The organism is Flavobacterium soli DSM 19725 (assembly GCF_000422705.1).
GTDB lineage: Bacteria > Bacteroidota > Bacteroidia > Flavobacteriales > Flavobacteriaceae > Flavobacterium > Flavobacterium soli.
The window spans coordinates 115,344-346,029 of the sequence record NZ_AUGO01000002.1 but is presented as its reverse complement, the minus strand read 5'-3'; the positions used below and the strand labels follow the sequence as shown (position 1 = coordinate 346,029).

Genomic DNA, 230,686 nt, shown 5'->3' with positions numbered 1-230,686 from the left:
ATCCTGAAGTGTCGGGAAAAGAATTTAAAACATCTGAACGAATTGAAACTTTTTTGCAACAGTACAAACCCGATGATCTCATTACTTCTATTGGAACTACTGGAATTGTAGCCATCTATCGCGGAAAAAAATCTGGAAAAAACACGCTTTTTCGTTGTGAACTCGATGCATTGCCGATAGAAGAAAGTAACACTTTCGATCATCGGTCTACAATTAATGGCGTTTCACACAAATGTGGACACGACGGACATATGGCTATTTTGTGTGGCTTGGCTGTTTATTTAGCTGAAAACAAACCTGAAAATGGCGATGTGTATTTGCTTTTCCAACCATCAGAAGAAGACGGAGAAGGTGCTAAAAAAATATTGAACGATCCATTATTTGAAATTATACAACCTGATTATGTATTTGCCTTGCATAATTTACCAGGCTTTCCTTTAGGACAAATTATAGTCAAAGAAAATACTTTTTCATGTGCCGTGAAAAGTTTGATTATTAAGTTGAACGGAAAAACCGCACATGCTGGAGAGCCACAAAATGGTATCAATCCTTCAAATGCTATTGCCAAAATCATCACACAATTTAACACTTTTATCGAACCTGATATTACTCAAGAAAACTTTTGCCTGATTACTCCAATTTATATCAATATGGGCAAAAAAGCATACGGTGTTTCGGCTGGAGCTGGCGAGATTCATTTTACGATTCGTAGCAATAGCAATAAAAATATTGGTTTTATTGAAAAAAAACTTGAGCAAACTATCCAAAATATTGCTCGTGGAGAACAACTTGAATTTGAATGTGAATATATTCAAGAATTTCGAGCCAATGAAAATAGTCCCGAAGCCGTTCACTTTATTAGAAAATCGGCCAGAAATAACGGATTTCAATTGCTTGAAAAAGAAACTCCTTTTAGTTGGGGCGAAGATTTTGGGCTGTTTACAGAACATTTTACAGGAGCAATGTTCGGACTTGGAGCAGGCGAAAAAATACCTTCGCTTCACAATCCCGACTATGATTTTCCAGACGAGCTGACTCCTTTTGGAGTAGCTGTTTTTAGAGAAATTATTAAAAATATACACCATGCATAAAAACTCATCTATTGAAATAAATCAAGAAGCGTTGCTAAACAATATTTCATTTCTTAGAAAAACCTTGGGAAAAAAAGTAATCCTTTCATCTGTTGTAAAAGGCAATGCTTATGGACACGGAATTCCAGAATTTGCCAGAAGTGCCGTTCATTGTGGCATCAATCATTTCTCTGTGTTTGATGTCGATGAGGCAAAAGAAGTAAAAAGAGAAGTAGCAAATCAAGCAGAAATCATGATCATGGGATATTTAGCCGAAGAAGATTTGGAATGGATTATCACAAATGAGATTTCTTTCTATGTATCCGATAAAATTCGGTTGGAAAAAGCATTAAAATGGGCAAAAAAATTAAAGAAAAAAGCACTTTTGCATATTGAAATCGAAACTGGAATGAACAGAACGGGTTTTACTAAAAGTGAGATTTCGGCTGTAGCCAAGAAATTAATTCAAGAAAAAAGCTTTCTAACTTTCAAGGGACTTTGCACTCATTTTGCAGGAGCCGAGAGCGTTGCCAACCATTATCGAATCCTAAAGCAAATCGTTCGTTATGAAGAAGGTTATCAGTTTTTTATAAGTCAAGGATTAAAACCCGAAATTAGGCATACAGCTTGTTCAGCCGCTGCCATGATGTTTCCGAAAACCCGAATGGATATGGTTAGAATCGGTATTATGCAATATGGATTATGGTCGAGTCCGGAGGTTTATGTGAATTATTTAAACAGTAACAAACAAAAGAAGACAGATCCTTTGCAACGGATTATTTCTTGGAAAAGTGAAGTAATGAACATCAAAAAAGTGAATCCAGGAGAATTTATCGGGTATGGAAATAGCTTTATGGCTTCGGAAAAAATGAAAATTGCGATAATTCCAGTAGGATATTCTCATGGCTATAGCCGATCGTTAAGTAATCACGGTCGCGTTTTGATCAATGGAAAACGATGCATGGTTATCGGAACAGTGAATATGAATATGATAACGGTAAATGTGAGTGATTTGGAAAATATTAAAAAAGGTGATGAAGTGGTTTTGATAGGTTCTCAAGACGATATCTCCATTTCTATAGCCTCTTTTAGTGACTTTAGCAACCAGCTGAATTATGAACTATTGACCCGGATTTCGAGAACAATTCCTCGGAAAATCATCTAAAATAAAAAAAGGCTGTAGCATCTCGTTTGCTACAGCCTTTTTGAAATCTAGTTATGGGCATTACTTCATAACTTTCAAAACACTATTTAACTACTAATTTTTTCGTCACAACTTTATTTTCTGAATGAATTTTTACCAAATACATTCCGCTTGAAAGGTTTTCAACATTGAAAGTATTGGTTGTTGTTTCCAACACTTTACTTCCTAAAATCGAATACAATTCTACTTTTTCTATTGATGAAAGTTTAGCATCTACTATTACAAGATTCGTTGCTGGATTTGGATACAAACTGATTGAAGCATTCAGCTCGTTGTCATCAATTCCCAATGCACAATCATCACCAACAGTATAGTTGAAATAATTGGTTACCGCCAAACCACCTGCAAAGGCAAATTTTACACCATAGGAAATCGTTGCACCAAGAGTTTGGCCTGTTATTGTTTTAGAAAAGGTCAATCCACCTTGGTTTGTCATTTGTGCTTCTGAAAAAGGAGTTTGTTGCCACAAATAGGCCACTACTCCAACTTTATCCGTGTCTAGCATTTCGAAAGTAATGACAACATCGGTTCCAACGGTTTCAAACGAGTAACTGTAACCGATAGAAAAAGAACCTTGTTGAGCTCCCGAACTTGTTCCTGAACATGCCGTGTTTGAATCTGGTAATGTGGTTGCTTCTAAAACAATCGCATTATTTGTAGCTTCGTTTCCGGATGCATCACTTGCTTCAATACTAAAAGAATAAAGCGTTTCTGGCGATAAATTATTAAGGATAACCGATTTTTGAACACCTGAAACTCCAGCAACTGTTGTCGAATTTGTTCCATACGAGACATCGTAAACCACAGCTCCAGAGTTATCTGTACTGTTCAATAACAATTCTACCGAAGTGGAAGTAATTGCTCCAACTGTAGCAGTAAAATTCATCGGAGTTTCAACATCATCTCCTCCACTTCCGCAATTATTTCCTACTACATAGCTGATGTATTTGGTAACCGAAAGTCCGCCTGCATAAGCAAATTTAACCGCATAGGTAATGGTTGAACCAACTGTTTGCCCTCCTAAAGTTTTAGAAAAGGTAAGTCCGCCAACATTGTCCATTTGGGTTTCACCAAAAGGAGTTTGTTGCCACAGATAGGCTACAACGCCAACTTTATCGGTGTCGAGTAGTTCAAAAGTAACAGTAACCGTGTTTCCAATGGTTTCGAATGTTGCTTCATATCCAATTGTAAAAGAACCTTGCTGGGCTTCATTTGATATTTCCGAACACGACATCATGCTTGAAACCGTTACATTCACAACCTGAGAAGTGCTTTGAACCTCTCCACTATCCGTTGCTACAGCCGTTAGAGCATGAGTTCCAACAGTTGGAGTGATATAATCAAATGTATAAGGAGAAGTTGTGTCTTCGCCAATTTTAACCTCGCCATCATAAAACTCTACCAAAGTAACCGTTCCATCCAAATCTGAAGCCGAAGCCGTGATAAAAATCGTAGCCCCTTCAACATACGAAGTTCCATCTGATGGAGAAGTAATCGCGACTGTCGGACTCGCATTTCCAGTTGCCGAAACTAAAATCAGCACTTCATCGGTTGCAGTATAGGTTCCGTCGCTAACGGTTAATTTTACTTTATAAACACCTTCAACTAAATTGGAAACATTTGGCGAAGCCGTATCAATAGCATCAAAAACAATCATGGATGGACCATAAATTTGTTCCCAATTGTAGGTTATCGGTTGATTTTCTGGATCATTGCTCAAGGAACCATTTAGTGTAGCCGTTGTATTTGGCAAAACCACGACGACATTTTCTCCAGCATTGGCTACTGGTGGAACAAATGTTAAAGGAGAAGTATAAGCAAAATTCATTTTCCCGATATTGAATTCCCCATTGGTGGCAACCAAACGCAAAACATGTTGCCCTTGTGTCAAAGCTATATTATTGACTATTTTATTCGCCCAAGTTCCCCAGTCAGAAGTTGTGGTGAAAGAAGTTGGAGGAATAATGGCCACTTCATCAATTTCAAAATAAAATGGTCCGCCACCATTGCTGTTTCCAGATGCATATCGAATCGTAGCAGTATATAAACCAGAATTTTGCACATCAATTGTATATTCCATCCATTCTCCGGCCGAAATCCATCCTACAGTTGCACCTTCTTGAGTATCTAAAGCAGCATCGACATATTCGCTTGGACGATAACCACCTTCATTGTTTTGCGAAGCATCATTATAGGAAATATTTTGCCCCACACCACCTTCGAATTTGTCATAGTTTCCTGCTTCAATAATTCCCGGAATTTGAAAAGCGGTTCCCAGATAAGGAAGCTGTTCGCCAACTTGCACCGAAATGATATTGGTTACATTGAATTGTTCGCCAATAAAAACTTTTGCATACATTCCATGAATTCCCAAAGTCAAATCATCAGCAGGAATGGTGTAAGGGGCTTCTGTATCTTCACCAATTAAAGCATCGCCATCATAAAAAGCTACTTTGGTTATGCCGTTTCCTTCTACGGTTGCAGTAAGATTCACACTTCCGCCAGGATAAGCCTGATAAAAATCGGCAGACAGAACTCCTGAAGCATCGATGTCCCTGCTTGTTACCATTTTATTGGCTGGAACTTGCAAAATATAGCCATCAGAAAAAGTCACAGCAATCGGACTATCTCCATAATTATGAGCCACATAGGTTGTCACTCCATTATCAATAAAAGAAGCCGCAATTGGATAATTGGCCGTCACGGCGGAATTTACTCTTCCCAAAGCATTCATGGCATGAAGCCAATGATAGGTTTGTGCATCGGATATACCAAATTTCAAACCTCTTTCTGGATAAGAATCATATAAATCTATCGCAGCTTGCGGATTGGTAAACGACAAATATTGCCAGTAAACGTCGTGCCAAAGATTAGGATTGGCTTCGTTGCTCAAGATTCCAGTATTGGCGGAAATTTCCGTCCATAAAGATTCGGCATAAGCTGTGTTATGGCCTAAATATAGGGATCCACCGTGAATCGGATACATCTCTATACCATAAGCGGCAGCGATATCTGATGTCCAAAAAGTTTGGTTATCATAACCATTTCCCCAAATTCTGGAGGCCACTTTATAACCATAACCTGGCTTAAAAGTTCTATCATACATATCAAACCAATATTCTTCAGTAGCGGTTTGTTCTGTCGTATAAATATAAATTCCCAGATCCCTGATTGCATCATTCTCGGTAATCGTTCCCCAATGAATCAAAGAAGAAGCAAATTGCATACTTTCGGAAGTGGATTCCTGATCGTTTCCAAAAGGGAAAGTTGCGAAACCATTGGCCCAACTGTGTCCTGCATACGGACTGAAATTTCTCAAATAAGGAAACAATGGATCATTTCTATCCGAAGTTGCGGCATCACGAATCATCAAATTAATCATCGGTCCCCATTGATCAACCCAGCCAGGCTCAAATTGTTCCATGAAAGCAGCGGCATGAATAAAATAGCCCCAATGAAAATGGTGATCGTTGATATTATTATCTTGTCCGTGACCCGCTGGATAACCAATTAAAGTGGACCAATTGGTATTATAATAAAACAAAAAAGCCACTTCTCCCGATTCGGCTTTAAGCCAATCCTCCAAACGCTCTTTTATAGTCGCTACCATTTTATTTCGAGCTTCTACATCTCCTGTTTCATCAGCAATTCGGGCGGTTTGGATCAAACGGTTCATCACTTGTCCTTCGTTATAGGAATCGGTCCACGTTGCCAAACCATCGTTTTCAATTAGGGAAATTTTCTCATCCAATAGAGCTGGACTAAAACCTTCGCTGTAATTATCCAAATAAGGCAATGTTGGCAAAATGCCTTTAAAAGTATGTTCTACAGTAAACGTATTTCCGTCCAAAGTTTTGATTTCACCTCGAATTGAATCGTAATTATATCCTGTTGGTTGTGCAGAACCCGAAGCCAAATTTGCCCATTGGTGTGGCAACAAACCTAGCAAAACATTGGTTTCAATTCCTTCTTTTACATCTGTTTCGACATTAAAAACAGTGGTAAGTTTGGAAGTACTTTCGTTGTAGGTGTAAGTAGCCGTTGTATTCGTCGGAAAAACATAAGCATATTTTTTATACTCATTTGCTGCCAAAGTTACGCTTGTAGCTGAGGGTGCCAAATAGGCCATCGACCAATAGTTTTCCTCATTGAGGGTTGAAGTATAAGTTGTTCCGGCTTGTGTCCAAGTACTTCCAACTGGTGCATAAACGGCAAAATCAGCACCCTGATGGGAATTCGTTACCACCAACATTTCATTGGAAATAGTAACTGTTCCTTCCGTGATTTTTACACTAGCTACATCAGCGGTATTTTTTGTAAAATAAATAAAGGGCATTCCGATTCCGGCAGTTGCTCCAAAGGAATGTGAGCCATTGCTCCAATTCATTGAAACTGTCCAATCGGAATAATCGGAAACCGAGGCTTGACCCGCATTTAAACCTGTAACTCCAACCGTAATTGGCAAGGCATCATCAATTGGTTGGCTACTTCCATTTGGTGTAGAAGTGGGAACGATATAACTCACAACCAATCCTTCATTAACGGTTTTCAAAGCCAAAGGATAATTGAAAAGGTTGTTGGCGTGATTCTGTTTTACCAATGCCGACCACCAATCGTTTGTAGGAACAGGTTTTCCAAGTGCGTTTCCGCTTAATTGTGGAGTTCCTGATGGAAATGCATTTCTTCCAGCCGAATCCGTTCCTGGAAAAACAGTGGTATAACTTCCTTCTCCCACTGTGGTGAATTGTGCAGTCATGTTTTGCGACACAATTATAAAAATTAAAACAATTAACGTTTTAATACATTTTTCGTAATTATAAACCATAAATATTATTTTTATGCTAATTTAAGTGCAATAACATTACACTTCTATAATTACGATGCTATACAAACCATACAGTTTTTAAAAATCGTAGTTTAATTGAAGAATTACCTATACAACAGCACTACAACGTTGTAGTTTATTTCTCGTAACTGACTACAAACATTGGAAATTTGGAAAAAAATAATTTTTATTTTTATTTTTTGAAAAACTCAACTATTGGCAACATAGTTTAGAATAGTCGTATCAAAATTTTCACTATTCGACAAAAACGAACTCTTTATGGGAAGATAAAAAAGCTGTTCTTTTGGAAGTTGGCCTTTCAACCGAACATAATCTTTTTCGGTTGTAATGATAATGTTATTTTGGGCTTTGGTTTTAATCTCTAAAATATCTTTTTCAGAAAAATGATGATGATCCGGAAATACCAAAACTTCATCGTTTTCTTTTTTCAGATGTTTGAAAAAAGGTTCGGGTTTTGCAATTCCAGCCAAAAGTAATTTGTCTACATTTTTTATATCCGAAACTTTCAATTGTTTTTCTTCTGAGTAAACTGCGGTATCATATTCAATATACGTAAAATATAATTTTTGCTTTTCTGTGAGTTTTAACTTCTTCTGAATCGATTTTTGTTCGTCAAGCGAAAGAGTTGCTGGACATTTAGTGACTATGACGATATCGGCACGATTGGCTCCACTCCTGCTTTCGCGAAGATTTCCGGTTGGCAAAATATAATCGTCAGCATACAAATCATTGTAAGCCGTCAATAAAATATAAAATCCTGCTTTAACTTTTCGATGTTGAAAGGCATCGTCAAGCAAAATCACATCGGTTGTAACTTCTTCATATAGCAAATTGAAAATGCCATTTTTTCTATCGGCATCGACCGCTACATGAATATTGGGGAATTTTTTATAAAATTGATAGGGTTCATCTCCCAAAATTTCAGCAGTTGCAGTTGCATCAGCCAAAATAAACCCCTCCGATTTTCGCTTATACCCACGGCTTAAAGTAGCAATTTTATATGTATCTGATAATAATCGTATTAAATATTCAATTTGAGGCGTTTTGCCCGTTCCGCCAACACTTAAATTCCCAACGGCAATAATCGGCAAATCAAAAGAATAGGATTTAAAGATTTCCTTATCGTAGAGAAAATTCCGAAAACTGGTAATTAAGCCATATAAAATGGAAAATGGGAAGAGTATTTTTCGGAGAATATTCATTGCACGAAAATAATTATAATCTTTTAAACAAGCTATCATTTACTATACAAAAGATTTTATCAAAAATCCCGTAGGGATGACATTATTATAGACAAACCAATTTCAACACAAACCAAAATCCCGTAGGGATGGCATTATTGTAGCAAAATTATTATGTTTAAAATTATTCATCATTAAAAAATAAAACATACATTTATTTTTGAATCAAAAAATATCATAAAATGCCAAACACATATTCTCAAATTTACATCCAAATTGTATTTACAGTTAAAGGGAGACAAAATTTAATATCCTCAAAAAATAAAGACGAATTAAACAAATATATTTCGGGCATCATTACCAATAAAAGTCAAAAATCAATTATTGTTAATGGAATGCCCGATCATATTCATATTTTTGTTGGCCTCCAACTCACAATGGTTATTTCGGATTTGGTAAGAGACATCAAAAATAATTCATCAAAATTTATAAACGAACAAGGTTGGATTAATGGTAAGTTTTCTTGGCAAGAAGGTTATGGTTCGTTTTCTTATTCACATTCGCAAATAGAAAGGGTTTACAATTATATTTTAAATCAACAAAAACATCATCAAAAAAGAACATTCAAGGAAGAATATTTGAAAATGCTAGATAATTTTAAAATTGAATATGATGAAAAATATTTATTTGAATGGATTGATTAATTTTTGGGTGTCATCCCTACGGGATTTTGGTTTGTCGTGAAATTGGTTTGTCTACAATAATGTCATCCCTACGGGATTTTGGTTTGTGTTGAAATTGGTTTTTCTATAATAATGTCATCCCTACGGGATTTTGGTTTGTGTTGAAATTGGTTTGTCTATAATAATGTCATCCCTACGGGATTTGAAAAAATAAAATATGAAAATAAAAGATATAATTTCTATCCTCGAAGAAATGGCCCCTTTGGCTTATGCCGAAGATTTTGACAACGTTGGTTTGCTTGTTGGTGACCAAAACGAACAATGTCAAGGCGTTTTGGTTTGCCATGATGCCTTGGAAAACGTAATTGAAGAAGCCATTTCTAAAAATTGCAACCTGGTAGTTTGTTTTCATCCGATACTATTTTCGGGTTTGAAGAAAATTACGGGCAAAAATTATGTCGAACGTTCTATCTTGAAAGCTATTAAGAATGATATTGCAATTTATGCCGTTCATACTGCTTTGGACAATCATAAAGAAGGTGTCAACAAGATATTTTGTGATGCATTAGGGTTGATTGATACCAAAATTTTAATTCCGAAAGCCAATTTCATTCGAAAATTAATCACCTATACAACTCCCGAAAATGCTGACGAAGTGAGAAATGCACTTTTCACTGCTGGAGCCGGAACTATCGGAAATTACGACAATTGTAGTTTTAATTCTGAAGGGACTTTTACCTTTAAGGGAAATGAAAACAGCAACCCTGTAATTGGCGAAAAAGGGAAATTGCATACAGGAGCTGAAATCAAGATAGAAGTGATTTTCGAAAAACATTTGGAAAATAAAATCCTTAAAGCACTTTTCTCTAATCATATTTATGAAGAAGTGGCTTATGAAATTTATGATTTGCAGAATTCCCATAAAAATATTGGTTTAGGGATGATTGGCGAACTTCCAACTGCTTTAACCGAAAGAGATTTTATGCAATTTGTAAAAGATAAAATGCAGGCAAACGGCATCCGTCATAGCGAATTTTTAAATAAGGAAATCAAGAAAGTTGCTGTCTTGGGAGGTTCTGGAAGTTATGCCATAAAAAATGCAATTCAGGCTGGAGCCGATGCTTTTTTGACTGCTGATTTGAAGTACCACCAGTTTTATGAAGCCGAAAATAAAATTTTATTGGCCGATATCGGACATTTTGAAAGTGAACGTTATACAAAAAATTATATTGTTGATTATCTTATCAAAAAAATGCCTAATTTTGCATTCATTTTATCAGAAGAAAATACAAATCCAGTTAAGTACTTATAAGAATATGGCGACTACAAAAGAATTGAGTGTTGAAGACAAGTTAAGAGCAATTTACGATTTACAGTTAATTGACTCCCGAATTGACGAAATCAGAAATGTTAGAGGTGAACTTCCTTTAGAGGTTGAAGATTTAGAAGATGAAGTAGCCGGGCTAAAATCTCGTTCTGAAAAATTAAAAGCAGATTTGGATGTTATCGAAGAGCAAATCAAAGCAAAAAAGAACGCTATCGACGAGCACAAAGAAGCAATAAAAAAATACACAAAACAACAGGAAACTGTTCGTAACAATAGAGAATTCAACTCTTTGACTAAAGAAGTTGAGTTTCAAGAACTAGAAATTCAATTGGCTGAAAAGCAAATCAAGGAAATGAAAGCGTCTATTGAATACAAAAAGCAAATCATTGCAACATCATCTGAGAAATTGGCTCAAAAAACATCTCATTTAGAGCACAAAAAATCTGAATTGGATGCAATTATGGCTGAAACGGCTAAGGAAGAAGCTTTCTTGACAGAGAAATCAGCTGAATTCCAAGCTCAAATCGAAGAAAGATTATTGGCAGCTTACACAAGAATCAGAACAAGCGTTAGAAACGGTTTGGCTGTGGTTTCTATCGAAAGAGGTGCTTCGGCAGGTTCTTTCTTTACCATTCCACCACAAACGCAAGTTGAGATTGCGGCAAGAAAAAAAATCATCACCGATGAACACTCAGGAAGAATATTGGTAGACAGTGTTCTTGCAGAGGAAGAAAGAGAAAAAATGGAAAATTTATTTTCTAGTATCTAATACCACGAACCACGCCAAAAGCGTGGTTTTTTTATATGAAAAAACTAAAATATTTCATACTCACAAAATCCATCGGGTTGTACATCAACTCGATGAGTTATATTAATCCAAAAAAAGCAACCCATCTTGCTTATCGTTTGTTCAGCGAACCAAGAATTGGCAGATTGAAAAAAAAAAATTTGCCTTTAGTTTTACAAGATGCCAAAACGGAAACTTTTTATTTTAACGAAAACCAGTTTGAATCCTATTATTGGCAAGGAAACGAAAATGTAATTCTCCTTATTCATGGTTGGGAAAGCAACACATCACGCTGGGAAAAGCTTCTTCCCTATCTTAAAAAAACGGGAAGCACTATTGTCGCCATCGATGCACCAGCACACGGCCTTTCGGCTGGGAAGGAATTTAACGTTCCTACTTATGCCGCTTTTATTGACATTGCCGTCCAGAAATTCCAACCCAATTTTCTAATCGGGCATTCAATCGGAGGAGCTGCTTGTGTCTATTATCAGCACAAATACCAAAACACTAAACTCAAAAAAATGGTATTACTTGGAGCTCCATCTGATTTAAAGACTTTGATTACCAATTACGTAGCACTCTTAAGTCTCAACAACAAAATGGTGCAACTACTCGAAAATCATTTCCTGCAAAAATTCAAATTCAAGTTTGATGAATTTTCAGGACAAATTTTTGGCAAAAGCTTGACGATTGAAGGCCTAATCGCTCACGACGTTGACGATACGATTGTTGCATTCGGTGAAGGAAAAAAAATTGCCAGTTCTTGGAAAAACGCCACCTTCATCGAAACCAAAGGACTCGGACACAGCATGCACGACGACGAATTGTATCAAAAAATTACCTCTTTTTTAATTGGAGCATAAACGTTAGGGCATTTTAGTCCCGAAACTTCGGGAGGCTAGGGAAAAATCCATTTTTCCTAAATAATCATTTCAAAAATCTGTAGAAATAAAATTGTAGAAATATCACGAATCCATTAGTAAAAATTCGTGCAATTCGTGTCTATAAACTTTAAACTATTTTTTCTAACCAATAAATCATACTTTTGCATAATGGAAGAAAATTTGAAACGCTTAAACAAATTCATCGGCGAAACGGGGTTCTGTTCTCGTCGTGAAGCCGATAAATATATCGAGGAAGGACGTGTCACCATAAACGGAATCGTTCCTGAACTCGGAACAAAAGTTGCACCAAATGATGAAATTCGAATCGACGGAAAGCTTATCCGTGAAAACAACCGGAAGCCTGTTTATTTAGCGTTTAATAAACCTGTTGGGATTGAATGTACTACCAACCAAGAGGTTCACGATAACATCGTAGATTACATCAATTATCCTGAAAGAATCTTCCCCATCGGTCGCTTGGATAAAGCAAGTGAAGGCTTGATTTTCATGACCAATGATGGTGATATCGTAAACAAAATCCTTCGTGCAAGAAACAATCACGAAAAGGAATATACCGTTACCGTAAACCGACCAATTACCGACCGTTTTATTGATCGAATGGCAAATGGCGTTCCGATTTTGGACACCGTTACCAGAAAATGTAAGGTTGAACAAATCAGCAAGTACACCTTTAAAATCATTCTTACACAAGGACTCAATCGACAGATTAGAAGAATGTGTGAATATTTAGGATATGAGGTTACGGCTCTGAAAAGAATCCGCATCATTAATATTTCGCTTGATTTGCCTGTTGGCAGATACCGTGATTTGACCGATGCCGAAATCAAGGAACTTAACCAACTGATAGAGCCATCAAGCAAGACCGAAGAAGCTAGTTTGCCAAAGGAGAGAATAGAAACAAGAAGCAAGAGCCAAGAGCCAAGAGAACAAAGAATCCAGCAATCAAGAAGCCGGAGTCAAGAAACCAGGGCGACACGACCAAATCAGGATTTCACTCCGCAAAGCAGAATCATATTAGGAAAATCTGCTCGTTCTGAATCAGGAAACAATAACGATAATGCTTCTAAACCTTCGGAAACAAATTCAGGTCGAAAAGTAGAATTTATTAAGAAAGACGATCCGAACTACAAGAAAAAAGGAGATTATTAAATTGATTTATAATTATTTCAACATTATTTCGTTTTCATAGGAACCAAAAACAATCATCTTATGAAAACAAAAAAAATAGTTATCATCGCTCTTTGTTCTACAATTGCAATCGTGTGTCTAGGATTTATTGGACTTCGTACTTTTGTTAAAAACATTTATAAAAGTGAAAACTGCGAATGGGCCAACATCGACAATATCGAAATGAGAGCGATGGTTGATATTCCAAAAATTGAAAATAGTGAATGCGAATATGACAGCATCAGCAAAACTAAAAAGGTGGTTTTTATTCTCGATAAGGAATTAAACACCGAAGAATACATTAAGAAAAATAATCTTCAAAAAGTAACTGAAAGCGAAAAGCTATCTTCATTCCATTTAAATTCCGAAGAATTAGCAAATAGCAAAACTTTTTATTTCAGAGAAAAAACAACCGAATGGGAATCTTATAAAATCTTACTTGATTCAAAATCAGGAAAACTCTGGATCGATTTAAAATATTTGGATTAAAAAAAAGCCTTAAACAAAAGTTTAAGGCTTTTCTAATTTTTATTTTCTGGCTTCTCTTCGTTGTTCTCTCGCCAAAAGCGTGTTTTTCAACAACATCGCAATCGTCATTGGTCCAACACCTCCAGGAACTGGGGTGATGTGAGATACTTTTTTAGAAACATTTTCAAAATCAACATCTCCAGTGATTTTATATCCTTTTTCTGAATCGTCAACAACACGGGTAATTCCAACATCAATTACAACAGCTCCATCTTTTACCATTTCGGCTTTCAAATAATTTGGAACACCTAATGCCGTTATGATAATATCAGCCTGAGTGGTAATTTGAGCAATATTTTTGGTGTAACTGTGTGTCAAAGTCACTGTTGAATTTCCTGGAAAACCTTTTCTTCCCATCAAGATACTCATCGGACGACCTACAATATGACTTCTTCCGATAACAACGGTGTGTTTTCCTTTGGTTTCAACTCCATAACGCTCTAATAACTCCAAAATACCAAAAGGCGTTGCAGGAATGAAAGTCGTCATATCCAAAGACATTTTTCCAAAATTCTCTGGATGAAAACCATCAACATCCTTACTTGGATCAATTGCCATCAATACTTTTTGAGTATCAATTTGTTCAGGCAAGGGAAGCTGAACGATGAAACCATCAATGTTGTCATCTTCATTAAGCTGCTTTATTTTTTTTAGCAATTCAGTTTCAGATGTTGTACTTGGCATTTTCACTAAAGTAGATTCAAAACCTACTCTTTCGCAGGCTTTTACTTTACTTCCAACATACGTCAAACTCGCACCATCGTTACCCACTATAACTGCGGCAAGATGTGGTACTTTTTCGCCGTTTTTTTTCATCAAATCGACTTCGGCAGTAATCTCGATTTTAATGTCTTCAGAAGTTTTTTTTCCGTCTAGTAGTTGCATTATTTTTTTGTTTAAGGTTTAAAGTCTGATGTTGAGATTCAAACTTAAATAGTTGTAGTTATTGTAAAAAATTTCAGGTTTAACTTTTCAAGAACTTGAAACTTTAAACCTGAAACTAAAATTATTTCATTCCTTTCATTCCACCCATCATTTTCATCAGGTTTTTTCCGCCTGGACCTTGCATCATCTTCATCATTTTGCTCATTTGGTCGAATTGTTTCATGAGTTGGTTTACCTGCTCTATTTTTGTACCCGAACCTTTTGCGATTCTGGTTTTTCTTTTCATATCAATAATGGCAGGCTTTGTTCTTTCGATTGGTGTCATCGAGTGAATGATGGCTTCAATATGTTTGAAGGCATCATCTTCAATCTCTACATCTTTCATCGCTTTTGAAGCACCTGGAATCATCCCAACCAAATCCTTCATATTACCCATTTTCTTAACTTGTTGAATCTGAGACAAGAAATCATCAAAACCGAATTCGTTTTTAGCAATTTTCTTTTGTAATTTTCTAGCTTCTTCTTCGTCAAATTGCTCTTGAGCTCTTTCAACCAAAGAAACAACGTCTCCCATTCCAAGAATACGTTCGGCCATACGAGAAGGATAGAAAACATCAATCGCTTCCATTTTCTCACCTGTACCAATGAACTTGATTGGCTTGTTTACAACTGATTTTATCGAAATTGCAGCTCCACCACGAGTATCACCATCTAATTTGGTAAGGATCACACCGTCAAAATTCAATCTGTCGTTAAAAGCTTTTGCCGTATTTACGGCATCCTGACCTGTCATCGAATCCACTACGAAAAGTGTTTCCTGAGGTTGGATGGCTTTGTGAACATTTGCAATTTCGTTCATCATCTCCTCATCAACTGCCAAACGACCTGCTGTATCGACAATTACGACATTGAAACCATTTTCTTTTGCATATTTGATTGCATTCAGCGAAATCTGAACTGGATTTTTATTTTCAGGTTCAGAATATACTTCAACTCCAACTTGGTCTCCTACAACATGCAACTGGTTGATTGCCGCTGGACGATAGATATCACAAGCTACCAAAAGTGGTTTCTTGTTCTTTTTTGTTTTAAGATAGTTAGCTAGTTTTCCAGAAAAGGTTGTTTTTCCAGAACCTTGCAAACCTGACATTAAAATAATCGATGGATTTCCAGAAAGATTGATTCCTGCAGCATCCCCACCCATTAATTCTGTCAGTTCATCTTTTACCAATTTTACTAACAATTGTCCAGGTTGAAGCGTTGTCAATACATCCTGACCGATTGCTTTTTCTTTTACTTTGGTTGTAAAATCTTTTGCAATCTTGAAGTTAACATCGGCATCAAGTAGAGCACGACGAACTTCTTTTAGGGTTTCGGCTACATTTACTTCGGTAATTTTACCGTGACCTTTTAATATATGGAACGCTTTGTCGAGCTTGTCGCTTAAATTATCGAACATAATTTGTGTATCTTTTATTGAAGTGCAAATATAAACTAATTAGAGAATTAGACAATTGCATATTGGGATTATTCGATAGCACTATGCTGTAATTTTGAAAAACGAAAGTTCGAATCCAAATGCACAATCTGTTTTTTTTTTATTGCAACAAGCCCAACATTTTTTTATCATTTAAAAAAGCGGCATACTCAAAAGCTGTCTTTCCTAAATCGTCTTTTTGACTTTTATCTGCATCGTATTGTAGAAGCAACTCAACTAATTCCAGATTTTTAAACTGAACCGCATAGAGCAAAGCTGAATTTCCATTAGCATCACAGATGTTTGGATTTGCTTTTTTCTCTAGCAGCAATTTTGCTGCTTTGCTATTTCCTGAACAACAAGCTATAATTAAAGGTGTTAAACCTTCTTCATTAACCCTGTCCACGCTTTCAGATTCATTTTCAAAATTTTGAAGGACTCTTTCTGCAGTTCTTTTTCGAGCAATGCTAAAAATGCTATTTTGAGAAAAAGCAGTTTTGGAAATAAAAATGAATACTACAGCATAAACAAGATCTCTCATTCCTTTATTTTTTTATAATCTTTTTAGTCAAAATGGTTCCTTCTTCCAAATGGATTTGCAAAAAATAAACTCCTGCTTGAAAATTACTTACATCATAATTTTGAGTAATAGCATTTTCTGTTTGAAAGATTTTTATTTCTTGTCCAATAGAATTTACAAAAACTATTTTTTCGATTTTTGAACCACTATTATTGTATAGAGAAATATTATCTTGAACAGGATTTGGATGAATACCTATCAAAGTATTCTTATCTATTGTAGTAAGATCAAGGAGTGAATTATACTCAATTATGTAGTACAAGGAATTGTTATGGCTGATGTCGTTCCATTTTCCAGCAACACCGTTTTGCCAATTAATAATTGACATTCCTAACGCATCTTGACCAGCTGGCCCAGCTCCAAGCCAATTATCGGGTTCGAAACCCCAATTAGCATATTGTCCTGCTACTAAAGTTCCAGATGCTGTTCCGATCCAAAATGGAGTCGTTACTGCATTGTTATCACCATTCCATACCCAATTACCTTCACTTGCAATGTCATTCCCTCCTAGCCAAACATAGGATGAAAAACCATCTGAAGACGCTGTGTTTGCTGGATCAATATTGAGATTTGTTATTGCTGAAAAAACTGCTGCTTGTTCTGCTGCATTATTAATTTCTGCTAAATATCCGCCTTTTGCTACAGCACAAGCTGCAGCAGCAACCCAGGTTTTATTTTGAGAAACAATTTCATAGGATTTTCCATTAAACTCAAATACATATCCATCTGCACATTGTGCAGCTATTTTATGATTGGAACCAAAAATAGCTAATGACGCTATTACAAAAAGTAAATTTTTGTTCATAATTTTAATTATTAAAAGTTATACATGCAGTAGCCTTTTAATAAAAAGATTGCATGCTTATCTATAAAGAAGTCTACTTGACAAAAACCCTAACATAACCGTTTACAAAATTTTATTTTTATACCAGAGAACAACTTTTTCATGCCATTAACAAACAAAAAAAATACCAGCCTCGAAAGACTGGTATTTTCCAATTAACAAAAACTATATGTAAAAAACTGCCTAAAAATTAATTTTGAGAAAATCCAACAGTTATGAAAGGAATCATGAAAAGATTCGGATCCTCACTTCCTGTACCTCCTCCATAATATTTTGAACTATGGATGGTTAGACCATTACTAGTGGCTGGCAAGATTGGCTCTAACCCTTCCACTCTTGAAACAACTTTACACAAACCTCCTCCAGTTGTTGATGGATTTCTTCTTCTTACAATGTATTTTTGATTGGCTTCAAGATTTACTGGCGTGATTGAGATATGCGTCAATTGTTCTGCTTCAAAAGTGTGATAAGCTGAGTAAAGAACTGTACCGTCTTCTTTTAATACTTCCATCATGTAACCACCATCAATTGTTGGCGAGAAATAACCTATCGTACATAATGTTTGAGGTGTACTGGTAGAAAAAGTATATTCATGTGTTACAGCACTCCAAACAGTACTTTCCATTACACCTTCAATATTAGCTACACTATCATACAAGTTGTTAAAGACTACATCGCTTCCTTGGCAAAAATCTTCGTCTTCAAAACAAAAATCAATTGCAGCTAATATAGCTTGTTCACATTCGCTGTTGCTATTGATTGATACTGTTTCGCCTTCTCCATTTACAAACGAAACTGGATAATTAATCGCATAATATTCTGTTGCAGAAAGATTTAACAAAAACAAGAACAACTCTTCGTCACTATTAATGGTATAGGTTTCGGCTTGTTGAACCGCACTAGCATAACCACTAATCGTTATAGGATAAACTATTGTAAAACAACTAACAGGCTCCTCAAAAACTGGCCCAGGCCCAGTTGCCGTGCATCCATACTGAAGAGCTTCAAACTCGGTTTGACTGTTTACGATTACTTCAGAATAATCAGGATAGATAACCGTGATTGGAAAAACAAAATCAACTGTACTGTTTTGGGTTGGTGTTGCATAAAAAATTGCTTCAATTGCTGCAAAATCTTCTTCGGAATTTACCAAAACTTGCTGATCGTTTACTATTACTTCTACCGGAAGTTTTACTTTAAAACAATCCGTGCTGTCAATAATATTGTCGCTTGTGGCATCTGACATGGCTACACGACTTAATAGATTGGTTAAAGGTGCTGCCGCGGTCAGAGTTTCTCCTGTATTATCAACAATCTCAGCTTCTTCAGTTTGACAAGAAGCGAAAAGAACAGCTACAATTCCTGTTATAAGGAACAAATGTAATTTTTTGGTCATTTTCATAATTATAAAAATTTATTGGTTTGATAGTAAAACAATTGCTTCCTAAAAAACCCTACCCAATGAAAGTATTTTTTTTAATTAAAAACTATATTTGATTAAATTATTTTTTTTTTCAAATATAAAAGTAGGGTTTTTATCTACTTGGCTGTTATCTTAGTTACAATTATCCCTTTTAATGAAACAAATAAATAAAATAGGAGTTTGCGAAGAAGCGGTTTTTTCCCGATTCTTTCAGTCTAATGTAAAGGTTTTACGTAATTATTTGCTTTACAAATTTGGAAACGAAGAACAGGCCAACGATGTTTCCCAGGAAGCATTTATTAAATTATGGGAAAACTGTTCGGATGTGCCTCTTGAAAAAGCAAAAGGATTTATCTATAAAGTAGCCAATAATGCTACCTTGAATAAAATTGCCCATCAAAAAGTGGTGGTGGCTTTCGCCCAAAAAACAAATCCAACACACCAAACTAATGAAAGTCCCGAATTTATTTTGGAACACGAACAGTTCAAGACCAAATTAGAAAAAGCCATCCAAAACCTGACTGATGCACAACGAACCGCTTTTCTATTAAACAGAATTGACGAAAAAAAATATAGCGAAATTGCTGAAATACTAGACATTAGCGTTAAAGCAGTAGAAAAAAGAATTAGTGGTGCATTGTCATCGCTTCGAGTAGAAATTGGGAATATAAAGTAGGGTTTTTTCAAACCTATTAGTTCTATATAAAAAGAATAAAAAAATGGAAGAGCAACATGATTTAGCGAAATGGTTGGCTGGCGAAATGACAAAAAGCGAATTGGAAGCTTTTGAGAAATCGGCAGACTTTGAGACCTATAAAAAAATAAAGGAAGTTTCCTCAGAATTGGAAGTTTCGGAGTTTGATACTGAAACGATGTATCAAAATATCATCTCCCATAAGAAAAAGAAAAAAGTCGTGAGGCTACAAGATCTATGGTTCATGAAAGTTGCTGCTGTTTTAGTAGTGGCTTTGGGAATGCTATTATTGGTAAAGCCTTATATTCCAAATACAGAATATGCATCGGCTGGAGAAAAAAATACTTTTTTGCTTCCTGATGGCTCTGAAATTGTGTTGAATTCAGGCTCTAAAATCCAGTACAAAAAGTGGAATTGGGAAAACGAAAGAAGTCTGGATTTGGAGGGAGAGGCTTATTTTAAAGTTGCAAAAGGCGAAAAATTTACAGTGAAAACTGATCAGGGAACCGTGACTGTCGTAGGGACTCAATTCAACATCAAGTCGAGAGGCAAAAACTTTGAAGTAGAATGCTATGAAGGGAAAGTGAAAGTGGCTTTCGCCAAAAAATCGGTGTTTTTAACCAAAGGACAAAATGTAGTGGTTCAAAATAACAGGAAAGTTGAAGCCATTCCGCTATCGAATTCGCAACCCGCTTGGATGGGAAATGAAATCAAGTTTAACAATAATTCCTTAGAAGAAGTTATCGAAGAACTCGAAATGCAGTATAACATCGACATTAAAAACTCGGTAAAATCGAGCCAATCTTTTACTGGAACATTACCTTTAAAAGATCTTGATGCTGCTTTGAAAATCATCAGCAAAACCCATCATCTGAACTATAAAAAAACCAATAAAGAGATTATCCTGGCACCCAAATGATAAAATTTGTAAAGCTTTTGTCACTGGTTTTGATTGTTTTTAGTTTCTCAGCAAAGGTATATTCCCAACAAAAAAAGGAGTTGTTGCCTTTGAAGCAAATCTTAAAGACCATTTCAAAACAACACAACGTTCAGTTCAACTATATCGAAGAGGAGGTTTCCGTTTTTAAACTGGAGCCTCCTGTTCGTGCTTTGTCATTGTCCGAAAAGTTGCAACATCTTGAAGCAAAAACCAGACTTGATTTTGAAATGATCAACAACAAATACATCGCAATTTCTACACAAAAAAAAGCACCTACAAAGTTGGCCGAAGTGATGGACACGATCCCGATTGACCTCAATGAAATTAAAATCGAACGTTATCTGACAACGGGAATGTCTAAAAATCTCGATGGCAGTTTTACCGTACATCCCAAAAAATTCGGAATTCTCCCTGGACTAATCGAAGCCGATGCTTTACAAACCATGCAACAGATTCCAGGCATTTACAGTGCAGATCAAACCATCTCCAATATCAATGTGAGAAGCGGAACTCATGACCAAAATCTTTTTTTATGGAACGGAATTCGGATGTTCCAGACAGGACATTTTTTCGGACTGATTTCGGCTTTCAATCCTTCATTGGCACAAAAAATTACGATTTCCAAAAACGGAAGTTCGGCTTTTTATGGTGAAAGTACCTCCAGTGTGATTGCTATTTCGTCGCTTCACGATGGTATTGAAAGTTCAAATTATGGCATGAGTGCCAATTTGATAAGTGCCGAATTCAATGCGAAAGTGAAGACTTCTGAGAAATCGAGTTTTCAGCTTTCTGGCAGACGTTCCTTTACCGATTTTGCTTCTTCGCCAACCTATAGAAGTTATTATGATCGCGTTTTTCAGAACACAATTGTAAAAAACATCACTACAAATGAAAACATAACCTACACAACAGACGAGAAGTTTTATTTTTATGATTTTACAGGTCAATACCAGCAAAAATTAGGCTACCGAAGCGAACTTATTTTGGATGTTATTGGAATTAATAATGCTTTAGAAATCAATCAAAATACCGAAACTGCTACTCGTAAAAGTAATCTCGAGCAACAAAATTTTGGCGGAAGCCTTAACTTTAAAACCAAATGGAACGAGAAAAACAGCACTACAATCAACGGTTATGTTTCCTATTATAATCTCGATGCTTTAAACGAAGCCATCGAAAACGATCAGGTTTTGGCCCAGCAAAATACGGTTTTAGACTATGGCTGGCGATTGGAAAACAAACATCTTTTAGGCGAAAATTTCACATTCAGCAATGGTTATCAGTACAACGAAATTGGGGTTAGCAACAGCGAAAACATCAACAATCCTTTGTTTAGCAAAAAAATTAAAGAAGTTATCAGGACACATGCTTTGGTTTTGGAAACCGAACTTAAAAATAACGAAGGTACTCTCTTTTTAAAAACAGGTTTACGAAGCAATTACATCGAAGATTTTGCAAAATTATTGCTCGAACCGCGTCTTCAGTTCAACTATGCTTTCACGAAAAAGTTCAATATCGAAATTTTGGGCGAACAAAAAAGCCAGACGAGTTCTCAAATTATCGACTTGCAGCAGGATTTTCTGGGAATTGAAAAAAGGCGTTGGACATTAGCAAATGATTCGACAATTCCGATTCAGAGAAGCAATCAGATTTCGCTTGGTTTTAGTTTCCGAGATCAGAATTGGCTCTTGACATTGGATAACTATTATAAAAAAGTAACCGGAATTTATAGTCCGAGTCAGGCGTTTCAAAATCAATTGGAGTTTTCGAGAATAAATGGCGATTATGCTGTGGTTGGAACAGAGCTGTTGATTCAGCGAAATTTCAAGCATTTTTATACGTGGTTGAGTTATGGATTATCCAATAGTGACTATACGTTTAGCGAAACGCTTCCTACACAATTTGCCAATAATTTCCAGATTGTTCATACGGTTTCTTGGGCTGGAATTTATGAGTGGGAAAATCTCAAAATTGCACTGGGTTCTAAATGGCATTCCGGCCGACCAGAAACATCGCCATCGACAAGCAATCTCGACTTGAGCAATCCTGCAAAACCGGAAATCATCTACAACAACCCGAACAACAAAAACATGAGTGAGTTTTTTGAAGTGAATCTTTCGGCAAATTATAATTGGAAACTCACTTCAAAATCGGGTCTGCAATTTGGTATTTCCATCCTGAATATTCTAAACCGAAACAACATCATCAACCGCTATTATAGGGTTAACAAAACCAATGAATCTATAGAAAGCGTGAATACAGTTGCTTTAAAAAGGACACCAAATTTGAGTGTGAAGTTTAGTTTTTAGAATATATTTATTGTTTGAGGTTTTCTGGATCTATTTGATACTGTAGAAAATAAATTGTTACTTTAGTGGAAATAAATAACTGCAAATTTATTTCGTGTATACAACCTAATTTGGGGAGATAGATGAAATAAAGTAGGGTATATTTATTAGTTAGCAGAAAGCATTTTCAAGATTGTGCTATTAAAATTTATACAGTTATTTTAAAATTATTTACGTTGATTTAATCATATTAACATGAGACAATTTACACAAGATGATAATCAATTTAAAGACGGAATAATATCATTTGATAAAAGAAAAGATGCTAACCTTCATAAACTCCACGAAACTTCGGAAGATAAAAGATTGTATGGTTATCTTCTCTTAGATTTTAAAATGCCAAGAGATATTATTTTTAAAGATTTCATGATTCTAGAATCAATTGAAGTAGATATTGGACTACCTAATAAAAAGGCCTATGTTTCTCCTGTCAAAATGCCTCAACGAATAAACCATATCAATTCACATTACTTTACTTTAGGTCTTAGTGCAATTTGTAGTTTTGCTTTTGAAAGGCCTGTTTTAGCAACTAAAAATGATAACTTTAACCGATTTATAATTGCGAATGAACTCGAACTAAAAGAAATTGGGGTAGAATTTCCTAGAACTATAGCTGGTCCTGGTGCTAAGGGATTTAGGATCCATCTTGATATAATTGATCTATGGGAAACTAGATTAAAGGATATAATTAATCTTTTAGACATATTAACCGATAAAGAAAACACAGAGTATCGTTTTACGTTTGAAGATATAATGCAAAGCTTTCGCCTCATACAGCTTGCCTACATAAATAAAAAAGAAGATTTCGACCTAGGATACTCATTTTTAATTGCTGGTATCGAAGCTATTTCTCAATTAGCAATAGATAGGATTACCTTTTTAGAAAAGCATGAAATGTATGAGAAGTGGAAGAAACATTCTAAAACTGATGATATTGGAAAAAGTCTTTTTGAGGAATACTTGAAAATAAAGACTTACGTTGATTCCGAAATAAAAAATAGAGACTTGACAAAGCGTTTCACTAAGTTTCTAATTTTATATAACAATAAGACTAATTGGGAAGAAGTTTTTTATGATGATTTAATATCAGAAGGTCTTGCATATCGATCTCTCTACCCAAATGAAATCAGTATCATACCAGAATTGTCGCCAACTAAATTAATTGAGGAGGAGTTTTCAGACATTATTAAGAAAACATATCAGCTTCGGTCTAAATTCTTTCATACTGGAAAACCACTTCCACATAATAAAACCAACAACTCATCTAGTAATCGATACTTCGAAATAATAAATAATGCAGAAAAAAGAGAAATATTATCGAAATTAATGATAAAAAAAAACACGAATGAAATTTCATATACGGAATTGAGCAAAACTCAAGATATAGTTATCACCTTTGAGCTTATGTCAAGTATGGCAAGAAATTCAATAACGAGTTATATTAAAAGTGAAATACAAAAACAATAGCTAGTTTATTCTATACTTCAAAAAACAAAATAGCTGAAATTTCAAAAAATAATTTAGCTAATGCATACAAACAACAAACGAAATTTAAATACAGAACAAACAATACTTTAAGTGAAATTATTGACGATCAAGAAAGACAGGTTAAATATATATCTGAAAGAACTGGACTAGTGGATTCTGTTAATGCTTATTCTGGTGAAAAAACGATCTACAATTATCATTTTAGAGAATAATCATCATTATATAATCTAGTTTTATAATCCCGAAGTAATTAAAAAACCACAACTTTTTAGATTGTGGCTTCTTCTCTCTTTTTAATTTTTCTCGAAGGTTAGAAAATCTGTTCCTCCATTTCCTCCGCTAACGTCCACAAGTTTGATTCTTGTGGCAGTTCGCTCCTGAATATCCCAATCGTCAGTAAGATCCAGAAAATGGTTCGGAGATGGGGCTGTAAAAATAAGATCAAAATCTATATCATTTGGACTATCGTCATCACTACTACTTGTCACTGACCAAGCTCCAGTATAAGTATTGGTTCCGTTTGTAGCTACAACCGTATTGTTACTTGAAGTAAAAGTGAAATCATAGCCAGCAAAATCATTGGTTTCATCGTTACCACTGTCGACATAATTGGTTATCCTCCAAGTTCCAGAGGAAACTGTTTGTACCACTTCGGTAATTGTTGTGCTGGATGTTGATGAACCATCATCATCAGAACTGTAGGACGTGAAGAAAAAACTTCCGCTCACTAGCAAAGCTAAAATTAATTTGTTTTTCATTTGGTTATATTGGTTAAGGGTTGAGTTCTATAGTAAATATAACGTAAACTTGCTAAAATTAGTTCAATATAGCAGCAACCTTAAGCAAACTTTAAGAATGTGATTCCCATATATTGTTTTACGCAACCAATGCCTAATATTTACATCTAACAAATAAAACCAACTGTACTATCTTCATGACCAAACACTTACTCTCATTAGTTTTACTGCTCGTTTTATCGTCATGTGCTACCGTTTTTACGAAGAAAACATATAAAATGGAGGTTAGTTCTCAGACGTATTCAATGGTAAAAGTGAACGATAGCAGTTTTTTTCTTCCTGCAAAAATCGAGGTCAAACGTTCCAAAGAAGATCTTGCAATGGTTTTTAGTAATGATAGTATCTCCAGAAATTACTTACTGCAACCTTCCGTTAGTCCGAAATATTTGTATGGAAATTTGGCAATAATGCCTCCTGGTGTCGGTTATTTGGTTGATCTTTCGAATGAAAAAAGGTTTTATTATGGAAAGTCTATTTCAATAAATACAAGTGATACGCTTTCGAAAATCACTTTAGAAGATAGAGAACATTATAAAATACCCAAGAAAAATGTGAGTGGTAATTTCCGAAGTGATTTTGAGACCAACAAAGGCCAAATCAATCTGATTGTTTCGATTCCCTATGTCAACAGTTTCCATTTTAATCCCCAAAATGAAACTTCCAAAAACAATACAGGCTTTTTAGGATTTGGGTCTGGTGTAGAATATTTTTATAAAGAGAATAATTTTATAGGCATATATGCGTCAGGAGTTATCGATTTTTTGGCACCCGCTCCTGCCCCAATAAGTTATGACGGGGAACACGAGTTTTTTAGTTCGCTTGCAATTGGCATAACTAATAATCACAAAATCAAACGATTCACTTTGGGATATGGTTTGAATTATGCTAAAAATAGCTGGAAATTATCAAATAATGATTATGATCCTTTAATAGAAACTTCAAGAAAACCTGTAACAAAATCGAACAATTCTTTAGGCTTGATTGCCAATGGCTATTTTCAATTTGGAAAAAGATTCTTCGTGGGTCTCAATTATAAACCTTCACTGATGGTTTTAAACCATACAGCAAAATTTAATTACGAACATGTAATCAGTCTAGACTTTGTTTGGAAATTTAAAATTAAACAATAATCTTTTTATCCTTAAAACTGAAAATAGATAAATGGCTGTGGTCCGCTGGTGGAAGTTGCATAAACTAACCAAAAGGTCAATGCCAAAATGAATGCTTTAATCACAATTGGCATTCTGTCAAAAACCATTTTCATCGTTCCGATTACTCTTTCTGGAAGGAAATGCCAAGCAAATCCGATCGCCATAACGATAAACACATTTTGATATCCTTGAATAATCGTGAGCCATTGGCTGAAATAGAACTGCAATTTGCCAATATTTTGAATCACTTCGAAAGCGGTTTTGAAATCTTTTGCACGGAAAAATATCCAGCAGAAAACCACAAAATGAAACGTCAAAATCACACTGATAAACCATGTGAGCTTATTTTTTGGCAACTTGATATAGTCCTGAAAAAAACGCTCGATCACTAAGGCCAAACCGTGCAAAACTCCCCAAATAACGAACTTCCAAGAAGCTCCATGCCACAATCCGCCAAGCAACATGGTAACAAAAAGATTAAAATACATTCTGATTTTTCCTCTTCGGTTTCCACCAAGCGAAATATAGAGGTAATCGCGAAGCCATGTGGATAAGGAAATATGCCATCTTCTCCAAAATTCAGTAATCGAAGCCGATTTATAAGGTGTTCTAAAATTAACGGATAATTTAAAACCCATCAATAAGGCAAGGCCAATCGCCATATCTGAATAGCCCGAAAAATCACAGTAAATTTGAATAGCATATCCGTATGAAGCCATTAAATTTTCGAAAGCGGTGTAACTATTTGGCGAATCAAAAACGCGATCTACAAAATTAATCGAGATATAATCCGAAATAAAAGCTTTCTTGATGATACCTCCAATAACTAGAAAAAGGGCTCGATTAACATCTTCACGCGATAAGTTTAGCTTCGAATAAATTTGTGGAATAAACTCCGAAGCACGAACAATGGGTCCTGCAACAAGCTGCGGGAAAAACGAAACAAAAAACATATAATCGATAATATTTTTAGTTGGTTCGATCTCTTTCCTATAAATATCAATGATATAACTCATAGATTGAAAGGTATAAAAAGAGATTCCCACCGGAAGGATAATATCGTGAAAAGCTAAATTACTGTCAAAAATTCCGTTGTAATTATCGATCAAGAAGTTAGTGTATTTGAAATAAGCCAGAAACGAAAGATTAAGGAGAACACTAAGCACCAAATAAAACTTCCTGTAACCTTGAAGCACTTCTTGGTATAAAAGCTTACCCAAATTATAATCGACTATACACGTAAAAACAAGCAAAGCAAAATAAGAACCGCTCGATTTGTAATAGAAAAACAACGAAAAAGCTAATACATAAATGTTTCGCAACATAAATGTTTTGGCTTTTGTAGTTAGAATATAAAGAGGATAAAATATCAAGAACAAGCCTAAAAATAAGGCAGAATTAAATAATATTGGTTCTTTTGGATTGAAAGTAAACCAACCTTCGACGGTTGCTCTAGAGACCGTTCCAAAAATTTCTGTGAACCAATTTGGCATTTGGGATAAAACGATCACTCTTTAGTAATTTTATAATTTTGAAAAGCATTCAAGATGGCTTCTGCCAATAAACTGCCCTGTTTTTCATATCCAGCTTTGGTATAATGCACTTTGTCATTTCCAATTAATCCTTTTTTGGCATTTTGTGCAACGCCATACAATCCGCCAAATTGTGAATACAAATCCCAAACAGCATAGTTGAGTTCCTCTGATTTTTCAATTGTTTTTTTGGCATAATCTGCACAAAAAGTATTGGGATATCTTCTCTTGAAAAGTGACGGTGGTGGCGTTACCACTAAAATTTCAGCATTCGGATTTTGAGCTTTTACACTTTGTATAAAAATATCCAACTGCTGCATATAATCCAGTGATTTCATGTGGTCAAACGATTCATTTGTACCAAGAGAAACCACAACCAAATCAGGTTGCAAGGCTTTTAGTTGTTCAAAAAATAGTGGATATTTATTGTAATCCGATAGTTTCGCACCATTTACCCCAATATTATGATACAAAATTCCCGATTGATTGTTTTCCAAAACCACACCGTTTAGTTCAAATTGCTTTTGTTCCTTGTTCGGAATCAGGTAGATTTTCTCCAGGGTTTCTTCACTTCTGTAAAAATGTGAATCAGCATCAGCAAGCATTTCAAGCGGAATAAATTCTGAACGTGAAATCGAGCGTTTTTGCTTTTCATTGGTTGGAATCCTGAGGGTTTTTCCTGCTCGAATGTTGTTCGATTTCAGTCCGTTTAATCTTTTTATTTGTGTTACCGAAACATTATACTTATCAGCAATTATCGATAAAGCCTCACCGTTTTTTATCCTATGAATTATTTTTTTTGGCACATCCGATTCTAGAACAATTGTTTTTTTGGCAGTAGCAACTTGAAAAGTATATTCGTTTTTTGGAGTAATAACTTTGATCAGATTGAAAAAATTATTGGCTTCCTTAGCATTCACTTCGATGGCAAAATCATCGTTTCGGGAAGATAATAAAATACCGCTCAAGCCAACATTACTTCCGTTTACAGGTGAAACGATTCTATGATTGTTCCAACTTTCATTTGAAGAAAATTTCACATCCCAAGAGCCATTTGTTCGGGCAAGATTATGCGGAAAAATCAAACCTCGACCTGCATTTCCAAAAGTATCCTGCAATTTTTCACGCGTTACATTGGTCATTAAATCGGCTTGAATATGGGAATCACCAATATGGACGATGTTTATTTTTTTTGCGGAAGCATTTAGATTATTTTTTAAATCGGCTAATCTTTCATAAAAATTGCAAATCGCCATCGAGTTGATGATCGTATTTTCATGCAACATCACTTCTACCGAATCGATCGCAACCGAATCAATCTCTACATAAGAAGAATCAATTGTTTGTGCATAATTTGCAATCGCAAAAAGCATCATTAACGCAAAAACAAGTCTATTCCACATCTTTTTCTTCCTCTTTATTTTTAAACAATGTGTCCAAGATAGACTCTTCCTCTTTGGGTTTTGGTTCGGGTGCTTTTCGTTTTTGGCGTAAAACCTTATATTCCGTGTAACCATCACTAAGCTGTTGATATAACAAACCTGCAATTTTCTTGGCACCTCTAAAATTGAAATGGGTATAATCTTTATTGGCCATAGCCGGTTCTTCCTCCGTCCATTTCACAATCGATCCGTCGCCACCCATCAAAGTATAAAGGTTCACGTAGCTCGATTGGGTTTTAACAGCATATCGTTTTTGGGCATTGGTTAACGGAACAACAGCCGAATCGGTTTTCATTTCAGTATCGTATTTCGAAGCTTTATCTGCAGTAGAAATAATCAAAATCGAAACACCTGGAAAACATTCTTTCAAACGGTTTACGGTTCGGGTCATGCTTTTATCATACCAAGTATAATCTTTGGTGCCATAATTCAAGACGTTCGTACCATAATGCAAAATGATTAAATCATAATCCAATTTCTCTTGAAAAGCCCTCATTGTTGACACGTCAAATTTAGAGATTGGAATTCCAGAATTTCCTCTTTGCGAGAAATTATCCACGTGAACACCTTTTCCGTCGTCAAAATTAAAACCGTAAATCGGAATCGAATCGGCTTCAATAAAATCGACTTTCAAGTTCTTTAAAGGTGATTTAGAAAGTGTAAGCGTATTTAAGATGTTGTTCGGAAGCAACTTTTTGTGAAGCGTATCTTTCCCAATCACATATCGAATTTCACCGTTTTTATTTTTTGCACTTCCGTAGAATAACGTCGGATTGTCGAGCTGAGAAGTGAATTTTGACCTTCCGGCTTTATATTTCACCCATTCTACATTGGCTGTATCATTAGCAAAAAACACATGACCGTTCACCCCAAAAGGTCGTCGAGGATATTTTACATTCAAATACGATTGTGTTTTCCAATTGCCCGAAAATTGATGCTCGACAGAACTTCTGGATGCTGCAGATTCTGAAGTTATGGCAACAAAACCAACTCCTGTTCCGCCGAAATTTTGCTGGAAATAATTACGAAAATCTTGCACAATCATATCGCCATCCGTCATAGAATCACCAAAATAGGCAATTCTCACATTTCCTTTTTGAGCGGTTTCAAGCTGGTAGAGTTTTTCGTAAAACGCAATCAGGTATTGATTTCCTTTGTAGTTTTCATAGGTTTCTTCAGGAAAAGTAACGCCGTTGGTTTCATAATAAACAATCGGCTGATTGGCCAAAGTATCGCCAATATCGGCCTTTGAGGTTTCCTTTTCGGCTTCAAAGGCATCAATCAACATGCTGTCGATCAATATGTTTTTTGTCGTTCCTGCCTTTTCTGAAAACAGTCTTTTAGGCAAAACTCTTTTTACTCCTAAAAAGAAAATTGCTGAAAGAAGTACAATTAGAAAGGATTGAAAAAAGTAGGATTTTGAATTGTTCACAACAACTTTATTAATTAAAATTACATACGTTCCGGAACCGAAATTCCCAACAAACCGAATGCAGAAGCGATCGTATCGGCTACTTTTTGAGACAATTGTACTCGGAATGTTTTTTCAGTTGTATTATCCGAACCTAAAATCGGCACCATCTGATAGAACGAATTGTATTCTTTTACTAAATCGTAGGTATAATTAGCAATCAAAGCCGGACTGTGATTTTGAGCTGCATTCTGGATTACTTCTGGATACAATTCCAATTGTTTGATTAATTCTTTTTCCTTTTCGTGCAGATCCACTTCCGATGCTGAAAACGTTACGCCATTAAAGTCAAAATCAGCTTTACGGATAATCGATTGAATTCTGGCATACGTATATTGAATAAATGGACCCGTATTTCCTTGAAAATCTACCGATTCTTCAGGATTAAACAAGATTCGTTTTTTAGGATCTACTTTTAGGATGTAATATTTTAATGCTCCAAGACCAATCGTGTTGTATAATTTTGCCTTTTCTTCGTCCGAGTAATCATCAAGTTTCCCTAATTCTTCCGAAATATTTTTGGCTGTTTCAGTCATTTCGTTCATCAAATCATCAGCATCTACAACCGTTCCTTCACGGCTTTTCATTTTTCCGGAAGGCAAATCGACCATTCCATAGGAAAGATGGAAAAGGTTTTTAGACCAGTCGAATCCTAGTTTTTTCAAGATCAAGAACAACACTTTGAAGTGATAATCCTGTTCGTTTCCAACCGTATACACCATTCCGCCAACGTCTGGAAAATCCTTCACACGTTGGATAGCCGTTCCGATATCTTGCGTCATGTAAACTGCTGTTCCGTCTGATCGAAGCACGATTTTTCTGTCCAAGCCTTCATCGGTCAAATCGATCCAAACTGAACCGTCTGGGTCTTTTTCGAAAATACCTTTTTCTAAACCAATTTGAACGACGTCTTTTCCTAGAAGATAAGTATTGCTTTCATAATAATAGGAATCAAAATCAACTCCCAAATTTTTATAAGTAGAGGCAAAACCATCATATACCCATTGGTTCATTTTTTTCCAAAGAGCGATTACTTCAGGTTTTCCGGCTTCCCAATCGAGTAGCATTTGTTGGGCCCGTTTTAAAATCAACACTTTTTCAATCACTTTTTTTTCAGATTGTAATGATTCTATTCTATTTTTTAAATCTTTATAAATTTCTACATAAGACGAGTTATCTTCATTTCTTAATTTGTTTTCTGTATTTGAATTATAGAAATCATTAAAAAAATCTACATATACTCTCTTGAATAATTCAAAAGATTGATCAACATTAATATTCCTTATATTATTTTTATCATAATAACTTGGAAATACTTCTGGCAAATCGACTCTGATGTTGGTCTTGGCGTTACTACTCCAATCAACTTCTATCTTAAACAAAAAACTCTTAAGGGAATCATTAATAGCATTAAAAAAAAGATTAGTTATCTCACCTTTAGAAATGTCATTCCAGTTATTAGTTGAAACATTTTCATTAACAATTGTTGCTACTTCTCTTTTAAAAACTTCTTTTAATTCCTCTTTATATTCCTTATCAAAAGCAACATAATAATTCCCAACCAATTTATCGCCTTTCAAACCGGTGCTTTCTGGAGTTTCCCCATTTCCAAATTTCTCCCAAGCCAACATCGATTTACAGATATGGATTCCTCTATCGTTGATGATTTGTGTCTTATAGACTTTTTTTCCGGAAGCCTTGATGATTTCGGCAACCGAATAGCCTAGAAGATTGTTTCGAACGTGACCCAAATGCAAAGGCTTGTTAGTGTTTGGCGAAGAATATTCCACCATAACTGCCTTCTCATTTTCTTTTGGGGTTACAAATCCGAAGTTTTTATCTTCTTTAATGGTATTGAAAAAATTCAAATAATAAGCATCTGAAATCACGATGTTCAAGAAACCGGAAACTACATTGAAGGCTTTTACCTCTTCAACATTTTCAACAAGATAAGTTCCAATCTTGTTTCCCAACTCCACCGGATTGCTCTTGATTTGCTTCAATAATGGAAAAAGCACCATCGTGATATCGCCTTCAAATTCCCTACGTGTTGCCTGAAATTCGATTTTTTCAATTGTTGTATCAAATACAACCTGAATTGCTTTCTGGATTTCCGGGGTAAGTGTTTGAATTAGCGACATAGTATTATTTTTTTGAGAGTGCAAAGATAATTGGAATTCATTAATTTGAAGTAGTAATTTTCACAATATCGCTTATTAATTTTATATTTGATTTTTGTCTTAATAAAAGCCTAATAGCAAACCGCTTGAAGATTAAAATTTCTACTTTTGCGATGTGTTAAATTCTATCAGAAATAGCAAATCGCTTCGTTTATTTTGTGCCTTTTTGGCACTTTATATCCTCAATTGCAGTATTGACACCAGTGACCTGTACCGAAATGGTGCTAAGGAAAATTTAGCTATAAACCATCAGGAAAGTGTAGCCGAAATAATTATCGAGAAAGTACTGGGATTTGAAAATGCTATACCTGAACTAGATGATTCGGATGCTGAAAACCATTCTACAATAAAAAAATCAACAATTGCAGATTTTTTTATTCTTCCAAATTATACAGTAGAACTCAATAACTTTTCCTTTCAACTTGCTTCTAAAAAAATAGGTTTTGGCAAGACTTTGCGTTTGCAAACCTATTTTGAAATTCACTCTCCTCCACCCGAGATTTAATTTGTTATTCCGTTTTTTAAGCTTTGTTGTTTTCCAAAAAGAGGAAGACCACAAGTTCCATGTTTAACAAATTATTCCAACTGAAATGAAAAATATATTTTCAAGAACACTTTATTGTACTATAATGATGGCGTGTATGAGCGTCAATTTGGCGAAAGCCCAAACCGAAAAAAAAGAAAAAACCACTATCGACAGTTTGTATATCGAAGAAGTTCAAGACAAACATGGCTCAGCAAAAGTATTGCATGCCGAACCCCTATATATCGATTTGATTCGAGATTTAGGAGCCCGAAAAGGAGAAAAAGAATGGAATGTTGGTTTCGGATTAACGGACAATAACAATTATGATGAATACTTGGCTTTGGTTGAATATGAATGGGCTCCATTGGATCGATTAGGTCTTGAAGTAGAACTTCCTTTCACCTTTTATCCTTCCCATAAAAACGCCAACACACCAAAAAGCAAATTGAATGGACTAAAATTAGCTGCTCAATATTCCTTTTTTGTTTCGGAAAAACTGAAAACTTCCTTAGCAATTGGATACATCCATGAATTTGAACTGACCGATTTTAGCAGCTATGGAAATGCTAAATTGTTTACAGGAAACATTTATAATCCGTTTTTTATTGCGGCAAAACGTTGGGGAAATAACATCCACACGCTTCTTTATACGGGACCTGCAATCCAGCATCATTTTCAGGATAACAGCACCTTTATTTCGTGGCAAATCAATAGCAATTTTCATTATATGATTCCTGGAACCCGAAATTTTATTGGAATTGAATTCAACAAAGAGATTACCAAAACTGATTTTGATATGACCATTCGACCACAAATGAGAGTTAGTATTGCGGAAAATATTTTAATCGGAATTGTTACTGGAATCCCTATTAGTCGGGAAAATGAACGATTCAGTTCGTTCCTGAGGCTAATTTATGAACCTGGACATTAAGAATTGTTCAACTATTTTAAAAAAAATCCAAAACCCTATAGCTTTTATTTTCAAGGGTTTTGGATCTTTTTTCTTTTAAAGCAATCTAGATTTATCTTTTTTTTCAAAAATAATTGTAACAAAATTCAAAAACGTATGTCTATTATATAACTTGAATGGCAAATCCATTGAAGTTGAACATCAATCATCAATCAAAAAACAAACGTTATGAGAATTAAGTTGCTCTTCCTGTTCCTTTTTGGAACACTATTTTCTATGCATGCCCAAAACATAGGAACTATTTCAGGAAAAGTTGTAGATCAAAAAAATGTACCTGTTTCCTATGCTACTATTTCAATAAAAGAAGGAAGTGCAGTTATAACAGGTGGAATAACGGATGACAATGGCGATTTCGCAATCAAAAATTTAGCATTAAAAAATTATACAGTAGAAGTTCAATTTATTGGATACACTACTTTTACCACAAAAGCCGATTTGACAAGTCAAAAAATAGTGGCACTCCCAAAAATTACTTTATTAGAAGAAGCTACCCAACTGCAAGGTGTTGAAGTGGTGCAAGAACGTTCGACTGTGGAACAAAAAATCGACAGAAGAGTGATCAATGTGGGACGTGACTTGACAACTGCTGGAGCTACCGCTTCAGAAATCATGAATAATATTCCCTCTGTAAATGTGGACCAGGATGGCAAAATCTCCTTGAGAGGTAACCAAAATGTTCGTGTTTTGGTGGATGGAAGACCAACAAATATGGATGCTGCTCAATTGCTAAAGCAAATCCCATCGACTTCTATCAAGAAAATCGAGCTGATTACTAATCCGAGTGCGAAATATAACCCTGAAGGAATGTCTGGGATCATCAATATTGTGTTGCATAAAAATTCAAATGATGGTTTCAACGGAAGCTTGAATGCCGGAATCACTTTTGGCGAAGAGCCGAAATTCAACAATTCTTTGGACATGAATTACCGAACTGGAAAAGTGAACTTTTTTGGAAACGCTGGAAGTAATTTTGGAAAATATTTCAACGAAGGTTTTATTGAGCGTTTCGACAACAACTCTCAACAACAACTTGATATTGTGAATGATAACAAGTCGTATTTGTATAAAATTGGTATGGATTTTTACATCAATGATAAAAACACCATTTCGTTTTATACCAACCAAAATGCAACCGACGGAAACGGAAATGTAGATACGGACATCCGCTATTTGAGCAACGATCAGGCAAATGTGTTGCAATTGGGTAATTATTTGACCGATAACAAAAGTGGTGCTTACAATTTGGCCTACAAGCATTTATTTGCAAAAGACGGACACACGCTTGATTTTGAAGGAAACTTCAATGACTACAAACAAACACAAAATGCAAATTTTGACACTTCGACTTTCGAAATTGGAAATCCAGAAGCTTTAGACGAACGCGTTATTTTTAGCGATAAAATCATTGATAAAAGAGAAAACACAACGTTGAATTTGGATTATGTAAACCCATTAAACGAGAAAACAACGCTTGAACTTGGCGCTGAATCTAGGATTGTTAGAACTTCAAACGATTATACGACTGGAAATCTTTCGCTTCCTGTAGAAAATCGCTTTTCGAATTATACGTATGATATTGATATCTATTCGGCTTATGCTACTTTTGGTCAGCGTTTTGAAAAATTCAGCTATCAAGTAGGAGCTCGTTTTGAAAGCTATAAGGCGAAAGCCAATCTGAATAAAGGTCAAACCACTTTTGAAGATGATTATATGACAGTCTATCCTTCGGCTTATTTGACGTATAATTTGAACGAGAAAAACATGTTCCAATTGAGTTACAGCCGTCGTGTTGACCGACCAAGTTTGGAACAAACCAAACCTATCAGGGAGTTCTCGACACCTTTGGTTACTGGTCTCGGAAACTCTGAATTGGAGCCACAGTTCACAAATTCAGTAGAGGTAAACTATACCAAAATGTTCGGAAAAGGTTCTTCTTTCACTTCGGGAGTTTTTTACAGAGTGATTGATAACGAGATCAACCGTGTTTTGTATAATGACGAAACAACAGAAAACCCGAACGATTTAATTATGAGTTGGGACAATTTTGATAACAATACTGCTTTTGGTTTTGAGCTTTCTGCCAATTATAAAATTGCAAAATGGTGGGACATTCAACCCGCTATCGACTACTCAAATATTTCCCAAAAAGGATTGGTTTCGGTTTTGAGAGAAGGAACCGTTGATGAATTTGATTTTGTAGAAAGAGAAGTAGATGTTGCCGCTTTCAATGCTCGTTTGAACAGTAATTTTAAAGTAAATCAGCGTTTGAGCTTCCTTTTATTTGGATTTTATAGAGGTGGGGTTGATGGAATCCAGAACAACAGTAAGGAAATGTATAAGATTGATGCTGGAGGAAGATATTCGCTCTTGAACAATAAAATGTCGATTAGTGTTCGCTATAATGATATTTTAGACCAAATGAAATTTGGTTTCGATTCTCAGAATCCTTATCCAAGCCGTGGTCAATTTACATGGGAAAGCCAGACGATTTATTTTGGAATCAACTATATGTTTGGTGGTGGTAAAAATAAAGCGTTGCAAAGAAAATACCGTGAAGACAACACTAAACAAGGTGGTGGGATGTTTTAAATTATAAATTCCAAAAAACAAATTCCAAAAAACAAATAAATTCCAATTCTTAAAATCTCAATTTTCCAAACCTTTAAAGACACTTAAAGGTTTGGAATTTAAAAGATTGCTATTTGAAGCTTATTTGTTTTTTGGAATTTGTTTTTTGGAATTTGTTTTTTAGAATTTGCTTTTTGTAATTTATTTTTTGTAATTTCAAAAAACTACCATTTCATAATCACACTTCCCCAAGTAAAACCACTTCCAAAAGCAGCCAAGACAACTGTATCACCCGATTTGATTTTCCCTTGTTCCCAAGCTTCGGTTAAAGCAATTGGAATAGAAGCTGCGGTTGTATTTCCGTATTTTTGGATATTATTGAAAACCTGATCATCCGTTAATTTGAATTTTTGCTGAATAAACTGTGAAATCCTCAAATTCGCCTGATGCGGTATCAGCATATCAATATCCGAAACCTGCAAATTATTCGCCTGCAAACCTTCGTTAATGACTTCTGCAAAACGAACTACGGCATTTTTAAACACAAATTGCCCGTTCATATACGGCAAGTAACTTTCGTCGTTTGCTTTATCTTCCTCATTCAAAATATCCGTTACCCATCGGCCTCCCATTCCTGGTGCTTTTACAATCAATTCTTCTGCATGTTGCCCTTCCGAATGTAAATGTGTCGATAGAATTCCTTTTGAATTGTCTTCTTCGCGGCTCAAAACTGCCGCTCCAGCTCCATCTCCAAAAATCACCGAAACACCTCTTCCGCGAGTTGCCATATCCAAACCAACCGAATGCACTTCTGAACCAATCACCAAAATATTCTTATACATTCCGGTTTTAATATATTGATCGGCAATCGAAACCGCATATACAAAACCCGAACATTGATTTCGAACATCGAGAGCTCCAACGGTTTTCAAACCCAAATCCCTTTGTACCAAAACACCAGGTCCAGGAAAATAATAATCCGGACTCAAGGTAGCAAATATGATGAAATCAATATCCTCTTTGGCAACTCCAGAACGTTCGATGGCAATTTTTGCCGCCTTCACTCCCATTGTTGTCGTAGTATCTTCACCCCTAACGATGTGTCTTCGCTCTTGAATACCAGTTCGTTCCTGAATCCATTCGTCTGTGGTTTCAATGATCTTACTCAAATCATCGTTAGTCACAATATTATCTGGCACATAATAGCCAAGTCCCGTTATTTTTGAATTGTACATATTTTGGTATTTCGTTAAAAATCAGTTGACAAATTTAGCTATACTTTAAAAAACTATACGACAAGTTAGTACTTTTTTAGCAATTAACAATTTCAAAGAGCATTTTCCAGCTATCCGTTACAAATCCTCAACCTGAAAGCTGTTTTTCTACACCATAAAAGGTCCCGAAGCTTCGGGACCGCTGGTCGCTCTTTTCTGTCAAGAAAAAACTAGCTTTCAGGTTTCCGGGTTTTCCACTACAAACACGAAGTGTTCACCGAACTCCTATAAAAATAAAATACCGTGAGGTAATCTGGGCTAGGCATCACGTTAAAATTAGAAAATTCTGCTTTTATGTAACATCCTATCCTTACATTAGACCTATACTTTATATTAATCAAAAACAAACGAACAATGAAATTGAAATTCACACTTTTTTCGTTCTTACTTATCAGCTTTTCTGGAATCGCACAGGAAAACCTGACCTATCAAAAACCGTCCAAGGAAATCCTTGATTTGGTAGATTATGAAAGAGCTCCATCCGTTTCTATGGATACCAAAAAGGAGTATATGCTACTTTCCTATCGCAATACCTACAAGACACTTGATGATTTAAATCAGGAAGAAATGAAATTGGGAGGTTTGAGAATCAACCCAATTACGAATATTTCGAGTACGGTAACGTATATCAACAACTTAAAAGTTCGGAAAATTTCGGGCAAGGAAGAAATTCAAGTTACAGGTTTGCCTACAAATCCTAAAATTGCCAACGTGTCTTGGTCACCAAACGAGAAGAAAATTTCTTTTTCGCACACAACGGTAACAGGTGTAGAACTTTGGGTACTCGATGTCGCTTCGGCGAAAGCCACAAAATTAACAGAGGCAACGGTAAATGCAAATCTTGGAAACCCGTTCAGTTGGTTCAAGGACAATGAAACCATCTTGGTAAAAATGCTTCCAAAGAACCGTCCAGCTTTAATCAATGCAGCAAAAGACATTCCAACCGGACCAATCATTTCTACAGCCGATGGATCAAAATCGCAAAACAGGACGTATCAGGATTTATTGAAAAACAAAACGGACGAAACTAATTTTGAGTCGCTTGTAAATGCTGAACTATACAAAGTAAACCTCAACGGAACTTCAACTTTGTTCATGCCTGCCGACATGTATGCTGGAGAAACTTTTTCGCCTGACGGAAATTATTTGATGGTTACTACGATTCAAAAACCATTTTCTTACATTGTTCCTTTGAGCCGTTTTCCATCAAAAACAGTTGTTTATGATCAAGCTGGAAAAGCAGTAAAAACCGTAAACGAAGTTCCTTTGAATGAAATTATCCCAAAAGGTTTTATGGCCGTTCGAAAAGGAAAAAGAAGCATGGGTTGGAGAGCCGACACACCTGCTACTTTATCATTTGTAGAAGCTTTAGATGAAGGAGATCCTGCCAATAAAGTAGAATTTAGAGATGAAGTTTTTTTATGGGAAGCTCCATTTGCTGGAAATCCAACATCTCTGGTAAAAACGGGTCAACGTTATGGCGGAATCACATGGGGAAATGCCAATACAGCCGTGTTATTTGACCAATGGTATGATACTCGAAACGAAAGAACTTTCCTTATCAATCCGTCAAAACCTAGTGAGAAACCACAATTGGTTTGGGATAGAAATTCGCAAGATATCTATTCTGATCCAGGAAGTTTTGAAACGGTAAAAAACCAATATGGCAGATATGTTTTGGCTCTTGAAGGCGATAATGCTTATTTGCTTGGCGAAGGACACACAAAAGATGGTCAATTCCCTTTTGTGGATGAATTCAACATCAAGACATTAAAAACGAAAAGACTGTATCAATCGAATTACAAGGACAAAATAGAAAATATTTTTTCTATCGAAGATTTCAAGAAAGGTGATGTTTTGGTTCAGATTCAATCGAAAACAGAGTATCCAAATTATTATTTCAGAAACATCAAGAAGAAAAACAGCTTGACGCAAATTACCAATTTCAAAAATCCTTTCGAAAGCATCAAGAACGTTCATAAGGAGGTGATCAAATACAAAAGAAAAGACGGTGTTGAACTTTCGGGAACTTTATATTTGCCAGCAGGCTACGACAAAACAAAAAAAGAAAAATTGCCTTTGCTAATTTGGGCTTACCCAGAAGAATTCAAGGATAAAAACAGTGCGGGACAAAGTGCTCAAAACCCTAATGAATTCACGTTTCCGTACTATGGTTCGTTTGTGTATTGGGTTACAAAAGGATATGCGGTTTTGGATGATGCTTCATTCCCAATTGTAGGTGAAGGAACTACAGAGCCAAATGATAATTTCATTTCGCAATTGGTTGATAATGCCGAAGCTGCAATCAATGCTGTGGATAAATTGGGCTATATCAATCCGAAGAAAGTGGCTGTTGGCGGACATTCGTATGGTGCTTTCATGACGGCAAATCTATTGACACACTCTAACTTATTTGCCTGCGGAATTGCACGAAGTGGAGCTTATAACAGAACATTGACACCTTTTGGTTTCCAAAGTGAACAACGAAATTACTGGGAATCACCAGAGGTTTACAATACCATGTCACCTTTCATGAATGCCGACAAAATGAAAACACCATTATTGTTGACACATGGTGAAGCCGATAACAATCCAGGAACTTTCACGCTTCAAACCGAACGTTATTTCCAGGCTTTGAAAGGTTTGGGAGCTCCTGTGAGAATGGTTATCCTTCCTAAAGAAAGTCATGGATATGTTGCCAAAGAAAATATTTTGCACTTGCTTTGGGAACAAGATCAGTTTTTGGAGAAACATTTGAAGAATTAATTTTTAGAATTTAGAGACAAGAAAAAAAGAGGAAAGATATATTGAACGTCTTTCCTCTTTTTTCTTTATTCTATTTTCTCATCTCCACAATTTCCTCATCTGCCGAAAGGCAAACCACCTCATTTTCAGGAATAGCAAAAGGATTTTCGAAAAAGATGACTTTCCGTTCGAAAACTGCTTTTATCAGATATCCATTTCCTTTGAAATAGCACTGTTTTACCGTAACAATCAAATCTGAAATGTCGGTTAAATATAATTCACTGGCATACAGTAAGATTGTTTTTTCCTTGTCTTCGGTTTCCACCAAATGATGCAATTTTATCTCATTTACTTCTCCAAAAAGGGAAGCTACATATTTATCTTTTGGTTTCAGATAGACATTTTTCGAGAAATCGTGGCTGACAATTGAACCATTTTTCATCACGATGGTTTCATCTGAAAAAGACAAAGCATCAATACTGTCATGTGTGGCGATGATGCAGGTAATTTCTTTATGCTTCAAATAGGCAAATAAATTTCTGCGTAAAGCACCTTTTCTAAAACTATCGATGTTGCTAAAAGGTTCGTCGAGGAGCAAAACTTCCGGTTCTAAGGCCAAAACCCTAGCCAAAGCTACACGTTGCTGTTGTCCTCCACTGAGGTATTTGACTTTTGTGTTGGCAAAAGAAGTCATTTCGACCATCTCCAGAAGTTCATTGATTCTAGCCTTTTTTTCATCTGGATAAATGTTTGATAAAAATTTACCGACGTTTTCCTCAACAGTGATATATGGCATCAAATCGAAATCTTGGGCGAGGTATTTCATTTCGTCAGCTCCTGGAACTAGATGGAATTTTGGCCCTAGAATTTGGTTTTCTTGCCAAAAAATATCGCCTTCATTCAAGTCATATAAACCATAAATGAGTTTGAGAAGTGTGCTTTTTCCGCATCCGCTTTCGCCAATGATGGAAAGATTTTGTCCTTTTTGAAGTTTGAAAGTAACGGAATTGATGACCGTTTGTATATCGTATGAAAATGAAATGTTATTGACTTGGAGCATTACTTTTTATTGAAATGCAAAAGTACAAAGTTTGAAGCTGGGATAAAAGCAAATAATGAACCTGTATGAATTTTAAGCTTGACTTAAAAAACAATCTTTTTTGCTACCTTAAAACCTTCGGAAGTTTTTATATCCAAAATCAAAACTTGTTGCGTTTCTGGCAAATCTTGAATAAAAAATTCGGTGCTATTTATATTTTTAGATTCATAAATCAATCGTCCTGCAATATCATACACTTGGATTTTGTCTAGTACCAAAAGTCCTCCATTGACTACAATTTCTGCATTTTCATTTTTGTAAACCATAATACTTTCGGGATCGATTTTAGTATCATCAATACTTAAAGCTTGTTGTTGATACATAATTTCAAATCTTTGGTTGAAGGTTCCAATTTCAGAAGCAAAATGATAATCGGCTTCCTTGAGATTATGGATTACATTCAGCAAATTATCTTTGATAAAAATATCCTGACCCTCAAAAAGTCCGTCGAAATGATCCAAACTGATGAAAAAATTACCTGCGATTGTTGTTTTGTACCCCATTGGCACAATATCTTGATCATTGAAAGGCAATGCTTTCCCTTGAATAGCAAACTTCTTTTGCCCTAAAAGGGAATAGATCCTTACATAATTTCCGCCAAATAATTCTCCGTCGTACAATCTATCCTGACCATCAGTAGCATTTTCAACATACCCAATTAAAGCCTGATTGAAAGCACCTTGACTGTTTCTTAAATTGATCCAAAAGCGATGCTTGCCAGTTGTTTGCCAATTATCAATGGGTTGACTTGGGCTTGGTTTAAAGAAATTAGAATTATTACTTACAATACGCATCGAATTTTTGAACTTCACAATTGGAGGTCCTACTTCAAGATCGTCTTCTTCCTTGATTCCTTGTATGAAAAAGGCCTGACCTGATGCAATGTAACCATTTACTGGAGTGCTATTATTGTCATCATCTTCGGTGGGATCGTTAGGATTATCAGTTGCTGCAGTTGCGACACCACCCGATAAATTATACGTTGCATAATCATCAGAGGAATAGGAATATTGTCCTGATCCGTTGTCTAATGGTGGAGTATTGTGTGTCCACAGATAAATTGTCCCTCCCACTTCACTGTTCTCGGGATCTGTGAGAAATAAATCAGCGTCTATTGCCGAAGGATATGGATTTCCTATTAGATTCCAAATATTCTCACTTTCACTTCCTTCAAAACCGGGAACAATTTGGTCACCGTTGTGTGGAGCTCCCGAAAAAATTCCTGTAAAATTATCAGTAGTTTCAAGAGGAAAAGTCTGTGGAGCACGAATAATATAGCCTTTTGCAGCTTGCATCGTGGCAGCTCCATTGCTATGCAAAATCCAGCCTGAACTTGGTGTCCAGCTAAAATATTTATTAAAAAGAGTGTTAGGCGAAAAGTCAACAAGTGTTTGGTTTGCAACTGGCGACGACCAATAGCTAAAATCCAAGCGTTTCATGGGATTTGCATTTCGAACTACAGTAGTCGTACCTGTGTGAGTATTGGTAGTAGTATTGTACCATTGTATCAGACTTGCATTGTTCGTTACTTCTATAGTACCATTGTTAACAATTTCGTTATATATTTCTAAATAATTGCTGTTAGTTCCATTTCCAATTGTCAAGGTTTTTCCAGCATTTACCTGACAGGAACATGCCACAATATTACCGTTCGTTAGTGTATTGTAATCACCATCTAGTATTGCGGTTTTTTCGCTTGTTGGGCTTCCATTAGACCAAGCTGTTCCGTTCCAAGTGGTGCTGAATCCAGGATAACATCTGTAAGCAGTTATACGAACTAATCCATTACCACCTTGACCACCTGCCCTACTTGTAAAACTCACTAAAGCAGCAGATCTACCTCCACTACCACCTCCACCAGGAAAACTACCATTACTACCATTATTATTTCCAGTAGCCGAGTTAGCTCCATTTCCACCTGATAAAGACCCTGCTCCTCCAGTTCCCCCATTAGTTCCTGAAGGATTTCCGCCGTTACCAGCGTCATCTGCACCTCCACCTCCTGCACCTGAATTATTAGTAACCCCAGTACTTCCTGTACCACCATTATATAATCCAACACCTCCAGATCCTCCAGATCCCATATTTGTTAGCAACAATGCTCCAGCACTCTCCCCCCCAGAGCCCCCATTTGCTGTTAAAGTACCAGCAAAGCCTGATATTTGGGAAGCACCTCCATTTGCTCCATTAGTTGTACCTCCTAATCCTATTGAAATTGCATACTCTTGACCTGGCAAAACTGAAAACATAGTATTATTATAGGCACCGCCTCCGCCTCCGCCTCCTGAAACATTAGTTAGCAATATTCCGAATGCACTTCCACCAGCACCTCCACCACCCCAAGCTTCTACTCGAATAGCCGTAATTTCAGATGGTACAGTAAAAGTTCCATCTGTAGTAAATTCAGTAACTACTTGCCCTTGAATCAAATTAGAAGAAGCTAAAAAAAGGCAAGTCAATACTGATGAATAATTTCTAAAAATAAAAATTAAACAGTTGTTAAACAGCATTGAAAATAGGCCTTTCATAATTGTAGTTTTGGAGATAATATAAATTTACCTAAAACTAAAATCGTTAGTACCAAATGCTGGATTACGAGGAAAATGAAGACCGTAAAATCATGGTTGCAAACATAAAAAAATCTATAATCCACTATAAACAAAGACCTTACCAGACAATAGGAATAAATAAAATATCTAAACCATCACTGTCTAGATGCGTGAATGTGAATAGACTGAATACGTTAAAGCTTCACGAAATTCATAAAAAAAAACCATCAAAATAAATCTTGATGGTCTTTTTTTGTTTGACTCTTGCTATTTTATGTACGTTTTTTTGACTACTTGAAATATCCCTTTTGACCCTGCCAACAATCAAAATTTGTTCTTTGAAATATATTATACAAACAAGAGCACGCGTTTTACAAAACGTGCTCTTGTCAACCAATAAACCAAAACTATGAATTATGTATATTTTTCGAAGGACTTTGTGTCAATCCTAGCTTTCAAATCGTGGAGTAAATTATATAATCCGAAAAAGGTTCTGTTGATGTACAGGAAATGTTTCGAACCACGATTGCCATTCATTTTTCTGAGTTGAGTATCTTTCGAAAATTCTTCTCCCATCTTTGCAATGTTTCCAAAGAATTCTTCATCTGAAAAATCAAAACGATCACCATGAAAAGGCAATGTAAACAAACTCAATAATTGGTGAAACAATCCTGTAAAATACTCCACTTCCTCTTTAGTATCGTCAGTTCTTAATATTTCCAGCTCATATAATTTTGCATTAAAAAGCTTTGGATTATCAATTATTTTGGGATCAGCCAATTCAAAATAAGGAACATAAAAATCTTCTGGAACTTGCTTAATGCAACCAAAATCAATCGCAATTAAATTCGCTTCCTTGTCAATCAAGAAATTTCCTGGATGCGGATCGGCATGAACCTGCCTCAATTTATGAATCTGGAACATATAAAAATCCCATAAGGCCTGGCCCAGCTTGTCGCCTTTTTTCCTATCGGTATTATGAGCTGTGAATTCAGATAAATGTTCGCCTTCCATCCAATCCATCGTCAGGATTTTCTTTGAAGATAATTCAGGATAATAGTTTGGGAATTTCAAATTCGGGATCCTTCCACAAGCTTCTGCAATTTCAGTTCCCTGCTTCAATTCCAAATCATAATCCGTTTCTTCAAGTAATTTATTTTCGACTTCTTTAAAATATTTTTCAGAATCTTTGCCTTGCAGATTAAACATCTTGATGGCAAAAGGCTTTACAATTGCCAAATCAGAACTAATACTTTCCGCCACTCCAGGATATTGGATTTTCACAGCAAGATTCTTCCCATCTTTTTCAGCCTTGTGTACCTGACCGATACTGGCTGCATTTACAGAGTCTGGAGTGAACGAATCGTATATGGCTTCCGGAAATTCTCCCAGATATTTTTTGAACGTTTTTCGAACCAAAGGAGCCGACAAAGGCGGAACCGAAAATTGTGACAACGAAAACTTCTCTACGTAAGCTCTCGGCATAATATTCTTGTCCATACTCAACATCTGTGCCACTTTCAAGGCACTTCCCTTCAAATTCTTCAAACCATCATAAATATCCTCGGCATTATTCTCGTTCAGCTTATCCTTCGAAAGCGAGGGATTCACGATTTTTTCGCCATAATACGCCATATAGTTTCCCCCAATCTTGAAACCTGTTTTCACCAATTGGCCAGCACGTTCAATCTTTGTAGTCGGAATTTTATCTAAAGTTTTCATCTATTATTTTTTTGGGCGTTTCCCAAGGGCCGGGCTATCCATTACAATCTTTTTCCTCGCTAAAGAAGCGAGAAAAAAGGATTTCCATTGCTATCCCTAACGCGGTCCCTGCTTCTAATTAAATTTTTCTTTCCAAATGAACTTTCCTAAGTCCAACAAGCTTTCCAACGGTTTGGTATCCATCAAATCCGCCGATGTATTGACTGATTTTTCAATCAAGATATCCGTCTTTTCAAAACCTTTCGAAGTATCATCTAGCCAGAATTTCAAGATGAATAAAAACTGAATCCAAGCTCCCTCGGCAAAAACTGGCTTGGTAACTTTTTTAATTCTGTTCTCTTTTTCATCAGCATCATTTTTCATGATCGAACCTACAAAATCCTTAAACTGTTTTCTAAACGTTTTCAATGCTTGCAAATTCTTCAAACCTTCCTTATTTTCCTTCAACGAATAAACAATATAGCTTCTGTTCAAAGTAAAAATTTCAAATAAGGTAAAATACAACGTCAGCATTTTATTCTTTTCAGAATAACCTGCATAAGCCTCCTCAAGGTTAATCGTTACGATTGCATTCTCCAAAAACTTTACCCAAATTTCCTGCTTGATGGCATCGAGCGAACCAAAAAAAGTATAAAACTGAGATTCTTCGATTCCGTGTTCCTTGCAAAAAAGATAGACGTTTTCAGGAGCTTTATTCTTCTCCAAAACATAGTCCATATATAAAGTAATGATCTGATTATCATCCAGTAATTTTTTCTTCGCATTCGGTCTTTTTGTTGTTGCCATAATGAGTAGTTTTAAATCTTATGTAAAGTTACTTTCAAATATTTCTGAAACATAAAAACATTTGTTAAAAGTCTTTCAAAAAAAATGTAGGCTTCTTGAGGTCAATTCTTTAAACAGAACACAGATTCCACAAATTTCCACAGATTCGATTGTCAACTAACTTCAACCACTAATAAAACAAAAAAAGCTGTTTCTCTCGAAACAGCTTTCAGTATAATTATGAGCTAAAAATTATTGTTTAGCTTCTTTTTCAGCATCCTGAATCATTTTCTGGTTTGCAGTAATAGCAAACTCAACTCTTCTGTTTTGGCTTCTTCCTTCAACAGTTTCGTTACTTGCAATTGGATCAGCAATTCCCATACCTTTTGTAGTAAAACGTGCAGCAGCAATTCCTTTAGAAACTAGATATGATTTTACAGAAGCAGCTCTTTGCTCAGACAAAGTTTGGTTGAAATCAACTTTACCAGTACTGTCTGTATATCCAAAAATAACGATATCAGTGTCAGGATATTGGTTGAAAACCGTAACCAATTTATCTAAATTTCCTTTTGCTGTAGGAGTCAAAGTAGATTTACTTGTATCAAAACGTACTGCATTTTCATTCAATACTAATTTGATACCTTCTCCAACTCTTTCTACATCAGCACCTGGAATAGCTTGGTCAATTTCTCTCGCCTGTTTGTCCATCTTGTTACCAATAACTCCACCGGCAACTCCACCAACAACTCCACCAATTACCGCTCCAAGAGCTGTGTTACCACCTTTTCCAAGGTTATTTCCCAAAACACCACCGATGATTGCACCAGCAGCTGCACCAATTCCGGCACCTCTTTGCGTTTTGTTAGTATTTTTTGCAGCTTCACAACTTGTTAAAACTGAACCTATCATCATTAATGCAGCTAAAGCTACTATTGAAATTTTTTTCATCTTAATTTTTTTTGATTAGTTAACTTTTTCGAATTGATATACAACATCTGTCATTTTTCCACCAACGTCGATCTTGTCAACCAATTGGAAAGATGTTTCTGTTTGATTGGCTACATTCAACACATAACCATCTCTTACTTTTTTTGCTTTTTCACCAGCACTTAACACTTTTAATACAAATTGTCCTTCTTTGTTAACAAACCAAGTAATTGGTGAACTAAATCCAGCACAATTTGCATTAGTCAAGGCCATATCACCTTTGTTGTTGTTCGAAACGAACTTCCAAGTACTTCCAACAAAGCATTTAGAATCGGCTAATTGGAACGAAGTTACTTTAATGTACTCTGAACCTGGATACGAAACAGAGCTGATCACCCAGTTTCCTTTCATCAAACGTTCGGTCTTATTGTCAACCTTTGTGTTTGTAGCTGATGTTGACTTGCACGACGCGAACGTGATGGCAAGTACAGCTAATAAAAATAATTTTTTCATAGTTTTGGTATTTTAATTTTATACAAATATACAATCATTAGCGTTCAAATGTTAAAATTTTATTTTATAATTATCTTAAAATTAACAATTCCGCCAATTTGTCATTTTGCTCATTTTGGTACTCTATTTGAATAATCGACTCCGTAATATTTTAACATAAATAAATACCACTAATTATGACAACAGGAAAAATCAACGTTTCAGTAGAAAACATCTTTCCCTTAATTAAGAAATTTTTATACAGCGATCACGAGATTTTCTTGCGTGAATTGGTTTCAAATGGGACTGATGCAACTCTAAAATTAAAACACCTAATCAGTATCGGTGAAGCCAAAACAGAATATGGCAACCCGATTATTGAAGTAAAGATTGACAAGGAAGGCAAAAAACTGCACATCATCGACCAAGGTTTGGGGATGACAGCTGATGAAGTAGAAAAATACATCAACCAAGTGGCGTTTTCTGGTGCCGAAGAATTTCTTGAAAAATATAAAGATTCTGCCAAAGATTCAGGAATTATTGGTCACTTCGGTTTAGGATTCTACTCTGCTTTTATGGTTGCCGAAAAAGTAGAAATCATCACAAAATCATACAAAGACGAACCTGCAGCTCATTGGACCTGTGATGGAAGCCCAGAATTTACTTTGGAACCATCTGACAAAACATCAAGAGGAACGGAAATCATCTTGCATATTGCTGAAGATTCTCTTGAATTCTTGGAAGAAAGTAAAATTTCTGGATTGCTTCAAAAGTATAACAAGTTTATGCCTATTCCGATTAAATTTGGAAACAAAAAAGAGGCTTTACCTAGGCCAGAAGATGCTCCAGAAGACTACAAAACTGAATTTATTGAAGTTGACAACATCATCAACAATCCAAATCCAGCTTGGACAAAGGCTCCAACTGAATTAAAGGACGAAGATTATAAGTCTTTTTATAGAGAATTGTATCCGATGCAATTTGAAGAGCCGCTTTTCAATATCCATTTGAATGTGGATTATCCTTTCAATTTGACTGGAATTTTATACTTCCCAAAATTAGGTGCTGATTTGCAGATTCAAAAAGACAAGATCCAATTGTATCAAAATCAGGTTTATGTGACAGATAATGTGGAAGGAATTGTACCTGAATTCTTGACGATGCTGAAAGGTGTTATCGATTCTCCAGATATTCCGTTGAATGTTTCACGTTCGTATTTGCAAGCTGATGGTGCTGTAAAAAAGATTTCGAACTACATCACTCGTAAAGTGGCGGATAAATTGAAAGCGTTGTTTACAGAAAACCGTGAAGATTTTGAACAAAAATGGAATGACATCAAGATTGTTTTGGAATACGGAATGCTTTCTGAACCAAAATTCTATGAAAAAGCAGGTGCTTTCGTTTTGTATCCAACAGTTGATGGAAAATTTTTCACACTTGAGGAATTAAAAGAAAACACAAAAGAAACTCAGACCGACAAAGACGGTAAACACGTTATCCTATATGCTGGAAACAAAGATGCACAACATTCTTATATCCAAACGGCAAAAGATAAAGGTTATGAAGTGTTGTTGTTAGACTCGCCAATTATCTCGCATTTGATCCAAAAATTGGAAGCTGATAATGAGAATTTGACTTTCGTCAGAGTCGATTCAGATCATATCGATAATTTGATTAAGAAAGACGAGAACACAATTTCTAAATTATCAAACGAAGAAAAAGAAAGCTTGAAAACAGTTTTGGAAGGTTTCGTTCCGAAGCAGACGTATTCAGTTCAATTGGAAGCGATGGACAGCAATGCATCACCATTCATTATTACTCAACCTGAATTCATGAGAAGGATGAAAGAAATGAGCCAATCAGGTGGTGGCGGAATGTTCGGAATGGGAAATATGCCCGAAATGTATAATTTGGTTGTGAATACAAACTCTGAATTGGCAACTAACATTTTGAATACTGCCGACAAAACACACCAAGAACATTTGATAAAACAAGCGTTGGATTTGGCAAAATTGTCTCAAAATTTATTAAAAGGAGAAGACTTGACGGCTTTTGTAAAAAGAAGTTTCGAGTTGATTAAATAAGTAGTAAGTATTAAGACTAAAACCTGTAAGTTGTACTTGCAGGTTTTTTTTATGCAAAAAATTGAAATTTAAAATAGATTGACGAACTTTGAGATTGAAAAAATTAAAAATCTGAAGTTCTAAATAAGTCTTAATACTTAATACAACCATCTTAATACTCCCTCAATGACCCTAAACATAGAAACACCAGCATTGCTTTTCTCGGCTACTTCGTTGATTTTATTGGCCTATACAAATCGGTTTTTGACGATTGCTCAAATCGTGAGAGGTTTAAAAAAGAATTATGAAGAAAAAAATAGCAAAACAACTCTGTTGCAGATTAAAAACCTCAACTTGCGAATCTCATTGATTCGATCCATGCAACTTTTTGGGGTTTTGAGTTTGTTTTTATCTGTTTTTGCAATGCTTTTATTATTTGTTGAACAGGAACTTGCAGGAATATATCTTTTCGGACTAAGCTTGCTTTCGCTCTTGATTTCATTGGGAATTTCATTTTGGGAAATCAGCATTTCAGTGAAAGCACTTCAATTGCATTTGAGCGACTTGGCTGAGAGTTAAACTATTGATACAATTCAAATCCCTATTATTAGGGATTTTTTTTATACTTTAATACCCTAATTTTATCCTATTAACTTTAAACAAAAAAAACATGAAAAATTCATTATCTCTTATCTTATTCTTAATTTTCTTACAATCATGTAAAGAAACACCTAGTATTCAAACAACCAGTGAGTCGGTATCAGTGAATAAAAATGCTAAACAGCCTTGTAATCCTGATGCATACAACGGTCTGGGAACTTTTGACAGTGACGGAAAATTTACCTACCTTATTTCCTTGCCTGAAGAAACTACAAGTAATAAATATACATTTAAACTATTCAACATAAACGATGAAACTATTTTTATCCATCTTGATAACAAATCTCCTCTTGAATTAAGTAATCCTGGTCAGAATGTATATACACTTGTGGACACACTCCCAAAATATGGCACTTCCAGTTCATATAGACCAAACTATAAAGTTTTTTTATGGCATAATGATGCAATTGTAAATAGTGCTGAACAGGCAGAAAGAATCATGAATCCCACTGACAGTTTGGTCGCTCCAAAAAAAGTTGGAATGGGCATCCTTTCACTAAAGTAATTTGAAGAATATAATTACCCCAAAAAGATTATTGCTTATATTTTCGTTTATAAGCAGTAATCTGCTTTGGTCACAAGACTACTTTTCAGACGTAAAAAAAAACATCAAGAAAAACCAGTTTGAGTTAGCAGAAGCACAGTTATTAAAAATAAACACCTCAACCTTCAATCTTTCAAACAAAGCAGAATATCACTTTCTATATGGGGAACTTCTTTATAGCCAAAACAGAGAGCACTTGGCTTTTCAACAATACCTGCTCTCAAAAACTCTGTATAAAAAAGCAAACAAAGAAATAAAGTCGATAGAAATCAACCTAAAATTAGCGTATCTGGTAGATGCTCAAAAAAACAATACCAATAAAGCAGACCATCTCCTTAAGGAATATTTTGATTTTGCTGAAAAGACAAATAACGATACTTTATTACTTAAAGGCTACATACAGGAAGCAAATATTCGAATAAATCCCGAGCAAGCTACCGAAAGTCTTTACTATATCAAAAAAGCGAAAACATCTAATAAAAAAATAAAAAGCCCTTTTTTTGAAGCAAAAATCAACACTAGTCAAGCCATTTTATACAATAATTACCTTAATAGTCCTGATTCTGCTTTATATTTCTTAAAAAAGAATGAAATTTATTGGAGGGAACAGAATAACCTTAATGAAGTTTGCAATTCTATTATCAATCAAAGTGCATCTTATTATTTCAAAAAAGATTATAATAAAGCAATTGGATTATTACAAAAAGCTGATAAAATACCTATAAAAGAATTCATCAAAAACACCAAGGCTATATTATATGATCTAATGTCAACAAATTATGATAGCCTCAATGATTATAAAAATGCTTTAAAATTCAAACTTCTTCAAAAAACATATGAAGATAGTTTGTCCATAGAAAACCAAAACAATGTTATTGCAGCCAATCAAATAAAATTTGAGACAAGAGAAAAAGAGCTTAAAAACCAATCACTAGTAAAAACCAACAAGATTATCGTTTATTCCTTTATTGGATTGTTGCTTGTAATCTTGACAATCGGAATACTTGCCTATAAGAACATGTCCAAAAAGAAAAAAATTGCCGAACAAGAAAAACTTATTGAAACCCAAAAACTTGAAAAAACCCTGAAAGACCAAGAGCTTCGAGATATCGACTTGATTTTGGAAAGCCAAGAAAAAGAACGACAACAAATTGCAAACGAACTTCATGACGATTTAGGGAGCATGCTAGCGACTTTGAAACTCAATTTTCAGAATTTGAAACGCAATGAAGATTCCGAAAAAAACGAAAATAAACTTTATGAAAAGACGGATAGCTTGATTGAAGAAGCCTATCAGAAAGTTAGAAATATTTCGCATCTAAAAAATCTTGGCATTGTTGGAAATCAAGGATTGCTAGTTGCCGTTAAAAAAATGGCCGAAAAAATGAGTGTCCTCGAAAGGCTAAAAATAAACGTGATTCCCTTCGGCTTGACCGGAAGATTAGACAATCAAACCGAAGTTACGCTCTTTAGAATAATTCAGGAATTGTGCACCAACATCATCAAACACTCTGGTGCAAATGAAGTGAATATTTATCTCACACAACATAATCCGAAAGAGTTGAACCTCATCATTGAAGACAACGGAACTGGTTTTGACCCAAAAATCATCACCCAAAAAGGAGGCATCGGACTCAAAAGCATCGAGCAGAAAGTGGAACAAATGGGTGGAACTTTCACCATCGATTCCATTCTCACAAAAGGAACAACCATTATTATAGACCTACCGATATGATAACAGTAATTATAGCCGAAGACCATCAAGCCTTGATAGACGGCATCAAGCTTTCGATTGAATATGAAGATGACATCAAAGTTGTTGGTGAAGCCAATGATGGCGAAATGTTGATTGAATTGGTTCGGAAAAAACAACCGACTGTGGTTATAACCGATATCCGAATGCCAAAATGCGACGGAATTTTGGCCACAAAAACACTAAAAAAAGAATTTCCTTCAATAAAATTCATTGCCTTTAGCATGTTTGATCAAAACGAAGCCGTCGAACAAATGAAACAAGCCGGAGCTTCGGGTTATATTATGAAGAATTCTTCTCTGACAAAAGTGCTCGAAGCCATTAGGATTGTGGCCCAAGGCGGTACTTTTTTTGATGACGCCATTACTTCTAAAGACAGCGAAACCAAGGAGCAAATCCTCCTGAGTACTCGCGAAAAGGAAATCCTTCGATTGATTGGTGAAGGCAAATCGTCCATCGAAATTTCAGAATTGTTATTTATAGGAAAAAGCACAGTTGACACACATCGGAAAAATATTTTACGCAAGCTTAATATTCATGGCAAGACCGATTTAATCAGATTTGCCGTCGAGCGGAAATATGACTTTTAAGCATTCTCGTCTGGCGTGACTTTCTCATTTATTTTATCCAACATTTTAGCAGGGATAAATTTCAGGGACAAGATACTAGTACTGATGAGTGCCGAAATACCATTGGCAATTATCACTGGGTAATCTTGCTGAAAAATGCCATAAACTACCCAGAGTATAAACCCCAGAAGCAACATAGAATAAGTTACAGTCGATATATCCTTGGTTGATTTCGTTTTAATCATCTTGTAGGTCTGCGGAATATTGGCTGCCGTTGTCAAAACTGCTGCTACAGTTCCTATAATTGATATATAATCCATAATGCAAAACATCTTTAGGTTATAAAAATAGTTTTTTGATACATCTTCTTTTTATATTCTAACTTTATTTTATTACAACTTCAGTTTATAAATTCATCATAAAACACTGAAAATGAAATAAATAAAAAACATTCATTACGGAATTTTGCATATACATCTTTTATAAACTACAAGTGTATTTTGCTAGGTTAAAATTTGTAATTTTGATTCGGAAAACCCCTAATTAATTTTTGATTTTTTTATGCAGAACAATTACACCATTTTTTATGCGGATGATGATGCCGATGATCTTGATTTTTTTAGAGATGTAACTGCTGCAATTGACAAAAACATTGATCTTTTTACCCATGAAAATGGCAACCAACTGCTTGTTGCTGTTAGAAATCCGCCTCCATCACCACATATTATCTTTTTAGATTTGAATATGCCTGGAAAAGATGGTTTTGAGGTTTTAAAAGAATTAAAAAGTTCAGAAGAATATAAAAACATTCCGGTTGTAATCTTTTCTACCTCAAATGATCAGCAAAATATTTTGAGAACTAGGGAACTTGGAGCAAATCTTTATATCACTAAGCCCAATTCTTTTGCAAAATTTCAAAAGTCAATCGAGCATACCTTGAGTATCAATTGGGACGTTTTCAATCCTTCGTTGGATAATTTTATTTACACGGTCTAAATAGCCTTTTGAGTTTGCTTGAATGGCAATTCTATTGTAAAAACAGAACCGTTATTTGGTTCTCCATTGGCAAGTATGGTCCCTTTGTGACGTTCGATAATTTTTTTGCACAAAGCAAGTCCTAGTCCAGTTCCTTCATATTTGTCCTTTGCATTTAGACGTGTAAAGGCATCGAATATCTTAACCGAATAATCTGGATCAAGTCCAATTCCGTTATCTTTTACCAATATTCTCAGATATTTCATTTTTTCTTTTTCTATAACCGAAGATGAAATCTCGATAATGGGAGCGACATCTGCTTTCGAGAATTTCAAGGCGTTATTAATGAGATTATAAAATAATTGGTACAATAAAACCTCTGCACCTTCAATTTCTGGAAGATGATCTCTTTTTATTACTGCCGATTTTTGCGCGATTACAACCTCAAGATCTGTTTCAATATGATGTAAAGTAGTATTTAAGTCCACTTTTTGAATGGGCCTTTCGGCAGAATTTATAGTGGAATAGGCCAAAACACCTTCTACCATGGAAAACATTCGATCCGCTGCATTTTGAACCTTTCCTAAATAATTAACGCCTTTTTCGGGAATTGTTTGAGCATATTCGCTCTCAATCATATTGGTGAAAATCTTGATCTTCCGGATTGGTTCCTTCAAATCATGACTTGCAACATGGGCAAATTGAAGTAAATCGTCGTTTGAACGTTGCAATTGTAATGTCCTTTCGTTCACTTGCTTTGTCAGTTCTTCTGCAAAGCGTTTTTGCTCTGTAATATCCTGAATTACACCCAATAGAGTTATTGGTCGGCGATTTTCATCAAAGATCACTTTTCCTTTAATACGAATCCATTGTTCTGAATTATCTTTTTGGACAATTCTGGTTTCATAATCTAGATTTCCTGAAACCAGAGATTCTGCATGAGCTTTTTCTCTCACTATCAAGTCATCGGGATGAATAAACTGAATAAGCTTTTCACGTGTAATTTCGCCTTCAACGCCCCAAATTTCATTGAATCTATCGCTAGTTTTCACTTCATTCGTAAGCATGTTCACCTCATAAGGTCCTAAATCTGCCGATTCGATAGCTAGTCGTGCTTTTTCCTGAGCTTCTTCGATTTCTTTTCGGTTTAAAACCTGTTCGGTCACATCAATTACAACTGCCATGACACCCGTTATAGTTCCATTGTCATCACGAAACGCTTCATATACAAAATCCATATAAACTGTTTCTATCTTCCCATCTCTTGGCAGTGTCACCGAAAGTTCAACCGCTTTATGGGTTTGTCCTGTTCTAAAAACCTTATTGAGTAATTCCTCATAACCTTGATTTCGTGCTTCAGGAAGTGCTCCAAATATTGGTTTTCCCATAATCTCATCAGCTGGTTTACCCCAAAAATCAAGCATCATATCATTTGCAATTTCAACCACAAAATCCGAAGTTTTAAAAATGCACATGGCAACTGGAGCTTGCAAAATCACGTTTTTAAGATTTTGCTCACTTTTTTCGAGCCTTTTCTTTGCGATATTGAGTTCCGTTACATCTGCAGCGGTATTCATCACGCCATATACTTTGCCTTCGGCATCAAAAAGAGGCGTGAAACTATAATTGAAATAAAAAGATTTTCGCTTGCCGTTGACCATCAGATATATTTTTGCATTCTTATTGTGAAATGCAATTCCAGTATCATAAACTCTTTGAAGCTGTTCATAAATTTCTTGGCCTTCAAGTTCAGGTAAAACTTCTGCATATAATTTACCTATTAAATCATACCCTTTTCCCCAAATATCCATGATCGATTGGTTGACCAATTGTATTCTCATCTCCCTGCCAACATATACTCCAATTGGAAAAGGAGCACTTTCTACCACACTTTTTAGTTTTCTTTGGCTTTGTTCAATTCGTTGCTGTGCAATAATTTTCTCCGTTACATCTACTGCCGTTGACAAGATTCCATATACTTCGCCATCAGCATTAAACATTGGTTTATACCACAAATCAAAATAATAATCTTTAATTATTCCGTCAACAGTATAGTGAACAGAAGTTGCTTTTTGAGTTAGAGGTTTTCCTGTTCTAAAAACCTCATCTAGCAATTTAAGATACGGTTGAGTTGCTAGTTCGGGCATCACTTGAAGCAAAGGCTGCCCAATAATTGATTTGTCTTTTCCCCAACTAGTAAGAACTGTTTCATTAGCTAACTCCACGATCATCTCTAGACCAGTTAGAAAAATGATTCTTACAGGAGATTCGTCAATGACTAAATGTAAGCGGTTTTCGTTATCTTCTATTTTCTTTCGAGCTGTATATTGTTGCGTAGTATCTTGAATGGTTCCATTAAAGCGATAAGCTTTTTTTTCCTCATTAAAAGATGCTTTTCCTTTAGCTCTAATGATTCTTGGAAGTTGTGTCTCAGGATGAATTATGGTATATTCTATATCATAACTACCTCCAGAATTATAATCTAAAGCATTTTGAATTTCCCTGATTACTCTTTTTTTGTCGCTTTCTACTATAGCGTTTATTGCTACATCAAGTCCAATTTCTGCATCATACGGAAGTCCAAACCACTCCTTTAAGGTAGTATTTCCAGAAAATTTGTTGGTTATTGGACAGTAATCCCAAGTTGCCAATTCGGCAGCTTCAATTGCAAAACGCAAAAGATTTTCACTTTCTTGCAGTTTTTGAAAGTTTTTGACACTAGTTGTAGTTTCTACGCAAGTCACAAAAACACCCCCAATTTCACCCGATTCGATTTTCACGGGACTGTAACTGTAAGTCCAATATACATCTTCTAAAGCTCCGTTTCTGTAAATCGGTAACAGCTGATCTTCTTTCCAACTGGCCATTCCTCCCTTCATAATTTCACTAATCATAGGATAAATATCATCCCAGATTTCAGGCCAAACTTCTTTCCCTGGCTTTCCAATAGTCGAAGGATGTTTGCCAATCGCTCCCAAACTTGGTCTATAGGCATCATTATAAAAACAAATGTGCTCTTCACCCCAAAATAGAAACATGGGGAAATTTGAATTTAATATAATGCTTAGGGTGGTTAGCAAACTTTGGGGCCAAGTATCAATAGAACCTATAGGGGTTGATAGCCAATCATAGCTACGTATGTAACTTCCAAGCTCGCCACCATCTGATAAAAACTCTGAAGACTTCATTCAAATAAATTAAGCTTGAAAGTTACTGTTTTTAGCTTATAATTAACAGCAGAAATGTTATAAAATTTAAAAGTCAAGAATCATTTTAAAATATAGTAAAGATGCAATTACTTCCCAAAAGATTAAAACTTGAAAAGAAATATTATCTTTAAAAAAATTTTATCAAAATTTCCTAAAATTGATGACAAAACTGAATGAATTGCACATCCTTATTGCCGAAGATGATCAGGATGACGGTGAAATAATCGAACAAAGTTTTTCTAGACATTCAGCTTTTAGCAAAATCAGTTTGGTTAAAAACGGGAAAGAACTTCTTGATTTCCTGAACAATGAATCCGAAAAACCAGATGTAATATTGACGGATATTAACATGCCTATTATAAATGGCATAGAAGCATTGATGAAAATTGCAAATGACGAAGAGCTAAAAAAAATTCCATCATTTGCATATTCTACTTCTATAAGTAAAGTATATGTTTCAAAATGTATTCAATATGGTGTGAGAAGTTTTTTGGCAAAACCTTTTGTGCTCGAAGAGTTTGACGAAATACCACACAAAATTTATACAATCATTTCTGGAAGCACTATTCAATAATCCACAATAAAACAGGCTTTGAGGTTTGTTTTAATTTGGCATCCAAGTGCTCCATAAATTCATCTGAAACTGCTGGACAACCCCAACTCAAAGGACTAAATTCTGGATAAATCTCTTGATTGGCTACAGCATTCCAAGAATGTAATACCACCACCCTTTTTTCGGCATTAGAATTTTGAGATTCCAAACCATGCAACCAATATTTCACCTTAATTCCCCATGAACTGTAGTCCCTTTTTCCTATTTTAAATTTGCCTTTCGACGAACAGTGGCTATTGTTTGCATTGCTGAATTTCGCTTTTTCCCACTTGGTTGAGTTGGACTCAAATTGATCACAACTGCCATGTGTGGCTAAATTTTGATTGCTTATCTTTTTTTCTTCAAACTCATAAATAAAAAATCTATTCTTTCCTGAATGTATGCTCAAATCAATCAAGAAATAATAACTTTCGTTAAAACTATTCGCTTTACAATAGGCCAAAGCTTCTTTGTGAAATGTTGCATAATCCCTTTTAGGTTTGGTTTCATCATTGTTCTCCACCAGATTATTGCAACTTAAAAATAAGAAAGAAAAGAGAAAAAATGTTTGAATCATTTTCATGCTAAAGATTAAATTAGGTCACTATATGTTTTGCTATAGCTACAACTCTCTTTTTGTTGAAAAAAGTATACGTTATTACTTAAATTTTAAAAACAGAACACAAAGATGGTTTGCAAGACAACTAAACCCTATCTTTGCCAGCTTTTAATTTTTTGAAAATGACAAATAACACAGTAATAAAAGGAGTTGTTTTAGTGGGTCTTGGTGCTACAAGTTATGGTATGCTTGCTACCTTTGTAAAAATGGCTTATGGAGAAGGTTTTACCACTGCCGAGGTGACTTCTTCGCAATTCTTATTTGGTATTTTCGGAATATTACTTATCAATGCATTTCAACGAAAAAGAAATAACAATAGTGCAATAAAAGCTTCCCGCAAAAACATTACCCAATTGATGGTTGCCGGAACTTCAACGGGTCTTACAAGTATTTTTTATTATCTCGCTGTAAAATTTGACATTCCGGTTTCCATAGCAATTGTGCTATTGATGCAAACAGTATGGATGGGGGTTTTATTGGAAATGTTTTTAGAAAAAAAACTACCTTCTTTGATTAAAACAGTTGCCGTTGTTATTGTTTTAGTTGGAACTGTGATGGCTACAAACCTTATCGATTCAGAGATTGCTTTAAATCCTTTGGGAGTATTTTTTGGAATGTTGGCAGCGGCATCTTTTACAACAACAATGTTTACTGCAAATCGAATTGCAACAGAGATTTCTTCCGCTCAAAGAAGCTTATACATGCTTTTGGGAGGTGGTATAATTGTTTTGATCTTTGCATTCATAACCCAGATACTACCCAACCAATTTTCTACATTCGAAAATACTATAGGTGTATTTTCGACTGCAAAAGATTTCGATTTTAGTATATTCTTAAAATGGGGAATTATTCTATCGCTTTTTGGCACTATAATTCCGCCAATGCTTCTAAATGCTGGCTTTCCATTGACAGGAATTGGATTGGGAAGCATCATTTCATCACTTGAGCTTCCTGTTTCGGTGTTAATGGCTTATTTCTTGCTAAACGAAAAGGTAGATTTTATACAATGGATAGGCATAATCCTAATCATTTTTGCAATTGTAATTATGAATATCAATTTGAAATCGAAGAAAACATAAATCGAAATCTATTTAACTTTCCCTGTTTGAATTGTTGTTTTTAAAACTTACATTAGCCTTATTAAAGTTTAATTGAATGGCATTCAACTTCCCTTGGCATTTGTATTTAATGGCACTGCTGTATGTTCTAGCAGGTATAAACCATTTTTTACGACCTAGGATGTATGTCAAAATTATACCACCAAGTTTTCCTAAACCCGAACTTTTAAACAAGATTACCGGCACTGTGGAAATTCTACTCGGTATTCTCTTGTGTTTTCCTTATTTTTCGAAATTCGCCGCCATCGGAATTATTGCATTATTAATTGCAGTTTTCCCGGCCAATTTATATATGTATCAAAATCCTAAAGCGAGCTTTGGTCTACCAAAGTATTTACTTCTTCTAAGGCTACCCCTCCAAGCACTTCTAATGATTTGGGCCTGTTTATATATTCGCTAAAATGAAAAATTTAATCCATTTACAATTTAAACACTTTAATCATGAAAAAATTATTAGCAGAGTTCTTCGGAACTTTTTGGCTCGTTTTCGGAGGTTGCGGAAGTGCTATTTTCGCAGCCGGTATTCCCGATCTAGGGATTGGTTTCGCTGGGGTTGCCCTAGCTTTTGGTCTAACAGTTCTAACGATGGCATATGCTGTCGGGCACATATCTGGTGGACATTTTAATCCAGCAGTATCATTCGGACTTTGGGCGGGAGGACGATTTCCTGCAAAGGAACTTGTTCCTTATATTTTAGCACAAACTATCGGTGCTATTGGTGCTGGTATAGCCTTGTACTTCATCGCTTCAGGAAACAGCAATTTTGCCATTGACAATACTCAGGCGGGTGCTTTCGCTTCCAATGGATACGGACATTTTTCACCAATGGGCTACTCATTAGAAGCTGCTTTTGCGACTGAATTCCTATTGACAATGTTTTTCCTGTTGATTATTCTTGGAGCGACCGATAAATTTGCAAATGGTAAATTTGCGGGATTAGCTATCGGTTTAGGATTGACCTTGATTCACCTGATAAGTATTCCTATCACCAATACATCTGTAAATCCGGCAAGATCTACATCTCAAGCCTTGATTGCTATGGGAGAACCACTGCTACAGCTTTGGATGTTTTGGCTAGCTCCAATTTTAGGAGCAATTGCTGCAGGTTATATTTACAAAACATTGCTGCAAGAAGATTCTTTGAAAAATTTGTAATAAAAACAGACCTCCATAAATTATAAAAAGAGAAGAACTATACATTCTAGCTATAGTTTTTCTCTTTATTTTTGTTGTATGAACTCACTCTTTCCGGAAGATAAAATCATTTTCGACTTGCCAGATGCCGAAATCATCTATTATCCTTCATTTTTTGATGTTGCTACCGCAAATAGTATTTTCACCGAATTACAAAACACTATTCCGTGGCAACAAGATGACGTTAAAATTTATGGAAAAGTTCATCCTCAACCCAGATTGACAGCCCTTTTTGGCAATGAAGGAAAATCCTATTCCTACTCCCATATCATCATGCAACCTCATCCTTGGAATAGTTTGCTTCAAAAAATGAAATTCAAACTAGAAGATGTTGTGGATGCCAATTTTTCGACTGTTTTGCTTAATTTATACCGCGATGGAAAAGATAGCAATGGGTGGCATGCCGACAACGAAAAGGAGCTAGGCCAAAATCCTGTCATTGCATCGCTGAGCTTTGGAGCTGAAAGATATTTCCATCTAAAACATAAATTTGATAAAGAATTAAAGCATAAAATACTTTTAGAACATGGAAGTTTGCTGATAATGAAAGGAACTACACAACATTTCTGGTTGCACCAAATTCCTAAAACCGCAAAACCTATTCCTCCTCGAATTAATCTCACTTTCAGAACAATAAAATGATGTTTTCCTTATATTTGATATAAACTCGATTACATGGAAAGTATTATTAATTATTTCACCACCATTCCATCACTTCATAGGGGTTTAATTTTAGCTGGTGGAATTGCCTTTTTTTGGCTACTTGAAAGTGCCAAACCTTTATTTGTTTTTGACTACAAGAAATGGAATCATGCCGGAATCAACATTTTTTTTACCATTACTACCATAATTGTAAACTTTGTCATGGCATTTATTTTACTGATGACAGCCGATTGGGCCGTTCAAAATAAGTTTGGGATTTTGCAGTGGTTGCCTGAGATAAACATTTGGATCTATACTATCATCGGATTATTATTATTGGATTTGATTGGAGCCTATTTGGCACACCTTGTCCAGCATAAAACAAAATGGATGTGGCGTTTTCACCTCATTCACCACACAGATACCTGGATTGACACTACATCCGCAAACCGTCATCATCCAGGCGAAAGCATAATTCGTTTTATTTTCACAACAATTGGCGTCTTGGTGGTGGGAAGTCCTATGTGGTTAGTTTTTTTATACCAATCGATGTCAGTGGTATTTTCACAGTTTAATCATGCAAATATTTCGCTACCAAAAAAACTTGACACCATTATTAGCTACTTCATTGTTTCGCCTGATATGCACAAGGTTCATCATCACTATGTTTTGCCTTACACAGATTCCAATTATGGAAATATCTTCTCTATTTGGGACCGTCTTTTTGGAACATTTACAAGCTTGCCCAACGAAAAAATCATTTACGGAGTGGATACTCACATGCAACCTGAAGAAAACAACAACCTGAAAAATCTATTGAAAATTCCGTTTCAAAAAGCTAAAAAAATAAATTAACCGAACTTTTAATAAAATATTTTTGAACAGCCGATAAAGTGATTGGTTTTTTTCTTAATATTGAATAAGAATTTAACCCTAAAAAAAATTTATCTGAATTAATTTTCAAGTAATGAAAAAGAGTAAACGCATTGATTTGACCTGGGAACAAAACGAAAAGCTAATAACGCTTGCTTTAGAAGAGAAAAACCCATTTGAGATAATAAAGAAAGAATTTGGATTTGCCGAAAAAGAGGTGATCGAAATCATGAAAAAGAAACTCACTGCCGATAAATTTGAGCTTTGGAAAAAGAAAGCTATGGCCAGTAAGCCGAAACCAAAACCACCAAAGATTGATGATTTTGACGATGATTTAGACGGAAAATACTACATCAAAAATAAATTTGACTAATCAAATAGCTCCTTTTTGGGAGCTTTTTTTATATCTAAAACTAAAATAATTTTAAACATTATAAATAAATATTTAAATATTATTTATTTTTTATTAAATAATATTTACTTTTGTATAAAATTAGTTTAGTTATGAATCCAAAACTTCCTATTAATTGTCCGAGTTGCGAAAAAGCACTTTCAGTCTCGCAACTCAGCTGCGGAAATTGCAATACTACTGTTTCCGGCAACTACATCCTACCCTTACTTCTTCAAATACCAGAAGAAGAACAAAATTTTATCCTTCAATTTTTCTTGTCCAGTGGAAGCTTGAAAGAAATGGCCGTCCAGATGGGCAAAAGTTACCCGACGGTAAGGAATAAATTAGACGACATCATCGAAAAAATCAATCAATTAAAATCTGAAAACAAATGAAAACTATAATTTTTAATCCGTTTGAAAGATATACCGAAAACAAGTTATTGTTTTTTGGAGTGCTATTTACATTAATAGGAAGCTATCTCGGATATGTATTTGAAGCACGATTCGATGGCGTTCTCGATCTTCATTTCCCTGGAGTTCCCACACATTTCAAACCCGTTATCGATAATCTCATCAATATCGTTTCGCTATTTCTGGTTCTATTCTTTTTGGGAAAATACATCAATCCTAAAACTCGAATAATTGACATACTAACATCTGTACTCATTTCTAGATTTCCTTTCTATTTGTTGACATTCATTAACTATCAAAATTTTAGTGCCGATTTAGGCGAAAGGATTCTCGCTTCAATAGACACTAAAAATCTTCAAAATGGAGTAAATATAGCACCTATCGACATGGTAGTAATGATTTTAATTGCCGGAATTACAATGTTGTTTTTAGTATGGTTTGTTATTTTACTTTTTAACGGATTCAAAATAGCTACCAATTCACGAGGAACTAAAAACAATTTATTGTTTGCTGGAGCTATTATTTTAGCCGAAATTATTTCAAAAATTATTCTTACACTTATAAATTAATCATCATGAAAAAAGCATTTTCACTACTATTATTATTCATTTCGTCCCTCTCATTTTCTCAGGAAATAGCAGGACAATGGTTTGGAACCATTGAAATTCAAGGAACAAAATTAAATCTGATTTTTAACATTCGTAAAGATTCTAACGGTTATGCAGCAACCATGGATAGTCCTGAACAAGGTGTTCGAGGTATTCCAATAAATACAGTTTCGTTTCAAAGTCCTAATCTGAAAATGGGAATCGAAATTGCAGGAATCGAATACAATGGAACCCTAAAAGCTTCAAATGAAATCATCGGGACATTTAGCCAAGGAGGTGCAAATTTCCCACTGAACTTAATCCAAAACAAAGATGTAAAAAAACGACCACAAGAACCAACCGAGTTCAATTATTATGTAGAAAATATAACCTTCCAAAACAAAAAGGACAACATCTCTCTAGGCGGAACTTTAACCCTACCAAGCAAAGAAGGTAAATTCCCTGTAGTGGTTTTAATCAGCGGAAGCGGTGCTCAAAACAGGGATTCAGAACTTTTGGGACATAAATCGTTTTTGGTCATTGCCGATTATTTAACCAAAAGAGGAATTGGAGTTCTTCGTTTTGATGACAGAGGTGTGGGCGAATCAAAAGGCGACAGAAACATAGCCACCACAAAGGATTTTGCTACTGATGTTTCGGCAGCTGTCGAATATCTAAAAACTAGAAAAGAAGTAAATATCAAAAAAATTGGACTCATTGGTCACAGCGAAGGTGGAATTATTGCTCCAATGGTTGCGGCAAACTCTAAAGACATCAGTTATATCGTACTCCTGGCCGGAACTGGAATTCCTGGTGATGAACTTTTAATACAGCAAACATATCTCGTAGGAAAAGCAGCCGGAATGAGTGAAGAAGAATTAAAAGAAACTCAAGCTGACAATGCAAAGATATACGACATCATTAAGACTGAAAAAAATCTCGAAACAGCCAAACAAAAATTGACAGCTATCATTCAGGCAAGTTTTGACGAACTTCCTGCTGACCAAAAACCATCTCAGGAAGAAATCAATACAGTAATTTCACAACAAATAGGCATGATTGCATCACCTTGGTTTCAATATTTTGTTACCTACAATCCTTCCTTGATTTTAAAGGATGTGAAATGTCCAGTTCTGGTTCTAAATGGAGAAAAAGATGTACAGGTTCCATCAAAAGTAAATACCCAAGCTATAAAAAATGCATTAGAAAAAGGAGGAAATAAAAAAGTAACGGTTGTAGAATTACCCAATATGAACCATCTTTTCCAGGAATGCGTGACCTGTTCTGTTGATGAATATGAAAAAATTGAGCAAACATTTTCTCCAATTGCCTTGGCCCAAATAGGAGATTGGATAACCAATCAGGTTAAGTAGTTTTTGGAGCGAATCGTTAGATACAAAATAATCCATGTTCCCGCCATCCTTCCTTCCCGATGAAAAATCGGGATTCCCTCCTGTCGGGGCTAGTTAAGTATCTTTAGGCATCTTGGAAACTTTTACACTATTGCGGTAAATAAAAAATCCCGATTGTCAAATGACAATCGGGATTTAAATTTAACTTAGGCTTTTTCAGCAGCTAAAACTACTTTTTAATCACCTTAAGATTTTTAACCAAGCCATTAGAAACTACATTTACAATATAATTTCCTGAAGCAAGATTACTCATATCGATTTTAACTTCTTGAGCATTGTGTGTTTTTTGATACACTCTTTGTCCAAGAACATTAAATACTTCAATAGATTCAATAGTACCCGAATATGTTACTGTCAATATATCCGAAACTGGGTTTGGATAGTATTTTAAGTTTGCAGTATCAAATCCAGGAGTTCTAAGATCTACACCTGCAGTAATCATCAAACGATCGGCACTTTCGCAACCGCCAACTGTTTGAGAAACATAATAAACAGTTCCTGTCGTGATTACAGTAGTAGATGGTAATACGTTTCCGTCAGTTGCAGCATCATACCAAATCAAGTTTTCACCCGTTACGTCAAATGTTGATAAGTCATCCCCTGTATTGAAATCCTGTGTTGGATTTGCAGTTGTTGGAGCGGCTACGACACCACAGTTAACAGTTAGTACACCATTTACATTAGTAGTTCCATTCCAGAAACCTCCATTTGTAGCAGAATATCCGCCATATACAAAGTCTCCACCATTCAATTGGAATCTACTAGCATAGTAATATGTTCCAGCTGTCAATCCAGTACCTAATGCTAATGAAAACTCATCATTATTACCTGACTGTACATTGAAAGTTGCAGGAACCCATGTGAAAGAAGCTGCATTTGGATTTTCGTCAGTTGAGCTATATCCAATCCAAGCTGTAATTCCTGTAGCAGCACCAACCGCTTCGGTAACTCCTTGAGCATAAACTTGAGCATAAATTGTCTCTGATCCACCTACTGTAATTGTTGCAGTACCAGGGAATTGAATGTTAGCATACGTAATTTCAGGTTCTTGAACTGTCAATACACCATTAATATTAGTAGTTCCATCCCAGAAACCACCATTTGTAGCAGAATATCCTCCATAAGCGAAGTCGCCTCCGTTTACTTGGAATCTACTTGCATAATAGTAAGTACCAACCGGTAAAGTTGAACCTAAAGAAATACTATACTCATCATTGTTTCCTGACTGAACATTATAATTTGCAGGAATCCATGTGAAAGAAGCCGAATTAGGATTTTCATTTGTAGAACTATATCCAATCCAAGCCGTGATTGCAGCATTTGCACCAGCAGCCTCAGTTACACCAGCATCATATACTTGTGCATAAATATCAAAACTCCCTCCTTCATTGATTGTTGCAGTACCCGGAAATTGAAGGTTTACATAATCTATAATAGTACTTACAATAGTTACGGTAACTTCAAGTCTCATTGTGCTTTCACAACCTCCAACTGTTTGAGAAGCAAAATACATTCCTCCATTTACAAGTGGTGTTTCAGAAGTTAGTAATGTACCTTCAGTTGCGGCATCATACCATTGAATACCATCTCCTGTAGCGTCTAAATCAGCTACAGTGGCAACATTGTTAAAGGATTGTGCAGCATCACCTGTAGGAGCATCCACCACATTAACTACTACCGAAACCGGAGAAATCACAAAACATCCATTTGCATTTTCAGCTCTGATATAAAATGTACCTGAACTAGCTATTGCATTAGGATCAGGGAAAGTAACAGTTGCGTTTGGATCTGCCCAATAAGACAACGTCAAATCAGCATCTGAACCAGCAGTAACTGCAGCAGCAGTAATATCAACCGTTGAAGGAAAACATACAGCAGCCGGACTTGTGACAACTAGTGATGGCAATGTATTTACTGTTACAGCAACAGAAACAACTTCAGAACATCCATTAGCATTAACTGCTTTAATATAAAATGTTCCTGAGCTTGAAATTGCATTAGGATTCGGGAATGTTACAGTAGCATTTGGATCTGCCCAATAAGACAATGTCAAATCAGCATCAGAACCAGCAGTAACTGCAGCAGCAGTAATATCAACCGTTGAAGGAGAACATACAGCAGCCGGATTGGTAATTACCAAAGAAGGTAGAGCATTAACTGTTACAGTTACATCACTTGATGTAGAACAGTCTGCACTTGTAGTTGCAGTAGCTGTATAGTCAGTAGTACTTACTGGCTTAGCATAAACAGAAACTGCTGGAGTACCTGTATAAGCCACCATACCTTCAGCATCTGTAAATAATCCTGCAATTGGTGACCAAACTACAGGAGTCAATGGACTACAAATAATAGACCTAGTCCTATTTACCGAAGCAGCTCCACAAGCAGCATCAGTATGACTGTAAAATCTTATAGTTGCTGCACTTGTTGAAACCCATTGAATTGGTGAGGGACCTGCAGCCAAAACTGTTGTTCCAGCAGCATTAGAAATAGTCACATAATCACTACCACCTGTAGAAGTAAAAGTATATTTAGTGTTTGCAAGTACATTTACAGAAGAATATTCACCTGCATAAGCATTTGTAACAATATTATTAGCTGTTACACCATCACATGTTGTTGGTGTATAAGTTCCCGAAGGCCATTGACCGTTTGGTGAGGTCAAACATGCTCCAACCGGAGTTGCTACTTGCGGAAGTGCTGTAAGCATAACCGGGCTTCCATCCGTACATAAAGCTGGTGCTGCTGGAGAAAATATAATTGTATTTGGTAATGGATTAACAGTTACTGTAAATTCAGCTGTAGTAGCACATACTCCTGCAGATTGTGTTGCAGAAAGTACATAATCAGTAGTAGTTGCAGGATTAAATACCCATCCACTTGTAGCATCTCCAGTAACTCCTGTTGATGGCGTCCATAAGAAAGTATCATAATCTGTTGCTCCAGCAGTTATAGTTACTGGTTGATCAACAGTTTCTCCAATACAAATTACAGCCGAAGTAGCACTTAAAGTAAATGCTGGTGGAGCAGATACAGTAGCTGCAACAGCAACTCTTGGAGAAGAACAAATTACTAACCCATCAATAATGAATTTAGGTCTAAAGTTAGTTGTTGAGCTAACAGATGTTTCAGCTAACATAGCTGCAGGAGCTAAATTATCTCTTTGTCTATAAGCTGTAGAGACAAATCCAACGTTATCAACTTTCATTGCTGTTCCTGTAGCAGTAGCTGCAGCAGGTACTCTACTCCATGAAATAGAAACTACAATATTAGAAGTTCCATCCCAATTGAAAGAAGTTGCAGATCCTGTACCCGTTCCAAATGCAAGTGTATTAACCGAATTTGATACTGGAGTAAAACCATCATTAGCTTCAGTTCCAGCAAAAACTTGTGTTAATCCTGCAGATAAGAATGTAGTCGTTGGTGCAGTTGTATTTGCTGTGTTACCTATACTTACATAAAAACCTTGGTAAGTTTGACCTGAAATTGTTGGTTCAAAACCTAAGCTAGTAATGTTTCCAGCAGTTAAACCTGCGGCAACAAGTTCTGTTGCTCTAATTATATATTGTGTTTTTGCACCACCCCAGCCTCCTGGAAGCAATGATTGTCCAACACTTGAACTTGTTGTAGCTCCAGCTCCTAAACTGATCATTCCAGCAGAAGAAGTTTCTGCAGCAGCATAATAAGTTGTGTTTTCGCTAATTGCTGGTGTTGTAAATGGCGAACCGCTTCCTAGTGATAAACCACCAGTGGCGTCTGCATACCATTTAATAGTGCTTCCTAAGCTACCAACAGCCTCTAAATCTACAGTTCCCACGCCACAACGTGCTGCTGGAGTAGTACCTGTTATTGAATTATTAAATGTTAAGTGAACCACTGAAGTAGTTCCCGTATTTGCTCCACATGTAACCTGAACTCTATAGTACATCTCTACTGATGGAACCGTTGAATATGTAGAAGTTGTTGCTTCATCTATTGGAGTAAAGTCTACACCATTGATTGAGCTTTCCCAAACATAAGAAACACCTGTTCCAGGAGTATCATTTTGCAATGAAAAATTAACGGTAGTTCCCAAGCAAATAACACTTGATGAAGCGATCAAATTTCCAGGTGTTGGAGTTCCTGAGCAAACATTAGAATTTGCATAAGAAATAAAACCTGTAAAGTTAGCCGCTACTACAGCTGAATTTGATTCAGTTGTATTAGGTGTTCCAGATGTAAACGTAGCTAAACTTCCAAAAGCGTTAGAATACACACCTGCAGCAGAAGTTCCTTGAACAGGAATGCTTGTTGCTACGATTCCAGCTTCACCCACTCTTACATTTATGTCTGTATAAGTTCCGGACAAATTAACAACTTGCCATCTTTTATCTGCCAATGTGTTTATTGTTGCATCGGCTGTACCCGTATTGTTAGCAAAAGCCTCAGCTTTAAAAGACGAAACCGCAGTTGTAGATGGAGCTAAAGCAATAGGAGTATAATCAGTTTTTCCTATTGGGAAAACGATATAATTTGTATTGGCATTTCCTGATACAATTGTTCTTGATAGAGGACCATTAACATACGCTGTAGCACTTCCTCCAGAAATATTTGCAGCCGCTGTTGCAGTTCCTACTGTTAATAAATTAGCATCAGTAGTATTTAATTTTCCAGCTACTAAATTTAAGTTTCCACTCAAAGAAAGGGGAACATTTAAAGTAACACCTGATGCATTTGTATTATTAACAGATAATGTGCTTAAATTAGCTGTTGAACCTGTTAATGCATTAGCATATATTCCAGCACCAGAAATAGTTTGCACATTCAAAGAAGGAGCTACTACTCCATTCAATAAAGATCCTAAATATAACGTTCCCGTGTTGAAATAAGTACCTGAGTTAGAAACATTTCCGGCAACATAAGTGGTATTGGTACCTTCTCTATATTCTCCATTTGCATTAATTACGAAATCTCCATTAACACCGTAAGTATAAGTGCTTGAAACGAATCTATTAGCTCCAGCAGCTCCATTTATTTCTAAATTAAAAAAAGAAATTCTTCCAGAACTTGCCCAAGTATTCATCCTAAATCCATTTGTAGCATTACCACCTGCATCAGTAGAAACTCCATCTCCGAAACGCAATGTGTGGCCTGCGGTAACATTTATAGATGTCCCACTTGTATAAGTAAAAGAATTACTAGCCGTTGGGTTAGCATGTGGATCAACCACTGTAAGTGTTCCTCCAGTCCAATTGATCAAATTGCTATTAAGTTGTACAATCGAAATACTTGAAGCTACAGATGTTGCTGCAGCACCAGCGTCATTTCCATCAACATTGATAGCACCTGCACTTTGATTGAAAGTGGATCCTGAATTATGTGTAAAGCTTCCATTTATATTTAAAACTCCACCAGAAACCGTTAAAGTACCATTATTAACAAACAAATTATTTTTAAGTGTGCATCCAACTGTCAAGTCTCCTGATGCTACACTTAATGTTCCGCCTACGGCAATGTTAACGTCTTTTGCAACATTTGCAGCTGAGTTAACTGTAACTGTTGTTCCTGATGCAATTGTTACAGCATCTGTACAAGAGGGAACAATTCCTTTGTTCCAAGTAGCTGGATTATTCCAATCGCCACTTGCAACTGAAGCAAACAATAAGTCTGCTGAATTGATACCCATATATAATCCCGTTGCAGTAAGTAAATCTGCCTCAGTCATAGTGTTTCTTTGAGCTGATGCTCCAGCAGTTGAGTTCACGTGAGTTCCACTTAAAGCAGCTGCTTGACCGAGTACTCTTCCAAAGCCGTTTAAAGGGTAATAAACATTTGGAGCAAAAATAGTTGCCCAATAACTTGCAGCTACTGGCGATGTTCCTTCAGTCGAAACTTGAAAAGAACCATTCCATCTATCTGTTATAGTATAAGCACCGTCAACAATAGAAAGTCCTGAAGTTACCGTTGACGAATTATTATACACAACCGCATATTCTCCTCCAACTGTTGGCGTAGCTCTTCCTATGTATAAAATCCTTTGCTGACCATCTAAAGTATAAAACGGATATCTTCCTGCAGCTCCTGTTGGAATGCTTGTCGGTGAAGCCGTAGTATAACCAGTAGCTCCAGCACTCCACCATCTAGAAAATTTACCTCCAATAAAACCTCCATTGGTGAATGTAAAGCTACCTAATCCTGTATGAGCTGTAGTACTGGTACCATGAGTAAATTTATTTGTTCCTAAATTTATTTTAGCGTTTGAAATACTAAGATTGTACTCTACACTCAAATTATTAACTTGCCAATCGATATTTGGAATAGCTGTACTTGTATTAGAACATGTTAAGTTTCTAATTTTTCCATTTACAAAAGTTCCAGAACCGCTAACGGTTTGAAGCATACTACCATTTAACGTTAAATTTCCTGCTGAAGTTGTTCCAACAGAAAGATCTACCGTACCGTTATTAACAAAATTTCCAGCAACGTTTATTGTTTTTCCTGTTGTACCATTAAAAACATTTAGTAAACCGCCGGCATTGACTGTTAGATTTCCAAGAGCAGAAAATGAGGTTGGAGTTGTTCCATATTCTAATGTTCCATTTACAGTTACATCTTTAGCTGATAAACCAGTAGCATTAATTGATACAATATGACCTGTGGAAATAGTTGCATTATCCAAAGATCCTGGAACTACTCCAGAATCCCAAATTAATGGATCATTCCAATTTCCTGATGCAATAGTAATGTAATCACCCGGCATTGAACTAACAAAAGAAATATCATCTAGAGCCGATGGAGGATTTGCAATATCAGAAACATCACTTTTCCAGCTGAAAATCAATCTATAAGTTGTCCCAGGAACACCAACAAATTGAATAGTTTCTGAATTCCATGTGGCACTACTTAACTTATACATTCCATTATTGGCGCCAGGCCCAATCAATTGTGTTGCACCACTTACTTGTGATCCTGTTGTTGGAGTTACTGTCACAGGAGCTAACCAAAGCTTTAAATTATCCCAGTCAGATGTCGTAGATCCTTCACCTCCCGCTTTCCATTTAAAAGATAAACTTAATTTAGTTTCACCAGCAGGGATTGTAACATCCCTGTAAATGTGGGTAAAGGTACTTAGTTGAGAATACGACCAAGCAGCTCCTCCATTTGCAGAAACATAAGCACAGTTACTTCCTGTTGCCACCACAGGAACAGATCCTACTGCCCAACCGTCAGTAGCAGCATTCACTGAAGTCCATCCGTTAGCCGTAAAAGATGCTCCTAATTCAAATCCGCCCTCCCCGGCAGGATCAATTAGAACTGTTTGAGAAAAACCTGACTGAATAAACAACATCATCAGCATTAAGATTCCCCAAACATTTTTTTGAAACCTTAATGGATTATACCATCGCAGTTTACATGAAAGTGTAATTTTTCTCATAAAAATGTTTTTGTTAATTAATTCATAAATGTATAAAAATAATTAACAACTCAAAATTTTTTTATTATATTTTTTATTATATCCTTAATTATAGTCTTTATAAATAACAATAGCTCTTTTTTACTGCTTTTGAACTGGTATTTGTTATTCAGAAATAAAAAAACCTTTTCATTTCTGAAAAGGCTTTGATTTTTAGGCTTGACCAGTAGGTCCAAAATTTAATGGTATTGGTGGCTGTTCAGTGTCTTTTATTTCTCCGTGAGCTAATTCATACCTATGTATATTTTCACCCATTGCTTTCAACAATCTTTTAGCATGTTGTGGTGTCAGGATAATTCGTGATTTTACTTTAGCTTTTGGTGTTCCTGGCATGATACAAACATAATCCAACACAAATTCTGATGCTGAATGATTGATAATTGCTAAGTTAGAATAAACTCCTTCTGCAGTTTTTTCGTCCAATTCGATATTTATCTGACCTTGATTTTGATTTTGATCGTTCATAAAATTATTTTTAAAAATTTAAATTAAAAAAACCTAACAGAATGATCTGTTAGGTTTAGTAAATATAGAAAGAATATTTTTGCTTTTAGAATAAATTCTAGTAATTGTACTCTTCTTTTGTAGCCATCATTTCATTGAAATCTTCTTTTGATCCTACGATAGTGTTATCGTATTCTCTCATACCAGTTCCTGCAGGAATTCTATGTCCTACAATAACATTTTCTTTCAATCCTTCTAAGTAATCAACCTTACCAGCTACTGCTGCTTCGTTTAATACTTTAGTCGTTTCCTGGAACGAAGCCGCAGAAATAAATGATTTCGTTTGAAGAGATGCTCTTGTGATACCTTGCAATACAGGAGTTGCAGTTGCTGTGATTACCTCACGTGCTACAACTAGATTCTTATCATTACGTTTCAATTGTGAGTTCTCATCACGCAATTCACGAGAAGTAATAATCTGTCCTGGTTTCAAGTTATCAGAATCTCCAGCATCTTCAACCACTTTCATTCCGTATAATTTATCATTTTCAACGATAAAGTCTTTCGTATGAATCAATTGATCTTCAAGGAATAATGTATCTCCTGGATCTTCAACTCTTACTTTACGCATCATCTGACGAATTACAACTTCAAAGTGCTTGTCGTTGATTTTTACACCTTGCAAACGGTATACCTCTTGAATTTCATTTACCAAGTACTGTTGAACAGCAGCTGGACCTTGAATTCTCAAAATATCGTCTGGAGTGATTGCTCCATCCGACAAAGGCACTCCCGCTCTTACGAAGTCATTTTCTTGTACCAGAATCTGGCTTGAAAGTTTCACAAGGTATTTCTTGATTTCACCAAATTTAGATTCAATAACAATCTCACGGTTACCTCTTTTGATTTTTCCAAAAGAAACGACACCATCAATCTCAGAAACTACAGCTGGGTTTGAAGGATTACGAGCCTCTAACAACTCCGTAATTCTTGGTAAACCTCCTGTAATATCACTTGATTTTGATGAACGACGTGGTATTTTTACTAAAATCTTACCTGCTTTAATCTTCTCACCATTTTCAACCATCAAGTGGGCTCCAACTGGTAAGTTATAAGAACGAATCAATTCACCATCTTTACCATAAACCAATAAAGTTGGGATTAATTTTTTGTTTCTTCCTTCAGAAATTACTTTTTCTTGGAATCCTGTTTGCTCATCAATTTCAACCATGAACGATTGTCCTTGCTCTAGATCTTCGTAAGCAATTTTTCCAGTAAACTCAGAAATAATAACTCCATTATATGGATCCCATTTACAAATTACAGTTCCTTTTTCAACTTTATCTCCGTCTTTCACGAAAATACTAGAACCGTAAGGTAAGTTGTGAGTATTCAATATAATTCCAGTTTTCTCATCAACCAGTTTTAATTCAGTAGAACGAGAAACCACAATATCAACAGTATTCCCTTCAGAATCTTCACCTTTAACTGTTTTCAAATCTTCTATTTCTAGACGACCTGCAAAACGTGTAACGATGCTAGATTCTTCAGATAAACCTCCCGCAACCCCTCCAACGTGGAAGGTACGAAGTGTCAACTGTGTTCCTGGCTCTCCAATTGACTGTGCAGCAATTACACCAACAGCCTCACCTCTTTGAGTCATTTTTCCAGTTGCTAGATTTCTACCATAACATTTAGCACAGATACCTTTTGTAGCTTCACAAGTTAATGGAGAACGTACTTCTACTTTCTCAATTGGAGAAGCTTCAATAATTCTCATTATTGCTTCGGTAATTTGCTGACCAGCTTTCACTAAAACTTCAGTTGTCAAAGGATTGATTACATCTTGCAATGCAACACGTCCTAGGATTCTTTCTCCTAAAGTTTCAACGATTTCTTCATTCTTTTTCAATGCAGAAACTTCAACACCTCTTAAAGTACCACAATCCTCAATGTTAACGATAACATCCTGAGAAACGTCGTGAAGTCTTCTTGTCAAGTATCCAGCATCGGCCGTTTTCAAAGCCGTATCCGCTAGACCTTTACGAGCACCGTGAGTAGAAATAAAGTACTCAAGGATAGAAAGACCTTCCTTAAAGTTAGAAAGAATCGGGTTTTCAATAATTTCTCCACCACCGGCTGTAGATTTTTTAGGCTTAGCCATCAAACCACGCATACCAGTCAACTGACGGATCTGTTCTTTAGAACCCCTCGCTCCAGAATCAAGCATCATATATACAGAGTTGAAACCTTGTTGGTCTTCTCTAATATTTTTCATTGCTAATTCTGTCAATTGAGCATTTGCAGAAGTCCAGATATCAATAACTTGGTTGTAACGTTCGTTATTGGTAATAAGACCCATATTATAATTCGCAGAAATACCTTCAACTTGCTCTCTGGCATCAGCGATTAATTGTGTTTTTTGTTCAGGAATTCTAATATCCCCTAAAGAGAATGACAATCCTCCTCTAAAGGCAAATTTGTATCCCATATCTTTCATACTGTCCAAGAAAGCAGCCGTTGTAGGTACATTGGTAACACTTAAAATGTGACCGATAATATCTCTAAGGTTTTTCTTGGTTAATACATCATTGATATAACCCGCAGCTTCTGGAACTACTTCATTAAACAATACACGTCCGGCCGTTGTTTGAATGATTTTGTATACCAATTCTCCATTTTCATTGAAATCTTTTGCTCTAATTTTCACTCTAGCATTCAATTCCAATCTTCCTTCGTTCAAGGCAATATTAACTTCCTCTGCAGAATAAAAAGTTAAATCTTGTCCTAAGATTTTCATTTCTGGAGTTGAAAGACGCTCTTTGGTCATATAATATAGACCCAAGACCATATCCTGAGAAGGTACCGTAATCGGAGCACCGTTTGCAGGGTTCAAGATATTATGGGAAGCCAACATCAATAATTGAGCTTCCAAAATAGCCTCTGGTCCTAATGGCAAGTGAACCGCCATCTGGTCACCATCAAAATCCGCATTAAATGCCGTACAAACCAATGGGTGAAGTTGAATTGCTTTTCCTTCTATCAATTTTGGCTGGAATGCCTGGATACCCAATCTGTGCAAAGTTGGAGCACGGTTAAGCAATACAGGATGACCTTTAATTACGTTTTCAAGAATATCCCAAACAACTGGTTCTTTCTTGTCGATGATTTTTTTAGCTGACTTAACTGTTTTTACAATTCCTCTTTCGATCAATTTACGGATCACGAAAGGCTTGTAAAGTTCAGAAGCCATGTCTTTTGGCAAACCACATTCAAACAATTTCAATTCAGGTCCAACGACGATTACCGAACGAGCAGAATAATCCACACGTTTACCCAAAAGGTTTTGACGGAAACGACCTTGTTTACCTTTTAACGAATCAGAAAGTGATTTTAATGGTCTGTTTGATTCTGTTTTAACAGCTGATGCTTTTCTTGTATTATCGAATAACGAATCTACAGATTCCTGCAACATACGTTTTTCGTTTCTCAAGATTACTTCTGGAGCTTTGATTTCCATCAATCTTTTCAAACGATTGTTACGGATGATTACTCTTCTGTATAAATCATTCAAATCTGAAGTTGCAAAACGACCTCCATCAAGTGGCACCAACGGACGTAATTCTGGTGGAATAACTGGAACTACTTTCATGATCATCCATTCAGGACGATTTTCTCTGTTCAAGTTAGACTCACGAAAAGATTCAACAACTTGAAGTCTTTTTAAAGCTTCAGTCTTACGTTGTTTAGATGTTTCGTTATTGGCAGCGTGCCTTAAATCATAAGACAAGGTATCCAAATCGATTCTTGCCAATAAATCCATGATACATTCAGCACCCATTTTGGCGATGAATTTATTAGGATCATTATCATCTAAATATTGGTTTTCCATTGGAAGAGTGTCCAAGATATTCAAGTACTCTTCTTCTGTTAAGAAATCTAATCTTTGTAATGATTCTCCATCAGGGTTTTTAGCGATACCAGCTTGGATTACTACATATCTTTCATAGTAAATGATCATATCTAATTTCTTAGATGGAAGACCAAGGATATAACCAATTTTGTTTGGAAGTGAACGGAAATACCAGATATGAGCGATTGGTACAACAAGGTTGATGTGTCCTACTCTATCACGACGTACTTTCTTTTCTGTAACTTCCACACCACAACGGTCACAAACGATTCCTTTGTAGCGAATTCTTTTATATTTACCACAAGCACATTCGAAATCCTTAACAGGTCCGAAGATTCTTTCGCAGAAAAGACCATCACGTTCTGGTTTATGCGTTCTGTAATTGATCGTTTCAGGTTTTAAAACTTCACCTCTAGATTCTGCCAAGATGGATTCTGGAGAAGCCAAACCGATTGAAATCTTATCAAACCTTTTTACGGTATTTTTATCTTTATTATTATTTCTATTATTCATCATAGTTTTTACTATTGATTTATTTGCAATTAAAAAATTGAATTCGCTTATATCAAAATTGAATTCTGACGATAAGCACTACCTCGGATTACTTCTCTAAACTTCAAGCCTTTCTTGAAGTGCTAGTTATTAAACTATTTGCTTAATAAAAAATCGGAACGGTTTACGGGTATAAATCCTGAAAACTAATTAAAAAAAAGTGATCAGTATTCAGTGTTCAGCTTTAAACTGATTACTGAATACTGATTACTGAATACTATTCTTCTAAACGAATGTCTAATCCAAGACCTTTCAATTCGTGCATCAATACGTTGAACGATTCTGGCAATCCTGGTTCTGGCATGCTTTCACCCTTAACGATAGCTTCGTAAGTTTTAGCTCTACCAATAACGTCATCCGATTTAACTGTCAAGATTTCACGAAGTGTACTTGATGCTCCATAAGCTTCAAGTGCCCAAACCTCCATCTCTCCAAAACGCTGACCTCCAAATTGAGCTTTACCTCCAAGTGGTTGCTGCGTAATCAACGAGTATGGTCCGATAGAACGGGCGTGCATCTTATCATCAACCATGTGTCCAAGTTTCAACATATAGATAACTCCGACAGTTGCAGCTTGGTGGAAACGCTCTCCAGTTCCACCATCATAAAGATAGGTGTGACCGAAACGTGGAATTCCAGCTTCGTCAGTCAATTCATTGATTTGATCTAGAGTTGCACCATCAAAAATTGGAGTAGCAAATTTTCTACCCAAGTTCATACCTGCCCAACCTAAAACTGTTTCATAAATCTGACCGATGTTCATACGTGAAGGTACCCCAAGTGGGTTCAACACGATATCAACTGGTGTTCCGTCTTCCAAGAAAGGCATATCTTCGTGACGAACAATTCTTGCAACAATACCTTTGTTACCGTGACGTCCCGCCATCTTATCCCCAACTTTCAACTTACGTTTCTTAGCGATATATACTTTAGCCAATTTCAAGATACCAGCTGGTAATTCATCACCAACAGTAATCGTGAACTTCTCTCTTCTCAATGCACCTTGCAAGTCGTTCAGCTTGATTTTATAGTTATGGATCAAATCATTCACTAACTTGTTAGTTTCATCATCTGCAACCCATTGACCTTTGCTCAAGTGAGCGAAATCTTCAACAGAATTCAACATTTTTTGAGTGTATTTTTTACCTTTTGGTAAAACTTCCTCACCCAAATCATTCATAACCCCTTGCGAAGTTTTTCCGTTTACGATATTGAAAAGTTTGTCAACTAATTTGTCTTTCAATTCAACAAATTTCACTTCAAACTCCATTTCAAGAGAAGACAAATCATCTTTATCTTTACCTCTCTTACGTTTATCTTTTACGGCTCTTGCGAATAATTTTTTATCCAAAACAACACCATGTAATGATGGAGAAGCTTTTAACGAAGCATCTTTTACATCACCTGCTTTATCACCGAAGATGGCTCTTAAAAGTTTTTCTTCAGGAGTTGGATCAGATTCTCCTTTTGGAGTAATTTTTCCGATTAAGATGTCGCCAGGTTTAACCTCTGCTCCAATTCTAATCATACCGTTTTCATCTAAATCTTTGGTAGCTTCTTCAGAAACGTTCGGGATATCGTTCGTTAATTCTTCGTTACCTAATTTAGTATCTCTAACATCTAATGAATAATCATCAATATGTATAGAAGTAAAAATATCGTCTCTAACAACTTTTTCAGAAATTACAATCGCATCCTCGAAGTTATACCCTTTCCAAGGCATAAACGCTACTTTAAGGTTTCTACCTAAAGCAAGTTCTCCGTTTTGAGTTGCATAACCCTCAGAAAGTACTTGTCCTAATTTCACTCTGTCTCCTTTTCTTACGATAGGTTTCAAGTTGATAGAAGTACTCTGGTTGGTTTTTCTGAATTTGATCAAATTATAAGTTTTTTCATCTGGGTCAAAACTTACCATTCTTTCTTCTTCGGTTCTGTCGTATTTAATAGTGATGATATTAGCATCAACATATTCAACAGTTCCATCACCTTCAGCATTGATCAATACTCTAGAATCAGACGCCACTTGTCTTTCAAGACCCGTTCCAACAATTGGAGCTTCTGGTCTCAACAATGGTACCGCCTGACGCATCATGTTCGATCCCATCAAGGCTCTATTCGCATCATCATGTTCCAAGAAAGGAATCAATGAAGCCGAAATCGAGGCAATCTGGTTTGGAGCAACGTCCGCATAATGAATGCTTGATGGATCTACAACCGGGAAATCGCCTTCTTCTCTTGCAATAACTTTATCAGCAAGAATAGTTCCGTCAGCATCAATCTCAATATTGGCTTGAGAAATCATTTTTCCTTCTTCTTCTTCAGCACTTAAATATACTGGAGTAGAAACCAAGTCAATTTTTCCGTTTGTAACTTTACGGTAAGGTGTCTCGATGAAACCCATTCCGTTTACTTTCGCATAAACTCCAAGAGAAGAAATCAAACCAATGTTTGGACCCTCTGGTGTTTCAATCGGACATAAACGACCGTAGTGTGTATAGTGAACGTCACGTACCTCAAATCCGGCTCTCTCTCTCGAAAGACCACCAGGTCCAAGGGCAGACAATCTTCTTTTGTGTGTAATCTCAGCCAATGGATTCGTTTGATCCATAAATTGAGACAATTGGTTCGTTCCAAAGAAAGAGTTGATAACCGATGATAATGTTTTAGCATTAATCAAGTCGATTGGTGTAAACACCTCATTATCTCTAACGTTCATTCTTTCACGGATGGTTCTCGCCATACGAGCCAAACCAACACCGAATTGAGCAGAAAGTTGTTCACCAACTGTTCTAACACGACGGTTTGACAAGTGATCGATATCATCAATCTCTGCTTTAGAGTTGATCAATTCGATTAGATATTTAACGATGGTAATGATATCTTCTTTGGTCAAGACTTGCTTTTCCATTGGGATATCCAAACCAAGTTTTTTGTTCATTCTGTAACGACCTACTTCACCTAAGTTGTAACGTTGGTCAGAGAAGAACAATTTATCGATAATACCACGAGCAGTTTCTTCATCAGGCGGTTCTGCATTACGCAATTGTCTGTAGATGTGCTCAACGGCTTCTTTTTCAGAGTTGGTTGGATCTTTTTGAAGCGTGTTGTGGATGATAGCATAATCAGCTTGATTAGCATCTTCCTTGTGCAACAAAATAGATTTAACGTTAGCCTCGATAATCTCTTCCACATTATCTTTATCGATAATAGTGTCACGATCAAGGATGATCTCGTTACGTTCGATAGAAACTACCTCACCAGTATCCTCGTCCACGAAATCTTCGTGCCAAGTATTCAATACACGTGCCGCTAATTTTCTACCTACATATTTTTTCAAACTTGTTTTAGAAACTTTAATTTCTTCAGCAAGGTCAAATATTTCAAGGATATCTTTATCTCTTTCAAAACCAATTGCTCTAAATAGAGTAGTAACTGGTAATTTTTTCTTTCTATCGATATAAGCATACATTACGCTGTTGATATCGGTAGCAAATTCTATCCAAGAACCTTTAAAAGGAATTACTCTGGCAGAATATAATTTAGTCCCATTTGCATGGAATGATTGTCCAAAGAAAACACCCGGTGATCTGTGTAATTGCGAAACAACAACACGCTCAGCACCATTGATAACAAAAGTACCACTTGGCGTCATATAAGGAATTGTTCCAAGATAAACATCCTGTACAATAGTTTCAAAATCTTCGTGCTCTGGATCTGTACAATATAGCTTTAGCCTAGCTTTTAAAGGCACACTATACGTAAGACCTCTCTCTATACATTCTTGAATTGTATAACGTGGTGGATCAACAAAGTAATCTAGGAATTCCAATACAAATTGATTTCTTGTATCTGTAATTGGGAAATTTTCCATGAAGGTGTTATAAAGCCCTTCGTTGCCTCTTTCGTCAGATTTGGTTTCCAATTGGAAGAAATCCTTAAAAGACTTAACCTGAATATCCAAGAAATCTGGATATTGAGGAATATTTTTTGTGGAGGCAAAATTCAATCTTTCGGTCTGATTTGTTATCATCAATGGACAAAATTTTGATTAAAAAAAAGTAGTTTTTTGCGTTTAAGCAGTAAGTAATCCATACTTTATTTTAAAAACAATACATCTTTAAAAATAAACCAAAGTAGGAGTTTATTTATTTCTTCGTATTGATTAAAAGCTTTTTCGTTTTAACTGAATACTAATAAAACTGGATATAATTTTATTATACGAAAAATGGTTTAGGCCATTGGAACATGTCCAAGACCTAAACCTTGTTTCAAAAACTGGTAGTATTATTTAAGCTCAACTACAGCTCCAGCCTCTTCTAATGATTTTTTAAGACCTTCAGCCTCATCTTTAGAAACACCTTCTTTAACGTTAGCAGGAGCTCCGTCAACTAAGTCTTTAGCTTCTTTAAGACCTAAACCTGTAAGTTCTTTTACAGCTTTAACTACTGCTAATTTAGAAGCACCAGCCTCTTTAAGAACAACTGTAAATTCAGTTTGCTCTTCAGCAGCAGCACCAGCATCTCCACCTCCTGAAACTACAACAGCAGCTGCAGCTGGTTCGATACCATACTCGTCTTTTAATATTGTTGCTAAATCGTTAACTTCTTTAACTGTCAAGTTAACTAATTGTTCTGCGAATTGTTTCAAATCTGCCATTTTTTCTATCGTTTAAAATGATTTGTAAAATATAATTTATTATTGTGCGCGTTTTTTTGACTTAATTCAAAAGAATTAAGCAACCTCTTCGTCTTTGAATTGGTTTTTAAGAGCCGAAATAACTCTTTGAGCAGGAGATTGAAGTAATCCGATGATTTCTCCAATAACCTCTTCTTTAGATTTAAGCGAAGCTAATGAATCTAACAAGTTATCTCCGATGTAAATTTCAGAATTGATGTAAGCTCCTTTAAGAACTGGTTTATCTGATTTTTTACGGAACTCTTTCATGATTTTAGCAGGTGCATTTGCTGTCTCAGAAAGGAAAATAGATGTATTACCTTTCAAGATAGATGGCAAATCACCATACTCTTTATCCGAAGCTTCCATTGCTTTTTCAAGCAAAGTGTTCTTAACAACTTCTAATTTGATACCTGCTTTGAAACAAGCTCTTCTTAAGTTTGAAGTAGTCTCTGCATTTAATCCAGAAATGTCTGCTACATAAACAACATTTGTACCGGCTAACTGTGCAGTTAAATCTTCAATCGCGATTGATTTTTCTTCTCTAGTCATACTAAAAATTTTTAACTACCAATTATACAGCTTTAGGATCTAAAGCTATAGCAGGACTCATTGTTGATGAGATGTGGATACTTTTAATGTAAGTACCTTTCGCTGCAGTTGGTTTCATTTTGATTAATGTTTGAATAATTTCATGTGCGTTTTCAGTAATCATGTCAGCTCCAAATGAAACTCTTCCGATTCCAGCATGAACAATACCAGTTTTGTCAACTTTAAAGTCAATTTTACCAGCTTTAACTTCTTGAACAGCTTTCGCAACATCCATAGTTACGGTACCAGTCTTAGGATTTGGCATAAGACCTCTTGGCCCTAAGATTCTTCCTAGAGGACCTAATTTACCCATAACAGCCGGCATAGTGATGATCACATCGATATCTGTCCAACCGTCTTTTATTTTTTGTAAATAATCATCCAAACCTACGTGGTCAGCACCAGCAGCTTTAGCTTCTGCTTCTTTATCTGGCGTTACAAGAGCCAAAACTCTTACATCTTTACCAGTTCCGTGAGGCAATGTTACTACACCTCTTACCATTTGATTTGCTTTTCTTGGATCTACACCCAATTTTACAGCGATATCTACAGACTCGTCAAATTTTGCAGAAGCAACTTCTTTAATCAATGCAGAAGCATCTTTCAAAGAATACAATTTGTTCTTTTCAATTTTTGAAGCAGCCTCTTTTTGCTTTTTTGTCAATTTTGCCATGTTTCTCTTATTTTAAAGGAGAATCTCCAGTTACAGTTATACCCATTGATCTAGCTGTTCCTGCGATCATACTCATAGCAGACTCGATAGTGAATGCATTTAAATCAGCCATTTTGTCTTCAGCAATAGTCTTGATTACATCCCAAGACACGTTTGCTACTTTCTTACGATTAGGCTCACCTGATCCAGACTTTAGCTTTGCAGCTTCCATTAACTGGACAGCAGCTGGTGGAGTTTTTACAACAAAATCAAATGATTTGTCTTTATAAACTGTAATTTGCACAGGGCAAACTTTGCCGGCTTTATCTTGGGTTCTAGCATTAAATTGCTTACAGAATTCCATGATGTTAACACCAGCAGCTCCCAAAGCAGGTCCAACCGGTGGCGACGGGTTCGCAGCACCTCCCTTAACTTGTAGTTTAACTACTTTACTAATTTCTTTAGCCATTTCTTAAATTTTTACATCTATCAATTGGAAGCGATTGATGCGGTTATTATAATATGTGTGTAACAAAAAATTATACTTTTTCAACTTGCATAAAACTCAATTCCAAAGGTGTTTTTCTTCCGAAAATTTTCACCATTACTTCAAGTTTACGCTTTTCTTCATTGATTTTTTCAACCGTTCCATTGAAACCATTGAAAGGACCATCAATAACCTTGATTGTTTCTCCTATGTTGAAAGGAATAGAATGTGTATCAGTTTTAACAGCCAATTCATCGACCTTACCAAGCATTCTGTTTACTTCTGATAATCTTAATGGAACTGGGTCTCCGTTTTTAACTTCTCCCAAAAAACCAATAACACCTGTAATAGACTTTATAATATGAGGAATTTCACCAGCAAGATTAGCCTCTATCATTACATAACCAGGAAAATAAACTTTATCTTTTGTGATTTTCTTACCTTCACGAACCTGCACTACTTTTTCAGTTGGTACAAGAACTTGAGAGATATAATCACTCATTCCTAATCTGCTGATTTCGGTCTCGATATAAGCTTTTACTTTATTCTCTTGTCCGCTAACCGCTCTAACAACGTACCATTTTTTCACATTACTGTCTGTCATCACAAATTAAGCTTTTATCCAATTAAAAAAACCAGCTAATGCTTTTGCAAAAACCTCATCTACTCCCCAAGTTGCCAAGGCGAATAATATTGAAAAAACAGCAACTACAATTGTAAGACGTTGTACTTCTGCCCATTCAGGCCACGTTACATTTGATCTTAATTCAACAAATGCTTCTGATATGTAATTAACAACTTTTGACATTATAATTTTGTTTTATTGCACGGGCGGAGGGATTCGAACCCCCATCAACGGTTTTGGAGACCGCTATTCTACCCTTGAACTACGCCCGTATTAAAAACCAGTGTCGTCAAGACGACACTGGTTTTGAAAAATATTCTTATAGATTAACCTACAATTTCAGTTACCTGTCCAGCACCTACAGTTCTACCACCTTCACGGATAGCGAAACGCAAACCAACGCTCATTGCGATTGGGCTTAACAAAGAAACATTGATAGTTAAGTTATCTCCTGGCATTACCATCTCTACTCCTTCTGGCAAAGTAATAACTCCTGTTACGTCAGTTGTACGCACGTAGAACTGTGGACGGTAGTTATTATGGAATGGAGTATGACGTCCACCTTCTTCTTTTTTCAAGATATAAACCTCAGCTTTAAAGTTAGCGTGTGGTTTTACTGATCCTGGCTTAATGATAACCATTCCTCTTTTGATAGATTCTTTATCAATACCTCTCAACAACAAACCTACGTTATCTCCAGCTTCTCCTCTGTCAAGGATTTTACGGAACATCTCAACTCCTGTAATAGTAGAAGTCAATTTATCAGCTCCCATACCAATGATTTCAACAGCATCACCTGTATTAGCAATACCAGTTTCGATACGACCTGTAGCAACAGTTCCACGACCTGTAATTGTAAATACATCCTCAACTGGCATCAAGAAAGGTTTTGCAGTATCACGAACTGGCTCTTCGATCCAGTTGTCAACAGCTTCCATCAATTCAAGAATTTTAGGAACCCATGTAGCATCTCCATTCAACCCACCTAAAGCAGAACCCTGAACTACAGGACCATTATCTCCATCATATTCGTAGAAAGACAATAAGTCTCTGATCTCCATTTCAACTAGCTCCAAAAGCTCAGCATCATCAACCATATCCACTTTGTTCATAAAAACAACCATTCTAGGAATACCTACCTGACGACCTAAAAGGATGTGCTCACGTGTTTGTGGCATTGGTCCGTCAGTAGCAGCTACAACTAAGATAGCTCCATCCATTTGAGCAGCTCCAGTAACCATGTTCTTTACGTAATCCGCGTGACCTGGACAGTCAACGTGCGCATAGTGACGGTTAGCTGTTTCATACTCTACATGAGATGTATTAATTGTAATACCTCTTTCTTTTTCCTCTGGAGCGTTATCAATCTGATCGAAAGATTTTGCAGCATTTTTAGAAAAACCAGCTTCAGTCAATACTTTAGAGATTGCTGCAGTCAATGTAGTTTTTCCGTGATCTACGTGTCCAATTGTACCTATATTAAGGTGTGGCTTGGTACGACTAAAATTTTCTTTTGCCATTTTACTTAATTTTTAATCTTAGTTATATATTAGTGTTCAAATTCTTACTTATTGAGCCAACTACGGGAATTGAACCCGTGACCTCTTCCTTACCAAGGAAGCACTCTACCCCTGAGCTAAGTCGGCAGAGTTCTAATTTTAGATTGTAGATTTTACAACTAAAAACCACAATCAAAAGCCTAAAACTTTAGTGGGGAGAGCAGGATTCGAACCTGCGAAGTTCTCACAGCAGATTTACAGTCTGCCCTCGTTGGCCGCTTGAGTATCTCCCCTCTTTTTATATTGTTTTCCTTGACACGCATCGTCAAATAATTGAGCCGGCGGAGGGACTCGAACCCACGACCTGCTGATTACAAATCAGCTGCTCTAGCCAACTGAGCTACGCTGGCAAATACAATAAAAAAAGTCCGCTATTTCTAACGGACTGCAAATGTATATCTTTTTGTTTTTTAATCAAAACATTTTTAATAAAAAATTTATATTAAATATGGGTTCTGACTTTCTCTTTTCTTTTTACCAATAATCTTTCTAATGCTTCAGCAGATTGCTCCGTAGCCTCCTCAAATGTTTTACACTGTTTCTTTACCATAAAATCATCCCCTGGAACATGAACTTTTATCTCCACAATCTTATTTTCCTTATCACTTGTTTTTTCAACTTTTAAAAAAACATCCGACGAAACAACCTTATCATAGTACTTCTCTAATTTATCCATTCTTTCTTGAATAAAATCTACTAACTTTCCGTCAACAGTAAAGTTAACTGCATGAACATTTACCTTCATAATCGATATTTTAATTGGTTATACATTTTTGAATTATTATTTATTTCGCGGATGAGCATTCTTATAAACTTTTTTTAACTCATTAAGACTACTATGAGTATACACTTGTGTTGATGCCAAACTGGAATGTCCTAATAATTCTTTTACTGAATTCAAGTCGGCCCCGTTGTTTAAAAGATGAGTTGCAAAGGTATGCCTTAAAATATGCGGACTCTTTTTTACCTTCTCGGAGACATTACTAAAGTAATAATTTATTAAACGATACACAAGAGAATCATTCATTTTAATACCTTTTAACGTCAGGAAAAAATACTCAGAATCTTTAATCTCTTCCAAACAAGATCTTTGCTGAATATATTTTCGAAATTGTTTAGAAATAATTGGCAAAATCGGCAGTATTCTCTCCTTATTTCTTTTACCCAAAACCTTCAAAGTATTACCAGAAAGATCAACATTACTCAACTTCAAATGAATAAGTTCCGTTCTTCTAATCCCTGTAGCATAAAACAAATCAATAATAAGCTTATTTCGAACTCCTTCAAAATCATCAGAATAAGCAATATGATTTAAAACATCATCTAACTCTTTTTCCGAAAAAGGAATCTGGATTTTTTTTGGAGATTTTAATGCCTTATGCTTCAAAAGCGGACTTGCAGCAATTTGCTTTGCCTTAAGCAAAAATTTATAATAAGCTCTCAAGGAGGAGATTTTCCTATTTACAGAACTATTGGAAATTTCATCATCCACCATCTTAACAATCCAACTTCGGATTTGACTATAATTGACTTCATCAATATTTTGTTGATCAAAATTTAAATGAATAAATCTTTCAAATTCCAATAAATCATCAAAATAAGCCTTGACAGTGTGGGGAGAATAATTTTTCTCCTTTTCCAAATAATCCTTAAAAGACAGCTTGTTATTTTCCATAAAAAAAACCGTTAGTATCAAAAGTATAAAACTTTGATGACTAACGGTAATATTTATTAAGAAGACTTAATTTAGTTTTCTAAATTGTCTTTCATGTTTTGAATATAAGCAGCTTTCTGAATTTTCATTCTGTTTACAACAGAAGGTTTCGTGAAGGCTTGACGCGCTCTTAATTGACGAACAGTTCCTGTTTTATCAAATTTTCTTTTATAGCGCTTTAATGCTCTATCGATATTTTCCCCGTCTTTAATTGGTATAATTAACATAATATGACACCTCCTCTCGTTAAGGGTGCAAATGTAATCATATTTTCGGATTACAACTTACTAATTCCGATTTATTTTACCGCAGGTTTATAATTTTGTTTATCAATGATCATTTTCGATAGAATTTCTTTCAGAATTTCTGAAGTTCCTCCACCAATTGGCCCCAAACGACTATCTCTCCATAAACGAGCTAAAGGATATTCTTCCATATAACCATATCCGCCTAACATTTGCAAACAGCTATAAATGGTTTCATCAGCAACTTTTGTAGATTTCAATTTTGCCATTGTTGCCTCTTTCACTACATATTCTTTTTGATTTAATCTAGCAACTGCAGCATAATTAAAGATTTTACAATGCTCCACATCTGTTGCATGTTCCACAATTGTGTGTCGCAATGCTTGAAATTTATCAATGGTTGTTCCAAAAGCCTCACGCTCTGACATGTAATCTATTGTATATTCTATTGCATATTCAGCTCTGGCATGAGCGTTAATTGCCATAATTAATCTCTCTAATGCAAAATGCTGCATAATATAAGGAAAGCCTTTTCCCTCTTCTCCCATTAGATTTTCTGCAGGAATTTCAACATTATCAAATGCAATTTCAGCAGTATCAGATGCCCTCCAACCTAATTTATCCAGTTTTGTCGCAGCTATTCCTTTCAAATTGGCATCTACCAAAAACATACTGATTCCCTTGTTACCAGATTCTGGGTTTGTTTTTGCAGCAACTACATAATAGTCTGCATAAACTCCATTTGTGATAAACGTTTTAGATCCATTGATGATATATTTATCACCTTGTCTTACAGCTGTTGTTCTCATTCCTGCAACGTCACTACCGCCAAAAGGTTCTGTAATACACAATGCACCTATTTTTTCTCCAGAAATACTTGGTGCTAAATAATCTAGCTTGATTCTTTCGTTCCCTTCAGCATTTAGGTGTGTTTGAGCCAAATAAGCGTGAGCCCACATAGCAGCAGCAAAACCGGAAGATTTAATTTTTTGAAGCTCTTCCAAAAAAACTACAGTATAAAACAAATCTAAGTTCATACCTCCATAAGCCTCTGGATAATTGATTCCAAAAAAGCCCATTTCGCCAAATTTTTTCCAAATAAAGCGTTCGATTGTACCTGTTTTTTCCCACTTTTCAATGTGAGGAACAACTTCTTTTTGCAAGAAATCTCGAAAACTCTTTCTGAACGATTCGTGTTCTTCTGTAAAATATATTGAATTCATATAAATATAAAGGTGTATTTTTATCTTAATTTTTTAGAATTTCAAATATAAGGCATTTATTTTTTTATTTTAAACAGAAAAGCCATTATTTTTTATCAAATCCGCAATTTAAGAAACATTTAAGTCTTGCTTAATGTTTTTGATGGTTAGAGTCCGATGACTCTTTTTTGCAATTGAATAAAACAATAAAAATTTACTGATGAGTTTTTAAAATCCTCGTCAAATTAATACTCCAAATATTTATCAATTATGCTTACCTTTTCAACAGGAAAGCCTTTAATCTTTGACAAATCTTCAGCGCTTTTGATACTACCCTTCATGCTTCTATAAATTACTATTTCTCTCGCTAAAGCATATCGGAAATAAGGAAATTCCGAAAGTTCTTTAATTGAAGCTGTATTTATTTGCAGTTTTTTGACATCAGGAATACTTCTAATTTCAAAATGTTTATTGAGATTCTCAATCACTTCTGGCGAAAGCCCCCAAATGTGCTGGATTTGATCCATCGTCATAAATGACCCAAATTTCGATTTTTCTTTTAAAATTCTTTCAGAAAGGGCTGGACCAATCCCATACACTTTTATCAAATCTTCCTGAGTTGCTTGATTAATATCCATCACCACAGTTTTTTGTTTCTTCTCAAAATTCGGTTTCGAATAGTCTACAAACTGCTTGTTTTTTCTATTATTTACCCAATCTGGAAATTTAAAATAAGGAGCCATCGTTTTCAACAAAGAATCTGATACCATCGTCACTTGCTGAAACTCTTGAGCAGAATTCACATACTTATTTGTTTTACGAAATGCCAATAATCTGTCTATTTCTGCAACAGACATCCCGAGTTTATATCCTTTAAAGTCTGTAATAAAGTTGGGATTAAACGGATAAATCTTTGGCACATAATCTTCTTTTTCTTTTTTCAAAGAGTCCATAACTGGCTGCAATGCAATCCATTTTTGCTTTCGGAGATCATTTTCTTTAGCGACCGAAAAATCACTAAAAAAGTACAACAATTGAATAGCAATTATAATAGAAAGGAGCATAAAAATTCCGTTTCGCTCTATTCGCGAAAACTTTAAAAACATTTTTTTCATAGCAACAAAATTTACAAATCGAATACCGATGTGCGTTTTGCTCTAATCAAATCTTTAAGTTTTATCCAAAAAGCCAAAGTTAAATAGACTCCAAACCAAAGGCCTGCAGTTACAAAAGTGATGTAGATAAAGAACAAACGAACGCTACTGGCTCGCATTCCTAATTTGTCAGCCAATCGAGATGTTGCATTAAAGCCGTGTTTTTCGAAGAAATATTTTAGCCTAATTACGAATGACATTTTGATTTACTTTGGATGGGATAAAATTAATGAATTAAATTAAAAGCAGGTTATTTTTTTAAAAGTTCTGTCCCGATTGCACATTCCATACATTTTCCTTTATTGCAATATTCATTTTTGAGTTGCAGCAAAGCTTGAGTAGAAAAGGCATTTTCGGATTTAATTCCGAACGCAGAAAATTTTTCAATTATGGCGTTATTTTCCGGGGCGATTTCATTTGACAATTCAATAAGGTCTTCATAGATTTCTTTGTTTTGGTTTTTGTAGTAGGTAAATTGAATTGGCAGAATGGTATTGATGATAATCAAATCGATAAAGGATTTAGAAAGTTGTTTTTTCTTTTTTGGACTTTCCTTGTCAAATTGATAATGAGTTTGCCAATAGGGAGCTACCGAAACATCAAGTAGGTCATACACTTCCTTAATCTTTCGAATACTCATTAGTTTTGAGAACAGATTGTGTTGTTGAAAATATAAATTCGCAAATTGCGACAAGCGGATTGTTGGAAAATTATCCGGCCTATGCTTGAAAAACTGCAATGGAGCAATGACTGTTTTTTCGAGCTGGTATTTATGGAGCAGATAAAAATATCGAAATTTCAAATCCTTGAAATAATTATCTTCTTTTTCGTGCTCCAATAATCCTGATCTTCCAAAAAGAAGCGCTTCAAGATTTTCAACTTCGGCACTTTCTTTTCTGATAACTTGGAAAGGTATTGATGTTGCAACTTTAAGAAAACTTTCTCCATTGGTATTCAATCCGAAATTTTTGGCAAGTAGACAAAACAGAACGGCTTCCCAATCTCTATTTAAGGTTTCAAACAATTCTTGTATAGGAAGTGCTTTTCGTTCCAGACGTTCTAGATACAAACGTTCTTTCCAATTTTCCAAAGCAAATTCAGGAATATCGTTCAGTTGTTTTTCACAAAAAATCCATGATTTAGGAGCTATTAAAGACTGATAATTTTCTAAAACATCTTTCGCAACATACTTTTTTAGTTCTAAAACTGGAATTTCGGTATTGTTTTTCCTGAAAATTTCGGCATCATGTTCCCACACTACGTGAAGAATTACATTTTCATAAGCTTCATCTCTTTCGTGATGATGCACATACCAATCAGAAGATTTCAGGTGAATCTCTACGTTTCCAGCCCATTTTTGATTTCCGATTATAATTTGAGCATTAAAAAAATCTGGCCCTGCCAATTGCAAATATTGACCTGAATGAAGTATTGAAATAGATTCTTTGTTTGATGTTTCTAAACTCGAAGTGTCGAATTTTTTGAATTTCCAGAGATAGTGCAAGAAGTCCTCTTTCATCTTGTTGGCATTTAGTTATGTATATGGCTAAAACTCATAACTAAAGTAAAATATTTTTATAACTTAAACAAGTGGATTAGTGATTTTTTTTTAAAATAAAAAAGCCTAACTGCTTTTAGACTGTTAGGCTTTTTAATAAAATTTGAAATGCATTACATTTTGCGTAATTCAGAAGCTTTTATGGTTAGAACTTTTCCATCTCGAATAACAACGACAGATTGATTTTTTTCAATTTTGCTTTGAATTAGTCTTTCATAAGACAACTTTAAACCCTTCATTACCTTAATATGAAAATCATCGTTCTTTGCAGTTTTCCTATTCATCTTTTAATTTTAAAGTTATTAATTGACTCCATCTTTTGCTATCGAAAATTTCATTTTCTTGATTTAGCAAACCTTCAATTATTTCCGGAACTGATTCATTATCATAAATCATCCAACTATCACAGAAAGGTAAATAAATTTTGAATAGATTTTCAATTCCGCGTTTATATCTTCTTGCAATTACGTCACTTGGAATATTATGTCCTCCTTCTGAAACTCTAATTGCAACTCTGTTAATTGCCATTTCAATCGTTGGTAACCAAAAAAACAACAATTTCACCTTAAACCCATTTGCTTTGGCCTGGAGTAATTTATGTTTATATGTTTTGGTTGATAATGTAGTTTCGAAAGCAAAATTTTCGTTTGATTTCAATAAAAAATCAATTCGTTCCAGCATAATTCTACCAGCTTCAAATGCAAATTTTTCAGGCTGAAAAGGCGATAACCCTTTTGAAATCTCATCAGCGTTTACGAACTCTTTACAATCTAATATTTCTGGCAATATTGTAAAAGAAGCTGTTGTTTTTCAAGCTCCGTTACAGCCTGCAATGATATACATGTTTTTTTCTTTCACGCTTTTGAAAATACCTAACAGGTTTTGAAAACCTGTTAGGATGTCTTTATTTTATCGAACCAATAATATCATATTTGGTAATAATATGATGCTTTCCATTTCCTAAATCAACTAAAACTGCTTGATTGTCTTTTGTGAAAAGCTTTGAAACTTCTTCGATAGCAGTTCCAATTTTCACAATCGGATATGGTTTTCCCATTACTTCACGAATTGGTTTTTCGGCTACATTTTTATCTGAAACATAACTTTGAAACAAATCTGTTTCGTCAACAGAACCGACAAAGCCATTTACATCAATAACTGGAATTTGTGATATCTTATATTTTCGCATTCTTTCGATAGCGTGCGAAACTAATTCTTCTGTTCGAACAATTACCAAAGGCTTATCGATATGGTCCTTGATAACGTCTTCTGCTTTTTTGATGTCTTCGTCCAAGAAACCTCTTTCTCGCATCCAATCGTCATTGAACATTTTACCTACATAACGACTTCCTGAATCGTGAAATAAAACCACTACAACATCTTCGGGCTTGAAATGTTCCTTTAATTGCAACAATCCTTTTATGGCCGAACCTGCAGAGTTTCCTACAAATATACCTTCTTCGAGGGCAATTTTTCTAGTATAAACCGCAGCATCTTTATCGGTTACTTTTGTAAAGCCATCAATAAGCGAAAAATCAACATTTTTAGGAAGAATATCTTCTCCGATTCCTTCCGTTATATAAGAATAAATTTCATTTTCGTCAAAAATACCAGTTTCGTGATACTTTTTGAAAACCGAACCATAAGTATCGATTCCCCAGATTTTAATATTTGGATTTTTTTCCTTTAAATATTTGGCAACTCCTGAAATCGTTCCTCCGGTTCCTACTCCAACCACAAAATGTGTGATTTTACCTTCTGTCTGTTCCCAAATTTCTGGTCCAGTTTGTTCGTAATGTGCAATAGCGTTCGAAGGATTATCATACTGATTTACATACCATGAATTTGGCGTTTCCTCTCCTAATTTTTTGGATACTGAATAATAGGAACGTGGATCTGTTGGCTCAACATCGGTAGGACAAACTACAACTCTTGCTCCAACGGCACGAAGAATGTCCATTTTTTCTTTTGATTGTTTGTCGGTAATCACACAAATAAGCTTGTAACCTTTGACAATTGCAGCCAGAGCCAAACCCATTCCTGTGTTTCCAGAAGTTCCTTCGATAATGGTTCCGCCTGGTTTCAAGCGACCATCTGCTTCGGCATCTTCAACCATTTTGACAGCCATTCTATCTTTTACAGAATTTCCTGGATTGAAGGTTTCAACTTTGGCCAACACCAATGCATCAACTTCTTTTGTTACCTTATTTAGCTTTACCAAAGGTGTATTTCCAATGGTTTCTAGTATATTTTTAGCGTATTTCATTTTTATTTACTGTTTTATTGCGAAATCGTTGCAAAGGTATCGATATTTAAATGGTTTCCAAAGTACTAAGGTTTTTTCTCTAACCCTGATTGGAGCAAATATCCTTTTTATTCTTTCTTTAAGAATAAAAAGATATTGTGGAAAGCAGGAATATGGATTGCTGAAAATGCGCGAGCGTTTCGTTCCTAAAAATTATTGGAAGAAATTCCACACTAATCCGAAACGTACCATGAAATCTCGGTAGGGATAATTTGGAGCGGTGTAAAAGTTATTCCCTGTAATGCTTGAATTGAAATGTTCGGCTTTGAGATAAATTCTGGTTTGTCGAACTTTTGCATTTACAAAAAAATCAAACATTGGAAAATCACCAATTTCTTGCTTGTTTTGAACAGAAAAATCCCCTAACAATGGATTGTAATCATTAGCAAAATACTTGGTAAAATAGTTAAAAGTTATACCTGTTTGAAGGAACATTGCTTTTTTGAAAAAGTGATCGGAAAAATAGAGCGTATTTCTAGTTACTAATTCCGGTACATTTAGGATAGGATCTTTTTGATCTACTTTTTGATAGAGAATGGTGTTATCTAATGCAAATTTCCCTACTCTTATCTCTTTACTAATTTTTAATGACAGAAAATTAATGGTGTTATCATATTGCTTTGGCGACACTAAAACAACATCTTCTTCAGTACTGTCGTCACTATAATACAACTTATCGTTTAACGTAGAAACTTGCAAAGAAGCATTGAGCCATCTGGTATTTGCGGTAACTTCGAAATTATTTATTTTTTCATTTTTAAAATCATTTACCCAATTGTATTCTTTATAACTACTTTGGTAAAGATTGTATTGATGGTCTGGAAGCTTGCTAATGTTTTGATATTGGAATGAAAACTGATTCTCGTCATCCAATGTATAGGTAGCTGTCAGGTTTAGATTAGACATATCCTGATCTGAAAGTGAAGTGGAATAAAGCGCTTTTCCATTCCAACTATTCTTTTGATAGGTATATTGCCCTCCGACCGTATTGATTCTATCACTCAAGGAACTAGGTATTGTTGGAGCATTATCAAAAACCAAAATAGATTTATAATAGTGATTGAATCTGAAGTCTTCTGCAAAAAATTGAAATTGGCCTAAGGTCTTGTTTTCATAGGTTGCTCCAATTTTATTATACATCCTGTTATATCTCGTTTTGTCGTTGATATTACTGGAAATATAGGCATCTCCAAATCTAACAAAAGTTTGATTTCCAGCTTCATCAGGAATCACTGAAGCTAAGGTTGGTTGTGAATATTCAAAGAATTTATGTTCGTAATTAAACTGATGGTCGATGTAGAGGTTATTTTCTCCCTCAGTTTTATTAATTCTGAAATGGTGGTCTACAAAATAACGACTTCCGTCGAGCAAAGATTTAGCATCAGTAAGGTATACATTAAGCCGAGCTCTATCCCTAAAGTCGGCATTATTACCTTCAAAATCTTCAGGATTGCTGATTCCTCCGTTTTCACCATTTGACATATCTTGTGCAGTCATGTGCAAATTAACGGAATACCTCTTACTCTCCGTGTGATAACTCATTGTAAAACGAAAATTCCCTGTGCTTGAGAGCTGATTTATATATTTACCTAAAGATCTTACTCCCTTGTATGCTATGGAAAAATTTAATCTTTCGGAAGTGTTAACCGCTATAAACGCATCAACCGATTGTCCCTGCTCCATGACGGTCTTAAAATAAAGCTCCGTTAAAGGTGTTGCAACCGAGTAGTAATTGATTTGATTTGCTTCAAGATAATTGAAGTGTTTTCCTTTGAATCCGAATTCAGGAAATGGAGAATAATCTCTCAAACCATATTGTAAAGTCTGATAGGTTTGCCCTTCATTTGCAAAAGGCAAGAGTCCAAAATTGTCTCTTCTAAGATAATTATAAATGTATTCTTTTTGTATTGACAATGAAGTATCAATGTAGGTGGTATCTTTTTCTAAAGTCACCACTCTATACAAATCGATTGGTGCTTTAGGCGTTTTTGCCTTTGGAGTTTTCTTTTTCTCTTGGTTCCCTTGCTGGTTTGAAGTTCCTTGAATACCCATTCCAGAACTACCTTTCAATTGGTTTTTTTGTGCAAGAGTTATGAACGATAAAAGTAAAAATAGAATTAAAAAAAACTTTTTAGCCATCGATAAGTAACATTTGGGCAAAGGTAATTTTTTTTGTGTTAACTAAAATAAAAAACCCGCTATAAAGCGGGTTATAAAACTATTATATATGGAGCTTACATTAAAGTTTAACAAACTTTTTAGTTAAAGACTTACCTTCTGAAGCAAATCTTACAAAGTAAACACCTGATTGTAGATTAGAAACATCAATCTTTTTTGAATTCAAATCAAATCTTGGAGTAATTAATTTACCAGAAACATCGATAATTGAAATATCACCGATTGTTGACATATCACCTAAATTGAAATTCAAGACATCATTTGTAGGATTTGGAAAAATTGAAAGATCATTAAATTTATAATTAGGAGTTGAAAGAACAGCCGTATTGAATCCAGAAACAATTAAACTGACTGGCTGACTACCTCCTTGCAAAGTTCCTTTATGAGAAATTTCTATTGTATAAGTTCCTAAAGCATTGTTAACCTCAACTCTTTCCACGTTATCAACGGTGTTATCTCCTTTAATGGCTGCTGCAGCAACATTTGACAATTGTAACTTCCAAGGCAAATTTACTTCAGTTCCCTTTTTAATTCTTAAATCCAAATCATTTCTTAAAGCGGCTAATGGAGAATTTGTTTGATTATCTCTTGCTACACCCGCTGGATCCAACCAACAAATACTAGCTTGTAATTTTTGAGCATCAGTAACATTAACTTCTAAAGTATAAGTTTCACCTTGATTTACGACAATTTCAGAAAGCACTGCAGTTGGCTCTGTAGCAAAGGAATTTTGCATTAAAACAGCTGCTTTTTCAGCATCCAACAAACCCCATCCAAATTTAGCATCTGGACCTGCACTAGGACCACTCTCTAATGCGGTATGACACACTAGCCCTTTTAAAGTGGATGATCTCATAAAAGCACCATCTGCGAACTGACTATAATATTGTTGCAACAAAAGCAATGTTCCTGAAGTATTAGGAGCCGCCATAGAGGTACCCGTTAAGGTTGCATACGAAGTTGTATTGGTATTATAGGTCGAAAGAAGATCTGTTCCATCTGCCGCAATATCAGGCTTTATTCTACCGTCATCAGAAGGCCCTTGACTACTAGATGTGTTTATCGGATTTGAGATTATATTACCATTAATTTGGCTTGCAAAAGGATTAGCGTTAGCTACGACTAAATTGTTCTTTGAATTTTTCTCACCCGTTAACTTATCATATCCAGCCATGAGACCGCCTGTATAACTATCGCCACCATTATTACCAGCCGAAGCCACCATGAGATAATATGGTGCATCTACTGCTATCAAATCCCAAGCTCTTGCATCTGAATTGTAACAACCCATAAACCAAATTGGTACATTTAAATTTCCTGCATCATTCAAAACAGGCACTCCATACGAATGATTAGATATTAATAACGCGTTGTTTGTAATTTCAGAAACAACTTCAGCCTCATCATTTATCCAACTATAAGAAACTAAATTGGCTTTAGGAGCCATACCCTTAGCTAAGGGATTAACACCTTTAGCGACCATAGTTCCTCCAACGTGAGTACCGTGATCATCTGTTGGAGCATTTGCTGCTGGTGTATCTGGAGAAGTTACTCTTGATACACTTGGAATTGCATCATTCATAAATTCGACATGATTTGCCATGACCTTTCCCCCATCCCAAATCCCAATTGTCATATTCTGACCTTCCAAGTCTAACCCCAAACTTCCACCATTATGAAGCCTTGAAGTCCTAGTTGCCAATGCTGCTTTCTGATTTTGATTGGAAATGTAAACTGGCTTACCATCAATTATATCTTTAATTTCATATAAGGCCCCATCACTTCCATTAAATCTTTTCTTGAATGATGGATTGTAACTCAAAAACAAATCTATTCTTTCAGCTTGTGCCTTTTCATTTTGCTCAAAATCTTTCGACAACTCATCCAAAGCAAAAGTGTTAGTATTTGATAAAATCAATCTCTTTTGTTCTTCAGTTTGAGCTAACCCAACCCAATGAACAAATAAAACAAAAAGTAACGTAAAATATTTCATAAACAGTAAATTATATAGGAAACAAATATAGTAAAAAAAATGTCAAAAAAAAAGCTATCACTTTTCAGTGACAGCTTTTTAGTTAAAAAAAGATTAAATTTAGTCCAACGTGAATGTATGAACTGATTCTGTAGTAAATGTACCTCCTTGAGCTAGTATGTTACCTGTAGCAACCTCAGTCAATTTAAATGATCCATTTCCACTTGGCCCTGACATTCCATCACCATAAAGATCATACATAACAAACGTATATTCACCAGCAGGCAAACAGAATGAGAAATTTTTAGCAGGCTGAGCAGCATTTGTACTAGTATCCGTGTAAGGACCGCCTGAAGCAATCAGCTCACCTCCTGGACCAGAAAGCTCCCAAATAGACTCAGAACCATATCGGTCTAAAATTAATTCAAAAGCAACTTCATTAAGATCGCAAACCACTTTAGCCAGAAGCTTTAAAGGTTCATCTCCTGTAAAAGTCCCATCCGTAATATCTGCAAAATCAATCGCTAATGTTTTTCCTTCTCCTAAATCAGAAGAAGTAACCGATACAGAGAATGAACCTTCTCTTGAATTAGCAGGTATGGTTACAGTTGCAGGAAGAGTATATTCTGATGGCAACAAAGTCGTAAACTCTTCATTTACTACCAAATTGAACACCCTATCTGACCCAGAACTCTTAGTTGCATAAACTTTTACCTCTTGAGTTGAAGTTGTTTCTCCTGGATTTAAACCAAATATTCTATCATTCTCAAATGAAACATGAGGCACAACCGTCAGGCTATCCGATTCTTCACAGCTCAAGAAAAGTGTAGCTGAAAGAAACATTAATAACAAAGATATTTTTTTCATATTTAATATTTTAGTCGTTAGAATTTAACGAAAATTAATTATTAATTGATTCATCAATAAATGGATTTGCATCAATTTCACGTTGAGGTACTTTTAAGAAAAACAAAGGACTATCAACAGGAACATTAACAACAACTCTGTGAACATTATTTCTAACGATCGATTTTTTCAAACGCTTGGCGTCCATAAATTCTACACCCACTTCTCCATACAATTCTTTTCTTCTTTCCAAAAGAATCTCGTCATACAAAGCAGCTCCGGTATTGGTCGACATTTCTGCATTAGGATCTCTATCAGACTGTAAAGCAAAAAGCAAATCCTTAGCTCCTTGAGTATTTCCTAAATTCAATTGAGCTTCAGCATCAATAAGAACCATCTCAGATTTTCTCATGATAGGTAAATCAGATTCAAAAGTGAAAGCAAATTTTGTTGTAACATACTTTCTCCATGGTGTTGCTACACCATAAATATCAAAAAATTTCTTTCTAACATCAGTATCGGCAAATTGATCAACAAAAACAGAATTCACATAAGTCGCTTGATACGACAAAGTTAAGTGATCTGTCATAGAGTGAGGAGCAGCAAAATAGTAAGTTGTTTCAACCGCATCTTGATACATGGCCCAAAGCCAATCTTGATCCGTCATATCATTAAAACCTCCTGCCCAGTTTGTAGAAATTACAGCTGACGCAGCATTCCCTCCATAAGCAGCAGCAGCAGCAGCAGCAGCACCAGCCCAATCGTCTTGAGTAACAAGTAAAACCTGAGCTAACATACCATTAGCAACTGCTTTATTGATATAACTCTTTCCTAATCTCTCTTCAGGCAAATCAGCTATAGCTTCTTGCAAATCTGTCTTGATCAATTCATAAACTTCAGCTGTCGTACTAGGTACAGCCGGGTCACTAGTACCTGTCACAGGTCCTGTATATATAGGTAACTTTGCAGCGTTCGGGTCTGATGTAAAGTTTGGAGCGAAATCAAGTGCTAATTGAAAATAATGATAAGCTCGAATTGCTTTTCCAGTAGCAATTAGTTCTTTTCTATCAGTTTCCGATAAGTTAGAACTTCTCTCTACTCCAGATATCAATTGATTCGCATGAAATATAATTTCATAATTGAATGTCCAATTGAAAACAGTTCTTCTATAGTTTGGTTCTCGGTTCTCATGAACATAGTCGAAACCATACCAATTGTCACTCTGAATTAAATCATTCCCTTTTATTGTTCTTGCAAAAAACAATGAGTAAAGACCTCCTGCATCTGTAGCGGTATATTGCCCTCTGTATCTTTTCATAATACCAGACACATAAGAATCAGCAAGTGTTCTACTCGAGAAAACAACGTCTGCACTTAAACCAGATTCATCTTTAGGTTCATCCAGATAATCATCTGAACAACTTGTGGTTACTACAAGAGCACTTACAAGTACACAGGTATATTGAATACCTTTTTTAATCAAACTTAATTTTTTCATAATATAATTTTTTATTAGAACGATAAAGTTACACCAGTAGAAACAGTCCTAAATTGAGGTGATCTTCTTGCTGTTGTTCCTGCAAAAGATTGTTCAGGATCAATACCTTTATGAGATTGAAAAGTTACTACATTATCTGCTTGTACAAAAAAGCGAACATTACTAAAACCGATAGATTTGACCATATCAGAAGGCAAATTATAACCCAAAGTCAAACTTTTCAGCCTTAAATAATCATTATCAAACAAAAACCTTGTAGATGTAGCCGCATCATTGTTGTTTCCGATTACTAATCTAGGCACATTTGTGATATCACCAGGATTTTGCCATCTGTCTAAATTATCAGGATGTGCATTACCTCCAGGTGAAGAAAACCCATTCATTAAACTTGAATAGTCAGTATCTAATATCTGACCTCCAACACTGAAATTGAAGATTAAATTTAAATCAAAGTTTTTATATCTCATATTAGAAGTAAACCCTCCTTCAAAGTCTGGCAAAGATGATCCGTGATAACCTCTTGTAGCCTGATCGTATAATTTAGTTGTCTCTCTTCCGATTACATTTCCTTCAGCGTCTTCAACATCTCTAAACCACATTGCCGCTCCATCTGCTGGATCAACACCTGCCCATTCTGGAATAAAGAATTCATATAAAGATTTCCCTACTTCCCATTGTTGAATTCCTCGAATTACAGGATCTTCAGTAGCCAACTTTATAATTTCATTACTATTCTTAGAAATATTTATACTTGTTTTCCAAGTAAAATCTTCAGTTTGAATATTAGTTGAATTCAACATAAGCTCAAAACCAGAATTTTCAACTTCTCCAATATTTGTAGTAATTGTAGAGACACCTAGAGAAGGAGCAAGTGGCTTGTCCAAAATCAAATCAATTGAATTTTTCTTATAATAGTCAATAGAACCTGTAATTCTATCATTAAACAAACCGAAATCTAAACCAGCAGATATCTGAGCTGTTTTTTCCCATTTAAGATTAATATCAGCAACACCATCTAAAAGAACTCCAGGATTCCCTTCATTCCCTCCAATTGCAGCAGAAAACAATGATTGATAAGGAAACAAAACTGTCCCAAGATCAGCATTTCCTAATTCACCATAAGAACCTCTTAATTTTAAATAGCTAAGAGTTTCGTTGTTCTCTAAGAAACTTTCTTTAGAAATAATCCAACCACCACCAGCTGAATAAAAAGTACCCCATCTAACATCTCTATCAAATCTGGTAGAACCATCTCTTCTTGCACTTCCTTCTACAAAATACTTATCTTTATAATTATAATTTATTCTTGCAAGGTAACTATTAATTCTTTCTGTTGCCATTACACCACCAACTGCTTCTGGAGAAGTTGCCGTTCCTAAATTAGCCAATCCTGGCAAGAAACCGATACCCTGAGCATTCATATTATCCAAATTCAAAGAATACGCTTCGATGATTGCATCAGCAGCTAAATTATGATTACCAAAAGTCTTATTAAAATGAAGACCATTAATTGCATTCAAAGTAGTCGTAATGTTTCTCGCTTGTGTTACTCTACCTCCAACAGAAGATGCCGCTCCAAACAAATCATCATCAAAACTAAATGAATCAAACAAGAAATTCTCATAACTAAATCTAGTTCTAAATTTCAAAGATTCAAAAATTTTAGCTTCAGCAAATACTGACCCAACATAACTTGTCCTTCTCAATCTTTCTTTCCCTAAATAAATATTTGCAACCGCATTTTCTCCACCATTCACTGGTCTAGTATTATTTACAGACTGTCCCGGAATAGAACCATTACCAAAATCATATTGACGATTTCCATTTGCATCTAAAAACAATTCTCCATTACCATCTCTTTGATGCAAAGGATATATACTTGAAAGAGCATAAATCCACCCTATAGCTTGAGTTGTAGAACCTGTAGTTTGATCAGGATTGCTTGAATTTGAATATGAAAAACTAGAATTCAAACCAACTTTCAACCAATCAGAAACTTGAGAGTCAACATTCAACCTTGTTGTAATTCTTTCAAAATCCGAAGTAATTACGGGACCATCTTCTTTCAAATAGTCAACCGACATAAAATAAGTTGTCTTATCATCACCACCAGAAATATCAAAACTATGATTTGTTCTCATCATTGTCTGCCTTGTCATCTCTTTCTGCCAATCCGTTTCCCAAAGCAATTGAGCACCAGGCACTAATTGACCAGAAGCATCAATTGGATTAACTACAGTACCATAAGGATTATACCCCAACCTATCAATCAATTGACCAGAAGCGTTTGAAGCTGCAGTAGTACTATTTTGCCCCAAATCCATGTTAGTATTTCTAATCGCCTCCCATGTCAGTTTCATATTTTGCTCTGTTCCTATTCTATCATGTAAACCTACTGCCAAATCAGAAATACCAACTTGCGATCTTACATTAATTCTAGGTGCAGAATTTTTCTTACCTCTTTTTGTAGTAATAAGGATAACTCCATTAGCACCTCTGCTTCCATAAAGAGAAGCGGAAGCTCCATCCTTTAAAACAGATAAAGTCTCAATTTGATCCTGACTTATTGTATTAATATTACCATTAAAAGGAGCGCCATCAACCACAATAAGCGGCCCTGCACCAGCAGTCAAACTTCCGAAACCTCTAATTCTGATTTCAGGATTATTACCCGGTTGACCTCCAGCTGTAATCATACTAACACCAGCAACAGTTCCTTGCAAAGCCTTTAAAGGTGAAGTTACTTGTTGATTACCGATTACATCAGCACCAATAGTTCCAATAGCACCTGTTATAGCTTCTCTTTTTTGAGTACCATAAGCAACCACAACAACTTCATTCAAGCTCGTAGCATCATCAACAGTCATAACAACGCTAATTGTACTTGACGCCCCTACAGTACTAGTTTGAGTTTTCATACCAATATATGAAAATTCAATAACTTCTCCTGTACTTGCCTTGATAGAATATTTTCCATCAAAATCAGTTTGTGTACCTCTAGTAGTACCTTTCACTGCAACAGTAACACCTGGTAATGGCATACCGCTTTCAGTAACAACACCTGTGATTGTTTTTTCTTGTGCAAACGAAAACTGCATAGAAAACGCTAACAATAGCGCAAAAATCCATTTGAATTTCGATCTCATATAAAATTTAATTTGAATTAGTTATTCCGCAAACTTCTTAATAATTTCTTAATTAAACAAATATTTGTGCTGAATAATCTGAAAATTAACTTTTGATGACTTTTCAATAACTCTAGCGTTTAACTACATTATTCTCTGTATAGATGAACTATTTTTAAAAAGGTTGCGTCATTATATTCCTTTTTCTTAAATAATTCTCTGAAACCTTTTTTAACTCCCTCAACTCCATCAAATTAATTCCCTTTGTTTACAGGCCTTACACCTGTTATGACAATTTAACTTAATGATAATATTATACTATAAAATAAATAAAAAAAACTTAATTTTAGCCTTCTAAAATGGCTTCAAAATAACCAAAAAGACATATAATTATTAAAAAAAGTATTTATGCTGCTCAATAATTTTTCTAATTTAATGCCCGAAGCTGGTACCGATGAAGCTGGAAGAGGCTGTTTAGCAGGTCCCGTAACCGCTGCTGCAGTAATTTTACCCGAAAATTTCAGCCTTAATCTTCTAAATGACTCCAAAAAACTGTCGGAAAAAACAAGAGACGACCTAAAACCTATTATAGAACAACAAGCAATTTGTTTTTCGGTTACCCATCTTGACCCCTCAATCATAGACGAAATAAACATTCTAAATGCCTCCATAAAGGCAATGCAGGAATGTATTTTGAAATTAAAAATTACTCCTTTATATATTATAGTAGATGGAAACCGTTTTAAACCTATTGAAAACATTCCACACAGCTGTATCATTAAAGGCGATTCTCTATATACGAGTATTGCAGCCGCTTCGGTTTTAGCAAAAACATATCGCGATGAATATATGAACAAGATTCACGAAGAATACCCGATGTATAACTGGAAACAAAACAAAGGCTACCCTACAAAAGAACATAGAGAAGCCATCCGAAAATATGGCACAACAAAATACCACCGGATGAGCTTTAGGTTACTTCCGGAACAACTAGAGTTAGAATTTTGATTCGAGATTTTAGATTTTAGATTTTAGATTGAAGTTACATTCGAAGAGTGCTGCAAAATGCTTTAGAATTTTTTCTTTAACTTCTGCCTCATCCACTTTTTCAACTCCAAGCTCAACATTTAAGGAAGTCACTGCTTTTCCGCGAATGCCACATGGGATTATATTATCAAAATAACCCAAATCAACATTTACATTCAAAGCTAATCCATGCATCGTGACCCAACGTGAAGCCCGAACCCCCATTGCACAAATTTTTCTCGCAAATGGTGTCCCAACATCAAGCCACACTCCTGTTTCACCTTCACTCCTTGTGGATTTCAAACCATAATCTGCAAGTGTCAGAATAATGGCTTCTTCGAGGTAACGTAAGTATTTATGAATATCTGTAAAGAAATTTTCCAAATCTAAAATTGGGTAGCCCACAATTTGACCAGGACCATGATAGGTAATATCACCTCCACGGTTGATTTTATAAAAAGTAGCACCTTTAGCCTCCAATTGTTTTTCGGAAAGCAATAAATTACTTAAATCTCCACTTTTACCTAAAGTATAAACGTGTGGATGCTCTACAAAAAGCAGATAATTGGGAGTTTCAAAATTTGTCTCTTCTCTCCTATTTCTGATTTTCAAATCAACGATATCCTTAAACAGCGTTTCCTGATATTGCCATGTTTCATTATAATCCCGAATTCCTAAATCCTGAAGATGTACTGCTTTATTCATTTTGCAAATTTACGTCTTTGTTCAGATTAATTTTCAAAACAATCTCACAATTTAATCCTCCAAAACAACTTCCAAAAAAGCCAATTCAGGTTTTTCTAAACAATCCAGCATTGGCAACTTCAATGTCAGGCTTTTTTTATCTTCTGATAAAATCACATCAGGATGTGAAACCGATTTAATTTTTCTTGGAAAATGATAATTTGCTGTATAGCTAAAATTTCCGATGTGCAAGATTTGCTTATAAAGCTGAATCGTTTCCTTATATTCATCATACCGTTCCTGATTCAAAACCTTAAAAATTCGTCGGAAAGTGGTTCCATCAAAATTATAAGTAAAATAGGTTCGCTTTCTACTTGGATCTATGGCGTAATTATTTTGCAAATCATCTACATAATCCGTTACATGCGATAAATCTCCCACCTCATTTATATTTTTAAAAGGTGTAGAAATGGTAGTGCGATATTCTTTTGCATAAGAATCCTTCTTAATATGCACTTTCACATTCTCATATTTTCTCAACAAGGCTTGATGCTCTTCCAGAAAAACATCAAACGTTTTCTGCTCTTTTGCAATAATATCTTTAACCACATAAGCAGAATCAACAAACTCTTGTTCTGCAAAATACTCATCCCCTAGATATTTCATATAAATACTTTCGTCTCGAGTCGATTCGGCAACGACGCTTCCGCTTCCATCTTCAGAAATATAAACATCTTCTTTTAAATGACAACTCGTAGTCAAAAACAAAATCACCAGGCTTTTAAGTAGATTGATTTTCATTTGCATAAAATTTCTGATATAAACTAACGAAAAAAAGAAATGAAAAATTGACAAAAAAACCCCATTAACCTCTCATTAACATCTTGGCTACCAAATTTCATAAACTTTATCAAAACAGGCTCACTTTTTAATACAAAATCCAACCATTTGAAACTTTGCGACTTTCAAACTTATACGCTACATTTGCAACTTCAAAAAATTACATCAAAATGGCACTATCAGAACAAGAAATCATCCGAAGAGAAAAACTCGGAACCTTGCGTGAACTCGGCATCAACCCCTATCCTGCGGATCTATTTCCAGTAAACCACACTTCAAAGCAAATAAAGGAAAGTTTCGAGGAAGGAAAGAAGGTTGTTGTGGCTGGACGCTTGATGAGTGTTCGTGATCAAGGAAAAGCTTGTTTTGCTGAATTGCAGGATAGCGAAGGCCGAATTCAATTATATTTGAACCGAGATATAATTTGTCCAGAAGAAGACAAAACACTTTACAATCAAGTCTTTAAGAAACTGACTGATTTAGGCGATTTTATAGGAGTTGAAGGTGAATTATTCACAACAAAAGTAGGTGCTCAATGTATTAGAGTAGATAACTTTTCAATATTAAGCAAAACGCTTCGAACATTACCGCTACCAAAAGTGGATGAAGAAGGAAAAGTGCACGATGCTTTTAATGATGCAGAATTGCGCTACAGAATGCGTTATGTAGATTTGGTTGTAAATCCACATGTGAAAGAAGTTTTCACGAAGAGAACAAAATTGTTCACCGCCATGCGAAATTTCTTTAACGAAGCCGGGTACATGGAAGTTGAAACACCAATTTTGCAAGCTATTGCAGGTGGTGCTGCAGCCCGACCATTTATTTCACACCACAATGCATTGGATATCCCATTGTATTTGAGAATTGCTAACGAATTATACCTAAAAAGATTAATCGTTGGTGGTTTTGACGGCGTTTATGAATTCTCGAAAAACTTCAGAAACGAAGGAATGGACAGGACTCATAATCCGGAATTTACGGCCATGGAAATCTATGTGGCCTACAAAGATTATAACTGGATGATGGAGTTTACAGAAAACTTGCTACAACATTGTGCAATTGCCGTAAATGGAACAACTGAAACAACTTTTGGCGAACATAGGGTAGATTTCAAAGCACCTTATGCAAGAATAACGATGACCGATGCTATCAAGCAATTTACTGGCTTTGATATTTCTGGTAAAACCGAGGAAGAGCTTTTTGCAGCAGCAAGAGGAATGGGAATCGAAGTGGATCAGACCATGGGCAAAGGAAAACTGATTGATGAAATTTTTGGAGCTAAATGCGAAGGGAATTTTATTCAGCCTACTTTCATCACGGATTATCCAAAAGAAATGTCGCCGTTATGCAAGGAACACCGCGATAATCCTGAATTGACAGAGCGTTTTGAGTTAATGGTTTGCGGAAAAGAAATTGCAAATGCCTATTCCGAATTAAACGATCCGATTGATCAAAGAGGCCGTTTTGAAGCCCAATTAAAATTAGCCGAAAAAGGCGATGATGAAGCAGGACAATTCATCGATGAGGACTTCTTGAGAGCTTTAGAATATGGAATGCCACCTACATCTGGACTTGGCATCGGAATGGACCGCTTGATCATGTTTTTGACCAATAACGCTTCTATTCAAGAAGTTTTATTTTTCCCACAAATGCGTCCGGAAAAGAAACAGGTTGAACTCACAGAAGAAGAAAAATTGGTTATCGCCTTATTAAAATCTAATGAAAACAAAATGGATTTAAATTCTTTGAAATTAAATTCAGGTCTAAGCGGAAAAAAATGGGATACTGCAATGAAAGGTCTTTCCAAACAAGGCTTGACGAAAGTTGTTGTGGACGGTGATGCTAAAATTGTGGAATTGGCTGGATAATTCTCAACACATATAAATAGAAAAGGAGCTCAATTGAGCTCCTTTTTTATGCCAATACAATTCTTTTTAGTAATTATCTGCCGCTCCACTTGCCATTGCTGCAGCAAAAATAGAACCAAAGATAATAGAGAATAGAATCACCAAACCAATAATGATTGCAGCAAAAATTAATTGTGCTTTTGCCCAGTTTTGGCGGTTTTCATTTTCATTGCTTCCAAATGCCCAAACGAACAACATGACTATACCCACAAGAGGCAAAGCAGTTAATAATAAGGTAACTAGCCAATTCTTTACAGACATTGGCTTCTGATTGTGATTGAAATCTTGATCTTCAAATTTTTCCATGATTTTGTTTTAAATTGTTTGAAGCGAATATAACAAAAAAAAGGAACTCAATTGAGTTCCTTTACTATTTCTTAAAAATTTAAGAAATTAATTCAATTTATTAAAGGTATCTGTGTAGTTTCCTGTAATGGTAACATTACTATTTTTAATGACGTTTCCATAAATAGTTATGGAAGAGCCTGAACCTAAAAATTCAAGTTTAGCACCACTATTTAGAATCAAATTACCATAGATTACAACACTTCCCTCTACTCTAAAGGTACCATTTATATTGAAATTGGTTCCATTATTATTGTATTGGCCTTGAGCCAAAGAACCCTTCAAAGTAAAAATTCCATTGCTGTTTACATTCAGCCCTTGTGCAACTGATAATGAACCACAGAAAGTTAAATTTTGATTTACATTTACACCTTGCAAAGCAGCAGAACCTTGATAATTAAGAGTTTGTCCTGAATTCACATTCAACCATGGACCACCACTATAAGTTGCAAAACCAGTACAATCTATAGTTGAAACCGTTACTTTCTTGATGATTTTCAAACCACCAGTTCCTGTTGCAACGAAGATATAATCTCCAGCACTTTTCACATAGTTAGAAGAACCTCCTAGTTGGATAGATCCTAACAAACCAAGATTTGCACCGTCTTTTTTGTAAACATATACACCAGCAGCTCCATTGGCAACATATACGAAATCTCCGTTTACAGAAACCGCATTCGTTACCACATCTGCCTGATCTATATTTGGCAAACCTGTTGGAAGTGACAATGTTTGCAACAAGCTTCCAGAATTCAAATTATACACTTTCAAACCATCATAACCTTCTGAAACCAATAGATTATCACCTTGGAAATCGATTGTTCTTTTTGCATCCAAAACATCTGATGAAGTTGAAAAAGAAGACTGTAACGTTAAGTTATCAGCATTGTAAACTTTAACTCCTTGAGTACCACTCAACACAACGATTTTAGTATTGATTTTTCCAAGAGCTCTCAAATCATCAACAGCGATAGTCGTTTCTACTGTATTATTTGCTTTATTGATCTTCGCCAGGACACCATTATTACCCGAAACACCGTAGTATTTTGAATCGGCAACCGCAAGACCTGTTGCAACATTTCCAGTTAGAGCAACGGCTGTATAATTATTGGTTAAAAGTCCACTTTGAAGTGGCATTTTGGCAACAAAAGCTGGACTCGTTACTCCAGGATTTGCATCTACATTCATAGCTCCAGCAATATAAAGCTGACCATTATCAAACAAAACCGTACTGATATCAGTATTTGGCAAAATTGCTTGGATAATTAATTGTGGATTATTGGGTTGCGAAACATCGATAACATCGATTCCCCCTAAATAGGTATCACCTTGTGTATTATAAGAAACATACACATAATTATCCTTAACATCTACGTGAGAAGCTGTCATACTAACACCATTATAACTTGGTGGATTAACTTCGGCTAACAATGACATTGGAAAAGCAACTGCATTACCATCCATTGGAGAACGAGCTGAAACATCATCTCCAACAAAATTAATAACTCCTGAATTATTATAATTCATTCGGTTACTTAAACTTTCGGCATCAACATTCAATATAACTTTTTGCTCTTGATTGCCGTTTGCTCCATTATCGTCATTTTGACAAGATTGCAAAACAACAAACGCACCTACTACCAGTGCAACTAATTTTTTTTTCATAACAATTAAAAAATGGGGTTTTTCAGGTTGCAAAGTTACACCTTTTTGCACATCTAATTGAAAATCTGATAGTTCTTTAAGCCTGTTTTTATGCTTTTCATCGGATTTAACATTTGAAAAAAATTGCCATACATTAAACCTTTTAAAAGAATGGGTGTCAAAATGGTATAACTTTAAAAAAAATAAAATGAAAAAAATGATTGCAGTTGCATTATTACTTGTTGGAATGACAGGTTTTGCACAAGAAAAAATTTCAATGGAAGACAAAAAAAGCAAAAGAGTGGCTATGGAACAAATGACGCCTGAACAAAAAAATCAGTTGCATTTGAAAAAGCTAACCCTAGAATTGGATCTTTCTGCATCTCAACAAAAAGAAATGGCTACTATTATAGCAGAACAACAAACTAAAAGAGAAGCACAAAAGGCACAATTTATTGCTCAGAAAAAAGCAGATAAAAAACTAACATCTGATGAAATTTTTGTGATGAAAAACAAAAAGCTAGATGAGCAAATTGCAATGAAGGAACGCGTAAAAAAAATTTTAAGCCCTGAACAGTTTGAAAAATGGGAGAAAATGAAAAAAACTGGTGTAAAAAAAGGAATGAAAAAACATTTTAATAAAAAGACATCAGAGGAAAAGATTAAAAAATAATGTTGTGTTTTTATTTAAAATTAATTAGATTTGGCATAACTAAAAACTAATCCTTTACCAATTATGAAAAATATATTTGTAGCATTAGCATTATTTTTTGCTCTTGGAGCAAGTGCACAAGTTAAAAAAACAGTTTCAAATACAGCTCCAGCAAAAGAAATGTCTGCTAACGAAATAGCTCATGAAGCAGCTTTACAAGATTTTGCAGCATTGAGTACTATTGTTAAAGTTACTAACGAAGCTACTAAAGCAAATGTGATCAAAACTTTGGAAACAAAACACAGAGAAATGAAAAATGTAGCTGGATTATCTCAAGAGAGAAAAGACGCAGTTACTAATTTCGTTACTTCAAGATTAGAAGAGCTTTTAGGAACTGAGGATTTTGCAAAATTGAAAGGAAACGCAAAATTGTTTACCAAATTGACTAAATAAAAAATACTTTTTTATATAAAAAAACGTCCTGAATTAATTTTCAGGACGTTTTTGTTTTTAGAATGTTTTCGATACTTTCCTAATTGCTTCTATCGTAAAATCTAAATCTTCATAACTAAGTGCATCCGTTATAAACCAGGTTTCATAGGCCGATGGAGCAATATAAATTCCCTCCTTCAATAATCCGTGGAAGAATTTCTTGAACAATGGATTATCGCCTTTTGCCGCAGTCTTGAAATCCACGACAGGATCAGCATCAAAATGAACCGAAATCATTGATCCGACTCTGTTGATGGTGAACTCCACATTGTTTTCTTTCAAAACCTTATCAATTCCTGCTTCCAGATAGGCTGTTTTTGCATCCAATCTTGTAAAAATTTCTTCATCATCGTTTAAAGCTTGCAACATTGCCAAACCTGCTGCCATAGCCAAAGGATTTCCCGACAAAGTTCCTGCTTGATAAACCGGTCCAATTGGAGCCAAATAATTCATAATTTCTTCATTTGCGGCAAAAGCACCAACTGGCAAACCGCCACCAATCACTTTTCCAAAACAAACGATGTCAGCCTTTATATTGTATAATTCTTGAGCTCCACCTTTTGCAAGACGGAAACCAGTCATCACCTCATCAAATATCAACAATATGCCATTTTTATCGCAAAGGTTTCTCAATCCTTCCAAAAATCCTTCTTGTGGCGGTATACAACCCATATTTCCGGCAACTGGCTCGATAATAATAGCGGCAATTTCTCCTTTATTAGCATCAATTAAAGTTTGAACACTTTCTAAATCATTATAATGTGCCAATAAAGTATCCTTGGCTGTTCCTGCCGTAACTCCAGGACTATTTGGAGAACCAAAAGTAACGGCTCCGCTTCCCGCTTGAATCAAAAAAGAATCGGAATGACCGTGATAGCAACCTGCAAATTTGATGATCTTGTCTCTACTTGTAAATCCTCTTGCTAAACGAATGGCACTCATGCAGGCCTCTGTTCCTGAATTTACAAACCTTATTTTGTCAATTCCCGGCACCATATTTACTGCCAAAGTTGCAATTTCAGTTTCTAAAGCTGTTGGCATTCCAAAGGAAGTTCCTAACTTGGCTCTACTGATTACTGCTTCCACAACCGGTTCATAGGCATGACCTAAAATCATCGGTCCCCAAGAATTGATATAATCTATTAATCTTCTATCATCTTCGTCGTATAAATAAGCCCCACGAGCATATTTTACAAAAATTGGCGTTCCTCCTACTGCCTTGAAAGCTCTAACTGGCGAATTTACTCCTCCCGGAATTACTTTTTCTGCTTCAGCAAAAAGCTGACTACTTCTTTGGTATATCATTTTAGTTGTGAGTTGTGAGTTTAATCTATTTTACGATTAATTTTTGTCCGATAGAAAGCGTGTTATCAGAAAGACTATTTTTCTGTTTTAATTCATCAACCGTCAAATTGAATTTTTTTGAAATGGAATAAAAAGTATCGCCTTTTTGAACTTCATATAAATTTCCAACTTGATGATCGGCAATCTGGATTGGTTTACTTCCTGTTTCAAAAGGCACAAAATCATTTCCTAAAACTTCAGCATCATATTGGTGTAAATTATAACGTTCAATATAACCAATTAGTTTCTCAGGATATTTCGGATCTGTAGCATACCCCGCTTTTCTTAAACCTTTAGCCCAAGCTTCATAATCGTCTTTTTCTAATTCGAATAAACTTGCATATCGACTTCTTCCTGTTAAAAATAAGGCATGGTCTTTATAAGATTCGGCTGGATCTTTATATTTTCTAAAACATTCCTGATCGGCATCATCGTCATGATAAACCCGTTCGCCTTCCCAACCTGTATGACATTTAATACCAAAATGATTGTTGGAATTTTTAGCCAACTCTCCCCTTCCCGCTCCAGATTCTAAAATTCCTTGTGCCAAAATAATACTGGCAGGAATTCCGTAAGTCTTCATGTTTCCTTTTGCAATGTCCTTGAAATCATCCACATAATTAAAAACCACATCACTATAGACCACTGTTTTTGAAGTAGATTCAATCACTTCCTGTCTTCCGTTTGAATTTGTTTTTTTAGAAGCAACTGGCTTTTTTGTTGTAGTCGTTTTTTTAGTACCTACTGATTTATTGGTTTTAGGCGGCGTCTTTTTTGTTGTCCGAACATATTTCTTGGAAGAATTACAACTAATAAAAAGTAGAATGGTGAATAAGAATAGGATTTTTTTAAACATCTGTATTTATTTTGGATAGTTTCTTTTTTTCTAGCAACTGATTCATTCCTTCAATGCCCTGGATGCCACCAGTATGAATGACTAATATCTTGGAATCGTTAGGAAAATAATTGTTTTCAATCAGCTTTATAACGCCAAAAATCATCTTTCCCGTATAAATTGGGTCTAAAAGAATTTTAGTTGTTTCAGAAAATTGATTCAAAAAAAACACTAATTCTTCATTAACTTTTCCGTAACCTCCAAAATGATAGTCTGTTATCAGTTGCCAATTATCGTGTTTTGCAAAATTACGAATTTCATTTTGTAAAAAGTCACCTTTTAACGCAGGAAAACCCAAAACTTTTTGATTGGGCTGAGCCGAATTGATGATTCCAGATATCGTTCCGCCAGTTCCAACAGCACAACATATATAATCAAAAACCGCATCTTCTTCAGTCAAAATTTCCTCGCAACCTTTTACTGCCAATCCATTTGTTCCACCTTCCGGAATCAGATAAAAGTCTCCAAATTTTATTTTTAAAACCTCTAAAAAATCTGAACTTGCTTTATTCGAATAGTCTTCCCTTGAAATAAATTCAAATTGCATTCCGTTTTCCTGTGCGAATTTCAAGGTTGGATTTTCATTTATTTTTGAAGCCAATTCATCGCCTCTTATAATTCCAATTGTTTTAAAGTCTTCCTGTTTTCCAGCTGCTGCAACTGCTGCAATATGATTCGAAAAAGCACCTCCAAAAGTCAACAATGTAGTTTGATTTTCTTTTTTTGCCTGAAGCAAATTGTACTTTAATTTTCGGAATTTATTGCCCGAAACAAACGGATGAATGAGGTCTTCCCGACGAATTGCGACCGTAATTCCGTTTTTTTGAAGGGGAAGATATTGTGTTGGGATTTCCAAAATTTGGTTTATTAATTACTATTCTTTGCTTACAACTAGGATTTATACTGGTTCAGGTATGATTTACCTACATTATATATTCGATACATACACGATACATACACGGCATACACACGACATATATCAGTACCAACAGTGAATCAATTTGCTTAAATTACTGCTAATTACTACTGGTTTTTATTTTTATATATACTAAAAAATTCCAGATTTTTCTATATTTCAAATAATCTAAATTTCGTTCATTTACATAAGCTTCTCTCTCAAAACTGATGTTCCTATAGGCTTTATTTCTGTCTTTAAATTGAACCAATCGAAACAAATATTCTAAAAAATAAAGCAGAAAAAAGGGCAAAATCAAAAGTTCCAATTGCTGGCGAATGTGTATTTTTTCGTGATTCAAAAGCACTTTATTTTCCTTATCGGAATTATTCCGAAGCATTACAAATGGAAACAGCGTCAAGCCATTATAGCCTTTCGGAATTAAATATTTCGTAACGATAACAAACATTTGTTGTAAAGTTTATAAATTTGCCCTTATGAACGAGCAAAATAAGGAAAATAAATTAATTGAGGGCGAAGATTTTTATTATACTCCCGAAGGTTACAAATGTTTTACCGAAAAACACCATCTTAAGCGAGGCTATTGTTGCAAAAGTGGCTGTCGTCATTGTCCTTACGGATTTGATAAAAAAACTGGCGAAATTAGAAAATGAGATAATTAGATAATTTACAAAAAAATAAATAGGCAAGTCAATTTAAGAAAATGAAAGTTCTTTTTATGGAATTTTTCAATCTTTAAATTTTTCAATCTTTAAATTAATAAAAATGACCTTCAAGGAACAAATACAACAAGGAATTCCATCCGTTTTACCACAACCAAAACCTTACGAAATCGAAATTAATCACGCTCCGAAAAGAAAAGAAATTCTTTCGGACGAAGAAAAAAAACTGGCCGTTCGAAATGCTTTACGCTATTTTGAACCAAAAGACCACGCGGTTTTGGCAAAGGAATTTTTGGAAGAATTGAATACCTATGGTCGAATTTATATGTACCGCTTTCGTCCTGATTATAGAATGTATGCAAGGCCAATTTCTGAATATCCTGGAAAATGTGAACAGGCGAAAGCAATCATGCTGATGATTCAAAACAATTTGGATTATGCCGTGGCACAACATCCTCATGAATTGATTACGTATGGCGGGAATGGAGCTGTTTTTTCGAATTGGGCTCAATATTTATTGACGATGAAATACCTTTCGGAAATGACCGAAGAGCAAACTTTGGCTATTTATTCTGGACATCCGATGGGATTGTTTCCTTCGCATAAAGATGCTCCAAGAGTTGTAGTTACGAACGGAATGATGATTCCAAACTATTCAAAACCGGATGATTGGGAAAAATTTAATGCTCTTGGTGTCACACAATATGGTCAGATGACAGCTGGAAGTTACATGTACATCGGACCACAAGGAATCGTTCACGGAACTACAATTACCGTTTTGAATGGATTCCGAAAAATAAAAAAATCTCCTTCTGGTGGATTGTTCGTAACATCAGGTTTAGGCGGAATGTCTGGAGCTCAACCAAAAGCCGGAAACATTGCAGGCTGCGTTACGGTTTGTGCAGAAGTAAATCCAAAAATCACACACATTCGTCATTCTCAAGGTTGGATCAATGAAATTATCGAAAACATTGAAGAACTGGTTCCAAGAGTCAAAAAAGCATTGGAAAATAAAGAAGTCGTTTCGATTGCCTATTTAGGAAATGTGGTAGATGTTTGGGAGCGATTTGATCAGGAAAACTTACACATTGATCTAGGTTCCGACCAAACTTCGTTGCATAATCCTTGGGCTGGTGGTTATTATCCAACAGGTTATACTTTTGAAGAATCAAATGAATTGATGGCGAACCATCCTGAAAAATTCAAGGAAGAAGTTCAAAAAACACTTCGCCGTCATGCCAATGCCATTAATAAACATACTGCAAAAGGCACCTACTTTTTTGATTACGGAAATGCCTTTTTGCTTGAAGCTTCGCGAGCTGGAGCCGATATTATGGCCGAAAATAAAATCGATTTCAAATATCCGAGTTATGTTCAAGACATTATGGGACCTATGTGTTTCGATTATGGATTTGGACCTTTCCGATGGGTTTGTACATCTGGAAACCCAGAAGATTTAGCCAAAACCGATAAAATTGCCTGTGATGTTTTGGAAGAAATGATGAAGAATTCTCCTGAAGAAATCCAACAGCAAATGGCTGATAATATCCAGTGGATCAAAGGAGCTCAAGAAAATAAATTAGTTGTTGGGTCTCAAGCCCGAATTTTATATGCAGATGCCGAAGGAAGAATCAAAATTGCCGAAGCCTTCAATCAAGCGATTGCAAAAGGTGAAATCGGATATGTAGTTTTAGGCCGTGATCATCACGATGTTTCTGGAACAGATTCTCCTTACCGAGAAACTTCAAATATCTATGACGGATCACGTTTTACAGCTGATATGGCAATTCAAAACGTAATTGGAGACAGTTTTAGAGGTGCCACTTGGGTTTCTATCCACAATGGTGGTGGAGTTGGTTGGGGCGAAGTAATCAACGGTGGTTTTGGTATGGTTCTTGATGGCTCTAAAGAAGCCTCAAGACGTTTAGAATCAATGCTTTTCTGGGATGTAAATAATGGAATTTCCAGAAGAAATTGGGCTCGAAATGATGGTGCTATTTTTGCAATAAAAAGAGCAATGGAAACGCAACCTTTGCTAAAAGTTACCATCCCTAATTTAGTAGATGATGCTATTTTAAATTTTTAATATGAAAAAGAAAAGCAGTATTTACCTATTGGCGTTTGGTTGTATCCTACTACCAATAGGCATACTACTCGATAATCGTTTTCTATTATACAGTTCGATCATCTTCAACATAATTGCAATCGTTTTGAGCTTTAAAGAGAAAAATGAACATAAATAAATTTGCTATGAAAACAATACAATTTTTACCCCTATTCATGCTTTTAATCCTAGGTTCTTGTTCCTCAGTTAGAGTGGCAAATGATTTTGATAAGAATGTAGATTTTACGCAGTATAAAACATTCGCTTTCTATAAAAATGGAATTGACAAAGTTGAAATTTCTGATCTGGACAAAAAAAGAATTCTTCGTGCCATTGAAGAACAAATGGTTGCCAAAGGATTTACAAAAAGTGAAAATCCAGATCTATTAGTAAATATTTTCACCAAATCAAGAGAACAAGTAGATGTAAACACTTTCAATGCTGGCTGGGGTTACGGCTGGGGATGGGGTTGGAATCCTTGGATGTATGGAGGCCAAACTTCTGTATCTCGCTCTACAGAAGGAACTTTGTTTATCGATTTGATTGATGCCAAGAAAAAAGAAATGGTTTGGCAAGGTGAAGGTGATGGCAATTTGACCAAAAACACTGAAAAAAAAGAAGAACGAATCAAGGAATTTGTGACCAAGATTTTAGAACAATATCCTCCGAAGAAGAAGTAAACAGTGTTCAGTGTTCATCCCGAAGTTTCGGGAGCAGTATTCAGTGTCTGAAAAATATATAACCGTAGCAGAAATGTTGCGGTTTTTTTTATTTCTAAATGTTAAAATTTCATCTCTTTAATTGTAACTTTGGCGTCCAAAAACAAAAACAAAAGTGGAACAGAAAAAGAAATCTTTACTTCGAAAGATATTAAAAATCAGCGGCATTACATTTGGAACCATCCTCGCGCTTCTATTTATTTTACCGATTATATTTGCTGATACGATTACAGAAAAAATCAAAGTTTTAGCAAATGAAAACTTGGATGGCGAATTGAATTTTCAAGATTCAGAACTTTCATTTTTCAAACATTTTCCCTCATTGACCTTAACCTTGAATGATTTTAATTTGAATGGTTCGCACCCTTTTAAAAATCAATCGCTGGTTTCGGCTAAAGAAATCGGTTTGGGAATTGATGTTCCGAGTTTGCTTTTCGGAAGCCAGATGAATATTGATGAAATTTATATCGATAATGCCAAAATTAATGTTCAAATCAATAAAAAAGGGGAAGCTAATTATAATGTTTATAAATCCGATAGCAAGGATACCGTTTCAAATTCCGAAAGTGCTTCATTAAAATTAGAACGCATTCAAATTGAAAACACTTCATTGATTTATAATGATTTGGCTTCCAAAATAAAAATAAAAGCCACAGGATTTAACTATATAGGGAAAGGTGATTTGGAAAAATCCAATTTTGATTTGGCAACCAAAGCCGAAATTGCAAACCTAGACTTCGCTTTCGATAAAGAAGAATATCTCACCAATAAAAAAGTTTCAGCCAAGCTTTTAACCAAAATCAATACCAACTCACTTTCTTTTGTTTTTCAGAAAAATGACCTTGTCATCAACAAACTTCCAGTAGAATTCAAAGGAAGTTTTGATTTTTTAAAAAATGGTTATGCTTTAGATTTTAATGTAAAAACCGAAAACAGCAACCTCCACGATTTGTTTACGGCACTACCGCCAAAGTTCATCACTTGGTTAAGCAAAACCCAAATTAAAGGTAAAACGGATGCATATTTTACCTTAAAAGGAAAATATATTGCTTCCGAAAACCTGAAACCGAATGTCACTTTTGGATTAAAAGTCCGTGAAGGTTATGTCGCTCATAATAAAACGCCCGAAGCTGCTGAAAAAATATATTTGAATTTCCAAACACAACTGCCTCAACTGGATATTACAAAACTTAAAGTAAACGTTGATTCCCTGTATTTTATGGTTGGAAAAGATTATTTCAGCGGAATTGTAAAAACCGAAGGATTTGGCGAATCTATTGCCATAAAAAGCAAAATAAAATCGGATTTGAATCTTGAAAAACTCAACAAGGCAATCGGAATTAACGATCTGGTTTTAAAAGGGAAACTCAATATTGATATTCTTGCCGATGGCGTTTACAATTCAAAAAACCATAAATTTCCTGTAACAAAAGGAAAATTTCATCTGGTGGATGGATTTATAAAAACCGAATATTATCCGAATCCGATTCAGAACATCAACATCAATGCAAATCTTGAAAACAAGACGGGCAACTTTAAAGATATTGCGTTTTTGATTCCGCAAGCTGGATTTAAGTTTGAAGGAGAACCCTTTGATGTTAAGGCTTCATTCAAAAATTTTGAAGACATTTTATATGATGTAAAAGCAAAAGGAACCATCAATGTGGCGAAAGTGTATAAAGTATTTTCACAAAAAGGATTGGACTTGGACGGATTTATCAAAGCCGATTTAAGTCTTGCCGGAAGACAAAGCGATGCCACCAACAAAAACTTTAGCAAACTGAAAAATAGCGGAACATTAGAGCTTAAAAACATTGTGACTAGAAGCGATTATTTACCTAAATCCTTCACGATAAAAAACGGTCTTTTTACGTTTAATCAGGATCAAATGAAATTTCAGAATTTCAATGGTGTGTATGGTTCGGCAAATGTTACTATGAACGGTTATGTTGAAAATGCCATCAATTTTGTTCTGGCCAAAAACCAAATCTTGAGGGGAAATTTCAGTTTTTCTTCAGATGAATTAAACATCAACGAATTAATTCCGACCGAAGTTGTAAAAACCAATGCTGATGATGAAGACGAACAACAAAAAACGGTTTCGACAGTAATTGAAATTCCAAATAATCTGGATTTGAATCTGCGTTTTAATGCTTCGAAAATTTTGTATGATGATTTGGTTGTGAAGAATTTGGCCGGAAATCTAAAGATAAGCAAAGGCTCGTTATCATTGCAAAATGGAACATTGACCATTATTGATGCTGTGGCAAAAATGGATGCTTTTTACAAAAACGAAGGTACTCAAAAAGCCAAATTCGATTATAAAATAGTAGCCAATGACTTTGATATAAAACGTGCTTATAATGAAATTAAGATGTTTAAAGAAATCGCTTCGGCTGCCGAAAATGCAGAAGGAATTGTTTCTTTGGATTATAAAATTTCGGGCGTTTTGGATAACAATATGCAACCGATTATGCCTTCCTTGAATGGTGGAGGAACACTTTCTGTAAAAAAAGTAAAAATGAAAGGCTTCAAGTTGCTGAATGCCGTTTCGAAACAAACCGAAACCGAAGAAATTAAAAATCCGGATGTTTCCAAAGTGGATATTAAAACGACCATAAAGAACAACATCATCAACATTGAACGTTTCAAGATTAAAGTAGCAGGATTCCGTCTCCGATTTGAAGGCCAGACGAGCCTCGACGGGAATTTGAACCTGAAAATGCGTTTGGGGTTGCCTCCTTTCGGGATTTTGGGAATTCCAATGAAAGTGAGTGGCACTCAAGAAAATCCGAAGGTGAAATTGGGTAGAAAATCGGAAGATTTGGAGGAAACAGAATATGATGAAAATGTTCCGGCTCCTGTGGAAGTGAAGAAGGAAAATGTTGTGGCTGAATAATCCGTATCATTTAAAACATTAAGAAATTAAGTTTCATTAAGAAATCAAAACCGTTGTAGAAATGCGACGGTTTTATTTTTACCTAAACATCAATTTCACCACCACCACCCTAGCCCAGTCCCGAAGCTTCGGGAGGAAAGCTGGAAATAGCTCCTGAAAATTTGGATGAGATTCCTCGTTCCTCGAATGGCAACAACAAAAAAAATCGTAACTTTACGACCAACTACAACGTTTGAAGTTATGACGAATTCATTTGAAAGTAACCCTTTGATTGACAGGTTACCAAAGCATTTAAAGCAGTTTATTAAACCACAGGATTATGCGGATTATACTCCGATAAATCAGGCGGTTTGGCGTTATGTGATGCGAAAAAATGTAGATTATTTGAGTAAAGTGGCCCATAATTCGTATTTGGATGGCTTGAAAAAGACAGGTTTGGAGATTGAAAATATTCCGAATATGTATGGCATGAACCGAATTTTGAAAGAAATTGGTTGGGCTGCAGTTGCTGTAGACGGGTTTATTCCGCCAAATGCTTTTATGGAATTTCAGGCGTATAATGTATTGGTGATTGCTTCGGACATTCGACAATTGGAGCATATTGAATATACTCCGGCTCCGGATATTATTCACGAAGGTGCTGGTCACGCTCCGATTATTGCGAATCCAGAATATGCAGAATATTTGCGTCGTTTTGGTGAAATTGGCTGCAAGGCGATTTCTTCTCACAAGGATTATGAAATGTATGAGGCGATTCGATTGCTTTCGATTTTGAAGGAAGCTGAAGGAACGCCACAAAACGAAATTGACGCTGCGGAAAAGGCGGTGGAAGATTTGCAGAACAATATGGGCGAAATGTCGGAGATGGCAAAAATCAGAAATCTGCATTGGTGGACGGTTGAATATGGCTTGATTGGAACAGTTGAAAACCCAAAAATATATGGTGCTGGATTATTGTCTTCGATTGGTGAAAGTGCCTGGTGCATGACGGATGAAGTGAAAAAAATTCCGTATTCGCTTGATGCTGCAGAGCAAAGTTTTGACATCACCAAACCTCAACCTCAACTTTTTGTAACGCCTGATTTTGCTTTTTTGAGTCAGGTTTTGGAAGAGTTTGCTAACACGATGGCATTGCGAAAAGGTGGTCCAAAAAGCGTTCAGAAATTGATTGACTCTAAAGCTCTGGGAACTATTGAATTGAGCACAGGATTGCAAATTTCGGGTGTTTTCACTAACGTAATTGAACATAACGGTAAATCAGTTTATGTGCAAACGGTTGGAAAAACGGCACTTTCTTACCGAAACAAGGAACTTGTGGGTCACGGAACAAATACACATTCTGAAGGTTTTGGAAGTCCGATTGGAACTTTAAAAGGTATCAATTTGACGATTGAGGATATGAGTCCGAGAGATTTGAAAGCCTATAATATTTATGAAGGCGAAACGGTGACGCTTGAATTTGAAGGTGACATTACCGTTAGTGGCGAAATCATTACAGGTTCAAGAAATCTGCAAGGCGAGATTATCTTGATTAGCTTTAGAAATTGCACCGTGAAACACGGCGAAACTGTTTTGTTCCAACCTGAATGGGGAATTTATGATATGGCGGTTGGAAAGAAAGTGGTTTCTGCATTTTCGGGTCCTGCCGATGTGAATAGTTTTGACTTGATTACTCATGTTCCGTCTAGCAAGACGATTAAGGCTAAAAAATCAGAGGAACGTTCTAATTTGGAGGAATTATATAGAGAAGTGCGAAACATCCGTGAAGGAAACAACAATAACGATTCTTTGTCAACTATTTTTCATACCGTGAAAACGCAACATCCGAAGGATTGGTTGCTATCAATAGAAATTGTAGAACTATTGAAGGATAAAAACGAGCCTGAATTGATGCAGGAAGTTTTGATTCATCTTGAAAAATTAAAAGAAAATCGCCCTGAATTGAATAAGTTAATTTCGAATGGTTTGGAATTGATTTTTGAAAATGAGAGTGTGAATTAGAAAAAAAAGTTTAACACAGATTCCACAGATTAGCACAGATTTTTGTTTGTGTAAATCTGTGGAATCTGTGTTTATTACCCTTTGATATTTGAGCTCAAATCGGTTTCTTTTTCAATGACATTGCCTTCGAATTTCAACGTCCATTCCATAGAATTTGTCAAGATTAATATCTTTGATAATTCGCTAACCAAGCGGTTTTTGGCATTTGATTTTAAAGTTGATTTTTCGATTTTCTTGGCGAGATTTGCCTTTACAGTCTTATTCACTTTGTTGTAGTCGTCTCCCGTAAATTGGTTGAATCGGCTTTGGCTGACATCATAAAATTTGATATCGGGACTGATTTTGATTTCTTCTTCGGGAATATTGGTAATGGTTATGGTTTTGTTTTTCTCGTCTATATCGTATTTTACTTGACGTAAATCATAGGAAACTGTCACATCTGCATTAACAACAATCAACGCTTTTTTCTCAAAAGACACTAAATCCATGAGGTATTTATCTTGATCTTTATAGGTGAGCACTTCGGAAAAATGACCTTCGGTAACCACTAATTTTCCAACATTGAGGATTTGTTGCTGGATAAGGTTGGAGTTATATTCAATATTGGATTTGTCTTTCTTGAAATCGCAAAATTTGAACAACAAAATCACGCCAACAATAATTGCCACTCCAATTAGAATTCTTTTCATTTTAATTTTTTTATAAAAATAAGAAAAAAAAGAAGCAATTGGGTTTTATAATTTTCAGATTAAGTTATTGCTTTTCGCTTTTTGAACCGCTTCGAGTTTGTTGTGAACCTGCAATTTCGAATAGATATTTTCAATATGTTTTCGCACCGTGCTTGGCGATAAAATTAAATTATCGGCAATGGTATTGTAATTTAATCCTTTGCTCAACTGCTCTAAAACTTCGATTTCCCTAGAGGATAATTTAATTTTTTCCTGACATTCTTTATTCTCAAAATCTTGTGGATTTCGAAGCAATTTCAGGGTTTTATAGGCAATTGATGGATGCATTGCAGCTCCACCATTCAAGGTTTCGAGAATTCCCTGATGCAAATCTTTTGGGTTGATTTCCTTTAACAGATAACCATCGGCTCCTGCCTTGATTGCATTGAAGATATTTTCATCGTTATCAAAAACGGTCAATATGAGGATTTTTATCTGAGGATACTTTATTTTAATGCAGGTTGTGGCTTCAATTCCATTCATTTCGGGCATTTCTATATCCATCAAAATGAGATCAACGTTATGATTTATTTCGAGCTTCTCAAGCAAATCTTTACCATCAACAGCGATTAATTTCACGCTTAAATCATCAAAAAAAGATAATTTTTCTTGGGCTGTTTTGATTAGGAATGAATTATCGTCGGCAATTGCTATTTTTATCATCTGCTTCATTTTTAATTTATTTAGGAACTGTCAATACTATCGTTGTTCCGCTTTGAACTTCCGATTTCAGATCGAACCTTCCTCCAATATCTTTTATTCGTTTTCGAATATTTTGAATCCCATTTCCAGGAACGATCAAGTGTTCATCAAAACCAATTCCGTTGTCTGAAATAGTAATTCTTATTTCATCGCCATGACTTTTTACATCGATCGCAATTTCAGTCGCTTTTGCATATTTTATACTGTTATTGATGGCTTCTTGAATAGATCGATAGACATTCATTCCCTTGATAGACGTGAATTTTAGCTGACTTAAGCTTTCATCAATATTAAATTTAAAGTCTATTTCCTCAGTAGCAATTTTAGCTTTTTCGATAAAATTAAAAATCCTCATTCTCAAGTCTTCAAACGAAATCTCATCATTGTTCATCGCCCAAATCGTGTCGCGAAGTTCCACGATTGTTGATTTTGTAAAATTGCTGATGCTTTGCAATTTGCTGTCGAGCTTGGTGTTTTCTAAATCAAAAACATATTTGATATTATCCACTGATGAAATAATAAAGGTTAGTTGGGCTCCGATATTATCATGTAAATCCCTTGAAATACTCAATCTTTGATCCTGCAATTTATTTTGTGTTTCTATTTTTGCAATAGCCGATTTAAGCTGAAACTCTTGTTTCTGTTGCTTATTTTTTAGTTTTTGCTGACGATAAAAAAGATAACCAAGCAAAACAGCAGAAAATACAAGAACCGATAATACGATTAGCAAGGCATTTCTATGCTTGACTTCGGCTTCCTTTTGAATTAGTAATTTTTCTTTTTTTTCGGTATTATACTTGGTTTCCAATTCAAAAATGGCCTTGGTTTTTTCCGTTTCAAAAAGGCTGTCATTTCCCGTTATATATAAATTTGAATATTTATATGCTTGCTCGAAACTTCCTAGAGCCGAATTGGCTTTAGCCAAATTTTTATTGGCATTTACTTCCAAAAAAAAAGCATTTGCCTTCTTCGAAAATTCTTTTGCCTTATTGGATATCAATATGCTTTCTTCAAATTTTTCCTGCTTAATGAGGCATTTCGCATACGCATTACAAATATTAGCCACTTCATATGAATTCAAGTACTTTTCATGTAGCTGAATTGCTTGGATATAATTTTTATTGGCTTCTTGGAATCGGTGTAAACTATCATATACTATTGCAATATTTGAAATGGGATATCCCAAGAACCGATCATAACCCATTTTTTTGTAGCCTTCTTTCGCGATTTGAGAATATCGGAGCGACTCTTCATACCTTTCAAAATCAATTAGAATTGATCCTAAATTTCCCGATGAAACTGTAATGCCAAACTCAGATTTAATTTTCACATATAAATCATTTGCTTTTTTATAATACTGAAATGCTTTTTTATATTCCTTTTGGGTTTTATAAATTATTCCAATATTGGTATAGGTCATAGCCTGTTTCTCTAAGTCTTTCTTCTTGTCATAAAAATAAAGTGCCCTAAAATATTGATGCAACGATTCCGAAAATAATCCCATCGAATCATAAGTAATTCCTAAATTATTGTAGGAGTCTGCCATTCCCAAAGAATCATTGATCTTTTTTCGATAATGCAAAGCTTTCTTATGAAAAATTAAGGCTGAATCGAGCTGACTTTTATACTGAAAAGTGTTTGCAATTGAATTGTAGGAAACGGCAATTAAAGTATCATTATTTGCTAATCGTGCTTTTTCGAGCGAAAGTTTTGCATATTTTAAAGACAAATTCAAGTCGGTGTTGCTATACTCATCTGACAACAATAAAAGTGAGTTGCATCTATTATTGACATTTCCCTTTGAAGCAGCCAATTTTAAACTGTCCATTTTTCGGACAGACAATCCCTGACCAAAAGCAAACAAATTGAAAAACAATAGTGACAAAACATAAAGTTGCTTCATATTTTTAGCGTTTTCGATCGAAAAAATAATTTAAATTTGTTAAATATATAAAACTTATACATTATAATTTAAAATATAACTCGTAAGATTATTTTTTTGAGATGATTTCTAGAAATTCGTGTTGCAATGACAGAATCTCGTTGTTTAATACCAGTTTTGATGCTTTGAAATTACCTTTAAATTCTTCGGCCAAATCGATTTTTTCTTGATTTACTTTTTGATTTCTAGATAGTTTCGAAATAACCAAATGTAGTTCTTCTATTTTTTGAAGATGAACCTCCTTCATATTCCTCATACTCAAATTCATAAAAACAATAGCCGACATCAAAGCAACTATTATCAAGATCAGTACTACAATCATCTTATTGCAATTAAAATTCACAAAAGGAGAAAGCCCTTTTCATCTCTGAAGAAACGGTCCTACACCATTTAGCCATCACGAAAAGGACTTTGCAACCACCCAAAACTCTAGTTCATCAAATCATATCCATAGATTGATTTATCGTTTGCCCTGTAATACAAAACTCCTGCAATTTCATCTACGACATATTCTGGTTTTTTGTCCTTCAGCACAATTTCTTTGTGCTTTTTACCCGAATCTTTATCAACTTTTACAAGCCCTACTCCATCATCAAGTTTGGTCAATATAAACTGTGCATTTTCGGTTGCAGCAGTCGCTTTGAAACGCTTGTTCATTTCAGCAAAAGAAGCCGAGGCAATTTGGGAAAAACTATCCTGAATGTTTTTTGCCTGTTGTCCTCGGTCGTTATACTGCCCGATAGCATTTTTGTTCATTCCCGCTTCATAAGCCGCTGAAGTTGCAACTGCCATAGAAGTTACTGCCATAGCTCCTGCAATAATGGCACCAAAAGCACTCTTCCCTGGAGATCTGTGGTATTCATGAAACTTTTTTGAACCATCAAAATTGAGCATCATTACATTTTGATCTGACGTTAGCAGAAGGCCACCATCTCTAACCTGCAAAGCAGTTGGTGTTTCTTTTTCTTCAAATTTATAATTACAAAAAGTACTAATATCGCCTGAATTCTCGTCAATTGCTAGCATTTCCTCCCCAGTACTAATCAAGTATCGCTTGTTGTTTGCATCATAGGTACTGCAAACTGATTTGGCCTTTTTGTATTTAATAGGTTTGTTCCAAATAGATTCACCTGTGGTTAGGTTTATGATGTCTGCATCGGTATCGGTTATATAGATCATCCCTTTTGGCGTCAAAGCCATTGTGTGGATATTTTCTCCCGTTTTTAACGGCTTCTTGAAAAGCGTTTTTCCATCAAAAGAAATCTTGTTGATACCGCCTTCTCTTATACCAAATAAAATTCCGTCTTCCATCACATAAAAATGCTGTACATATCCTTTGGTTTTTGGAGCCTTGTCCCATAGATCTTCACCGGTTGCAGCACTCATAAATCCAATTTTTGATTCAGCGGCAGCTGCAAAAACGCTTTTACTTCCTGTATCGGCAACATCGCTAACAACCGCTAAACCTTGCGGTAAAATTTGAAAATTACTTACTTTTCCCTTCACCTTTTGAGCTTCTTTCCAAAGAACTTGACCTGTGTTGCTGATTTTATGAATCTTGGTATCGCCACCCGGTTTTTCTTCGAAAGCATAGATTTCCTTCCCCGTTGCATCAGCCGTCATCCAAGTGATATCGTCTACTTTTGTTTCCCAAGTAATGTTTCCGCTTTTTGTATCAATGTGCATCAGGGATTTACTCGTTGGCACAATTATTCCGTCGCCAACCATCAAAGGCCGTCCTGTTACCATTGTTGCAGCACCTTTTAGCTTAAATAATTTTTCTTCTTTTCCAGAAACCAAATCGTAAATAGCCACTGCCATTGCATATTGTTCGGCAGCTTTTCTTTGTCCGCTTACCACAAGTTTGTTTTGTGGCAAGACAATATTGCAGGTATAGGTTAACTTCCAGCCATTTTCTTCGGTTGCAAACAGTTTTTTTCCGGCTACAAAATCGATAACGCTTTTCTTAGAGGTAAAAACGCCACCTTGAGCCACAATCACATAGGGAGACATCGGAATAAATTCCAGTTCCTCCTCTTTTACTTTACCATAATCGTTAAAGTCAAAATGGAGCTTGTCTTGACCTGGCTTGATTCCAGCAAAACCATCGCCATTTGCCACCACTAAGACGCCAGAATCTGTTAGTTTCATAAAATCAATTTTACCGCCAAAGTTGTAGGTAAAATTAGGAGCTTCTGCTTTTTGAGCCCTAAGTTGATGTGTACTGAAAGCGACAAGTATAACACAAACTATTTTGGTTACTATATGTTTCATTTCTTATTTTTTAAGTTTATAGGGAAAATAAACCCGACAATCTTCATCAAATTGTCGGGTTATTATATGGGTTTCACGCCTTAAAATTCCATGAAATTAACGTTGAAAGCTCCATTGGTAACTTCTTTAACGTTATTACTATCTTCCTGATTTCTAGCAGTAAAACTAAAAGACCCTTTAATATTAGTATCAGTGATTTCACTAATCGTAATTGATCCAGAAACTGCATCTGTTCCATTTGGAGCGGCCCAAGTTTGCGACTCAAATGTGGTGGTGTTTACTTCTGTGTAAGTTCCAATGGCCGAAATAGTTGCATTTTGACTGATTTCATACGTTCCTGTCTCGCCATCCACTCCATTTAGAATCAACTGAATGTTTTTTCCTCCTAAGTCTGTTCCTTGAATGGTAATACTGTAAGCTCCACCTGTCGCCACTTTAACGGCAGTAGTTCCTTGTGAAATAGAAGTAAAGTTGCTACCGCCTATTTTTGCCTTAATCGTTCCTTCGGCTGCACTTCCTCCTGTATTTCCGCCACTATCATCTCCTGAACAGGAAAAAAATGAAGTTGAAAAGGCAATTGCTAAAATTAGAGTACTGATTTTTTTTAGTGTTTTCATGATAAAATTTTGTTGGTTAAACGTATTCCAAAATTGCAATTATCTGAAAGCCTAATCAATACGGCATTTGCCCTATTTTTTTATATATTAAATAAGATTGTTGTTTTTAGCCTTTTCAACAGCCTCTAATTTGTTATGAACCTGTAGTTTTGTGTAAATATTTTCGACGTGTTTTCTAACTGTACCCAAAGAAAGAATAAGATTATCAGCGATATTATTATATTTCAGGCCTCTGCTAAGTTGTTCTAAAACTTCGATTTCTCGTTGCGTCAATTTTATTGCATCACATTCGGCTTTGGCTTCAACTATCAGAGGATTTCTAAAAAGTTTAAGGGTTTTTAAAGCTATTGATGGTGTCATGATTGCTCCACCATTTAGGGTCTCAATAATGCCCTGATGCAAATCGTTTGGGCTCACTTCTTTCAAGAGATACCCATCAGCTCCAGCTTTTATGGATTTGAAGATATTTTCATCATTGTCAAAAATTGTTAACATGATAATTTTAATATGAGGATACTTGGTTTTGATAATTTCTGTAGCTTCGATACCGTTCATTTTTGGCATCTCGATATCCATTAAAATCAAATTTATATTATGGTTCGCTTCTAACTTTTGGAGCAAATCCAAACCGTTATTTGCAGTAAATCTACAGGTCAGGTCCTCGAAAAAAGACAATTTCTCTGCTATTGCTTTTTGAAGAAAAATATTATCATCTACGATTACTATCTTGATCATCAAATGTAAGTTTATCAATTATTGCCGTTATTTTTGTTCCTTTTGAGCTCTCAGAGACAATCGAAAATTCACCGTCTATATCTTCTATTCTCTTTCGCATATTATGTAAACCATTTCCAATTTCTATATTTTCTAACTCGAAACCCATTCCGTTGTCTTGAATTTCAATTCTAATTTTGTTCTGAATGCTTTTAACTTCGATATTAATCTTAGAAGCTTTTGCATATTTCATGGCGTTATTAACCGCTTCTTGAATGGTTCTATAAACATTCATTCCAACAATTGAAGTGAGTTTCAACTGATGAAGTTCTTTATCAATTAGGAATTTAAAATCAATTTTTTCCTGTGCTTCTTTGGCCTTTTCGATAAAATTGAGAACTCTAGCGTGCAAATCTTCAAATGTTATTTCGTTGCTATTCATTGCCCAAATGGTATCTCTCAATTCTATTATTGTAGCTTTTGTGAAATTGCTAATGCTTTTTAATTTATAGTCTAATTTTTCGTTTTTGATATCAAATGCATATTCGATATTATCAACTGATGAAATTATAAAAGTAAGTTGTGCTCCAATATTATCATGTAAATCTCTAGAAATGGCTAGTCGTTGTTCTTGTAATTTATTCTGAGTTTCGATTTGTGAAATAGCCGACTTGAGTGAAAACTCCTGTTTTTGTTGTTTGTTTTTTAGATTTTGTTGTCTGTAAATTAGAAATCCTACAAGTGCTATAAAAAATGCCAAAACTGAAACCGTCGTCAAAATAAAATTTTTCTTTTTGGTTTGTATCTGGCTTTTCAAGAGTGCAGCTTTATTTTCGGCCAAAAGCTTTTCCTTCTCTGCTGTTTCAAATTTTATTTCCAAATCGGCAATGCTTTTAGCATTTTCTTCGGAGAAGGTTGTTTTGACATTCTCGATAAAAAGAGTACTGAAACGATCCCCTTCCTTGATGTTTCCAACCATATAGTGGCTTTGAGCTGTATATTGATAAAGTGAATAAATAAAACTTTTGAGGTCAGGATGCTTTTGAATTACTTCGATCCCTTTTTCGGCATATTTTAAAGCCTCATTAGGTTGCTTAATCTCATTATAAGCAGCTACCAAACCTGTATAAACACCAACATAGGTTTTAGGATTGAGGGTAACGGTCGGAGGATGATTCAAAACTTGGATATAATACGGTATGGAGGCCTTAAATTGTCCGTCCGATTGAAGTGCATTTCCGGTATTTTCAAGCAACTTATAATAATCGATCTCATTTTGAGACTCTTTTGCAACTACAAGCCCTTTTTTATAGGTTACAATTGCAGTTTTATTTTGTCCTAATGAATGATAGCAAATACCTATATTGTTTAAAGAGCTGGCTTGGTCTTTCTTTTGATTATCTCTTTTCCTTAGTTCATAGGCTTTTTTGTGGTATTCTAACGCCTTATAATTAAGATGCATCTCTTGATAAATCAAACCAATATTATTGTATAAAATCGAAAATTTAATTTGTTTTTCCTTTGGCAGAGATTCATTTATTTTTAAAGCTTTGAAAAAATAATCTAATGCTTCTTTGAATTTTCCCGTATTCCAATGAAACATTCCCAAGTTATTAACCGTTCGAACCTCGATTGTTTTAAAGTTGTTTTTTTTACTTAATTGATAAGCCTTTTGGAAAAAATATTTAGCGGAATCTGCATTTCCTTTGATGTCCATAAATATCCCCTTGATATTTACAATTTCATTATAGCCATAATGATTGTTGGATTTGATTGCTATTTTTTCGGATTTTTTTAGAAACTCATTGGCTTTTTTGGCATCATTAAAAATATAATGCCACGCCATTTTATTTAAAGCATCTATTTTTAATGAATCATTTGTAGTAGTAGCAATTAGATGTTGAATGCTATCAATTTGTTTTGGATTTTGTGCATAACCAATTTGGAGGTACAATATGGATAAAAGCAACAAAAGAGCATAATTCATTTTTTTCATAAAAACGAAAATTAATTTTTAAATATACCAAAAAGAGTATTATATATTCATTATTTTAAGAATAATTACTACAGTTTTTTTAACATATCTTTTTGTTTTAACAAATCAAGCATTTCATAGTTCAATTTAAAAATATCATTATTCAAAATTGTTCTTGCTGATTTTAAATGCTCCTCAAAATCTGCTGTTAGCTTGAGTTGATCGGATTGTATTAATCGTTTTCTTCTAATTTGGAAAATGATTTCTTCTAAAACCTCTATCTTCTCGCTAAAAATTTTCTTTTGCTTATAAAAATCTAAAATTAAATAAATAATGACGCTAACAAGCACAACAATCAGACTCATCAATACTATAATCATAATGTTTTTTTTTAGATAATTTTACTCTATTATGATAAAAAATACGGCCAAAAGACCGTATTTATTTCATGATTTGAATAGAAGCCTAGTTAATAAAGGTTCCTTTAAAGGTTCCATTTGTGATACTTTTTGTACTACAATCATCCGAGTTTGCACCTGTCATCGTGAAAGTTCCTTCAATTTTAGCAGTATTAAAAGTAGTAACCACCACAGTCGCTGTTCCTGCATCACAACTACCAGACTCCCAACTTGTATTGTTAGCTGATTCGAAATAAGATACAACCCCAGCATTTGTAGTAGCATTTACGGTGTAAGTCCCAGGACCTGTAACATCCATCAAAGCAATCGTAATAACCTTCTGCTCAGTAGCAGTAGCCGATGCCTTAGAAATTCCGGTTACTGTCACAAATGAACCATCTCTGGCAGCCGTTCCTAAAGAAACTCCTTGAATCGAAAAGGTTTCGAAATTTTGACCATCAACTTTTGCATTCACATAAGTATCCAAAGCCAAACCTGTAGCACCACCGCCATCATCTGAGCTGCAAGATGAAAGTACTAAGAATAAAGTTGTCAAAGTTGTCAAACCAATTGTTTTAAAATTTTTCATTGTTTAAATTGTTTTAGAGTATTAAAAAAGTATAATTTATTTTATTAGAAAGCATAAACATCGAATATATTCTCGTCGTTGTTTTCAAAGGGGGCTTCAACAACACCCGTTTCGATGTTGAAAACATAAGTCTTAGATTTTGTATAATCTGCTCCAGCAATTGTTATGACACCTCTTTTTCCATCCGAAGCCATTTCCAGATGAAATAGGCTCCAGCCTGTTCCAAGTCCTGAAATAAGTGGCATCGTTTCAGACGTTTTTGTTGCCATGTCAATTATTCTGGCTTTTACAGCATTCCCTTCTTTATAGGGAATAACAACAAATTTGCCATCAGCAGTAAAAACTCCGTCCTCTATTGTCTCAGCAATGCTCATGTTTTCGGCATGATACAACCCAGGCATTCCATTATCAGCATCGGCATCCAGGATTTGAGGACCAGAACTAGTATTCACAAGATAATATTCCCTGTTATCCGAAACATCAATCACATCCGAACCCCAATTCAAGTCCGTCAAACCGGTTCCGTCAGCATTCATTAGATGCAAATTCCTTGTAACATTAGGGAAATTTGTATAGGTTCCGAAAAAAATCTTGCCATCACTACAAAATTTAATCTTGCCAATATGTATTTCATTGTCAGGAATCTCATAGAGTTTCACATCTCCAGAACCATCAATATTCGCCTTTCTGATTTCTCTAATAAAAACCAAATTGGGAACGGTGCCTTCCATTTGATGATTTACATAAATAAACTGAGTTCCATCAGGACTCAAGCAAAAATCAGCAATATAACTGCTGGAATTGACAAGCTTGTTCAAAACCGTTTGCTCATTTGTTCCCATAACACTAATGGAATTCACTTTTGCAGTATCAATTGCAAAAAGTTTTAACTCGCCTGTATTTACTGGCCCTTCAGGTAGATTCGGCTCTCCCGAATCATCGCTACTACAGGACACCATGGACAAGATAATCACTGCAAAGCAAATTTTAAAAAAAGTGGTAATTGTTTTCATAAGGGTATCTTTTTGATTAAGGCAAAGTTGGACTTAATGCAAAAAGGATACAATACGAAGAAATTCGTATATTAGAAAATACTGCATCCAAATACAGTAAATGAATTTTGAGCTAGAAATATTTTAAAATCGAATGTGTGGAAACTTTTCCTCCACAGATTTTATTTTATCCTGAAGCTGGGATAAAAACTTCTGATGGTCTTTACCATTTGGATCAAAAGGCCTGTGGTTAAGCGATTTTTGAATATTCTCTATCGCATTCTTTGTAGAAAATGTTTCGGCGGAAAAGTGTGCTTCCGCAAAAAGCTTCCAGATATAATCAATCGCAGTTTGGTTAGGATGGAGCATGTCTTCTGCATAAAACCGATAATCTCGAAGGTCATCCATCATGATTTCGTAGCTAGGGAAATAGGTGGAAGTTGGAAGTTGAGAGATGGAAGAATGCAAAGCCGAAATTAAATGTGCCTTGCTGATTTGATTTTCTACAAAGCCATCTTTTATATGACGAACAGGAGAAATCGTAAAAATAAAAGTACAAGTTGGATTGATTTTTTGAATTAAACCGATTGTATTGTGAATTGCTCTCTCGATAGTTTCCAGCGAAAGTAAATCCTTATCAAATTGTTTTTGGGGTATTTTATGGCAATTGGCTACTATTTCAAAATGCTCTTTTTCGCGATACACCCATGAAGTTCCGTAGGTAATTATGAAATGAGTAGCTTCAGAAATTTGGAGATAAAACTGTTCAATTATTTGGTTTAATTTTATAATGAAAGATTCCTTATCGGAAGAACTTAATTCTGAATGGACCTCAAAACAATGCCATCTGTCATTAAAAAAGAAAATATCTTTTTCTGTAAAAAGTCGCTTCTCTACAACTCTCCTGATTATCTTTTCAATAGAAACGGGATTGAAGATAATCCCAAACGGATTGATGGTATTTTGAAACTTGAAATACTCGAATTTTTCACCAATATTCACTGCAAAGCAAGAACCCAAAGACACCAGTTTGGAATTGTAATCTATGGAATGATTACTTTTTGAAATGGGTATTTGGGTTCTGAATTGCATTAAACAATATACCTTTAACTGTCTTTAGTAGAAATAATTGACTTTAGCACTAGTACTACCAATTGTAGTTGTAACAGACGTTGGGTATCCTGCACTATTATATTCATATTGGTTTGAGCTGGTTTCAAGAACAACTTGGTTGGCATCGAGATAGATTGTACTCAGCACATTATGGTAGTTACCCGTTGGTGAAAACAACTTATCCCAACCCAAAACGTTCTTAAATACATTGTTTTGATTGTCGTATGTATAATTAGCGGTTGATGTACTACTTGTATTGATATTGGTGGTTTCGACTTTAGCAACCTCTTGATCCTCATTCAAAAAATATTTTCCTGTTGATCTAAGCTCTGTTATGCTCCCTATTTCGCCTGAATACACTAAGAAAGAAACAGTGCCATCTGGTTCATAAGTAAAGTTTCGAGTTGTCAGACTTGAATTTATAAAATATTTTGATTCTTCCTTTATAAGTCTTTCATTTTCATCATATTGATAAACAACTTCAAATTCCAACATACCATTGGTTGTTTCATAACGCTCTACTTTGGTTATTAGGTTTCCGGTATAAAAATACTTTACTTGTTGACCGTTCAAAACCTGAACCGTGTTAATTTTATTGCCGCTATAAGAATAATTAAACGTCATTCCCTCGCTACCGTCTGCTTCAACCGAGACGGCTTTTTTTACCAGAGTGAAATCCGAATTAGTTGTACCTCCATCGTCACTAGAACATGAACTTAACAAAAGTGCAATTACACTTAAAAGAAATAGTATTTTTTTCATTTTGTTGTTTTTAATTTCTTGTCATATAAATAATTCGAGTCTCAGTGCCACCCGGTATTTCTACTGTTTCTTTCAAACGAAGTTCCTCAGAAGTAATGCTCTCTATTGTATATTCATAGGAATATATCATCGGGTCAAATTCCTGATTGGAAACTGTCAAGATATTGCCACTTATACTCCATTGGGAAGAATCCGTGTCGTTGACTTCGCATTCAACATCATGACCAACAAAGTCTAAATCTCCATTGGCAAAAAACTCTTGGTAATCTTTAGATGTGACACATTCGTGATTATAATTTTCAAAAGCACCACCATTTGTAGTTCCGCCTTTTAAATACCACTTGCCAATTAAATTATTTAGATTTATAGCTTGAGAACCATTATCGTCTGAACTACAAGCTCCTAAAATTACTAATCCTATTATCGCGAAAATATATTTTTTCATGTTTTATTTATTTTATAAAATCAATCGCTTTTTCCAACGCTTTCTCGATCCCCGAAGCATCTTTTCCACCAGCTGTAGCAAAAAACGGCTGACCTCCTCCGCCTCCTTGGATGAATTTTCCTAATTCTCGCACAACTTGTCCAGCATTTAAACCTTTTTCTGCAACCAATTCTTTAGAGATATAGCAGGTTAACATCGGTTTGTTTTCTTCGGCTGTAGCCAAAACTAAGAATACATTGTTACCCAAAGCTCCTAAGTCATACGCCAAATCTTTCGCACCTTCGGCAGATAAATCAACTTGCTTGGCTAGGAATTTCACGCCATTCACTTCCTGGATTTCTTTTGCCAAATCACCTTTTAAGTTTTTTGCTTTTTCCTTTTGCAAAACTTCCAATTGTTTCTTCAACTTTGCATTTTCGTCTTGAAGAGAAAGTACGGCCTTAACTGAATCTTGAGGGTTTTTCAACGCTTCCTTGATTTCCTTCAATGTTTCTTCCTGAGAAACATAATACTCTTTTACATTCTTATTGGTAATGGCCTCAATACGACGAATTCCTGCCGCAACCGCTCCTTCCGAAACAATCTTGAATTGCCAGATGTCGGCTGTATTTTTCACATGGATTCCTCCACACAATTCCATGCTTTCACCAAATTTAATCGCACGGACATTATCTCCATATTTTTCTCCAAACAAAGCCATTGCTCCTTCTTGAACTGCTTGAGCGAATGGAATGTCTCTTCTTTCAATCAATGGCAATTGGTCTTGGATTCTTTCGTTTACAAACGTTTCCACCTGATGCAATTCTTGTTCCGTCACTTTTGCAAAATGCGAAAAATCGAAACGTAAATAATTTGGACTTACAAGCGAACCTTTTTGCTCTACATGTGTTCCTAAAATCGTTCTCAAGGCTTGGTGCAACAAGTGTGTAGCCGAGTGATTGCTTGCTGAATCTGATCTTAAATTCTTATCAACTTGAGCCATGAAGGTAGCATTTACATTTTCAGGAAGGTTTTTCGTGAAATGCAAAATCAAGTTGTTTTCTTTTTTGGTATCTAAAATTTCGATGGTTTCGTTTGCACTTGTAAGTACGCCTTTATCACCAACCTGACCTCCTCCTTCTGGATAAAATGGTGTGTGATCTAAAACAATCTGATATAGTTTTCCGTCTTTTTTAGAATCGATTTTTCTGTAACGTGTGATTTTTACTTCGTTTACCAAAAGATCGTATCCAACGAAAGTTTCGGTGTTACCTTCCACTAGAATCGTCCAGTCGTCAGTAGAAGTTTCGGATGCTGCACGTGAACGGGTTTTTTGTTCGAACATCGCTTTTTCGAAACCAGCTTCATCCAATTCCAATCCTCTTTCTCTTAAAATCAAAGCCGTCAAATCAATTGGAAAACCGAATGTATCGTATAATTCGAACGCTTTTTGACCAGAAACAATTTTTCCTTCTGTTGCTGTGATTACGTTTTCAACCAATTGCAAACCTTGGTCTAGAGTTCTCAAAAACGAAGCTTCTTCTTCACGAATTACATTCGTAACCAATTGTTGTTGCGACTTGATTTCTGGGAAAAATTCGCCCATCTGGTTGGCCAAAACTTCCACCAATTTATTAATAAAAGGCTCTTTTGTATTCAAGAATGTAAATCCGTAACGAATTGCACGACGTAAAATCCTACGGATTACATAACCCGCTCCAGTGTTCGAAGGCAATTGTCCATCAGCAATTGCAAATGCAACGGCTCGAACGTGATCCACAATCACACGGATGGCAATGTTTGTTTTGTTTAGTTCTTCTGATATGTCTTTTACTTCGTTAGAAGTATATTTGAATCCTGTTATTTCTTCTAACTTTTCGATAAGCGGTGTAAAAACATCGGTATCATAATTCGAAGTTTTTCCTTGCAAAGCCATGCACAAACGCTCAAATCCCATTCCGGTATCAACGTGTTGTGCTGGTAATTTTTCAAGAGAACCATCTGCTTTACGGTTGAACTCCATGAATACATTGTTCCAGATTTCAACCACTTGTGGATGATCGTTGTTGACCAAGCTTTTTCCTGAAACCAAAGCTTTTTCAGCTTCCGGACGTAAATCAACGTGGATTTCTGAACATGGTCCACATGGTCCTTGGTCGCCCATTTCCCAGAAATTATCTTTTTTATTTCCTAAAATGATTCGGTCTTCATCAATCAATTCTTTCCAGATGTCCCAAGCTTCTTGGTCGAACGGAACATTTTCGGCTGGATTTCCTTCGAAAACTGAAACGTATAGATTCTCTTTTGGGATTTTATACACTTCTGTCAGCAATTGCCAAGCCCAGTTGATAGCTTCTTTTTTGAAGTAATCGCCAAACGACCAGTTTCCTAGCATTTCGAACATCGTGTGATGGTAGGTATCAAAACCTACATCTTCCAAATCATTATGCTTTCCTGAAACACGAAGACATTTTTGAGTATCGGCTATTCGTGGACTTTTAGGGGTTCCGTTTCCAAGAAAATATTCCTTGAATTGTGCCATTCCTGAGTTGTTGAACATCAGGGTTGGATCGTCTTTTAGGACAATTGGAGCCGAAGGAACTATTAAGTGTCCTTTGCTTTGGAAAAAGTCTAAGAATTGCTTGCGAATGTCTTGTGATTTCATTTTTTAAATTTGATAATTTGATAATTTGGCAATTAGACAATTCGGTTTTTGTAGAACATTTGAACTATTTTCAAATTATCTAAATTTTCAAATTATCTAATCAAAATTCCCCGAACCAATGAAACATTTATTAAATTTGTTCGACCAACCTTTTTGAAGGTGCAAAAATAGCATATTTTAAAATATGAAGAAGGTAAAATATTACTACGATTCTGAAAATTTGGCCTATAGAAAAATCGTTACCAAGAAAAGGAAACGGTTTGGCTATATTGCTTTGTTTTTGCTGTCATCTGGCTTGTTTGGAGTGCTTGGATTTGTGGTTTTATTGAATACGCCTTTTTTTGAAACACCGAAGGACAGGCTTCAGGCTCGTGAGATTGAGAATTTGAAATTGAGGTATTCGATTTTGAACAAGAAAATGGACCAGATTGACGAGGTTTTGAAGAATGTAGAAGAACGAGACAATAATTTATATCGCGTTTATTTTAACACTTCGGCGATTCCTGACGAACAACGAAAGGCTGGATTTGGTGGTGTAAACCGTTATAAGGATTTGGAAGGTTATAACAATTCTGAATTGGTGACCAATACTACAAAACGTGTTGATGTGCTTTCGAAACAATTGGCAATACAATCAAAATCTTTGGATGAAATCTTGAAATTGGCGAAGGAAAAGGAGAAGCTTTTATCGGCAATTCCTGCAATCCAGCCTGTAAAAAATGAACAATTGAAGCAGATGGCTTCGGGTTTTGGATATAGGAGCGATCCATTCACGAAAGTGAGAAAATTTCATGCCGGAATGGATTTTTCTGCCAAGACTGGAACTCCCATTTATGCCACAGGTGATGGCGTTGTTGACAGGGCTGACAACACAGCTTCAGGCTATGGCAACCACATCGTAATCAGGCACGGTTTTGGATATGAGACTTTATACGGACATTTGAGCAAATATAAGGTTCGAGCCGGACAAAGAGTCAAACGTGGTGATGTGATTGGATATGTTGGAAGTACGGGACGAAGCGAAGCTCCACATTTGCATTATGAAGTGCATAAAAACGGAGAAGTCGTGAATCCGTTGAATTTTTATTACGGAAATATTTCAGCTGCAGAGTTTGTTGTTATTTCTAAATTAGCGAACCAAGAAAATCAGTCGTTGGATTAATGATTGAATAATTTAAACTTTGAACCAGAACTAGATAAATGCATATAGATTTAAACCCAGACAAGAGATATTACAGTATTGGCGAATTGGCGAAAGCCTTTGATGTAAATGCATCCCTGATTCGTTTTTGGGACAAGGAATTCGATATTCTGAAACCCAAAAAAAATGCAAAAGGCAATAGAATGTTTACTCCAGAAGATGTCAAAAACCTGCAACTGATTTATCATTTAGTCAAGGAAAGAGGCTTTACTTTGGAAGGTGCCAAAACGCATTTGAAGGAAGGACAAAAGAAAACATTGGATAAATTTGAAATCATCAGCAAGCTTGAAAGTATAAAAGTACAGTTGGTGAATATTAAAAATGAATTATAAAAAATAGAACATTAAAACAAATAAAAACTAAAACAAAAAAGAAAATGAGAAAGTGGTTAATACCTGTAGGAATTATTATTGCGGTTGTAGTAATTATCGGATTTTGGGTCGTTGGAATCAAAAACACAGCCTTGAAACATAACCAAGCGGTCGGAAAAGAATGGGGAAATGTTGAAACAGCCTACCAAAGAAGGAATGACCTGATTGGAAATTTAGTCAATACCGTAAAAGGTGCTGCTGATTTTGAAAAGACAACCTTGACAGCTGTTGTTGAAGCTCGTGCAAAAGCAACTTCAGTGACAATCGACCCAAGTAATGTTACTCCAGAACAAATGGCTCAATTCCAACAAGCACAGTCTAATGTTTCTTCTAGTTTATCTAGATTATTGGTTTCTGTTGAAGCGTATCCTCAATTGAGAGCTAATGAAAATTTCTTGAAATTACAGGATGAATTGGCAAGCACAGAAAACCAAATTTTGACAGCTAGAACAAGATTTAACGAATCAGTTCAAGTGTATAATGGATATGTTCTTTCTATTCCTAACAGTTGGTTCTTGAGTGGATATCCAGAAAAACCTTATTTCAAATCTACTGAAGGTGCCGAGAAACCAGTTGAAGTAAAATTCTAAATAAAATTAAATGTCAAAAGTTGAAGATTTTTTAACCAAAGAAGAAGAGCAAGAAATTGTTGAGGCGATTAGTAAAGCCGAAAAAAATACTTCTGGGGAAATAAGAGTTCACATTGAAAATCATACTGAAAAACCTCCGCTCGAAAGAGCTCAGGAGGTTTTTCATTTTTTAGGTATGGATGCAACCGTTCTTCGAAATGGTGTTTTATTTTACGTTGGAGTTGCAGACCATGCTTTTGCTATTATTGGCGATGAAGGAATTGATAAAGCCGTAGAAAATGACTTTTGGGATTGCACTAGAGATATTGTGATTTCTAATTTTAAGGAAAAGAAATACAAGGAAGGTTTGGTTGCTGGAATTCTAAGAGCTGGCGAAAGACTCGAACAATATTTTCCTTTTACAGAGGGAGACAAGGACGAATTATCGAATGAAATTTCAAAAGGATAAAGAATGAAATTCCAAAAAATGAAAAACACAAATTCCAAATGGAAACTTAAATACTTACTGATTGCTTTCTTGCTTCAAGTTAGTTTTGGATTTGCACAGTTTACTATCCCTAAAAAACCTAGTTTTCAAACAAGTGTATACGACTATGCAAAACTTTTAAACGCTTCTGAAAAATCTAATTTAGAAGATAAATTAATCAAATATTCCGATTCTACAACAACACAAATTGTAGTGGTTACTATTGAAAGTTTGAACGGAGAAGATGTAGGTGTGGTAGCTACGAATTGGGCACACAAATGGGGAGTTGGACAAGAAAAACAAGATAACGGTGTTTTCATTTTAGTTTCAAAAAATGACAGGAAAATGAGTATTCGTCCTGGATATGGCGTTGAAGACCGACTTGTTGCTGGAATTGCGGGAGAAATCATTCGAAATATTATCAGTCCTGAATTCAAAACCGGAAATTACTATAAAGGTTTAGACAAAGGGGCTGACGCTATTTTTGATGTTTTAAAAGGAAAATACAAAGGTGAAAGAAAAAGAAACAAATCAGATGGAAGTCCGATTCCATTTATTTTCATCATCATCTTTATCATCATTATCATCATTATTGCAAAAAATAAAGGTGGAGGAAATTCCGGAAACCGTGGCGGAGGTGGAGGATTCGATTTAGCCGATATGATCATTTTGAGTAGTCTTGGTCGAGGCGGCTTTGGTGGTGGTTCGTCTGGTGGAGGATTCTCTAGTGGAGGCGGTGGCTTCGGTGGAGGTTTTGGCGGAGGCGGATTCTCTGGCGGTGGTGCTTCTGGGGGATGGTAATTTAAACAATTAAAGCATGACAATACAAGAATTAATTCATCAGCAAATGGATCACTTTATTGGAAAATTGATCGCTAAAAATCAGATTTCTATAGAAAAAGTGATTGAAGTAGCCACACATACTGGCGCTTATCTAATTCGGACTCGACACGTTCAAAACAAAGGGATTTCTGAAGATGAAATAAAATTGGTCTTGCAAAGTTTGGCTGATTTTATGAATCGAAATTTTGAGAACCAATTCAATGAAGAAGATTTTATTATGATGAAAGATGAGACGTTTTCTCTTTTGAAAAACCCCGCATTCGATCAGGAAATTCAGGAATATTTCAAACAATTTTATCAATAAAACCACAATAGGATTAAACACAAATTGCACCAATTTTCGCTAATTATTTCGTGAAAATTGGTGCAATTCGTGTTAAAACAACTATTCTAAAAACATCCTATTCTTCCCAAGCATTCTTTTTCTTCCCAGCAAATTTTTCAATTTTATAGGTCAACGAAAACATAGCATATCGTCTCAAAACCGTGTTTTCGACATCCTGAATGGCTGTTGGCGTAATGGTCCGGGTGGCATTCACATTCTGATCCAGCAAGTCATATACTTTCACTTTTGCTAATAATTGATCCTTAAAGAAATTATACCCCAAGCTCATGTTCCACAAATAGAAATCCTTCTGGAAACCATCGGCAATATTAGAATTATAGGTATAACCAAAATCATTTCCAAATACAAAATGTTTCGGCCAATAGGATGTGGTTTCTAATTTGAGATTATGGGTAAAATTCGACGAACCGTCAAGCGAATAATTCTTAAACTTGGTATCGCTAAAATTGTAGCGATAACTTGGAGTGATAGTCAACAATTCGCCATATTCCCATGAGAATTCAACTTCAGGATTTAGCGAAAGTGCCTCAGCTTCATAGGCTTGATTATTGGTTAAACCCTTAGACAAATCATAATTTGCACTTATTCCTAAACTGTATTTAAAAGTATGACCTTCTGTTTTGAAAGATTTGTCCAAACTAAAACCTATATAACCATCATAAGTAGTTCCCGTGTTTTCAAAGGTTGTGCTTCGTTTTGCACTATCGTCAAAAACCGTTGATGAAACGATCTGATTATTGTAAATGGTTCCTCCAGAATACAAATAAAATCCTGAACGTGTGGCATAATCATAATTATTGAAACCGAAGTAAAAACCATGTCTCTTGGTGGGATCCAGATCAGGATTTCCTACAATCGTGTTCAACGGATTCGAAATATTGATCACAGGCAAAATCTGATTGGCAGTTGGCAAATTCACCGAATACCTGTAATTCATGTAAACCGATTTTGATTTCGAAAAGCGATAATTGAAATATCCATTCACTGTTGGAAAAATATAATCTTTGTTCAACTTGGTATTTTCATCCAAGTAATTCGAGAAGTTTTCAAATCGGGTAATTTCGGTTCCAAAATTAATTCTACCACTATAATTCTTTTTTCGAATATTTAAAGAAACGAATGGATTTACAATTTTGGTTGTCGAATTAATGTAATTTGAAAGGGAATCATTTTTAATCGAATATTGGTTGTTTGCTCCATCAAAATTAAAAGTTTCTGTATCATCAACCGAATTCCTCCAAGTATAACGACCTCCAACAGAAAAACTCAGTGAATCCGTTATCGGTTCAGAATATGTAATAGAAGCCGAATACTTGTCGTTTTTATCTTCATTGTTTTCAATCAAATTTCGGCTAATAGTTTCATTTACAGATTCCTTATATAAAACTGTAGACGAAATATCCTGATTATCCGATTGATTATTAGAGTTATCATTATTAAAATTAAACGAAAGACTTCTCCCCTTCTTTTTCATTCTCCTGAAAAAATATAAATCATTCTGAAAAGACATATTATCGGAAGTATTATTTGTATAACTGTTACTTTCGTTTAAAGCTTCGCCAAATTCATCCACTGAATTTTGAGCTCTGGTTGCCGTAAATCTAGAATTGTTTTTTCTTAGATTTGGACGAACACTTAAGGTTGTCAGTGAGTCTAATTTCGCTTCAAATTCGACATTTACATTATGACCATTACTAACATTTCTTGTAGAACCCATTGATTCTGTTGTGAATTTATTTTCTGGCAAAAGATTCTCAATTTTACTTCTTGTATCATTTTCAGTTTCGGCGGAATTGTAAAAATAACTCGCACTCGGATCGATATTCTTGCCTATTTTATCCGAATAATTCAACCCAATCATATTAGACTGTGTGATACCGTTTCCGCCACCAAATTGTTGACCGTCGATATTAAAACTTCCATCACTACTGGAATACATGTTTCGACCACCACCCATTGAGTCAAAAACTTCATCCATCGAAAATCCTACTGAATTGATATTATTTGAAGATCCTAAAAAGCTAAACTTTTGGTCATTCTTGAAATAATTAATCAATCCGCTGGATTCATAACGATCATCGGTTCCCAAACCTCCGCTGAATTTCCCAAACAAGCCTTTGTTTTTGTCTTCTTGAATCGTCAAATTAATCGTTTTTTCTTCAGAACTTGCAGCTTGTCCCGCCAGTTCCTCTTCTTTGGTTTTAGTATCCGAAACTTGTACTTTTTCGATAATATCAGCGGGTAAATTTTGAGTGGCTACTTTGCCATCTTTACCGAAAAAAGGTTTTCCGTTAACCAAGATATTATTGACTTCTTTTCCGTTTACCGTGATTTTTCCGTCAGAAGAGACCTCAACACCAGGCAATTGTTTCAGCAGGGCTTCGACATTTGAATCTGGACGGACTTTAAAAGACGAAGCATTGAATTCCAAAGTATCTTGCTTGATTCTAACAGGTGGAGCTTGGCCCGTCACCACAACTTCATTCAAACTATTGGGTTGATCTTTAATATTTAAAACCCCGAAATCCTTATTCACAGACAATTCGGTAATTTCTTGAGTATAATCCTCAAAACCCATAAAGGAAACTTTCAAAAAAACAGGCTTTGTAATTTTTCTAGTCGATAACGAAAAATTTCCGTTCTTGTCAGAAATCGTATAATCGATAATGGTCGAATCCTGAGCTGAAGTAAGATAAACAGTTGCCGATTCCAAAGGAAGTTTCGAAGTATCTTCGATGATTTTTCCCTTAATCGTAATGGTGCTTTGTCCGAAAGATGAAAAACTGACCACTAAAAGCAAGAGCAAGGTCGAATAAGTTTTGTGCATGAATGTTTTGTTTTTTGTTTTTGTTCCAATACTAACTGCGAATTAAGTGATTTAGTATTAAATGAAATAATTTCTTACACAAAATTTAACAGAATTACATTTATGTCAAATTTTTGATACCGAAAACCTACATTTGATAATTGCTGTAAAAGAAATATTATTTACAAAAGGTATTTACAATTTTAGAACACTTTTCAGCTCCTATTTCGTTTAAATGATCCGCATCGAAGAAATCTTCATCCACAAAACGACGGTCATCAAAAAGGTTTAGGTAATAGACATTATCAAGATTAGAAGTTTCTAGCTCTTTACATGTGTCAAATATAAGTTGCAATTTCTCTTTATTTAAATTTTCAGAATAAGCTTTAGAAACTGGCATCGAAACAATCAAAACTTCAATATTTCGTTTTTTGCATTCTTGAATGAGATAGTTAATTCTTTTTTTATTTAGCGTAAAGTCTATAGAACCATCTTCATGGGCCGCTACTCGTTCTTTTGCCACAATATCAGGAGAAATTCTTCTTTCTTTTTTATAATCATTTCCCCAACCTTTTGCATCACAATTTAGTATGGTTCCCTTTTTATAATATTTTGACATCAAATCCAAGGAAGCTCCCAAACTTCTAGTCAAGGCCAAACTATATTTTTTTGGGTCATAATCTGATACAATTGGCACATCCAGGTCCATGAATCTTTCATAATAATATTTCCTAAAAACATCCTCCTGTGTATTATCTTTCTGACTCAAATTGGTATACTCAACACAAAAAACCACTTGTTTGAGTTTAGGCAAACGGTCTATATATTTTTCCAAAAGCAGTTTGTCAAAATAAATAGTCTGGCTGATTCCTGAAAGATTGAAGGTGTTTTTTGAAAAAAATTTAGGGTTTAATCCATACAAACAATGAGAACTCCCAAAAAGCAAAACCTCGATTTCATTGATATTTTTGTTAATGTTTTCATGTTTCGAGGTATAATTATTAGGAACCGTTTGGTAAAAATACTCCACAAAGACCCAAGCCAAAAAGATGGGAATTAAAAAAATAAAAATCTTTTGAATGCTGTTTTTCATTTAGAATTGGAAATAAATAAATTGGCGTTCATTTTCACTGAAATAAAAAATGGCAAATACAATCAAATAATAGAACGTCCATCTAATAAATCTAGGTTGATCTTGAAACATTTTAGCAATGGCATATTCATCTCTTCTTCCGAACCATTCAATAATTATAAAAACAAAAATCAACATAACGGTCGTTTTTGGATGGATTTCTGGCTTTAAAAACAATGATTTCGTAAAAATATTTGATATAAACGAAAAAGCATCCTGAAGACTATTTGAACGGAAAAAGATCCAAGCAAAAGTTGTAAGTCCAAAAGTAAATAGCATCTGTAGAGATTCTTTCATAGAAGGGAAAAAACTTTTAGCTGCTACAATTTCAATATTATTTCGATTCCTATTCAATAGCAAAAGGGGCAAAAAGTAAATTGCATTAATAAGTCCCCAAAAAACAAATGTCCAATTAGCACCATGCCAAAATCCACTCAAAAGAAAAATTATAAATATATTTTTAACCTGTTTTAGCATTGTTCCCCTTGAACCTCCTAACGGAATATAGACATAATCTTTAAACCACGAAGAAAGTGAAATATGCCAACGTCGCCAAAACTCGGCAATATCTCTTGAAAAATAAGGAAAAGCAAAGTTTTTAAGTAGATCAATCCCAAAAAGCCGGGCTGAACCTAATGCAATGTCCGAATATCCCGAGAAGTCTCCATAAATTTGAAACGCAAATAGAATCGCTACTAAGACTAAGGTACTTCCTGAATAATCATCAGAATTATCAAAAACCACATTTACATATCTTGCACAATTATCAGCAATAACAACTTTTTTAAAAAGCCCCCATAAAATTTGCTTCAAACCATCTCTAAAACAAACATCAGAAAAAAATCTTTTTTTCTTAATCTGTGGCAATAAGTGAGTTGCTCTTTCAATGGGTCCCGCTACTAAAAGCGGAAAGAAACTTACAAAAACACCATAATCTATAAAATATTTTTCAGGTTTTATCCTTTCCTTGTAAACATCGATAATATAAGACAAACCATGAAAAGTATAGAACGAAATTCCAACAGGAAGAATTATATTTAGCGTCCACAAGCTATTTTCTACACCGAAAGAGGAAAGCCCTTCGGAAAACGATTCAATAAAAAAATTATAATATTTAAAAACGCTAAGAAAACCTAAATTGATGCAGATACTCAACCAAAGCCAAAACTTCTTTAGCTTGACATTGGATGTATCATCAATTTTAATTGCTGTAAAATAATCCAATCCAGTAGAAAAAATCAACAAAAACAAAAACCGATAATCCCAACAGGCATAAAAAAAGTAGCTTGACAAAAGCAACAATAGGTTTTGAAGCTTTAGGTTTTTTGAAGTGACAAACCAATACAGCACCAAAACAACTGGCAGAAAAATCGCAAAACTAACTGTATTGAATAGCATTCTTGTTTTTTAGAACGATAAAAATAGTAAAATATAAGTGTTTAGAAGAATTGGTATCTGATTTAAATAAAAAACCCGAAACTTTCGCTTCGGCTTTAGAACTATTTTTTATTAATTTCTCTTAGTTGCTGGATATCAAGTAAATCTTTCGGTCGGCTGGCTTTGACTTTACTAGTGATTAAATCTTCTAGCGAAAGTACATTCCAGCTTAAAAAGTCATTGTTTTTTACAGTAACTTTTTCACTATCATTATAAGCTTCATCAAATGATTTATTGACAGAAAAATTGGTGATTAATTCTAAATCCAAATCCAATGGCGAAAACTTTATCGAAATATTTTGCTGTTGATTCTTAACCGTTTCTGGAAAATCGAGTATCTCATATCCCATCTCATTAAAAACTGCCACAAGTTTTCTAAAATTTTCATCTGTAGTTTCAATCCAAAAATCTACATCTGCAGAATGTCGTTGATAACCATGAAAATTAACAGCTCCACCACCAACCATCAACATCCTAACCTTATGCTTATTGGCTAATCTTACAAAGCTTTCAATGTTTTCTTCCCAGGGTTGAGACATTACTTTGACTTTATAGTGATTACAAAATTTCCTGATTTTGATGGTTCTTCCTTCATTGGAAACTGTTTCATCTGATACATCAATCTCAAAAAACTATAAATACGTTCACCCTTGGAAAGTTTCAAAAAATCTTCCAATTGTGTCTTATTGCTTTCGTCTTTAGTTTGAAATTGAATTTTCATAATCAAAATATTTCCTACTCAAATTTAAATCAAAATTTCCGAAAATCTATTTCTCCCTAATATAAATATCTATAGGAACTCCAGAAAAATCCCAATTCTCACGAATTTTATTTTCCAAGAAACGCTTGTAAGGCTCTTTCACATACTGTGGCAAATTCGCAAAAAACACAAACTGTGGCGTTGCGGTTGGCAATTGCATACAATATTTAATCTTCACATATTTCCCTTTCAAAGCTGGTGGCGGATAACCCTCTATTACTTTCAACATATAATCGTTGAATTTTGAAGTGGGTATTCTTAGTTTTCTCGCCTCATATACTTGAACCGTAGCTTCCAAAGCTTTCAACAAACGTTGCTTTGTCAAAGCCGATACGAAAAGAATAGGCACATCCGTAAATGGCATCAATTCTTCCCTGATTTTAGCTTCATAATCACGCGTTGACATCGTGTCTTTCTCCACCAAATCCCATTTGTTTACCAAAATTACAACCCCTTTCCTGTTTTTCTCGGCTAACCAAAATATACTTTGGTCCTGCCCTTCAAATCCACGAGTTGCATCTATAATCAAGATACAAACATCGGCATGTTCAATCGCACGAACCGATCGCATCACCGAATAAAACTCCAAATCTTCCTTCACTTTGGCTTTTCTACGAATTCCCGCAGTATCCACCAAGTTAAATTCAAATCCAAAACGATCAAATTTGGTATCAATCGCATCACGAGTTGTTCCAGCGATATCTGTCACCATAAAACGTTCCTTACCAATCAAGGCATTGATAAAGCTTGATTTTCCAGCATTCGGACGACCTACAACTGCAAAACGAGGCAATTCTATTTCTTCCTGAGTCGGCTGTGGTTTCTCTGGAAAAGCATCAATCAATGCATCCATCAAATCCCCAGTTCCACTTCCAGAAATACTTGCAAACGTATAATATTCCCCTAATCCTAGATTATAAAACTCTATAGCATCTTTTTCACGCATCGCATTATCCACCTTGTTCACGGCCAACAAAACCGGTTTGGTAACCTTACGCAATAACTTCGCAACCGTATCATCCATTGGCGTGATACCTTCCTCAACATCCACCACAAAAATGATTACATCGGCCTCATCGATAGCAAGCTCCACCTGTTTCCTGATTTCTGCTTCAAAAACATCTTCAGAACCTCGGATATAACCACCTGTGTCAATCACCGAAAACTCCTTCCCGTTCCATTCACTTTTTCCATAATTCCTGTCACGGGTCACACCCGAAACCGAGTCAACAATAGCTTCTCTTCTCTTAATCAATCGGTTAAACAACGTCGATTTCCCTACGTTTGGTCTTCCTACAATGGCAACAATGTTATTCATTTTATTTATTTTAGAATGTAGATTTTAGATTTTAGATTCTAAAAACAGCATCTTATATTTTTTGCAAAGGTACTCTTTTTACTTCACAGTTCACAGCAACCCTTTGACGTGATTATTTCTTATGTTTTCTAGGAGCGAAACTAAAGGCATTTGTTCAATCCATATTCCCGCCTTCCTTCCAAATCTTTTTTGTTTTTAAAGGAAAAACAAAAAAGGATTTTCCCTCCATTCGGGGCTATCCCGAAGTTTCGGGAGAAAAACTTTAGGCTTCTATTAATCTTTCCGACAAACTGATCACTAGTAACTGAATACTGACCACTCACCTACTGATTATACCCAAATCGCTTCAACATATTCGCATTACTTCTCCAGTTCTTGTTCACCTTCACATACATTTCAATGTGAATCTGTTTCCCGAAGAATTTTTCCAAATCAGCTCTGGCTTCAACACCAACTTTTTTCAAAGCCGCACCTTTATGTCCGATGATGATTCCTTTTTGTGTATCGCGTTCCACCATAATTAGCGAACGGATTCTGATGATGTTTTCATCCTCCAAAAATTCCTCCGTTTCAATTTCAACGGCATACGGAATCTCCTTGCTGTAGTTCAAAAGGATTTTCTCACGAATCGTTTCATTCACAAAAAAACGTTCTGGCTTGTCCGTCAAAGTATCTTTCGGATAATAAGCTGGCGATTCCGGAAGCAAGTCTATGATTCTGGTAAAAACTTCCTTTACATTAAAATTCTGCAAAGCCGAAATCGCAAAAATTTCAGCATTCGGCACTTTCTCCGTCCAAAACGCAACCTGCTCTTCCAATTGTTCCTGATTCGAATTGTCAATCTTGTTCAACAAGAGCAAAACCGGAATCTTAGCATGGATAATTTTATTAAAGAAAGCTTCATCTTTCAATGCCTGCTCTCCAATTTCCACCATATAAATCAGGATATCAGCATCTTCAAAAGCGGATTTCACAAAATTCATCATCGATTCCTGCATTTCATAAGCCGGCTTGATGATTCCTGGCGTATCCGAAAGGATTACCTGAAAATCGTCTCCGTTTACAATCCCTAAAATTCTATGACGTGTTGTTTGTGCTTTTGAAGTAATAATGGACAATCTTTCCCCGACGAAAGCATTCATCAAGGTCGATTTTCCAACATTTGGATTACCGATAATATTTACAAAACCTGCTTTGTGTGACATTTATTCTTTATTTATATTTTGCAAAGGTAGTCATATCAGCCGAATACAGGAAATAAAACATTTTTCATCAAAATGCTTGTTTTTCAAGATAATCGTTGTAAATTTGCACTCGAAACATCGCGGGATAGAGCAGTAGGTAGCTCGTCGGGCTCATAACCCGAAGGTCATTGGTTCGAGTCCAATTCCCGCTACTAAGTTTTACTGATTCAATTGGTAAACAAAAAACATATTGAGAATACAAACGCACATCGCGGGATAGAGCAGTAGGTAGCTCCTTGGGCTCATATCCGCCGCGGCGGACACAGGTTCTAATCCAATTCTCAAAACAAAACATATTGAAACACAAACGCACATCGCGGGATAGAGCAGTAGGTAGCTCGTCGGGCTCATAACCCGAAGGTCATTGGTTCGAGTCCAATTCCCGCTACAAAGGAAAAGCTTCATAGAAATATGAGGCTTTTTTGTTTTTAAAACAATTTTGAAATGGAAAATGAATTTGTAGTCTACATTTTATATTCTGAAAAACACAATACGACCTATGTAGGTTTCACCTATGATTTAATTTCAAGATTTAAATCTCATAATGAACTTGCAACTAAAGGGCATACTATCAAATTTCGACCTTGGAAAGTAATTCATATAACATTTTTTAATTCAAAAACTGAAGCAATGCAATATGAAAAATATTTAAAAACTGGAGTTGGACGAGAATTTATCAAAAAAATTCCAAAATCATAATCGGAGGGCTCTTATCCGCCACGGCGGACTACAAAGAAAAAGCTTCATAGAAATATGAGGTTTTTTGTTTTATATTACTTTTAAAAAACTTCATTCCTCATTGTTGGGTTTGCAAATTTTGGAGACATTCGCACAGCATTGAAGCAATTGGAAGACTTCAGAGAGGCATAGAAATAAAAAAATATAAAAGTGATTTTAATAGAAATCTCCTCTACTTTTGCCAAATGTTAGAAATCCTATACCAAGACGAATATATTATAGCAATTAACAAACCAAGTGGATTGTTGGTTCACAAATCATTTTATGCACGCGATGCAAAAGTGTATGCTATTCAAGAATTGAGAAATCAAATAGGTCGCCATGTTTACCCCATTCATCGGTTAGACCGAAAAACATCTGGTGTATTGTTATTTGCTTTGGATAAAGAGGTTTTAAAAATTATGAATGATCGTTTTGCCACACGTGAAGTCGAAAAAAAATATTTAGCCATTTTACGTGGTTGGTCACCCGAAGAACAAACCATTGATTATGATTTAACCAATGATGATAACATTATACAAAATGCAATAACCTACTTTCACCGTTTGCAAAATGCCGAAGTGGAACTTGAATTTAACAACAAACCAACGTCACGATATTGTTTGGTAGAAGCGATTCCCGAAACTGGACGTATGCATCAATTACGAAAACATTTCAAACATATCGTTCATCCCATTTTAGGAAGTCGTCCACATGGTTGTAATAAACAAAATAAATTATGGTTGGAAAATTACGACCTGAAAGGAATGATGCTTCATGCACATCAGTTGATTTTTAATCATCCAATAAAAAATGAACAATTAATCCTGAATGCAAAGATTAATGAAGAGTTTAGCAGAGTAGGCACTATTCTTAATTTAGATTTGAGCAAGTATAAATAGAATAATAATTTTCAAATTACTACAATAGTCGTGAAAAAACTTGTTAGCTATTTGAATCCTTACCGCTACAAATAAAACCATTAACAAACCTTAGTTATTCCTATTCAAAATACATCATCAATTTTTCGCGCCAATTCAAAATCTTTATCCGTCAAGCCTCCGGCATCGTGTGTGGTCAATCTGATATGCACTTTATTATAAACATTGGACCATTCGGGATGGTGATTTACCTTTTCCGCCGACAGCGCCACCCTTGTCATAAACCCGAAGGCTTTCACAAAATCCCTGAATTCAAACTCCTTTTCAATCCCGTCGTTTCGGAAGGACCATCCTTTTATCTTTGACAATTCATTTTTTGCCTGTTTTGAAGTATATGTTTCCATTTTTTTATTCTAAATGTAGTACATTTTCTAATGGATAGCAACCATAGATTACTATTGTCGCTCCTAAAAATATATATCCAGTAAACATCTTTAAAAAAATAATTCAAAAATAAACCTTAAAACATTTGGCAAATAATACCGATTGGTATAATTTTGCAGTATCATCTTAGATTATTTAATTATTATGAATAAGGCCGAGAAAACCAAATCGTTTATTATCGAGAAAACCGCAACCCTTTTTAACACAAAAGGTTTCGCAGGAACTTCATTGAACGACATCACAGAAGCAACTGGCCTTACAAAAGGAAGTGTTTATGGTAATTTCAAAAATAAGGACGAAGTAGCTCTTGCCGTTTTTGAATACAATACTAAGAAGATGCAATCCTTGTTTAATTCCGAAGTTGACAAGAAAAAAAGCTACAAGGAAAAACTTCTTGTTTACCCTGAGCTTTATAAAAACTCCTTTACTAGATTATTTGCAACAGGCGGTTGCCCTATTTTAAATACCGCAATCGAGTCGGATGATACACATCCACAATTAAAAGAAGTTACAAAGAACGCTTTTATGTATTGGAAAGACAGCATTGTTTATCTTATCGAAAAAGGAATTGAACAGCAGGAATTTAAACCAGAAACAAATCCAGAAGAAGCAGCATTGACTATTCTTGCTATGATTGAAGGAGCCGTGATGATTACCAAATTAACCGGTAAATTGAATTATCTGACACTATTAATGGATTCATTGAAAACACAAATTAATACATACTAATTTTTTTTAATTAAAAATATACCGATTGGTATATTAAAATAACTTTAAATATGAAAACAAGTAAAAACACAATTTTGGTTACAGGTGGCGGTTCAGGAATAGGTTTTGAAATCGCTAAATTATTTTCGCAAGCTGATAATCATGTTATTATCACCGGCAGGAATGAAGAGAAGCTTAAACAAGCGGCCTCGAAACTTGAAAACGTTTCGACCATTACCTGCGACATTACTAACGAGCAGGATGTAGAAAAATTAGTTAAAAATATTTCAACAGATTTTCCGAATTTGAATATTTTGATCAACAATGCAGGAAGTGCTTCCTATTTTAATCTTTTGGCACCAAACGTAAATGCATTCGAAAAGGCTTCCGACGAGATGAATACAAATTTTCTCTCGGTTGTAAGGCTTACGGAAAAATTATTGCCTATCCTAAATAGCCAAGAAAGTGCTGCAATTGTAAATGTTTCGTCTATTGTTGCATTCGTTCCTACACTTAGATTGGCAACCTATTCCGCAAGCAAGGCTGCTTTGCATTCTTACACACAAACATTAAGAATTGCATTAGAAAATGAATCAAACATAAAAGTATTCGAAGTAATGCCTCCTCTTGTAAACACTGATTTTTCAAAAGAAATTGGTGGCGAAAATGGAATTTCACCAACACAAGTTGCCAATGATCTTTTCAGTGCCTTGGAAGAAAACAGATACGAGATTCACGTAGGCCAAACGTCTGCAATTTATGACTTGTTTCATTCTTCTCCAGCCGATGCTTTAATTGCTATGAATGCTAATTGATTTATAATGAAAAACCACGCTTTTGAATTCCTGAAAAGCCATATTGGGAAGGAAGTTAACAGCTCTCCTTCCCCATTTATGAATTGGCTAAAGCCCAAAATGATTGCTGTTGAAGAAGGAAAACTTTCATTTGAATATACAATCCGACACGAAATGACCAATCCATTCAAAACGTTACACGGCGGTATCACAGCTGCGATAATAGATGATGCCATTGGAGCAACTTTGATTTGTTATGGAGAACCTCATTTCTATGTCACCATCAACAATGCCATTGATTATTTTTATTCTGCGAAGGAAAATGACATTATCATTGCCGAAACTTACATCAATAAAAAAGGAAAGCAAATTGTAAATGCCCAATGCGAAATATGGAATGCTGACAAATCAAAACTTTTAGCAAAAGGCTACACCAACTTACTAAAGACCGACATCAAATGAAACGAAAAATAGCTTTTGCAATGATTATGGGGGTAATCACAACCTGTATTATTTCATTTTTATTGATAGCAATTAATATAGGCTTCACCGAAAAATTCTTTAGGATTTGGATTAAATCGTGGCTTTTGTCCTATACGATTGCTATTCCAGCCATCCTAATCATTGCACCCCGAATTGAAAGATTAGTTGCTTATCTTTTTAAAGAAGAAACAAATAACACTATTTAAGTTCCAGCAAAAAAACATAGTTAATAAAAAACTATTCCATAAAATAAACAATTGTTAATTTTTTAATAAAATTTATTTACTTTTGAGTAACAAAATCTAAAAACAATTATTTATGGAACCAAATTATTTAGCCATACTTGTGGCAGCATTATCAAGTTTTGTAGTGGGTTTTATCTGGTATAACCCAAAAGTTTTCGGAAATACTTGGATGAGAGAAATCGGGATGACCGAAGAAAGCGCCAAGAAAGGTAATATGGCGAAAATCTTCGGACTAACTTTTGTGTTTGCTGTAATGTTAGCTTTTTTCATGCCAACTATGGTAATACACCAAGTTGGAGCTGCTCAACTTGCTGGTGGGGATGTCACTGACCCGGCTTTCCTAACGTACATGCAAACACACGGAGAGAAATTCAGGACTTTCCAACACGGTGCTTTACACGGTTGCATGGCCGCTTTGTTCATTGCCTTGCCTATTATCGCAACTAATGCTCTTTTTGAGCAAAAATCGTTTAAATATGTTGCCATCACAGCCGGTTATTGGGTTGTCGTAATGACCATAATGGGAGCCATACTTTGTGGATGGAAATAATTAACATTTAATTATACTACAATCGCTCTACTTTTGTGGAGCGATTTTTTTTGATTTGAATACGACACTTTCTTATACAATCTTTAATTCAACTGCGGAACTTCCTGAAAACTGGAATGAACTTGCTATTGAAAACATTTTCCTTTCGAAAGAATATCTTAAAGTCCTGGAACAATCTGGCCCAGAAAATATGACCTGTCATTTTATTGGCTTCTTTAAAAATGAAAAACTCGTTGGAATTGCGTTATCTCAATTTCTAGATGTCAATCAATTAAAGTCGTTTGGAGAAAGAGACCGCTGCGTAAAAACATCTGTTCGGAATTTCATCTTTAAGAATTTCAGTTCGCATGTTTTGTTCATGGGAAACAATATGCTGACAGGACAAAATGCTTTTATTTTCTTAGATGAAATCAATCAAAAGGATGCTTTGAAAGGTTTAAAAAAAGCTTCGGATGCCTTGCACCTTGTCTTTAAGAAAAAAGGAAAGAAAGTACACCTCACTTCATTCAAGGATTTTACAGATGAAGAAATCACCGACTTTGAAAATATTGGATTCAAAGACCATTATAAATTTTACATACAGCCTAATATGATTTTCGAAATCAAGGAAAGTTGGTCGTGTTTTGATGATTATATAGCTAATCTTAGCAAGAAATATCGCGATCAATACAAACGAAGCAGAAAGAAAGCAGAAGGTATCGAAAAACGTAAAATGAATCTCGAAGATATCATTAAATATGAAGATACTATTTATGATTTATATTTTCACGTAGCCAAGAATGCCCCATTTAATACTTTTTTTCTAGCTAAAAACCACTTTAGGGTTTTCAAGGAAATGCTGAAAGATAAATTCTTATTTTATGGCTATTTTATTGATGAAAAGCTGATTGGATTCAATACCTTGATTAAAAACGGAACTTCAATGGACACTTATTTTCTTGGATATGACGAAACCATTCAACGCGAAAAAATGCTTTATCTGAATATGCTATATGATATGGTAGCCTATTCCATCAACAAAGGTTTCAAGGAAATTGTTTTTGCCAGAACAGCTTTGGAAATCAAGAGTTCTGTTGGAGCAAAACCGGTAGCTATGTATGGTTACATCCAACACAGTAATTCGCTCATCAATAAGAAAATGGATGTCATCTTTGATTATTTGGAACCAAAAACCGAATGGCAAGAACGAAATCCTTTCAAATAAATCTTATTCCTCTCCTTTATTCTTAGAACCGTCAGCGTGATTATTGTTGGATATTGTTTTCACAAAATCATCCTTGCTACTGTCGGAGTGGGCTTGGTCATTGATGTTGTATTTATCGATGAGTTCACGACTACCTCTATGTTGAGCATCGGCTGGATAATCTGTGTTTATCGCATCTTTAGTATCTCTCTCGGCTTCAGTGTAACTGCTTCCGGTTGTCTCATCTTCGGCAATTCCATCCACAGAAGTATCAAGTGGATTACTTTCTGTACTAAACCCTTTTAATTGTTCCTTGCTGTCTTCTTTACGTAAATCTTCCATGACGTTTGATTTTTAGAATTTAATTCCTATCAAAGTTCAAGATTTCATAAAGGAAAATTTTATACGATTGTAATAAAAGGTTATAGGATTCTTAATTTGCTATTCGAAGTAGCTTATTCCTGTCGATGATGATGATTTTCTTTCCAATCAGCTCTATTGCATTCTCTTTTTTAAGTTCAGACAATAAACGGATGCAGCTTTCGGTAGCAGTGCCAATCATACCAGCGATTTCTTCACGGGACAATTGCAGTTTTAATGATTTATCGGGATTAATTCCGAAGGTTTCTTCTAAATATAATAAAGTATAGGCCAAACGCTCTCGAACAGTTTTTTGAGCCAAGCCAACCAAAATATCATCCGCTTCTTTCAAATCGCCACAAATGGTTTTCATGACATTCATCGAGAAATTATTGTTTTGGTTAAAGAAACCCATGATTTCGTTTTTGGGGATAAAACATACCTGCATATCCTCTAGCGCTACTGCCGAAAGATTGGCTGGTTCGTCACTAATCATAGAACGTTGTCCCAAGAGTTCGCCCTTCTTGACAAGCTTTACGATTTGGTCTTTTCCGTTCTGGCTCAATTTGGTCATCTTGCAAACACCATCTTTTATACAGAAAACACCATTCACATTTTCTCCTTCTTCAAAGATAATTTCACCCTTCTTTACTTGCATTGAGGTCTTGCATTCAGCCATTTTGAGCAACTCGTCTTTACCGAGTGCCTTTAGGGAACTGAATTCTCTAACGATACATTGTTCACATTTGCTCATTGAAAAAGGGGTATTAAGGTGTACAAATTTACAAATTTATATGACAATTATCATATTATAATTCTCACACATACAAGAACTTTGCTTCAGGTAAATGAGCAAAGTTATGGACACACAGAATTGTTTTCACTGTGGACTTACTATTATAAAAGAAGAGGAGATTATTTTTGAAGAATTAAATTTTTGCTGTCAGGGTTGCAAGACCGTGTATGAAATTTTTAGCTTAAATGATCTTACTTGCTATTATGATTTTGAGCAATCGCCAGGAGCGACTCCACTTGATATTAAAGGAAAGTATGATTTTTTAGACAATGAAAAGATTGTTGAAAAACTTCTTGAGTTTCGAGAAGATACGACGGCTATTGTTTCACTTAATATTCCGCATATACACTGCAGTTCATGTATTTGGATTCTGGAAAATCTACAGCGTCTTGAAAAGCAGATAAACTCTTCGCAAGTCAACTTTCATGAAAAAAAAGTACGGATTGTTTATAATCCCGAAACACTTTCACTGAAAGAAATTGTCTATCTCTTGAGTCGCATTGGATATGAACCCTATATCAGTTTAGAGCATTATGAAACTGGCAAATCACAAGCGGATCGAAGTCTTACTTACAAGCTTGGTGTAGCTTTTTTCTGTTTTGGAAACATCATGCTGCTTTCGTTTCCAGAATATTTCGAGGATAAGGAATTTTGGCTTGACCAATATAAAGGATTCTTCAGATGGCTAATATTTGCCTTGTCACTTCCAAGTTTCTTTTATTCGGCAAGTGGCTATTATGTTTCGGCTTATAAGAGTATCAAATCGGGAATGTTGAATATCGATATTCCTATTGCATTGGGGATTATCGTGATGTTTGTCAGAAGTACGATTGATATTGTTTTTGATTATGGTCAAGGTTTTTTTGACAGTTTGACCGGATTAATTTTCTTTATGTTGCTGGGCAAAATGTTCCAGATTAAAACCTACAGTTTTCTGAGTTTTGAACGCGATTTTAAATCCTATTTTCCTATTGCAGTTACAAAAATCATCAACAGAAAAGAAGAAAGTGTTCCCGTTTATGAAATTGAACAGGGAGATCGATTACTAATTAGAAACCAAGAGTTAATCCCTGTTGATGGCATTTTGATTAGCGAAAAAGCTTCGATTGATTACAGCTTTGTGACGGGTGAAGCGATTCCGATCACGAAGCAATCTGGTGACAAAATTTTTGCAGGAGGTAAGCAAATTGGAAAAGAAGTCGAAATGGAAGTGCTGAATTCGGTTTCACAAAGTTACCTCACCCAGTTGTGGAGCAATGCTGTTTTCCAGAAAAAAATGGACCAGCAGTATAAAACGATTACCGATCGTATCAGCAGGTATTTCACTCCTCTCCTTTTGCTAATAGCCTTTGTAAGTTTTGGTTATTGGATTTTCTTTGATACCGGAATTGCTTTTAATGTTTTTACTGCCGTATTGATTGTAGCATGTCCTTGTGCACTAGCCCTAACCGCTCCTTTCACTACAGGAAATGTATTGCGGATCTTAGGCAAAAAGAAATTCTACCTCAAAAATGCATTGGTTATCGAACAACTTGCTAAAGTAGACACATTGGTATTTGACAAGACAGGAACCATCACAACTAATAAACAATCGACTATTGCTTTTGAAGGAACTCCTCTTACTGAACATAATGTTGCATTGGTTAAGAATACACTCCGTTCATCGAATCATCCATTGAGCAGAATGTTATATGACTATCTTCCTGAGACAGCACAACTCAATACCTATTTTTTTGAAGAAATCACTGGCAAAGGAATTATGGCAACCCTTAAAGGAAGTATGGTTCTTATAGGTTCGGCTTCATTTGTTGGAAAAAAAGAAGAATTGGTGCATCAGCAGACTTCAGTCCATGTTAGTATCGACGGAAATTATCTCGGGAAATATATATTTACGAATCAATACCGTGAAGGACTCGAGCAACTTTTTAAAAACTTATCATCAGACTATCAAATTAAAATACTTTCGGGAGATAATGACGGTGAACGCGAAACATTAGAACAAGTTGCACCAAAAGGAACCGAACTGGTATTTAACCAAAAACCAGAACAGAAGCTAGAATTTATCAAACAATTGCAAGAAAAAGGTCGAAATGTGATGATGATAGGCGATGGACTGAATGATGCTGGTGCATTGGCTCAAAGCAATGTTGGGATTTCGGTTTCGGAAAATGTAAATGTTTTTTCACCTGCATGTGATGCCATACTTGACGCGAGTGAATTCAAGAAACTCTATTACTTTTTGAAACTTTCTAAAAAAGCAATTACTACCATCAAGATGAGTTTTGCACTTTCACTTTTGTATAATGTAATCGGACTGAGTTTTGCCGTCACAGGTAATTTATTGCCACTAGTTGCAGCAATCATAATGCCTTTGAGTACTATTACCATTGTGAGTTTTGTGACGTTGATGAGTAATTATTATGCTCGGAATTTGAAATAACAAAGAGACGAATTCCACTAATTTTCACTAATCAATTCGTGGGAAATTCGTGTCTAATAATTAATTATTTCGTTTGTTCTTTCTTAATGTATTTTGCCACATCAAGCATAGTAGCCACCCAAATGTCTTTTTCTCTTTTCTTGAGATAGTCTAATAGTTTCTGATGTTCTTTTAGGTCAACATTCATGGGGTGTTCTCCGCCTACACCATGAAATACAAATACAACAAACGACTCAGCTTTTTCCGCGGCTTCAATCTCAGCTATCATTTGTTCGGCGGTGGAATTCACTTCTACAAAGCCGGTAATATTTGACAAGTTGACTTGCTTTGCAATTGGATACTCTGGAGTGGCACCTCTTGCACCCGCAAAATCCTTTTCTACCAGATCATAAAAAGTTTTTCCTCCGATTGTTAGATCTACACAAGGATAGGCAAATGTTCGTTCGTCTTTGCCATCGAGTGCTTTCAGGAAAGTGTTTGTCATGTTTATTTCATGGATAGCTCTTTCAATGCTATAACGAGAAAGATCGGCTTCGGGGTTTACCCATTCACGTCCTGGCAAACTTCCATCACAAGGATGATTAAGTGTGTGGTTGCCTAACTCATGTCCGTTGTGAGCTATGGCTCGCCACTCGTCGAGTCTATTGGCTATATTTGGTGAAGAAGCAATGACGTAGAACGTTCCTTTGAAGCCATATTGATCAAGCGAAGGAACTACATTATCTAGATGCACATTCAAAGCATCATCATACGTGAGGACTACTGCACATTTCTTGTTGTTCCATTTGCGCGAACTTTCTTGGGCGAAAGCCGAAAATACAACTAAAATCAACCAGAGGAAGTATAGTTTTTGTTTCATGTTTTGGATGTTGCTGTAAAATAGTAAGTAAAACGAATGTATAAAAAAACTCCCATATTTGCTTTAGCCTACCCTAAAATAATCAACAGATTACCTCCAAAATTTCATAAAAAAAGCCGGAATCAATTCCGGCTATCCTTTATGCATTATCAATCTCTTCTTGTATCACTTCCCATTCTTCTAGAAGACGGTCTAAATCTTTTTTCTTTTTGTTATAGGCCATAAAAAAAGAAGCGTCTTCGATATGCTTGTCATAATTCGCAGCAAGTGCCTTGTCATCCTTCTGGATATCAATCTCTAGTTGCTTGATCTGACTTTCCACTTTACTTAATTTATTCTGCAACGATTTATTTTTCTTCTGATCTTCATAGGAAGCCTTGTTGTTTTCCTTTGGATTTTCTTTTTTTGCAATATCCCTTTTCTCTACCTCACGCATATTTTCCATATTACGTTGTTCCAAGAAATAGTTGATATCACCAAGATATTCCTTAATCTTCTGGTCCTTGAATTCATATACCAGATTAGACATTCCTTGCAAGAAATCCCTGTCGTGCGATACTAAAAGTAATGTTCCCTCGTACTTTTGTAGGGCCGCTTTCAAGACATTTTTCGATTTGATATCCAAGTGATTCGTAGGCTCATCCATTACCAAGACATTGATAGGTTGCAAAAGCAATTTACACAATGCCAAACGGTTTCGCTCACCACCGGAAAGTACTTTGACCTTTTTTTCTACATCATCACCTCTAAAAAGAAAAGAGCCCAACATGTCACGCACCTTTGATCGGTTTGTGTCGGTTGCAGCATCTTCCATTGTTCTTAACAAAGTAATCTCACCATCTAAATATTCCGCCTGATTTTGAGCAAAATATCCAACCTGAACATTATGTCCTAGTTTTATATTTCCTTCATATTCAAACTCATTCACAATTGCCTTGATAAAAGTAGATTTTCCTTGACCATTCTGTCCCACGAAAGCAATCTTACTACCTCTTTCCACTAATAAAGAAATATCTTTCAAGATGGTTTTATCACCATAGCTCTTTGTTACATTCTCGGCCTCAATCACCACTCTCCCTGGCACTTTCGAAACCGGAAAAGAAATATTCATAACCGAGTTATCATCTTCATCTACTTCGATCCTTTCAACTTTATCTAATTTTTTTATAAGAGATTGTGCCATTGAAGCTTTTGAAGCCTTTGCCCGGAATTTCTCAATCAACTTTTCCGTCTCTTCAATCTTCTTCGCCTGATTTTTTTGTGTAGCCAATTGCTTTTCGCGAATTTCATGACGCAATTCCAAATACTGTGAATAGGGTTTATTAAAATCATAAGCCTTACCCAGTGAGATCTCTATTGTTCTGTTCGTTACATTATCCAAGAACATTTTATCGTGTGACACAATCACCACAACGCCAGGAAAATTTCTTAAGAAACTCTCCAACCAAATAATACTCTCGATATCCAAGTGATTTGTTGGCTCATCCAGAAGAAGGATATCGTTTGATTGCAAAAGCAACTTAGCGAGTTCAATTCGCATTCTCCATCCACCTGAAAAAGTCTCGGTTTGATTATTGAAAACCTCTCTCTTAAAACCTAATCCAAGTAAAATTTTCTCAGTATCGCCCACATAATTATAACCTCCCAACAATTCGAAACGATGGGTATAATCTGATAAGTCTTCAATAATTTGGCTGTATTCGTCACTTTCATAATCGGTTCTTGTAACCAACTGATGATTGATTTCTTCAAGCTTTTTCTCGACCTCTTTTATTTCTGTAAAAGCCTGATAGGCTTCTTCTAGAACAGTTCTTCCTTGTTCAAAATCAATATCCTGACGTAAAAAGCCCATTCGAACTTCCTTCTCTTGAGAAATAGCACCAGAATCTGGAGCAAAATCCTTAGCTAAAATTTTTAGCATAGTAGATTTTCCTGCACCATTTTTCCCAACAAGACCAACACGGTCACCGGCTCCTAAACGAAAGGTAACTTCTTCGAACAAATAAGTTCCTCCAAACGAAACCGACAAATTATGTATATTAAGCATTTAAGTATTGATTAAAAGATTGCGAGATTTAAGATGTAAACCTCAATTAAGTCGTAAATTTGCATGACCAATGAATGGTTCAACCAAATTTTTTGCAAATGTTAAAAAAAGGATCCAAATTATATAGCATTTTAACAGGAACTTGTCCTAAATGTCAGAATGAGAGTATGTATGAGGATCAAAACCTCCTGCATTTGAGTAAAATTATCAAGATGAAGGAAAAATGTAGCCATTGTGGTTTAAAATACCAGATTGAACCATCTTTTTTTTATGGCGCCATGTATGTTAGTTACGGATTGAATGTAGCGATTGGAATTATTGCTTTCATCATTTGCTTTCAGTTTAGCAAAAGCATGCTTATAAATTTTGCAGTAATATTTGGATCTATCATTTTATTATTTCCACTTGTCATGCGACTTTCAAGAAGTATTTACATCAATATGTTCGTTTCGTACGATAAAAATTTTAAAAAGTAATCCATTTTTTTTTATCAAATCTTTTGATATCGCAGGATTTTTCTAAAGGTATTCCATTTTCAATACTCTCGAATAACGCTTTCGCCATAGAAGGTCCAAGCATCACGCCCCTAGTTCCCAAGCCGTTTAAAATATGGATATTGCTGTAGTCAGGATGCGTTCCCACTAAAGGTCTTCTGTCTTTTACGGTTGGACGAACTCCCGCAAAATGTTCTATAATCTCAAAATCACAATTTAATATTTCTTTAATTCTTGCAATTAACTCCAGCTTTCCTTCCTCAGTTGGCTGATCGGTTTTGTCAGACCAATTATATGTTGCACCAACCTTAAACAAATCATTCCCCAAAGGGAGAATAAAGACACTAGTGTTTACGATCACATCCAGATCGAGTCCTGAAGCCTTGATGATAAAAAGTTCGCCTTTAGTTCCGTCAAGCGGAAGATGTCTAAAATAGGGATTTAAATGCATCCCAAACCCTTCTGCAAAGACGATATGCTTCGCTTTTATATCCATATATCGAACTCCATCAGCATTACTTTCCAATAATGCATAATCAAAAGTAACTTCACGAAATAAATTATTCTCTTCCAAATAACTTCTGAACTTATCTAAAAGCAAAGCCGTGTCAAGATAGCCTGTCTGCAAAACTTCTCCATATCCAAAAGGAGCATCAATGCCATCATACTGTTTAAATAACAAATTAGTAGAAAGAAAAGGAGCCAATCCTATTTTATCCGAAGCAATAAACCAATTGTTTTGTTCCTCTATCGAAAAAAATTTTCTGAGGATAGGAAGTGGGAAATTGATTTTAGCATCAATTCTCCTTTCGATGGAACTATAAAATGAATTAAGCAAAATTAATTGTTCTTGTGCATTTTCAAGTTTGCTGAATCGCTTTAGGATAACAGGATTGTATAACCCTCCGGCAACTTTAGAAGAATTCTGAGAATGATCATCCAAAACAAAAATACTTTTCCCATTCTGAATGCAAGTTTCTGCAAAAGCAATTCCTGCGAGACCTGAACCAACAATTAAATAATCTATCATAGTACAAAAATAAAAAAACTCTTACCGTTATGGTAAGAGTTTTAGTTTAAAAATCGAAACTAATTAATAGTTCCACATATCTTGTTCGAAATCTCTGATTTTGTCTTTCACTCTTTCAGATTCTAACAACTGCATTTGCGAATTGTCTTTCATATAATCTTCGATTAATCGATCTCCATAAACATTTTCTTCTTGATAAATCGTAGAATTAAAACGTCTTGAGTTTAACAATCTATCGAAAGAGATTGGCATTGCTGAATTCCTGTCATTGAAAGCATAAGAAGCATGTAAAACATCTCTAGCTGCTGGGAAATAAACCCAGAACAATTCAATAACATCTGGATTGTCACTACCAATTTCTCTTGCTTCTGGAGCTACAGGACAAAGTCCCAACAAACGATACTTTAGCTCACCTTGACGTTTGTCAAAATACCAAAACCCTTTTATTTTATATCCCGAAATATGGTAACCTGTTAAATCTTGTTTGTTGATATATTGAGGATCTAATACTTTTGCACCTGACTTATAATCATCAAAGTAGTTATTGATTTCATCTATTCCTGATGGAATAGTATCAATATAAGTAAAAGAAGACTCCATTTCTTTCAACGTCTTTTTTGTGTTGAAATAGCTATCACTATAAACCTCAGTAATCTCTCCAGATTTAATACCTTTGATAATTACATCAAACAATGACCTTCTATCAGAACCAATATTATTGGTATCTACAGGAAAATACAGAGGAAAATTAATTCTTTCATCCAAATCAATTATCTCCCAAACCGCTTTACCCATCAAGATATCTCTGTCGTCAACAAAACCATAAGGTAATGGCTTGTCGTTATCAGAAACCAATTGAGCGGCAGTTTTCTTTCCTATCTCGTCAGGAGTTTTTGCATTCAACAGATTTGATTGAGCGAAAGAAGAAAAACTTCCTGCTACCAAAACGATTAATGATAAAAAATTTCTACAATTCATAGTGTTTATTATAAGTAGTTCAACCTAAAAACGTCAAACCTCAATTATTATTGTATTTCGTAAACTACAGGAGCAGTTTTTCCTGTAATAATATTGGCACTTACACCAACTATCTTAGTCTTGATGTCTGTTATAGTAATAACATCTCCTCTACCTGCTTTTGCTAATGCAGCTTTACATTGTGCATTAACTCTATCACCATTTACTATTACTGCTGCTTGACCAGGAACTTTAAATGTAAATTGGGTAACTTGGAATGATAAATCATACAAGAAATCAGGAAGCAAAGCAGATATTTGAGAAACTTCCAAACGAGATTTAGCTCCTTTAGTATTTCCAATTACACCACCAATTGCACCTTGTGGTCCAGGAATATTTTTAATTCTGAATGTTTTCTTATCTGAAACAGATTTACCATCAGTCATTTTACCAGTAACACTAACTGTAACTTCAGTACCTTGACCTGGATTAAGATTATATTTACCATTTCCACCAGCTTTAGTAAGTCCAGGTGCAGATGCTGTAACCTTATCATCAGAAATACCCGCAAACGAAATAGTCATTGGATTAGGCAAGCCTCTATATACAACATTCATTTTATCAGCAGAAATATTAGCTGAATTTGGACGTGGCACAACAACATAAGTTCCTTCAAACTTTAATGGAATAGTTTCTCCATCTTCAACGAAAGTAAAGGTACCACCAAATTTTTGTTCACCAATGTTACCTGCAGTCATAGAAATAACAGCTTGTCCGTTTTCAATTTTACCTGGACCTGAAAAAGATGTTGGCTTAGTATTGGCATCATATTTCCCTAAAACAACTTTACCTGTAACTTGTTCTCCTTGAAAATATACATTTTTATCAAGAGCTACAATCGCTTGGAAATTCTTCATAGAAGCAGCTTCTTTAAATGTATTCCCCATTAAAACGTTGTAAACACCAGATTCCATCATTTTAATGTCATTTTGCAAAGCTGAAAGTTTTGTTAATGAGGCAATTGCAGGAAAGCCTTTATAGTGATAATCTAAAAACTTTTTCTTTACACCATCACCATCTTTTACATCAGCTGTTGAAAATTTAGCTTCTAGTTCCTTAATGATAGGTTGATATTTTACATCATTACCAAATATTGACTTCATATCGGTTACAAACTTGTTAAAGGTAGATACAATTTCTTTACCTTTTGGAGAGTAACCGTCTCCTTCAAACCAAAGCTCATCAATTTTATCTCCTTTATCCATTGCCTCATAAGGCAATTTTCCTGTTTTCTCATCAATTTCATATCCACCAGAAATTTCCTTTTTAAGACCTCCTAAATAGGAATAAAAAGATTCTGATAACTGAGAAACTTTTTTTGCTTTATCATTTGGTTCAGAAAATTTTAAAGGATCTTCAGAAGCCTTTGTTTCTAAAACCAACAAAAGTTTTTTATTGTAATCAGTTGTAGAGATGTTAGATGCATCAAATTTTTCATTCATCAATCCAAAAGCTGATAGTACTTCTTTTGACATATTCAATGCCAACATAGCGATGAAAACCAAGTACATCAGGTTAATCATCTTCTGTCTAGGGGTTAATTTTCCTCCTGCCATTTTTTCTTAATTAGTTTAGTTTATTTTGTTTATGAAAATATAGTAATAAAACTAATTATCCTTTGTTACTCATTGCAGAAAGCATTCCACCATAAACATTGTTTAACGAAGCAATGTTTGCTGTCATAGACTGCATTTGATCTTTTAATTTAGAAGCGTTATCAGCGATTTCTTTGTTAGCTTCAGCATTTCTTGAAGCACTTTCTAACTGTACTTTATAAAGACTGTTTAGAGACTCCATTTGAGCAGCAGCCATAGACAATTCTTCACTGTATTTTTTTGTAGCAGCAATTCCATCAGCAGCTGGAGAAATTCCTTTAGCAGCAGATTCGAAATTTTTGATACTATTTCCTAAGCTCGCCATCAATTCACCATCGATTTTAGCTTCTTTTAACAAGTTGTCTAATTTTTGAGAAAGTAAACCTTGAGCTTCAGTTGGGTTTTCTTTCTTTACATCTCTCTTTTTCCCTTCTCCTCCTGCTAATTCAGGATAAACAAGTGTCCAATCAAGTTCAGTATCAACTGGGTCAAAAGCAGATAGTCCGAAAATTAACGCTTCTACACCAAGCCCAATGATCAACATTGCACTTGCACCAGGCCAGTGTTGCAATTTAAAAAGAGCTCCGATGATTACAACTGCCGCTCCCATACCGTAAGCGAAATTCATTACTTTTTTGCTTAAAAATGCCATAATAATAATAGTTTTTTAGTTAATTAGATAGTTTATAAAGTTTGGTTTAATAATTTAATTTCTTGGTGCGTTACCTGTTGTTTCAGTTCCCATATAATCTTGAACTGTTCTGAAACCGATGTAACTTCTTGCAGTATCTGCATATTCAAAATCACGAGTACTCACTTGCAACATGTAAGCAACATCTTTCCATGATCCACCTCTTACAACTTTACGTTGATTTTTAGCATCTGGTACATTTGGATTCATTGTTGAAACGAACTCATAAGCACCAGCATCGTATGACGAGTTTGTCCACTCTGCAACGTTTCCAGCCATGTTGTACAAATTATATCCGTTTGGATCAAAAGATTCTGCTTCTACTGTATACAATGCTCCATCAGCAGCATAATCCCCTCTGTTAGGCTTAAAGTTTGCCAAGAAGCAAGCTCTATCATTTTTAGTATAAGGACCTCCCCAAGGATAAGTTGCAGATTGAAGACCACCTCTAGCAGCATACTCCCATTCTGCCTCAGTTGGCAATCTGAATGAATTGATCAAGTTACGTCCTTTTTTCTTTTTAGATTTAATGTAAGCATTTTTATGCAAAGTTCTCCAAGCACAGAATGCTTTAGATTGCTTCCATGAAACACCCACTACTGGATAATCACTATAAGCTTGGTGCCAAAAGTAGTCATTATGCATTGGCTCATTATAGGAGTAAGAGAAATCCTTAATCCAAGAAGTAGTATCAGGATAGATTTCTACAGGCTCAGACTTTTTGATAAATCCTTTTCTTCCTTTTTTCTTTACCGCTTCATTTAAGTCAACTTCCGTGTAACGGAATTTCAACTTACTATTATCGATAGTTCTCAATCCATTGTATGACTCTTCAAGAGGCAAATACATTGAATCCATAACTTCTGTATAAAATTCATCAGGATACTTAGAAGTATCTGTAATCAATTTTACTTTTTTGTTTAATTTTCTACCAGCATACATGTCATCTTCCGTACCTACACTATAGTAATTTTCATACATATACTTATCGTATGGAGTCATTTTTTCAGGATCAGTATCGGCGAAAGCAAAATCTCCAATACCTGTAGCGTTTTTACCACCACCTGTTCCAGCAGTTTGACCTTGCTCATCAGCCATAATAGCCAAACGAACTCTGATAGTAGAATCCTTTACCCACTCCACAAACTGACGGTATTCACTATTTGTGATTTCCGTTTCATCCATATAGAAAGAACGTACTGTTACAGTTTTAGTTGGAGCATCTCCAATATTAGCTAAATCATCATCTGATTTACCCATAATATAGGAACCACCTGGAACCAATGTCATTCCGTAAGGTTTCTCCGGATGCCATTTCTTTCCTTTTACTCCTACTAATTCCCCTTTGTCGCTAGAGCCACAGCTAAATAATAATGATGATAATGCTGCAAATGCAATGAACTTCTTCATATAAATTTGGGTTATAATATATTCTTAATTTAAGGCCGTAAACCTATTTATTATTTTTCTAAAAAACAATTTTTTTACTAACAAAAACTTAAAATTATGTGAAATCAACGTTATTTTTTCATTAACTACTTCACTATAAGATATTTTTCCTTTGAGCCTTCCACCATCTCTCTGGAATTTCTTGATTAGTAGCTCCTAAATAATCATCATAGGAACATGGTAATAACGTATTTCTTTTTAATTTATTATTAACACTTGAAATAAATGGTATTTCTATCCACCATCTTTCGGTTTTATCACTCTTATAAAACACTAATTGTTCGTCTTCTAAAGGCACAATGTATTTTAAATAGCTCTCCTTACTTCCAAAAGGGTATTCATTTGATCGATAATGATAACCTTCAATAAAGTACCAAACAATTTGAGCAATCAAAACTGCTTCCTGTTTTGAACTATTGTGATTAAAAATCCCAAATAATGACACTTTATCGCTTATTCCAGCATATCTTGATAAAGAACATATTTCCTTACCGTTAAATCCGTTGGGGGTAAAAGTAATAAAATTACCCGAATCACAAGACTTTACGGATGTTAAATCTAAAGATATTATATCAGCATCACGAAAAACAGGTTCCGAAATCGAAATATTATTGGAAATCTCTCCCAAACGATAGGCATCAAAAAAAAGTTTTTCTATCAAATCAATCTCTTCTTGAGAGTTATAATAGGTTTGAAAGCCAATATTACTGTAATTAAAAAGATTATTTGGCTCTTCTACTATCATTTTAGTAACATAAGAAGTAGCCGATAATTCCGAAGCTTCCTTTCCAAAGTCAAACTTATTATCTATCGACACCAAGTTGACCATTTGCTCAAGCTCATCATAAGCTCTATACAAAGGATAAGTCAAATCTTGAGTTCCTCCTATTATAATAGGTATAATTTTCTTTTTGATAAGTTCGGCAGTTACTTTCTTTAAAGCAAAATAGGTATCATTAACGGAATTACCCGATTCAATATTTCCCAAATCGGCTATCGAAGCATGCCAGTTACCCGGAAAAAGACTGTACAATTCTTTTCGAATAGGAATCAAATCGACATCATTTACTTCATTATAGCCACCTCTATTTTCCAAAACACCAATAATAGCAATATTGATTTTATCAAGATCTGGAAATTCTTTGGACGAATGCATCACGACCTTACTTCCCAAATGTTGCGAAGAAAGCCCCTTTACAAAGTCTAAAATTTCATCCTCTAACGGCGATAAAAAATCAAATTCCATATATTATTTCTTTTTGGCTACTGCTTTTTTTGCAGCAGGCTTTTTAGTGGCTGTAGTTTTTTTCGCTGCTGTTTTTTTGGCAGGCGACTTTTTCTCGATCATTTCCTGAACTTCTGCCAAAGTCAATTTCGTCGCATCAACATCCTTGCTCAGTTCAATCTTGATTTTCCCTTTGGTAATAACTGAACGTCCCCAACGAGCTTTTTCTACTTTGATTCCTTCGTCTTCCCAATGATGCAAAACCTTGTCAATTTCTTTCTGAAGCTTATCTTCAATCAGTTCAACAATATCCGATTGTGAAAGATTGTCAAAATTATATTTCTTACTTACATTGATAAACATTCCGTTCCATTTGATGAACGGCCCAAAACGACCCACACCTTTTTGAACGGGTTCATTTTTATAAGTTGCAATTGGAGCATCGGCTTCTTCTTTTTCAGCAATCAATTCTTTGGCTCTTTCAAAAGTCACATCCAATGGATCTTCTCCTTTCGGTAAAGAAATAAACATTTTTCCAAAACGAACATACGGACCAAAACGGCCATTGTTCACTTCTACATCTTCTCCTTTATGTGTTCCCAAATTTTTCGGAAGCAAGAACAAATTCAAAGCTTCTTCCAAAGTAATATTCCCGATATTCTGATCGTTCATCAAACTAGCAAACTGCTTTTCTTCATCTTCCGCATCGCCAATCTGAGCCATCGGACCAAATTTCCCTAAACGAACACTTACCGGTTTTCCTGTTTTTGGATCTTTACCTAAAATTCTCTCCCCAGATTCTCTTTCAGCATTTGCCTCTACATCTTTCACATTAGGATGAAACTGATCGTAGAATTCCTGCATCATTTTTGCCCAATTCACATTTCCTTCTGCAATTTCATCAAAATCCTGTTCTACTTTTGCTGTGAAATTATAATCCAGGATTCTTTCAAAATTCTTAACCAAGAAATCAGTAACAATTGTTCCAATATCTGTCGGCACCAATTTTCCTTTGTCAGAACCTGTAGTTTCCTTCAACATTTTTTCACCTAACTTTCCAGATTGCAAAGTCAATTGCGTATAATTTCTTTCCTGTCCTTCCAAATTTCCTTTCTCAACATAATTTCTGTTGATGATCGTAGAAATTGTTGGAGCATAAGTTGACGGACGGCCAATTCCCAGTTCCTCCAATTTCTTCACCAAAGAAGCTTCCGTATATCTTGCCGGCGGTCTTGTATATCGTTCTGTTGCTGTGATAAAATTATTTTGTAATTTCTCATTCACTTTCATCGCAGGCAACATTCCTTCTTGTTCTTCATCATCGTCATCACTTCCTTCAAGATATACTTTCAAGAAACCTTCAAAAAGCAAAACTTCTCCAGTTGCTGCAAATAATTCTCTGTGATTGTTCGCTTCGATTTTCACATTGGTTCGTTCCAATTGAGCATCGCTCATCTGGGAAGCCAACGTTCTTTTCCAAATCAAATCATACAAACGCGCTTGATCTCTGTCGATATTCACAGTATGACGCGACATATCCGTCGGACGAATCGCCTCGTGAGCTTCTTGAGCTCCTTTGCTTTTCGTTACAAAACTTCTAGGTTTTGAAAACTCTTTTCCATACGATTTAATGATTTCAGCTTCTGCTGCATTCATAGCATCTGCCGAAAGGTTCACGCTGTCCGTTCTCATATAGGTAATCAAACCGGCTTCGTATAAACGTTGTGCCAACTGCATCGTGATTCCTACCGGAAGATACAATTTTCTCGCCGCTTCCTGTTGCAAAGTCGAAGTTGTAAACGGTGCTGCAGGCGATTTTTTGGTAGGTTTTGTTTCCAAATCCGCTACCTTATATATAGACCCAATATTTTTATTCAAAAAATCTTCGGCTTCTTTCTTCGTATTAAAATTCTTTGGCAATTTTGCCTTGAAGGTTTTTCCCGCTTCATTGGCAAATTCAGCTACGACAGAATAGCTTGCAACCGCTTTAAAATTCTGGATTTCTCTTTCGCGTTCCACAATCAATCGCACCGAAACCGACTGGACTCTTCCCGCCGATAAACCGCCTTTTATTTTTCTCCAAAGCACAGGCGAAAGTTCATAACCCACCAATCGATCCAAAACCCTTCTCGCCTGCTGAGCGTTTACCAAGTCATAATTAATTCCCCTCGGATTATCAATCGCCTTCAAAATGGCCGTTTTGGTAATCTCGTGAAAAACAATCCTTTTTGTATTCTCTGACTTCAAGTTCAATTCCTCAGACAAGTGCCACGAAATGGCCTCTCCCTCACGGTCCTCATCACTCGCCAACCAAACCATATCGGCTTTCTTGGCAAGTCCTTTTAGCTTCGTCACCAACGCTTTTTTATCAGGGGAAACTTCATATTTCGGCTTAAACCCATTTAACACATCTACCCCTATTTCCTTGGAAGGCAAATCTGCAATGTGCCCATAACTGGACTCCACCTGGTAATCGCTTCCTAAAAATTTTTCTATGGTTTTTGCCTTCGCAGGCGACTCAACTATCACTAAATTCTTTGCCATAATGCTTCTATTTCTGTCGCAAAAGTATGTGAATTTTTTAAATATTGCGTTTTTAGATTTTTTTTAATTCAAATTCGCTGATTTCCAACGTCCTAAAATATAAAGATTTTTTATTTTCATTAGAAGCAAATCGATAGTGATTATCATGAATCCATTTTCCCGCTGGATGCCACTATCTTTTATGCTCCCGAAGCGTCGGGACCGCCACAAAAGGATAGTAGCAACCATCGGGGCTATTTGAAAATCCATTTGTCCCGAAGCTTCGGGATTGGAATCTTCCAGACCAATATTGTAGAAAATTTGGACTGGCGAAAAAAATTTAAAAAGATATATATTAAGGTATAAATATTTTTCAAACATAATCTTTCAGTCAAAATTTAGCTCCATCCAAAATCTTTAAATTTTTCAATCCTTCAATATTTCAATCTTCCTCAAAAAACATTGTTAAATCTAATTCTGCCATCTTGTCATATCGCTTAAATTTGTACTATATTTGTAGCTTGAAAAAATTCCGCTGAAGGAAGACCTATGGAAAAGATTATTGAAGAAAACAAACAAGGCGAAAGCTTAGTTTTAGAACATAAAACGGGGAATACCAAAAAACTTTTTATAGAGAGTTATGGTTGTGCGATGAATTTTTCGGACAGCGAAGTCGTGGCTTCCATCCTATCTGAAAATGGTTTCAACACCACCCAAATTCTCGAAGAAGCCGATTTGGTTTTGGTAAACACCTGTTCCATTAGAGACAAGGCCGAACAAACGATTCGAAAACGTCTGGAAAAATATAACGCTGTAAAACGCATCAACCCAAAGATGAAAGTTGGGGTTTTGGGTTGTATGGCTGAACGTTTGAAAAGTCAATTCCTCGAAGAAGAAAAAATTGTGGATTTGGTCGTTGGTCCAGATGCTTACAAAGATTTACCGAATCTTCTAGCCGAAGTTGAATCTGGAAATGATGCCATCAACGTCATTTTATCAAAAGATGAAACGTATGGTGATATCTCACCTGTTCGATTGAACAGCAATGGAATTACGGCTTTGGTTTCCATCACAAGAGGTTGCGATAATATGTGTACGTTTTGTGTGGTACCATTCACGCGAGGTCGCGAAAGAAGCCGTGAGCCACAAAGTATTATGACCGAAATTACCAATCTTTGGAATCAAGGTTATAAAGAAATTACGCTTTTGGGTCAAAATGTCGATAGCTATCTGTGGTATGGCGGTGGCTTGAAAAAGGATTTCGAGAAAGCGTCGGATATGCAAAAAGCAACTGCCGTGAATTTCGATACTTTATTGGAAATGGTCGCGACGACTTTCCCAAAAATGCGTGTCCGATTTTCAACATCGAATCCGCAAGATATGCACGAAAGTGTGTTGCACGTTATTGCAAAATATCCGAATATTTGCAAGCATATTCACCTTCCGGTGCAATCGGGAAGCGATAGAATCTTGAAAGAAATGAACCGTTTGCATACACGAGCTGAATATTTCGACTTGATCACAAAAATCAGAACGATAATTCCAGAATGCAGTATTTCGCAAGATATGATTGCTGGTTTCCCAACCGAAACCGAACAAGATCACCAAGATACCTTGAGCTTGATGGAATTTGTAAAATATAATTTTGGTTATATGTATTCCTATTCTGAACGTCCGGGAACCTTGGCGGGAAGAAAAATGGAAGACGATGTTCCAGAAGAAACAAAAGCGAGAAGATTACAAGAAATTGTCGATTTACAACAAAAACACAGCTGGTTTAGAAGCGAGGAATTCATCGGGAAAACCGTCGAAGTTTTAATCGAAAAGACTTCTAAAAAATCGGCAGCACAATTTTCAGGAAGAAATTCTCAAAGCATCACGGTTGTTTTTCCTAGAGAAAATTATAAGATTGGCGACTTTGTGAATGTAAAAATCAATACTTGCACCAGCGGGACTTTGATTGGAGAAGTTGTGGGTTATAGTGAAATGAATTAAAAAAGTTTAAAGTTTCAGGTTTAAAGTTTAAGGTTCGCGAAACGTTAAACTTTAAACCTGAAACAAAAACAACAAAAACATATATGGAATCAGTTCAGGCCATAAAACAGCGATTTGAAATCATCGGGAACGACCCGAAATTAAATCGTGCGATTGAAAAAGCAATCCAGGTTGCACCAACGGATATTTCGGTTTTGGTTGTGGGAGAAAGTGGTGTCGGGAAGGAAAGTATCCCGAAGATCATCCATTCGCTTTCACATAGAAAACACGGAAAATATATTGCCGTAAACTGTGGTGCTATTCCAGAAGGAACCATTGACAGTGAGCTTTTTGGTCACGAAAAAGGTGCTTTTACAGGAGCAACTTCAACGCGTGAAGGTTATTTTGAAGTAGCAGATGGCGGAACGATTTTCTTGGACGAAGTGGGAGAATTGCCTTTGACAACACAAGTTCGTTTGCTTCGTGTTTTGGAAAATGGAGAATTTATCAAAGTAGGTTCTTCCCAAGTTCAAAAAACAGATGTGCGAATCGTGGCTGCTACAAACGTGAATATGTTTGATGCTATTGAAAAAGGAAAATTCCGTGAAGATTTATATTATCGTTTGAGCACGGTTGATATTCCGTTGCCACCATTGCGTGACAGAAAAGACGATATCCATTTGCTTTTCAGAAAATTTGCTTCGGATTTTGCCCATAAATATAAAATGCCTCCGATTAAATTGGATGAAAATGCGATTCAATTTTTATTAAAATTTCGTTGGAGCGGAAACATCCGACAACTTCGAAATGTTGCGGAACAAATTTCGGTTTTGGAAACCAATAGAGATATTTCGGCTTTGACCTTGCAATCGTATTTACCTACTGAAGGAAACAATTTACCTTCGGTAATTAAAGACAAAAAGAGCGAAAACGACTTCAGTACTGAAAGAGAGATTTTATACAAAGTGCTTTTTGATATGAAAAGTGACTTGAACGATTTGAAAAAGCTGACGTTGGAATTAATGCAAAACGGAAGCTCGAAAGTTCAGGAAACCAATAAAAATCTGATTCAGAAAATATATGGTTCACATCAGGACGATTCGGAAATTGATTATGAAGATCAGAATGAACTTTCTGTAATTCCTGTTCAGAATGTTGTTCCTAAAAAAGATTTTGAAGAGCAGGAAGACAGTTATCTTTTTGCAGAAACGGTTGAAGAAGAAGAAATTCTGAAATTAGAACAGAAAGAAATCGAAATGATCAAGAAATCATTAGAAAAAAACAAAGGAAAACGTAAAGCTGCCGCTGATGAACTCGGAATTTCTGAAAGAACCTTGTACCGAAAAATAAAACAATTCGATTTATAGTATATTTGAATCTTTTTAAAAATTAAAATGAATAAATTAAAACATATCTCTCTACTAACCATAATTGTTTTGACTTTTAATGGATGTGGCTATTATAATTTTACAGGAACTGGACAAATTGATGCAAAGACTTTTCAAGTAAATTACTTTCAGAACAATGCGGATTTGGTTGAACCCGGAATAGAACTACAGTTCACCCGAGCTTTGCAGGATTTGATTCAAAACCAAACTAATTTAAGCTTAACAAATTCAGGTGGAGATTTAGTTTATGAAGGTGAAATTGTAGATTATCGAATTAGTCCAATGACTGCAACTGCTGATCAAAGGGCTGCACAAAACCGATTGAATATTAGAATAAATGTTCGTTTTACAAATAAGAACAAAGAGGCCGATGATTTTGAAAAAGGATTTAGTTTTTTTTATGATTTTCCAGGTGCTGAACTACCAACTGGAGGCCAACTTACAACTGCATTAGATGCCATTTTCGAAAGAATCACACAAGATATTTTCAATGAATCCTTAGCAAAATGGTAATTTAAAACCAAAATTTGAAACTGTGAACACCTCTGAATTAACTTATCTTCTCAACAAACCCAATGCCATCAGCGATAGGCATACATTGGTATTGGAACGAATTGTAGAGGAATTTCCATATTTTCAGAGTGCAAGGGCTTTATACTTGAAAGGACTTTACAACCAGGACAGCTTCAAATACAATCAGGCTTTGAGAGTGACAGCTTCCTATACAACAGACAGAAGCATTCTATTCGATTTTATCACGACAGGAAATTTTGCAACGCTTCAAAAAACCTTTTTGGAAGAAAAAGAAGCCGTGATCCATAATATCATGGTCAATGAAAGTGAAGTTGTAGCGATTACTATTTCTGAAGAAAAAATTTCTGAACCCATCAATAAATTGGAGCAATCGATTTTAACTTCTATCAAGGAAGCCATTCCCGAAATAGAAACTGAAATAGAAATTCAAGAAGAGCCTGAATCAGAAACAATTGAGGAAAAACTCGAAATTGGAAAACCGCTAGACTTTTCTAAAGAGGAAAAACATTCGTTTCAGGAATGGTTGCAACTGGCCAGCTTCACGCCAATAAACCGTGAAAAACAAGAAGTTGAGGAAAAATCAGATGCATTGGAACTTGAAAAAAAGAAAAAATTAGAAATTATCGACAAGTTTATTGAAGCCAACCCAAAAATTCCACCAATCAAACAAACAAACGCCAATCCTGTAGTATTTTCGCAAAATGAAGCCGACACTTCCTATCTGATGACAGAAACTTTAGCCAAGGTTTACCTCGAACAAAAAAAATATCAACGAGCAATTCAAGCTTATGAAATATTAATTTTGAAATATCCAGAAAAAAGTAGTTTATTTGCAGACCGAATTTCGGATATTAAGTCTTTACAACAAAATAACAATTAATTATAGCATTATGTTTTCAATTTTTTTAGTACTAATCACAATAGTATGTTTTCTTTTAGTAGTAGTAATAATGGTTCAAAACCCTAAAGGTGGTGGTTTGTCTTCTACATTAGGTGGATCTCAACAATTAGGTGGTGTTCAAAAAACTACTGACTTCTTAGATAAAAGTACTTGGACTTTAGCGACAGTTTTAATCCTTTTGATTTTATTCTCAAGCTTAAGCTTTACATCTGGATCAGAAACTAAAATCATTGACGACTCTGAAATTGCAGCTCCAAAACCTGCAACACCAGCAACTCCTGCTACTCCAGCTACAGAAACTGCACCAGCTACAGAAACTACTCCTGCTACTCAACCAGCAGAATAGTTTTTAACTATCATAAAAGTAAATGCCAGCTTATAATGCTGGCATTTTTTTTAGCTGAAAATTTGTCAGCAAACCTGTTACTGGCACAATTTCTGAAAAACAGATTTCATCTTAATTTAAATTATTTAAAAAAATATAATACTATGGCATTAAACATTAAACCACTTTCAGACCGCGTTTTAATTGAGCCTGTTGCTGCCGAAACCCAAACAGCTTCGGGTATTTTTATTCCTGACACAGCAAAAGAAAAGCCTCAAAAAGGAACCGTAGTTGCTGTTGGAAATGGATCAAAAGATCACACTATGACCGTTAAAGTTGGAGATACTGTTTTATACGGAAAATATGCAGGCACCGACTTAAAATTTGAAGGAAAAGATTATTTGATTATGCGTGAAGACGATATTTTAGCAATTATCTAAAAGGTATTAAGAAGTAAGTAAAGTATTAAGACTAGTAAACAAACAAATAAAATGGCAAAAGATATAAAATTTGATATTGAAGCACGTGACGGATTAAAACGTGGAGTTGACGCTTTGGCAAATGCAGTAAAAGTAACCCTTGGGCCAAAAGGTCGTAATGTTATTATCGGAAAATCATTTGGTGGACCAAACGTAACCAAAGATGGTGTTACAGTTGCAAAAGAAATCGAATTGAAAGATCCATTGGAAAATATGGGTGCTCAAATGGTGAAAGAAGTTGCTTCTAAAACCAACGATTTAGCTGGAGACGGAACAACAACTGCTACCGTTTTGGCACAAGCTATCGTAAAAGAAGGTTTAAAAAACGTTGCTGCAGGTGCAAATCCAATGGATTTGAAAAGAGGAATCGACAAAGCGGTAGAAGCTATCGTTGCCGATTTGTCTAAGCAAGCAAAAGTAGTAGGAAGTGATTCTGAAAAAATAAAACAAATTGCATCTATCTCTGCTAATAACGACGAAGTTATTGGTGATTTGATTGCTACGGCTTTCGCCAAAGTAGGAAAAGAAGGTGTTATCACGGTTGAAGAAGCAAAAGGAACGGATACTTATGTAGATGTTGTGGAAGGAATGCAATTTGACAGAGGCTATCTTTCTCCATATTTTGTGACCAATCCAGAAAAAATGGAAGCAGAATTAGAGAATCCTTACATCCTTTTATACGACAAAAAAGTATCTTCTTTAAAAGAGTTACTGCCAGTTTTGGAACCAGTTGCCCAATCAGGAAAGCCATTGTTGATTATTGCTGAAGATGTTGATGGAGAAGCTTTATCAACTTTAGTTGTAAACAAACTTCGTGGAGCTTTGAAAATTGCTGCTGTAAAAGCACCAGGTTTCGGAGACAGAAGAAAAGCCATGTTAGAAGACATTGCGATTTTGACTGGAGGAACTGTAATTTCTGAAGAAAGAGGCTATACTCTTGAAAACACGACTATTGAAATGCTAGGAACTTGCAAGAGAGTTACTATCGACAAAGACAATACTACGATCGTTAGTGGTGCTGGTGAAGCGGATATGATTAAAAACCGTGTAAACCAAATCAAAGGTCAGATGGAAACTACGACTTCTGATTATGACAAAGAAAAATTGCAAGAACGTTTGGCTAAATTAGCTGGTGGTGTTGCTGTTTTATATGTTGGTGCTGCTTCTGAAGTGGAAATGAAAGAGAAAAAAGACAGAGTTGATGATGCACTTCACGCTACACGTGCTGCAGTTGAAGAAGGAATTGTTGCTGGTGGAGGTGTTGCACTTCTTAGAGCTAAAAATGCCCTAAAAGACATCACAGCGGATAATGCTGACGAAGCAACCGGAATCCAGATTGTATCTCGTGCAGTTGAAGCTCCTTTGAGAACTATCGTTGAAAATGCAGGTCTTGAAGGTTCTGTAGTAGTTGCAAAAGTAGCCGAAGGTTCAGGAGATTTTGGTTACAACGCTAAAACCGATGAATACGTTGATATGCTAAAAGCAGGAATCATCGATCCTAAAAAAGTAACCCGTGTGGCTCTTGAAAATGCCGCTTCCGTTGCAGGAATGATCTTGACAACTGAGTGTGCTTTGGTAGAAATTAAAGAAGAAAATGCCGGAGGCGGAATGCCAATGGGAGGTGGAATGCCAGGGATGATGTAAGATTTATCTTTGTTAAAATTTAAAAGGCGAATTTGATTAATTTCATACTCGCCTTTTTTGGTATAATTTTTGGTTGTATTTTATTACAAAAAAATAAAACATGAAAAAAAATTATATTTATCTCATTGCTATATTGATATTTTCAACTAGTTATTGCCAAAATAGCTCAGATGAAAACAAAGCAAAGATAGCTTCGGTTTTTGAGAATTACTTTAATTTAGAAAGAGAGACAATACATCTGCATCTAAACAAAACCATATTCCTAAACAATGAAACTATTTGGTTCAAAGGATATGCAATAAATAGAAAAAACTCAAAACCATTTTTTACAACTAATGTATTTCTCCTATTGTTGGATGAAAAAGGAAATCAAATCTCCGAACAACTAATATATGCCAATAATGGAAATTTTTCAGGAAAAATAGAATTGGAAAATAATATGAATTCAGGAAATTATTATATTCAAGCCTATACCAACTGGATGAATAATTTCAGCGAAGACGAATCAACTATTTCTAAAATAGCAATTATCAATCCTTCTGAAGGCTTAAAAAATTATAAAAAAGTGAATCCTGAAGCTTTACAAATTACCATCAATCCTGAAGGAGGAAACTATATAAGAGATACTGAAAACACAATAGGGATTTCATTTTTAGATTGCAGAAACAACACAGTCAACGAAATTGAAGGGCAGCTAAAAACTCTTGATGATAAAATTTTAAGAACCTTTAAACTCAATCTATTTGGACATGGAACCATTACGATACCTCCAACAGATGAAAAATTAAAAATAACATTTGAAGTAAATGGTGAAAAAATAGAAAAAGAGCTTCCTTTACTACAAGAATTTGGAATAGCCCTTTCCGTAAACAATTACAGCAATGAGCAAAAAACTTTTATCAATTTAAATACAAATTCAGCAACTCTCAAAAAGTTAAGCGATAAAAAGTTATTTCTTGTAATCAATAAAGATGAAAAATTAATCATACAGGAATTTTCTTTTCAAAACCAAACGCAAAAAAGGTTTACAATAGAAAGCAACAAGCTATTTAAAGGTGTTAATACGGTTAGGATTATTGATAGTGAACTCAACCAAATATGTGAAAGACTTATCTATTCAGATTCTATTAACAAAAGTCTTGAAACACCTATTTCTATCATAAAAAATAAAATAGATCAAGGACAAATCAATTTTGTTGGTTACAATAATTTACCGAATTCCAATGTTAGCTTATCATTATTGCCGGAACTATCCAAAAGCAACGATTACAGCAAGACTAATATTAATGTTGGAATAAACATTAATCCTTACTTGACAAATTCTCTTGAAAATGCAGCCTATTATTTTGAAAAAAGAAATAGGTTAAAAAAAATGGATTTAGATTTAGCACTTTTAAATCAATCTACTTTGAAATACAATTGGAACAATATGAAAATGAATGTTCCTAAATCAAATTATAGTTTTGATATTGGGCTAAATCTTGCTGGAAAAATTGAAGAAAACATAAAAGATAAAGACATGCATAAAGTAAGACTTTTATCACATATTGATTTCATTAACAAAATTTCTGATGTAGACAAAACAGGTCAGTATACTATAGAAAATTTTATAATTGTAGATAGCACATCCCTTGATCTTTCTCTTTTAAAATTACCATCTCTTGAAAGGATTAAGTATCAATTGAACCCAAAAGTATCAAACCGAAACAGACCCTTCTATAAAATTTTTAAAAATAAATGGGATAAAAATTGTGATGTATTTGAATACGAAACTGTATCATTTGAATATCCCAAACTATCATCTAACATGATTGAATTAGATGAAGTTGAAATCGAAAATAAATTAAAAAAACCGAAACTGGTTTTTAAAAATGAATTTGGAAATCTAAATTTTAGAGGATTTAAAATCGATGAAACTTACACAATGACTTTATTACATTTTATTGCATCAAATGGGTTTAGAGTAGATAGAACTGGTGGCCAAGTTACAATAACAAATCGACAATCTGCAAGTTCATTTACTGATAGGGGTGTCACAGTAGAAGTTACAATTGACGGCAGAAGACTATTTTCTCTCAATGAACTAGATTATACCCAAATGAGCGAAATCGACGAGATTTATTTAAATCCGAATGCAATGATTACTGGCATAAGAGGAAGGTTAGTGTCCGGAGAAATAAAAATCTACATGAAAAAAAACACAGGCAAAGAGGTAAAATCTAACACATTTAATTTTATGATAGAGAAAGGTTTTTCCCAACCTGTAGAATTTAAAGGAGAAAAATATACCAATACTGCCGAAAAAGGTTTTGAAAACTTTGGTGTGATTGGATGGTGTCCAAATATCATATCAGACAAAGATGGCCTATTTACATTTGAAATTTTAAATCTAAATCAACAAAAAGGAATAATTGATATAGAAGGAATTGACCCAAATGGCAATATAATTCAACAGCAAATGATTATGAGTTTAAATTAAAAATAAAGAAACCCCGTCTGATAGTTTCAAACGGAGTTTTCTATTTTTCAAACTTATTTTTTTATTCTTCTGTCTCTGGATTTTCAGTTTTCGATTTCTTACTGAATTTCAATATTACAGGAACAATAGTAATCAAGACCAAAACGATTACAATTAACTCTATATGATGCTTCAAATCGATTTGATAATTTTTCAAAAGAAATCCGTAAAGATAATGTCCGGCAAAAATCAAACTAAACGACCAAACAAAAGAACTGATGATATTATAGAACATGAATTTCTTTTTCTCCATCATCACAATTCCTGCAACAATTGGTGCAAAAGTTCTGAAAATAGGCAAAAATCGGGCAAAGATGATTGCTCTTCCTCCATGCTTTTCGAAAAAATCCTTTGATTGCACCAAGTATTTTTTCTTGAACCAAAAGCTATCTTGCTTGTTATATAAATAATATCCACTTTTAGAACCGAACCAATATCCAACCATGTTTCCTAAAATTCCAGCTAGAGCTACAAATGTTGCCAACAATGTTACATTTAGCAAATCATTATCAATAAACATAACGTTTTGAATCAATTCACGATTGTAGATTCCTGCCAAGAAAAGCAAGCTATCTCCAGGAAGAAAGAAACCAGCAAACAAGCCTGTTTCTGCAAATACAATAAATAATACTAAGTAAAGTCCAAGCTTGATTCCATTGATATCAAACTGTATATAAAAAAGCGGATCAATAAGGTTTTTCCAGTCGAAATTGCTCATTTTTGGGTGGTTAAAATTCGAGCGTGAAAGTAAGAATTATTTAGTTGAAGTACAATTATATTCAGATACTTTTAGTTTTTTATAACACTTTGAAAACACTCCACTTTAAAAATATTCATGATCTAAAAAAAAACCGAGGAAAAGCCTCGGTTTTAATATAATTTATAGTCTTTCGTAAGAGCAACAGGTGTGCAATTTTTCATAATCTTCATCACTAGCTTTCACAACATCGGTATCATGGCCTGCTTTTGCTACAGCATTTTTCACATCCAAAGTAGAACATTTCTCTTCGTTAATGATAAGATGCAAAGTCGTATCATCTGCATGCCACTCTGCCGATTTCACACCTGGAACAGAATAAGCTGCTTTCTCGATTCGTTTTTTACACATTTCACAACTACCGTTTACTTCCACATCGTGTCTGGCATTTTTTTTCTTTTTTTCTTGTGCTTGGGACGAAAGTCCAATTAAGGAAACAAAAAGCACGAACATTAATTTTTTCATTTTTATATTTTTTAAGTTTTAATTGAACGTAAATTATAATTAAATTATTTGATTTTAAATCGTAATCCTGCATAAAACATCTGCCCGAAAACTGGAGCATAAATTATTGAAGTATCAAAATTGGAACCAAAAGGATCATTGCTTCCCAAAATTGCTTTATCTTGTTGATAATTTCCTAGATTTTCCACACCTGTATACATTTCAAAAACAGAAGAAAAAGTTCTTGTGATTTGTGCATTCATTAATGAAAAAGAAGGTGAATAATTTGAAAACCTCTCGCCAACTGGATTAGATGCCGTGTTTGGAAGCCTTTGTTGCCCCATCCAATTATAAGTGAAATCGAATTTCCATTGCTTTCCTCCTTCTACAATATGGGTTTCGTATGCCAAATTAGTAAAAAAACGATGCTTGGCTTGCAAAGGTCTCTCGGCACTTCCGCTCAAATATTCGGCTTGGATGTCATAATATTTATAAGCTGTTCTCAAATTGAAATGCTTCGCAAGTTCATAATTCAACTCCACCTGAAGACTGTTTGCATACGATTTCCCGTTGTAAAACAAGGCTTGTTGTGGTCCTGCATACAAATCTACAATTGCCTGATTTTCGAAATCGGTTCTGTAAAAATCAAACCCAATATCACCTGAACGCTCAAAAAGATAGAAACCTTGCATGAAGCTCACACCATAATTCCAAGCAATTTCGGCATCCAAACCATAGATTCTGCCATTTGCATTCAAAACATCAAAAACTCTTGAACTTGCAAATAGCTGCTGATTTTCGGCAAAGATATTAGCAGAACGTTTTCCCCTTCCAGCCGATGCTCTCAAAACAGCTTTGTCCCAAGGATTGTATCGCATGTGAATTCTTGGTGTTGCAAAAAGTCCCAAACGATTGTGCTTGTCCACTCTTCCTCCAGCAACTATACTGAAATCGTCAGTATTATCATAAGTGTATTCAAAAAAAGCACCAATCGAATTGTCTATTCGGTCATAGTTTCCATCAATATTTGGAACACTCACGAATTCGTTGTAATCATCATAAGTGAAATTCAATCCCGTTGCAAATTTATGCATGGTATTGCTAATGATCGAATTGAAAATAAGATTCGAATAAAAACTCTTTTGATGGATATCATATTGATTCAAACCAAAATAAGAATCCTGTTTGTGCATGTTAAATGAATTCTGAAAACCAATGCTTTGAAAAGGCATATCTGGAAAAACATACCCTATTTTGGAAGAAACATCAAATTTTTCAGTATTGATTTCTGAACCCCAATAATTAGTTGTTCCTCGATCTCGGTCTTTGTCAAAATCAAGTTCTCCTGTTTGCTTTTCATCTTTCATATAGCGAAAATTGATGAAACTCACCCAGCCTTTTTCGGCATTGGTATATTGCCAACGATTGAGCACATTGATTTGTTTTCCCAATGGATTATCAAGAAAACCATCGTCGTTCATATCGTTTTTGGAAACCCTAGTATTTCCATGAACAAACAAGCTACTGCTCCATTTTTCTGAAAACTTTTTGTTGAAATGGGTATTCAATTCAAAACGAGAATCGGTTGAACCATAAGCATTCAAAAAGAATGGTATATCGCTTATTGGCTTAATTAATTCGGTATTGATTTGGCCCGAAATACTTTCATAACCGTTTACAACCGAACCTGCTCCTTTTGTTATTTGGATACTCTCAATCCAAGTTCCAGGCGTGAAGGAAAGTCCATAAGCCTGAGAAGCACCACGAACTGAAGGTATATTTTCTTCGGTAATCATTAGATAAGGACTGGTCAAACCCAGCATTCTGATTTGCTTGGTTCCCGTCAAGGCATCCGAAAAATTGACGTCGATTGAAGGATTGGTCTCGAAACTTTCGGCCAAATTACAACAAGCTGCCTTTAACAGCTCCTTGCCCGTCATGGTTGCCGAATTGGCAACATCTTTATAAGATTTTCTTATACTTTTTGTTTTTGTTTCGACTTTAACAGCTTGCAAAGTATCCTGTGCAAAGGAATTTAAAGACAAAAACAGCAATAAGAATATTGAAATGTGTTTTTGCATGATGTAGTATTAATGTTTAATAAAAAAGTCGAATCGCGAAGTAGTGCGATTTCTTTTAAACATTAAAATCAGGCATAAAAAATATATTGACTGTAGAGTTTGAATAAAGGTGGTGCATTAGCATCACAATAATAAACAATCTTTTCTGCTCGTTTCAAAGCAACAATCTCATTGAAAAGTAACGGTTTCCAATCTTCCAATAAAAAAGGAAGATCAATTTGGAAGGAAAAGGTCTTAATGATTGTATCCGGAGATTTATCATCAAGATCTACAACTTTATCTTCACAACATTGCTTGTGATCTTTTGATGCTGTAGCACAACAATTTTCTTCTGAAACAATTTTTTCTGGGGCGTCACACGTTTCTTCGACATTATAAACAGAAGAAATAGAAGCGATTTCTCCTTCACAAAAATGCACATTGAAAGCCAACCCAAAATTGGAAACCAATAATAGGACAGCTAAAAAAAGACTGGTGCATTTTTTAATGTTCATACGACAAAAGTATTGATTTTTTTAATATTGAACACTTTACAAAAAATTATTTTTTTAAAACCTGACGTTGATAATAAAACCCTGGAATAAAAAGCAATAAAAAAATCGGCTGAATGATAAACCTTCGAATGTAGAAGATAACAAAATTGTCTTTATAAAAAGCAACCGCCAAGAAGAATAAGACTATAAGTATTATAAAAAATACTAAGTATAAAAAAGAGCTAATTGTTATAATTTCTCTTTGTTTAAAAATTATATATAAGATACCCAATGAAATCGCCGTGTTGAGAAAATATCTGAAAAAGAAACTTGCAAAAAGTTTGAAGCTATCAAATTCAGGAAGTGCTTGGTTTTGATAATTCCCTTTAAAAAAATGAAGAAATGGGTCATAAAAAATTTGGCTTTCATAATTTCTGATGATTGCCAAAAGCAAAATCAAGCCAATTATAGAAAAAGTTTCAGTTTTATGATCTAAGATTTTTTTTAGCATCAGATTGAAATTTGTTAACCCAAATCACCCACAATAAAAACACAAAACCATATATAATTAAAGGAAAAACAACTCCGTGAAGCAAATGTTCGTATTGAGGTAATTTTAGGATTCCGATGATTAACAAAACAATTCGCAAGACGTTTAGAATATGAATCAGAATAACACCTAAAACAATAAAACCAAGTGTTTTGGCAAATGTTCTACTAAAAGAAACGATGAAAGCTGCAAATAAAATCATGACACTGATTGCGTTACATCCTTCTATGATTCGCACTACTGAACGACCATCGACGGCAACTAAAATTGAAGCATCCTTTGAGTAAGGTCTCAACGAAATCGAATAATCAAAAAAAGACAAGACTGATTTTACTTGTTCGGCAACCAAGTGTGTCATGCCATCTACTTCGAAAGCTTGCTGATCAAATTGACTTAAATACCATTGATACAAAACAATCAAAATCAAATAGCTCAGCAAGAATTTGCCAAGAAACATCAAAAAAGGACGATAAGCTCTAAAGATATCTTTCACAAATTACTTTTTAACAAATTTATATAATTTTAGCATCAACCAATTAAATACTTTTGTAAAAAATAAAATTATGACTTTCGAAGAATTAAAACCAAAAGTACAAGATATTTTACATCATACAAGTATTTTGAGAGATGAAAAACTATTGCAGATTTGTCATTTGCTCAAAGACAACATCGATTATTATGACTGGGTTGGTTTTTACTTTGCCAATCATGAAGAAAAAACCTTGCATCTAGGTCCTTATGCCGGAGAGCCAACAGATCATACCGTAATTCCTTTTGGCAAAGGTATTTGTGGACAAGTGGCGGTTTCCAATGAAAATTTCGTAGTTCCAGACGTGAAAGCACAAGATAATTATATCGCCTGTAGTTTTACAGTAAAATCTGAAATTGTAGTACCGCTTTTTGTAGACGGAAAAAATATCGGGCAGATTGATATCGACTCGAATGTGATTGACCCTTTTACAGAACTGGACGAGCGATTTTTAGAATTTGTAAATGAAGAAATTGCCAAATTGTTTTAATGTAACAATTTTTAGCGATTTGTTTAATTTTAAATAATCATTAAATTTTTCAACCTTTAAATTTTTCAATCCCAAAATAATGGTTACTTTTGCACTCGAATAAGACGAACTTATTCACTACATAATAATCATTAAACAATATTAGCATGTACTTAACTAAAGAAGTTAAAGAAGAAATCTTCGCTAAACACGGAGGAAAAGCTGAAAACACTGGATCTGCTGAAGGGCAAATCGCTTTATTCACATTTAGAATCAACCACTTAACTGGTCACTTGAAAAAAAATCGTCACGATTATAATACAGAGCGTTCATTGGTGAAATTGGTAGGTAAAAGAAGAAGCTTACTAGATTATCTTAAGAAAACGGAAATCAACAGATACCGTGAGATTATCAAAGAATTGGGTATTAGAAAATAATCCATACAGAAAAGAGGTGCTCACGCGCCTCTTTTTGTTTTTACATTATTGCAGAAAAAGTTTGGTTTTTCATTGGGTTTTAGAACAATAACTACACACAACAACTACAACACAACTAAAACCCATTGTTTAATCAATTAGAGAATTAATTTATGATTCCACAATTATTTGTAGAAAGCATCGATTTAGGTGATGGCAGAAGCATCACAATCGAGACAGGACGTTTAGCAAAACAAGCTGACGGTTCTGTAGTAGTAAGAATTGGAAAAACTGTAATTTTAGGTACAGTTGTTTCCGCAAGAAAAGCAAGTCCAGGTATCGACTTTTTACCGTTAACGGTAGATTACAGAGAAAAATTTGCTGCAGCTGGTCGTTTCCCAGGAGGTTTCTTCAAAAGAGAAGCTCGTCCAAGCGACAGCGAAGTATTGACAATGAGATTAGTTGACCGTGTTTTACGTCCGCTTTTCCCATCAGATTATCACGCAGAAGTTCAAGTTATGATTCAGTTGATGTCTCATGACGAAGACGTTATGCCAGATGCATTGGCAGGTTTGGCCGCTTCGGCAGCATTGGCGCTGTCTGACATTCCTTTTGAAACTTTGATTTCTGAAGCAAGAGTTGGAAGAATTGACGGTAAATTCATCATCAATCCATCTCGTGCACAATTAGAATTGTCAGATATCGACATGATGATTGGAGCTTCAACCGATTCTATCGCAATGGTAGAAGGTGAAATGAAAGAAATTTCAGAAAAAGAAATGGTGGAAGCCATTAAATTTGCTCACGAACATATTAAAGTACAAATCGCTGCCCAAGAAAGATTGGCTCAAGCTTTTGGAAAAAAAGAAGTTCGTACGTATGAAACTGAAAAATCAGATGATGCTATTTACGCTAAAGTAAGAGAAGCAGCTTATGATAAAATTTACGCTATTGCAAGCAAAGGTTCGGCTAAACACGAACGTTCGGCTGCATTTGATGCTGTAAAAGAAGAAGTAAAAGCATTGTTTACGGATGAAGAATTGGCAGAAAATGGAGATTTAGTTTCTAAATACTTCTACAAAACCAATAAAGAAGCCGTTCGTAATGTTACTTTAGATTTAGGAACGCGTCTTGACGGAAGAAAAACTACCGAAATCAGACCAATCTGGTGTGAAGTAGATTATTTACCATCAGTTCACGGTTCTGCTTTATTTACACGTGGTGAAACTCAAGCTTTGGCAACGGCAACTTTAGGAACTTCTAGAGAAGCGAACCAAATTGATTCACCATCTGAACAAGGAGAAGAAAAATTCTATTTGCATTATAATTTCCCACCATTTTCTACAGGAGAAGCTCGTCCGTTGAGAGGAACTTCAAGAAGAGAAGTTGGTCACGGAAACTTGGCACAAAGAGCCTTGAAAAACATGATTCCTGCTGAAAATCCTTATACCATCAGAATTGTTTCTGAAGTATTGGAATCTAACGGTTCATCATCAATGGCAACAGTTTGTGCTGGAACATTGGCTTTGATGGATGCTGGAGTTCAAATGATTCGTCCGGTTTCTGGAATTGCAATGGGATTGATTACCGATGGAGAACGTTTTGCTGTTTTATCTGATATTTTAGGTGATGAAGATCACTTGGGAGATATGGATTTCAAAGTAACTGGAACTTCAGAAGGTATCACAGCTTGCCAGATGGACATCAAAATTGACGGATTGAAATATGAAATCATGGAGCAAGCTTTGGCTCAAGCTCGTGATGGACGTTTGCACATCCTGGGGAAATTAACTGAAACATTGGCTCAACCAAGAACTGACGTTAAGGTTCATGCTCCAAAAATCATCATGAGAACCATTCCTGGTGCTTTCATTGGTGCATTGATCGGACCTGGAGGAAAAGTAATTCAAGAATTGCAAAAAGCTACAGGAACAACTATCGTGATCAACGAGGTTGACGAGCAAGGTGTTGTTGAAATCCTTGGAACTGATCCTGACGGAATCGCTGCTGTATTGGCAAAAATCGATTCTATCATCTTCAAACCACAAGTTGGAGAAGCTTATGAAGTGAAAGTAATCAAGATGCTAGATTTTGGTGCAGTTGTAGAATATACAGAAGCTCCAGGAAACGAGGTTTTATTACACGTATCTGAATTGGCTTGGGAAAGAACAGAAAACGTAACCGATGTGGTAAACATGGGTGATGTTTTCCAAGTGAAATACTTAGGTTTAGACCCAAAAACAAGAAAAGAAAAAGTTTCTAGAAAAGCACTTTTACCAAGACCTCCAAGAGATGAAAATGCTCCAAGAGAAGAGAGAGCTCCTCGCCCAGAAAGACGTGACGATCGTAGAGACGACAGAAGATAAATTAAAACTGTAAAAGGTTTAATTCAACTAAAACCCCATTTCATTAATTTGAAATGGGGTTTTTAAGTTATAATTGAAAATGCTAAAACACTAATCTTGTTAATGTGTGGTGCCGTTAGTGCATCTTCACCTCTTATCTTCATTGATTATTTCCAATGCTTTATCTAAAGCATTTTCTGATTTTACCTCAACATCAGGCTGCACTCCAACTTTGTCCAAACGAACACCTTCATACGTATAGAAATCGGCGATGGGTAGCATAAGTATATATTTTCCTGAAACCACAAAAGGAGAAGCTGCCAACATTGCTCCAGCGGTTTTTTCTCCTATAATTGTAGCTTTCTTGTTCGTTTTCATGGCATACACAATAGGCTCACAGGTACTTCCTGTATTGCCATTGGTCAAAACATATATCTTTCCTGAAAACACTGGATTGGTTGGTTTTTTAAAGATAAGTTTAACTCCTGATGTTGCTTTTAGCTCATTGCCAAAATCTTCGGTGTTCTTGGGCTGCAGTTCAGCTAACGTATTAAATGATTCGGGCTGATAGCCAGAATATTTCAATTTATTTGTTGGAAAATAACCTACTTCCAAATCTTCAGTAACTATGTATTTTGCCAGTGCAAAAGCAGCACTGATCCCTCCGCCCCCATTGTCGCGTAAATCAATGATAAGATTCTTATAGGCCGTATTTTTAACTATTTTGGGTAAAACTTCAGCCAATTCATCTGTCGAACTGCTGAAATTCTTAATTTGCAAATAAGCAGTAGTTGTATTTTTTTCTTCAAAAACAACTGATTGCTTTGTGCTTGCTGTTTCCTCTTTGTCAGCACTTACGACTTCGTTATCATCTTTTGTATCCTCCGTAATTACTAAAGTTAGATGGGTAAATGGAAGTTTTTGGGCGAGCATATTAAAGCCGAAAAACAGTTCAATATCATCATGGGCATTTTTACACAGTTTTTCAAGTTTCTTTTCGAATGTTGCCCATCCTTTAGTTTGTAAGGCATCTTTCGAATAAATATTATCCTGTATGGTTTTTAGCATTTTGGGATAAAGTTCATTATAGCTAATCTTGTCTTCGGTAGATTGTACGCCATGAACTGTCCCTACAGGTTTCCCGTCACTATTTAGCAATTTTCCACTTACTATTTCATTCTTTACAATTCCCTTAAATTTTAATTTTCCGAACATCGGAATTTTTGTGTCACCAAATAAACTGTCAGCTTTCTGTGTTCCTTTGATGGCAATAATGATTCCTTTTTTAGGTAGCTTTCCTAAAAGTCGCCCTAATTTTGCTTTAGCTCCACCTACCATTCGTACATCGGCATTTTTGGGAGAAGTTATTGTAAATTGATTTTGGGCTACACTAACATCAAAAAAAGTAGAAATTACGGTACCATTACCAAAATCTATTTCACTTTTAAAATGCCTAGGATTGTTTTGTGCAAAAGAAGAATTAAAAAGAAAAACCAGTGCGAAATTCAAAACGATGAATTTCATTTTTGTGTTGCTGTGCATGACTTGAGTGATTTAAATGAGTGTCCAAAGTAAATGCGAAATACTTTGTCATTCAATTAAATGTGATGAAACGATTAGCTTTTTTGACGACTGGATAGGTTATGCATTCCCTTTTTCTTCCTAAAGACTAGGACCTACTATTTTTGATCGCCTTATAGTAGGTTTTCGATAACGGAATTTCCTTTTCACCCACTACAAAAATGATCTTTGCACCCTGCGAATTACCCACTATTTCTTTTATCGTGCTCTTATTGACAAGATAGGATCGGTGGCATTTTTCTAAAAAAGGCAATTGGAGGCAAACATTGGAGAGCGTTTGCCGGAATGTTTTGGAAAGGACTTTTTTGTTTTCATCCATAAAACAAATTTCCACATAGTTCTCTACAGCCCTGATAAATAATAAATCGTCTTTTTCTAAGCTCAGGATTTCGTTCTTGTTTTCTCCAATTAATTGGAAAAAATTTTGAGGGAGCGGAATAATCCGTTCGCCAAACTTCTGTCTTAAATAAAGCATTGGGGGAACAAAAACAGGAAGCATGCAGGCTGTGGTAACGCTTATAAAACGCCAATAGGTTATTAAGGTATAATCCAAGCCATTATTTACTATAGTTCGATTATACAAATAGAGCACCGTTCCCGAAAGCAAACAATAAAGTAATGTAGAAATGATTTCATACCGTACCACCCAAACTTTATCTACCCTAAAATACCACCTGTTTTCAATACTGCTATAGATAAAATATAAAACAAAAATCAGGATGCCATAACCGGAAAGTAGGGCTATTTTATGATCTGCTTCGAACTGGCTTGTATCAAAAGGCTGGAGAACAATCACGATAAAGGATAAATACAGACACAAAATAAGGCCAACCAGTACTTTTCTTCCTATTGATGCTGTAAAGTGTATTTGCTTTTTTAAAGAATTCAATGTGTATGCTATTTGAAAAGCGAATATAAACAAAAAACCTCAAGTTGATTTGCGGTTTTTTGTTTGTCGGTAAGGATTGAAAATCTTTGCTGACTGTTTTGGATATAAGAGTGAACGGGGTTTTCATTTATCTTTTTGAGGTCGCGACAACTTCAAAAATGTCAATAAAATAAGTATGAAAAATATTTTGCAGCCATGGAAGCCAGTTTGAATTAAAAAGGCTGTTTTTGGATAGTTAGCCTTATACCAATCATTGTCATCGAAAAAAAAGTATGTGTATGAGTAAATAAAGTAACCAATTATCAACAAGCCAAGTGCAAGTAATAATGTATTTATAAAGCGCTTATTAAAAATCGCTTGGAAGAAAAATAGTATTGTCACCGTAAACAACAATTCAGATTTACGGTAAAACATAACATCGCTTGACATTCTTAGTCTTTGCAATAAAGACAGATACCAGAAAAGCAAAATAGAGAAAACGCAAACATTCAAAATTCTTTGCGTTCTGCTATCCACAATTGCATATTTTTTTTGAAGGTCGTTTAATAGTTTCATTATAGACAAAGATAATTATTTCATTTGCAGGAGTGAGATGGCCGTACCAAATGTATTTTTTTCATTCAAAGTATTCATATTTAAAGTATAACGGAACATAACCTATTATGCTTTTCAGAAGTCCTTTCTTGTCATATTCGTATTTCAGTTCGTATTTATTTACTCTGTCGTTCATAAATATCGAATGAATGTAAGACTTAATGAGTTGACCTTCTTCATTGAAAAAATTTGAAATAGCTACATCATCATTAAATTTTTCCAAATCTTTATAATCTTTGTAAGCAATAGTAGTAGGATTTCCGTTAACAGAGTCAATCACTCTTTTAAGTTTTGGCTCTAAAGAAAATCTGTAAAATCGATTTATATAAAATTCCTTATCGTATTCTTTAGTTTTTTGATAAAGGATAATTGAATCTTTTTTTCTAGTTGTTATCGTTTTTAAAGGAGCATAAAAGTATTCTGTCTCATAAATAAAATTACCTGAGTTTTTTCTCGAAAAATATAATTTTCCGTTCTCGTTGTACTCAAAGGTCATTGAATCAATACCAATTGAATCCTTAATATTTATCAATTGGTCAGTAGTATTGTATGTGTAAATATTGACTTTATCAGTCCATTTAAATTTTCGGGTTCTACGATTATATGAAGCACTATATTTAATCGACCGAATTCTTTTACCTGCTTTGTCAAATTCAACAATTTCTGACAAGTCCTTTGGTGAATTTTCATAAACGTAAATTGTTTTGACATTCCTGTTTATGTAAATACTATCAGGCTGCCAACGATTTTCAAGCTGAGCATAACTCCAACTTGCGTTCAAAAAAACCAAAACTAAAAATAAAATTCTACTCATATTAGTTATCAGTGTACTCCTGCTAGCGAGAGCACAATGTCATTAAGTTAAGGATATAAACAGTCCGTTTTGTCTTTCCGAGGAACGACAACTAAACGGCTTAACTTAATGACATTGTTCGCACGTTATCGGGGAACTGTTGTGGATATTCGACTATCGGATTACAAATTTTTTGAATTTTTAAAGTAACACTCAAATGACATTTCTTTTACCGACACACTGTTTTCTATAAAAATTTTAGCTGAATTGAAAGGTCTCCCAACTCTACTAAAGAAAACTTTTATTTTTGAGTTTTTAGCATTAGCTGTTCCTCCCAATAACATATTTTCACTTTCACTTGTATCAATACTTGTCAAAATGTCTTTTGGATCTTCTGCATATAGCATAAATTCATTAATAAAACCTTTGAACATTTTATAATGTTCATCTAAAAAATATTTAAATAGTTTGCTGTTTAGGTTATTGATCTCTATTAAACGCTTTACCTCTGTATTATAAGATTTTTGACTGGTTTGTTTTAAAATACTTAATTTGCTTAAATCAATCATGGCAATCTTTAAATCGTTATTTTGAAAAATTATTGTGTTACGTTTTTCCTTAAGTTTATCAATCATGATTATCGAATTATTAGCATAATCTGGAAAGAAGTATTTTATTTTTCCTTTTATAGATTTAACATCTTTTATTTCTTTTTTGCTTACAAAAGATATTCTCAAAATACTATCCGTTCCTTCGTAAGGCCAATCCGAATAAAAATAATCCAATTTGTGTTTTCTAGATAAACTATCTTCAAGCTCGGCTTCTAAAATTTTAAAAGCATGAGAATTGTCATTTAATATATTTTCTATTTTTAATTCAAAAAGGTGTAATAGCTTATAATTATGAAGCGTATCGACAAATCGGTTTAAATATTTTACTTCTAAATTTTGGGCTGATAAAGTGAAGCAAATAATAAAAGACAATATAACTGTCAAGTTTGTTTTCATAGAAGACGTTTTTATAAATAGATATAACGTTATGTTACTAACACTTCTTGTGCTAGTATATCACTCGTTCACAGAAAGTAGATTATTTTACAGAATCAGGTATTAATTCCTGCTTGTGTCCTAGACCGTGTTTGTCTTTTATATGTTATTAGTCCTTTCAAAAGCCCCCATAAAATAAGTAAGATGATCAAAATAATCAAACCGTTTAATATGTTTAAAGTTGCCTTGTTCAATGAAACTGCAACAGAATTTATATCAGGTCGATTCGCGTCTGATACTGCTCTGAACATATCCGCAATATTAAGCATCTGTCCAGCTAGTCTAATTAAAAAAGCGATTAGGCCCGAAAGCCAAATTCCATTTAACCAATCATCACTAATATCCTTCGATTCAAAAATTTTGATCAGTTTGTATATGCAAATAAAAATACCTGCTAGACCACAGCTATTTGATAAGATATTTGCAATATCATTAATCATCATGTCTAAATTTTTCTTTCATAACTTGTTCGTTTTGACAAAACATATTATCCCAAACATCTCGTGGTTAGAGGGCTGTTGCCGAAAATTTTTTCTTTACTACACCTCATTACCATCCACATAGCGAATATAAACAAAAAACCGCAAGTTGTTTTGCGGTTTTTGTCTGTAGTGATTAAGTGTAAAATGCAACCTTATTTTAGGACAAGATACTTTCTAAAAATTCCAACTTCCTGACACACCAATATTGAAAGACGAAGCTCCAAAGTTTCGCTCCGCTTTTGAGTTGAACAAACCGTATGGTGCATAATGATAACTACACTGCACCCCAAACCCATGGAACATAATCTTCACACCTTGGGACAAGCCAATAGTATTTAGCGTCGGACTAAAATCTATTTCATCATAAGGTTCACCCTCGGGCTTGCTGTAATGCAGGTATTTCCAGCCTATTCCAGAATTGGTTTCGATGTGGAAATTTTCATTCGGTGATTGGTACAAAAATCTTGTATAACGAAAGCCCAACAAAAAAGATGTCCTGCTACCTTCCAATAGTATCGTTTGATCATTGAGTTTATATTCAACACTCCTTCCTTTGATTATACCGCTAAGTTCAAGCCCAAAATCTATAAATTGTCGCTTTGCAATTTTTGTTCGCATATAAAAAGCCGTATTGATCGAGCCCTCATATTTATCGGCCAAATCACCAAGAGGCATGCCATAACTCACCTCCAATAGGTTTCGTTTATATAAATCTATTTTTGGAAAAACAATGGTGTCTTGTGCATTCATCTTGAAGGCAATGAAAACTAAAAGGATCACTTTATTCATTTTGTAAAAGTTTAAATTTATTATCTGATTTAGAAGAACTTCCCGCGCCAAAAAACAGCAGCATTCCTTCGCTCACATAACTGTCTTCAAACATTATCTCGTTGTCCGTAGGCATAAAGACTGAATATTTGGTAACGCTCTTGGTTATAAAAACAATAGGAAAGGAAATGGTTTGGTAGTTGGTATAGAACACAAATTTGCTCTTGTGCCGTTTCCCATAGAATTTCAAAACATATTGCTTGGCATGGACATCCTCAAAACTCAAATACAGTTCCTTCTCCTTAATATCAATCTTTATAGGTTTTGAATAGTTGATATTATCAATATTGGCAAGCTCTTTCATAAAGCTCTTGGTATAAATCCTATTGTTATATTGCGCTACAATAGTATCCAATTGATCATAGAATTTACCTGAAAAATCGCTAGGGATGCTTTTATAATCCTCGCGACTGACATGATTGTGAACGGTGCAGGAAGCAAAACACAACACTACAGCAAATTGCCATTTTCGCTTTAAGCACCAATTGAGGAACTGCGAAAGCGATTCAAAATTTTCATAAAGTATTCTTTTCATAAGATGTAGAATTAAAATCACATCACAAACCTATTGCGATTATCACATATAAAATTGCGAAAATCAATTATATAAATTCTTATATTTGTGATTATCGCAAATTATGAACTACCAAGAACTACTTTTAAAGGCTATTAGAAAACAAATCCCGAAGTCGGTTTCGATAATTGATGAAATTGCTTCGGTATTGAACATCAGCTATGATGCCTCACACCGAAGGATTTCGGGGAAGAGTAAGTTTTCCATTGACGAAACTATCCAGCTGGCAAATCATTATACCATTTCGCTGGACCATTTATTTTTAAAGGAAGAAAAAATCATTGTAGAGAAAACCATTGAGATTGAAACCTTGAAAGACATGCTGCAGTATTTCAAGAAATCAGCCGAACAGATTGATCTGTTGGCCAAGCATCCAAAGGCCATCCTGTTTTATTCTGCCAAGGATATTCCGTTGTTTTATTTTATGGACAGCACGATCCTATCCAAATTCAAAGCTTATGTTTGGTTGAACTTGCTGAACCCGAATCAGAAGAAGGTGAGCTTCGAAAACTTTGTCGTGGATGAATCCTTTTTGGAATATATGCTACAACTCAAACGCATATATGAAACCGTGAGTGTCAAGGAAGTTTGGAACGACACCACGATTAACAGTAGTTTGCAACAGATTTTATATTTCTATGAAGCCGGAATGCTCAACCTGAAAAGTGCCAATGCCTTGTGCAAAGATTTAAAAAGAATCATCAGCTTGATTCACGACAAATGCAACAAACCTGATGGGAATTTTTCGATCTATTATAATGAATTGATACTACTCAACAACAATATGCTGATTGAAACGGAGGAAAAACTGACGATGTTTGTACCTTATACGTTGTTGGGGTATTTTATTACAGATAATGAAAACGCTTGTAAAAACGTGCATCAGTTTTTTAAACAGCAAATCAACAATTCAAAGGCCCTGAACCAATCAGGCATAAAAGAGCAAAACTTGTTCTTTAACAGGGCCATTCGAAAGATTGACTATTATACCGAAAGGTTAAACAATCAGGTTGATTTGATGTTTTAGTAGTTAAGAAATTTAGCTTTTCTTCAACAAGATTTTTTCCTGTGTAAATTGATAAGCCGCTTCCAGGAACGCAACCATTTTTCCCCAATTGGCATTTGGCTCATAATAGTTTTTATATTCTTTGAATGTTTTAATCGTCAAGAGATTTCCTTTTACAGTAGCGGTACTGCTAAACATTCCGGTTTCGTTTTCGACCTTTTTATTCAGCTTTTCTAAACCTGTAACGGTATAACCTGCTGGAATTTCAAAAACAATTTCATTGTCAAACGATCGCGGATAGCTCATATAGACGTTGTTGTCGCGTTCTTTTTCTTTCTTGTCAATCTCAATTTGGTCAGTTAGAATTTTACCAATTTCGATGATATAATTTTCTCCAGCTTTCTTGACAAGGTTGTTTTTTACCGAGAAATCTTCTTTGTAAACAAAAGCTTGGTTGCTACCAAAACGCCCCGTGTTTTCCACTTCATAGGCCACCTCATCGATTTCAAAACCAAATTCTCGTGAAACCGATTTTTTTAGCTCTTCTTTTTTCTTGTCTTTCAATTTCGCAATCAAGGACTTGAATTCTTTTTTGTACTGCTCTTGCTTCTTTTTGTTTTTGATCAAATCAAACAAAGACTCCGTGTTGTACTTTTTATAATCCTCATCAACGAAATCATAGAAGTCCATTTTATCCGATTGCTCATATTCCTTGAAATGCCCAAAGAAAGAGGAAACCCGGCTAACATTCAAGTCAGATAGATTTTTTCCCAAAGTGATTTTGGAAATTCTTTTCGAAACATTATCTGCCGAAGTTGTCTTTGGCAATGTCACATTTTCAGCATCTACAACACGTTTCCCTTTTGAAAGCTGAAGCGAATAGGCCTCTGTGTTTTCCAAATTGTAGTTGAACTGTTGGGCACTTGAAAACGGCGTGAAAAACTCCAAATAAATAGGCTCCTTGGTTTTCACTTTCAACAATAAGGTTACATTCTTTTCGATCAATAGATCATTTATAGGTCCGTTATACCTTGCCGTTCCAATGATGATATCATATTCTATTTCATTCTTTTTCAAAAAGGCCATGAAATGGTTGATGAATTGTTCCTCGGTATTGATAAAAATAGGATTATTGTAGAACCCAAAAGGATAGAACATGTTGGTTTCATTGGCTACAAAGGCTTCAAAATATCGAGTAAAATAGATGTGACGGGTATAATAATAGACTTCCCTAACTTTCTCCTCATCACTCTTAAAGTTTTTAGATTTTATAAAAGAATTAATCTGGCTGATGTCGCCGGAAGGTCTAAATTTGTTGCTATAATAATTGAAAACATCGTCTTTGGTAACTGTTTTTTTGATGATACTTTCCTTTTCCGACAGGAAGGCTTCGGCTCCAGCCTCAAAACGTGAAGAGCGTGCAAAATAAACCTGGAATTTATAAAATGGCAATTCTACCGCTGGATAAAACCATCTCGGGAATTCATCTTTTTCTATATCTTTCGCAACCAGTTCATACTTTCTTTCGCCACCTTTATTGAAGGTTTCTTTTAGTTCTGGCGCTCCATTATAGGTATTGAAATTGATGAAGAAATCATTCTCTGTTTCAAACTGCACCTTCATTTCCATGGTTGGATAAATATCGCCAAGAGTAGTTTCAACTGGATCAAAACCTACTTCATAAAACGATTTAAAAGGTTCAACCGTATAATAATAAAAATCGATGATGTCGCCAATTTCTAAATTTGCAATCGCTACTTTCTTTTCGTCATCAATTGTTTTGGCTTCTTTTTCTACATCAATTTCAATCTCGGTGCCATTTGCCTTTACAATTTTCACACCAATGGTTGTTGTTCCTTTTTTAAACGAAAAACCTTTATTGGTATAAAATCTTTCATTAAAAGAAAACTCCGAAAACTCAAGAACGGCAGCTGCATCAAGCAGTTTAATTCTTTTTCTAACCGCCGAAGTATAGGTAACGCTTTTTCCGAATTTATGGAAGTTATAATAATCATTTTTAAAGATAATCACAGCCGATTCGCCTTTCCATTTATCGGGAACCGTATTGGCATTTTTGAAGGCATCTCCTTTTCCCCAGAAAAATTCCTTGATTTCAGCTTTATCTTGTGCAAATGTCGCTGCAGAAAGCAGTACTAGAAAACATAGTAATAGTTTTTTCATTCGTTTTTGTTTATTGTTTTGATAAGATAATTTGTTGGTTATAGGTTTCTTGCAGGTTTTTTACAAATGCATTCCATTTCTCCACTTCATTTGCCTTGATCACGCCATTTTTGAATACAAAAGATTTCTTGTACGAAATTTCATTGCCTGTTTGAATAAATTTCACATCAACTGCAAAATTATTTTCATTGATGGCGAGGTTTTCTGGCATCTTGGTCACCTTGTATCCCGCCGGAATTGCAAGCGAAACATTCGATTCATAGTTGGTTTTATAATCAAACTCGTAGTCGGTTTTACGGTCTTTGAGCTCGAAGTTTTTATATTCGTTCATGTATTCTAAATCGATATACATGTCATTATCAAAATCCGAAACCCTGTTTTCTACTGCAACTTCATAATCCATCGTCAGCTTTTGATCCCTGTTTTTTAAATCCGAACTCTTGATGTTTTGAACCTTGATGTTCTTATCGCTTTTTGAAAGATAGCGTTCCAATGCCTCATCCTTTTTATCACTTTTAAGGGAATTCATGATGTGTAAAAGCTGCGAACGACTTTCTCCTGCAAAACTTTTAGAACAAGTTCCTTGCAATTTCCCGTCAACAATTTTCAAATTGGCTTTAAAGATTTCCTTGTTGAACTCACTGCTAACGCTTGGCACCTTTTCGATCAGAAATTGGTCGCCGTTTTCAATCATCACTTCCTTGTTTTGAATTCGCTCCGCATATTCACCAAAGGAGTTGAACTTTTCAGTACCATCTAGAAAATATTTTTTCCCTTTGTAAAAAAGCGTACAAATCATGTGATTGTCAACTGCCAGAGATGGTGTGGTATAATCATAGGCAATATGTTTTGTCCCAATCCATGTCAAACGGGCATCAAAACCTGCAACCGTAAGCATTTGCTTGATTAGATTCCCCATTCCTTTGCAATCGCCATAACGTTTACTGAAAACATTATTAGACTCATCCGGCTTGAAACCTGCAATTCCATCCTCAAAAGCGATGTAGCGAATATTGTCCTGAACCCAATAATAGATGTTCTTGATTTTTTCTTCGTCAGTTTTAGCAGTGGCAGTTAGTTCAGCAACTTTGTCCTTGAATACACTTGGATCGTCTTGCATCATGCCAATCAACGACTTGTACCATTTATACAAATCAGCAGTCGAATTAAAAAGAGTTACTTGATTGTCCTTATTCTTAAAAGATTTAGCAATCACCAAAATATGAGGATACAAATAGCTTCTTCCTGGAGCATTTTCTTCATCAAAATGAGCAGGAACATTTTCCATTGTATATTTATATACGGTAGCCTTGGTTGCGGGATCAACCGATTTTGTTTTCTTGATGTTACAACCTTCAAAATTGAATTCTTTTAACTCCACCGTTAACCATTCCGGAACTGTGATCAAAAATTCTTTTTTTAAGACTGGAAATTCATCATTAAAATATAGAGAAGTAAAATACTTGACGTCATTATATTTTTTCTTGACTTGATAATTATAGGAGTATCCTTGAACCGGAAAGTCAATTGTCATGTATTTTACACGAGCATCCATATAAAACAGATCCTTGTCCTTATACATTTCATCTTTGATTGCAAAAGGAGTTGTTCTATCATTTCGATATTTCAAACTGAAACTTTCTATCTCCGATTCATTGTCGTAAAATTCATATTTACGGATATCAGCCCGGTGATTGATGTTAACTAATTCCTCATTGGTTATATTACTAACCGTAACTTTTCCATCACTTTTATTCAAGTCGAAAGAAATAACTTCGCGACTTTCCATGATGGCTACATCATCTTTAGGATATTTTTCTCGAAGTTTTCTGGCATTTTGAACATCAATTGGGGTTGGGTCTATATTTTTTTGAGCAAAAGCTGGGGTACAAAAAAATATGAAAAAAAAGACTGAAATTATACGAATTTTCATCAGATATATTTTTCGGAAATATACTAAATAATCAAAACAATTATTAAAATTTGAAAAATATTTCTATTCACTGTAACTTTTTTACAACTCATTACGTATAATCATTTGTACTCCTATCAAATTAAGTACACCCCTACAATGAGACAACTTAAAATTACCAAGCAGGTAACCAATCGTGAAACTGCTTCTTTAGACAAATATCTTCAGGAAATCGGAAAAGTTGACCTTATCACAGCCGATGAAGAGGTAGAATTAGCACAACGAATTAAAGCCGGAGACCAGAGAGCATTAGAGAAATTGACCAAAGCCAATTTACGTTTCGTGGTTTCGGTTGCAAAACAATATCAAAATCAAGGATTAACACTTCCAGATTTAATTAATGAAGGAAATTTAGGTCTTATCAAAGCTGCTCAACGTTTCGATGAAACACGTGGTTTTAAATTTATATCTTATGCGGTTTGGTGGATTCGTCAATCGATTCTTCAAGCTTTGGCCGAACAATCTCGTATCGTTCGTTTGCCTTTGAACAAAATTGGTTCGATCAATAAAATCAACAAGATGTATGCCTTGTTAGAGCAATCTAACGAAAGACCACCTTCTGCTGAAGAAATTGCAAAAGAACTTGACATGACTGTAAACGACGTAAAAGAGTCGATGAAAAACTCTGGACGTCACCTTTCGATGGATGCACCACTTGTTGAAGGTGAAGATTCTAATCTTTATGACGTTTTGCGTTCTGGAGAATCTCCAAATCCTGATAGAGAGTTGATCCACGAATCTTTACGTACAGAAATTGAGCGTTCATTAGAGACTTTAACACCTCGTGAAGCTGATGTAGTGCGTCTTTATTTTGGATTGGGCGACCAGCATCCAATGACTTTGGAAGAAATCGGAGAGACTTTTGACTTGACAAGAGAACGTGTTCGTCAGATCAAGGAAAAAGCAATCCGCAGATTGAAACACACTTCTAGAAGTAAGATCTTGAAAACCTATTTAGGATAATTGGCACGCTAATTGAAACTTATTTTTTGTGTTATCAAATTTATTTGTATTTTGCACAACCAATTTTACACTAATTACCCAATATAGTAAAAGCAACAACAGTCTGATTAACTGTTCGTTTTTTGATTGATGATTGAAACTCCGGCTGATTACCGGAGTTTTTTTGTTTTAAAAAAAACTCTCGGTCTGTTTTCAGCCAATGCGGATCGGGTTTCTAAAGCTTCTTATTTTTACTTAAACCATTCTTTATGAACTTTGCGTAAATCCTTGCGAACTTTGCGGTTAAAAAGTACCTTTGCCAAAACAACACTAACTACAATGAAAAATACTTTAATAGCACCATCAGTGCTTGCTGCAGATTTTGCAAACTTGCAACGCGACATCGAAATGATCAATAACAGTGAAGCCGATTGGTTTCATATTGACATCATGGATGGTGTTTTTGTTCCGAATATTTCGTTTGGAATGCCAGTTTTGGAAGCCATTTCAAGACATGCAAAAAAAACAATCGATGTGCATTTGATGATTGTTGATCCAGATCGTTATATCAAAACTTTTGCCGATTTGGGAGCTAATGTACTAACGGTTCATTATGAAGCAACAACACACCTTCACAGAACCTTGCAAGCGATTAAGGCAGAAGGAATGAAAGCAGGAGTTGCAATAAATCCACATACGAATGTGAGTTTATTAGAAGATGTCATCAATGATATCGACTTGGTTTGTATCATGAGTGTGAATCCTGGTTTTGGCGGACAATCTTTCATTGAAAACACCTATAAGAAAGTAAGACAATTAAAAGAGATTATTACCAGAAATGGAGCTTCAACTTTAATCGAAATTGATGGTGGAGTAACTAGCAAAAACGCAGTTCAACTAGCCGAAGCTGGAGCTGATGTCTTGGTTGCTGGAAATTTTGTTTTCAAAGCTGAAAATCCTACTCAAACTATTGTTGATTTGAAGAAGTTATTGGCTTCTTAATCAAAATCAAATAAATTATTTTGTCCCGGTTTTATAGTTGGAACCGGGACATTTGTTTTTAAAGCCTTGTTGAGTTTTTCTATAAAATCTTTAGCCAATAAAGGTGATTCTACTTCGGCATTCTGATGCACAAAGAAATATAATTTTTGCAAACCTTCCTCTTTCCATTTTTCAAGTCTCGGAATCCAATCTTCAAGCCGTTGAGCATCTGATGCATGATTGGCTCCAACATAGCGTATAAAAGCAACTGGACTTGTCAATCGCATGTGGAGCATGTCGCGTCTTCCGGCTGTATCTACAATAATATTGGCTACTTTATGTTTTTCTAAGAATTGACAAAACGTTTCCTGGATTTCGGCATTGTCAAACCATTCGCTATTTCGCACCTCTATTGCAAGCGGAACACCTTTTGGAAACTCTTCTACTACCTTTTTTAATCGGTCGAAATCTTTTGGTTTGAAATTGTCATGAAGTTGCAGGAAAGCCATTCCGAGTTTTTCATCAAAGTTGCTGATGGCATTACAAAAATCATCGACTACTTCCTTAACCTCAATCAAGCGTTTAAAATGACTGATGGTATTGGTTAGTTTCGGAAAAAATTTAAAATTATCGGGCGTTTTATTTTTCCATGTTTCGATTTGTTGCCAAGAAGGCATTGCATAAAAAGTGGCGTTGAGTTCGATAGAATTGAATTGGGTGGAATAATAAGCCAATTCATCTTTTGTTCCTCTTGGATAAAAACCTTTTAGATCATTTTTATTCCATTTTGCACAGCCAACATAGGCTGCAAAATCATTGGTTTTATTTGCCGATAGGATTTGCTTGGTTTCTGGAGCATCTTTCGGGAGCTTGAAATCAATTGAAGCAGGGTCTTTTACTTTTCCGAATTCCATTTTTACTTTTTTATTATAGAATTAAAGGTACGAAAACCAATGTATAAGCCTTTTATTAAAAAAAATTAATTTTAATTTATTTCTATTTTTTGTAACTTTAAGTAAAAAAATTTATGCTACTAGAATCCCTCACACAAGAATTTGAACAGGAAGTAAAAAGCACACGAAACTTGCTACAGGCTGTTCCCGAAAAAGACCTAGATTTTAAACCATCACATATTTCATGGTCGATGGGTGAATTGGCACAGCACATTGCCACTATTTACTATTGGTATGTTGGCACGCTAACTCAAGATGTTTATGACATGGCTGCCGACGAACTTAAACGCGGTGACACCAATGATATAAAAGCTACGTTGGAACTTTTTGAAAGCAATGTAGAAAAAGCAAGAGCTGCACTAAAAACACTCACTGAAGAAAAATTGAAAGCAGATTGGACGATGAAAGTAGGAGACCGTGTTGTATTAGGTCCTTTGGCAAGAGGAATCGTGGTGCGAAGTTTTCTTTTCAACCATATTTATCACCACCGGGGAGAAATGATCGTGTACCTTCGAGCTACCGGAAATAAAGTCCCTAGCCTATATGGACCGACCTATGAAGACGAACAAAAAAATTAATTATCACAACTAAAAGGCTTGAGACTATTTACTCTCAAGCCTTTTAGTTTTCAATAAATCAATTCTAACAAAGGAGCTTTTCGTCAAAATTAATCATCCTCCTTACACTTTGAAACAAATCAGGAAATTCTGCCTTGAAAATATGTGGCGTTTCGAAGAAATGTTCCAATAAAACAGATAAAAATTCAAATTGATTTTCATAGGCATATTCTCTAAAATAGGCTTTCTGGTTCAACTGAGCATTCAATCCTGCATCATTATAGTATTTGATGACTTCCATAAACTCATCATAAAAAATAATGGCGCTAGAATCTTTACCTTTTAGGGCATGAAAATGCAACACATGCGAAAACTCATGCAATCCCAAGTTGATGTTATTGTTAGTGACCTGGTGTCCCGAAACAAAATCCTCCCAAGAAAAAACAACTGCTTTTAGACGAGGGTTAAATTCTCCTTTGTGGTAGTGTTCCGTTATCGTAGAATAATATACTGTTGGATACACTATAATTTTATTAAAAAGTGGAACCAAATAATTTCGCATACCAAAAGTAAGCATAACATAGGTTCCTGCAATAATGATCCGAACGTCATTCGTAACCACAATCTCATTTCCAACAAATTTATAAGTGAGAAGAAACGATTTCACACGATGTTCAAAGTAGGTTTTCTTTTTATCCGAAAGTTTCCTGTAGAACGAAAATTCTTTTTCTAAGATTTGCCTTTGATGTTGGTTTAATTTTTTAGGAATAGGATACCAATATAAAAAAACGGGTCTCTTGAAGATTAATATAAAAGCAGGCTCGAACATAAACTTGAAAAAACCAACGAATAGCAGTAGCACCACAACCAATGAAAGCAGTATTGTTAGTAGAAATAAAAGCACTCCATCCATTTTTTATGTTTTGACGCTAAATGTATAAAAAAATGAGAGAAAATACTTTATTTCTTCTAAACATCTTAGTCTTTAAAAGCTATTTCCAAAACACAAATGAACGGAAATTATTGTATCAAACTCTATCATAGATAAACATTTCTTAATCTACAATTAATGCTTATCGCTGTTTGCAATAGTAGTTTTGTGCATTACACAATCAAAAATCATGATGCTCAAAATACAACAAAGAAGCACTTTACCTATTCTTATGGTAGGGATCGTTTTATTGCTATTTGCTTTTTCTCAAAAATCGTTCACTACAAAATCAGAATATGCATCAAATTATTTTTCTGACATTAATAGAGCTTTTAGCCAATTAGAATTGGCAGCCGAAAATTATAGGAACAATAAAATTGAAGAAGATTCACTTAGAAATGTTTTTCTAAAAGCTCGAAAAAGCTACAAAAAGGCCGAATTCATTTTAGCTTTTTTTCATCCAGAATATGTGAGTGAATCAATTAATGGAGCTCCTTTACTCCATTTGGAAAAAGAAAATTCCCGTCCCTTGGTCGCCAACCCTGTTGGATTGCAAGTATTGGACGAATTGATTTTTTCCGATGAAATTGAGGAACAAAAAAATGAAATCGCCAATTTATCCCGACGATTGAAAGACAGCTATGCTATTTTATACGAAAAAATAAACCTTCAAAATTTCGACACTCGTTATACTTTCGTAGCAATGAGGCTGCAACTTGTTCGGATATTCAGCATGGGAATTACTGGGTTTGACACTCCTGGTTCACTTAATTCTATCGACGATGCAGTTGCATCTCTGGAAGGTATGCGGAATTTTTTAAAAGATAATAATCCAAAAAAACAAAAACACGAAGCTATCCTTGAGTTAACGGATGAAGCAATTGCCTATCTAGAACAGGCACCATCATTTGAAGAACTTGACCGACTCGAACTATTAAAAAAATACATCGACCCTCTTTATAAAGCATTGGGAAACATACAAGGAAATGTTGACACCGAGTTTTTGTCAAATACTACTTCTTGGAATCCAAACAGCACCTCCATTTTTGCAGAAGATTTTTTAAATCCTTATTTTTTTACTGAACTCCGCAAAGAAGAAGACACGGCTGATTTGAGAAACTTGGGAAAAGAATTGTTTTATGACCCGCTGGTTAGTAGCGACGGCAAAATGAGTTGTGCTTCATGTCATCAGCCAGAAAAAGCTTTTACTGATGGGGTTTCAAAATCAATAAGCAATATTCAAGGAAAAACAGTATTACGCAATGCACCAACCCTTCTAAATTCAGTGTATGCTGATCGCTTCTTTTATGATTTGAGAGCTTTTACCCTTGAACAACAAGCAGAACATGTGATTTTTAATTCCGATGAATTCAATACAGCTTACAACATCCTACTGAAAAAGATAAACGATCAAGCAGCCTACCGGGCAAAATTCGAAGAGGTCTTTGGCAAGGAAGGCATCAATCGTAAAAATTTTTCCAAAGCCTTAACTTCCTTTGTGCTTTCGCTAAAATCGTTCAATAGCGAGTTTGACCAATATGTTAGAGGAGAAAAAAAAGAAATTCCCGAAGATGTAAAGAAAGGATTCAATCTTTTTATGGGAAAAGCAAATTGTGCCACCTGTCATTTTGCTCCAACTTTTAGCGGATTGGTTCCGCCACTTTTTAATGAAAATGAAAGCGAAATTCTTGGTGTTTTAGAAGCTCCCAATACTGTAAAACTTGATACAGATCAAGGACGATATGCTAACACTATAGGAAGTGAGAAGGCTTGGATCTATGAGAAATCGTTTAAAACAACCACTGTTCGAAATGTAGAACTAACTGGTCCTTACTTTCATAATGGTGCCTACAAAACTCTTGAAGAAGTGATTGAATTTTATGAAAAAGGCGGTGGAGCAGGAATTGGGCTTCATGTTGAAAACCAAACTCTATCTCCAGATGTTCTAAACCTTACGGAACAGGAAAAAAACGAACTTGTTTCTTTTCTAAAATCCCTGACTGATAACCCATCGAAATAAACCTGCCTTATAATAACAATAGTTTAAAATCCTTAACACTATTTTACATATTTGATAAACCAGGATTAAGACTAACACAACACGCGACCTATACCTTTGCGTCAAAATAACAACTTAACCTGCACAACTATGAAAAAAGTAAAACTACTTTTTCTGGGTCTGATGGCCTCCTTATCAGGATTTTCACAGGCACCACAAACACTTTTGGCTAGCGGATCTCAATGGTCTTATCTTGACAATGGAACCGATCAAGGCACTAACTGGAGACAACCAGCATTTGATTACTCAACATGGGCTACTGGAGCGGCACCTCTTGGATATGGCGATCCTATGACCACAACCATTTCGTATGGCTCGGATGCAAACAACAAGCACATTACGTATTATTTCCTGAAAGACATTGAAGTAGATCTCAATGACCTTCCGGATGAAGTAAAATTCGGAATCAGAAGAGATGACGGAGTTGTGGTGTATGTTAACGGAGTTGAAGTGCTACGTGACAATATGCCAGAAGGCCCAATTACAAACACCACACTTGCTCCAAACACAATTGGTGGTGGTGACGAAACAACCTTTTTTACATTCGAGCTTCCTAAAACTATTTTCCAAAATGGTACCAACAGGATTGCTATCGAATTACACCAAAGAGATATTTATAGTTCAGATTTGGGAGTAGACATGTATATAGAATACCAAGAAGCATCAGCAATTGGAGCATTTCCTTTAACCAAAGGTTCTGAATGGTCTTATCTTGACAATGGAACTGACCAAAGTGCTACAGGATGGAATCAGGCTTCTTTTGATAATTCTTCTTGGGCTATTGGAGCCGCTCCCCTTGGATATGGCGACCCAATGACAACAACTATTTCATATGGATCTGATTCAAACAACAAACATATCGCCTATTATTTTACAAGAGATATCGAAGTTAATCTAGCAAATCTTAGCGAAGAAGTAACTTTTGGAATCAGGAGAGATGATGGGGTTATCGTTTATGTAAATGGTGTAGAAGTGATTCGTGACAACATGCCAAGCGGAACTATCACTCATACAACTGGTGCTTCAAATACCGTTAATAGTGGCGATGAAACCAATTACTTTTTGTTTGATCTTCCTAAAACCGTTTTCCAAAACGGTGTAAATAGAATATCGGTACAATTACATCAAAAAGATGGTCAAAGTTCTGATCTTGGATTTGATATGTTCCTAAAAAATAAAATAGCTCCTGCACAATATCCATTGCAAAAAGGTACTGAATGGTCGTATTTAGATAATGGAACCAACCAAAGTACTACTGCTTGGAAAGAGCTTACTTTTGACAACTCTACATGGGCTACAGGTTTTGCTCCACTAGGATATGGAGATCCTGCAGTTACTACTATTTCTTATGGTCCAAACTCATCAGACAAATATATTACCTATTATTTTTCAAGAGATTTAGAAATTGAGCTTGCAAACGTTGCAGATCAGGTTGAGCTTGGTCTAAGAAGAGATGACGGAGCTATTATTTATGTGAATGGTGTAGAAATTGTGCGTGACAATATGCCTGCCGGAACAATTGACAACACTACATGGTCAGTAAATACTATTGATGGAGCTGATGAAAAAAGATACACTTCTTATTTTCTTCCAAAAACGATCTTCCAAGATGGTGTGAACAGAATTTCAATTGAGATACACCAAAGAGATGGTCAAAGTTCTGATCTTGGATTTGATTTATACATTCAGGACAAAGCACCAGAATATGTTTGTGAAGAAGGACATATCGCCTGTTTTACCTCTATCAACCCAACGACTCAAACTCCTGTTTTGATCATCCCAGAAGAACAACGCTTTCAATTATTATTCAAGCAAGGTTCAGCTTATATGGACGGATCAGGAACCGTTCCTGGAAACCATGACTTTACAGGATACATTCCTTCTACTGGCGAAACTGCAAATACATTAGGCTGGTTATCCGTAAATCACGAAAATAACCCAGGAGGAGTTTCTATAGTAGATATCGAATTGAATGATGATGCACTTAACCCGCTTTGGACTGTAAACAACTCTAGAAAAGTAGATTTCAGCACGCCAGATTTGGTAAAAACCGAAAGAAACTGTTCTGGTGGTATTACACCTTGGGGAACTGTAATTACAGCAGAAGAAAGTACAAGTGCTGGAGATACCAATGGTGATGGTTTTGAAGATGTGGGATGGTTGGTAGAAATTGATCCCGTTACTTCGTCTGTAATGGATTATAACAATGATGGTGTGAAAGATAAACTTTTTCACTTAGGTCGAATGAACCACGAAAACATTGTGGTTAGTAATGATGGAGCTTTGGCTTACTATGGAGAAGATGGTGGAACACATTGCTTATATAAATTTGTAGCGAATACTCCTGGAAACATTACAGCAGGAAATGTATATGTATTGAAATTAGATTTAGAACTTTCTAATGATGAACCGAGTTCTTCAACTGCAGTGTGGATACAAGTGCCGAATATTACTCCAGCAGATTGTAACAATATGCGATCTAATGCAGCGGCTTTGGGAGGTACTAATTTTAACGGAGTTGAAGACGTAGAAATCGGACCTGATGGAATGATTTATTTTACAACAAAAGGTAAAAACCGCGTATTTCGTTTTAAAGATAATGGAACCACTGTTTCTGATTTCGAAACTTTCGTAGGAGGAATGAGCTATCCTATCGAAACTGCTGAAGGAACTGTTACTGAATCTTGGTCGGATGGTAATGATAACCTTGCCTTTGACGATAAAGGAAACCTTTGGGTGGTTCAAGATGGAGGAAGAAACTATATCTGGGTAGTTCGTCCAGGACACAGACAAAGTGCTCCTCAAGTTCTTTTACACACTTCAGTACCTGCTGGTGCAGAGCCAACAGGGCTTACTTTTTCTCCAGATTTCAAATACGGATTCTTTTCTGTTCAGCATCCAAATGGAAATACGGATTCTCAAGAAGATGCTACTGGAGAAAATATAGCGTTTAATGCTTCAGCAGCGTTAGTTTTTTCTAATCAAGCTTTCCTTGGAGCTCAAGAGCCTCTTTCTAATGGGAATGATAATTTAGCCAGCTTTGTTCGTTTGTATCCAAATCCTACAAAAGATGTGGTTACGCTTTCATTAAACGAGAACACTGGCGAAAAAGTTATGATAGAAGTATATGATATTTTAGGTAGAAAAGTGCTAGAAAACAACACACAAACCACTGGTTCTAACCAAAACATCGAATTAAACCTTTCTCAATTTACTGGAGAACAAGTGTTTTTAATCCGTGTTAATGTAGGTCAAAAATCAGGAACTTATAAAGTTGTTAAAACGAATTAATTCTTATTTATAGTTAAAACTAAGGTCGGTATATCGCATACCGACCTTTTTAAATTAAACATTTACGATGAAAAAAATATTTTTTCTTGCTTTATTTTTTTGTTTTTTAACGCTAAAAGCACAAGATAAAAATCCAGTCAAAGATGTGATGTATTCGAGCCTAACAGAAGCCCAAGCATCTAAAAAAAAAGTAACAAGGATTAATCTACGTGATCAAAATTTTTTTAGGATTCCAAAAGAATTAGAAAAATTTGGCGGACTGAAGTTTCTAAACCTGATGCAAAATGACATTGAAAGCTTTGATAATTCTTTCTTTAAGCTCAATAAGCTAGAAACGCTCATCTTACGTCAAAATGCAATCAAGTATGTACCGAAAGACATCAAAAAAATGAAACATCTCAAGGATCTTGATATGGCAATTTGTGATCTTTCGAGCCTTCCGGCAGAAATAGGAAAACTAGAACAACTTGAGTATTTGAGGCTTTCACTTAACAATATTATCACGTTACCAGAAGAAATAGGAAACTGCAAAAACTTGACTGCCTTAGAACTCGACCACAACCAATTGAGCTATCTTCCCTCTTCTTTTTCAAATTTAAAACAACTAAAAAATCTTATTCTGACCGGAAATCAGTTTTATGAGTTTGATAAAGCGTGGCTAGGTCTAACTTCTTTGAAGGAACTCAATCTAGAAAACAACCAATTACAATCGTTTCCCGAAGAAATAAAGCTACTTGAAAATTTAGAAATATTGTTACTCAATTATAACAAGCTTGAAAACTTGCCTGAAAACATTGTAGAACTCAAAAAACTTTCCCTATTATCGCTTTCCAATAACAACTTGAAAAAGTTGCCTCAGGATTTAAATAAACTCACCAACTTAAAAACCCTGATCCTAACCGGAAATCCATTTTCAGAAAAAGAAAAAAGACGTATAAAAGCAACATTGCCTGACTGTGCCGTTTATTTTTAAAAACAAAAAAAGCCTGCAAAAAATGCAAGCTTTAAAAGATAGTGACCTCGAAGGGATTCGAACCCCCAACCCTCAGAGCCGAAATCTGATATTCTATCCAGTTGAACTACGAGGCCATTTAATTTTAGAGTTTAGATTGTAATTAAAAAAAAAAACCTAAAATCTGAATTCTAAAACTTTTTTCTTATGTCAACAATTTTTTTACGATTGTGGATATTGTTTTTCCTTCTGCTGTTCCACCTAATTGTGCTGAAGCAAGTCCCATTACTTTTCCCATTGATGCAATTCCCGATGCTCCTGTTTCGGCTATGATTTTTGCGATAACAGCTTCTACCTCTGCTTCAGAGAGTTGTTGTGGAAGGAATTTTTCGATTACTGCAACTTGTGCCAACTCTGGTGCTGCCAAATCCATACGGTTTTGCTCCGTGAAGATTCTTGCACTTTCTTTTCTTGTTTTTACTAGACGTTGCAGGATTTTTATTTCTTCGTCTTCAGTGATTTCCTCTTTTGAACCGGATGCCGTTTGTGCTAAAAGCAATTCCGATTTTATAGATCTTAAAGATTCTAATGCAACGGTGTCTTTGGCTCGCATTGCATTTTTAATTTCGTCCATTATTCTTTCTGAAAGACTCATTTATTTTAGATTTTAGATTTTAGATTGCTGATTTTAGATTTATGATTCTAAAAAACATATTTTTGATTTTAGATTGTCGCTTCGCAGTTTATGATTTGCCCTCTAGCCCTGATGGTGACATTGTTTGAGCTCTTAAAACTGTGACTAACAGTTTTAAAGCGAGTGGCTCCAGCAGGAAAATGGATTGAACAAATGCCCTAACCTTTCGCTCCTAATTATGCTACACAAACCGGATGCGAAGGTAAAAAAAATAACCCGAAAATCACAGGGATTTTTCGGGCTATTTAGAGTTTGGTTTGAGTTAATTAATCCACGTTGTCGTGAAGGAATGAATTGTTGGAACGTAACTGAATGTCATCGTTACTATCAGTCCCCAATGAAGTTCGGGATTTATTATTGTTTGCAGGAGTACTTGAAATGTCGATTCCGAGACGCTTGTAAGCCGGCTCTTTTTCATATTCCTCTACTCTAGACGGATTGTTGTGAAATTTATAGTTGAATTCTTTCAACTTTCTTCTTCTTTCGTCGGCTCTTAATCTTGAGGCTTCTTCCAAAGACATTTCGGTTGGAGAAATGGCTTCGTAGTTGTTTCCAAAATTAGAAGGTTCGTTCACTTTCATCGTGATTTTCAACTCTTCGTTTTCTGGCTCTGCTACTTTCGCAACTGGTTTCGACTCCAAAAGGCTGTTTTCGACTTCCATATATTCCTCTAAAGAATAACGGATTACACCATTTTCGTTCAACTCGGTCATTGGAACTACTTGAACGGGTTGGTTTACCTTGATTTCACGCGTTTCGTTTGTTAATTCGAAAAGCATTCTGTCCTCGTTTGGTTTCTCTACCTTGCTGATTGGCAAATCGAATGAAAAAGTGATTTGCTCTTCTTCACGAACTACAAATTCTGGCTCACGAACTTCGATTTCCTTAACTTCTGGTGAAGTGAAATAGAAATCATCTGAAGAAACTGGCTTTGAAGCCGATGGCGAAACGATTTCGAAAGTCACATCTAGATTCTTGATAAACTCGGTTGTTGGAACCAAATTGTATTCAAAAGCTGGCTCTTCTTTAGCAACTGGCTCTGTAAACAAAGGCATGTCGAAAAGAGGCTCTTCTTTTACTGCTTCTACAATTAGAGGCTGCTCAAAAGTTGGTTCGTCTTCCATCAAATCGTGAACGATTTTTTCATCATTCTTTGCGGATGGAATTGGGGCTGAAAAGTCGAATGACTCAATCACTTTTTGAGACAAATTGTGTGTCAATTTTTGCTCATCTTCCAAAGAATGGATAATCTTTTTTGGCTCTGTATTTACTATTTCATTTTGTTGTTCAACATTGAAACCTGTAGCAATAATGGTAACGGCAACTGAATCGCCCAAAGATTCATCTTCACCAACTCCCATAATGATATTGGCGTTGTGACCTGCCTCAACCTGAATATGGTCGTTGATTTCTCCGATTTCGTCAATCGTGATTTCATTGGTTCCAGAAACGATAAGCAACAATACGTTTTTGGCTCCTGTGATTTTGTTGTCGTTCAATAATGGAGAGTCTAGAGCAGAAATAATTGCTTCTTTCGCTCTGTTTTCGCCACTTGAAATGGCAGAACCCATAATGGCAGTTCCGCTGTTTGACAATACCGTTTTGGCATCTTTTAAATCGATGTTTTGGGTATAGTGGTGCGTGATTACTTCGGCAATACCGCGAGATGCAGTTGCCAAAACTTCGTCAGCCTTAGAGAAACCAGCTTTGAAACCAAGATTTCCGTAAACTTCTCTTAGCTTATTATTGTTGATCACGATAAGTGAATCTACTTGCTTTCTTAGTCTTTCCACACCTAAAAGCGCTTGTTCCTGACGCACTTTCCCTTCAAACTGGAAAGGAATGGTCACGATACCAACCGTTAGGATATCTCTTTCTTTTGCCAATTGAGCAATTACTGGAGCAGCTCCCGTTCCTGTTCCACCACCCATTCCTGCAGTGATGAAAACCATCTTGGTGTTGCTGTCGAGCATTTTCTCGATATCGGCAATGCTTTCGATTGCTGATTGTTGTCCAACTTCCGGATTTGCTCCAGCTCCAAGACCTTCAGTAAGGTTTACACCCAACTGAATTTTATTAGGAACAGAACTGTTTTGCAATGCCTGAGAATCAGTATTACAAACGATGAAATCTACTCCTTTGATGCCTTGCTGGAACATGTGGTTGATGGCGTTGCTACCGCCTCCACCTACACCGATTACTTTAATTACATTTGATTGGTTTTTAGGTAAATCAAATGAAATACTTCCAAAATCTGAGTTGCTTGTCATATAATTTGGTATTTAATTTTTAGTTTTTATTTTCTTTTTTTATAGCTAATTTTTATTCTTTTTCAATTATTTTTTCAAACCAAGGATTATTAGTTTCTCTGTACCAAGAGTGCTTTTCTTTTTTCTTTATTAGTTTTCCTTTATTATCAACTTCATATAATCGATCCTTTTTATAAAACATTCTATCCAAAGTTTCAAGTTGGTAAGCAAATGCCGAATATACATCTTCAGAATTTGTAAATAGATTTGCTATTCTATCGGTTGATCTATACACTCTCTCTTTTTCTCCAACAATTCTTATTGTGTCATATATAGGGATTACTTCAAAATAAATAGTATCATTACTACATTTCCATTTTCCGCTTGCCCAAGAAACATACATATCAACTCCGCTATTATAAAAAAATGTAGAATCCTTATTCAATACAATAGCTTTATGGGCACCCCTGTAACTTCCACAAATATTTTTCTGTTGAATAGAACAAAAAATTGCAATAATGAATACTGATAAGAAACTTTTCATTTTTTATGATTCATTTAAATTTTCCCCCTACCCTCAATATTATAATCACTTTCACTTATTGCTGTTTCAATAATGTATATGTTTTTGTTCCATCTTCTTTTTCAATTTCTATAATTCCGTCGGCTATAATATTATCAAAAATATACGCATTCGAATTTTTAGCACTTGAAGACTTTTTAGCATTTATAGATTCATTGATTCCTAAAATATCTTTTAAGGAAACAGTTCTTACATTACTTTTTTCATTATTTAAAATAACCGAATCTTCTTTTTCGCAACCGAAAAAAAAGGTTATTGTTATACAAAACAATAACTGGACAAAATAATTATTTGCTTTTTTATTATTTATTATGATATAAATTCAATCTAAATTATTCTGCATTGTCCAGAAAGTCCCTGATTTTGTCTACATATTTATCAAAAAATGATTTTCTGATTTTTGTTTCTGTAGATTCAGGCTCTTTTGCTTTTGCTGCTGGACGCTCTTCTTCCTGCACTTGCACTTCCTCTTCATATTGCGTTTGAACTTGAGGTTCCGGTTGTCTGTAAACCACCTTCACTTCTTTTTCAACCTCAATAGCAACGGCACTTTTCGTATTGTTTTGGATAGAATTCATTACCAAACCAACTGCTGTTGCATATAACGGACTAGAAATTTCCTCGCTTGAATTACCCGCCAAATGCTCGTTTGGATATCCAATTCTGGTGTCCATTCCTGTGATATATTCCACCAATTGCTTGATGTGTTGCAATTGAGCTCCACCACCAGTTAATACAATTCCTGCAATCAATTTTTTTCTTGGGTCTTCGTGACCATACGCTTTTATTTCTGCAAAAACCTGCTCAATAATTTCAACCACACGTGCATGGATGATTTTTGACAAGTTTTTCAACGAAATTTCTTTTGGTTCTCTTCCTCTTAAACCTGGAATGGAAACAATCTCGTTGTCTTTATTTTCACCAGGCCAAGCTGAACCAAATTTCACTTTTAATAATTCGGCTTGTTTTTCGATGATTGAACATCCTTCTTTTATATCTTCTGTGATCACATTTCCACCGAAAGGAATTACGGCAGTGTGGCGAATAATTCCGTCTTTGAAAATGGCCAAATCTGTTGTTCCTCCACCAATGTCAATCAATGCAACTCCTGCTTCTTTTTCTTCCTGACTTAAAACCGCATCGGCTGAAGCCAAAGGTTCCAAAGTCAATCCAGACAATTCAATTCCTGAACTTTGGATGCATCTTCCCACATTTCTGATAGAAGAAGCTTGCCCAACTACTACGTGAAAGCTAGATTCCAATCTTCCGCCGTACATTCCGATTGGTTCCTTGATTTCAGATTGTCCGTCGATTTTAAATTCCTGTGGCAAGACGTGGATGATTTCTTCACCCGGAAGCATTGCCAATTTATGTACCTGATTGATTAACAAATCAATATCCTTGTCTCCAATTACTTCTTCAGGATTATTTCTGCTGATGTAATCGCTGTGTTGAATGCTACGGATGTGCTGTCCTGCAATTCCCACTACAACATCTTTAATCCTGTAACCTGAGTTCGTTTCCGCTTCTGCAATCGCTTGTTGGATCGACTGGATGGTTTGCGTAATGTTATTCACAACACCTCTTGCCACACCAAGACTTTTGGATTTTCCAACGCCCAAAATTTCTAATTTTCCATATTCATTTTTCTTGCCAATCATTGCAACAATCTTTGTTGTTCCAATGTCTAAACCAACAGCAATATTTTCTTTTTCCATAACCATTTTATTTTGTGCACACTACCTGTTGCGTAAACTTCAGATTTATTTCCTTGTATTTACTAATCGAACTATCTTGAACTGCCTTTTGAAAAAACGCTTTATAGTTGTTGAATTTCTTCTCAATATTTATTGTTTTTCCAAAATCGATGACATAATTAAAATTTCTATTCGCCATTTTAACGCTACCTCCGTGCAAAACTTGAATACCGATGATGTTTTTTTTCAAAAAATCGTCGTTGTAAATAACCTTCAGCAATTCGTATAAATCCTTACTATTCGCTTCTTCAATTTCACCAGAAACCAATAGAACTCTTGCCGTATTTACATCAGACAAGGGCATTCTATTCCCTTCTAAATCAATGTAAAAAGATCCATTCTCATCAAACACTCTTGCGATTGGGGTTTTCTGTTTTACGACTGCTTTCAGGACACCATCGATACTCACAAATACTTCTGATTTCTCAACCATATTGTGTTCATTGATGGATTTTTCCAGTTTATTCAAATCTAAATTAACTTTCCCAATAGTTTGTCGCTCTTGATTATTTTCTATTAACAATTTATTAACCGATTCGTGTGTCAAAAAAAGACTTCCTTCATCGAGAAATTCCACTATTGGTTTCTTGATTTTTCGTTCTTCATTTCGCTTGGAAGTGAAGGAATACAAGAACACAATCACTGCAAACATTAGCAGTAACCTCACATTTGTCCAAATAGTTCTCCAATTAAGCTTTTTCATTCAATGCTTCTTTAATCGGTTTTACCAACTCTCCAATATCTCCAGCTCCAATGGTTACGATAACCTTTGCGTCACTTTTTAAAATCGTTGAAATTAAATTTTCTTTTAAAACTAATTTCTTGTTTGCATTTGTCATTTTTCCTAACAGCCAAGCCGAATTTACATCTTCAATTGGAAGTTCACGAGCCGGATAAATATCCAACAGGATTACTTCGTCAAAAGCCGAAAGACTTTTTGCAAAATCATCAATAAAATCTCGCGTTCTACTGAATAAATGCGGTTGAAAAATCGCCAATACTTTTTCGTTTGGATACAATTCAGAAACCGCCTGATGTACTGCATTTATTTCGGTTGGATGATGGGCATAATCATCGATATACACCAAATTATTCGTTTTGATTTGGTAGGAAAATCTTCTTTTTATTCCTTTGAAAGAAGCTAAAGCCGAGATTATCGCTTCGTTTGATGTTCCGTAGGTTTTGGCCATAGCCAAGGCTATCAGGGCATTCATCAAATTGTGTTTTCCTGGCAATCCGAATTTTATATTTTGTATTGTTTCCGAGGGCGTTTCTACATCAAAAACATATTGACTATTTTCTATTCTGACATTTACCGCTTTATAATCTGCCGATTCATTTACTGCAACTGAAATTCCCTTTAAAGGCAAATCTTTTGCAATAAACAATTTCGATTTGTCTTCGATTTTATCTGCAAATTCAACGAACGAAGCTTCGATTGAAGCACTGTCGCCATAAATATCCAAATGATCGGCATCCATTGAGGTGATACAAGCGATATTTGGATGGAGGTGCAAGAACGAACGGTCAAATTCGTCTGCTTCAACAACGGTTACAGTTTTTCCGTTTCCTATTAGATTTGAATTATAATTCTCTACGATTCCGCCAAGGAACGACGTTACATCAGCTCCACTTTCATACAAAATATGTCCCAGAATGCTTGAAGTTGTCGTTTTTCCGTGAGTTCCAGCAACAGCAAAACAGAACGTATCTTTAGTTATGATTCCTAAAACTTCAGCTCTTTTTTTGATTTTAAAATCTCTTTCCAAGAAATAATTCCACTCCGAATGTGTTTTTGGAACTGCTGGCGTGATAACTACAAGTGTATTTTCGATGTAAAAATCCTTCGGAATCAAATTGATGCTATCTTCAAAATGAATATCAATTCCGCTTTCGATTAACTCATCTGTTAATGTCGTTGGTGTTTTGTCATAACCCGATACATTTTTCCCCAAGGTCTTGAAATAACGAGCAAGAGCACTCATTCCGATTCCTCCGATTCCGATGAAATAAACGTTATGTATCTGATTTAAATTCATTTTTTTTTATAGTTGCTGAGTTTCTAAGTTTTAAGTTCATGAGTTTTTCTCATTGCACTGAACTCTTGGCTCTATTCTTTTGGCTATTGCCTATTTAATCAATTTTACTATTTCGTCCACGATATCTTTTGTGGCATTCACTTTTGCTAGTTTTTCGATACTTTCAGATAAGCTTTTTTGCAAATTATCATCATTCAATAAATTATTGAAAGTCGTGGTAAATTTGGTATCCAACTCCACTTCCTTTACCATCAAAGCTCCATTTTTTTCAACAATTGCATTGGCATTCTTCGTCTGATGATCTTCTGCAACATTTGGAGACGGAATAAAAATAACCGGTTTTCCAACGATGCATAACTCCGAAACTGAAGAAGCTCCAGCTCTTGAAATCACAATATCTGCAGCAGCATACACCAAATCCATTCTATCTATAAACGACAAAACCTGAACGTTTTCATTATCGTTATAGCGTTGGTATTCGTCGAAATATAATTTTCCGCATTGCCAGATGACTTGAACATTTTGTGAAGTGAAATTCACCAATTCTTTTGCAATAAGCTGATTTACTCTTCTCGCACCTAAACTTCCTCCAAGTACCAAAACCACTTTTTTATCTTCGGCTAGACCGAAATATGCTCTAGCTTCTTTTCTTTTATTTTTGATGTCAATCAAATCCTGACGGACTGGATTTCCTGTGAGAACAATTTTATTCTTTGGAAAAAACTGTTCTAAATTTTCATAAGCTACACAAATCTTACTGGCCTTTTTGCTCAACCATTTGTTTGTAATTCCAGGAAAAGAATTCTGTTCTTGGATAACGGTTGGAATTCCTGCAAAACCTGCAACTCTCAATAACGGTCCACTTGCAAAACCTCCCGTCCCAATTACTACATTTGGCTTGAAATCTCTGATGATAGTTCTTGATTTCAATAAACTGTCCAATAATTTTACTGGAAAAAGTGAATTATCAAAAGTGAATCTTCGTTGAATTCCAGCAATCCACAATCCTTTGATTTTATATCCGGCTTGCGGTACTTTTTGCATTTCCATTTTATCTCTCGCTCCAACAAATAGGATTTCGCAATCTGGGAAACGAGACTTTAATTCATTAGCAATAGCGATTGCCGGGTAGATATGTCCACCTGTTCCGCCACCGCTTAATATGAATTTTAAATTTGCCATTTCTTTTAGTTGCTGAGTATCCGAGTTTACCGAGATACTGAGTTTATTTATTTTTGACAGCATCCATTGGATTTGCTGTTTCTTCTATTGAATAATTTCCTTCTGTAGCCAATTCAGGCTGTATTTCATTTGCCTCATTTTCGAGAGCTTCTTCTTCCAATTGCTTATCGATTAAGCGTTTTAAGGCTTCGTCACGTTTTTGTTTTTCGTCCAATTCTGCTGCAATTTCCTCTTCTTTCTTGGTCACGCTCAAGATGATTCCGATAGCGATACACGTCATCCAAACTGAACTTCCTCCACTACTTATCAAAGGCAAAGGTTGCCCTGTAACCGGCAATAATTCTACCGCAACTCCCATATTGATTAACGCTTGGAAGATTATCGGAAATCCCAATCCTACGACCAATAATTTTCCGAAAATCGAATTCGACTTGTGAGCGGCTACGATAAATCTGAAAAACAACAAAAGGTATAGTGCGAGAACTCCCAAGCCACCAATCAATCCGTATTCTTCGACAATGATGGCGAAGATAAAATCGGAAGACGATTGAGGCAAAAAGTTCTTCTGAACACTTTTCCCAGGACCAGTTCCATAAATTTGACCCGAAGCGATTGCAATCTTTGCTTTTTCAATTTGATAATCGTCTTCACCAGGCTTATCACTAAAAAAATTTTCTACCCTTTTTTCCCAAGTATCAACACGATTATTGAAAGCATCAGGAAAAGCTTTAGCCACTAAAACAAAAAAGGCAAGTGAAAGAATTCCCATTCCAACTACAAACCCAATATATTTCAACGGATATCTTCCGATAAAAACCAGTAACAACACCATTGAAAAAATCAAGGCTGCTGTTGAGAAATTTGCAGGTAGTATAAACATTAGCGTTACTCCAACTGGTGTCCAAAGTTCCCACAAGGAGTTTTGGAAAGTTAGCGGAGTTTCTCGCGTTTTAGATAAATATCGTGCCACAAAAATCATCAAAACTATGGAAGCTAATGTGGAGGTTTGAAACGTAATCCCAACGAAAGGTACTTGAATCCATCGGCTTGCATTTGCTCCATCGATAACAGTTCCTTTTAGTAATGTATAAGCCAATAATAGCCAAACTACAGGTAATGCAATTCGGGAAATTCCTCGAAAATAATGATACGGAATTTTGTGCATTTGGTAGATAATGATGAATCCAGTGATGATGCTCATCCCATGTTTCAGCAAATAACCAATAGTATTTCCTGTCCCTTTTCCACCCATGTAAGCCAAATTACTACTTGCACTAAAAACAGGCATAAAGGAAAACAGGGCCAACAAGGCCACGAATGACCAAATGCCTTTATCTCCTCTTAAACTGTTTATTAATCCTTTCATTTTTAAGGTTTATGGGTTTTGGGTTTTGGGTTTTGGGCAACCTGTACCCAAGACCTAAAACCCTTAACCTTTATTATAAATTCTGAACTGCTTGTTTAAATTGCTTTCCTCGGTCTTCGTAATTTTCGAACAAATCAAAACTTGCACAAGCTGGAGACAATAAAACCGCATCTCCTTTTTCTGCCAATCTTTGTGAAGTTCTCACAGCATCTGACATATTTGAAACTTCCACCATCACATCAACAACATTACCGAAAGCATCAATTATTTTTTTATTATCAACACCAAGACACACAATCGCTTTTACTTTTTCGCGAACCAAAGACATCAATTCTGAATAATCATTTCCTTTATCAACACCACCCACGATCCAAACCGTTGGAACCGTCATACTATCCAAGGCAAAAAATGTAGCATTCACATTCGTAGCTTTAGAATCGTTGATGTATTGCACATTTTGAATCTTCAACACCTTTTCCAAACGATGTTCCACACCTTGAAAATTCGACAAGCTTTCTCTAATGGTTTGCTTTCTGATTTTCATCAATTGTGCTACAGATGCAGCAGCCATTGCATTTTTCATATTGTGCTTTCCTTCGAGTGCCAAATGTGTTGTGTCCATTGTAAATTCTTCGTCTTTGATGTTTATTTTCATTGTCTTGTCTTTTATTGATGCCCCTTCTTCAAGCTCTTTTGATATTGAAAAGGGTACTTTTTGTGCTTTTGTTTTGTTATTTTGAAACCATCCTGCAATAGCTTCGTCATCATCGTCATATATCAGGAAATCTTCCTTTGTCTGATTCATCGTAATCCTGAATTTCGAATTGATATAATTTTCATATTTGTATTCATATCGATCCAAATGATCCGGACTTATGTTCGTAATTACTGCAATATGCGGGTTGAACGTATAATTTCCATCCAATTGAAAACTGCTCAATTCTAAAACGTAGGCTTCAAACTTATCTTCAGCAACCTGCCAAGCAAAACTCTTTCCTATATTCCCACCTAATCCTACATTTAATCCGCCTGATTTCAGCAAATGATAGGTAAGCATTGTTGTGGTTGTTTTTCCGTTGCTTCCCGTTATTCCGATTAGGGTTGCATCTGTCCACGGAGCTGCAAATTCAATTTCAGAAATCACCGGGATTTTCTTTTCAAGGAGCTTTTTTACTATTGGTGCTTTTTCTGGAATTCCAGGACTTTTCATTACCACATCGGCATTCAGAATCAATTTTTCCGTATGCTGTTCCTCTTCCCATTCAATCTTATTAATCGTAAGAACTTCTTTATAGTTTTCTTTTATCTTTCCGAAATCGGATACAAAAACATCATATCCTTTTTTCTTTCCGAGAATTGCCGTTCCAACGCCACTTTCTCCTCCGCCAAGTATCACGAGCCTTTTCATTATCTCAGTTTCAAAGTCACAATTGATAAAATGGCCAATAAAATTCCAACAATCCAAAAACGGGTTACAATCTTGCTTTCATGATATCCCTTTTTCTGATAGTGATGATGTAAGGGCGACATTAGAAAAATTCTTCTGCCTTCGCCAAAACGTTTTTTGGTATATTTAAAATAACTTACCTGAAGGATTACCGATAAATTCTCTGCAAAGAAAATCGCACATAAAACGGGCAGTAACATTTCTTTTCTAACGGCAATTGCCAAAACAGCAATGATTCCTCCAATGGTCAAACTTCCTGTATCGCCCATAAAAACGGCTGCAGGATAGGAATTATACCAAAGAAACCCTACCAAAGCTCCAACAAAGGCAGCAATAAAAACCGTCATCTCTCCTGAATTCGGGATGTACATAATATTCAAGTAATTCGAGAAAACGATGTTACCCGAAACGAATGTAAAAATCCCGAGTGCTAAAACCGAAATTGCTGAAGTTCCTGCTGCAAGACCGTCAATTCCATCGGTTAAATTCGCACCATTTGAAACAGCTGTAATGATGAAAATTACAATCGGAATAAAAATCAACCACGCTAAATTTTGATAACCATCTCCTGTCCAAGCTAACAACTCTGCATAATCGAATTCATTATTTTTAAAGAACGGAATGGTTGTAACGGTTGATTTTTCTTCCAATGGAGTTTGCGTAATTACATTTTCTGTTTGTGCTTTATATGTAAAACTTCCACCTGTATCTTGTCTAACTGTAACCCCCGGATTAAAATACAAAACAAGCCCTACTATCAATCCTAGACCAACTTGTCCTATTACTTTAAACTTTCCCTTTAGACCTTCTTTATCCTTTTTAAAAATTTTAATATAATCGTCTATAAAGCCGATCGTTCCCATCCACAAAGTTGTTACAATCAATAATACTATATAGATATTATTAAGTTTAGTTAGCAGAACAACCGGAATCAAAGTCGCAATGATGATGATCAAACCTCCCATTGTTGGCGTTCCTGCTTTTTCATTCTGACCTGCCAAACCAAGTTCTCTAACAGTTTCTCCAACCTGCTGTCTTCTTAAGAAATTAATAATCTTTTTTCCGAAAACGGTAGAAATCAACAACGATAACAAAATTGCCAAAGCTGATCTAAAAGTGATGTATTGAAAAACTCCTGTTCCTGGAACATCGAGTGTCTTGTCTAAATATTCGAATAAATAATACAGCATAAGCTTAAAATTTCAATGTTCAAGTATCAAATCCCAAATAATTTCCAATTTTCAAATTCTGAAACTTTGGGATTTGAAATTTATTTTTTGTTATTTCCCGAGTTGTTCTAAAAATTCCTTTACAATTTTCATATCATCAAAATCGTATCGTACACCTTGGATTTCTTGATAAGTTTCGTGACCTTTTCCTGCAATCAAAATGATATCGTTTGGCTGAGCCAGTTGACAAGCGGTTTTAATGGCCTGCTTTCTATCGGTAATCGAAATTGTTTTTTTAAAATTCTGTGGCTCCACACCTTTTTCCATTTCAGCGATGATAGCTTCTGGGTCTTCCGTTCTCGGATTGTCAGAAGTAATGATAGCTTTGTCGCTCAATGTTGAGGCTATGTTAGCCATAATTGGACGTTTGGCTCTATCTCTATCGCCACCACAACCTACAATTGTAATAAGCTGTTCGTTTTTTGTACGAATATCATTGATCGTTTTCAACACATTTTCCAAAGCATCAGGTGTATGTGCATAATCCACTATCGCCGTGATTTTTTCATTCGAAATGATGAATTGAAATCGTCCCGAAACACTCTCCAGTTCAGACAATAATCTTAAAACTTCTAGTTTATCCAAACCTAATTCAACGGCAGTTCCATAAATAGCCAATAGATTATAAGCATTGAAAGTACCTATTAATCTAACCCAAACCTCATTATCGTTTATTCTCAACAACAAACCTGAAAGTTGATTTTCTAGGATTTGAGCTTTATAATCAGAATATGTTTTTAGAGCATACGTCAATTTTCTTGCAGTTGTATTTTGTAACATTACCTGACCATTTTTATCATCAATATTGGATAAGGCAAAGGCTGTTTTTGGCAAATGGTCAAAGAACGATTTTTTAACGTCTCGGTATTCTGCAAAAGTTGGATGATAATCTAAATGGTCATGCGAAAGATTGGTAAAAACGCCACCTTCAAAATGCAAACCTTCAGTTCTTTTTTGATGAATTCCGTGAGAACTTACTTCCATAAAGCAATATTTAACACCAGCTTCGTTCATTTCCTTCAAATATTTATTGATGGTTAATGAATCCGGAGTGGTGTGGGTTGCTTTGTATTCAATATCATCCACCAAAATTTTCACGGTTGAAAGTAAACCCACTTTGTAACCTGCTTTTTTGAATAACTGATACAAAAGCGAAGCAATCGTGGTTTTACCATTTGTTCCCGTAATTCCAATTAACTTCAGGCTTCTCGAAGGATTTTCATAATAATTTGAAGCCATAAAAGCCAAAGCCGAATTGGTATCTTTTACTTGGATATAGGTAATTCCTGTAACTATTATTTCTGGAAAAGTGTCACAAACAATAGCAATTGCACCAAGATTTATAGCTTTCTCAATAAAATCGTGTCCGTCAGAAACGGTTCCGCGAATGGCAACAAAAACATCATTCTCTTCAATCTTCCTTGAATCGAATTCGATTTTGTTCACAGCGGTTTCTGTCGTTCCGTGAACCGACTCAATTGCTACTTTATATAATATGTCTTTTAAAACAATCACGATAATTCGAGTGTTATAGTTTTATTTTTTTCTAATCTTTCTCCTGCCGAAAGCGATTGTTTTTTCACTTTCCCAATTCCGATAACTTTTACTTTCAATCCTAAATTCCCTAATAATGCCACAGCATCCATTCCTGACATTCCATGAACATTTGGAACTAAACTGGTTTTTGTTTCCGCTTTCGCGTAATACGTACTGTAGTTTTTTTCCTGAATCTTATCTTTCTGTTGAAGATTTTTCACTTCGTTAGTTGTTGGCGAATCGGTAAAAATCTTTTGGGCTACTCTTTTAAAAACTGGTCCGGCAACATCGGCTCCGTAATAATTATTTTTTGCAGTGTTAGGCTCATGAACCACGACAATGCAAGAATATTTTGGTTCATCTGCAGGAAAATAACCTGCGAATGATGAAATATAATGTTTCTCTGAGCCGCCTTTTTTGGCATAATTGGCTTGAGCTGTTCCCGTTTTTCCTGCCATCGAAAAATCCTTTGAATATAATTTTGCACCAGTACCTTTTTTTACGGCATTTTCCAAAACAGCTTTTACTTTTGCCAACGTTTCATCCGAACAAATTTTCGGATTCATTACTTCTTTTTCGTATTTCATTATAGTTTTATTCCAAGCCTTAATCTCGGAAACAAACTGTGGTTTTACCATTTCTCCGTTGTTTGCAACGGCATTATAAAAAGTCAAGGTTTGCAAAGGCGTGATCGAAACTCCATATCCAAAAGCCATCCAAGGCAATGAAATGGCACTCCAACGCGTGTCTTTTGGATGTGGAATATAAGGTTTACCTTCACCCTTGAAAGGCAATCCGAGTGGTTTGTCTAATCCATAATTGTGCAAATGATTTACAAATTGAGTTGGATTATCTTTATAGGCATTGTAAACCGCTTGAACCATTACCGTATTGGAAGAAACTTCAAAACCACGTGCAAGTGAAATCTTTCCATAACCACCTTCTTTAGAATCACGAACTTTCTTCCCTGAATAGGTTACAATTCCGCCAAAAGTGTTGTAAACATCGCTTGTGTCGGCTTTTTTATCTTCCAGCAAAGCCATCAAATCGGCCAATTTGTAAGTCGAACCTGGCTCGTGCGATTCTGCAATGGCATAATTTGTTGTTTCATAATAGGAACCATCTTTTGCTCTTCCGAGGTTTGAGA

194 protein-coding genes, 7 tRNA genes and 2 pseudogenes (2 of these 203 only partly in view) are annotated in these 230,686 nt (G+C 35.3%); 79 read left to right on the top strand and 124 right to left on the bottom strand.

Going from position 1 to position 230,686, the window contains the following annotated elements:
- Nucleotides 1-1,091, top strand: the 3' portion of a protein-coding gene (locus G508_RS0104630) for an amidohydrolase (protein WP_026704219.1). The gene continues 55 nt to the left of window position 1, outside the view; the window shows 1,091 of its 1,146 coding nt (coding positions 56-1,146); the start codon falls outside the window, past its left edge; its stop codon occupies nt 1,089-1,091.
- Entirely contained in the window at nt 1,084-2,235 is a 1,152-nt protein-coding gene (gene alr / locus G508_RS0104625; protein ID WP_026704218.1) for an alanine racemase, read from the top strand. The genes G508_RS0104630 and alr overlap by 8 nt, the downstream gene beginning before the upstream one ends.
- 82 nt (nt 2,236-2,317) lie before the next feature.
- Here the strand turns inward: alr and G508_RS0104620 are convergent, their stop codons facing one another.
- Together G508_RS0104620 and lpxK are read right to left on the bottom strand one after the other, a co-directional pair.
- Nucleotides 2,318-7,030 (bottom strand): glycosyl hydrolase, encoded by a 4,713-nt coding sequence (locus G508_RS0104620; RefSeq protein WP_245569844.1) that lies wholly within the window; start codon nt 7,028-7,030, stop codon nt 2,318-2,320.
- 278 nt (nt 7,031-7,308) lie between these two features.
- On the bottom strand, nt 7,309-8,322 hold the full coding sequence (lpxK, locus tag G508_RS0104615; protein WP_026704216.1) for a tetraacyldisaccharide 4'-kinase: 1,014 nt from the start codon (nt 8,320-8,322) through the stop codon (nt 7,309-7,311).
- A gap of 221 nt (nt 8,323-8,543) precedes the next feature.
- On the opposite strand from lpxK, the gene tnpA reads away from it, so the two are divergent.
- The 6 genes and pseudogenes from tnpA to G508_RS0104585 all read left to right on the top strand — a co-directional run bounded on the left by tnpA (nt 8,544) and on the right by G508_RS0104585 (nt 13,659).
- Complete coding sequence (tnpA, locus tag G508_RS0104610) at nt 8,544-9,005, top strand: IS200/IS605 family transposase (protein WP_026704215.1); 462 nt, start codon at nt 8,544-8,546, stop codon at nt 9,003-9,005.
- A gap of 196 nt (nt 9,006-9,201) precedes the next feature.
- Nucleotides 9,202-10,296: a Nif3-like dinuclear metal center hexameric protein gene (locus G508_RS0104605; protein WP_026704214.1), complete on the top strand. Its 1,095-nt coding sequence runs from the start codon at nt 9,202-9,204 to the stop codon at nt 10,294-10,296.
- 4 nt (nt 10,297-10,300) lie between these two features.
- Nucleotides 10,301-11,080, top strand: coding sequence for a zinc ribbon domain-containing protein (locus G508_RS0104600; RefSeq protein ID WP_026704213.1), 780 nt, complete (start codon nt 10,301-10,303; stop codon nt 11,078-11,080).
- Between the two features lie 35 nt (nt 11,081-11,115).
- Complete coding sequence (locus G508_RS0104595) at nt 11,116-11,961, top strand: alpha/beta hydrolase (protein WP_026704212.1); 846 nt, start codon at nt 11,116-11,118, stop codon at nt 11,959-11,961.
- A gap of 189 nt (nt 11,962-12,150) precedes the next feature.
- Nucleotides 12,151-12,975, top strand: a pseudogene (gene rluF / locus G508_RS18595) (23S rRNA pseudouridine(2604) synthase RluF); the annotation flags it as partial.
- A 237-nt stretch (nt 12,976-13,212) separates the two neighbouring features.
- Nucleotides 13,213-13,659, top strand: a complete 447-nt coding sequence (locus G508_RS0104585) for a hypothetical protein (protein WP_026704211.1) — start codon at nt 13,213-13,215, stop codon at nt 13,657-13,659.
- A 39-nt stretch (nt 13,660-13,698) separates the two neighbouring features.
- Here the strand turns inward: G508_RS0104585 and G508_RS0104580 are convergent, their stop codons facing one another.
- From G508_RS0104580 to G508_RS0104560, 5 genes are all read right to left on the bottom strand, one after another.
- Nucleotides 13,699-14,583: a bifunctional 5,10-methylenetetrahydrofolate dehydrogenase/5,10-methenyltetrahydrofolate cyclohydrolase gene (locus tag G508_RS0104580; RefSeq protein WP_026704210.1), complete on the bottom strand. Its 885-nt coding sequence runs from the start codon at nt 14,581-14,583 to the stop codon at nt 13,699-13,701.
- Nucleotides 14,584-14,704: 121 nt separating this feature from the next.
- Nucleotides 14,705-16,042: a signal recognition particle protein gene (gene ffh / locus G508_RS0104575; protein ID WP_026704209.1), complete on the bottom strand. Its 1,338-nt coding sequence runs from the start codon at nt 16,040-16,042 to the stop codon at nt 14,705-14,707.
- Between the two features lie 139 nt (nt 16,043-16,181).
- Complete coding sequence (locus G508_RS19445) at nt 16,182-16,601, bottom strand: ankyrin repeat domain-containing protein (protein WP_051197453.1); 420 nt, start codon at nt 16,599-16,601, stop codon at nt 16,182-16,184.
- A gap of 4 nt (nt 16,602-16,605) precedes the next feature.
- Nucleotides 16,606-17,445, bottom strand: a complete 840-nt coding sequence (locus G508_RS0104565; RefSeq protein WP_026704208.1) for a T9SS type A sorting domain-containing protein — start codon at nt 17,443-17,445, stop codon at nt 16,606-16,608.
- 229 nt (nt 17,446-17,674) lie between these two features.
- Nucleotides 17,675-18,886: a hypothetical protein gene (locus G508_RS0104560; RefSeq protein ID WP_026704207.1), complete on the bottom strand. Its 1,212-nt coding sequence runs from the start codon at nt 18,884-18,886 to the stop codon at nt 17,675-17,677.
- 175 nt (nt 18,887-19,061) lie between these two features.
- Here G508_RS0104560 and G508_RS0104555 point away from each other — a divergent pair, with 175 nt between their 5' ends.
- The 4 genes from G508_RS0104555 to G508_RS0104540 all read left to right on the top strand — a co-directional run bounded on the left by G508_RS0104555 (nt 19,062) and on the right by G508_RS0104540 (nt 24,356).
- On the top strand, nt 19,062-19,583 hold the full coding sequence (locus G508_RS0104555; RefSeq protein ID WP_026704206.1) for an RNA polymerase sigma factor: 522 nt from the start codon (nt 19,062-19,064) through the stop codon (nt 19,581-19,583).
- Between the two features lie 43 nt (nt 19,584-19,626).
- Nucleotides 19,627-20,520, top strand: a complete 894-nt coding sequence (locus tag G508_RS0104550) for a FecR family protein (RefSeq protein ID WP_026704205.1) — start codon at nt 19,627-19,629, stop codon at nt 20,518-20,520.
- 89 nt (nt 20,521-20,609) lie between these two features.
- Entirely contained in the window at nt 20,610-22,850 is a 2,241-nt protein-coding gene (locus G508_RS0104545) for a TonB-dependent receptor plug domain-containing protein (protein WP_245569843.1), read from the top strand.
- A 234-nt stretch (nt 22,851-23,084) separates the two neighbouring features.
- Nucleotides 23,085-24,356, top strand: a complete 1,272-nt coding sequence (locus G508_RS0104540) for a hypothetical protein (RefSeq protein ID WP_026704203.1) — start codon at nt 23,085-23,087, stop codon at nt 24,354-24,356.
- A gap of 314 nt (nt 24,357-24,670) precedes the next feature.
- On the opposite strand, the gene G508_RS0104535 is transcribed toward G508_RS0104540, so the two are convergent.
- The gene (locus tag G508_RS0104535; protein ID WP_245569842.1) at nt 24,671-25,135 is read right to left on the bottom strand and encodes a hypothetical protein; all 465 of its coding nucleotides are present in this window, start codon (nt 25,133-25,135) and stop codon (nt 24,671-24,673) included.
- 176 nt (nt 25,136-25,311) lie between these two features.
- Between G508_RS0104535 and G508_RS0104530 the strand changes: the two genes are divergently transcribed.
- Nucleotides 25,312-26,304, top strand: a complete 993-nt coding sequence (locus G508_RS0104530; protein WP_157485875.1) for a hypothetical protein — start codon at nt 25,312-25,314, stop codon at nt 26,302-26,304.
- 11 nt (nt 26,305-26,315) lie between these two features.
- Here the strand turns inward: G508_RS0104530 and G508_RS0104525 are convergent, their stop codons facing one another.
- From G508_RS0104525 to argS, 4 genes are read right to left on the bottom strand one after another with little or no spacing between them, the layout of a single operon-like run.
- Nucleotides 26,316-27,818 (bottom strand): MBOAT family O-acyltransferase, encoded by a 1,503-nt coding sequence (locus tag G508_RS0104525; RefSeq protein ID WP_051197469.1) that lies wholly within the window; start codon nt 27,816-27,818, stop codon nt 26,316-26,318.
- Between the two features lie 14 nt (nt 27,819-27,832).
- The gene (locus G508_RS0104520) at nt 27,833-29,260 is read right to left on the bottom strand and encodes a GDSL-type esterase/lipase family protein (protein ID WP_026704199.1); all 1,428 of its coding nucleotides are present in this window, start codon (nt 29,258-29,260) and stop codon (nt 27,833-27,835) included.
- Entirely contained in the window at nt 29,250-30,731 is a 1,482-nt protein-coding gene (locus G508_RS18585) for an SGNH/GDSL hydrolase family protein (RefSeq protein ID WP_035694091.1), read from the bottom strand. Before G508_RS18585 ends, G508_RS0104520 begins: the two co-directional genes overlap by 11 nt.
- Before the next feature lie 20 nt (nt 30,732-30,751).
- Nucleotides 30,752-32,911 carry an arginine--tRNA ligase gene (gene argS, locus G508_RS0104510; protein WP_026704198.1) on the bottom strand — a complete coding sequence of 720 codons (2,160 nt, stop codon included), beginning with the start codon at nt 32,909-32,911 and terminating at the stop codon, nt 30,752-30,754.
- Nucleotides 32,912-33,065: 154 nt separating this feature from the next.
- Here argS and G508_RS18580 point away from each other — a divergent pair, with 154 nt between their 5' ends.
- The 3 genes from G508_RS18580 to G508_RS0104495 all read left to right on the top strand — a co-directional run bounded on the left by G508_RS18580 (nt 33,066) and on the right by G508_RS0104495 (nt 37,035).
- Entirely contained in the window at nt 33,066-33,455 is a 390-nt protein-coding gene (locus G508_RS18580) for a hypothetical protein (protein WP_051197450.1), read from the top strand.
- A 136-nt stretch (nt 33,456-33,591) separates the two neighbouring features.
- Entirely contained in the window at nt 33,592-34,407 is an 816-nt protein-coding gene (locus G508_RS0104500) for an HAEPLYID family protein (RefSeq protein WP_157485884.1), read from the top strand.
- A gap of 207 nt (nt 34,408-34,614) precedes the next feature.
- Entirely contained in the window at nt 34,615-37,035 is a 2,421-nt protein-coding gene (locus tag G508_RS0104495; protein WP_026704196.1) for an outer membrane beta-barrel family protein, read from the top strand.
- Nucleotides 37,036-37,238: 203 nt separating this feature from the next.
- Here the strand turns inward: G508_RS0104495 and G508_RS0104485 are convergent, their stop codons facing one another.
- On the bottom strand, nt 37,239-38,249 hold the full coding sequence (locus tag G508_RS0104485; RefSeq protein WP_026704195.1) for a 3-oxoacyl-ACP synthase III family protein: 1,011 nt from the start codon (nt 38,247-38,249) through the stop codon (nt 37,239-37,241).
- 393 nt (nt 38,250-38,642) lie between these two features.
- Between G508_RS0104485 and G508_RS0104480 the strand changes: the two genes are divergently transcribed.
- Complete coding sequence (locus tag G508_RS0104480) at nt 38,643-41,054, top strand: alpha/beta hydrolase family protein (protein ID WP_026704194.1); 2,412 nt, start codon at nt 38,643-38,645, stop codon at nt 41,052-41,054.
- Nucleotides 41,055-41,124: 70 nt separating this feature from the next.
- Here G508_RS0104480 and G508_RS0104475 read toward each other — a convergent pair whose 3' ends face one another.
- From G508_RS0104475 to G508_RS0104445, 6 genes are all read right to left on the bottom strand, one after another.
- Nucleotides 41,125-42,093, bottom strand: coding sequence for an ABC transporter ATP-binding protein (locus G508_RS0104475; RefSeq protein ID WP_026704193.1), 969 nt, complete (start codon nt 42,091-42,093; stop codon nt 41,125-41,127).
- An 83-nt stretch (nt 42,094-42,176) separates the two neighbouring features.
- Complete coding sequence (locus G508_RS18575; RefSeq protein ID WP_051197448.1) at nt 42,177-44,660, bottom strand: T9SS sorting signal type C domain-containing protein; 2,484 nt, start codon at nt 44,658-44,660, stop codon at nt 42,177-42,179.
- A 435-nt stretch (nt 44,661-45,095) separates the two neighbouring features.
- Nucleotides 45,096-46,403, bottom strand: a complete 1,308-nt coding sequence (locus tag G508_RS0104460) for an ABC1 kinase family protein (RefSeq protein WP_026704191.1) — start codon at nt 46,401-46,403, stop codon at nt 45,096-45,098.
- A 114-nt stretch (nt 46,404-46,517) separates the two neighbouring features.
- On the bottom strand, nt 46,518-47,189 hold the full coding sequence (locus tag G508_RS0104455; protein WP_026704190.1) for a TetR family transcriptional regulator C-terminal domain-containing protein: 672 nt from the start codon (nt 47,187-47,189) through the stop codon (nt 46,518-46,520).
- 231 nt (nt 47,190-47,420) lie between these two features.
- Nucleotides 47,421-48,116, bottom strand: a complete 696-nt coding sequence (locus G508_RS0104450) for an OmpA family protein (RefSeq protein ID WP_026704189.1) — start codon at nt 48,114-48,116, stop codon at nt 47,421-47,423.
- Between the two features lie 15 nt (nt 48,117-48,131).
- A complete protein-coding gene (locus G508_RS0104445; protein WP_026704188.1) occupies nt 48,132-48,608 on the bottom strand; it encodes a lipocalin family protein in 477 nt (158 codons plus the stop codon).
- Nucleotides 48,609-48,784: 176 nt separating this feature from the next.
- On the opposite strand from G508_RS0104445, the gene htpG reads away from it, so the two are divergent.
- From htpG to G508_RS0104420, 5 genes are all read left to right on the top strand, one after another.
- Complete coding sequence (gene htpG / locus G508_RS0104440; RefSeq protein WP_026704187.1) at nt 48,785-50,671, top strand: molecular chaperone HtpG; 1,887 nt, start codon at nt 48,785-48,787, stop codon at nt 50,669-50,671.
- A 165-nt stretch (nt 50,672-50,836) separates the two neighbouring features.
- Nucleotides 50,837-51,229, top strand: a complete 393-nt coding sequence (locus tag G508_RS0104435; RefSeq protein ID WP_026704186.1) for a DUF2721 domain-containing protein — start codon at nt 50,837-50,839, stop codon at nt 51,227-51,229.
- A gap of 91 nt (nt 51,230-51,320) precedes the next feature.
- Nucleotides 51,321-51,815, top strand: a complete 495-nt coding sequence (locus tag G508_RS0104430) for a hypothetical protein (RefSeq protein ID WP_026704185.1) — start codon at nt 51,321-51,323, stop codon at nt 51,813-51,815.
- Between the two features lies 1 nt (nt 51,816).
- Nucleotides 51,817-53,589: a sensor histidine kinase gene (locus G508_RS0104425; RefSeq protein ID WP_157485874.1), complete on the top strand. Its 1,773-nt coding sequence runs from the start codon at nt 51,817-51,819 to the stop codon at nt 53,587-53,589.
- Nucleotides 53,586-54,197: a response regulator gene (locus G508_RS0104420; protein WP_026704183.1), complete on the top strand. Its 612-nt coding sequence runs from the start codon at nt 53,586-53,588 to the stop codon at nt 54,195-54,197. Before G508_RS0104425 ends, G508_RS0104420 begins: the two co-directional genes overlap by 4 nt.
- Here G508_RS0104420 and G508_RS0104415 read toward each other — a convergent pair.
- On the bottom strand, nt 54,194-54,496 hold the full coding sequence (locus G508_RS0104415; protein WP_026704182.1) for a SemiSWEET family sugar transporter: 303 nt from the start codon (nt 54,494-54,496) through the stop codon (nt 54,194-54,196). The two genes, G508_RS0104420 and G508_RS0104415, sit on opposite strands and share 4 nt — an antisense overlap.
- A gap of 241 nt (nt 54,497-54,737) precedes the next feature.
- On the opposite strand from G508_RS0104415, the gene G508_RS0104410 reads away from it, so the two are divergent.
- Nucleotides 54,738-55,172 carry a response regulator gene (locus tag G508_RS0104410; protein ID WP_026704181.1) on the top strand — a complete coding sequence of 145 codons (435 nt, stop codon included), beginning with the start codon at nt 54,738-54,740 and terminating at the stop codon, nt 55,170-55,172.
- Here the strand turns inward: G508_RS0104410 and G508_RS18565 are convergent.
- The gene (locus tag G508_RS18565) at nt 55,169-58,339 is read right to left on the bottom strand and encodes a PAS domain-containing protein (RefSeq protein WP_035694084.1); all 3,171 of its coding nucleotides are present in this window, start codon (nt 58,337-58,339) and stop codon (nt 55,169-55,171) included. The genes G508_RS0104410 and G508_RS18565 overlap by 4 nt on opposite strands.
- Nucleotides 58,340-58,520: 181 nt before the next feature.
- Here G508_RS18565 and G508_RS0104400 point away from each other — a divergent pair, with 181 nt between their 5' ends.
- Nucleotides 58,521-58,934: a response regulator gene (locus G508_RS0104400; protein WP_026704180.1), complete on the top strand. Its 414-nt coding sequence runs from the start codon at nt 58,521-58,523 to the stop codon at nt 58,932-58,934.
- Here G508_RS0104400 and G508_RS0104395 read toward each other — a convergent pair.
- Nucleotides 58,924-59,529, bottom strand: a complete 606-nt coding sequence (locus G508_RS0104395) for a murein L,D-transpeptidase catalytic domain-containing protein (RefSeq protein WP_026704179.1) — start codon at nt 59,527-59,529, stop codon at nt 58,924-58,926. The genes G508_RS0104400 and G508_RS0104395 overlap by 11 nt on opposite strands.
- A gap of 164 nt (nt 59,530-59,693) precedes the next feature.
- Between G508_RS0104395 and G508_RS0104390 the strand changes: the two genes are divergently transcribed.
- The 9 genes from G508_RS0104390 to G508_RS0104345 all read left to right on the top strand — a co-directional run bounded on the left by G508_RS0104390 (nt 59,694) and on the right by G508_RS0104345 (nt 66,162).
- Nucleotides 59,694-60,650 carry an EamA family transporter gene (locus tag G508_RS0104390; protein ID WP_026704178.1) on the top strand — a complete coding sequence of 319 codons (957 nt, stop codon included), beginning with the start codon at nt 59,694-59,696 and terminating at the stop codon, nt 60,648-60,650.
- 76 nt (nt 60,651-60,726) lie between these two features.
- Complete coding sequence (locus G508_RS0104385; RefSeq protein WP_035694081.1) at nt 60,727-61,089, top strand: DoxX family protein; 363 nt, start codon at nt 60,727-60,729, stop codon at nt 61,087-61,089.
- A 41-nt stretch (nt 61,090-61,130) separates the two neighbouring features.
- A complete protein-coding gene (gene aqpZ / locus G508_RS0104380; protein ID WP_026704176.1) occupies nt 61,131-61,844 on the top strand; it encodes an aquaporin Z in 714 nt (237 codons plus the stop codon).
- A gap of 78 nt (nt 61,845-61,922) precedes the next feature.
- Nucleotides 61,923-62,525: an alpha-ketoglutarate-dependent dioxygenase AlkB family protein gene (locus G508_RS0104375; RefSeq protein WP_026704175.1), complete on the top strand. Its 603-nt coding sequence runs from the start codon at nt 61,923-61,925 to the stop codon at nt 62,523-62,525.
- A 33-nt stretch (nt 62,526-62,558) separates the two neighbouring features.
- Complete coding sequence (locus G508_RS0104370) at nt 62,559-63,380, top strand: sterol desaturase family protein (RefSeq protein WP_026704174.1); 822 nt, start codon at nt 62,559-62,561, stop codon at nt 63,378-63,380.
- Nucleotides 63,381-63,492: 112 nt separating this feature from the next.
- The gene (locus tag G508_RS0104360) at nt 63,493-63,771 is read left to right on the top strand and encodes a DUF2805 domain-containing protein (protein WP_026704173.1); all 279 of its coding nucleotides are present in this window, start codon (nt 63,493-63,495) and stop codon (nt 63,769-63,771) included.
- Between the two features lie 131 nt (nt 63,772-63,902).
- Nucleotides 63,903-64,184: a DUF2089 family protein gene (locus G508_RS0104355; protein ID WP_026704172.1), complete on the top strand. Its 282-nt coding sequence runs from the start codon at nt 63,903-63,905 to the stop codon at nt 64,182-64,184.
- Nucleotides 64,181-64,771: a hypothetical protein gene (locus G508_RS0104350; RefSeq protein ID WP_026704171.1), complete on the top strand. Its 591-nt coding sequence runs from the start codon at nt 64,181-64,183 to the stop codon at nt 64,769-64,771. Before G508_RS0104355 ends, G508_RS0104350 begins: the two co-directional genes overlap by 4 nt.
- Nucleotides 64,772-64,776: 5 nt before the next feature.
- Nucleotides 64,777-66,162, top strand: coding sequence for an alpha/beta hydrolase family protein (locus tag G508_RS0104345; protein WP_026704170.1), 1,386 nt, complete (start codon nt 64,777-64,779; stop codon nt 66,160-66,162).
- A gap of 208 nt (nt 66,163-66,370) precedes the next feature.
- On the opposite strand, the gene G508_RS19440 is transcribed toward G508_RS0104345, so the two are convergent.
- The 29 genes and pseudogenes from G508_RS19440 to G508_RS0104195 all read right to left on the bottom strand — a co-directional run bounded on the left by G508_RS19440 (nt 66,371) and on the right by G508_RS0104195 (nt 104,969).
- Nucleotides 66,371-73,615: an Ig-like domain-containing protein gene (locus tag G508_RS19440; protein ID WP_051197446.1), complete on the bottom strand. Its 7,245-nt coding sequence runs from the start codon at nt 73,613-73,615 to the stop codon at nt 66,371-66,373.
- A 192-nt stretch (nt 73,616-73,807) separates the two neighbouring features.
- Nucleotides 73,808-74,119 (bottom strand): DUF3467 domain-containing protein, encoded by a 312-nt coding sequence (locus G508_RS0104335; RefSeq protein WP_026704169.1) that lies wholly within the window; start codon nt 74,117-74,119, stop codon nt 73,808-73,810.
- A 97-nt stretch (nt 74,120-74,216) separates the two neighbouring features.
- On the bottom strand, nt 74,217-78,527 hold the full coding sequence (rpoC, locus tag G508_RS0104330; RefSeq protein ID WP_026704168.1) for a DNA-directed RNA polymerase subunit beta': 4,311 nt from the start codon (nt 78,525-78,527) through the stop codon (nt 74,217-74,219).
- Between the two features lie 253 nt (nt 78,528-78,780).
- Nucleotides 78,781-82,593, bottom strand: a complete 3,813-nt coding sequence (rpoB, locus tag G508_RS0104325; protein ID WP_026704167.1) for a DNA-directed RNA polymerase subunit beta — start codon at nt 82,591-82,593, stop codon at nt 78,781-78,783.
- A gap of 254 nt (nt 82,594-82,847) precedes the next feature.
- A complete protein-coding gene (gene rplL, locus G508_RS0104320) occupies nt 82,848-83,219 on the bottom strand; it encodes a 50S ribosomal protein L7/L12 (RefSeq protein WP_026704166.1) in 372 nt (123 codons plus the stop codon).
- Nucleotides 83,220-83,294: 75 nt separating this feature from the next.
- Nucleotides 83,295-83,789 (bottom strand): 50S ribosomal protein L10, encoded by a 495-nt coding sequence (gene rplJ, locus G508_RS0104315; protein ID WP_026704165.1) that lies wholly within the window; start codon nt 83,787-83,789, stop codon nt 83,295-83,297.
- A 22-nt stretch (nt 83,790-83,811) separates the two neighbouring features.
- Nucleotides 83,812-84,501, bottom strand: coding sequence for a 50S ribosomal protein L1 (rplA, locus tag G508_RS0104310; RefSeq protein WP_026704164.1), 690 nt, complete (start codon nt 84,499-84,501; stop codon nt 83,812-83,814).
- A gap of 7 nt (nt 84,502-84,508) precedes the next feature.
- The gene (rplK, locus tag G508_RS0104305) at nt 84,509-84,949 is read right to left on the bottom strand and encodes a 50S ribosomal protein L11 (protein ID WP_026704163.1); all 441 of its coding nucleotides are present in this window, start codon (nt 84,947-84,949) and stop codon (nt 84,509-84,511) included.
- Between the two features lie 70 nt (nt 84,950-85,019).
- The gene (nusG, locus tag G508_RS0104300; protein WP_026704162.1) at nt 85,020-85,571 is read right to left on the bottom strand and encodes a transcription termination/antitermination protein NusG; all 552 of its coding nucleotides are present in this window, start codon (nt 85,569-85,571) and stop codon (nt 85,020-85,022) included.
- A gap of 6 nt (nt 85,572-85,577) precedes the next feature.
- Nucleotides 85,578-85,775, bottom strand: coding sequence for a preprotein translocase subunit SecE (gene secE, locus G508_RS0104295; protein ID WP_026704161.1), 198 nt, complete (start codon nt 85,773-85,775; stop codon nt 85,578-85,580).
- An 18-nt stretch (nt 85,776-85,793) separates the two neighbouring features.
- Nucleotides 85,794-85,864: transfer RNA gene (locus G508_RS0104290), tRNA-Trp, on the bottom strand.
- A 54-nt stretch (nt 85,865-85,918) separates the two neighbouring features.
- Entirely contained in the window at nt 85,919-87,112 is a 1,194-nt protein-coding gene (gene tuf / locus G508_RS0104285; protein WP_026704160.1) for an elongation factor Tu, read from the bottom strand.
- A 54-nt stretch (nt 87,113-87,166) separates the two neighbouring features.
- Nucleotides 87,167-87,238: transfer RNA gene (locus G508_RS0104280), tRNA-Thr, on the bottom strand.
- Nucleotides 87,239-87,303: 65 nt separating this feature from the next.
- Nucleotides 87,304-87,384, bottom strand: a tRNA-Tyr gene (locus G508_RS0104275).
- A gap of 43 nt (nt 87,385-87,427) precedes the next feature.
- Nucleotides 87,428-87,501, bottom strand: a tRNA-Thr gene (locus tag G508_RS0104270).
- Nucleotides 87,502-87,593: 92 nt separating this feature from the next.
- Nucleotides 87,594-87,896: a ribosome hibernation-promoting factor, HPF/YfiA family gene (hpf, locus tag G508_RS0104265; RefSeq protein WP_026704159.1), complete on the bottom strand. Its 303-nt coding sequence runs from the start codon at nt 87,894-87,896 to the stop codon at nt 87,594-87,596.
- A gap of 36 nt (nt 87,897-87,932) precedes the next feature.
- Nucleotides 87,933-88,826, bottom strand: coding sequence for a tyrosine-type recombinase/integrase (locus G508_RS0104260; protein ID WP_026704158.1), 894 nt, complete (start codon nt 88,824-88,826; stop codon nt 87,933-87,935).
- Between the two features lie 71 nt (nt 88,827-88,897).
- A complete protein-coding gene (rpsU, locus tag G508_RS0104255) occupies nt 88,898-89,092 on the bottom strand; it encodes a 30S ribosomal protein S21 (protein WP_026704157.1) in 195 nt (64 codons plus the stop codon).
- Nucleotides 89,093-89,163: 71 nt separating this feature from the next.
- Nucleotides 89,164-90,333 (bottom strand): acyl-CoA dehydrogenase family protein, encoded by a 1,170-nt coding sequence (locus G508_RS0104250; protein ID WP_026704156.1) that lies wholly within the window; start codon nt 90,331-90,333, stop codon nt 89,164-89,166.
- Nucleotides 90,334-90,557: 224 nt separating this feature from the next.
- Nucleotides 90,558-91,427: a ComEA family DNA-binding protein gene (locus G508_RS0104245; RefSeq protein WP_026704155.1), complete on the bottom strand. Its 870-nt coding sequence runs from the start codon at nt 91,425-91,427 to the stop codon at nt 90,558-90,560.
- 11 nt (nt 91,428-91,438) lie between these two features.
- Complete coding sequence (locus tag G508_RS0104240; RefSeq protein ID WP_026704154.1) at nt 91,439-91,666, bottom strand: hypothetical protein; 228 nt, start codon at nt 91,664-91,666, stop codon at nt 91,439-91,441.
- Nucleotides 91,667-91,716: 50 nt separating this feature from the next.
- Nucleotides 91,717-92,985 carry a DUF2851 family protein gene (locus tag G508_RS0104235; RefSeq protein WP_026704153.1) on the bottom strand — a complete coding sequence of 423 codons (1,269 nt, stop codon included), beginning with the start codon at nt 92,983-92,985 and terminating at the stop codon, nt 91,717-91,719.
- A gap of 315 nt (nt 92,986-93,300) precedes the next feature.
- Nucleotides 93,301-93,882 (bottom strand): annotated as a pseudogene (locus G508_RS18555) (zeta toxin family protein).
- 46 nt (nt 93,883-93,928) lie between these two features.
- A complete protein-coding gene (locus G508_RS0104220; protein WP_026704152.1) occupies nt 93,929-95,290 on the bottom strand; it encodes a pyridoxal-phosphate dependent enzyme in 1,362 nt (453 codons plus the stop codon).
- Nucleotides 95,291-95,482: 192 nt separating this feature from the next.
- Nucleotides 95,483-97,399: a putative porin gene (locus G508_RS0104215; RefSeq protein ID WP_245569841.1), complete on the bottom strand. Its 1,917-nt coding sequence runs from the start codon at nt 97,397-97,399 to the stop codon at nt 95,483-95,485.
- A 169-nt stretch (nt 97,400-97,568) separates the two neighbouring features.
- Nucleotides 97,569-99,500 (bottom strand): S8 family serine peptidase, encoded by a 1,932-nt coding sequence (locus G508_RS18550; protein WP_051197444.1) that lies wholly within the window; start codon nt 99,498-99,500, stop codon nt 97,569-97,571.
- Between the two features lie 99 nt (nt 99,501-99,599).
- Entirely contained in the window at nt 99,600-100,346 is a 747-nt protein-coding gene (locus tag G508_RS0104205) for a DUF1735 domain-containing protein (protein WP_026704150.1), read from the bottom strand.
- A gap of 34 nt (nt 100,347-100,380) precedes the next feature.
- Nucleotides 100,381-101,823, bottom strand: a complete 1,443-nt coding sequence (locus tag G508_RS0104200) for a RagB/SusD family nutrient uptake outer membrane protein (RefSeq protein WP_035694077.1) — start codon at nt 101,821-101,823, stop codon at nt 100,381-100,383.
- A gap of 14 nt (nt 101,824-101,837) precedes the next feature.
- Nucleotides 101,838-104,969, bottom strand: coding sequence for a SusC/RagA family TonB-linked outer membrane protein (locus G508_RS0104195; RefSeq protein ID WP_026704148.1), 3,132 nt, complete (start codon nt 104,967-104,969; stop codon nt 101,838-101,840).
- 387 nt (nt 104,970-105,356) lie between these two features.
- On the opposite strand from G508_RS0104195, the gene G508_RS0104190 reads away from it, so the two are divergent.
- The gene (locus G508_RS0104190; protein WP_026704147.1) at nt 105,357-105,956 is read left to right on the top strand and encodes a ribonuclease HII; all 600 of its coding nucleotides are present in this window, start codon (nt 105,357-105,359) and stop codon (nt 105,954-105,956) included.
- Nucleotides 105,957-105,965: 9 nt separating this feature from the next.
- Here the strand turns inward: G508_RS0104190 and lipB are convergent, their stop codons facing one another.
- On the bottom strand, nt 105,966-106,679 hold the full coding sequence (gene lipB / locus G508_RS0104185) for a lipoyl(octanoyl) transferase LipB (protein ID WP_026704146.1): 714 nt from the start codon (nt 106,677-106,679) through the stop codon (nt 105,966-105,968).
- Nucleotides 106,680-106,730: 51 nt separating this feature from the next.
- Nucleotides 106,731-107,459 (bottom strand): hypothetical protein, encoded by a 729-nt coding sequence (locus tag G508_RS0104180; protein ID WP_157485872.1) that lies wholly within the window; start codon nt 107,457-107,459, stop codon nt 106,731-106,733.
- Nucleotides 107,460-107,668: 209 nt separating this feature from the next.
- On the opposite strand from G508_RS0104180, the gene lysS reads away from it, so the two are divergent.
- Complete coding sequence (gene lysS / locus G508_RS0104175) at nt 107,669-109,366, top strand: lysine--tRNA ligase (RefSeq protein WP_026704144.1); 1,698 nt, start codon at nt 107,669-107,671, stop codon at nt 109,364-109,366.
- 66 nt (nt 109,367-109,432) lie between these two features.
- Here lysS and G508_RS0104170 read toward each other — a convergent pair whose 3' ends face one another.
- Nucleotides 109,433-109,711 (bottom strand): hypothetical protein, encoded by a 279-nt coding sequence (locus G508_RS0104170; protein ID WP_026704143.1) that lies wholly within the window; start codon nt 109,709-109,711, stop codon nt 109,433-109,435.
- Nucleotides 109,712-109,798: 87 nt separating this feature from the next.
- Nucleotides 109,799-111,415, bottom strand: coding sequence for an LVIVD repeat-containing protein (locus tag G508_RS0104165; protein ID WP_026704142.1), 1,617 nt, complete (start codon nt 111,413-111,415; stop codon nt 109,799-109,801).
- Between the two features lie 187 nt (nt 111,416-111,602).
- Between G508_RS0104165 and G508_RS0104160 the strand changes: the two genes are divergently transcribed.
- The gene (locus tag G508_RS0104160) at nt 111,603-112,067 is read left to right on the top strand and encodes a hypothetical protein (protein ID WP_157485871.1); all 465 of its coding nucleotides are present in this window, start codon (nt 111,603-111,605) and stop codon (nt 112,065-112,067) included.
- Between the two features lie 63 nt (nt 112,068-112,130).
- Complete coding sequence (locus G508_RS0104155; RefSeq protein ID WP_026704140.1) at nt 112,131-112,499, top strand: hypothetical protein; 369 nt, start codon at nt 112,131-112,133, stop codon at nt 112,497-112,499.
- A gap of 57 nt (nt 112,500-112,556) precedes the next feature.
- On the opposite strand, the gene hemL is transcribed toward G508_RS0104155, so the two are convergent.
- From hemL to G508_RS0104135, 4 genes are all read right to left on the bottom strand, one after another.
- Nucleotides 112,557-113,843: a glutamate-1-semialdehyde 2,1-aminomutase gene (gene hemL / locus G508_RS0104150; RefSeq protein ID WP_026704139.1), complete on the bottom strand. Its 1,287-nt coding sequence runs from the start codon at nt 113,841-113,843 to the stop codon at nt 112,557-112,559.
- Nucleotides 113,844-113,868: 25 nt separating this feature from the next.
- Nucleotides 113,869-114,738, bottom strand: a complete 870-nt coding sequence (locus G508_RS0104145; RefSeq protein ID WP_026704138.1) for a glucosaminidase domain-containing protein — start codon at nt 114,736-114,738, stop codon at nt 113,869-113,871.
- Nucleotides 114,731-115,633: a 1-aminocyclopropane-1-carboxylate deaminase/D-cysteine desulfhydrase gene (locus G508_RS0104140; protein WP_157485870.1), complete on the bottom strand. Its 903-nt coding sequence runs from the start codon at nt 115,631-115,633 to the stop codon at nt 114,731-114,733. Before G508_RS0104140 ends, G508_RS0104145 begins: the two co-directional genes overlap by 8 nt.
- A 160-nt stretch (nt 115,634-115,793) precedes the next feature.
- Nucleotides 115,794-116,141, bottom strand: a complete 348-nt coding sequence (locus tag G508_RS0104135; protein WP_026704136.1) for a hypothetical protein — start codon at nt 116,139-116,141, stop codon at nt 115,794-115,796.
- A gap of 28 nt (nt 116,142-116,169) precedes the next feature.
- On the opposite strand from G508_RS0104135, the gene G508_RS20210 reads away from it, so the two are divergent.
- From G508_RS20210 to G508_RS0104110, 6 genes are all read left to right on the top strand, one after another.
- Nucleotides 116,170-116,346, top strand: coding sequence for a DUF5522 domain-containing protein (locus G508_RS20210; RefSeq protein WP_169628013.1), 177 nt, complete (start codon nt 116,170-116,172; stop codon nt 116,344-116,346).
- Between the two features lie 112 nt (nt 116,347-116,458).
- Complete coding sequence (locus G508_RS0104125) at nt 116,459-118,441, top strand: urocanate hydratase (protein WP_026704135.1); 1,983 nt, start codon at nt 116,459-116,461, stop codon at nt 118,439-118,441.
- Between the two features lies 1 nt (nt 118,442).
- A complete protein-coding gene (locus G508_RS19985; RefSeq protein ID WP_157485869.1) occupies nt 118,443-118,598 on the top strand; it encodes a hypothetical protein in 156 nt (51 codons plus the stop codon).
- Nucleotides 118,599-118,605: 7 nt separating this feature from the next.
- Complete coding sequence (locus tag G508_RS0104120; protein ID WP_026704134.1) at nt 118,606-119,139, top strand: DUF4136 domain-containing protein; 534 nt, start codon at nt 118,606-118,608, stop codon at nt 119,137-119,139.
- A 154-nt stretch (nt 119,140-119,293) separates the two neighbouring features.
- Complete coding sequence (locus tag G508_RS18545; RefSeq protein ID WP_051197441.1) at nt 119,294-122,077, top strand: AsmA family protein; 2,784 nt, start codon at nt 119,294-119,296, stop codon at nt 122,075-122,077.
- A gap of 240 nt (nt 122,078-122,317) precedes the next feature.
- On the top strand, nt 122,318-124,078 hold the full coding sequence (locus G508_RS0104110) for an aromatic amino acid hydroxylase (protein ID WP_026704133.1): 1,761 nt from the start codon (nt 122,318-122,320) through the stop codon (nt 124,076-124,078).
- Nucleotides 124,079-124,152: 74 nt separating this feature from the next.
- On the opposite strand, the gene G508_RS0104105 is transcribed toward G508_RS0104110, so the two are convergent.
- The 15 genes from G508_RS0104105 to alaS form a co-directional block, all read right to left on the bottom strand.
- A complete protein-coding gene (locus tag G508_RS0104105; protein ID WP_035694071.1) occupies nt 124,153-124,767 on the bottom strand; it encodes a DUF4230 domain-containing protein in 615 nt (204 codons plus the stop codon).
- Nucleotides 124,768-124,821: 54 nt separating this feature from the next.
- Nucleotides 124,822-125,469: a response regulator gene (locus tag G508_RS0104100; protein ID WP_026704131.1), complete on the bottom strand. Its 648-nt coding sequence runs from the start codon at nt 125,467-125,469 to the stop codon at nt 124,822-124,824.
- A 16-nt stretch (nt 125,470-125,485) separates the two neighbouring features.
- A complete protein-coding gene (locus G508_RS0104095; protein ID WP_026704130.1) occupies nt 125,486-127,411 on the bottom strand; it encodes a tetratricopeptide repeat-containing sensor histidine kinase in 1,926 nt (641 codons plus the stop codon).
- Between the two features lie 88 nt (nt 127,412-127,499).
- Nucleotides 127,500-127,772 (bottom strand): hypothetical protein, encoded by a 273-nt coding sequence (locus tag G508_RS0104090; RefSeq protein WP_026704129.1) that lies wholly within the window; start codon nt 127,770-127,772, stop codon nt 127,500-127,502.
- Between the two features lie 107 nt (nt 127,773-127,879).
- Complete coding sequence (locus G508_RS0104085) at nt 127,880-129,724, bottom strand: outer membrane protein assembly factor BamB family protein (RefSeq protein ID WP_035694068.1); 1,845 nt, start codon at nt 129,722-129,724, stop codon at nt 127,880-127,882.
- Nucleotides 129,725-129,804: 80 nt separating this feature from the next.
- Complete coding sequence (locus G508_RS0104080) at nt 129,805-130,341, bottom strand: DUF6252 family protein (RefSeq protein WP_026704127.1); 537 nt, start codon at nt 130,339-130,341, stop codon at nt 129,805-129,807.
- 87 nt (nt 130,342-130,428) lie between these two features.
- The gene (locus G508_RS0104075) at nt 130,429-131,076 is read right to left on the bottom strand and encodes a response regulator (protein ID WP_407918629.1); all 648 of its coding nucleotides are present in this window, start codon (nt 131,074-131,076) and stop codon (nt 130,429-130,431) included.
- On the bottom strand, nt 131,051-133,051 hold the full coding sequence (locus tag G508_RS19435) for a tetratricopeptide repeat-containing sensor histidine kinase (RefSeq protein ID WP_051197440.1): 2,001 nt from the start codon (nt 133,049-133,051) through the stop codon (nt 131,051-131,053). The genes G508_RS0104075 and G508_RS19435 overlap by 26 nt, the downstream gene beginning before the upstream one ends.
- Before the next feature lie 68 nt (nt 133,052-133,119).
- On the bottom strand, nt 133,120-133,410 hold the full coding sequence (locus tag G508_RS0104065) for a hypothetical protein (protein ID WP_026704125.1): 291 nt from the start codon (nt 133,408-133,410) through the stop codon (nt 133,120-133,122).
- Nucleotides 133,411-133,495: 85 nt separating this feature from the next.
- The gene (locus tag G508_RS0104060) at nt 133,496-134,017 is read right to left on the bottom strand and encodes a hypothetical protein (RefSeq protein WP_026704124.1); all 522 of its coding nucleotides are present in this window, start codon (nt 134,015-134,017) and stop codon (nt 133,496-133,498) included.
- Between the two features lie 44 nt (nt 134,018-134,061).
- Nucleotides 134,062-135,030: a TolB-like translocation protein gene (locus tag G508_RS0104055; RefSeq protein WP_026704123.1), complete on the bottom strand. Its 969-nt coding sequence runs from the start codon at nt 135,028-135,030 to the stop codon at nt 134,062-134,064.
- A 123-nt stretch (nt 135,031-135,153) separates the two neighbouring features.
- Nucleotides 135,154-136,101, bottom strand: coding sequence for a GSCFA domain-containing protein (locus tag G508_RS0104050; protein ID WP_026704122.1), 948 nt, complete (start codon nt 136,099-136,101; stop codon nt 135,154-135,156).
- Between the two features lie 24 nt (nt 136,102-136,125).
- Nucleotides 136,126-136,884 carry a membrane lipoprotein lipid attachment site-containing protein gene (locus G508_RS0104045; RefSeq protein WP_026704121.1) on the bottom strand — a complete coding sequence of 253 codons (759 nt, stop codon included), beginning with the start codon at nt 136,882-136,884 and terminating at the stop codon, nt 136,126-136,128.
- A 10-nt stretch (nt 136,885-136,894) separates the two neighbouring features.
- Nucleotides 136,895-137,329 carry a lipocalin family protein gene (locus G508_RS0104040; RefSeq protein ID WP_026704120.1) on the bottom strand — a complete coding sequence of 145 codons (435 nt, stop codon included), beginning with the start codon at nt 137,327-137,329 and terminating at the stop codon, nt 136,895-136,897.
- Between the two features lie 7 nt (nt 137,330-137,336).
- Complete coding sequence (gene alaS / locus G508_RS0104035) at nt 137,337-139,973, bottom strand: alanine--tRNA ligase (protein WP_026704119.1); 2,637 nt, start codon at nt 139,971-139,973, stop codon at nt 137,337-137,339.
- A 184-nt stretch (nt 139,974-140,157) separates the two neighbouring features.
- On the opposite strand from alaS, the gene G508_RS0104030 reads away from it, so the two are divergent.
- From G508_RS0104030 to G508_RS0104005, 6 genes are read left to right on the top strand one after another with little or no spacing between them, the layout of a single operon-like run.
- Nucleotides 140,158-141,135, top strand: a complete 978-nt coding sequence (locus G508_RS0104030) for a M23 family metallopeptidase (protein ID WP_026704118.1) — start codon at nt 140,158-140,160, stop codon at nt 141,133-141,135.
- A 38-nt stretch (nt 141,136-141,173) separates the two neighbouring features.
- Nucleotides 141,174-141,506 (top strand): MerR family transcriptional regulator, encoded by a 333-nt coding sequence (locus tag G508_RS0104025; protein ID WP_026704117.1) that lies wholly within the window; start codon nt 141,174-141,176, stop codon nt 141,504-141,506.
- Nucleotides 141,507-141,550: 44 nt separating this feature from the next.
- Entirely contained in the window at nt 141,551-142,135 is a 585-nt protein-coding gene (locus G508_RS0104020) for a LemA family protein (protein WP_026704116.1), read from the top strand.
- A gap of 10 nt (nt 142,136-142,145) precedes the next feature.
- Entirely contained in the window at nt 142,146-142,583 is a 438-nt protein-coding gene (locus G508_RS0104015) for a TPM domain-containing protein (RefSeq protein ID WP_026704115.1), read from the top strand.
- A gap of 18 nt (nt 142,584-142,601) precedes the next feature.
- Nucleotides 142,602-143,402, top strand: a complete 801-nt coding sequence (locus tag G508_RS0104010; RefSeq protein WP_245569840.1) for a TPM domain-containing protein — start codon at nt 142,602-142,604, stop codon at nt 143,400-143,402.
- Between the two features lie 16 nt (nt 143,403-143,418).
- The gene (locus G508_RS0104005; protein ID WP_026704113.1) at nt 143,419-143,748 is read left to right on the top strand and encodes a hypothetical protein; all 330 of its coding nucleotides are present in this window, start codon (nt 143,419-143,421) and stop codon (nt 143,746-143,748) included.
- 97 nt (nt 143,749-143,845) lie between these two features.
- Here G508_RS0104005 and G508_RS0104000 read toward each other — a convergent pair whose 3' ends face one another.
- The 7 genes from G508_RS0104000 to era form a co-directional block, all read right to left on the bottom strand.
- Nucleotides 143,846-146,617, bottom strand: a complete 2,772-nt coding sequence (locus G508_RS0104000; protein ID WP_026704112.1) for an outer membrane beta-barrel protein — start codon at nt 146,615-146,617, stop codon at nt 143,846-143,848.
- 157 nt (nt 146,618-146,774) lie between these two features.
- Nucleotides 146,775-147,689 (bottom strand): hypothetical protein, encoded by a 915-nt coding sequence (locus tag G508_RS0103995; RefSeq protein WP_026704111.1) that lies wholly within the window; start codon nt 147,687-147,689, stop codon nt 146,775-146,777.
- Nucleotides 147,690-149,126 (bottom strand): MBOAT family O-acyltransferase, encoded by a 1,437-nt coding sequence (locus G508_RS0103990; RefSeq protein WP_026704110.1) that lies wholly within the window; start codon nt 149,124-149,126, stop codon nt 147,690-147,692.
- A 101-nt stretch (nt 149,127-149,227) separates the two neighbouring features.
- Nucleotides 149,228-149,704 (bottom strand): nucleotidyl transferase AbiEii/AbiGii toxin family protein, encoded by a 477-nt coding sequence (locus tag G508_RS0103985; protein ID WP_026704109.1) that lies wholly within the window; start codon nt 149,702-149,704, stop codon nt 149,228-149,230.
- The gene (locus G508_RS0103980) at nt 149,704-149,886 is read right to left on the bottom strand and encodes a hypothetical protein (protein ID WP_026704108.1); all 183 of its coding nucleotides are present in this window, start codon (nt 149,884-149,886) and stop codon (nt 149,704-149,706) included. The genes G508_RS0103985 and G508_RS0103980 overlap by 1 nt, the downstream gene beginning before the upstream one ends.
- A 46-nt stretch (nt 149,887-149,932) precedes the next feature.
- Nucleotides 149,933-151,243, bottom strand: a complete 1,311-nt coding sequence (gene der / locus G508_RS0103975; protein ID WP_026704107.1) for a ribosome biogenesis GTPase Der — start codon at nt 151,241-151,243, stop codon at nt 149,933-149,935.
- 323 nt (nt 151,244-151,566) lie between these two features.
- A complete protein-coding gene (gene era, locus G508_RS0103970; RefSeq protein WP_026704106.1) occupies nt 151,567-152,448 on the bottom strand; it encodes a GTPase Era in 882 nt (293 codons plus the stop codon).
- A gap of 118 nt (nt 152,449-152,566) precedes the next feature.
- Here era and G508_RS0103965 point away from each other — a divergent pair.
- The 4 genes from G508_RS0103965 (at nt 152,567) to G508_RS0103950 (ending at nt 154,106) form a co-directional block, all read left to right on the top strand.
- A tRNA-Met gene (locus tag G508_RS0103965) sits at nt 152,567-152,639 on the top strand.
- A gap of 163 nt (nt 152,640-152,802) precedes the next feature.
- Nucleotides 152,803-152,875: transfer RNA gene (locus tag G508_RS0103960), tRNA-Met, on the top strand.
- A 56-nt stretch (nt 152,876-152,931) separates the two neighbouring features.
- A complete protein-coding gene (locus G508_RS0103955; RefSeq protein ID WP_026704105.1) occupies nt 152,932-153,186 on the top strand; it encodes a GIY-YIG nuclease family protein in 255 nt (84 codons plus the stop codon).
- Between the two features lie 224 nt (nt 153,187-153,410).
- Nucleotides 153,411-154,106, top strand: a complete 696-nt coding sequence (locus tag G508_RS0103950; RefSeq protein WP_026704104.1) for a pseudouridine synthase — start codon at nt 153,411-153,413, stop codon at nt 154,104-154,106.
- A gap of 104 nt (nt 154,107-154,210) precedes the next feature.
- On the opposite strand, the gene G508_RS0103945 is transcribed toward G508_RS0103950, so the two are convergent.
- On the bottom strand, nt 154,211-154,489 hold the full coding sequence (locus tag G508_RS0103945) for a 4a-hydroxytetrahydrobiopterin dehydratase (RefSeq protein WP_026704103.1): 279 nt from the start codon (nt 154,487-154,489) through the stop codon (nt 154,211-154,213).
- A 184-nt stretch (nt 154,490-154,673) separates the two neighbouring features.
- Here G508_RS0103945 and G508_RS0103940 point away from each other — a divergent pair, with 184 nt between their 5' ends.
- The 6 genes from G508_RS0103940 to G508_RS0103915 all read left to right on the top strand — a co-directional run bounded on the left by G508_RS0103940 (nt 154,674) and on the right by G508_RS0103915 (nt 158,513).
- On the top strand, nt 154,674-155,258 hold the full coding sequence (locus G508_RS0103940) for a TetR/AcrR family transcriptional regulator (RefSeq protein WP_026704102.1): 585 nt from the start codon (nt 154,674-154,676) through the stop codon (nt 155,256-155,258).
- Nucleotides 155,259-155,308: 50 nt separating this feature from the next.
- Nucleotides 155,309-156,052, top strand: a complete 744-nt coding sequence (locus G508_RS0103935; protein WP_026704101.1) for an SDR family oxidoreductase — start codon at nt 155,309-155,311, stop codon at nt 156,050-156,052.
- 6 nt (nt 156,053-156,058) lie between these two features.
- Entirely contained in the window at nt 156,059-156,493 is a 435-nt protein-coding gene (locus tag G508_RS0103930; protein ID WP_026704100.1) for a PaaI family thioesterase, read from the top strand.
- Entirely contained in the window at nt 156,490-156,720 is a 231-nt protein-coding gene (locus tag G508_RS0103925; protein ID WP_026704099.1) for a DUF2798 domain-containing protein, read from the top strand. Before G508_RS0103930 ends, G508_RS0103925 begins: the two co-directional genes overlap by 4 nt.
- Nucleotides 156,721-156,832: 112 nt before the next feature.
- A complete protein-coding gene (locus tag G508_RS0103920) occupies nt 156,833-157,309 on the top strand; it encodes a DUF1761 domain-containing protein (RefSeq protein ID WP_026704098.1) in 477 nt (158 codons plus the stop codon).
- A gap of 55 nt (nt 157,310-157,364) precedes the next feature.
- Entirely contained in the window at nt 157,365-158,513 is a 1,149-nt protein-coding gene (locus G508_RS0103915; protein ID WP_026704097.1) for a peptidogalycan biosysnthesis protein, read from the top strand.
- A 3-nt stretch (nt 158,514-158,516) separates the two neighbouring features.
- Here G508_RS0103915 and G508_RS0103910 read toward each other — a convergent pair whose 3' ends face one another.
- A complete protein-coding gene (locus G508_RS0103910) occupies nt 158,517-158,834 on the bottom strand; it encodes a hypothetical protein (RefSeq protein WP_026704096.1) in 318 nt (105 codons plus the stop codon).
- A 91-nt stretch (nt 158,835-158,925) separates the two neighbouring features.
- Nucleotides 158,926-159,606 (bottom strand): Crp/Fnr family transcriptional regulator, encoded by a 681-nt coding sequence (locus G508_RS0103905; protein WP_026704095.1) that lies wholly within the window; start codon nt 159,604-159,606, stop codon nt 158,926-158,928.
- Nucleotides 159,607-159,712: 106 nt separating this feature from the next.
- Here G508_RS0103905 and G508_RS0103900 point away from each other — a divergent pair, with 106 nt between their 5' ends.
- A complete protein-coding gene (locus G508_RS0103900) occupies nt 159,713-162,088 on the top strand; it encodes a heavy metal translocating P-type ATPase metal-binding domain-containing protein (protein WP_026704094.1) in 2,376 nt (791 codons plus the stop codon).
- 64 nt (nt 162,089-162,152) lie between these two features.
- On the opposite strand, the gene G508_RS0103895 is transcribed toward G508_RS0103900, so the two are convergent.
- Both G508_RS0103895 and G508_RS0103890 read right to left on the bottom strand, forming a co-directional pair.
- The gene (locus G508_RS0103895; protein WP_026704093.1) at nt 162,153-162,947 is read right to left on the bottom strand and encodes a polysaccharide deacetylase family protein; all 795 of its coding nucleotides are present in this window, start codon (nt 162,945-162,947) and stop codon (nt 162,153-162,155) included.
- Nucleotides 162,948-163,086: 139 nt separating this feature from the next.
- The gene (locus G508_RS0103890) at nt 163,087-164,994 is read right to left on the bottom strand and encodes an ABC-F family ATP-binding cassette domain-containing protein (RefSeq protein WP_026704092.1); all 1,908 of its coding nucleotides are present in this window, start codon (nt 164,992-164,994) and stop codon (nt 163,087-163,089) included.
- 98 nt (nt 164,995-165,092) lie between these two features.
- Between G508_RS0103890 and G508_RS0103885 the strand changes: the two genes are divergently transcribed.
- Nucleotides 165,093-165,470 carry a DUF983 domain-containing protein gene (locus G508_RS0103885; protein ID WP_026704091.1) on the top strand — a complete coding sequence of 126 codons (378 nt, stop codon included), beginning with the start codon at nt 165,093-165,095 and terminating at the stop codon, nt 165,468-165,470.
- Here G508_RS0103885 and G508_RS0103880 read toward each other — a convergent pair.
- The 7 genes from G508_RS0103880 to topA all read right to left on the bottom strand — a co-directional run bounded on the left by G508_RS0103880 (nt 165,460) and on the right by topA (nt 175,039).
- Entirely contained in the window at nt 165,460-166,518 is a 1,059-nt protein-coding gene (locus G508_RS0103880) for an NAD(P)/FAD-dependent oxidoreductase (RefSeq protein WP_026704090.1), read from the bottom strand. The two genes, G508_RS0103885 and G508_RS0103880, sit on opposite strands and share 11 nt — an antisense overlap.
- A gap of 63 nt (nt 166,519-166,581) precedes the next feature.
- On the bottom strand, nt 166,582-167,496 hold the full coding sequence (porN, locus tag G508_RS0103875; protein WP_026704089.1) for a type IX secretion system ring subunit PorN/GldN: 915 nt from the start codon (nt 167,494-167,496) through the stop codon (nt 166,582-166,584).
- A gap of 47 nt (nt 167,497-167,543) precedes the next feature.
- On the bottom strand, nt 167,544-169,091 hold the full coding sequence (gene porM / locus G508_RS0103870; RefSeq protein WP_026704088.1) for a type IX secretion system motor protein PorM/GldM: 1,548 nt from the start codon (nt 169,089-169,091) through the stop codon (nt 167,544-167,546).
- 55 nt (nt 169,092-169,146) lie between these two features.
- Complete coding sequence (gene porL, locus G508_RS0103865; protein WP_026704087.1) at nt 169,147-169,782, bottom strand: type IX secretion system motor protein PorL/GldL; 636 nt, start codon at nt 169,780-169,782, stop codon at nt 169,147-169,149.
- 54 nt (nt 169,783-169,836) lie between these two features.
- A complete protein-coding gene (gene porK / locus G508_RS0103860) occupies nt 169,837-171,231 on the bottom strand; it encodes a T9SS ring complex lipoprotein PorK/GldK (RefSeq protein WP_026704086.1) in 1,395 nt (464 codons plus the stop codon).
- Nucleotides 171,232-171,364: 133 nt separating this feature from the next.
- A complete protein-coding gene (locus G508_RS0103855) occupies nt 171,365-172,516 on the bottom strand; it encodes a formimidoylglutamase (protein ID WP_026704085.1) in 1,152 nt (383 codons plus the stop codon).
- A 3-nt stretch (nt 172,517-172,519) separates the two neighbouring features.
- A complete protein-coding gene (gene topA / locus G508_RS0103850; protein WP_026704084.1) occupies nt 172,520-175,039 on the bottom strand; it encodes a type I DNA topoisomerase in 2,520 nt (839 codons plus the stop codon).
- A 528-nt stretch (nt 175,040-175,567) separates the two neighbouring features.
- On the opposite strand from topA, the gene miaB reads away from it, so the two are divergent.
- From miaB to G508_RS0103805, 8 genes are all read left to right on the top strand, one after another.
- Nucleotides 175,568-177,013 (top strand): tRNA (N6-isopentenyl adenosine(37)-C2)-methylthiotransferase MiaB, encoded by a 1,446-nt coding sequence (gene miaB, locus G508_RS0103840; protein WP_026704082.1) that lies wholly within the window; start codon nt 175,568-175,570, stop codon nt 177,011-177,013.
- An 83-nt stretch (nt 177,014-177,096) separates the two neighbouring features.
- Nucleotides 177,097-178,359, top strand: coding sequence for a sigma-54-dependent Fis family transcriptional regulator (locus tag G508_RS0103835; protein ID WP_026704081.1), 1,263 nt, complete (start codon nt 177,097-177,099; stop codon nt 178,357-178,359).
- A 27-nt stretch (nt 178,360-178,386) separates the two neighbouring features.
- The gene (locus G508_RS0103830; protein ID WP_026704080.1) at nt 178,387-178,893 is read left to right on the top strand and encodes an LptE family protein; all 507 of its coding nucleotides are present in this window, start codon (nt 178,387-178,389) and stop codon (nt 178,891-178,893) included.
- A 22-nt stretch (nt 178,894-178,915) separates the two neighbouring features.
- Nucleotides 178,916-179,794 (top strand): tetratricopeptide repeat protein, encoded by an 879-nt coding sequence (locus G508_RS0103825; protein ID WP_026704079.1) that lies wholly within the window; start codon nt 178,916-178,918, stop codon nt 179,792-179,794.
- Nucleotides 179,795-179,804: 10 nt separating this feature from the next.
- Nucleotides 179,805-180,161, top strand: coding sequence for a preprotein translocase subunit SecG (secG, locus tag G508_RS0103820; RefSeq protein ID WP_026704078.1), 357 nt, complete (start codon nt 179,805-179,807; stop codon nt 180,159-180,161).
- 143 nt (nt 180,162-180,304) lie between these two features.
- A complete protein-coding gene (locus G508_RS0103815; RefSeq protein WP_026704077.1) occupies nt 180,305-180,580 on the top strand; it encodes a co-chaperone GroES in 276 nt (91 codons plus the stop codon).
- Nucleotides 180,581-180,631: 51 nt separating this feature from the next.
- Nucleotides 180,632-182,263 carry a chaperonin GroEL gene (gene groL / locus G508_RS0103810; RefSeq protein WP_026704076.1) on the top strand — a complete coding sequence of 544 codons (1,632 nt, stop codon included), beginning with the start codon at nt 180,632-180,634 and terminating at the stop codon, nt 182,261-182,263.
- Between the two features lie 100 nt (nt 182,264-182,363).
- Nucleotides 182,364-184,742 carry a hypothetical protein gene (locus G508_RS0103805; RefSeq protein WP_026704075.1) on the top strand — a complete coding sequence of 793 codons (2,379 nt, stop codon included), beginning with the start codon at nt 182,364-182,366 and terminating at the stop codon, nt 184,740-184,742.
- Between the two features lie 61 nt (nt 184,743-184,803).
- Here G508_RS0103805 and G508_RS0103800 read toward each other — a convergent pair whose 3' ends face one another.
- From G508_RS0103800 to xrtF, 6 genes are all read right to left on the bottom strand, one after another.
- The gene (locus tag G508_RS0103800) at nt 184,804-185,499 is read right to left on the bottom strand and encodes a DedA family protein (protein ID WP_026704074.1); all 696 of its coding nucleotides are present in this window, start codon (nt 185,497-185,499) and stop codon (nt 184,804-184,806) included.
- Between the two features lie 162 nt (nt 185,500-185,661).
- Nucleotides 185,662-186,003 (bottom strand): heavy-metal-associated domain-containing protein, encoded by a 342-nt coding sequence (locus G508_RS0103795; RefSeq protein ID WP_026704073.1) that lies wholly within the window; start codon nt 186,001-186,003, stop codon nt 185,662-185,664.
- 44 nt (nt 186,004-186,047) lie between these two features.
- Complete coding sequence (locus G508_RS0103790; RefSeq protein WP_026704072.1) at nt 186,048-188,063, bottom strand: TonB-dependent receptor plug domain-containing protein; 2,016 nt, start codon at nt 188,061-188,063, stop codon at nt 186,048-186,050.
- 68 nt (nt 188,064-188,131) lie between these two features.
- Nucleotides 188,132-188,557 carry an HYC_CC_PP family protein gene (locus G508_RS0103785; protein WP_026704071.1) on the bottom strand — a complete coding sequence of 142 codons (426 nt, stop codon included), beginning with the start codon at nt 188,555-188,557 and terminating at the stop codon, nt 188,132-188,134.
- A 46-nt stretch (nt 188,558-188,603) separates the two neighbouring features.
- Nucleotides 188,604-189,047: an exosortase F system-associated membrane protein gene (locus tag G508_RS0103780; protein ID WP_026704070.1), complete on the bottom strand. Its 444-nt coding sequence runs from the start codon at nt 189,045-189,047 to the stop codon at nt 188,604-188,606.
- Nucleotides 189,022-189,579, bottom strand: a complete 558-nt coding sequence (gene xrtF / locus G508_RS18535) for an exosortase family protein XrtF (protein WP_035694061.1) — start codon at nt 189,577-189,579, stop codon at nt 189,022-189,024. The genes G508_RS0103780 and xrtF overlap by 26 nt, the downstream gene beginning before the upstream one ends.
- Before the next feature lie 70 nt (nt 189,580-189,649).
- On the opposite strand from xrtF, the gene G508_RS0103770 reads away from it, so the two are divergent.
- The 3 genes from G508_RS0103770 (at nt 189,650) to G508_RS0103760 (ending at nt 192,866) form a co-directional block, all read left to right on the top strand.
- Nucleotides 189,650-190,105, top strand: a complete 456-nt coding sequence (locus G508_RS0103770) for a GAF domain-containing protein (protein ID WP_026704069.1) — start codon at nt 189,650-189,652, stop codon at nt 190,103-190,105.
- 146 nt (nt 190,106-190,251) lie between these two features.
- Complete coding sequence (gene rpsO, locus G508_RS0103765) at nt 190,252-190,521, top strand: 30S ribosomal protein S15 (protein WP_026704068.1); 270 nt, start codon at nt 190,252-190,254, stop codon at nt 190,519-190,521.
- Nucleotides 190,522-190,673: 152 nt separating this feature from the next.
- Nucleotides 190,674-192,866, top strand: a complete 2,193-nt coding sequence (locus tag G508_RS0103760) for a polyribonucleotide nucleotidyltransferase (protein ID WP_026704067.1) — start codon at nt 190,674-190,676, stop codon at nt 192,864-192,866.
- A 126-nt stretch (nt 192,867-192,992) separates the two neighbouring features.
- Here G508_RS0103760 and G508_RS0103755 read toward each other — a convergent pair whose 3' ends face one another.
- The 7 genes from G508_RS0103755 to G508_RS0103715 all read right to left on the bottom strand — a co-directional run bounded on the left by G508_RS0103755 (nt 192,993) and on the right by G508_RS0103715 (nt 199,593).
- Nucleotides 192,993-194,369, bottom strand: a complete 1,377-nt coding sequence (locus tag G508_RS0103755; RefSeq protein ID WP_169628012.1) for a S41 family peptidase — start codon at nt 194,367-194,369, stop codon at nt 192,993-192,995.
- 145 nt (nt 194,370-194,514) lie between these two features.
- Complete coding sequence (locus tag G508_RS0103750; RefSeq protein ID WP_157485868.1) at nt 194,515-195,315, bottom strand: LytTR family DNA-binding domain-containing protein; 801 nt, start codon at nt 195,313-195,315, stop codon at nt 194,515-194,517.
- A gap of 616 nt (nt 195,316-195,931) precedes the next feature.
- Nucleotides 195,932-196,723: a hypothetical protein gene (locus G508_RS0103735; protein ID WP_026704062.1), complete on the bottom strand. Its 792-nt coding sequence runs from the start codon at nt 196,721-196,723 to the stop codon at nt 195,932-195,934.
- 161 nt (nt 196,724-196,884) lie between these two features.
- Nucleotides 196,885-197,709: a hypothetical protein gene (locus G508_RS0103730; RefSeq protein ID WP_026704061.1), complete on the bottom strand. Its 825-nt coding sequence runs from the start codon at nt 197,707-197,709 to the stop codon at nt 196,885-196,887.
- A 95-nt stretch (nt 197,710-197,804) separates the two neighbouring features.
- Nucleotides 197,805-198,191 (bottom strand): hypothetical protein, encoded by a 387-nt coding sequence (locus tag G508_RS0103725; protein ID WP_026704060.1) that lies wholly within the window; start codon nt 198,189-198,191, stop codon nt 197,805-197,807.
- Between the two features lie 213 nt (nt 198,192-198,404).
- Nucleotides 198,405-199,019, bottom strand: coding sequence for a hypothetical protein (locus tag G508_RS0103720; protein WP_026704059.1), 615 nt, complete (start codon nt 199,017-199,019; stop codon nt 198,405-198,407).
- A complete protein-coding gene (locus G508_RS0103715; RefSeq protein WP_026704058.1) occupies nt 199,012-199,593 on the bottom strand; it encodes a hypothetical protein in 582 nt (193 codons plus the stop codon). Before G508_RS0103715 ends, G508_RS0103720 begins: the two co-directional genes overlap by 8 nt.
- A gap of 103 nt (nt 199,594-199,696) precedes the next feature.
- Between G508_RS0103715 and G508_RS0103710 the strand changes: the two genes are divergently transcribed.
- A complete protein-coding gene (locus G508_RS0103710) occupies nt 199,697-200,659 on the top strand; it encodes a hypothetical protein (protein WP_026704057.1) in 963 nt (320 codons plus the stop codon).
- 12 nt (nt 200,660-200,671) lie between these two features.
- Here the strand turns inward: G508_RS0103710 and G508_RS0103705 are convergent, their stop codons facing one another.
- Entirely contained in the window at nt 200,672-202,819 is a 2,148-nt protein-coding gene (locus tag G508_RS0103705) for a DUF3857 domain-containing protein (RefSeq protein ID WP_026704056.1), read from the bottom strand.
- Nucleotides 202,820-202,829: 10 nt separating this feature from the next.
- Nucleotides 202,830-204,752 carry a transglutaminase-like domain-containing protein gene (locus G508_RS0103700; protein WP_026704055.1) on the bottom strand — a complete coding sequence of 641 codons (1,923 nt, stop codon included), beginning with the start codon at nt 204,750-204,752 and terminating at the stop codon, nt 202,830-202,832.
- Nucleotides 204,753-204,890: 138 nt separating this feature from the next.
- Here G508_RS0103700 and G508_RS0103695 point away from each other — a divergent pair, with 138 nt between their 5' ends.
- The gene (locus G508_RS0103695; RefSeq protein ID WP_007804760.1) at nt 204,891-205,754 is read left to right on the top strand and encodes a sigma-70 family RNA polymerase sigma factor; all 864 of its coding nucleotides are present in this window, start codon (nt 204,891-204,893) and stop codon (nt 205,752-205,754) included.
- A gap of 318 nt (nt 205,755-206,072) precedes the next feature.
- Nucleotides 206,073-206,735: a ribulose-phosphate 3-epimerase gene (gene rpe / locus G508_RS0103685; RefSeq protein ID WP_026704054.1), complete on the top strand. Its 663-nt coding sequence runs from the start codon at nt 206,073-206,075 to the stop codon at nt 206,733-206,735.
- Here the strand turns inward: rpe and G508_RS0103680 are convergent.
- On the bottom strand, nt 206,732-207,628 hold the full coding sequence (locus G508_RS0103680) for a DUF72 domain-containing protein (RefSeq protein WP_026704053.1): 897 nt from the start codon (nt 207,626-207,628) through the stop codon (nt 206,732-206,734). The two genes, rpe and G508_RS0103680, sit on opposite strands and share 4 nt — an antisense overlap.
- A gap of 113 nt (nt 207,629-207,741) precedes the next feature.
- Here G508_RS0103680 and G508_RS0103675 point away from each other — a divergent pair, with 113 nt between their 5' ends.
- A complete protein-coding gene (locus tag G508_RS0103675; RefSeq protein ID WP_026704052.1) occupies nt 207,742-208,245 on the top strand; it encodes a DinB family protein in 504 nt (167 codons plus the stop codon).
- A 64-nt stretch (nt 208,246-208,309) separates the two neighbouring features.
- Here G508_RS0103675 and G508_RS0103670 read toward each other — a convergent pair whose 3' ends face one another.
- Nucleotides 208,310-209,137: a zinc-dependent peptidase gene (locus tag G508_RS0103670; protein WP_051197436.1), complete on the bottom strand. Its 828-nt coding sequence runs from the start codon at nt 209,135-209,137 to the stop codon at nt 208,310-208,312.
- Between the two features lie 208 nt (nt 209,138-209,345).
- Between G508_RS0103670 and G508_RS0103665 the strand changes: the two genes are divergently transcribed.
- The 3 genes from G508_RS0103665 (at nt 209,346) to G508_RS18520 (ending at nt 215,478) form a co-directional block, all read left to right on the top strand.
- The gene (locus G508_RS0103665; protein WP_051197434.1) at nt 209,346-211,175 is read left to right on the top strand and encodes a cytochrome-c peroxidase; all 1,830 of its coding nucleotides are present in this window, start codon (nt 209,346-209,348) and stop codon (nt 211,173-211,175) included.
- Nucleotides 211,176-211,304: 129 nt separating this feature from the next.
- Nucleotides 211,305-214,505, top strand: coding sequence for an alkaline phosphatase PhoX (locus G508_RS19430; RefSeq protein WP_051197432.1), 3,201 nt, complete (start codon nt 211,305-211,307; stop codon nt 214,503-214,505).
- A 67-nt stretch (nt 214,506-214,572) separates the two neighbouring features.
- Entirely contained in the window at nt 214,573-215,478 is a 906-nt protein-coding gene (locus G508_RS18520) for a leucine-rich repeat domain-containing protein (protein WP_051197430.1), read from the top strand.
- 42 nt (nt 215,479-215,520) lie between these two features.
- Here G508_RS18520 and G508_RS0103650 read toward each other — a convergent pair.
- The 14 genes from G508_RS0103650 to G508_RS0103585 all read right to left on the bottom strand — a co-directional run.
- A tRNA-Arg gene (locus G508_RS0103650) sits at nt 215,521-215,594 on the bottom strand.
- A gap of 68 nt (nt 215,595-215,662) precedes the next feature.
- Entirely contained in the window at nt 215,663-216,112 is a 450-nt protein-coding gene (locus G508_RS0103645; protein WP_026704049.1) for a GatB/YqeY domain-containing protein, read from the bottom strand.
- A 305-nt stretch (nt 216,113-216,417) separates the two neighbouring features.
- Nucleotides 216,418-218,421 (bottom strand): cell division protein FtsZ, encoded by a 2,004-nt coding sequence (gene ftsZ / locus G508_RS0103640; RefSeq protein WP_026704048.1) that lies wholly within the window; start codon nt 218,419-218,421, stop codon nt 216,418-216,420.
- Nucleotides 218,422-218,473: 52 nt separating this feature from the next.
- On the bottom strand, nt 218,474-218,944 hold the full coding sequence (locus G508_RS0103635; protein WP_026704047.1) for a hypothetical protein: 471 nt from the start codon (nt 218,942-218,944) through the stop codon (nt 218,474-218,476).
- 55 nt (nt 218,945-218,999) lie between these two features.
- Nucleotides 219,000-219,254: a hypothetical protein gene (locus G508_RS0103630; RefSeq protein ID WP_026704046.1), complete on the bottom strand. Its 255-nt coding sequence runs from the start codon at nt 219,252-219,254 to the stop codon at nt 219,000-219,002.
- Nucleotides 219,255-219,315: 61 nt separating this feature from the next.
- A complete protein-coding gene (ftsA, locus tag G508_RS0103625) occupies nt 219,316-220,701 on the bottom strand; it encodes a cell division protein FtsA (RefSeq protein WP_026704045.1) in 1,386 nt (461 codons plus the stop codon).
- 7 nt (nt 220,702-220,708) lie between these two features.
- Nucleotides 220,709-221,443 carry a cell division protein FtsQ/DivIB gene (locus tag G508_RS0103620; RefSeq protein ID WP_026704044.1) on the bottom strand — a complete coding sequence of 245 codons (735 nt, stop codon included), beginning with the start codon at nt 221,441-221,443 and terminating at the stop codon, nt 220,709-220,711.
- Nucleotides 221,430-222,779 carry a UDP-N-acetylmuramate--L-alanine ligase gene (murC, locus tag G508_RS0103615; protein ID WP_026704043.1) on the bottom strand — a complete coding sequence of 450 codons (1,350 nt, stop codon included), beginning with the start codon at nt 222,777-222,779 and terminating at the stop codon, nt 221,430-221,432. The genes G508_RS0103620 and murC overlap by 14 nt, the downstream gene beginning before the upstream one ends.
- 90 nt (nt 222,780-222,869) lie before the next feature.
- A complete protein-coding gene (murG, locus tag G508_RS0103610) occupies nt 222,870-223,961 on the bottom strand; it encodes an undecaprenyldiphospho-muramoylpentapeptide beta-N-acetylglucosaminyltransferase (protein WP_026704042.1) in 1,092 nt (363 codons plus the stop codon).
- A gap of 43 nt (nt 223,962-224,004) precedes the next feature.
- Nucleotides 224,005-225,327 (bottom strand): FtsW/RodA/SpoVE family cell cycle protein, encoded by a 1,323-nt coding sequence (locus G508_RS0103605; protein ID WP_026704041.1) that lies wholly within the window; start codon nt 225,325-225,327, stop codon nt 224,005-224,007.
- A gap of 73 nt (nt 225,328-225,400) precedes the next feature.
- Entirely contained in the window at nt 225,401-226,735 is a 1,335-nt protein-coding gene (gene murD, locus G508_RS0103600; RefSeq protein ID WP_035694055.1) for a UDP-N-acetylmuramoyl-L-alanine--D-glutamate ligase, read from the bottom strand.
- Nucleotides 226,735-227,964, bottom strand: a complete 1,230-nt coding sequence (gene mraY / locus G508_RS0103595; RefSeq protein WP_026704039.1) for a phospho-N-acetylmuramoyl-pentapeptide-transferase — start codon at nt 227,962-227,964, stop codon at nt 226,735-226,737. The genes murD and mraY overlap by 1 nt, the downstream gene beginning before the upstream one ends.
- A 90-nt stretch (nt 227,965-228,054) precedes the next feature.
- Nucleotides 228,055-229,518 (bottom strand): UDP-N-acetylmuramoyl-L-alanyl-D-glutamate--2,6-diaminopimelate ligase, encoded by a 1,464-nt coding sequence (locus tag G508_RS0103590; RefSeq protein WP_026704038.1) that lies wholly within the window; start codon nt 229,516-229,518, stop codon nt 228,055-228,057.
- On the bottom strand, nt 229,515-230,686 hold the 3' portion of the coding sequence (locus G508_RS0103585) for a penicillin-binding protein (RefSeq protein ID WP_026704037.1). 832 nt of this gene lie beyond the right edge of the window; only the last 1,172 of its 2,004 coding nucleotides appear in the window; its start codon lies beyond the right edge, outside the window; it ends in the stop codon at nt 229,515-229,517. The genes G508_RS0103590 and G508_RS0103585 overlap by 4 nt, the downstream gene beginning before the upstream one ends.

Coding starts and splice junctions, on each gene's coding strand:
- alr (WP_026704218.1), top strand. CDS start 1,084: ATGCATAAAAACTCATCTATTGAAATAAATCAAGAAGCGTTGCTAAAC.
- G508_RS0104620 (WP_245569844.1), bottom strand. CDS start 7,030: ATGACTGCACAATTCACCACAGTGGGAGAAGGAAGTTATACCACTGTT.
- lpxK (WP_026704216.1), bottom strand. CDS start 8,322: ATGAATATTCTCCGAAAAATACTCTTCCCATTTTCCATTTTATATGGC.
- tnpA (WP_026704215.1), top strand. CDS start 8,544: ATGCCAAACACATATTCTCAAATTTACATCCAAATTGTATTTACAGTT.
- G508_RS0104605 (WP_026704214.1), top strand. CDS start 9,202: ATGAAAATAAAAGATATAATTTCTATCCTCGAAGAAATGGCCCCTTTG.
- G508_RS0104600 (WP_026704213.1), top strand. CDS start 10,301: ATGGCGACTACAAAAGAATTGAGTGTTGAAGACAAGTTAAGAGCAATT.
- G508_RS0104595 (WP_026704212.1), top strand. CDS start 11,116: ATGAAAAAACTAAAATATTTCATACTCACAAAATCCATCGGGTTGTAC.
- G508_RS0104585 (WP_026704211.1), top strand. CDS start 13,213: ATGAAAACAAAAAAAATAGTTATCATCGCTCTTTGTTCTACAATTGCA.
- G508_RS0104580 (WP_026704210.1), bottom strand. CDS start 14,583: ATGCAACTACTAGACGGAAAAAAAACTTCTGAAGACATTAAAATCGAG.
- ffh (WP_026704209.1), bottom strand. CDS start 16,042: ATGTTCGATAATTTAAGCGACAAGCTCGACAAAGCGTTCCATATATTA.
- G508_RS19445 (WP_051197453.1), bottom strand. CDS start 16,601: ATGAGAGATCTTGTTTATGCTGTAGTATTCATTTTTATTTCCAAAACT.
- G508_RS0104565 (WP_026704208.1), bottom strand. CDS start 17,445: ATGAACAAAAATTTACTTTTTGTAATAGCGTCATTAGCTATTTTTGGT.
- G508_RS0104560 (WP_026704207.1), bottom strand. CDS start 18,886: ATGAAAATGACCAAAAAATTACATTTGTTCCTTATAACAGGAATTGTA.
- G508_RS0104555 (WP_026704206.1), top strand. CDS start 19,062: ATGAAACAAATAAATAAAATAGGAGTTTGCGAAGAAGCGGTTTTTTCC.
- G508_RS0104550 (WP_026704205.1), top strand. CDS start 19,627: ATGGAAGAGCAACATGATTTAGCGAAATGGTTGGCTGGCGAAATGACA.
- G508_RS0104540 (WP_026704203.1), top strand. CDS start 23,085: ATGAGACAATTTACACAAGATGATAATCAATTTAAAGACGGAATAATA.
- G508_RS0104535 (WP_245569842.1), bottom strand. CDS start 25,135: ATGAAAAACAAATTAATTTTAGCTTTGCTAGTGAGCGGAAGTTTTTTC.
- G508_RS0104530 (WP_157485875.1), top strand. CDS start 25,312: ATGACCAAACACTTACTCTCATTAGTTTTACTGCTCGTTTTATCGTCA.
- G508_RS0104525 (WP_051197469.1), bottom strand. CDS start 27,818: ATGCCAAATTGGTTCACAGAAATTTTTGGAACGGTCTCTAGAGCAACC.
- G508_RS0104520 (WP_026704199.1), bottom strand. CDS start 29,260: ATGTGGAATAGACTTGTTTTTGCGTTAATGATGCTTTTTGCGATTGCA.
- argS (WP_026704198.1), bottom strand. CDS start 32,911: ATGTCGCTAATTCAAACACTTACCCCGGAAATCCAGAAAGCAATTCAG.
- G508_RS0104500 (WP_157485884.1), top strand. CDS start 33,592: ATGAGCGTCAATTTGGCGAAAGCCCAAACCGAAAAAAAAGAAAAAACC.
- G508_RS0104495 (WP_026704196.1), top strand. CDS start 34,615: ATGAGAATTAAGTTGCTCTTCCTGTTCCTTTTTGGAACACTATTTTCT.
- G508_RS0104485 (WP_026704195.1), bottom strand. CDS start 38,249: ATGTACAATTCAAAAATAACGGGACTTGGCTATTATGTGCCAGATAAT.
- G508_RS0104480 (WP_026704194.1), top strand. CDS start 38,643: ATGAAATTGAAATTCACACTTTTTTCGTTCTTACTTATCAGCTTTTCT.
- G508_RS0104475 (WP_026704193.1), bottom strand. CDS start 42,093: ATGCTCCAAGTCAATAACATTTCATTTTCATACGATATACAAACGGTC.
- G508_RS18575 (WP_051197448.1), bottom strand. CDS start 44,660: ATGAAAGGCCTATTTTCAATGCTGTTTAACAACTGTTTAATTTTTATT.
- G508_RS0104460 (WP_026704191.1), bottom strand. CDS start 46,403: ATGAAAACTTTAGATAAAATTCCGACTACAAAGATTGAACGTGCTGGC.
- G508_RS0104455 (WP_026704190.1), bottom strand. CDS start 47,189: ATGGCAACAACAAAAAGACCGAATGCGAAGAAAAAATTACTGGATGAT.
- G508_RS0104450 (WP_026704189.1), bottom strand. CDS start 48,116: ATGAAAAAAATTTCAATAGTAGCTTTAGCTGCATTAATGATGATAGGT.
- G508_RS0104445 (WP_026704188.1), bottom strand. CDS start 48,608: ATGAAAAAATTATTTTTATTAGCTGTACTTGCCATCACGTTCGCGTCG.
- htpG (WP_026704187.1), top strand. CDS start 48,785: ATGACAACAGGAAAAATCAACGTTTCAGTAGAAAACATCTTTCCCTTA.
- G508_RS0104435 (WP_026704186.1), top strand. CDS start 50,837: ATGACCCTAAACATAGAAACACCAGCATTGCTTTTCTCGGCTACTTCG.
- G508_RS0104430 (WP_026704185.1), top strand. CDS start 51,321: ATGAAAAATTCATTATCTCTTATCTTATTCTTAATTTTCTTACAATCA.
- G508_RS0104420 (WP_026704183.1), top strand. CDS start 53,586: ATGATAACAGTAATTATAGCCGAAGACCATCAAGCCTTGATAGACGGC.
- G508_RS0104415 (WP_026704182.1), bottom strand. CDS start 54,496: ATGGATTATATATCAATTATAGGAACTGTAGCAGCAGTTTTGACAACG.
- G508_RS0104410 (WP_026704181.1), top strand. CDS start 54,738: ATGCAGAACAATTACACCATTTTTTATGCGGATGATGATGCCGATGAT.
- G508_RS18565 (WP_035694084.1), bottom strand. CDS start 58,339: ATGAAGTCTTCAGAGTTTTTATCAGATGGTGGCGAGCTTGGAAGTTAC.
- G508_RS0104400 (WP_026704180.1), top strand. CDS start 58,521: ATGACAAAACTGAATGAATTGCACATCCTTATTGCCGAAGATGATCAG.
- G508_RS0104395 (WP_026704179.1), bottom strand. CDS start 59,529: ATGATTCAAACATTTTTTCTCTTTTCTTTCTTATTTTTAAGTTGCAAT.
- G508_RS0104390 (WP_026704178.1), top strand. CDS start 59,694: ATGACAAATAACACAGTAATAAAAGGAGTTGTTTTAGTGGGTCTTGGT.
- G508_RS0104385 (WP_035694081.1), top strand. CDS start 60,727: ATGGCATTCAACTTCCCTTGGCATTTGTATTTAATGGCACTGCTGTAT.
- aqpZ (WP_026704176.1), top strand. CDS start 61,131: ATGAAAAAATTATTAGCAGAGTTCTTCGGAACTTTTTGGCTCGTTTTC.
- G508_RS0104375 (WP_026704175.1), top strand. CDS start 61,923: ATGAACTCACTCTTTCCGGAAGATAAAATCATTTTCGACTTGCCAGAT.
- G508_RS0104370 (WP_026704174.1), top strand. CDS start 62,559: ATGGAAAGTATTATTAATTATTTCACCACCATTCCATCACTTCATAGG.
- G508_RS0104360 (WP_026704173.1), top strand. CDS start 63,493: ATGAAAAAGAGTAAACGCATTGATTTGACCTGGGAACAAAACGAAAAG.
- G508_RS0104355 (WP_026704172.1), top strand. CDS start 63,903: ATGAATCCAAAACTTCCTATTAATTGTCCGAGTTGCGAAAAAGCACTT.
- G508_RS0104350 (WP_026704171.1), top strand. CDS start 64,181: ATGAAAACTATAATTTTTAATCCGTTTGAAAGATATACCGAAAACAAG.
- G508_RS0104345 (WP_026704170.1), top strand. CDS start 64,777: ATGAAAAAAGCATTTTCACTACTATTATTATTCATTTCGTCCCTCTCA.
- G508_RS19440 (WP_051197446.1), bottom strand. CDS start 73,615: ATGAGAAAAATTACACTTTCATGTAAACTGCGATGGTATAATCCATTA.
- G508_RS0104335 (WP_026704169.1), bottom strand. CDS start 74,119: ATGAACGATCAAAATCAAAATCAAGGTCAGATAAATATCGAATTGGAC.
- rpoC (WP_026704168.1), bottom strand. CDS start 78,527: ATGATGAATAATAGAAATAATAATAAAGATAAAAATACCGTAAAAAGG.
- rpoB (WP_026704167.1), bottom strand. CDS start 82,593: ATGATAACAAATCAGACCGAAAGATTGAATTTTGCCTCCACAAAAAAT.
- rplL (WP_026704166.1), bottom strand. CDS start 83,219: ATGGCAGATTTGAAACAATTCGCAGAACAATTAGTTAACTTGACAGTT.
- rplJ (WP_026704165.1), bottom strand. CDS start 83,789: ATGACTAGAGAAGAAAAATCAATCGCGATTGAAGATTTAACTGCACAG.
- rplA (WP_026704164.1), bottom strand. CDS start 84,501: ATGGCAAAATTGACAAAAAAGCAAAAAGAGGCTGCTTCAAAAATTGAA.
- rplK (WP_026704163.1), bottom strand. CDS start 84,949: ATGGCTAAAGAAATTAGTAAAGTAGTTAAACTACAAGTTAAGGGAGGT.
- nusG (WP_026704162.1), bottom strand. CDS start 85,571: ATGACAGACAGTAATGTGAAAAAATGGTACGTTGTTAGAGCGGTTAGC.
- secE (WP_026704161.1), bottom strand. CDS start 85,775: ATGTCAAAAGTTGTTAATTACATATCAGAAGCATTTGTTGAATTAAGA.
- tuf (WP_026704160.1), bottom strand. CDS start 87,112: ATGGCAAAAGAAAATTTTAGTCGTACCAAGCCACACCTTAATATAGGT.
- hpf (WP_026704159.1), bottom strand. CDS start 87,896: ATGAAGGTAAATGTTCATGCAGTTAACTTTACTGTTGACGGAAAGTTA.
- G508_RS0104260 (WP_026704158.1), bottom strand. CDS start 88,826: ATGGAAAATAACAAGCTGTCTTTTAAGGATTATTTGGAAAAGGAGAAA.
- rpsU (WP_026704157.1), bottom strand. CDS start 89,092: ATGTTAATTATACCAATTAAAGACGGGGAAAATATCGATAGAGCATTA.
- G508_RS0104250 (WP_026704156.1), bottom strand. CDS start 90,333: ATGAATTCAATATATTTTACAGAAGAACACGAATCGTTCAGAAAGAGT.
- G508_RS0104245 (WP_026704155.1), bottom strand. CDS start 91,427: ATGAAAAAAATGTTTTTAAAGTTTTCGCGAATAGAGCGAAACGGAATT.
- G508_RS0104240 (WP_026704154.1), bottom strand. CDS start 91,666: ATGTCATTCGTAATTAGGCTAAAATATTTCTTCGAAAAACACGGCTTT.
- G508_RS0104235 (WP_026704153.1), bottom strand. CDS start 92,985: ATGAAAGAGGACTTCTTGCACTATCTCTGGAAATTCAAAAAATTCGAC.
- G508_RS0104220 (WP_026704152.1), bottom strand. CDS start 95,290: ATGAAATACGCTAAAAATATACTAGAAACCATTGGAAATACACCTTTG.
- G508_RS18550 (WP_051197444.1), bottom strand. CDS start 99,500: ATGAAATATTTTACGTTACTTTTTGTTTTATTTGTTCATTGGGTTGGG.
- G508_RS0104205 (WP_026704150.1), bottom strand. CDS start 100,346: ATGAAAAAAATATCTTTGTTATTAATGTTTCTTTCAGCTACACTTTTC.
- G508_RS0104200 (WP_035694077.1), bottom strand. CDS start 101,823: ATGAAAAAATTAAGTTTGATTAAAAAAGGTATTCAATATACCTGTGTA.
- G508_RS0104195 (WP_026704148.1), bottom strand. CDS start 104,969: ATGAGATCGAAATTCAAATGGATTTTTGCGCTATTGTTAGCGTTTTCT.
- G508_RS0104190 (WP_026704147.1), top strand. CDS start 105,357: ATGCTGCTCAATAATTTTTCTAATTTAATGCCCGAAGCTGGTACCGAT.
- lipB (WP_026704146.1), bottom strand. CDS start 106,679: ATGAATAAAGCAGTACATCTTCAGGATTTAGGAATTCGGGATTATAAT.
- G508_RS0104180 (WP_157485872.1), bottom strand. CDS start 107,459: ATGAAAATCAATCTACTTAAAAGCCTGGTGATTTTGTTTTTGACTACG.
- lysS (WP_026704144.1), top strand. CDS start 107,669: ATGGCACTATCAGAACAAGAAATCATCCGAAGAGAAAAACTCGGAACC.
- G508_RS0104170 (WP_026704143.1), bottom strand. CDS start 109,711: ATGGAAAAATTTGAAGATCAAGATTTCAATCACAATCAGAAGCCAATG.
- G508_RS0104165 (WP_026704142.1), bottom strand. CDS start 111,415: ATGAAAAAAAAATTAGTTGCACTGGTAGTAGGTGCGTTTGTTGTTTTG.
- G508_RS0104160 (WP_157485871.1), top strand. CDS start 111,603: ATGAAAAAAATGATTGCAGTTGCATTATTACTTGTTGGAATGACAGGT.
- G508_RS0104155 (WP_026704140.1), top strand. CDS start 112,131: ATGAAAAATATATTTGTAGCATTAGCATTATTTTTTGCTCTTGGAGCA.
- hemL (WP_026704139.1), bottom strand. CDS start 113,843: ATGATATACCAAAGAAGTAGTCAGCTTTTTGCTGAAGCAGAAAAAGTA.
- G508_RS0104145 (WP_026704138.1), bottom strand. CDS start 114,738: ATGTTTAAAAAAATCCTATTCTTATTCACCATTCTACTTTTTATTAGT.
- G508_RS0104135 (WP_026704136.1), bottom strand. CDS start 116,141: ATGTTTGTTATCGTTACGAAATATTTAATTCCGAAAGGCTATAATGGC.
- G508_RS20210 (WP_169628013.1), top strand. CDS start 116,170: ATGAACGAGCAAAATAAGGAAAATAAATTAATTGAGGGCGAAGATTTT.
- G508_RS0104125 (WP_026704135.1), top strand. CDS start 116,459: ATGACCTTCAAGGAACAAATACAACAAGGAATTCCATCCGTTTTACCA.
- G508_RS19985 (WP_157485869.1), top strand. CDS start 118,443: ATGAAAAAGAAAAGCAGTATTTACCTATTGGCGTTTGGTTGTATCCTA.
- G508_RS0104120 (WP_026704134.1), top strand. CDS start 118,606: ATGAAAACAATACAATTTTTACCCCTATTCATGCTTTTAATCCTAGGT.
- G508_RS0104110 (WP_026704133.1), top strand. CDS start 122,318: ATGACGAATTCATTTGAAAGTAACCCTTTGATTGACAGGTTACCAAAG.
- G508_RS0104105 (WP_035694071.1), bottom strand. CDS start 124,767: ATGAAAAGAATTCTAATTGGAGTGGCAATTATTGTTGGCGTGATTTTG.
- G508_RS0104100 (WP_026704131.1), bottom strand. CDS start 125,469: ATGATAAAAATAGCAATTGCCGACGATAATTCATTCCTAATCAAAACA.
- G508_RS0104095 (WP_026704130.1), bottom strand. CDS start 127,411: ATGAAGCAACTTTATGTTTTGTCACTATTGTTTTTCAATTTGTTTGCT.
- G508_RS0104090 (WP_026704129.1), bottom strand. CDS start 127,772: ATGATTGTAGTACTGATCTTGATAATAGTTGCTTTGATGTCGGCTATT.
- G508_RS0104085 (WP_035694068.1), bottom strand. CDS start 129,724: ATGAAACATATAGTAACCAAAATAGTTTGTGTTATACTTGTCGCTTTC.
- G508_RS0104080 (WP_026704127.1), bottom strand. CDS start 130,341: ATGAAAACACTAAAAAAAATCAGTACTCTAATTTTAGCAATTGCCTTT.
- G508_RS0104075 (WP_407918629.1), bottom strand. CDS start 131,076: ATGATCAAGATAGTAATCGTAGATGATAATATTTTTCTTCAAAAAGCA.
- G508_RS19435 (WP_051197440.1), bottom strand. CDS start 133,051: ATGAAAAAAATGAATTATGCTCTTTTGTTGCTTTTATCCATATTGTAC.
- G508_RS0104065 (WP_026704125.1), bottom strand. CDS start 133,410: ATGATTATAGTATTGATGAGTCTGATTGTTGTGCTTGTTAGCGTCATT.
- G508_RS0104060 (WP_026704124.1), bottom strand. CDS start 134,017: ATGAAAAATTTTAAAACAATTGGTTTGACAACTTTGACAACTTTATTC.
- G508_RS0104055 (WP_026704123.1), bottom strand. CDS start 135,030: ATGAAAACAATTACCACTTTTTTTAAAATTTGCTTTGCAGTGATTATC.
- G508_RS0104050 (WP_026704122.1), bottom strand. CDS start 136,101: ATGCAATTCAGAACCCAAATACCCATTTCAAAAAGTAATCATTCCATA.
- G508_RS0104045 (WP_026704121.1), bottom strand. CDS start 136,884: ATGAAAAAAATACTATTTCTTTTAAGTGTAATTGCACTTTTGTTAAGT.
- G508_RS0104040 (WP_026704120.1), bottom strand. CDS start 137,329: ATGAAAAAATATATTTTCGCGATAATAGGATTAGTAATTTTAGGAGCT.
- alaS (WP_026704119.1), bottom strand. CDS start 139,973: ATGAAATCACAAGACATTCGCAAGCAATTCTTAGACTTTTTCCAAAGC.
- G508_RS0104030 (WP_026704118.1), top strand. CDS start 140,158: ATGAAGAAGGTAAAATATTACTACGATTCTGAAAATTTGGCCTATAGA.
- G508_RS0104025 (WP_026704117.1), top strand. CDS start 141,174: ATGCATATAGATTTAAACCCAGACAAGAGATATTACAGTATTGGCGAA.
- G508_RS0104020 (WP_026704116.1), top strand. CDS start 141,551: ATGAGAAAGTGGTTAATACCTGTAGGAATTATTATTGCGGTTGTAGTA.
- G508_RS0104015 (WP_026704115.1), top strand. CDS start 142,146: ATGTCAAAAGTTGAAGATTTTTTAACCAAAGAAGAAGAGCAAGAAATT.
- G508_RS0104010 (WP_245569840.1), top strand. CDS start 142,602: ATGAAAAACACAAATTCCAAATGGAAACTTAAATACTTACTGATTGCT.
- G508_RS0104005 (WP_026704113.1), top strand. CDS start 143,419: ATGACAATACAAGAATTAATTCATCAGCAAATGGATCACTTTATTGGA.
- G508_RS0104000 (WP_026704112.1), bottom strand. CDS start 146,617: ATGCACAAAACTTATTCGACCTTGCTCTTGCTTTTAGTGGTCAGTTTT.
- G508_RS0103995 (WP_026704111.1), bottom strand. CDS start 147,689: ATGAAAAACAGCATTCAAAAGATTTTTATTTTTTTAATTCCCATCTTT.
- G508_RS0103990 (WP_026704110.1), bottom strand. CDS start 149,126: ATGCTATTCAATACAGTTAGTTTTGCGATTTTTCTGCCAGTTGTTTTG.
- G508_RS0103985 (WP_026704109.1), bottom strand. CDS start 149,704: ATGTCTCAACCCTGGGAAGAAAACATTGAAAGCTTTGTAAGATTAGCC.
- G508_RS0103980 (WP_026704108.1), bottom strand. CDS start 149,886: ATGAAAATTCAATTTCAAACTAAAGACGAAAGCAATAAGACACAATTG.
- der (WP_026704107.1), bottom strand. CDS start 151,243: ATGAATAACATTGTTGCCATTGTAGGAAGACCAAACGTAGGGAAATCG.
- era (WP_026704106.1), bottom strand. CDS start 152,448: ATGTCACACAAAGCAGGTTTTGTAAATATTATCGGTAATCCAAATGTT.
- G508_RS0103955 (WP_026704105.1), top strand. CDS start 152,932: ATGGAAAATGAATTTGTAGTCTACATTTTATATTCTGAAAAACACAAT.
- G508_RS0103950 (WP_026704104.1), top strand. CDS start 153,411: ATGTTAGAAATCCTATACCAAGACGAATATATTATAGCAATTAACAAA.
- G508_RS0103945 (WP_026704103.1), bottom strand. CDS start 154,489: ATGGAAACATATACTTCAAAACAGGCAAAAAATGAATTGTCAAAGATA.
- G508_RS0103940 (WP_026704102.1), top strand. CDS start 154,674: ATGAATAAGGCCGAGAAAACCAAATCGTTTATTATCGAGAAAACCGCA.
- G508_RS0103935 (WP_026704101.1), top strand. CDS start 155,309: ATGAAAACAAGTAAAAACACAATTTTGGTTACAGGTGGCGGTTCAGGA.
- G508_RS0103930 (WP_026704100.1), top strand. CDS start 156,059: ATGAAAAACCACGCTTTTGAATTCCTGAAAAGCCATATTGGGAAGGAA.
- G508_RS0103925 (WP_026704099.1), top strand. CDS start 156,490: ATGAAACGAAAAATAGCTTTTGCAATGATTATGGGGGTAATCACAACC.
- G508_RS0103920 (WP_026704098.1), top strand. CDS start 156,833: ATGGAACCAAATTATTTAGCCATACTTGTGGCAGCATTATCAAGTTTT.
- G508_RS0103910 (WP_026704096.1), bottom strand. CDS start 158,834: ATGGAAGATTTACGTAAAGAAGACAGCAAGGAACAATTAAAAGGGTTT.
- G508_RS0103905 (WP_026704095.1), bottom strand. CDS start 159,606: ATGAGCAAATGTGAACAATGTATCGTTAGAGAATTCAGTTCCCTAAAG.
- G508_RS0103900 (WP_026704094.1), top strand. CDS start 159,713: ATGGACACACAGAATTGTTTTCACTGTGGACTTACTATTATAAAAGAA.
- G508_RS0103895 (WP_026704093.1), bottom strand. CDS start 162,947: ATGAAACAAAAACTATACTTCCTCTGGTTGATTTTAGTTGTATTTTCG.
- G508_RS0103890 (WP_026704092.1), bottom strand. CDS start 164,994: ATGCTTAATATACATAATTTGTCGGTTTCGTTTGGAGGAACTTATTTG.
- G508_RS0103885 (WP_026704091.1), top strand. CDS start 165,093: ATGTTAAAAAAAGGATCCAAATTATATAGCATTTTAACAGGAACTTGT.
- G508_RS0103880 (WP_026704090.1), bottom strand. CDS start 166,518: ATGATAGATTATTTAATTGTTGGTTCAGGTCTCGCAGGAATTGCTTTT.
- porN (WP_026704089.1), bottom strand. CDS start 167,496: ATGAATTGTAGAAATTTTTTATCATTAATCGTTTTGGTAGCAGGAAGT.
- porM (WP_026704088.1), bottom strand. CDS start 169,091: ATGGCAGGAGGAAAATTAACCCCTAGACAGAAGATGATTAACCTGATG.
- porL (WP_026704087.1), bottom strand. CDS start 169,782: ATGGCATTTTTAAGCAAAAAAGTAATGAATTTCGCTTACGGTATGGGA.
- porK (WP_026704086.1), bottom strand. CDS start 171,231: ATGAAGAAGTTCATTGCATTTGCAGCATTATCATCATTATTATTTAGC.
- G508_RS0103855 (WP_026704085.1), bottom strand. CDS start 172,516: ATGGAATTTGATTTTTTATCGCCGTTAGAGGATGAAATTTTAGACTTT.
- topA (WP_026704084.1), bottom strand. CDS start 175,039: ATGGCAAAGAATTTAGTGATAGTTGAGTCGCCTGCGAAGGCAAAAACC.
- miaB (WP_026704082.1), top strand. CDS start 175,568: ATGGAAAAGATTATTGAAGAAAACAAACAAGGCGAAAGCTTAGTTTTA.
- G508_RS0103835 (WP_026704081.1), top strand. CDS start 177,097: ATGGAATCAGTTCAGGCCATAAAACAGCGATTTGAAATCATCGGGAAC.
- G508_RS0103830 (WP_026704080.1), top strand. CDS start 178,387: ATGAATAAATTAAAACATATCTCTCTACTAACCATAATTGTTTTGACT.
- secG (WP_026704078.1), top strand. CDS start 179,805: ATGTTTTCAATTTTTTTAGTACTAATCACAATAGTATGTTTTCTTTTA.
- G508_RS0103815 (WP_026704077.1), top strand. CDS start 180,305: ATGGCATTAAACATTAAACCACTTTCAGACCGCGTTTTAATTGAGCCT.
- groL (WP_026704076.1), top strand. CDS start 180,632: ATGGCAAAAGATATAAAATTTGATATTGAAGCACGTGACGGATTAAAA.
- G508_RS0103805 (WP_026704075.1), top strand. CDS start 182,364: ATGAAAAAAAATTATATTTATCTCATTGCTATATTGATATTTTCAACT.
- G508_RS0103800 (WP_026704074.1), bottom strand. CDS start 185,499: ATGAGCAATTTCGACTGGAAAAACCTTATTGATCCGCTTTTTTATATA.
- G508_RS0103795 (WP_026704073.1), bottom strand. CDS start 186,003: ATGAAAAAATTAATGTTCGTGCTTTTTGTTTCCTTAATTGGACTTTCG.
- G508_RS0103790 (WP_026704072.1), bottom strand. CDS start 188,063: ATGCAAAAACACATTTCAATATTCTTATTGCTGTTTTTGTCTTTAAAT.
- G508_RS0103785 (WP_026704071.1), bottom strand. CDS start 188,557: ATGAACATTAAAAAATGCACCAGTCTTTTTTTAGCTGTCCTATTATTG.
- G508_RS0103780 (WP_026704070.1), bottom strand. CDS start 189,047: ATGCTAAAAAAAATCTTAGATCATAAAACTGAAACTTTTTCTATAATT.
- G508_RS0103770 (WP_026704069.1), top strand. CDS start 189,650: ATGACTTTCGAAGAATTAAAACCAAAAGTACAAGATATTTTACATCAT.
- rpsO (WP_026704068.1), top strand. CDS start 190,252: ATGTACTTAACTAAAGAAGTTAAAGAAGAAATCTTCGCTAAACACGGA.
- G508_RS0103760 (WP_026704067.1), top strand. CDS start 190,674: ATGATTCCACAATTATTTGTAGAAAGCATCGATTTAGGTGATGGCAGA.
- G508_RS0103755 (WP_169628012.1), bottom strand. CDS start 194,369: ATGAAATTCATCGTTTTGAATTTCGCACTGGTTTTTCTTTTTAATTCT.
- G508_RS0103735 (WP_026704062.1), bottom strand. CDS start 196,723: ATGAGTAGAATTTTATTTTTAGTTTTGGTTTTTTTGAACGCAAGTTGG.
- G508_RS0103730 (WP_026704061.1), bottom strand. CDS start 197,709: ATGAAAACAAACTTGACAGTTATATTGTCTTTTATTATTTGCTTCACT.
- G508_RS0103725 (WP_026704060.1), bottom strand. CDS start 198,191: ATGATGATTAATGATATTGCAAATATCTTATCAAATAGCTGTGGTCTA.
- G508_RS0103720 (WP_026704059.1), bottom strand. CDS start 199,019: ATGAATAAAGTGATCCTTTTAGTTTTCATTGCCTTCAAGATGAATGCA.
- G508_RS0103715 (WP_026704058.1), bottom strand. CDS start 199,593: ATGAAAAGAATACTTTATGAAAATTTTGAATCGCTTTCGCAGTTCCTC.
- G508_RS0103710 (WP_026704057.1), top strand. CDS start 199,697: ATGAACTACCAAGAACTACTTTTAAAGGCTATTAGAAAACAAATCCCG.
- G508_RS0103705 (WP_026704056.1), bottom strand. CDS start 202,819: ATGAAAAAACTATTACTATGTTTTCTAGTACTGCTTTCTGCAGCGACA.
- G508_RS0103700 (WP_026704055.1), bottom strand. CDS start 204,752: ATGAAAATTCGTATAATTTCAGTCTTTTTTTTCATATTTTTTTGTACC.
- G508_RS0103695 (WP_007804760.1), top strand. CDS start 204,891: ATGAGACAACTTAAAATTACCAAGCAGGTAACCAATCGTGAAACTGCT.
- rpe (WP_026704054.1), top strand. CDS start 206,073: ATGAAAAATACTTTAATAGCACCATCAGTGCTTGCTGCAGATTTTGCA.
- G508_RS0103680 (WP_026704053.1), bottom strand. CDS start 207,628: ATGGAATTCGGAAAAGTAAAAGACCCTGCTTCAATTGATTTCAAGCTC.
- G508_RS0103675 (WP_026704052.1), top strand. CDS start 207,742: ATGCTACTAGAATCCCTCACACAAGAATTTGAACAGGAAGTAAAAAGC.
- G508_RS0103670 (WP_051197436.1), bottom strand. CDS start 209,137: ATGGATGGAGTGCTTTTATTTCTACTAACAATACTGCTTTCATTGGTT.
- G508_RS0103665 (WP_051197434.1), top strand. CDS start 209,346: ATGATGCTCAAAATACAACAAAGAAGCACTTTACCTATTCTTATGGTA.
- G508_RS19430 (WP_051197432.1), top strand. CDS start 211,305: ATGAAAAAAGTAAAACTACTTTTTCTGGGTCTGATGGCCTCCTTATCA.
- G508_RS18520 (WP_051197430.1), top strand. CDS start 214,573: ATGAAAAAAATATTTTTTCTTGCTTTATTTTTTTGTTTTTTAACGCTA.
- G508_RS0103645 (WP_026704049.1), bottom strand. CDS start 216,112: ATGAGTCTTTCAGAAAGAATAATGGACGAAATTAAAAATGCAATGCGA.
- ftsZ (WP_026704048.1), bottom strand. CDS start 218,421: ATGACAAGCAACTCAGATTTTGGAAGTATTTCATTTGATTTACCTAAA.
- G508_RS0103635 (WP_026704047.1), bottom strand. CDS start 218,944: ATGAAAAGTTTCTTATCAGTATTCATTATTGCAATTTTTTGTTCTATT.
- ftsA (WP_026704045.1), bottom strand. CDS start 220,701: ATGGAAAAAGAAAATATTGCTGTTGGTTTAGACATTGGAACAACAAAG.
- G508_RS0103620 (WP_026704044.1), bottom strand. CDS start 221,443: ATGAAAAAGCTTAATTGGAGAACTATTTGGACAAATGTGAGGTTACTG.
- murC (WP_026704043.1), bottom strand. CDS start 222,779: ATGAATTTAAATCAGATACATAACGTTTATTTCATCGGAATCGGAGGA.
- murG (WP_026704042.1), bottom strand. CDS start 223,961: ATGGCAAATTTAAAATTCATATTAAGCGGTGGCGGAACAGGTGGACAT.
- G508_RS0103605 (WP_026704041.1), bottom strand. CDS start 225,327: ATGAAAGGATTAATAAACAGTTTAAGAGGAGATAAAGGCATTTGGTCA.
- murD (WP_035694055.1), bottom strand. CDS start 226,735: ATGAAAAGGCTCGTGATACTTGGCGGAGGAGAAAGTGGCGTTGGAACG.
- mraY (WP_026704039.1), bottom strand. CDS start 227,964: ATGCTGTATTATTTATTCGAATATTTAGACAAGACACTCGATGTTCCA.